This window comes from Pseudomonas rosaeacicularis, assembly GCF_057128745.1.
The window spans coordinates 115,343-346,028 of the sequence record NZ_JBSKHT010000002.1; the positions used below are offsets into that span (position 1 = coordinate 115,343).

General features: G+C 58.5%; 202 protein-coding genes, 3 tRNA genes and 2 pseudogenes (2 of these 207 cut by a window edge). 103 read left to right on the plus strand and 104 right to left on the minus strand.

The window, feature by feature from the left end:
* Positions 1-689 carry the 3' portion of an XdhC family protein gene (locus ACWKWM_RS02995; RefSeq protein ID WP_483844686.1) on the plus strand. The gene continues 304 nt to the left of window position 1, outside the view, so only the last 689 of its 993 coding nucleotides appear in the window; its start codon lies off the left edge, out of view; it ends in the stop codon at positions 687-689.
* Here ACWKWM_RS02995 and ACWKWM_RS03000 read toward each other — a convergent pair.
* The 8 genes from ACWKWM_RS03000 to ACWKWM_RS03035 form a co-directional block, all read right to left on the minus strand.
* Entirely contained in the window at positions 671-1,621 is a 951-nt protein-coding gene (locus ACWKWM_RS03000; RefSeq protein ID WP_483844687.1) for a VTT domain-containing protein, read from the minus strand. The two genes, ACWKWM_RS02995 and ACWKWM_RS03000, sit on opposite strands and share 19 nt — an antisense overlap.
* Before the next feature lie 94 nt (positions 1,622-1,715).
* Positions 1,716-2,699, minus strand: a complete 984-nt coding sequence (locus ACWKWM_RS03005; RefSeq protein WP_483844688.1) for a 2-hydroxyacid dehydrogenase — start codon at positions 2,697-2,699, stop codon at positions 1,716-1,718.
* A gap of 23 nt (positions 2,700-2,722) precedes the next feature.
* Complete coding sequence (locus ACWKWM_RS03010) at positions 2,723-4,009, minus strand: MFS transporter (protein WP_483844976.1); 1,287 nt, start codon at positions 4,007-4,009, stop codon at positions 2,723-2,725.
* A gap of 91 nt (positions 4,010-4,100) precedes the next feature.
* Complete coding sequence (locus ACWKWM_RS03015; protein WP_483844689.1) at positions 4,101-5,066, minus strand: sugar kinase; 966 nt, start codon at positions 5,064-5,066, stop codon at positions 4,101-4,103.
* Positions 5,059-5,856: a sugar phosphate isomerase/epimerase family protein gene (locus ACWKWM_RS03020; protein WP_483844690.1), complete on the minus strand. Its 798-nt coding sequence runs from the start codon at positions 5,854-5,856 to the stop codon at positions 5,059-5,061. The genes ACWKWM_RS03015 and ACWKWM_RS03020 overlap by 8 nt, the downstream gene beginning before the upstream one ends.
* Positions 5,857-5,936: 80 nt before the next feature.
* Positions 5,937-6,959, minus strand: a complete 1,023-nt coding sequence (locus ACWKWM_RS03025) for a LacI family DNA-binding transcriptional regulator (RefSeq protein ID WP_483844691.1) — start codon at positions 6,957-6,959, stop codon at positions 5,937-5,939.
* Positions 6,960-7,108: 149 nt separating this feature from the next.
* Positions 7,109-7,942, minus strand: coding sequence for an ABC transporter permease (locus tag ACWKWM_RS03030; RefSeq protein WP_483844692.1), 834 nt, complete (start codon positions 7,940-7,942; stop codon positions 7,109-7,111).
* Positions 7,939-8,940: an aliphatic sulfonate ABC transporter substrate-binding protein gene (locus ACWKWM_RS03035; RefSeq protein WP_483844693.1), complete on the minus strand. Its 1,002-nt coding sequence runs from the start codon at positions 8,938-8,940 to the stop codon at positions 7,939-7,941. The genes ACWKWM_RS03030 and ACWKWM_RS03035 overlap by 4 nt, the downstream gene beginning before the upstream one ends.
* A 307-nt stretch (positions 8,941-9,247) precedes the next feature.
* On the opposite strand from ACWKWM_RS03035, the gene ACWKWM_RS03040 reads away from it, so the two are divergent.
* The 7 genes from ACWKWM_RS03040 (at position 9,248) to ACWKWM_RS03070 (ending at position 17,905) form a co-directional block, all read left to right on the plus strand.
* The gene (locus ACWKWM_RS03040; RefSeq protein ID WP_483844694.1) at positions 9,248-10,366 is read left to right on the plus strand and encodes an MFS transporter; all 1,119 of its coding nucleotides are present in this window, start codon (positions 9,248-9,250) and stop codon (positions 10,364-10,366) included.
* A gap of 243 nt (positions 10,367-10,609) precedes the next feature.
* A complete protein-coding gene (locus ACWKWM_RS03045) occupies positions 10,610-11,290 on the plus strand; it encodes a hypothetical protein (protein WP_483844695.1) in 681 nt (226 codons plus the stop codon).
* A 108-nt stretch (positions 11,291-11,398) separates the two neighbouring features.
* Positions 11,399-11,938: a methylated-DNA--[protein]-cysteine S-methyltransferase gene (locus ACWKWM_RS03050; RefSeq protein ID WP_483844696.1), complete on the plus strand. Its 540-nt coding sequence runs from the start codon at positions 11,399-11,401 to the stop codon at positions 11,936-11,938.
* Between the two features lie 196 nt (positions 11,939-12,134).
* On the plus strand, positions 12,135-12,752 hold the full coding sequence (lexA, locus tag ACWKWM_RS03055; RefSeq protein WP_483844697.1) for a transcriptional repressor LexA: 618 nt from the start codon (positions 12,135-12,137) through the stop codon (positions 12,750-12,752).
* A complete protein-coding gene (gene imuA / locus ACWKWM_RS03060; RefSeq protein ID WP_483844977.1) occupies positions 12,752-13,369 on the plus strand; it encodes a translesion DNA synthesis-associated protein ImuA in 618 nt (205 codons plus the stop codon). The genes lexA and imuA overlap by 1 nt, the downstream gene beginning before the upstream one ends.
* Positions 13,370-13,376: 7 nt before the next feature.
* Positions 13,377-14,807 (plus strand): Y-family DNA polymerase, encoded by a 1,431-nt coding sequence (locus ACWKWM_RS03065; RefSeq protein ID WP_483844698.1) that lies wholly within the window; start codon positions 13,377-13,379, stop codon positions 14,805-14,807.
* Positions 14,804-17,905, plus strand: coding sequence for an error-prone DNA polymerase (locus ACWKWM_RS03070; RefSeq protein WP_483844699.1), 3,102 nt, complete (start codon positions 14,804-14,806; stop codon positions 17,903-17,905). Before ACWKWM_RS03065 ends, ACWKWM_RS03070 begins: the two co-directional genes overlap by 4 nt.
* 131 nt (positions 17,906-18,036) lie before the next feature.
* Here ACWKWM_RS03070 and ACWKWM_RS03075 read toward each other — a convergent pair whose 3' ends face one another.
* The 12 genes from ACWKWM_RS03075 to ACWKWM_RS03130 all read right to left on the minus strand — a co-directional run bounded on the left by ACWKWM_RS03075 (position 18,037) and on the right by ACWKWM_RS03130 (position 31,278).
* On the minus strand, positions 18,037-18,810 hold the full coding sequence (locus tag ACWKWM_RS03075) for a 3-hydroxybutyrate dehydrogenase (RefSeq protein WP_483844700.1): 774 nt from the start codon (positions 18,808-18,810) through the stop codon (positions 18,037-18,039).
* A gap of 10 nt (positions 18,811-18,820) precedes the next feature.
* Positions 18,821-20,212, minus strand: coding sequence for a GntP family permease (locus ACWKWM_RS03080; protein WP_483844701.1), 1,392 nt, complete (start codon positions 20,210-20,212; stop codon positions 18,821-18,823).
* Positions 20,213-20,528: 316 nt separating this feature from the next.
* Positions 20,529-21,944, minus strand: a complete 1,416-nt coding sequence (locus ACWKWM_RS03085; RefSeq protein ID WP_483844702.1) for a sigma-54 interaction domain-containing protein — start codon at positions 21,942-21,944, stop codon at positions 20,529-20,531.
* 57 nt (positions 21,945-22,001) lie between these two features.
* Positions 22,002-23,585, minus strand: coding sequence for an ABC transporter ATP-binding protein (locus ACWKWM_RS03090; protein WP_483844703.1), 1,584 nt, complete (start codon positions 23,583-23,585; stop codon positions 22,002-22,004).
* 1 nt (position 23,586) lies between these two features.
* Positions 23,587-24,609, minus strand: coding sequence for an ABC transporter permease (locus ACWKWM_RS03095; RefSeq protein ID WP_483844704.1), 1,023 nt, complete (start codon positions 24,607-24,609; stop codon positions 23,587-23,589).
* A complete protein-coding gene (locus ACWKWM_RS03100) occupies positions 24,609-25,673 on the minus strand; it encodes a microcin C ABC transporter permease YejB (protein ID WP_483844705.1) in 1,065 nt (354 codons plus the stop codon). Before ACWKWM_RS03100 ends, ACWKWM_RS03095 begins: the two co-directional genes overlap by 1 nt.
* Entirely contained in the window at positions 25,673-27,541 is a 1,869-nt protein-coding gene (locus tag ACWKWM_RS03105; protein WP_483844706.1) for an extracellular solute-binding protein, read from the minus strand. Before ACWKWM_RS03105 ends, ACWKWM_RS03100 begins: the two co-directional genes overlap by 1 nt.
* A gap of 323 nt (positions 27,542-27,864) precedes the next feature.
* Complete coding sequence (locus ACWKWM_RS03110; RefSeq protein ID WP_027898593.1) at positions 27,865-28,146, minus strand: peptidylprolyl isomerase; 282 nt, start codon at positions 28,144-28,146, stop codon at positions 27,865-27,867.
* Between the two features lie 105 nt (positions 28,147-28,251).
* Positions 28,252-29,133 carry a lipase family alpha/beta hydrolase gene (locus ACWKWM_RS03115; RefSeq protein ID WP_483844707.1) on the minus strand — a complete coding sequence of 294 codons (882 nt, stop codon included), beginning with the start codon at positions 29,131-29,133 and terminating at the stop codon, positions 28,252-28,254.
* 300 nt (positions 29,134-29,433) lie between these two features.
* A complete protein-coding gene (locus ACWKWM_RS03120; protein WP_483844708.1) occupies positions 29,434-30,519 on the minus strand; it encodes a 3-deoxy-7-phosphoheptulonate synthase in 1,086 nt (361 codons plus the stop codon).
* Between the two features lie 333 nt (positions 30,520-30,852).
* Positions 30,853-30,999, minus strand: coding sequence for a hypothetical protein (locus tag ACWKWM_RS03125; protein ID WP_483844709.1), 147 nt, complete (start codon positions 30,997-30,999; stop codon positions 30,853-30,855).
* Positions 31,000-31,050: 51 nt separating this feature from the next.
* Complete coding sequence (locus ACWKWM_RS03130) at positions 31,051-31,278, minus strand: hypothetical protein (RefSeq protein ID WP_483844996.1); 228 nt, start codon at positions 31,276-31,278, stop codon at positions 31,051-31,053.
* On the opposite strand from ACWKWM_RS03130, the gene ACWKWM_RS03135 reads away from it, so the two are divergent.
* Positions 31,204-31,956: a carbon-nitrogen hydrolase family protein gene (locus ACWKWM_RS03135; RefSeq protein ID WP_483844710.1), complete on the plus strand. Its 753-nt coding sequence runs from the start codon at positions 31,204-31,206 to the stop codon at positions 31,954-31,956. The two genes, ACWKWM_RS03130 and ACWKWM_RS03135, sit on opposite strands and share 75 nt — an antisense overlap.
* A 45-nt stretch (positions 31,957-32,001) precedes the next feature.
* Here ACWKWM_RS03135 and ACWKWM_RS03140 read toward each other — a convergent pair whose 3' ends face one another.
* Positions 32,002-32,238 (minus strand): DNA-binding protein, encoded by a 237-nt coding sequence (locus ACWKWM_RS03140; RefSeq protein ID WP_483844711.1) that lies wholly within the window; start codon positions 32,236-32,238, stop codon positions 32,002-32,004.
* Between the two features lie 81 nt (positions 32,239-32,319).
* On the opposite strand from ACWKWM_RS03140, the gene ACWKWM_RS03145 reads away from it, so the two are divergent.
* From ACWKWM_RS03145 to ACWKWM_RS03180, 8 genes are all read left to right on the plus strand, one after another.
* A complete protein-coding gene (locus ACWKWM_RS03145; RefSeq protein WP_483844712.1) occupies positions 32,320-32,682 on the plus strand; it encodes a helix-turn-helix domain-containing protein in 363 nt (120 codons plus the stop codon).
* A 187-nt stretch (positions 32,683-32,869) separates the two neighbouring features.
* Entirely contained in the window at positions 32,870-33,514 is a 645-nt protein-coding gene (gacA, locus tag ACWKWM_RS03150; RefSeq protein ID WP_483844713.1) for a response regulator transcription factor GacA, read from the plus strand.
* 1 nt (position 33,515) lies between these two features.
* Entirely contained in the window at positions 33,516-35,339 is a 1,824-nt protein-coding gene (gene uvrC / locus ACWKWM_RS03155; protein WP_483844978.1) for an excinuclease ABC subunit UvrC, read from the plus strand.
* A 32-nt stretch (positions 35,340-35,371) separates the two neighbouring features.
* A complete protein-coding gene (gene pgsA / locus ACWKWM_RS03160; protein WP_483835804.1) occupies positions 35,372-35,932 on the plus strand; it encodes a CDP-diacylglycerol--glycerol-3-phosphate 3-phosphatidyltransferase in 561 nt (186 codons plus the stop codon).
* 60 nt (positions 35,933-35,992) lie between these two features.
* A tRNA-Gly gene (locus ACWKWM_RS03165) sits at positions 35,993-36,068 on the plus strand.
* Positions 36,069-36,113: 45 nt separating this feature from the next.
* Positions 36,114-36,187 (plus strand) — tRNA-Cys (locus tag ACWKWM_RS03170).
* A gap of 389 nt (positions 36,188-36,576) precedes the next feature.
* A tRNA-Leu gene (locus ACWKWM_RS03175) sits at positions 36,577-36,663 on the plus strand.
* 600 nt (positions 36,664-37,263) lie between these two features.
* Positions 37,264-37,497: a hypothetical protein gene (locus ACWKWM_RS03180; protein ID WP_483844714.1), complete on the plus strand. Its 234-nt coding sequence runs from the start codon at positions 37,264-37,266 to the stop codon at positions 37,495-37,497.
* 9 nt (positions 37,498-37,506) lie between these two features.
* Here ACWKWM_RS03180 and ACWKWM_RS03185 read toward each other — a convergent pair whose 3' ends face one another.
* From ACWKWM_RS03185 to ACWKWM_RS03215, 7 genes are all read right to left on the minus strand, one after another.
* Positions 37,507-40,185: an excinuclease ABC subunit UvrA gene (locus ACWKWM_RS03185; protein WP_483844715.1), complete on the minus strand. Its 2,679-nt coding sequence runs from the start codon at positions 40,183-40,185 to the stop codon at positions 37,507-37,509.
* Between the two features lie 37 nt (positions 40,186-40,222).
* A complete protein-coding gene (locus ACWKWM_RS03190) occupies positions 40,223-40,396 on the minus strand; it encodes a hypothetical protein (protein ID WP_483844716.1) in 174 nt (57 codons plus the stop codon).
* Positions 40,397-40,458: 62 nt separating this feature from the next.
* A complete protein-coding gene (locus ACWKWM_RS03195; protein ID WP_483844717.1) occupies positions 40,459-41,502 on the minus strand; it encodes a DNA topoisomerase IB in 1,044 nt (347 codons plus the stop codon).
* Positions 41,503-41,599: 97 nt separating this feature from the next.
* Entirely contained in the window at positions 41,600-42,676 is a 1,077-nt protein-coding gene (modC, locus tag ACWKWM_RS03200; protein ID WP_483844979.1) for a molybdenum ABC transporter ATP-binding protein, read from the minus strand.
* A gap of 16 nt (positions 42,677-42,692) precedes the next feature.
* Positions 42,693-43,373 (minus strand): molybdate ABC transporter permease subunit, encoded by a 681-nt coding sequence (gene modB / locus ACWKWM_RS03205; protein ID WP_483844718.1) that lies wholly within the window; start codon positions 43,371-43,373, stop codon positions 42,693-42,695.
* Positions 43,374-44,141, minus strand: coding sequence for a molybdate ABC transporter substrate-binding protein (gene modA, locus ACWKWM_RS03210; RefSeq protein WP_483844719.1), 768 nt, complete (start codon positions 44,139-44,141; stop codon positions 43,374-43,376).
* A 383-nt stretch (positions 44,142-44,524) separates the two neighbouring features.
* Complete coding sequence (locus ACWKWM_RS03215) at positions 44,525-45,601, minus strand: NAD(P)H-dependent flavin oxidoreductase (protein WP_483844720.1); 1,077 nt, start codon at positions 45,599-45,601, stop codon at positions 44,525-44,527.
* A gap of 192 nt (positions 45,602-45,793) precedes the next feature.
* On the opposite strand from ACWKWM_RS03215, the gene acuR reads away from it, so the two are divergent.
* Together acuR and acuI are read left to right on the plus strand one after the other, a co-directional pair.
* Entirely contained in the window at positions 45,794-46,429 is a 636-nt protein-coding gene (acuR, locus tag ACWKWM_RS03220; RefSeq protein WP_483844721.1) for an acrylate utilization transcriptional regulator AcuR, read from the plus strand.
* A gap of 60 nt (positions 46,430-46,489) precedes the next feature.
* A complete protein-coding gene (gene acuI, locus ACWKWM_RS03225; protein ID WP_483844722.1) occupies positions 46,490-47,473 on the plus strand; it encodes an acrylyl-CoA reductase (NADPH) in 984 nt (327 codons plus the stop codon).
* Here the strand turns inward: acuI and ACWKWM_RS03230 are convergent.
* From ACWKWM_RS03230 to copC, 4 genes are all read right to left on the minus strand, one after another.
* Positions 47,376-47,912 (minus strand): antitoxin Xre-like helix-turn-helix domain-containing protein, encoded by a 537-nt coding sequence (locus tag ACWKWM_RS03230; RefSeq protein WP_483844723.1) that lies wholly within the window; start codon positions 47,910-47,912, stop codon positions 47,376-47,378. The two genes, acuI and ACWKWM_RS03230, sit on opposite strands and share 98 nt — an antisense overlap.
* Before the next feature lie 98 nt (positions 47,913-48,010).
* Positions 48,011-49,114, minus strand: a complete 1,104-nt coding sequence (gene ada / locus ACWKWM_RS03235; RefSeq protein WP_483844724.1) for a bifunctional DNA-binding transcriptional regulator/O6-methylguanine-DNA methyltransferase Ada — start codon at positions 49,112-49,114, stop codon at positions 48,011-48,013.
* 97 nt (positions 49,115-49,211) lie between these two features.
* A complete protein-coding gene (gene copD / locus ACWKWM_RS03240) occupies positions 49,212-50,084 on the minus strand; it encodes a copper homeostasis membrane protein CopD (RefSeq protein WP_483844725.1) in 873 nt (290 codons plus the stop codon).
* A 4-nt stretch (positions 50,085-50,088) separates the two neighbouring features.
* Complete coding sequence (gene copC / locus ACWKWM_RS03245; RefSeq protein ID WP_483844726.1) at positions 50,089-50,478, minus strand: copper homeostasis periplasmic binding protein CopC; 390 nt, start codon at positions 50,476-50,478, stop codon at positions 50,089-50,091.
* Between the two features lie 359 nt (positions 50,479-50,837).
* Between copC and ACWKWM_RS03250 the strand changes: the two genes are divergently transcribed.
* The 3 genes and pseudogenes from ACWKWM_RS03250 (at position 50,838) to ACWKWM_RS03260 (ending at position 55,737) form a co-directional block, all read left to right on the plus strand.
* A complete protein-coding gene (locus tag ACWKWM_RS03250; protein ID WP_483844980.1) occupies positions 50,838-51,749 on the plus strand; it encodes a site-specific integrase in 912 nt (303 codons plus the stop codon).
* Positions 51,750-52,668: 919 nt separating this feature from the next.
* Positions 52,669-53,844 (plus strand): annotated as a pseudogene (locus ACWKWM_RS03255) (pyridoxal phosphate-dependent aminotransferase); the annotation flags it as partial.
* 564 nt (positions 53,845-54,408) lie between these two features.
* Positions 54,409-55,737: an OprD family porin gene (locus ACWKWM_RS03260; RefSeq protein ID WP_483844727.1), complete on the plus strand. Its 1,329-nt coding sequence runs from the start codon at positions 54,409-54,411 to the stop codon at positions 55,735-55,737.
* A gap of 111 nt (positions 55,738-55,848) precedes the next feature.
* On the opposite strand, the gene ACWKWM_RS03265 is transcribed toward ACWKWM_RS03260, so the two are convergent.
* The 4 genes from ACWKWM_RS03265 to ACWKWM_RS03280 form a co-directional block, all read right to left on the minus strand.
* Positions 55,849-58,476 (minus strand): autotransporter family protein, encoded by a 2,628-nt coding sequence (locus tag ACWKWM_RS03265; RefSeq protein ID WP_483844981.1) that lies wholly within the window; start codon positions 58,474-58,476, stop codon positions 55,849-55,851.
* A gap of 238 nt (positions 58,477-58,714) precedes the next feature.
* Positions 58,715-59,494: an endonuclease/exonuclease/phosphatase family protein gene (locus ACWKWM_RS03270; RefSeq protein WP_483844982.1), complete on the minus strand. Its 780-nt coding sequence runs from the start codon at positions 59,492-59,494 to the stop codon at positions 58,715-58,717.
* Positions 59,495-59,610: 116 nt separating this feature from the next.
* On the minus strand, positions 59,611-60,825 hold the full coding sequence (locus tag ACWKWM_RS03275) for an MFS transporter (protein WP_483844728.1): 1,215 nt from the start codon (positions 60,823-60,825) through the stop codon (positions 59,611-59,613).
* Positions 60,826-61,821: 996 nt separating this feature from the next.
* Positions 61,822-63,411, minus strand: a complete 1,590-nt coding sequence (locus ACWKWM_RS03280; RefSeq protein WP_483844729.1) for an ABC-F family ATPase — start codon at positions 63,409-63,411, stop codon at positions 61,822-61,824.
* Positions 63,412-63,822: 411 nt separating this feature from the next.
* Between ACWKWM_RS03280 and ACWKWM_RS03285 the strand changes: the two genes are divergently transcribed.
* Complete coding sequence (locus ACWKWM_RS03285; RefSeq protein ID WP_483844730.1) at positions 63,823-65,406, plus strand: ABC-F family ATP-binding cassette domain-containing protein; 1,584 nt, start codon at positions 63,823-63,825, stop codon at positions 65,404-65,406.
* A gap of 146 nt (positions 65,407-65,552) precedes the next feature.
* Positions 65,553-66,932: a hypothetical protein gene (locus tag ACWKWM_RS03290; protein WP_483844731.1), complete on the plus strand. Its 1,380-nt coding sequence runs from the start codon at positions 65,553-65,555 to the stop codon at positions 66,930-66,932.
* A gap of 118 nt (positions 66,933-67,050) precedes the next feature.
* Here ACWKWM_RS03290 and ACWKWM_RS03295 read toward each other — a convergent pair whose 3' ends face one another.
* Positions 67,051-67,419, minus strand: coding sequence for an NUDIX hydrolase (locus tag ACWKWM_RS03295; RefSeq protein WP_483844732.1), 369 nt, complete (start codon positions 67,417-67,419; stop codon positions 67,051-67,053).
* A gap of 141 nt (positions 67,420-67,560) precedes the next feature.
* Positions 67,561-68,265 (minus strand): YoaK family protein, encoded by a 705-nt coding sequence (locus ACWKWM_RS03300; RefSeq protein WP_483844733.1) that lies wholly within the window; start codon positions 68,263-68,265, stop codon positions 67,561-67,563.
* Between the two features lie 340 nt (positions 68,266-68,605).
* Between ACWKWM_RS03300 and ACWKWM_RS03305 the strand changes: the two genes are divergently transcribed.
* From ACWKWM_RS03305 to kdgK, 8 genes are all read left to right on the plus strand, one after another.
* Positions 68,606-69,454: a transporter substrate-binding domain-containing protein gene (locus ACWKWM_RS03305; RefSeq protein WP_483844734.1), complete on the plus strand. Its 849-nt coding sequence runs from the start codon at positions 68,606-68,608 to the stop codon at positions 69,452-69,454.
* A 64-nt stretch (positions 69,455-69,518) separates the two neighbouring features.
* Positions 69,519-70,181: an amino acid ABC transporter permease gene (locus ACWKWM_RS03310; RefSeq protein WP_483835778.1), complete on the plus strand. Its 663-nt coding sequence runs from the start codon at positions 69,519-69,521 to the stop codon at positions 70,179-70,181.
* A gap of 9 nt (positions 70,182-70,190) precedes the next feature.
* The gene (locus tag ACWKWM_RS03315) at positions 70,191-70,853 is read left to right on the plus strand and encodes an amino acid ABC transporter permease (protein ID WP_483835777.1); all 663 of its coding nucleotides are present in this window, start codon (positions 70,191-70,193) and stop codon (positions 70,851-70,853) included.
* On the plus strand, positions 70,850-71,641 hold the full coding sequence (locus ACWKWM_RS03320) for an amino acid ABC transporter ATP-binding protein (RefSeq protein WP_483844735.1): 792 nt from the start codon (positions 70,850-70,852) through the stop codon (positions 71,639-71,641). The genes ACWKWM_RS03315 and ACWKWM_RS03320 overlap by 4 nt, the downstream gene beginning before the upstream one ends.
* 36 nt (positions 71,642-71,677) lie before the next feature.
* A complete protein-coding gene (locus tag ACWKWM_RS03325) occupies positions 71,678-72,067 on the plus strand; it encodes a RidA family protein (RefSeq protein WP_483835775.1) in 390 nt (129 codons plus the stop codon).
* A 277-nt stretch (positions 72,068-72,344) separates the two neighbouring features.
* Positions 72,345-73,109 carry an IclR family transcriptional regulator gene (locus tag ACWKWM_RS03330; RefSeq protein ID WP_483844983.1) on the plus strand — a complete coding sequence of 255 codons (765 nt, stop codon included), beginning with the start codon at positions 72,345-72,347 and terminating at the stop codon, positions 73,107-73,109.
* A gap of 69 nt (positions 73,110-73,178) precedes the next feature.
* Complete coding sequence (locus ACWKWM_RS03335) at positions 73,179-74,384, plus strand: amino acid deaminase (protein WP_483844736.1); 1,206 nt, start codon at positions 73,179-73,181, stop codon at positions 74,382-74,384.
* A 30-nt stretch (positions 74,385-74,414) separates the two neighbouring features.
* Entirely contained in the window at positions 74,415-75,356 is a 942-nt protein-coding gene (gene kdgK, locus ACWKWM_RS03340; RefSeq protein WP_483844737.1) for a 2-dehydro-3-deoxygluconokinase, read from the plus strand.
* A gap of 142 nt (positions 75,357-75,498) precedes the next feature.
* Here kdgK and ACWKWM_RS03345 read toward each other — a convergent pair whose 3' ends face one another.
* Positions 75,499-75,774, minus strand: coding sequence for a peptidylprolyl isomerase (locus tag ACWKWM_RS03345; RefSeq protein ID WP_483835772.1), 276 nt, complete (start codon positions 75,772-75,774; stop codon positions 75,499-75,501).
* A gap of 160 nt (positions 75,775-75,934) precedes the next feature.
* On the opposite strand from ACWKWM_RS03345, the gene ACWKWM_RS03350 reads away from it, so the two are divergent.
* A complete protein-coding gene (locus tag ACWKWM_RS03350) occupies positions 75,935-77,110 on the plus strand; it encodes a PilT/PilU family type 4a pilus ATPase (RefSeq protein WP_483844738.1) in 1,176 nt (391 codons plus the stop codon).
* Positions 77,111-77,481: 371 nt separating this feature from the next.
* On the opposite strand, the gene iolG is transcribed toward ACWKWM_RS03350, so the two are convergent.
* On the minus strand, positions 77,482-78,474 hold the full coding sequence (gene iolG / locus ACWKWM_RS03355) for an inositol 2-dehydrogenase (protein ID WP_483844739.1): 993 nt from the start codon (positions 78,472-78,474) through the stop codon (positions 77,482-77,484).
* A gap of 72 nt (positions 78,475-78,546) precedes the next feature.
* Positions 78,547-79,572, minus strand: a complete 1,026-nt coding sequence (locus tag ACWKWM_RS03360; RefSeq protein WP_483844740.1) for a LacI family DNA-binding transcriptional regulator — start codon at positions 79,570-79,572, stop codon at positions 78,547-78,549.
* Between the two features lie 185 nt (positions 79,573-79,757).
* Between ACWKWM_RS03360 and ACWKWM_RS03365 the strand changes: the two genes are divergently transcribed.
* From ACWKWM_RS03365 to ACWKWM_RS03375, 3 genes are all read left to right on the plus strand, one after another.
* Entirely contained in the window at positions 79,758-80,618 is an 861-nt protein-coding gene (locus ACWKWM_RS03365) for an SDR family oxidoreductase (RefSeq protein WP_483844741.1), read from the plus strand.
* Entirely contained in the window at positions 80,615-81,766 is a 1,152-nt protein-coding gene (locus ACWKWM_RS03370; protein WP_483844742.1) for a phytanoyl-CoA dioxygenase family protein, read from the plus strand. Before ACWKWM_RS03365 ends, ACWKWM_RS03370 begins: the two co-directional genes overlap by 4 nt.
* 302 nt (positions 81,767-82,068) lie before the next feature.
* Positions 82,069-82,920, plus strand: a complete 852-nt coding sequence (locus tag ACWKWM_RS03375; RefSeq protein WP_483844743.1) for an urea carboxylase-associated family protein — start codon at positions 82,069-82,071, stop codon at positions 82,918-82,920.
* Positions 82,921-83,222: 302 nt separating this feature from the next.
* Here the strand turns inward: ACWKWM_RS03375 and ACWKWM_RS03380 are convergent, their stop codons facing one another.
* Positions 83,223-84,167 (minus strand): LysR family transcriptional regulator, encoded by a 945-nt coding sequence (locus ACWKWM_RS03380; RefSeq protein ID WP_483844744.1) that lies wholly within the window; start codon positions 84,165-84,167, stop codon positions 83,223-83,225.
* A gap of 300 nt (positions 84,168-84,467) precedes the next feature.
* On the opposite strand from ACWKWM_RS03380, the gene ACWKWM_RS03385 reads away from it, so the two are divergent.
* Together ACWKWM_RS03385 and ACWKWM_RS03390 are read left to right on the plus strand one after the other, a co-directional pair.
* The gene (locus ACWKWM_RS03385; protein ID WP_483844745.1) at positions 84,468-85,757 is read left to right on the plus strand and encodes a cation:dicarboxylate symporter family transporter; all 1,290 of its coding nucleotides are present in this window, start codon (positions 84,468-84,470) and stop codon (positions 85,755-85,757) included.
* A 327-nt stretch (positions 85,758-86,084) separates the two neighbouring features.
* On the plus strand, positions 86,085-86,762 hold the full coding sequence (locus ACWKWM_RS03390) for a TIGR04211 family SH3 domain-containing protein (RefSeq protein WP_483844746.1): 678 nt from the start codon (positions 86,085-86,087) through the stop codon (positions 86,760-86,762).
* A gap of 866 nt (positions 86,763-87,628) precedes the next feature.
* Here ACWKWM_RS03390 and ACWKWM_RS03395 read toward each other — a convergent pair.
* Positions 87,629-88,915, minus strand: a complete 1,287-nt coding sequence (locus tag ACWKWM_RS03395; RefSeq protein WP_483844747.1) for an MFS transporter — start codon at positions 88,913-88,915, stop codon at positions 87,629-87,631.
* A gap of 354 nt (positions 88,916-89,269) precedes the next feature.
* On the opposite strand from ACWKWM_RS03395, the gene ggt reads away from it, so the two are divergent.
* On the plus strand, positions 89,270-90,994 hold the full coding sequence (ggt, locus tag ACWKWM_RS03400) for a gamma-glutamyltransferase (protein ID WP_483844748.1): 1,725 nt from the start codon (positions 89,270-89,272) through the stop codon (positions 90,992-90,994).
* 193 nt (positions 90,995-91,187) lie between these two features.
* Positions 91,188-91,961, plus strand: coding sequence for a tellurite resistance TerB family protein (locus tag ACWKWM_RS03405; protein ID WP_483844749.1), 774 nt, complete (start codon positions 91,188-91,190; stop codon positions 91,959-91,961).
* A gap of 9 nt (positions 91,962-91,970) precedes the next feature.
* Here ACWKWM_RS03405 and ACWKWM_RS03410 read toward each other — a convergent pair whose 3' ends face one another.
* The gene (locus ACWKWM_RS03410; RefSeq protein WP_483844750.1) at positions 91,971-93,119 is read right to left on the minus strand and encodes a MalY/PatB family protein; all 1,149 of its coding nucleotides are present in this window, start codon (positions 93,117-93,119) and stop codon (positions 91,971-91,973) included.
* A gap of 391 nt (positions 93,120-93,510) precedes the next feature.
* Between ACWKWM_RS03410 and ACWKWM_RS03415 the strand changes: the two genes are divergently transcribed.
* Positions 93,511-94,128 (plus strand): sigma-70 RNA polymerase sigma factor region 4 domain-containing protein, encoded by a 618-nt coding sequence (locus tag ACWKWM_RS03415; protein WP_483844751.1) that lies wholly within the window; start codon positions 93,511-93,513, stop codon positions 94,126-94,128.
* Positions 94,121-94,852 carry a hypothetical protein gene (locus ACWKWM_RS03420; RefSeq protein ID WP_483844752.1) on the plus strand — a complete coding sequence of 244 codons (732 nt, stop codon included), beginning with the start codon at positions 94,121-94,123 and terminating at the stop codon, positions 94,850-94,852. The genes ACWKWM_RS03415 and ACWKWM_RS03420 overlap by 8 nt, the downstream gene beginning before the upstream one ends.
* Positions 94,853-94,940: 88 nt before the next feature.
* On the opposite strand, the gene ACWKWM_RS03425 is transcribed toward ACWKWM_RS03420, so the two are convergent.
* Entirely contained in the window at positions 94,941-96,095 is a 1,155-nt protein-coding gene (locus tag ACWKWM_RS03425) for a cysteine desulfurase family protein (protein WP_483844753.1), read from the minus strand.
* A 210-nt stretch (positions 96,096-96,305) separates the two neighbouring features.
* On the opposite strand from ACWKWM_RS03425, the gene ACWKWM_RS03430 reads away from it, so the two are divergent.
* The 5 genes from ACWKWM_RS03430 (at position 96,306) to ACWKWM_RS03450 (ending at position 101,522) form a co-directional block, all read left to right on the plus strand.
* A complete protein-coding gene (locus ACWKWM_RS03430) occupies positions 96,306-96,770 on the plus strand; it encodes an Lrp/AsnC family transcriptional regulator (protein WP_483844754.1) in 465 nt (154 codons plus the stop codon).
* 223 nt (positions 96,771-96,993) lie between these two features.
* The gene (locus ACWKWM_RS03435; protein WP_483844755.1) at positions 96,994-98,004 is read left to right on the plus strand and encodes a zinc-binding alcohol dehydrogenase family protein; all 1,011 of its coding nucleotides are present in this window, start codon (positions 96,994-96,996) and stop codon (positions 98,002-98,004) included.
* A gap of 10 nt (positions 98,005-98,014) precedes the next feature.
* Positions 98,015-99,166, plus strand: a complete 1,152-nt coding sequence (locus ACWKWM_RS03440; RefSeq protein WP_483844756.1) for a mannitol dehydrogenase family protein — start codon at positions 98,015-98,017, stop codon at positions 99,164-99,166.
* Entirely contained in the window at positions 99,159-100,688 is a 1,530-nt protein-coding gene (locus ACWKWM_RS03445; protein ID WP_483844757.1) for a UxaA family hydrolase, read from the plus strand. The genes ACWKWM_RS03440 and ACWKWM_RS03445 overlap by 8 nt, the downstream gene beginning before the upstream one ends.
* A gap of 114 nt (positions 100,689-100,802) precedes the next feature.
* A complete protein-coding gene (locus ACWKWM_RS03450; RefSeq protein WP_483844758.1) occupies positions 100,803-101,522 on the plus strand; it encodes a FadR/GntR family transcriptional regulator in 720 nt (239 codons plus the stop codon).
* 591 nt (positions 101,523-102,113) lie between these two features.
* Here ACWKWM_RS03450 and uxuA read toward each other — a convergent pair.
* The gene (gene uxuA, locus ACWKWM_RS03455; protein WP_483844759.1) at positions 102,114-103,160 is read right to left on the minus strand and encodes a mannonate dehydratase; all 1,047 of its coding nucleotides are present in this window, start codon (positions 103,158-103,160) and stop codon (positions 102,114-102,116) included.
* A gap of 321 nt (positions 103,161-103,481) precedes the next feature.
* On the opposite strand from uxuA, the gene ACWKWM_RS03460 reads away from it, so the two are divergent.
* Positions 103,482-104,771, plus strand: coding sequence for an MFS transporter (locus ACWKWM_RS03460; RefSeq protein ID WP_483844760.1), 1,290 nt, complete (start codon positions 103,482-103,484; stop codon positions 104,769-104,771).
* 98 nt (positions 104,772-104,869) lie between these two features.
* On the opposite strand, the gene ACWKWM_RS03465 is transcribed toward ACWKWM_RS03460, so the two are convergent.
* The 4 genes from ACWKWM_RS03465 to ACWKWM_RS03480 all read right to left on the minus strand — a co-directional run bounded on the left by ACWKWM_RS03465 (position 104,870) and on the right by ACWKWM_RS03480 (position 108,305).
* Complete coding sequence (locus ACWKWM_RS03465) at positions 104,870-105,109, minus strand: AbrB/MazE/SpoVT family DNA-binding domain-containing protein (RefSeq protein WP_483844761.1); 240 nt, start codon at positions 105,107-105,109, stop codon at positions 104,870-104,872.
* A 295-nt stretch (positions 105,110-105,404) separates the two neighbouring features.
* Positions 105,405-106,256 carry a sugar phosphate isomerase/epimerase family protein gene (locus ACWKWM_RS03470; RefSeq protein WP_483844762.1) on the minus strand — a complete coding sequence of 284 codons (852 nt, stop codon included), beginning with the start codon at positions 106,254-106,256 and terminating at the stop codon, positions 105,405-105,407.
* 81 nt (positions 106,257-106,337) lie between these two features.
* The gene (locus ACWKWM_RS03475) at positions 106,338-107,759 is read right to left on the minus strand and encodes a sugar porter family MFS transporter (protein WP_483844763.1); all 1,422 of its coding nucleotides are present in this window, start codon (positions 107,757-107,759) and stop codon (positions 106,338-106,340) included.
* Positions 107,760-108,062: 303 nt separating this feature from the next.
* Positions 108,063-108,305: a hypothetical protein gene (locus ACWKWM_RS03480; protein WP_483844764.1), complete on the minus strand. Its 243-nt coding sequence runs from the start codon at positions 108,303-108,305 to the stop codon at positions 108,063-108,065.
* Positions 108,306-108,415: 110 nt separating this feature from the next.
* Between ACWKWM_RS03480 and ACWKWM_RS03485 the strand changes: the two genes are divergently transcribed.
* Positions 108,416-109,429, plus strand: coding sequence for a GlxA family transcriptional regulator (locus ACWKWM_RS03485; RefSeq protein ID WP_483844765.1), 1,014 nt, complete (start codon positions 108,416-108,418; stop codon positions 109,427-109,429).
* A gap of 76 nt (positions 109,430-109,505) precedes the next feature.
* Positions 109,506-110,387: a DMT family transporter gene (locus ACWKWM_RS03490; protein WP_483844766.1), complete on the plus strand. Its 882-nt coding sequence runs from the start codon at positions 109,506-109,508 to the stop codon at positions 110,385-110,387.
* A 27-nt stretch (positions 110,388-110,414) separates the two neighbouring features.
* Here ACWKWM_RS03490 and ACWKWM_RS03495 read toward each other — a convergent pair whose 3' ends face one another.
* The 11 genes from ACWKWM_RS03495 to ACWKWM_RS03545 form a co-directional block, all read right to left on the minus strand.
* Positions 110,415-110,846 carry a hypothetical protein gene (locus ACWKWM_RS03495; protein ID WP_483844767.1) on the minus strand — a complete coding sequence of 144 codons (432 nt, stop codon included), beginning with the start codon at positions 110,844-110,846 and terminating at the stop codon, positions 110,415-110,417.
* 117 nt (positions 110,847-110,963) lie between these two features.
* A complete protein-coding gene (locus ACWKWM_RS03500; protein ID WP_483844768.1) occupies positions 110,964-112,664 on the minus strand; it encodes an aspartate:alanine exchanger family transporter in 1,701 nt (566 codons plus the stop codon).
* Between the two features lie 68 nt (positions 112,665-112,732).
* The gene (gad, locus tag ACWKWM_RS03505) at positions 112,733-114,163 is read right to left on the minus strand and encodes a glutamate decarboxylase (RefSeq protein ID WP_483844769.1); all 1,431 of its coding nucleotides are present in this window, start codon (positions 114,161-114,163) and stop codon (positions 112,733-112,735) included.
* A 494-nt stretch (positions 114,164-114,657) separates the two neighbouring features.
* Positions 114,658-115,359, minus strand: a complete 702-nt coding sequence (arsH, locus tag ACWKWM_RS03510; protein ID WP_483844770.1) for an arsenical resistance protein ArsH — start codon at positions 115,357-115,359, stop codon at positions 114,658-114,660.
* Between the two features lie 12 nt (positions 115,360-115,371).
* Positions 115,372-115,842 (minus strand): arsenate reductase ArsC, encoded by a 471-nt coding sequence (locus ACWKWM_RS03515; RefSeq protein WP_483844771.1) that lies wholly within the window; start codon positions 115,840-115,842, stop codon positions 115,372-115,374.
* Positions 115,843-115,910: 68 nt separating this feature from the next.
* Positions 115,911-116,258, minus strand: coding sequence for a metalloregulator ArsR/SmtB family transcription factor (locus ACWKWM_RS03520; protein WP_483844772.1), 348 nt, complete (start codon positions 116,256-116,258; stop codon positions 115,911-115,913).
* 201 nt (positions 116,259-116,459) lie between these two features.
* The gene (locus ACWKWM_RS03525) at positions 116,460-117,221 is read right to left on the minus strand and encodes a PRC-barrel domain-containing protein (protein WP_483844773.1); all 762 of its coding nucleotides are present in this window, start codon (positions 117,219-117,221) and stop codon (positions 116,460-116,462) included.
* A gap of 155 nt (positions 117,222-117,376) precedes the next feature.
* Positions 117,377-126,016, minus strand: coding sequence for a glycoside hydrolase family 94 protein (locus ACWKWM_RS03530; RefSeq protein ID WP_483844774.1), 8,640 nt, complete (start codon positions 126,014-126,016; stop codon positions 117,377-117,379).
* Positions 126,017-126,263: 247 nt separating this feature from the next.
* On the minus strand, positions 126,264-126,833 hold the full coding sequence (locus tag ACWKWM_RS03535; RefSeq protein ID WP_483844775.1) for an N-acetyltransferase family protein: 570 nt from the start codon (positions 126,831-126,833) through the stop codon (positions 126,264-126,266).
* A 48-nt stretch (positions 126,834-126,881) separates the two neighbouring features.
* Entirely contained in the window at positions 126,882-127,529 is a 648-nt protein-coding gene (locus tag ACWKWM_RS03540) for a BON domain-containing protein (protein ID WP_483844776.1), read from the minus strand.
* 109 nt (positions 127,530-127,638) lie between these two features.
* On the minus strand, positions 127,639-128,124 hold the full coding sequence (locus tag ACWKWM_RS03545) for a potassium channel family protein (protein WP_483844777.1): 486 nt from the start codon (positions 128,122-128,124) through the stop codon (positions 127,639-127,641).
* Positions 128,125-128,329: 205 nt separating this feature from the next.
* Between ACWKWM_RS03545 and ACWKWM_RS03550 the strand changes: the two genes are divergently transcribed.
* Positions 128,330-129,277 carry a universal stress protein gene (locus tag ACWKWM_RS03550; RefSeq protein ID WP_483844778.1) on the plus strand — a complete coding sequence of 316 codons (948 nt, stop codon included), beginning with the start codon at positions 128,330-128,332 and terminating at the stop codon, positions 129,275-129,277.
* Between the two features lies 1 nt (position 129,278).
* Here ACWKWM_RS03550 and ACWKWM_RS03555 read toward each other — a convergent pair whose 3' ends face one another.
* Positions 129,279-130,031, minus strand: a complete 753-nt coding sequence (locus tag ACWKWM_RS03555; RefSeq protein ID WP_483844779.1) for a helix-turn-helix domain-containing protein — start codon at positions 130,029-130,031, stop codon at positions 129,279-129,281.
* Positions 130,032-130,355: 324 nt separating this feature from the next.
* Between ACWKWM_RS03555 and ACWKWM_RS03560 the strand changes: the two genes are divergently transcribed.
* Positions 130,356-131,246, plus strand: a complete 891-nt coding sequence (locus tag ACWKWM_RS03560; RefSeq protein WP_483844780.1) for a universal stress protein — start codon at positions 130,356-130,358, stop codon at positions 131,244-131,246.
* Between the two features lie 59 nt (positions 131,247-131,305).
* Here ACWKWM_RS03560 and ACWKWM_RS03565 read toward each other — a convergent pair whose 3' ends face one another.
* The gene (locus tag ACWKWM_RS03565) at positions 131,306-131,755 is read right to left on the minus strand and encodes an N-acetyltransferase family protein (RefSeq protein WP_483844984.1); all 450 of its coding nucleotides are present in this window, start codon (positions 131,753-131,755) and stop codon (positions 131,306-131,308) included.
* A 331-nt stretch (positions 131,756-132,086) separates the two neighbouring features.
* On the opposite strand from ACWKWM_RS03565, the gene ACWKWM_RS03570 reads away from it, so the two are divergent.
* The 4 genes from ACWKWM_RS03570 (at position 132,087) to adhP (ending at position 139,282) form a co-directional block, all read left to right on the plus strand.
* Positions 132,087-133,295 carry an acetate/propionate family kinase gene (locus ACWKWM_RS03570; RefSeq protein WP_483844781.1) on the plus strand — a complete coding sequence of 403 codons (1,209 nt, stop codon included), beginning with the start codon at positions 132,087-132,089 and terminating at the stop codon, positions 133,293-133,295.
* 63 nt (positions 133,296-133,358) lie between these two features.
* Positions 133,359-135,863 (plus strand): phosphoketolase family protein, encoded by a 2,505-nt coding sequence (locus tag ACWKWM_RS03575; protein ID WP_483844782.1) that lies wholly within the window; start codon positions 133,359-133,361, stop codon positions 135,861-135,863.
* A gap of 49 nt (positions 135,864-135,912) precedes the next feature.
* Positions 135,913-138,102 (plus strand): ornithine decarboxylase, encoded by a 2,190-nt coding sequence (locus ACWKWM_RS03580; protein ID WP_483844783.1) that lies wholly within the window; start codon positions 135,913-135,915, stop codon positions 138,100-138,102.
* A 151-nt stretch (positions 138,103-138,253) separates the two neighbouring features.
* Positions 138,254-139,282 (plus strand): alcohol dehydrogenase AdhP, encoded by a 1,029-nt coding sequence (gene adhP / locus ACWKWM_RS03585; RefSeq protein ID WP_483844784.1) that lies wholly within the window; start codon positions 138,254-138,256, stop codon positions 139,280-139,282.
* Positions 139,283-139,667: 385 nt separating this feature from the next.
* Here the strand turns inward: adhP and ACWKWM_RS03590 are convergent, their stop codons facing one another.
* Positions 139,668-141,794: a beta-glucosidase gene (locus ACWKWM_RS03590; RefSeq protein ID WP_483844785.1), complete on the minus strand. Its 2,127-nt coding sequence runs from the start codon at positions 141,792-141,794 to the stop codon at positions 139,668-139,670.
* Between the two features lie 254 nt (positions 141,795-142,048).
* On the opposite strand from ACWKWM_RS03590, the gene ACWKWM_RS03595 reads away from it, so the two are divergent.
* Positions 142,049-142,204 carry a hypothetical protein gene (locus tag ACWKWM_RS03595; protein ID WP_483844786.1) on the plus strand — a complete coding sequence of 52 codons (156 nt, stop codon included), beginning with the start codon at positions 142,049-142,051 and terminating at the stop codon, positions 142,202-142,204.
* A gap of 83 nt (positions 142,205-142,287) precedes the next feature.
* On the opposite strand, the gene ACWKWM_RS03600 is transcribed toward ACWKWM_RS03595, so the two are convergent.
* The 3 genes and pseudogenes from ACWKWM_RS03600 to ACWKWM_RS03610 all read right to left on the minus strand — a co-directional run bounded on the left by ACWKWM_RS03600 (position 142,288) and on the right by ACWKWM_RS03610 (position 144,506).
* Positions 142,288-143,268, minus strand: coding sequence for an aldo/keto reductase (locus tag ACWKWM_RS03600; RefSeq protein WP_483844787.1), 981 nt, complete (start codon positions 143,266-143,268; stop codon positions 142,288-142,290).
* 265 nt (positions 143,269-143,533) lie between these two features.
* Positions 143,534-144,010 (minus strand): annotated as a pseudogene (locus ACWKWM_RS03605) (chromate transporter); the annotation flags it as partial.
* Positions 144,011-144,122: 112 nt separating this feature from the next.
* Entirely contained in the window at positions 144,123-144,506 is a 384-nt protein-coding gene (locus tag ACWKWM_RS03610; RefSeq protein ID WP_483844788.1) for a cupin domain-containing protein, read from the minus strand.
* Between the two features lie 212 nt (positions 144,507-144,718).
* Here ACWKWM_RS03610 and ACWKWM_RS03615 point away from each other — a divergent pair, with 212 nt between their 5' ends.
* Positions 144,719-145,600: a LysR substrate-binding domain-containing protein gene (locus ACWKWM_RS03615; protein ID WP_483844789.1), complete on the plus strand. Its 882-nt coding sequence runs from the start codon at positions 144,719-144,721 to the stop codon at positions 145,598-145,600.
* A 72-nt stretch (positions 145,601-145,672) separates the two neighbouring features.
* Here the strand turns inward: ACWKWM_RS03615 and ACWKWM_RS03620 are convergent, their stop codons facing one another.
* Entirely contained in the window at positions 145,673-148,051 is a 2,379-nt protein-coding gene (locus ACWKWM_RS03620; protein ID WP_483844790.1) for a membrane-bound PQQ-dependent dehydrogenase, glucose/quinate/shikimate family, read from the minus strand.
* A gap of 48 nt (positions 148,052-148,099) precedes the next feature.
* Positions 148,100-148,864, minus strand: a complete 765-nt coding sequence (locus ACWKWM_RS03625; RefSeq protein WP_483844791.1) for an SDR family NAD(P)-dependent oxidoreductase — start codon at positions 148,862-148,864, stop codon at positions 148,100-148,102.
* A 345-nt stretch (positions 148,865-149,209) separates the two neighbouring features.
* Here ACWKWM_RS03625 and ACWKWM_RS03630 point away from each other — a divergent pair, with 345 nt between their 5' ends.
* Both ACWKWM_RS03630 and ACWKWM_RS03635 read left to right on the plus strand, forming a co-directional pair.
* Positions 149,210-149,701: a (R)-mandelonitrile lyase gene (locus ACWKWM_RS03630; RefSeq protein ID WP_483844792.1), complete on the plus strand. Its 492-nt coding sequence runs from the start codon at positions 149,210-149,212 to the stop codon at positions 149,699-149,701.
* Positions 149,698-150,489, plus strand: a complete 792-nt coding sequence (locus ACWKWM_RS03635) for a carboxymuconolactone decarboxylase family protein (protein ID WP_483844793.1) — start codon at positions 149,698-149,700, stop codon at positions 150,487-150,489. Before ACWKWM_RS03630 ends, ACWKWM_RS03635 begins: the two co-directional genes overlap by 4 nt.
* Before the next feature lie 135 nt (positions 150,490-150,624).
* Here ACWKWM_RS03635 and ACWKWM_RS03640 read toward each other — a convergent pair whose 3' ends face one another.
* Positions 150,625-151,536: a LysR family transcriptional regulator gene (locus ACWKWM_RS03640; protein WP_483844794.1), complete on the minus strand. Its 912-nt coding sequence runs from the start codon at positions 151,534-151,536 to the stop codon at positions 150,625-150,627.
* A 501-nt stretch (positions 151,537-152,037) separates the two neighbouring features.
* On the opposite strand from ACWKWM_RS03640, the gene ACWKWM_RS03645 reads away from it, so the two are divergent.
* A complete protein-coding gene (locus ACWKWM_RS03645; RefSeq protein WP_483844795.1) occupies positions 152,038-152,505 on the plus strand; it encodes a GNAT family N-acetyltransferase in 468 nt (155 codons plus the stop codon).
* 54 nt (positions 152,506-152,559) lie between these two features.
* Here the strand turns inward: ACWKWM_RS03645 and ACWKWM_RS03650 are convergent, their stop codons facing one another.
* Positions 152,560-153,453: a LysR family transcriptional regulator gene (locus ACWKWM_RS03650; protein ID WP_483844796.1), complete on the minus strand. Its 894-nt coding sequence runs from the start codon at positions 153,451-153,453 to the stop codon at positions 152,560-152,562.
* A gap of 102 nt (positions 153,454-153,555) precedes the next feature.
* Here ACWKWM_RS03650 and ACWKWM_RS03655 point away from each other — a divergent pair, with 102 nt between their 5' ends.
* From ACWKWM_RS03655 to ACWKWM_RS03695, 9 genes are all read left to right on the plus strand, one after another.
* Entirely contained in the window at positions 153,556-154,032 is a 477-nt protein-coding gene (locus ACWKWM_RS03655; protein ID WP_483844797.1) for a (R)-mandelonitrile lyase, read from the plus strand.
* A 326-nt stretch (positions 154,033-154,358) separates the two neighbouring features.
* Positions 154,359-155,762, plus strand: a complete 1,404-nt coding sequence (locus ACWKWM_RS03660; RefSeq protein ID WP_483844985.1) for an amidase — start codon at positions 154,359-154,361, stop codon at positions 155,760-155,762.
* Between the two features lie 265 nt (positions 155,763-156,027).
* Positions 156,028-156,786, plus strand: a complete 759-nt coding sequence (locus ACWKWM_RS03665; RefSeq protein ID WP_483844798.1) for a DeoR/GlpR family DNA-binding transcription regulator — start codon at positions 156,028-156,030, stop codon at positions 156,784-156,786.
* Positions 156,764-158,044 carry an allantoate amidohydrolase gene (locus ACWKWM_RS03670; protein ID WP_483844799.1) on the plus strand — a complete coding sequence of 427 codons (1,281 nt, stop codon included), beginning with the start codon at positions 156,764-156,766 and terminating at the stop codon, positions 158,042-158,044. The genes ACWKWM_RS03665 and ACWKWM_RS03670 overlap by 23 nt, the downstream gene beginning before the upstream one ends.
* A 9-nt stretch (positions 158,045-158,053) precedes the next feature.
* Positions 158,054-159,010 carry a phosphotransferase gene (locus ACWKWM_RS03675; RefSeq protein WP_483844800.1) on the plus strand — a complete coding sequence of 319 codons (957 nt, stop codon included), beginning with the start codon at positions 158,054-158,056 and terminating at the stop codon, positions 159,008-159,010.
* Positions 159,007-159,942 (plus strand): choline/ethanolamine kinase family protein, encoded by a 936-nt coding sequence (locus ACWKWM_RS03680; RefSeq protein ID WP_483844801.1) that lies wholly within the window; start codon positions 159,007-159,009, stop codon positions 159,940-159,942. Before ACWKWM_RS03675 ends, ACWKWM_RS03680 begins: the two co-directional genes overlap by 4 nt.
* Before the next feature lie 168 nt (positions 159,943-160,110).
* Positions 160,111-160,371 carry a hypothetical protein gene (locus ACWKWM_RS03685; protein ID WP_483844802.1) on the plus strand — a complete coding sequence of 87 codons (261 nt, stop codon included), beginning with the start codon at positions 160,111-160,113 and terminating at the stop codon, positions 160,369-160,371.
* On the plus strand, positions 160,368-161,897 hold the full coding sequence (locus ACWKWM_RS03690; RefSeq protein WP_483844803.1) for a sodium:solute symporter family protein: 1,530 nt from the start codon (positions 160,368-160,370) through the stop codon (positions 161,895-161,897). Before ACWKWM_RS03685 ends, ACWKWM_RS03690 begins: the two co-directional genes overlap by 4 nt.
* Before the next feature lie 71 nt (positions 161,898-161,968).
* A complete protein-coding gene (locus ACWKWM_RS03695) occupies positions 161,969-162,622 on the plus strand; it encodes an HAD family hydrolase (RefSeq protein ID WP_483844804.1) in 654 nt (217 codons plus the stop codon).
* Positions 162,623-162,675: 53 nt separating this feature from the next.
* Here the strand turns inward: ACWKWM_RS03695 and ACWKWM_RS03700 are convergent, their stop codons facing one another.
* On the minus strand, positions 162,676-163,158 hold the full coding sequence (locus ACWKWM_RS03700) for a GNAT family N-acetyltransferase (RefSeq protein WP_483844805.1): 483 nt from the start codon (positions 163,156-163,158) through the stop codon (positions 162,676-162,678).
* A 131-nt stretch (positions 163,159-163,289) separates the two neighbouring features.
* Entirely contained in the window at positions 163,290-163,916 is a 627-nt protein-coding gene (locus ACWKWM_RS03705) for a TetR/AcrR family transcriptional regulator (RefSeq protein WP_483844806.1), read from the minus strand.
* 109 nt (positions 163,917-164,025) lie between these two features.
* On the opposite strand from ACWKWM_RS03705, the gene ACWKWM_RS03710 reads away from it, so the two are divergent.
* Positions 164,026-165,231 (plus strand): MFS transporter, encoded by a 1,206-nt coding sequence (locus ACWKWM_RS03710; protein ID WP_483844807.1) that lies wholly within the window; start codon positions 164,026-164,028, stop codon positions 165,229-165,231.
* A 177-nt stretch (positions 165,232-165,408) separates the two neighbouring features.
* Here ACWKWM_RS03710 and ACWKWM_RS03715 read toward each other — a convergent pair whose 3' ends face one another.
* The 8 genes from ACWKWM_RS03715 to ACWKWM_RS03750 all read right to left on the minus strand — a co-directional run bounded on the left by ACWKWM_RS03715 (position 165,409) and on the right by ACWKWM_RS03750 (position 173,552).
* Positions 165,409-166,035: a trimeric intracellular cation channel family protein gene (locus ACWKWM_RS03715; RefSeq protein ID WP_483844808.1), complete on the minus strand. Its 627-nt coding sequence runs from the start codon at positions 166,033-166,035 to the stop codon at positions 165,409-165,411.
* A gap of 7 nt (positions 166,036-166,042) precedes the next feature.
* Positions 166,043-167,299 (minus strand): M20 family metallopeptidase, encoded by a 1,257-nt coding sequence (locus tag ACWKWM_RS03720; RefSeq protein WP_483844809.1) that lies wholly within the window; start codon positions 167,297-167,299, stop codon positions 166,043-166,045.
* A gap of 52 nt (positions 167,300-167,351) precedes the next feature.
* On the minus strand, positions 167,352-167,756 hold the full coding sequence (locus ACWKWM_RS03725) for a MarR family winged helix-turn-helix transcriptional regulator (RefSeq protein ID WP_483844810.1): 405 nt from the start codon (positions 167,754-167,756) through the stop codon (positions 167,352-167,354).
* Positions 167,757-168,423: 667 nt separating this feature from the next.
* Complete coding sequence (locus ACWKWM_RS03730) at positions 168,424-169,485, minus strand: aldo/keto reductase (RefSeq protein ID WP_483844811.1); 1,062 nt, start codon at positions 169,483-169,485, stop codon at positions 168,424-168,426.
* Positions 169,486-169,561: 76 nt separating this feature from the next.
* Complete coding sequence (locus ACWKWM_RS03735) at positions 169,562-170,656, minus strand: NADH:flavin oxidoreductase/NADH oxidase (RefSeq protein ID WP_483844812.1); 1,095 nt, start codon at positions 170,654-170,656, stop codon at positions 169,562-169,564.
* A gap of 134 nt (positions 170,657-170,790) precedes the next feature.
* Positions 170,791-171,471: a nitroreductase gene (locus ACWKWM_RS03740; protein ID WP_483844813.1), complete on the minus strand. Its 681-nt coding sequence runs from the start codon at positions 171,469-171,471 to the stop codon at positions 170,791-170,793.
* A gap of 108 nt (positions 171,472-171,579) precedes the next feature.
* A complete protein-coding gene (locus ACWKWM_RS03745) occupies positions 171,580-172,746 on the minus strand; it encodes an aldo/keto reductase (RefSeq protein ID WP_483844814.1) in 1,167 nt (388 codons plus the stop codon).
* A 38-nt stretch (positions 172,747-172,784) separates the two neighbouring features.
* Positions 172,785-173,552, minus strand: a complete 768-nt coding sequence (locus ACWKWM_RS03750) for an SDR family oxidoreductase (RefSeq protein WP_483844815.1) — start codon at positions 173,550-173,552, stop codon at positions 172,785-172,787.
* Between the two features lie 97 nt (positions 173,553-173,649).
* Between ACWKWM_RS03750 and ACWKWM_RS03755 the strand changes: the two genes are divergently transcribed.
* The 4 genes from ACWKWM_RS03755 to ACWKWM_RS03770 all read left to right on the plus strand — a co-directional run bounded on the left by ACWKWM_RS03755 (position 173,650) and on the right by ACWKWM_RS03770 (position 177,371).
* A complete protein-coding gene (locus tag ACWKWM_RS03755; RefSeq protein ID WP_483844986.1) occupies positions 173,650-174,552 on the plus strand; it encodes a LysR family transcriptional regulator in 903 nt (300 codons plus the stop codon).
* Positions 174,553-174,800: 248 nt separating this feature from the next.
* Positions 174,801-175,187: a putative quinol monooxygenase gene (locus ACWKWM_RS03760; RefSeq protein WP_483844816.1), complete on the plus strand. Its 387-nt coding sequence runs from the start codon at positions 174,801-174,803 to the stop codon at positions 175,185-175,187.
* A 50-nt stretch (positions 175,188-175,237) separates the two neighbouring features.
* Positions 175,238-175,627: a DUF1330 domain-containing protein gene (locus tag ACWKWM_RS03765; protein WP_483844817.1), complete on the plus strand. Its 390-nt coding sequence runs from the start codon at positions 175,238-175,240 to the stop codon at positions 175,625-175,627.
* 550 nt (positions 175,628-176,177) lie between these two features.
* Positions 176,178-177,371, plus strand: coding sequence for an MFS transporter (locus tag ACWKWM_RS03770; protein ID WP_483844818.1), 1,194 nt, complete (start codon positions 176,178-176,180; stop codon positions 177,369-177,371).
* 79 nt (positions 177,372-177,450) lie between these two features.
* On the opposite strand, the gene ACWKWM_RS03775 is transcribed toward ACWKWM_RS03770, so the two are convergent.
* Both ACWKWM_RS03775 and ACWKWM_RS03780 read right to left on the minus strand, forming a co-directional pair.
* Positions 177,451-179,682, minus strand: coding sequence for a xanthine dehydrogenase family protein molybdopterin-binding subunit (locus ACWKWM_RS03775; protein WP_483844819.1), 2,232 nt, complete (start codon positions 179,680-179,682; stop codon positions 177,451-177,453).
* A 640-nt stretch (positions 179,683-180,322) separates the two neighbouring features.
* The gene (locus tag ACWKWM_RS03780; protein WP_483844820.1) at positions 180,323-180,751 is read right to left on the minus strand and encodes a (R)-mandelonitrile lyase; all 429 of its coding nucleotides are present in this window, start codon (positions 180,749-180,751) and stop codon (positions 180,323-180,325) included.
* A 131-nt stretch (positions 180,752-180,882) separates the two neighbouring features.
* Between ACWKWM_RS03780 and ACWKWM_RS03785 the strand changes: the two genes are divergently transcribed.
* Entirely contained in the window at positions 180,883-181,776 is an 894-nt protein-coding gene (locus ACWKWM_RS03785; protein ID WP_483844821.1) for a LysR family transcriptional regulator, read from the plus strand.
* A 166-nt stretch (positions 181,777-181,942) separates the two neighbouring features.
* Positions 181,943-182,668, plus strand: coding sequence for a carboxymuconolactone decarboxylase family protein (locus ACWKWM_RS03790; protein ID WP_483844822.1), 726 nt, complete (start codon positions 181,943-181,945; stop codon positions 182,666-182,668).
* A 132-nt stretch (positions 182,669-182,800) separates the two neighbouring features.
* Here ACWKWM_RS03790 and ACWKWM_RS03795 read toward each other — a convergent pair whose 3' ends face one another.
* The 4 genes from ACWKWM_RS03795 to ACWKWM_RS03810 all read right to left on the minus strand — a co-directional run bounded on the left by ACWKWM_RS03795 (position 182,801) and on the right by ACWKWM_RS03810 (position 186,392).
* On the minus strand, positions 182,801-183,802 hold the full coding sequence (locus ACWKWM_RS03795) for a zinc-dependent alcohol dehydrogenase family protein (RefSeq protein WP_483844823.1): 1,002 nt from the start codon (positions 183,800-183,802) through the stop codon (positions 182,801-182,803).
* Positions 183,803-184,018: 216 nt separating this feature from the next.
* Positions 184,019-184,849, minus strand: a complete 831-nt coding sequence (locus ACWKWM_RS03800) for an SDR family NAD(P)-dependent oxidoreductase (protein ID WP_483844824.1) — start codon at positions 184,847-184,849, stop codon at positions 184,019-184,021.
* A gap of 38 nt (positions 184,850-184,887) precedes the next feature.
* Positions 184,888-185,499, minus strand: a complete 612-nt coding sequence (locus ACWKWM_RS03805; protein WP_483844825.1) for a flavodoxin family protein — start codon at positions 185,497-185,499, stop codon at positions 184,888-184,890.
* Between the two features lie 53 nt (positions 185,500-185,552).
* A complete protein-coding gene (locus tag ACWKWM_RS03810; RefSeq protein WP_483844826.1) occupies positions 185,553-186,392 on the minus strand; it encodes an SDR family oxidoreductase in 840 nt (279 codons plus the stop codon).
* 287 nt (positions 186,393-186,679) lie between these two features.
* Between ACWKWM_RS03810 and ACWKWM_RS03815 the strand changes: the two genes are divergently transcribed.
* The 9 genes from ACWKWM_RS03815 to ACWKWM_RS03855 all read left to right on the plus strand — a co-directional run bounded on the left by ACWKWM_RS03815 (position 186,680) and on the right by ACWKWM_RS03855 (position 195,750).
* Entirely contained in the window at positions 186,680-187,426 is a 747-nt protein-coding gene (locus tag ACWKWM_RS03815; RefSeq protein ID WP_483844827.1) for a YkgJ family cysteine cluster protein, read from the plus strand.
* 184 nt (positions 187,427-187,610) lie between these two features.
* The gene (locus tag ACWKWM_RS03820) at positions 187,611-188,705 is read left to right on the plus strand and encodes an NADH:flavin oxidoreductase/NADH oxidase (protein WP_483844987.1); all 1,095 of its coding nucleotides are present in this window, start codon (positions 187,611-187,613) and stop codon (positions 188,703-188,705) included.
* A 97-nt stretch (positions 188,706-188,802) separates the two neighbouring features.
* The gene (locus ACWKWM_RS03825; RefSeq protein WP_483844828.1) at positions 188,803-189,132 is read left to right on the plus strand and encodes a C15 family peptidase; all 330 of its coding nucleotides are present in this window, start codon (positions 188,803-188,805) and stop codon (positions 189,130-189,132) included.
* Positions 189,133-189,222: 90 nt separating this feature from the next.
* Positions 189,223-189,741, plus strand: coding sequence for a DUF2255 family protein (locus tag ACWKWM_RS03830; protein WP_483844829.1), 519 nt, complete (start codon positions 189,223-189,225; stop codon positions 189,739-189,741).
* A 237-nt stretch (positions 189,742-189,978) separates the two neighbouring features.
* A complete protein-coding gene (locus ACWKWM_RS03835) occupies positions 189,979-190,467 on the plus strand; it encodes a (2Fe-2S)-binding protein (protein WP_483844830.1) in 489 nt (162 codons plus the stop codon).
* Positions 190,464-191,456, plus strand: a complete 993-nt coding sequence (locus ACWKWM_RS03840) for an FAD binding domain-containing protein (protein WP_483844831.1) — start codon at positions 190,464-190,466, stop codon at positions 191,454-191,456. Before ACWKWM_RS03835 ends, ACWKWM_RS03840 begins: the two co-directional genes overlap by 4 nt.
* On the plus strand, positions 191,453-193,843 hold the full coding sequence (locus ACWKWM_RS03845) for a xanthine dehydrogenase family protein molybdopterin-binding subunit (RefSeq protein ID WP_483844832.1): 2,391 nt from the start codon (positions 191,453-191,455) through the stop codon (positions 193,841-193,843). Before ACWKWM_RS03840 ends, ACWKWM_RS03845 begins: the two co-directional genes overlap by 4 nt.
* Before the next feature lie 3 nt (positions 193,844-193,846).
* Positions 193,847-194,815: an XdhC family protein gene (locus ACWKWM_RS03850; RefSeq protein WP_483844833.1), complete on the plus strand. Its 969-nt coding sequence runs from the start codon at positions 193,847-193,849 to the stop codon at positions 194,813-194,815.
* Between the two features lie 23 nt (positions 194,816-194,838).
* Positions 194,839-195,750, plus strand: a complete 912-nt coding sequence (locus ACWKWM_RS03855; RefSeq protein ID WP_483844834.1) for an AraC family transcriptional regulator — start codon at positions 194,839-194,841, stop codon at positions 195,748-195,750.
* A 412-nt stretch (positions 195,751-196,162) separates the two neighbouring features.
* On the opposite strand, the gene ACWKWM_RS03860 is transcribed toward ACWKWM_RS03855, so the two are convergent.
* On the minus strand, positions 196,163-196,387 hold the full coding sequence (locus tag ACWKWM_RS03860; RefSeq protein ID WP_483844835.1) for a hypothetical protein: 225 nt from the start codon (positions 196,385-196,387) through the stop codon (positions 196,163-196,165).
* A gap of 378 nt (positions 196,388-196,765) precedes the next feature.
* On the opposite strand from ACWKWM_RS03860, the gene ACWKWM_RS03865 reads away from it, so the two are divergent.
* Together ACWKWM_RS03865 and ACWKWM_RS03870 are read left to right on the plus strand one after the other, a co-directional pair.
* Complete coding sequence (locus tag ACWKWM_RS03865) at positions 196,766-197,263, plus strand: heme-degrading domain-containing protein (protein ID WP_483844836.1); 498 nt, start codon at positions 196,766-196,768, stop codon at positions 197,261-197,263.
* A 588-nt stretch (positions 197,264-197,851) separates the two neighbouring features.
* Positions 197,852-198,124 (plus strand): DUF3892 domain-containing protein, encoded by a 273-nt coding sequence (locus tag ACWKWM_RS03870; RefSeq protein ID WP_483844837.1) that lies wholly within the window; start codon positions 197,852-197,854, stop codon positions 198,122-198,124.
* A 345-nt stretch (positions 198,125-198,469) separates the two neighbouring features.
* Here the strand turns inward: ACWKWM_RS03870 and ACWKWM_RS03875 are convergent, their stop codons facing one another.
* On the minus strand, positions 198,470-199,222 hold the full coding sequence (locus tag ACWKWM_RS03875; RefSeq protein WP_483844838.1) for an SDR family NAD(P)-dependent oxidoreductase: 753 nt from the start codon (positions 199,220-199,222) through the stop codon (positions 198,470-198,472).
* An 89-nt stretch (positions 199,223-199,311) separates the two neighbouring features.
* Between ACWKWM_RS03875 and ACWKWM_RS03880 the strand changes: the two genes are divergently transcribed.
* The 7 genes from ACWKWM_RS03880 to ACWKWM_RS03910 all read left to right on the plus strand — a co-directional run bounded on the left by ACWKWM_RS03880 (position 199,312) and on the right by ACWKWM_RS03910 (position 206,019).
* Positions 199,312-200,334, plus strand: coding sequence for a helix-turn-helix domain-containing protein (locus tag ACWKWM_RS03880; protein ID WP_483844839.1), 1,023 nt, complete (start codon positions 199,312-199,314; stop codon positions 200,332-200,334).
* Positions 200,335-201,337: 1,003 nt separating this feature from the next.
* Positions 201,338-202,150, plus strand: a complete 813-nt coding sequence (locus ACWKWM_RS03885; RefSeq protein ID WP_483844840.1) for a DUF1206 domain-containing protein — start codon at positions 201,338-201,340, stop codon at positions 202,148-202,150.
* Positions 202,151-202,226: 76 nt separating this feature from the next.
* A complete protein-coding gene (locus ACWKWM_RS03890) occupies positions 202,227-202,322 on the plus strand; it encodes a thioredoxin domain-containing protein (protein WP_483844988.1) in 96 nt (31 codons plus the stop codon).
* Positions 202,323-202,965: 643 nt separating this feature from the next.
* Positions 202,966-204,312, plus strand: coding sequence for a short-chain fatty acid transporter (locus ACWKWM_RS03895; protein WP_483844841.1), 1,347 nt, complete (start codon positions 202,966-202,968; stop codon positions 204,310-204,312).
* Between the two features lie 41 nt (positions 204,313-204,353).
* The gene (gene catC, locus ACWKWM_RS03900; protein ID WP_483844842.1) at positions 204,354-204,638 is read left to right on the plus strand and encodes a muconolactone Delta-isomerase; all 285 of its coding nucleotides are present in this window, start codon (positions 204,354-204,356) and stop codon (positions 204,636-204,638) included.
* 10 nt (positions 204,639-204,648) lie between these two features.
* Positions 204,649-204,945, plus strand: coding sequence for a YciI family protein (locus ACWKWM_RS03905; RefSeq protein WP_483844843.1), 297 nt, complete (start codon positions 204,649-204,651; stop codon positions 204,943-204,945).
* A 21-nt stretch (positions 204,946-204,966) separates the two neighbouring features.
* On the plus strand, positions 204,967-206,019 hold the full coding sequence (locus ACWKWM_RS03910; protein WP_483844844.1) for a cyclase family protein: 1,053 nt from the start codon (positions 204,967-204,969) through the stop codon (positions 206,017-206,019).
* A gap of 160 nt (positions 206,020-206,179) precedes the next feature.
* Here the strand turns inward: ACWKWM_RS03910 and ACWKWM_RS03915 are convergent, their stop codons facing one another.
* The 5 genes from ACWKWM_RS03915 to ACWKWM_RS03935 all read right to left on the minus strand — a co-directional run bounded on the left by ACWKWM_RS03915 (position 206,180) and on the right by ACWKWM_RS03935 (position 209,855).
* Positions 206,180-206,833 carry a 3-oxoacid CoA-transferase subunit B gene (locus ACWKWM_RS03915; protein ID WP_483844845.1) on the minus strand — a complete coding sequence of 218 codons (654 nt, stop codon included), beginning with the start codon at positions 206,831-206,833 and terminating at the stop codon, positions 206,180-206,182.
* 2 nt (positions 206,834-206,835) lie between these two features.
* Complete coding sequence (locus tag ACWKWM_RS03920) at positions 206,836-207,522, minus strand: 3-oxoacid CoA-transferase subunit A (RefSeq protein ID WP_483844846.1); 687 nt, start codon at positions 207,520-207,522, stop codon at positions 206,836-206,838.
* Positions 207,523-207,621: 99 nt separating this feature from the next.
* Complete coding sequence (locus tag ACWKWM_RS03925) at positions 207,622-208,323, minus strand: SDR family NAD(P)-dependent oxidoreductase (protein ID WP_483844847.1); 702 nt, start codon at positions 208,321-208,323, stop codon at positions 207,622-207,624.
* Positions 208,324-208,399: 76 nt separating this feature from the next.
* Positions 208,400-209,353, minus strand: coding sequence for a 3-hydroxyacyl-CoA dehydrogenase (locus tag ACWKWM_RS03930; protein ID WP_483844848.1), 954 nt, complete (start codon positions 209,351-209,353; stop codon positions 208,400-208,402).
* 253 nt (positions 209,354-209,606) lie between these two features.
* Positions 209,607-209,855: a hypothetical protein gene (locus ACWKWM_RS03935; RefSeq protein WP_483844849.1), complete on the minus strand. Its 249-nt coding sequence runs from the start codon at positions 209,853-209,855 to the stop codon at positions 209,607-209,609.
* A gap of 147 nt (positions 209,856-210,002) precedes the next feature.
* Between ACWKWM_RS03935 and ACWKWM_RS03940 the strand changes: the two genes are divergently transcribed.
* Positions 210,003-210,446, plus strand: coding sequence for an N-acetyltransferase family protein (locus tag ACWKWM_RS03940; RefSeq protein ID WP_483844850.1), 444 nt, complete (start codon positions 210,003-210,005; stop codon positions 210,444-210,446).
* Between the two features lie 82 nt (positions 210,447-210,528).
* Here ACWKWM_RS03940 and ACWKWM_RS03945 read toward each other — a convergent pair whose 3' ends face one another.
* The gene (locus ACWKWM_RS03945; RefSeq protein WP_483844851.1) at positions 210,529-211,518 is read right to left on the minus strand and encodes a LysR family transcriptional regulator; all 990 of its coding nucleotides are present in this window, start codon (positions 211,516-211,518) and stop codon (positions 210,529-210,531) included.
* 127 nt (positions 211,519-211,645) lie between these two features.
* On the opposite strand from ACWKWM_RS03945, the gene ACWKWM_RS03950 reads away from it, so the two are divergent.
* Positions 211,646-211,909: a DUF2798 domain-containing protein gene (locus ACWKWM_RS03950; protein ID WP_483844852.1), complete on the plus strand. Its 264-nt coding sequence runs from the start codon at positions 211,646-211,648 to the stop codon at positions 211,907-211,909.
* Between the two features lie 480 nt (positions 211,910-212,389).
* Positions 212,390-213,121, plus strand: a complete 732-nt coding sequence (locus ACWKWM_RS03955) for a TonB-dependent siderophore receptor (protein WP_483844853.1) — start codon at positions 212,390-212,392, stop codon at positions 213,119-213,121.
* Between the two features lie 22 nt (positions 213,122-213,143).
* Here ACWKWM_RS03955 and ACWKWM_RS03960 read toward each other — a convergent pair whose 3' ends face one another.
* Positions 213,144-214,157, minus strand: coding sequence for an NADP-dependent oxidoreductase (locus ACWKWM_RS03960; RefSeq protein WP_483844854.1), 1,014 nt, complete (start codon positions 214,155-214,157; stop codon positions 213,144-213,146).
* Positions 214,158-214,246: 89 nt separating this feature from the next.
* On the opposite strand from ACWKWM_RS03960, the gene ACWKWM_RS03965 reads away from it, so the two are divergent.
* Positions 214,247-215,149 carry a LysR family transcriptional regulator gene (locus ACWKWM_RS03965; protein WP_483844855.1) on the plus strand — a complete coding sequence of 301 codons (903 nt, stop codon included), beginning with the start codon at positions 214,247-214,249 and terminating at the stop codon, positions 215,147-215,149.
* Between the two features lie 82 nt (positions 215,150-215,231).
* Positions 215,232-215,948, plus strand: coding sequence for a DUF72 domain-containing protein (locus tag ACWKWM_RS03970; protein ID WP_483844856.1), 717 nt, complete (start codon positions 215,232-215,234; stop codon positions 215,946-215,948).
* Between the two features lie 83 nt (positions 215,949-216,031).
* Here ACWKWM_RS03970 and ACWKWM_RS03975 read toward each other — a convergent pair whose 3' ends face one another.
* Positions 216,032-217,222, minus strand: coding sequence for an MFS transporter (locus tag ACWKWM_RS03975; protein WP_483844857.1), 1,191 nt, complete (start codon positions 217,220-217,222; stop codon positions 216,032-216,034).
* Between the two features lie 108 nt (positions 217,223-217,330).
* On the opposite strand from ACWKWM_RS03975, the gene ACWKWM_RS03980 reads away from it, so the two are divergent.
* A complete protein-coding gene (locus tag ACWKWM_RS03980; RefSeq protein ID WP_483844858.1) occupies positions 217,331-218,251 on the plus strand; it encodes a LysR family transcriptional regulator in 921 nt (306 codons plus the stop codon).
* Between the two features lie 62 nt (positions 218,252-218,313).
* Here the strand turns inward: ACWKWM_RS03980 and ACWKWM_RS03985 are convergent, their stop codons facing one another.
* Positions 218,314-219,285, minus strand: coding sequence for an LLM class oxidoreductase (locus tag ACWKWM_RS03985; RefSeq protein ID WP_483844859.1), 972 nt, complete (start codon positions 219,283-219,285; stop codon positions 218,314-218,316).
* Between the two features lie 227 nt (positions 219,286-219,512).
* The gene (locus ACWKWM_RS03990) at positions 219,513-220,265 is read right to left on the minus strand and encodes an SDR family NAD(P)-dependent oxidoreductase (RefSeq protein ID WP_483844860.1); all 753 of its coding nucleotides are present in this window, start codon (positions 220,263-220,265) and stop codon (positions 219,513-219,515) included.
* 123 nt (positions 220,266-220,388) lie between these two features.
* On the opposite strand from ACWKWM_RS03990, the gene ACWKWM_RS03995 reads away from it, so the two are divergent.
* Entirely contained in the window at positions 220,389-221,306 is a 918-nt protein-coding gene (locus tag ACWKWM_RS03995; protein WP_483844861.1) for a LysR family transcriptional regulator, read from the plus strand.
* 402 nt (positions 221,307-221,708) lie between these two features.
* Here the strand turns inward: ACWKWM_RS03995 and ACWKWM_RS04000 are convergent, their stop codons facing one another.
* Positions 221,709-222,659 (minus strand): LysR family transcriptional regulator, encoded by a 951-nt coding sequence (locus ACWKWM_RS04000; RefSeq protein WP_483844862.1) that lies wholly within the window; start codon positions 222,657-222,659, stop codon positions 221,709-221,711.
* Positions 222,660-222,803: 144 nt separating this feature from the next.
* Between ACWKWM_RS04000 and ACWKWM_RS04005 the strand changes: the two genes are divergently transcribed.
* The gene (locus ACWKWM_RS04005; RefSeq protein WP_483844863.1) at positions 222,804-224,303 is read left to right on the plus strand and encodes a CoA-acylating methylmalonate-semialdehyde dehydrogenase; all 1,500 of its coding nucleotides are present in this window, start codon (positions 222,804-222,806) and stop codon (positions 224,301-224,303) included.
* A 141-nt stretch (positions 224,304-224,444) separates the two neighbouring features.
* Here the strand turns inward: ACWKWM_RS04005 and ACWKWM_RS04010 are convergent, their stop codons facing one another.
* From ACWKWM_RS04010 to ACWKWM_RS04025, 4 genes are all read right to left on the minus strand, one after another.
* Complete coding sequence (locus ACWKWM_RS04010; RefSeq protein WP_483844989.1) at positions 224,445-225,671, minus strand: MFS transporter; 1,227 nt, start codon at positions 225,669-225,671, stop codon at positions 224,445-224,447.
* A 270-nt stretch (positions 225,672-225,941) separates the two neighbouring features.
* Positions 225,942-228,344, minus strand: coding sequence for a DUF3772 domain-containing protein (locus ACWKWM_RS04015; protein ID WP_483844864.1), 2,403 nt, complete (start codon positions 228,342-228,344; stop codon positions 225,942-225,944).
* Between the two features lie 83 nt (positions 228,345-228,427).
* A complete protein-coding gene (locus ACWKWM_RS04020) occupies positions 228,428-230,281 on the minus strand; it encodes an ABC transporter ATP-binding protein (protein ID WP_483844865.1) in 1,854 nt (617 codons plus the stop codon).
* 76 nt (positions 230,282-230,357) lie between these two features.
* Positions 230,358-230,686: the 3' portion of an N-acetyltransferase family protein gene (locus tag ACWKWM_RS04025; RefSeq protein WP_483844866.1), read on the minus strand. Its footprint extends 127 nt past the window's final position; only the last 329 of its 456 coding nucleotides appear in the window; the start codon falls outside the window, past its right edge; the stop codon is at positions 230,358-230,360.

The window sequence follows — 230,686 nt, forward strand, 5'->3', positions numbered from 1 at the left end:
CCTTGCGTCTGACTGAAGAACAAGTGGTCGAGGACGCTTGGGTCGATGAGCTGCTCAAGCGCTGCAATAACCATGAAATCGTTTCCCGCGAACTGTCCCTCGCAAGCGGCGCCGTCACCCTTGGCACCGCAACGCGAGACGAAGCGTTGAGTTTCGACGGGCAAACACTGCGCGCGATCTACGGCCCGCGCTGGCGTTTGTTCCTCATTGGTGCAGGCCAGTTGTCTCGCTACGTGGCCTCGATGGCGCGAATGCTCGATTTTGAAGTGCTGATCTGCGACCCCCGTGAAGAGTTCGCTTTCGGCTGGGAAGAAGAGGGCGCACGGTTCGTGCCGGGCATGCCGGATGATGCGGTGGAGTCCATCGTCCCGGATGCGCGCACCGCCATCGTCGCGCTGACCCACGACCCGCGCCTGGACGACATGGCCTTGCTGACCGCGCTCAAATCCGATGCGTTTTACATCGGCGCCTTGGGTTCTCGGGTTAACACGCTCAAACGGCGGGAAAACTTGTCACTGCTGGGGCTGAGTGACGAAGAAATCGCCCGCTTGCACGGCCCCATCGGCCTGCACATTGGCAGCCACACGCCGCCGGAGATTGCGTTGTCGCTGATGGCGGAGATTGTTTCGATCAAAAACGGCGTGCTGGCCGTGCAGAAGAAACCTTTTCCTCAGGCCGCAGTGGCCTGAGGCTTTACCACAGATTCGGGGTGCGCCGACTGCCAGGCGTCCAGCCCACCGATCAGCGCCTTGCCCTTGGTCAGGCCGTGAGCTCGCAGTTTTTCTGCGAGCAGCGCGGCTGACAGCTCATTGGGGCAGGCGCAATAAATCACCATGTCGACGTCACCCAGTTGCGTCACCCACGGGGCTAACGGTTCTTCGAGACCGATGGCCACTGCGCCGGGGATGCCTTCTTGATCGCTCACATGGAATGAAGGCCGTACATCGATCACCACTGGCGCTTCGTCCGTGTCACGCAGGGCCAGCAGCTCGGGGACGGTGATGCGCGGCACTTGCGCAGTGCGCCACAGCAGACGTCGGCGTTTCCAGTATTTCCAGGCGATGAACACCGCCAGGGCGCCGAACACCACTGCCAGTGCCAGCGGCACGTACCCGGTCAGCCAATCGAGGATCGGCATGATCGCGTCACTGAACAGCATCCCCAGCAGAATCGCCGACCCCGCCCAGATAAACGAACCCGCCAGCGAATAGCGCAGAAAAAGGCCGTACGGCGTGCCGTTCATCCCTGCCACGGTCGTCAGCAATGCCCCGGCGCCAGGGAGGAATTTGGACAGCAGCAATGCGCGCACGCCCACACGCTGATAGACCGTGAGGCCTTGGCGCACGCAGGTGTCTTGAGAGAGGGAAATCTTGCAGATCGACTTGAGCAATGTGCCGCCAAAACGCTTCCCGGCCCAGTACCAGACTGAGTCGGCGATCAGGCAGGCGATGATCGCAAATACTACGCCCGCGCTCAGCAACGGCTTGCTTTGCATGGCCAGGGCGCCGGTGACGATCAGTGTCGGATAGGCAGGCACTGGCAGACCCAATTGCTCCAACAGGACGTTGACGAACACCAGCAGCAGGCCGTGGGTTTCGTTCAGTTGCTGGAGTTCGTTCATCGGGCGCGGCTCATGCAAAAAAAGGGGTGTCAGTAACGTCGCCTGAACACCCCGGTGTGTCAATGCTGCTGATCAGATTGCGCAAGCCAGACGCTTAGCGGCGGGCGTCCCAGCTCTTTGGATTGACCAGATTGGCCGGCTTTTCCCCCGCCAGCGCGCTGATCAGGTTGTCCACTGCGCAGCTCGCCATCGCTTCGCGGGTTTCATGGGTCGCTGAACCCATGTGCGGGGTGGCGACCACGTTGTCCATCTTCAATAACGGCGAATCCGGCGCTACCGGCTCACGCTCGAACACATCAAGCCCGGCGGCGCGGATCTGGCCGTTTTGCAGGGCGGCGATCAACGCTTGTTCGTCCACCACCTTGCCGCGGGCAATGTTGATGAAGATGCTCTCGGGACGCATCAGCGCAAATTGTTTCGCGCCGATCAGGCCCTCGGTTTCCGCCGTCAGCGGCAGCGTCAGGCAGATGAAATCTGCCTCCTGCAACAGTGCCTCAAGGCTGCGATAGCTGGCATCAAAGCGCGCTTCTACAGCAGGTTTGGGCGAATGGCTGTGATAGAGGATCGGCATGCCGAAGCCGAAATGACCCCGTTGCGCGACTGCTTCTCCGATGCGCCCCATGCCAATGATGCCGAGGGTTTTGCCGTGTACATCGGTGCCGAAATGCGCCGGACCGAGGTTCTGCGTCCATTGGCCATTGCGCACCAGATTGGCCAATTCCACCACACGCCGGGCGGTCGCCATGATCAGCGCGAAACCGGTGTCGGCGGTGGTCTGGGTCAGCACGTCCGGGGTGTTGCTCAGGGCGATGCCACGACGGTCCAGATAATCGATGTCGTAGTTATCGACGCCCACTGACACGCTGGACACCGCTTCCAGCTTCGGTGCCAGGTCCAGCAAGGTGGCGTCCAGCTTGAGGCTGGCGCCCAACAGACCCTGGGCCTGGGGCAGGGCGGCCTTCAACTGCGCCAGACCTGCGCCTTTCACGTCCTCGATCAGCGTGACATCGGCGTGCTCTTGTAACCGCGCCATCAGCGGCGCGGAAAGTTGCTTGTACAAAACGACCTGCTTTTTCATCGAATTGGGTTCCACTTCAAAAATCAGGAATGCGCGGGCGCGGTGGGCGCGTTTTGCATGGGCTTGGTCTTGGGGTCGGGCTTGAGCATCAGCGTCAGCACCACCGAGACCAGCAACGCGCCGCTCATGAACAGGTACGAGGCGCTCAGCGTACCGGTGACGCCATTCAAGTAACCCACCAGATACGAGCCGGCAAACGAACCCAGCGCGCCAAGGCTGTTGATCAGCGCCATGGCGCCACCGGCCACGTTGGACGGCAGGATTTCCGGGACGATGGCGAAGAACGGACCATACGGCGCGTACATGCAGGCGCCAGCGATGACCAGCAGCGAATACGACCACCAGAAGTGTTCAGTACCCAAGGCGTACGAGCCATAAAAGGCCACGGCTGCCAGCAACAGCGGCGGCCAGACGAACAGTTTGCGTTTTTGCAGTTTGTCCGACGCCCAAGACACGGCGACCATGCCGATCACCGCTGCCAGATACGGCAGCGCCGACAGCCAGCCGGCTTCGACCATGTTCATCTGCATGCCTTTTTTCAGGATCGTCGGCAGCCACAGCACGAAGCCATACACACCGATGCTCCAGCAGAAATACTGCGCGGCCAGTAGCAGCACTTTAGGTGAGCGGAAGGCTTCGGCGTAGTTTTTCACTGGCTTGATACCGACTTGTTCGGCGTCCAGACGGCTTTGCAGTTCGGCCTTCTCAGCGTCGCTCAACCACTTGGCCTGGGCCGGACGTTCGTCCACCAGACGCCACCAGATAAACGCCCAGATCACCGCGGGCAAGCCTTCGACGATAAACATCCAGCGCCAGCTGAAATGCGCCACCAGATAACCCGAAACCACCGACATCCAGAGCATGGTCACCGGGTTGCCGAGGATCAGCACGGTGTTGGCGCGCGAGCGTTCGGCCTTGGTGAACCAGTAGCAGAGGTACACCAGCATCGCTGGCATCACCGCTGCTTCGACCACCCCGAGCATGAAGCGGATGCCGATCAGCATGTAGGCGTTGGAGACGATGCCGGTCAGCGTGGCCAGGCCACCCCAGAGAATCAAGCTGACGAAAATCAGCTTCTTGACGCTCTTTTTCTGCGCGTAAATCGCACCCGGCACTTGAAAGAAGAAATAGCCGAGGAAGAACAGCGCGCCCAGCAACGACGACATGCTCGGCGTGATGTTCAGGTCTTCGGCCATGCCTGAGGCGGCAGCAAAACCGTAGTTGGCCCGGTCCAGATACGCCAGGCTGTAGGTGATGAACACGATGGGCATGATCAGCAGCCAGCGGCGTTTCAGACCCCCGGTTTTCATGGTGTTGAGTAGCTTTTCCATATCGAGCTCCCTGAGCTTGTTGTTTTTTTCGCAGCAGGTGATTGGGATTGTCGTGTGTGATGTGAATCGATCAGGCGCTGTGTTCGTGGGTCTGGGCGGTCGATGCTGCGGCCGGCAATTGCTGCCGGTTCGGCAGACCTTCCATGTCGCCCCGGCTCTGCACGGCCTGGCTGCCAACCCAGTTGCCGCGCGCGGTGGCTTGATGGAAATCGAGGTTTTCCAGCAGTGCACTGATCACCCCGACCGCGAAGCCATCGCCAGCGCCGACCGTGTCGATCACCTTGGGCACTACGACCCCCGGGACGAACGCCTGGTCGAGTTGCGTGCGGTAATACGCGCCTTTCGCGCCGAGCTTGATGACCACCGCTTCCGCGCCCTGATCCAGATAGAACGCGGCGATGTCGGCGGGGGTGTCGTAACCGGTGAGCAATTCACCTTCAGCCAAGCCCGGCATCACCCAATGGGCGAGGCTGGCGAGGTGGTTGATTTCACGGATCATGGTTGCCTGGTTCGACCACAGCGACGGGCGCAGGTTGGGGTCGAACGACACGCTGCGACCGGCGTCACGCATCTGCGTCATCAGCGCCTGGGACAACTCGCGGCAGCTGTCGGACAGCGCCGCCGGGATGCCGGTGGCGTGTAGGTGTCGGGCTTTGAGCAGCTCAGGCTTGATGTCGGCAAGCGACAGGTGACTGGCCGCCGAACCGCGACGGAAGTATTCGACGGTGGGGTCGGCGCCTTGAAGTTCCAGGGACTTGAACTGAAAGCCGGTGGGGTGCGCGCCATCAACGCTCACATGGCGGCAATCCACGCCTTCGCCCTGCAAGCTGTCGATGACGAAACGTCCCATGGAGTCATCGCCAACGCGGCTCAGCCAGGCCACCTTGAAGCCCAGGCGCGACAGGCCGATGGCGACGTTACTGTCAGCCCCGGCGATGCGTTTTTCGAAATGGGTGACTTGCGCCAGGTCGCCAGTTTGCTCGGCCACCAACATGGTCATGGTCTCGCCGAACGAGAGAATATCGAGATCAGACATGGCTCAACGCCTCCACTGTTGGCGCTTCATGAGGCTGGCCGAGAGTGGCCAGGATTTCCACTTGCTCGCGGGTGACCTGCAACAAGTCGTCGCCCTGCAACGGGTATTCGACGGCCCGCGGCAGGCCGTGGGGCATGTGCTTGATCAGCTGATTCCACTGCTGCACATCGGCGGGGGATGGCGGGATGGCGATCAGCTTGTCGCGGGCATTACGGGTGATGGCTTTGCAGTGCAGATACTCGACAAAACGGCCCAGTTCTCGTGCCGCCTCGCTGGCCGACTGGTCTTGCCACTGCCAGTTGCCGATGTCGAACGTCATGCCGATGGGCATTTGCAGCGCTTCAACCCGCGCGAAGAATTGAACGAATGGCTCGATCCGGCCGCCTTGAACGGTCTGGTCGTTTTCAACCAGCAGGTGCACGTTGTACGGCGCCAGACGCTCTGCCAATGCCGCGACTTCGCTGATTTCCGAAAAATGCCCCAGCGACACTTTCAGCCACGCCGCGCCGCACTGGACCGCGCGCTGCAAGGTGGGCTCCAGCGCAGGATTAGGTAGCGGCTGGTCTTCGAGCCAGAGTTCCAGCGGTGCTGAATACAGGCATTCCAGGCCTTGGGACTTAATGGCCCCGGCCAGGGCAGGGAAGTCTTCGGTGGTGAACAGTTCTTCGCGCAGTTCGATGCGCTTGACGCCAGCCTCCACCAGCAACGGGATAAAGCTTGCGTGACCGCGCTCGCGTACCAGGTCCGCGCCGAAGCTGGACAGGCTGATGGATACGGGGAATCGATTCATTGTTGTTGTCCTCTGAAACCGGTTTCATTTTCTTTCATGCTAAATAACTGGCGCTGCCGTCTTCGCTTAAAAGCGGGGCGTCACGGTCGTCGTCGGGTGGAGCCGCGCACGATCAGTTGCGCCGGAAAGTCGTAGGCCCGCACGGGGGCCTGATCGCCGCGCAACCGTCCGAGCAGGCACTCGAATGCGGTGACGCCAATGTCGTGGGTCGGCTGCGCCAGCGACGTGATGCCGCTGCCCACCAGCGGGTACCACTCCAGTTCGTCGAGGGCAATCAGGCCGATGTCGTCGAACAGATGGCAACCCAGCTCATGCAACTGGCGGGTGCAGGTCAGGGTGGCGACGCCGTTGGCGGTGAACAACGCCTTGGGGCCGGGGCCTGGGGCTGCGATAAAGGTCTTTAGCTGCTCGCCGAACGTGTCGTGGGTTTCCAGCACTTGGCCGCGCAGCTCGGGACGTTGTTGCATCAGCGTGTTGAACGCCTCGACGCGCTCGATGCGCGAACTGGTGCCGTCCTGAGGCTCGGTGATCATCAGGATGTCGCGAAAGCCTGAGTCCTGAAGATGGTCCAGCGCCTGGCGCACGGTGGCCATGTTGTCCAGACCGACCAGGTCGCTGTGCAGCGCGTCGACCTTGCGATCCACCAGCACCATCGGCAGTTCAGCGTGCAGTTCGCGCAGTTCATCAAGGTGATGGCCGAGGGTGTTCACGATCAGGCCTTCGATGTTGTACGAGCGCAACGCGGCCAGGTGCAGGCGTTCCTGCTCGTCATCGCGATCGGTGTTGCACACCACAAGGCTGTAGCCGTGACGGCGGCAGGCGGTTTCGACGCCGTGCATGACAGCGATGGAGTAGGGGTTGCGGATGTCGGCGACCAGCATGCCGATCAGGCGGGTACGGCCGCGCTTGAGGCCGCGGGCCATTTGATTGGGGCGGTAACCGAGGGTTTGAATGGCTGTTTCGATACGCTGGGCAATGGCGACCGACAACAAGGGCCGGTCTTCGCCAATGAAGCGCGAGACGCTGGCTTTGGACACGCCAGCCAGCTCGGCGACGTCGTTCATGGTGACGCGCGCACGCATCGCTGCAGGAATACTGTTCACGGCCTGGTCCTTATTGGATTTGTCAGCAGGCTTTGTACAAACGTCGTCAGACCCGTTGGGCGAGAAGGTGCGACAGATTGTCACGCTCTGAAACCGGTTTCAGGAAACACTATGGCAAGGCGTTCGTCAACACAGCTTCAGATGAAAGGTTATTCCTGAAGGGGTTTCAGCTTGGCGGAATCGGGGGTCAAGCGGGCAGGGGATTTGCTGGTGCCACTGTAGGAATCACGCCAGGCAAGGAAGCGTTTTTCCAGCGCAGCCAGTACGCCATCGCTCAGTTTGCCCAATACAGCGAGGACGATGATTGCCGCCAGCACGATATCCGGCCTTGAGGTTTCACGGCCGTCGCTGAGCAAATAACCAAGGCCTTTAGTGGCGGCGATCAATTCGGCGGCCACCAGAAACATCCACGACAGACTTAGCCCGCTGCGCAATCCGGTGAACAAACCGGGCATGGCGGCGGGGAGAAAGACGTGCAGGGTCATTTGCCTCTGACTGAAGCCGAACACCTGACCGACCTCCACCAGTTTGCGGTCGATGCCGCGAATCGCCGCGACGCCGTTGAGGTACACCGGAAAGAATGCACCGATGGCGATCAGCACCACTTTCGAGGTCTCGCCGATACCCAGCCACAGCAGCAACAGCGGCACCCAGGCCAGACTCGGAATCGAGCGCAGCCCTGCGAATGTCGGCTCCAGATAGGCTTCAGCTTCCCGGCTCAGTCCTACCCAGGCGGCAAAAAACAGTGCCAGGCTGGCGCCGATGGCAAAGCCGCTCAGTACCCGGATCAAGCTGGCGCCGATGTGTTTCCACAGCGCGCCATTGGCCAGGTCGGTCAGGGTCATGGCGATCTCGCTGGGCGCCGGCATCTGGTAGGACGGCACCCAGCCGATGCGTACGACGATTTCCAGCAGGACAATGATCGCCACCGGGACTGCAAGGCCCTTGAGGCGGGTGCGCCACTGACCGTTCAACGTTTTCATGGCTTGCCGATTACCGCTTTGGAAAAGCTCGGATCGATCAGTTGGTCGATGACCTGATCAACGTTCACGCCTTTGCGCACCAGTTCTTCGGACACCAGGATCGGCGCTGCGCCCTTGGAGGCGGTGACGTCTTTGTCGGTCAGTTGCGGGCTGTTGATGTCGGTGCGGGTCAATTGCAGTTTGGCGACATCCAGTGGCAAGCCTGACTCGGTGGACAGCAGTTTGGCGAACTCTTCAGGGTTCTTCTGCGCCCACTCACGGGCTTTTTCGTACGCGCTCAACACGGTTTTGATGGCTTCAGGGTGTTCCTTGGCGTAGGTCTCGGTGACGCTGACCACTCCATAGCTGTTGAAGTCTTTGTTGCGATAGAGCAAGCGCGAACCGGCCTGGATTTCGCTGGCGGCCATGTGCGGGTCGAGTCCGGCCCACGCGTCGACGTCGCCTTTTTCCAGCGCGATGCGACCGTCCGGGTGTTGCAAGTGCAGCAGTTCAACGTCGTCTTTGCTCAGGTGCGCCTGCTGCAGGGCGCGCAGGGTAAACAGGTACGGGTCGGTGCCTTTGGTGGCCGCGATCTTCTTGCCCTTGAGGTCGGCGACGTTTTGCAGGGTTGAATTCTTGCGCACCACCAAGGCGGTCCACTCGGCGCGGCTGTACACGTAGACCGATTTGATCGGGCTGCCGTTGGCCCGTGCCAATACCGCTGAAAGGCTGGCCGAAGAAGCGAAGTCCACGCCGCCGCTGTTCAGGTATTCCAGCGATCGGTTGCTACCCTGGCTGAACACCCACGTCACTTTCGATTGCGGCAGCGCTTTTTCCAGCCAGCCGAAATGCCTGAGCACCAGGCTCACGGGCGAATAATAGGCGTAATCCAGATGCACTTCGGCGGGCGGCGCTTCGGCGGCTTGGACGCTCGATTGCAGACCCAAGGCCAGGGCGAAGGCTGCGGCCAAACCGTTGAAAGGTAGGCGCAGCGCGTTTAAGCGGGGGAGTTGGGTCATCGTTGTTGTCCATTCAGCGTTCAGGGTCGGCGTCGTTCAATGCTTATTTCGAAATGAGCAGTGAACGTGCTTGGTTGCGATTTAAATGGAATATTGCAGGCTCTGTGCCATGTTGCCGGACATGCGAATGCGCAGGCTGGATGTCGAGCAGAGGGGGATTTGATGAGTGATTTAGCAACACTCTGTTGATGCGCTGTTGCTGGGCAGACACCTGAGTGACGCTGCAACAAAATCGTCACACGCAGGTTGTCAGATGAGTGCTGGCACAGCATCCTAGCGGTCTGTTTGTTTCAGGATCTTTCTGCGCATGTCTGCCGCTGCCCGTGACGCCGACCACGCTTCCCGCCGCTCCGCGATCGTTCTCAGTCTGTGCCTGCCCAGCGATGTCCTGCTGTACCTGTTGCTCCCGATGAATGCCGACGCTTTCGGTATTTCTCTGGCACAGGCCGGGGTACTTCTCGCCGCCAATCGGCTGGTGCGTATTTTCGGCTACAGCTACGTGGTGCGCTTCTTCGCCAGCCGAGGCGATCGCCCCACCGTGATGCTGGCGGCGGCTGTTGCCGCAGTTTGCGCGCTGGGCAACTCATTCATTTCCGGCTTCTGGTGGCTATTGATCCTGCGTCTGGGGTGGGGCCTGGCCTACGCTGCGCTCAACCTCTCCACTCAAGTGCTGGCCACCTCCGAACCGGGCGGCGCGGCCCGACGCTCAGGACGCTCGCGAGCGTTGATTGCCATCGGGCCGATGATAGCCTTGCCCGTCGGGGCGTTGATCAGTCTGCATTTCGGGCCCCGGTTGATCTTTCTCATTCTGGCGTTTGCCTCGTTGCTGGGGCTGTGGGTCGCAAGAGGCTTGCCCGACAAGGCCCATGCCATGCCGCCTGCCAGCGGCCGTCGCTTCAAGATGCCGGACAGCGTGGCCGTGTGGTCATTCGTCGAAGGCGTGGCGCTGGATGGTTTGTTCATCTTCGGCTTGTCGTTGCAGGCGCAAGCGGTACTTGGCGGCAATGCCGTATTCATCGCGGGAGTGCTGCTGGCCCTGCGTTACGCCTCAGAAATGCTCCTGAGCCCGCTCGGGGGACGCGCCGCCGATACGTTCGGCGCGGTGCAAATGCTGGTGGTGTTTTCCGCGCTGACTGCTGTTGCCCTGACCGCATTCGGCTTTCACTGGCTGATCATCGGTGCCGGTGGCGTGCTGATCCTGCGGGCACTGCAATTGCCCTTGGTCACGACCTTGGTTGCGCAACGCAATCCGGGCGCCGGGCGGGTTCAGGCGTTGGCGGCTAATGCGGTCTGGCGCGACGTCGGAGCAGGGGTTGGGCCTTTGCTGGCCGGGGTGTTGCTGCCGGTTGCTTCGGCGTCCTGGGTGTATTCGCTGGCGGGGTTGGCAGTGGTCGTCAGTGCGGTGGTCTGTAGCCTGCGCAGATGATTGCTGGCGGATAAGGGTATGATCCCCATCCGGGAAGCCTGCGGAATATACCGACCGTTCGGCGATTATTTCGCTCAATCAGGTACTTACGTGCAACCTTTCAGGCGTTTTCGCCTCTTACCCTCATTCTTCATATCGCAATAAATCGCTGCCAAGCTGTGGCGAGTATCAAACAGCCAGCTCACAAGGACGTAGTAGCCGGGCCGCAGGCGCCCACCACGTACTATAAGAACTCAGGCCATCATGACCTTTTTCAAGTCCTCAGCGTTATCCCACCCCTTGCGGCGCATCGCCTATTTTCTATTACCCGTATTGCTTCTTTGCTCTGCCGTGGTGTTCTTCTCGGTGGGCAGGGGCGTACACGCCGAGCCGAAAAACGGCACGCAAACCCTGGTTTTCCTGCGCCACGCCGAAAAACCCGACATGGGCCTTGGCCAGTTGAACTGCCAGGGTTTGAACCGCGCCATCGACCTCTCGACCTTGCTGCCCAAAGAGTTTGGCAACGCCAACTTCATCTTCGCCGCCAACCCAAGCCGGCATGTGGAAGAAGGCGAGGGTGATCATTCCTACAGCTACCTGCGCCCCCTGATGACCATCAGTCCCAGCGCCATCAAGCTAGGCTTGCCGGTCAACATCGACTTCGCCGCCAACGACACCAGCGATCTGGCTGACGAGTTCATGCGCGACAAATACCACGACGCCACCATCTACACCGCCTGGTCCCACGGCTATCTGCCGGAACTGATCAACAAGGTGGCTGAAGAAGCGTCCGGGAAAAAGGTCAAGCTGCTGGACGACTGGGTCGGCGATGACTTTGATTCGGTGCTGGTCCTGACCTTGAAGTGGGTCAACGGCAAGGCATCGCTGGAATATGAGAACTACAAGCAGAATCTTGATGGCGGTGAGGTGGGTTGCCCGACTTGAGTCGCTGCAACGGCGCGCGTGATTACAGCGTTGTGCGGGGGTAAGATTTCGGTTTGCTCCGGCCAGTACGATTGAAATCGTGTCGCGCAACGTTATCAGGAACACCCCATGTCCCTCACCTGCCGCTACATGGCTTCCCCAGTGGGCCAACTGAAACTCGTCGCCAAAGGCAACAATCTGGTCGCCATCCTTTGGGAGAACGACCGCCCAAACCGCATCCGCCTTGGCCCCATGTCGGATGATCCGAACAGCGAAGTTCTCCAGCGTACCGAACAGCAGTTGAACGAGTACTTCGCTGGGACGCGTAACTGTTTTGAACTCGACCTGGACTTTTCTGGCACCGACTTTCAAAAGAAAGTCTGGCAGGCGCTGTTGACCATCCCCTTCGGCGAAACCCGCACCTACAGCCAGATCGCCTTGCAAATCGGCAGCCCGGCGGCGGTCAGGGCGGTGGGCGCGGCCAACGGTAAAAATCCGATTTCGATCATCGCCCCGTGCCATCGGGTGATTGGCATGTCCGGTGAATTGACTGGTTTTGCGGGTGGGTTGGCGGCGAAAGAGTTGTTGTTGAGGCTTGAGGGGTGGGATGGAAATCGGTTGAAAAAGCGGGTGGCGGTTGAGAATGCCGTGCAGGGTTTGTTGTTTTAGGGCAGCTGCATTGCGCTTTTGATTCTGGCCGCAGGCCGTAGGAGCACGGCTTGCTCGCGATGGCGGTGTGCCGGTAACGCATGTGTCGTCTGGTAAACCCCAATCGCAAGCAAGCTCACTCCTACAGGCCTGGTCTTCACTTCAAAATCTTCCCTGACCAAAGGCCCTAGCCAAAAAACCTTTCAATGGAGTACAAATGTACTCCATGACGACCTTATCTCCCCGCCGTACCCAAATCCTCGCCTTTATCCGTGACCGCATAGCGCAGAACGGACAGCCGCCGAGCCTTGCCGAAATCTCCGAAGCCTTCGGGTTTGCGTCGCGCAGTGTGGCGCGCAAGCACATTGTGGCGTTGACCGATGCTGGTCTGATCGAAGTCACCGCCAATCAGGCGCGGGGCATTCGACTGGTGTCTGCCAGCCCCAGACCTGAATTACTGGAGCTGCCCGTACTCGGTCGCGTAGCAGCGGGCTTGCCCATCGGGCCTGATATCGACACACATGACACGCTGCTGCTGGACCGCAGCACGTTTACCCGGGTCCCGGATTACCTGTTGCGAGTCAAAGGTGACTCGATGATCGAGGATGGCATTTTCGATGGCGATCTGGTGGGTATCCTGCAAAGCGTCGAGGCGCAGGATGGTCAGATTGTTGTCGCCCGGCTTGACGGCGAAGTGACGATCAAGCGCCTGGAGAAAGGCGACAACGAATTCCGCTTGCTGCCACGCAACCCTGCCTACGAGCCGATCATCGTTCACCCCGATCAGGATTTCGCTATCGAAGGCGTGTTCTGTGGTCTGGTGCGACGCGAATGATGGGCGCAGTGGTCAGCCTCGAGGCGCTGCTGGACGAGCGCCGAATCTGGAAAGGTCGCCCTGCGGTCCAGCCAGTCGCTGCGCAACCCACCGGGCATGCGTTGCTCGATGCCGCATTGCCCATGGGTGGCTGGCCGCCGTCAGCGCTGAGCGAAATCCTGATTCCGGCCGATGGCAGTGGCGAGTTGCGCTTGCTCTGGCCGACCCTCGCCCGACTGGCCGACAGCGGCGAACGTATCGTGCTGGTGGCTCCGCCTTACGTGCCGTATCCACAGGCCTGGCAGGCGGCGGGGATTGACCTGCGACAACTGGCGGTAATCGACGCCAGCGAGCGCGATGCCTTGTGGGCGGTTGAGCAATGCCTGCGTTCGGGCAGTTGCGGGGCGGTGTTGTGCTGGCCGAAGAAGGCCGATGACCGCGCCCTGCGAAGGCTGCAAGTGGCCGCTGAAACCGGCGAAACCCTGGCGTTTGCCTGTCGCCCGCAACAAGCCGCTGCCAATCCGTCGCCTGCGGCATTACGCCTGGCCATCGACGTGCGACCAACCCAATTGCGGGTGCTCAAATGTCGAGGCGGTCTGGTGCCGCCGACTCCCATTCCCTTCGCGACCGACGCTTGAGGTTCCTATGCTCTGGGCCTGTGTCCTGTTGCCGCAACTGGCGCTGGACGGCGTCTTGCGTCGTCGCGCCGATCCCGAACAACCGCTGGCGCTGGTCAGCGGCACGGCCCAGCGTCGTGTACTGCAAACCGTCAATGCGGCAGCCCGCGAACTGGGCCTGCGTCCCGGTCAGTCATTGACCGCTGCACATGCCATGACCCATGGGTTCGACACGGCCGAATACGAGCCCGCCGACACCGAGCGCTGGCATCGACTGTTGGCCGCCTGGGCGTACCGCTTCAGCTCCCAGGTCAGCCTGAAATACCCCCGCGTGTTGCTGATGGAGATTGAATCCAGCCTGGGCCTTTTCGGTCCGTGGCCGGTGTTTGAAGCGCGCTTGCGTCATGAGTTGACGGCTTTGGGCTTCACTCACCGCATCGTCGTGGCGCCCAACCCGGTGGCGGCGCGCATGCTCGCCAATGGTCACGACGGTCTATCAGTGACCTGCAATCACAGCCTGCTGCAGATCATCGAGCAGATGCCGGTCAACCGCATTGGCCTGACCCGCGAGGCGTCGACGGCTTTCGCGCGCATGGGCCTGCATACGTTGCGGCAAGTGCTGGCATTGCCCCGGGAAACATTGGCTCGACGCTTCCCGGCGCAGGTGTTGCAGCATCTGGACACTTTGATCGGGCGCAGGCCCGTGGCGCTTGAGTGTTACATCCCGCCTGATTTTTTCGATATCCGCCTCGAGCTGAATTTTGACGTGGAGTCGCATCAAGCGCTGCTGTTTCCGCTCAAGCGTTTGATTGCTGATCTGGCGGCGTTTCTGGCCGGGCGCGACAGCGGCGTGCAGCGCTTCATCATTCATCTGGAGCATGTGCCAAGCGTAACGGGTGCCGTGCCGGACACCTTGGTGCCGATCGGACTGCTCAGCGCCGAACGTGAAGTGAACATGCTGTTTGAGCTGGCGCGGGGTCGGCTGGAGCAGATTCAGGTGCCAGCGCCGGTACGCGCAATGCGCTTGCATGCTCGAGATCTCCCGGCCTTCGTGCCCACCCACCGCGAGCTGTTCGACGAGCGCCCCCAGCAATCATTGCCCTGGGAGCAACTGCGCGAACGGCTGCGTGCGCGGCTGGGGGATGAGGCGGTCAGCGGCTTGCGCGCCCATGCCGATCATCGCCCGGAATGTGCGTGGCAGCCGGGTCTGATCAGCAAGACCACAAGTCCCGCACCTTTTGTCCCGCGTCCCGGTTGGCTGTTGCGCGAGCCCGAGCCGTTGCATGAATCCAGCGTGCGGGTGCTGGCAGGTCCCGAGCGCATCGAGTCCGGCTGGTGGGATGGCGGGGATGTGCGGCGCGATTACTTCCTCATCGAAACCCGCTCTGGCCAGCGCGCCTGGGCCTATCGCCCGGTGGGTGACGACAGCGGCCTGTTGCTGCACGGCTGGTTCGCATGAACGGCGAATACGCGGAGTTACATTGCCTGTCCAATTTCAGCTTTCAGCGAGGTGCGTCCAGCGCCAAGGAGCTGTTCGAGCGGGCAAAGCTGCACGGTTATCAGGCGTTGGCAATCACCGATGAATGCACCCTGGCCGGCATCGTGCGGGCCTGGCAGGCGGCGAAAGATGCCGAACTGCCGCTGATCATCGGCAGCGAAATGTGCATCGACCAAGGGCCTAAAGTCGTGCTGCTGGTGGAAAACCTGACCGGCTATCAGACCTTATGCGGGCTAATCACTCAGGGCCGTCGGCGGGTGAAAAAGGGTGAGTACCGACTGCTGCGCGAGGATTTCAAAACCCCCATGAGCGGGTTGCTGGCCTTGTGGGTGCCGGACCTGCAGGAAGACGCGGCCACGCTGGGTGAACAGAGCCAATGGCTGCGTGGGATATTTCCCAAAAGCGCGTGGCTGAGTGTCGAGCTGCATCGTGGGCCGGACGATGAAAAACGTCTCGCGCACTTGCTCACTCTCGCCCGGGAGGCCGGAATTCCCGCCGTGGCCTGTGGCGATGTGCACATGCATGCCCGAGGTCGCCGCGCGTTGCAGGACACTATGACCGCCATCCGCCATCACACCACTGTCGCCGAAGCCGGTCATCGACTGTTTGCCAATGGCGAGCGGCATTTGCGCCCACTTTCGATGCTGGCGGACGTTTACCCTTCGCAGTTGCTGGCCGAAACCCTGCGCATTGCCCAGCGCTGCACGTTTGATCTGGGCCAGTTGCGATACGAGTACCCCCACGAACTGGTGCCCAAGGATCACACCGCGACATCATGGCTGCGCCAACTGACCGAGGAGGGCGCGCGCTTTCGCTGGCCCGATGGCGTCCCGACCAAAGCCCGGGCCAACATTGAAAAAGAGCTGAAAGTCATTGCCCAGATGAAGTACGAAAGCTACTTCCTCACCGTGCAGGACATTGTCGCCTTTGCCCGTGAGCGCGGGATTTTGTGCCAGGGCCGGGGCTCGGCGGCCAACTCTTCAGTGTGTTTCGCCTTGCGCATCACCGAACTGGACCCTGAAACCAGCAACCTGCTGTTCGAGCGCTTCATTTCTACCGAGCGCAACGAGCCGCCGGACATCGACGTGGATTTTGAGCACGAGCGCCGGGAAGAAGTCCTGCAATACGTGTTTCGCCGTTATGGCCGGGGCAGGGCCGCGCTGACGGCGGTGGCCAGCACCTATCACGGGGCTGGCGCGGTCAGGGACGTGGCCAAAGTGCTGGGTTTGCCGCCGGATCAGATCAACGCGCTGGCCGATTGCTTCAGCCGCTGGAGCGATTCGATGCCGCCTGCCGAACGCCTGCGTGAATGCGGCTTCGATCCGGACAGCCCGATATTGCGTCGAGTGATGACGCTGACCGGCGAATTGATCGGCTTCCCTCGACACCTGTCGCAGCACCCCGGCGGTTTCGTGATTTCCGAGCATCCGCTGCACACGTTGGTGCCTGTTGAAAACGCGGCCATGGCCGACCGCACGATCATTCAGTGGGACAAGGACGATCTGGACCTGGTCGGTCTGCTCAAGGTCGACATTCTGGCGTTGGGCATGCTCACGGCGATACGCCGCACCTTCGATCTGGTGCAGCTGCATCGCCAGACGCACTGGACGCTGGCGACTGTTCCGCAGGAAGACAAACCGACTTACGAGATGATCAGCCGCGCCGACACCATCGGCGTGTTTCAGATCGAATCCCGGGCGCAGATGTCGATGCTGCCGCGCTTGCAGCCCAAAACCTTTTACGATCTGGTGATCGAGGTGGCCATCGTCCGGCCGGGGCCGATTCAGGGCGGCATGGTGCACCCGTATCTGCGGCGGCGCATGGGTGAGGAAAAGGTGGTTTATCCCTCCGAAGAGCTCAAGGACGTATTCGAGCGCACATTGGGCGTTCCGCTGTTTCAGGAGCAAGTGATGCAGCTGGCGATCGTCGCCGCTGATTATTCCCCCGGCGAGGCCGACCAACTGCGCCGTTCCATGGCGGCCTGGAAACGCCACGGCGGGCTGGAACCCCATCGCATTCGGCTCAGTCAGCGCATGGCGGAAAAGGGCTATACCGACGAATTCATCACGCGCATTTTCGAACAGATCAAGGGCTTCGGCAGCTACGGTTTCCCCGAGTCCCACGCCGCCAGCTTTGCGCTGCTGACTTACGCCAGTTGCTGGCTCAAATGCCATGAGCCCGCCGCCTTCACCTGCGCGCTGATCAACAGTTGGCCGATGGGTTTCTACAGTCCTGATCAACTGCTTCAGGACGCCCGACGCCATCACATCGAAATTCGCCCGGTGGACGTGCGTTACAGCGACTGGGATTGCTCGCTCGAGCCAGTCGAAAGCCGCGAGTACAACCAGAATCTGGCGATCAGGATGGGCCTGCGCATGATCCGGGGCTTTCGTGAGGAAGACGCCAAACGCATCGAAATCGCCCGCGCACATCAGGCGTTCAGTGACGCCACCGACCTGTGCCTGCGCGCCACTCTGGACAATCGCGCGCGCGAGTCGCTGGCCGATTCCGGCGCACTGCGGGGTTTGATCGGCCATCGTCATCGGGCCCGTTGGGAAATCGCCGGGGTCGAAGCGCAGCGACCGCTGTTCACCGATCAATGCACCTCGGACGAGCCGCAAGTGGCGCTGCCGCTGCCCAGTGTCGCGCAGGATCTGGTGGCCGATTACCAGACCCTCGGCACCACGCTAGGCCCGCACCCAATGGCGTTGTTGCGCGGCAAATTGGCGGCCAAACGCTTTCGCAGCTCCAAAGACCTGCTGGATCTGGAGCATGGTTGCACTGTTAACGTGGCGGGGCTGGTAGTGGGCCGACAACGCCCCGGTACGGCGAGCGGCGTAACGTTTGTCACGCTGGAAGACGAGCACGGCATGCTCAACGTGGTGGTCTGGCTGGATTTGGCCGAGCGTCAGCGCAAAGTGCTGGTGGGGTCGCAACTGATGCAGGTGTTCGGCAAGTTCGAATACCAGAAAGGCGTGCGCCACGTCATCGCGCAACGGCTATTCGACCTCACGCCACTGCTGACCGGGCTTGACGTGCGCAGCCGGGATTTCAAGTGATTGAGCGCAGGACATATTCTGTAGGAGCCAACTTGTTGGCGAGGCGGTTGCACCCGGAGCGCCGATCTGCCGTCTCGCGAATGAATTCGCTCCTACAGTGGGATGTCCGCCCGACAACACCGTTTGGGCGATTACCGCGCCAACCACCCGCCATCAATATTCCATGCCGCGCCACGCACCTGCGCGCCGGCCTCGCTGCACAAAAACAACGTCAATTCACCCAACTGCGACGGCGTGACGAATTCCAGCGAAGGCTGCTTCTCGGCCAGCAAATCAGTTTTCGCCTGTTCGACATCACCGGTCTCAGCGCCGCGATCATCGATCTGTTTCTGCACCAGCGGCGTCAGCACCCAGCCGGGGCAGATCGCGTTGCAGGTGACGTTGCTGGTGGCGGTCTCCAGGCCCACGACTTTGGTCAGACCGATCACGCCATGTTTGGCCGCCACATAAGCGGCTTTGCCGGTAGAACCCACCAACCCGTGCACTGAGGCGATGTTGATGATCCGGCCCCAGCCTTTGGCGCGCATGCCCGGCAAGGCCAGACGCGTGCCGTGAAACACCGATGACAGATTGATCGCGATAATCTTGTCCCAGCTTTCTACCGGAAAATCTTCCACCGAATCGACGTGCTGGATACCCGCGTTGTTCACCAGAATGTCGACGCCGCCGAACTCGCGCTCGGCGTAGGCGATCATGTCGGCGATCTGCGCCACGTCGCTGACATCCGCCGGGTGATGGCCGACCTTGCCGCCGCCGTGTTGCTTGACCTGCTCGATGACCGCCGAAGCGTCACCGAAACCGTTGAGCACCAGATTGGCCCCGGCCTTGGCCAGGCTCAGCGCGATGCCCAGACCGATGCCGCTGGTGGACCCGGTGACCAGTGCGGTTTTGCCGTGCAGACTCATGTTCGATTCCTCATACGATGCCAGTTGCATAGAAGGTGCCGATCACCACGAAGACCGCCAGGGTCTTGATGATGGTGATGCTGAAAATGTCCTTGTAGGCCTCGCGGTGGGTAAGGCCTGTCACCGCCAGCAAGGTGATCACTGCGCCGTTGTGCGGCAGCGTGTCCATGCCGCCGCTGGCCATGGCCGCCACGCGGTGCAGGACTTCCATCGGGATGTTGGCCGCGTTGGCAGCGGCGATGAAGCTGTCGGACATCGCCGCCAGTGCGATGCTCATGCCGCCTGACGCGGAACCGGTGATACCGGCCAGCAAGGTCACGGTGATCGCTTCGTTCACCAGCGGATTGGGGATGCTTTTCAAGCCGTCTGCCAGCACCAGAAAGCCGGGCAGGGAAGCGATCACCGCTCCAAAGCCGTATTCCGACGCCGTGTTCATGGCCGCCAGCAATGCGCCGCTGACGGCACTTTTACTGCCTTCGGCCAGCTTGGTGCGCACCGCGTTGAAGGCGAATATCAGTACGAACAGGATGCCCACCAGTAACGCCGCTTCGACCGCCCAGATGGCGGTGATTTTGCCGATTTCGGTCTGTACTGGCGTGGCCATGCCCGGCAGCGAAAGGGTGTGGGTCTTGCCATACCACTGAGGGATCCAGTGGGTGAAGAGCAGGTTCATGATGCCCACCAGCAACAGCGGCGCCAGGGCAATCCACGGGTTTGGCAGTTTGATGTCTTCCGGGGTGTCGGGCTCATTGCGCAGTTCGGTGCCATAGCCTTCGCCGGCACGTTGCGCTTTGTTGCGTTGGCGCTGGAGAAACAGCATGCCGGCGCAGAACACGAAGATCGTCCCGATCAAACCCAGCCACGGCGCGGCCCAGGCGGTGGTATTAAAGAAGGTCGAGGGGATGATGTTCTGGATTTGCGGGGTGCCGGGCAAGGCGTCCATCGTGAAGGAGAATGCGCCGAGGGCAATGGTTGCAGGGATCAACCGTTTGGGAATATTGCTCTGGCGAAACATCTCGGCCGCGAACGGGTACACCGCGAACACCACCACGAACAACGACACGCCGCCGTAGGTCAGCAATGCACAGACCAGCACGATCACCAGCATGGCCTGTTTGGTGCCGAGCAAACGGATTGCCGCTGCGACGATGGAGCGCGAAAAGCCGGACAGTTCGATCAGCTTGCCGAACACTGCGCCGAGCAGGAAAACCGGGAAGTAGAGTTTGACGAACCCGACCATCTTGTCCATGAACACCCCGGTGAAGGCAGGCGCAACGGCAGAAGGATCGGTCAGCAACACCGCGCCAAGGGCGGCGATGGGGGCAAAAAGAATAACGCTGTAACCACGATACGCAGCCACCATCAGCAGCGTCAGGGCTGCCAGGGCAATGATCACACTCATTGAGTGTCTCCTGTTGTTATTGTTTTTAGGTGCGGTCGAGCCGCTGGTGATGCGATAGCGAGATTCGTGCCAGCAGGTTAACGGATTGATTTGTAAGTGTTTATTCAGGAGTAAGCCGATTTGCTCGAAGATTGTGTCTCGAAACAGAGATTTCGGTTCAGCGCAGGTCTCTGTGGGAGCGGACCTGTCCGCGAAAGCAATGGTCCAGCCGACAAATATTCATCGGTAGGCAGGGCCTCTTCGCGGACAGATCCGCTCCCACTGGGCAGGCGGTGGTCGGAAATAGCCGGCTCTACATGTAGAGACTCAAGTCTCTTTATCGAGACTCAACAATCCCCAGCGCTGCCATCTTCTTGTACAGCGTAGAACGCCCGAGCCCCAATTGCTGGGCGGCAAGAATGACATTGCCGTCGCACTGGGCAAGCGTGGACTGAATCAATGCCCGATCAAAACGTTGTCGGGCCTCGGTGTAGGTCTCAACACAGCCGGGCTCGTCGGGTTTGAGCCGGGTGGTTTCCACCGGTACCAGCGTACCGATCGCTGCGCGGATTTCGTGGGCCTCTAGCCGCAGGTCATCGCTGAGCAGCGCGGCCCGCTCCAGCACGTTGCGCAGTTCGCGGATATTGCCAGGCCAGGCGTGCTGTCCGAGCATGTGCATCGCCCCCGGCCCCAGTTCATGCTGACTGCGCAATTCCTCAAGAATCGCTTCACTCAAGGCTGGCAAGTCGTCCAGACGCTCGCGCAGGGGCGGGACCTGGATCGGCAGTACGCTGAGCCGGTAAAACAGGTCAGCGCGAAATTCGCCACGTTTGATCGCAGCTTCAAGGTCGGTGGACGTCGCCGCGATCAGGCGTATATCGCTCTTGACCATCTGATTGGAGCCGACCGGTTCGTACTCCTTTTCCTGCAACACCCGCAGTAACTTGCTCTGCAATGGCAACGGCATGTCGCCGATCTCGTCGAGAAACAGTGTGCCGCCTTCCGCCAAGTGCAGTTTGCCGTGACGGCCCTTGCGCTCGGCACCCGTGAAGGCGCCCGGAGCAGTACCGAAAAATTCGGCCTCAAGCAACGTTTCCGGAATTGCCGCGCTGTTGATGCTGACGAAAGGTTTGCCCGCTCGCGGCGAGGCGTTATGGATGGCATGGGCCAACAGCTCTTTGCCGGTGCCGGTTTCGCCGAGCAGCAGGACCGGCGATTCGGCGCTGGCACTGCGCCGCGCCCGACGCTTGACCTCAAGACTGGGCGCGCTGGTGCCAATGAAGTGCGCGAAGCTGTACTTGGCCTGACGCGCACGCAAGAGCGAGCGCGTCGAGGCCAGTTCCTGCTGCATGCTCAGGTAACGCTTGAGTAGAGGGGAGAGGGCGTGCAGCTCATCGAACAGCGCAAAGCCGATGGCGCCGATGAGCCCGCCCACGTCGTCATGAATGGGCAGACGCATGACCACCAACGGGTCTTTGGCGGTGTCCATCATGTCCAGCAAAATGGGTTGGCCATCGCTGGCGACCTGACGCAAAAGGCTGCCGGGGATGACCCTTTCACAGGGCTGGCCCACTGCCAGGCTGGCATCCTCCAGACCAAAGCGCCTGGCGTAGCGCTCGTTGATCCAGACGATCCGGGCTTCCTTGTCGACGATTACAGTACCTTCGCTGGACTGCTCGATGATTTCGAACAACGAACGGATCGCAAGCCGCCGTACGCGTCGGTAATCCTTGAGGCTGTCACTGTCTTTCATGCACTGTTCCGCCGTATTCCTTTTTCGGCATCTGGCCGCACAGACTGCTGTGTTGACTCAGTTAAAACCTGGGTGCGCCGCTGCCAATAACTCCCGGGTGTAGGGATGCTGCGGTGCATCGAACACATCATGGCTGGCGCCGCGCTCGACCACCTTGCCGTCCTTGACCACGATCAGGTCATGGGCCAGCGCCCTGACCACCGCCAGATCGTGGCTGATAAACAGATACGTCAGGCCGTGCTTTTCCTGCAATTGACGCAACAGCGCAACCACCTGCTTTTGCACGGTACGGTCCAGTGCAGAAGTCGGTTCATCCAGCAGAATAAGGGCAGGTTTAAGCACCAGCGCGCGGGCGATCGCGATACGTTGCCGCTGACCGCCGGAAAACTCATGGGGGTATCGGTGCCGACTCAAGGGGTCGATTCCGACTTCTTCTAGCACACGAATAACTTCGTTTTCACAGCAGAGCTTGTCCAGTTCGCTGTGCACCTCCAGCCCTTCGCTGATGATTTGCGCCACCGACATGCGCGGGCTGAGGCTGCCATAGGGATCTTGAAACACCACTTGCATCTGTTTGCGCCATGGGCGCATTTGCTTCTGGGTCAGGGTGTCCAGCGACTGGCCCTTGAAGCGGATACTGCCACGCGATTCCAGCAGGCGCAGGATTGCCTGACCAAGTGTCGATTTACCTGAGCCCGATTCGCCGACGATGCCCAACGTTTTGCCGCGCTCGATACTCAGGCTGATGTCATCGACCGCTTTGAGGTATTCCTGATGGCGGCGAAAGATTCCGCCCCCTAATGAAAACCAGACCCGCAGATTATCGACTTCCAGCACTTTCTCGCGGGTATCGCGTGGCAGTGGTTCGCCCGCAGGCTCGGCGTCCAGCAATAATCGGCTGTAAGGATGCTGCGGGTTTTTGAACAATAAATGGCAGTTGGATTGCTCGACGATCTCGCCCGCGCGCATCACACACACGCGCTGGGCAATGCTGTGCACAAGGTTCAAATCATGGCTGATCAACAGCAAAGACATGTTCAGCCGTTGTTGCAGCTCTTTAAGCAGCAGCAGGATTTTGCGCTGAACAGTCACGTCGAGCGCGGTGGTGGGTTCGTCGGCAATCAACAGCTCAGGTTCGCAGGCCAGGGCCATGGCGATCATCACCCGTTGCCGCTGGCCGCCGGAAAGCTCATGGGGATAGGCCTTCAGGCGTTTCTTGGCGTTCTGGATGCCCACCAGTTCCAGCAGTTCAAGAATGCGTTTCTGCGCGGCACGTCCGGTCATTCCTTTGTGCAGCAGCAGGGTTTCGCCGATCTGCTTGGACACGGTGTGCAGCGGGTTGAGCGAGGTCATGGGCTCCTGAAAGATCATCGCGATCTGATTGCCGCGAATCTCGCGCAGTGCTTTGCCGTTGGCACCCAGCAATTCCTGGCCGCGATAACGAATGCTGCCGGTGCTGACAGTGCCCGCCTGGGGCAACAGTTGCAGGATCGAGTGCGCCGTCACCGATTTGCCGGACCCCGACTCACCTACCAGCGCCAGACATTCGCCCGCCGGGATATCCAGACTCAGGTTTTTAACCACGGTGTTGCCGCTGAAGGACACCGACAGGTCACGTATTTCAATCAGGTGCTCAGACATGTCAGGACCTCGGGTCGAAGGCATCACGCAGCGCCTCGCCTATGAAAACCAGCAGCGACAATATCAGCGCCAGGGTGAAAAAAGCGGTAAGGCCCAGCCACGGCGCTTGCAGGTTCTGCTTGCCCTGGCCGATCAGTTCGCCCAGTGACGCGCTGCCGGCCGGCATGCCGAAACCCAAGAAATCCAGAGCAGTCAGCGTCGAAATAGCGCCGGTCAGGATGAACGGCAGGTAACTCAACGTCGCGTTCATAGCGTTGGGTAAAATGTGCCGCATGATCACCTTGCGATCATCCAGCCCTAGGGCGCGGGCCGCTTTCACGTATTCCAGATTGCGCCCGCGCAGGAACTCGGCGCGCACCACGTCCACCAGCGCCAGCCATGAAAACAGCGCCATGATCCCCAGCAGCCACCAGAAGTTAGGCTCGACGAAGCCCGACAGGATGATCAGCAGGTACAGCACCGGCAGCCCGGACCAGACTTCCAGCAGTCGCTGACCAATCAGGTCCACCCAGCCGCCGTAATAGCCCTGCAACGCCCCGGCCGCAATGCCGATCAGCGCACTGATGACAGTCAATGCCAGGGCAAACAGAATCGACACTCGCGAGCCGAAAATCACCCGGGCCAACACGTCGCGGGCCTGATCGTCCGTGCCCAGCCAGTTGACCGAGGAGGGCGGGCTTGGCGCCGGTTTGTTCAGCTCGTAATTGGGCGTGTCGTCGCTGAAAGGAATCGGCGGGAAAAGCATCCAGCCATCGCCTTTTTCGATCAGCTTCTGCACGTAATCGCTGCGATAGTCAGGCTGGAACGGCAGTTGCCCGCCGAACTCCTGCTCGGTGTAGCGTTTGAAGGCAGGAAAGTATAACGAGTGCTGATAACTGAGCACTAAGGGTTTGTCGTTGGCGATCAACTCACCGCCCAGGCTGATCAGGAACAGGCCGCAAAACAGCCACAGCGACCACCAGCCACGGCGGTTATTACGGAAACGCTCGAAACGACGGCGAGCCACCGGAGACAATCTGCGCATCAAACGTTCCTCGCGCTGAAGTCAATTCGGGGATCAACCAGGGTGTAGCAGATGTCGCCCACCAGCTTAATCAGCAGACCGAACAGGGTGAAAATGAACAGCGAGCCGAACACCACGGGATAGTCCCGTGAAACGGCAGCCTCATAACTCATGCGCCCCAGGCCGTCGAGGGAAAAGATCACCTCGATCAACAGGGAGCCTGCGAAAAACACGCTAATGAATGCCTGCGGGATGCCCGCGACCACCAGCAGCATGGCGTTGCGAAATACATGACCGTAGAGCACGCGGCGTTCGCTCAAGCCTTTGGCGCGTGCCGTCACTACGTACTGACGCGTGACTTCATTGAGGAACGAGTTCTTCGTGAGAATGGTCAACGTCGCAAAACCACCGATGACCAGTGACATGACCGGCAACACCAGATGCCAGAAGTAGTCGGCGATTTTGCCCACGGTGCTCAGTTGATCGAAGTTTTCCGACACCAGCCCGCGCACCGGGAACCAGTTCAACGATGTGCCGCCGGCAAACACCACCACCAACAACATGGCGAACAGGAACGCTGGCATCGCGTAGCCGATGATGATGGCGGTGCTGGTCCAGATGTCGAAATGGCTGCCGTGCTTGACTGCCTTGCGTATGCCGAGCGGGATCGACACCAGATAGGTGATCAGCGTCGCCCATAAGCCGAGGGAGATCGACACCGGCATCTTCTGCAGGATCAGGTCGGTGACCTTCGCGCCCCTGAAGAAACTGTTGCCGAAGTCCAGCCGCGCGTAGCTGGTCAGCATCAACCAGAGTCGCTCGTGCAGCGGCTTGTCAAAACCGTATTGATGCTTGATGTCTTCGATCAGTTTGGGGTCCAGGCCACGACTGGCGCGGGACTGGCCGGTGTTCATGGTTTCGGTATGACCGGCGCCAATGGAACCGCCCGCCACCCCTTGCAGCTTGGCGATGGCTTGCTCGACAGGGCCGCCGGGCGCTGCCTGAACGATAAAGAAGTTCACCAGCAGAATCGCGAACAGCGTTGGAATGATCAGCAGCAGGCGCCGCAACAGGTAACCGAGCATTACTTCACCTCCGTGGGAATGGCCGAGGCGCCACGCTGTTTGGCGAACTGCTCGTTGGTCAGCGCTTGCGGGCTGACTTCCCACCAGGTGTCGATGGCTTCACTGTTGCTGGCTTGCACTTTCGGAATGCCGAAACGGTTCCACCAGACTGTGGAAGAACCCGGCGGGTAATAGTTGGGGATCCAGTAATAGCCCCACTGCATGACCCGATCCAGCGCGTGGGCGTAGTCGACCATGGCCGGTTTGTTGTCAGCTGTGGCCAGGCCGTTGATGAGTGTGTCGATGGCTGGGTCCTGAAGCACCATGTAGTTGCTGGAGCCAGGATCTTTCGCCACTTTGGAACCGAAACTGTTGTACAGCTCAACGCCCGGCGAAGTCGACACGTTGTAGCCCGTGACGATCATATCGTAATCGCGGGCCATGACGCGGTTCAGGTATTGCGCCGAGTCGATGCGACGGATTTCGAAATCGATGCCGATCTGCGCCAGATTACGCTTGTACGGCAGCAGAATTTTCTCGAATCCGCTCTGGCCATTCAGGAAGGTGAAACTCAACGGCTCGCCTGCGGCGTTGACCAATTGGTCGCCCTTGGGCATCCAGCCGGCCTCTTCCAGCAGGCCCAACGCCTGCAATTGCTTGTCCCGGATGAAGCCGGTGCCATCGGTTTTGGGTGTTTCGAAGACGGTGGTGAACACTTCAGGCGGGATCTGCCCGCGCAACGGCTCGAGGATTTTCAGTTCCGATTCGCTCGGCAGCTGCGTCGCTGCCAGATCGCTGTTGGAGAAGTAGCTGCTCTGGCGAATGTAGACGTTGCGCATCATCTGCTTATTGGTCCACTCAAAATCCCACAGCATCGCCAGCGCCTGGCGCACCCGGCGGTCCTGGAATTTCTTGCGGTCCAGATTGAACACGAAACCCTGAGAGCTTTGTACCGCGCCTTTGGCCAGATGCGCGCGCTGCAAGCGTCCTTCTGTCAGCGCATCACCGGCATAACCGATGGAATAACCCGTGGCGGAGAATTCCCGGTTGTAGTCATAGCCACCACCGCGCAGCACCTGACGCGCCACGTCGATATCGCCGAAATACTCAACGTTAAAGTGATCGAAGTTGTAGAGCCCGCGCGCGACCGGCAAATCTTTGGCCCACCAGTCCGGGTTGCGCTCGAAGGTGACACTGCGTCCTGGGTCGACCTTGCCAATGCGGTAAGGGCCGCTGCCCACCGGGATTTCAAAGTTGCCGGCGTCGGCGAAATCGCGGGTTTTCCAGAAGTGCTCGGGGAAGACCGGCAACGAGGCGAGGTCCAGCGGCAGGGTGCGGCTCTGGTTGCTCTTGAAGTCAAAACGCACTTGGGTCGGTGACTCGACCTCGACCGCCTTGACGTCCTCAAACTCGGTCCGGTACGAAAGGCTGCCTTGGGTCATCAGCAGGTTATAGGTGAAACGCACGTCATCGGCCGTGATGGGCGTGTCATCGGCGAATCGAGCTTTTGGATTAAGGAAAAACCGCAGCGACATGCCGTCCGCGCCACGCTCCATCTTCTCGGCCACTAGCCCGTAAACCGTGTAGGGCTCATCCAGCGAGCGCACCGCCAGTGGAGAGTAGAGAAGGCCATTGACCTGCGACACGCCAGTGCCTTTGTCGAGGTACGGCATGATGTGGTCGAACTGACCGATTTCCAGCGCAGAGCGTCGCATGCTGCCGCCTTTTGGGGCGTCCGGATTGACGTAATCGAAGTGCTGGAAATTGGCAGGGTAGCGGGGTGCTTCTCCGTAAACGGTCAATGCGTGTTGGGGGGCGGCAGACAAGGATTGAAAACCCGAGACAAGGGCCAGCGTTGCAACCATCAGCGATGAAAAAACAAAACGCATTAAACGAATCCTGACTGATGCCCGAAGCTAGGCATCAGGGTTGAGGGTCTCGGGCCGGCATTAACTGCCCATCCGCTGTTCTTGTTCGTTACCTCTGTTGCCAAGGTACCGGATTTCAGAGCCCGGTTGTAACTGCATGATGCGTGCGAAATATGAAGATCGACATAGTGTCGCTGTGGCCTTTCGGTCCGCAATGCTCGATCAACGGGATAAGCGCCAAAACGAAGCAATTTCTTTGCCGCAATGACGCCTCAGCTCAGTGCGGCGGCGGAAACAAAACGGCCCGCTATAAAAGCGGGCCATTTTGACAAGCGGTATGGGAATCAATCCTGACGGCTGGTCACTTCAAGCAGGTGATAACCGAATTGGGTTTTGACCGGACCTTGAACCACATTGACCGGCGCGCTGAATACCACGGTATCGAATTCTTTAACCATCTGACCTGGACCGAACGACCCCAGGTCGCCGCCCTGACGGCTGGAAGGGCAGCTGGAGTTGGACTTTGCAACCTCGGCAAAATCAGCGCCGCCTTCGATCTGAGCTTTGAGTTCGTTGCACTTCTCTTCGCTGGAAACGAGGATGTGGCGGGCAGTAGCTTTGGCCATTTGAGTATTACTCCTGTGAAAAAAAGGAAGAGCCTACCGGATTAAGGAAGGTTTTTTCCAATAAAGTTCCTGACCGTTCCTCGCGTCGGCGATTGGCCATCGGTGCTACAGCCCTTTACGGCTGAGCCTTACAGCATGCTCGACGTACAGTGCAACGGGATCGATAAGAGCGCGCACGACCCCTGCACTCTGGTTGATCGTGTCTACGTGGTCCATCGGATAGTCGGATCGGATCACATGACCCAAGTGCGAACTGAAACGTCCGACGAGGCCGTCATTGAAGTCTTTTTCCCTTTCAAATAGCAGCGCGAAGCTGCGGCAGGCCAGATGCAGTGGGTCGAGGGCGTTCTTGCCTTCGTTCAACAGGTTGCCTGCGATGCAGCCGCTCCAGGAATAGTAGCCCACGCCATCGACCCGTTCCGGGCCGCTTTCGCCCCCTCTGGCCGGTAAACCCTGTGGGTATTTGGCGTTGAAGGCACCGACACCTGCGGTAGTCAGGGCATCCAGTGCTGCGATCGGATCTTGCGGCAGAGAGTGCTCGCCACCGAGCAACGCCAGGAACTGCGAGAATCCCTTGATCAAGGGCGCGGCGACGCTTTCCGGCAACGCGCCGGGTTCAAACGCCTGGCGCACACGGTCGGCTACTTCCGAGCCATGATTGGGCCCACTGATGGAGGTGACCGAGGCAACGACGTCGGGGCTCTGTGCGGCGGCGTAGCGTGAGGTCAAGGCGCCTTGACTGTGGCCAAACAGGTTGACCTTGGTAAAGCCTGTCCTTTTAAGGAAACGCTCTATTTGCTCAAGCAGTTGCTCACCTCGGACTTCGTTATCATGAGCACTGGAGAGAGCAGGGACATGCACTCGGCAACCAGCTTTTTCCAAGGCCTCCTGTATGCCGTAGAACATGTTGAATGAGCCGATACGGTCAAAGCCGAAAAGGCCATGAACCAGGAAAATGGGGTATTTGGTCGTCACTTCCATGTGCATACACAGATCCGGGCGGGTTGCGGGGCGGTGACGATACCGACGTGGTGGATAAAGTGAAGGAAGGGTTGGGCGCGGCTAGACCGATCTTGCGCTCAGGTTTGCATGGACGTGAATGCGCTGACGGGCACGCCGATTCAGGGTACGGCGCGCGGGATGACACTGGGATCCAGAGGTGTCTTCGTGGCGGCAGGATTGTTTCTTACGCCAACAGTCATAAAAGGCAGAGCGTTTCGCAGTCATCGGTGACGGCCCAAACATTAGCCGGCCACACATCGTAGGCCGGCTTCCCATTTCTAGTTGTTACCTGAACCGCAGTGCGTGCACCGCCTCGCGCAACATTTGCTCGGTGCTATCCCAACCAAGGCAGCCGTCGGTCACCGAAACGCCATAGCGCATCGAGCCACTCAACGGCTGGCACCCTTCGAACAAGTGGCTTTCCAGCATCATTCCGATCAGGCTGCTGTCGCCCCGCAAGCGTTGCTCAAGCACATCTCTGAACACGGCGGGCTGGCGCAATGGGTCCTTGCCGCTGTTGGCATGACTGCAATCAACCATAATTCGCGCAGCGGTGCGGTTTTTCAGCAGGCTGGCGTTGACCTGGGCGACGCTCTGCTGATCGTAGTTCGGGCCGCTATGCCCGCCGCGCAACACGATATGTGTGTCGGGGTTGCCTTGGGTTTCGATGATTGCCGAGTGCCCCTGGCGATCAACACCGAAGTGGCGATGGGGATGGGCCGCCGAGCGAATCGCGTCGCAGGCGATGGCGACGCCGCCGTCGGTGCCGTTCTTGAATCCCACCGGCATTGCCAGACCGCTGGCCATCTCGCGGTGAATTTGCGATTCGGTGGTTCGAGCACCAATGGCCACCCAACTCAACAGGTCGTCGAAGTAGCCGGCTGCCATGGGTTGCAGCAATTCTGTGGCGACCGGCAAGCCCAGCTTCAGCATTTCGCGCATCAGGTGCCGAGACAGCGTGAGGCCGCCGACCATGTCGTCACTGCCGTCCAGGTGCGGGTCGTAGGCCAGGCCTTTCCAGCCGACCGTGGTCCGCGGTTTCTCAACGTAGGCGCGCATGACCAGCAGCATCTGATCGCTGACTTCTGCGGACAGTTGAGCCAGGCGCTGGGCGTATTCCAGCGCCGATTGCGGATCATGGATTGAGCATGGGCCAACGATGACCAGCAAACGGGAGTCTTCGCCGTTGAGGATCGCACGGACCGACTGGCGGTGTGCGTCAACTTGCTGGGTCAGCGATGCATCCAGCGGGAGTTGATGCTTGAGGTGCAACGCGCTGGGCAAGCGCTGTGGGGCAGAAATGCTATCGAGCAAGGTCACAGCGCTGGACGCGATGTCTGACAGGCTTTTGGTGGCAACGGACGAATTCATGTTCTGGCTTCCTGGCCGGCGGGGAACGGTCCCGCGCGGGCCTACTGGGGTGTTCGACAATTAGCCGGATTGGCTGACTGGGTAAGGCTGCCGCCTGTCAATGAACGGTCGGAGGCGGCTGGTTGGCCCGAGCGCAGGTTGCTAAATCGCCAGGCGAAGTCGATGTCGTTGCGGTAATAGCGGCGGTTGGTCATGTGGTCGTCCTCGTTGATCGGTTGAGTTGCATTCGGCAATTTTGCGGGCTTGAAAAAACAAAACCCCCGGTCGGGTAGCCGACCGGGGGTAGAGAATTCTCTGGTTGGCGTCCCCTTAACAGTGGGCGCCGGATAGGTATCAGGCGCGCCAGTGGCTAAACCAATACCCATAAAAATAAGAAGCGCGGGACTTGCCCAGTTGGCTCGCATCCGACACAGCCAATTGCGCAACCGGACGCGTGGCGTCGGCAGTGCTGCAGAGCTGTGAAGAGGTGAAAGGCAACATGATGTGTCTCCGTTGAGTGGGCGTGAGCTTACTTCAGGGCGGCGACCGTATTCAATTGGAAATATCAATAACTGCTATCGAATTGCTCAGCGCGCCTGGCATTGTTTTCTTCACATCGGAACGAAGGGGCATAATCGGTAAAGTATCAGCGACTGTTGGCCGCCAACGCTGTGTCATCAGGAAATCATGAGAGGGAATCTTGGAATGAGTGTCACCACATACGCTGTTGCGCAAATTGCCGTCTCGGCGGGCGAGGTCCACGCCAATGTACAAAAGCATTTGCGATTCATGGGTCAGGCGGCCGAGCGTGGCGTGCAGTTCCTGCTGTTCCCCGAACTATCGTTGACCGGCTACGAGCCCGCGCTGGCCCGTGAGCTGGCGACGGGCGCTGATGATGCACGCTTGCAGCCACTGCGCGACTTCGCGGCGCAGAGTGGGATGATCACTGTAGTAGGGGCGCCGCTTCTCGCGGGTTCGGGATCTGACATCTTGATCGCCGCACTGATCTTCGGCAGGGAGGGCCAACCTGGCGTTTATACCAAGCAACATCTGCATGCCGGTGAGGAGCAAGTGTTCACTGCGGGTACTGGCGGCGCCAGGTTGAGCGTCGATTCGCAACAGATTGCACTGGCGGTCTGCGCTGACTTCAGCCACGCCAGTCATGCGCTAAAAGCAGCGCAGGACGGCGCGGAGATGTATGCGGCCAGCGTGTTGATTTCCAGAAACGGATATAGCGCTGACGCGCAGGTGCTTGCTGACTATGCGCGCGAACATCGGTTTGTAGTGATGATGGCAAACCACGGCGGTCCAACCGGAATCTGGCATGCGGCAGGCCGGAGCGCCATATGGGGAGCGGATGGTGAACAGATTGCGGCCATTGAGGGCGAGGGCGACTTTTTATTGATAGCGACAAATCGCAACGGTCATTGGTCCGCAGTTGTTGAGTCTTTGATCTAATCGTGTGGGTGCACAGCTTGGTTGAGTGGCTTGACGCCCCTCCCGCTATTGGTCCGCGGGCAGCACAATCAGGCTGCCATCGGCGGCCACAATCACACCGACCTTCATTCCTAAAAGGACAGCCACGCGATGCGCCTCTCCGCGACGGCCTTTTTTGCGACCCGATAAAATCTGGTAAGTCGTTGCCGGATCAACGTTATTTTCCCGAGCAAACTCTTGAACCGATTTTCCCTGTTGTTCCAGCCAGGCCTTGGCTTGTGCTGCAGTACGGATTCCGGGCATAGTTCAAAACCGTTCAAGTCAGTATATTTTTATCGGATTCTACCATTCGTAAGGATGGAGTCAACAGGATTATGCATTCAAATGAGTGGAATAGGCATTCGACTTAGGGAAGAAAGAGACCGGCTGGGACTGTCCCAGAAAGCTTTCGGTGAAATCGGCGGTGTCGAGGCCAACGCCCAGGGAAAATATGAAAGCGGTCATCGTATGCCGAAGGCTGATTATCTGGCAGCGGTTGCTCGCAGCGGCGTCGATGTTCTGTATGTGCTTACCGGCAGGCGTGTTCCGGTCCAGCTCAATCGTCTGAGTCAGGTGGAGGAGTGGGTACTGGGCAGTTACCGGTCGTTGGAGAAAGAGGATCAGGACGCTATTCGCCGTCTGACTACAACGCTTGCCGAGTTTTCGGCACCGTATGCGGCGGTGAAAAGACCAGCGCAAGAAGATTAGCAACCAGGCTCTGCTTTGGCACAGGCTCGAAGATATATGCAAAGGATGCTGCCGATGATGATAGGTTGTCGGCAGCAGCATTGAGTTTCTACGCTTCAGCGCCGACCCGGCAGCAAGTTGGGTCCCGCTCATTCTTTTTTGCTAAAGTGACGTGCATTCGTCATAAATTGTTTCGTGAGGTGTCTGCTTGATTAGGGTGCTGGTTGTCGATGACCACGATCTGGTTCGGACAGGTATCACGCGCATGTTGGCCGACATTGATGGTCTGCAGGTCGTTGGACAGGCTGATTCGGGTGAGGAGTCCCTCAAGAAAGCCCGGGAGTTGAAGCCAGACGTCGTGCTGATGGACGTCAAGATGCCAGGCATCGGCGGTCTTGAAGCGACACGTAAAATGCTGATCAGTCATCCTGATATAAAAGTGGTGGCAGTGACGGTGTGTGAGGATGATCCGTTCCCGACCCGGTTGCTGCAGGCTGGTGCCGCCGGTTATATGACTAAGGGCGCGGGGCTGACCGAAATGGTTCAGGCAATTCGCCTGGTTTTTGCGGGGCAGCGTTACATCAGCCCGCAAATTGCCCAACAGCTCGCACTCAAGTCATTTCAGCCCCAAGCCAGCAACTCCCCGTTCGACCTGTTATCCGAGCGGGAAATCCAGATTGCACTCATGATTGTCGGCTGCCAGAAAGTGCAGACGATCTCTGACAAGCTATGCCTGTCCCCTAAAACCGTGAATACCTACCGTTACCGCATCTTTGAAAAGCTATCGATTGGCAGTGATGTCGAATTGGCTTTGTTGGCTGTCCGTCACGGCATGGTCGATGCCAGCGCCTGAAATGACTCAATCGTTCGATCCCAGTGCTTTTCTTTCTACCTGCAGCGGCCGTCCGGGTGTGTACCGGATGTTCGACGAAGAGGCGCGACTTCTATATGTAGGTAAGGCCAAGAACCTCAAAAAACGTCTCGCCAGTTATTTTCGAAAAACTGGCCATGCACCCAAGACAGGCGCACTTGTCGCACGGATTGCGCAGATCGAAACCACCATCACTGCCAACGAAACAGAGGCGTTGTTGCTGGAACAGACGCTGATCAAGGAATCACGTCCGCCGTACAACATTCTGCTGCGCGACGACAAATCCTACCCTTACGTCTATCTGTCGGACGGCCCGTTTCCACGATTGAGCATTCACCGAGGGGCAAAAAAGGCCAAAGGTCGTTATTTCGGACCCTACCCAAGCGCCGGCGCGATTCGCGAAAGCTTGAGCCTGATGCAGAAGACGTTCCTTGTCCGCCAGTGCGAAGACAGTTTCTACAAAAACCGCAATCGACCTTGTCTGCAGTATCAGATCAAGCGCTGCAAGGCGCCTTGTGTCGGGTTCGTCGAGCCACAGGTATATGCCGAGGATGTGCGCCACTCCGTGATGTTTCTCGAAGGCCGCAGCAATGCGCTGAGCGATGAGTTGAACATGCTGATGGAGAAGTCGGCCATGGACCTCAACTTCGAGCACGCCGCAGAATTGCGCGATCAGATTGGTTTGCTGCGGCGTGTGCAAGATCAGCAAAGCATGGACGGCGGCACCGGCGACGTCGATGTTGTCGCAGCTTTCACCAACCCGGGCGGTGCGTGCGTACATTTGATCAGCGTGCGCGGTGGGCGTGTATTGGGCAGCAAGAACTTCTTTCCGCAGGTAGGTATCGAGGAGGAGGTTGGCGAGGTGATGTCGGCGTTTCTGGCGCAGTATTTCCTGGGCGGCACTGACCGGGAGCTGCCAGGCGAGATCATCGTCAATGTGGTCAACGAAGACTTCCCGGCATTGATAGAGGCGATCGAGACCTCACGCGGGCGTGAATTGACCATTAGTCATCGCGTGCGAGGTACTCGTGCCCGCTGGCAGCAATTGGCGGTGACCAACGCCGAACAAGCATTGGGCGCCAGGCTTGCGAACAGGCAGCATATGGCCGCGCGCTTCGAGGCCCTGGCCGAGGTGCTCAAGCTCGACGAAGCGCCGCTGCGCCTTGAGTGCTATGACATCAGCCACTCCAGCGGCGAAGCCACGGTTGCGTCCTGCGTGGTGTTTGGACCTGAAGGGCCGATCAAATCCGACTATCGCCGTTACAACATCGAAGGCATAACGGGCGGTGACGACTACGCCGCCATGCACCAGGCGCTGACCCGTCGCTTCAGCAAAATAAAGGACGGCGAGGGCAAGTTGCCGGATATCCTGATCGTCGACGGCGGCAAAGGCCAGCTTTCCATGGCCCGCGAGGTCATGAACGAACTGGCCGTCCCTGACCTGATATTGCTGGGTATCGCCAAGGGCGCTACGCGCAAGGCAGGTTTTGAGACCTTGTACCTGAACGACGCCGCGCATGAATTCACATTAAAAGGAGATTCGCCGGCGCTGCACTTAATCCAGCAGATCCGCGACGAAGCCCACCGTTTTGCGATCACCGGACACCGTGCCCGACGCGGTAAGACACGCCGTACCTCGACGCTGGAAGGCGTGGCTGGGGTAGGGCCGACGCGGCGGCGTGACCTGCTTAAACACTTTGGTGGATTGCAGGAATTGTCCCGCGCCAGCATCGAAGAAATTGCTAAAGCACCGGGAATCAGTAAAAAGCTGGCAGAGTCGATTTATGCGAACCTGCACAGCGAGTAGAATGCCCGCTCACCTCGTAGCCAGTTGTGCCGATGAATATCCCTAATCTGATTACCGTTTTACGTGTCTTACTGATTCCGATCTTCATTCTGCTGTTTTATTTGCCATACACCTGGAGCTACATGGCGGCCAGTTCTGTCTTTGCGCTCGCTGCTGCGACGGACTGGCTCGATGGTTATCTGGCGCGTCGTCTGGAGCAAAGTACGCCGTTCGGCGCGTTCCTCGATCCGGTGGCAGACAAGCTGATGGTGGCCGTGGCGTTGGTGCTCTTGGTTCAGGCGCATGCCAATTTCTGGCTGACCTTGCCAGCCGCTGTCATCATCGGCCGGGAGATTGTCATCTCCGCGCTGCGTGAATGGATGGCAGAACTGGGCGCCCGCGCTCAGGTTGCCGTGTCCAATCTGGGCAAGTGGAAGACCGCTGCACAGATGATCGCGTTGGTCATTCTGCTGGCCAATCCCCCCGCGTTCACCTTCTGGGTGGTGTTGGGTTACGTGCTACTGATGATCGCCGCCGGGCTGACGCTTTGGTCGATGGTGCAGTATTTGCGCGCCGCGTGGCCGCATCTGCGAACCACGACGGATGAGAAATAAGTTTTTGAATCAAAGGGTTGACGCCGTCATTTGAATCTATAGAATGGCGGCCACCAAGAGGCGGGAATAGCTCAGTTGGTAGAGCACGACCTTGCCAAGGTCGGGGTCGCGAGTTCGAGTCTCGTTTCCCGCTCCAGTTTGTATGCATTGAGTGTTAGTGGTTGGAACACTGAATGTTTGAGGCCGAGTAGCAAAATGGTTATGCCGCGGATTGCAAATCCGCTTACGCCGGTTCGATTCCGACCTCGGCCTCCACTTTAAAAGCCCCTAAGATCAACGTCTTAGGGGCTTTTTCTTATGCGTTGGATTAACTAAACGCTTCCGCAACTTTTGAATCGCTTCCGCAACTGCTCCCGCACCTGACGACCTTACCAGCGCGGCATTAGACTCTTTTGCATGGTTCTACGTAGGGCAGGTCGTAGGGAGGCACCGAGGTACCCTGACGCTACGGCCGGGGCGTCATCACCAGATTGCAGCTACGTAGAGCCCTGATTTATCGCGCTTTTTTAAGTTGCTCCCCAAGAATATTCTGCCGCATTTAGCCATTCTTGACCTTGCGTCACAGGGGAGGGATGTATATATTCCCCCTCTCGTTGCGCAGGCCGCTTGCTGAGCAAGCCGCAGAGGCGCACACCAGTGCTACCGCCCTGATGGTGAAATTGGTAGACACACCGGACTTAAAATCCGTCGTCCGAAAGGATGTGCCGGTTCGACTCCGGCTCGGGGCACCATACAAATCAGGCGCTTACGGAGCATTCCGAAGCGCCTGAGTCGTTTCTGAATCCTGCAAACTGCACACTACAAGCCATTTACGGCGCTCAAATTCCTGTCTTCATTGCGGCCCCCTCATCCCGATCCCGCGGGGCGTCCTGAACCGGTCGTCTAACCACACATGACCTACCGCTCGTCAGCAGGTACGCGTTCATTTGCACCAAATGCAAGTTATCGAAGTCTGATTAAGTGTCCAGCCATTCGAGGCAGTTTATGCAACCCGTTGAAATTCTTACTCAAGATAGCCAGAAGCTGCTCAGCGAACTCAATAGATCTACGACGGCAATGATGTTGATCGGCCTAGATCAGGTGGGCAGTCCGGGATGGCACGAAGCGCATTGCCGCCAGCAGCAAGCGTTCGCTGTGTGGCTGCGTTACCTGCGACAAGACCAAGACTCAAGAATCAAGCACCTGGGTCTAGCAGCTGCCTGATTGGACGGTAAGCGCACCACCCGTGCCATTCAGCTGAGATAAGAGGATGAAATGCGGACCGATTGAACATTTACCTGACCGATTGGTCAGGATAAATACCTCAATCGGTCCCTTGAAGGAAATCCCTTATGCCTCTGCACACCATCACCTATCAGTTCGAACAAACCCCGCGTAGTCATACCTTCGATCTGGCACCGGCCTATCTGTCTGCCAATCAGGCCGCCATGCACCTGATTCAGCTGCACTTCGGCGACTCCGAAAACAGCCTGAACATGCCTAATGCCGATGCGTCCCCGGACGAGGTAATGCGTCAAGCAGAATTGCTCGGCTTGACGGACATCAAGGTTCACACCCAAGCCTGAGGTCAGCCCTCACTGATCTTGCAGCGCCTTTTTCAGGAACGGCGCTGTGCGGCTGGCCTTGGCCTTGATCACCTTATCAGGTGTGCCGCTTGCGACGATCAGACCTCCTTTGTCGCCAGCACCGGGGCCGATGTCGATCACCCAATCGCTCTGCGCCACCACCCGCATCTCATGCTCGACCACAATCACCGTATGCCCGCCATCAACCAGCGCATTCAGCTGTTTGAGCAGCCTATCGACGTCGCACGGGTGCAATCCGGTGGTGGGTTCGTCGAGGACATAAAGCGTGGCGCCGCGCTGGGTGCGCTGCAGTTCGGTGGCAAGCTTGATCCGTTGTGCTTCGCCTCCTGACAGCTCCGTCGCGGGTTGACCCAAGCGCAAATATCCCAGACCAATGTCGCGCAATACCGTCAGCGAGCGCAGCACTGCCGGTTGGCTGGCAAACACCTCAACCGCTTGATCGACGGTCAGGTGCAGCACTTCAGCAATGCTCAGGCCTTCCCACATGATTGCCAGCGTTTCGGGGTTGTAGCGCGCGCCGTGGCAGGTCGGGCAGGGCGCATATACGCTGGGCATGAACAGCAATTCAACGCTGACAAAGCCTTCACCCTCGCACACCGGGCAGCGACCCTTGGCGACGTTGAACGAAAACTGCCCTGCGTCGTAGCGGTGGGTTTTGGCTTCAGGCGTGGCAGCGAACAGCTTGCGCACGTTGTCGAACAGTCCGGTGTAAGTGGCAAGATTGGAGCGCGGTGTGCGGCCGATAGGCTTCTGATCCACCTGCACCAAGCGCGTGATCGAGTCGAGCCCGCTGGCGATGCGGCCATCGGTGACCTGCGGCGCGTCATCTTCCAGGCTCGGCTCATCCTGCTCCGAAACCGCTGCGGCAGGTCGTCCCAGCGCGACGCCGACCAGTTCCAGTAGCGCCTGGCTGACGAGGCTCGACTTACCGGAGCCGGAAACCCCGGTCACAGAGGTAAAGCATCCCAGCGGAAACTCAGCATTCAGCTGGTTCAGGTTGTTGCGCGTGATGCCCTCCAGTTGCAACCAGTCTGACGCGGTGCGTCGGGCCTTGGCCTGGGCGGCGGGCTTGGCAAACAGGTGCGCGCGGGTCTGGGACTCCTCGACATCGGCAAGCCCCGCAGGCGGACCGCTATAGAGAACGCGCCCGCCATGCTCGCCAGCTGCGGGGCCGACATCAATCAGCCAGTCTGCACGGCGCATGGTTTCCAGATCGTGCTCGACGACGAACAACGAGTTCCCTGCCGCCTTGAGCTGTTGCAGGGCCTGGAACAGCGCTTCGCTGTCCGCCGGATGCAACCCCGCTGATGGCTCATCGAGCACGTAGATCACACCGAACAGTTGCGAGCCCAACTGCGTTGCCAGACGTAAACGTTGCAGTTCACCGGACGATAACGTCGGCGTGCTGCGCTCCAGCGCCAGATAACCCAGCCCCAGATCAGTCAGCGTGCTGACCCGAGCCAGCAAATCCTGAGCGATGCGTTGCGCGGCCAAGCGCTTTTCGATCGACAGATTGGGCGTCGCGCGTACATCGGGCGCAGCGTCGTGAGCCGAGCCGCCAGCCTTCACTCGCTTGCTACGCGCCTTGTCCATTTCGGCTCGGTCCAAGGTCTCGCCATCACCCTGAGGTTCGTCCAAAAAGGTCCCGGCAGCGACCGGGCGCAAGACTTCGGCCAAACTCAGCAAGGGCATCTGTTGCAGCTCGCCAATGTCAAATCCGGCGAAAGTCACCGACAACGCCTCGCGCTTCAATCGTTTGCCATCGCACAGCGGGCACGAACTGCCGCGCATGAATTGCGACACACGCTTTTTCATCAGTGCGCTTTGCGAGTGAGTGAAGGTGTGCAGCACGTAGCGACGGGCGCCGATGAAGGTGCCTTGGTAGCTGGGCTCCAATTTGCGCTTAACGGCGATTTTGGTTTCTTCAGGCGTCAGCCCCGCGTAGACCGGCGCGGTGGGTGACTCCTCGGTGAACAGAATCCAGTCGCGCTGCTTTTTCGGCAGGTCGCGCCATGGGATGTCTACGTCATAACCGAGGGTGACCAGAATGTCTCGCTGGTTCTGCCCCTGCCAGGCGGGCGGCCACGAGGCGATCGCGCGCTGGCGAATGGTCAGCGAGTCATCGGGCACCATCAGTTGCTCGGTTACCTCATACACCCGGCCCAAACCGTGGCACTCGGGGCATGCGCCCTGCGGCAGGTTGGGCGAGAAGTCCTCGGCATACAGCATCGGCTGGCCCGGTGGATAGCTGCCGGCACGGGAATACAACATCCGAATCAAGCTGGACAAGGTGGTGACGCTGCCCACAGACGAGCGCGTGCTCGGCGTACCGCGTTGCTGCTGCAGCGCAACGGCAGGCGGCAGGCCATCGATTGAATCGACGTCCGGCACGCCGACCTGATCGATCAGCCTTCTGGCGTAAGGCGCAACGGACTCGAAATAACGACGCTGAGCTTCGGCGTACACCGTCGAGAATGCCAGCGATGACTTGCCCGATCCGGACACGCCGGTGAACACCACCAGCGCATCACGAGGAATATCGACATCGACGTCTTTGAGATTGTGTTCACGGGCGCCGCGCACCCGCACAAACCCGCTGTGGACAGGCGCTCCAGGTGCAACGGAATCAGGATCGGCGTGAGCGGGGGATGGCGGTTTCGAAGTCATTGTCCAGCCTTATCGGGCGTCGAGGTAGCGAGGCGCTTCAGTCGGCGCTGGGAATTTTCGGGGTATGGCCTTGGTCGTCATGCTTGCCGCCAGTCTGCGTTTGCTCCTGGCGGGTTTCATCGACGCGGTCTTCGTGGTCGGCGATGTCGGCAGGTCTGGCGTGCGGATCGTTGAGATTCTCGCCGCGCTGGTCGTGCTTGTCATGGGCCATGGGATTTTTCCTGTATTGGATATTCAAAATTCCGAGCCTGAAAGGGCTCGAAGTGAGAGCGTTCAGCTCGCTTGTTTTTCGAGCTGGGCTTGCAGCCCCTTGAGGAAGTTCGCCAGCGCAACTTCTTCCAGCCGCAGGCCCTTTCGTTGTCGCGAGGGTGGCAGCTTGTGCAGGTCCCCCACGAGAAACCCTTCCAGCACCGCCGGGTGGATATAGCATTTGCGGCACACGGCAGGCGTATTACCCAGTTGTTGCGAGACGGCCTTGATCATGCTGACGATGTGCTTTTTGGCGTCAGCTGCAGGTTGCCAGTCCAGCTTGCTCAGCGTTGCCAAGGCCAAAGCACTGCCTGCCCAGGTGCGGTAGTCCTTGGCGGTGAAGTCCGCGCCGGTGAGTTCGTGCAAGTAGTTGTTGATGTCCGAGGACGACACCGTGTGCCGCTGGCCGTCATCGTCCAGATACTGAAACAGATTCTGGCCCGGCAACTCCATGCAGCGCTTGATGATGGTGGCCAGTCGGCGGTCTTTGACGCTGATCTGATGCTCGACACCGCTCTTGCCGCGAAACTGGAAAAGGATCTCACTGCCTTTGACGTCCACGTGTTTGTTGCGCAGCGTCGTCAGGCCGTAAGAGCGGTTGTCCCGGGCATATTGGGTATTGCCGATGCGGATCAGCGTGGCGTCGAGCAACGACACAACTGTCGCCATTACCTTGTCGCGGCCCATGCCTGGCACAGCGAGCTGCGCTTCCAGTTGCTTGCGCACTTTGGGCAGCGCGATGCCGAAGGCAATCATTCGCGAGTACTTGTTTTCGTCGCGGATCTCGCGCCAGCGCGGGTGGTATCGATACTGCTTGCGGCCCTTGGCGTCACGGCCGGTGGCCTGCAAATGGCCGCGCGGATCGGCACAAATCCAGACGTCGGTGTAGGCGGGCGGTATAACCAGCAGGTTGATGCGCTTGATCACTGCTTCGTCGCGAATGCGCTCGCCGGCCTTGTCGAAATAGGCAAATTTGCCGCGCAGGACTTTACGACTGAAACCGGGCTGGCTGTCATCGACGTAGTGCAAGTCTTTGGGAAGCTGAGCGATGACGTCGGAATCGGGCATGACGAATTGTCCTGAGGGCTGGTCTTGTGATTGACCGCCGTCGTTTCCAGTCGTGCCGAGAATTTAACGCAGGGCTCATTACATGCCTGGCGGGTGATCAGGCGAGCAGCGCCACCGATTTGATCTGCGCCCAGAGCTGCTGGCCGGGATGCAGTTGCAACTGGTCCCGGGAGAACCGAGTGATGCGCGCGAGCAAAGGCGTGCCGCCAGCGTCCATCCTCACTAGCACATGGGCTGCGTTGTCGGCCGGCACTTCGCTGACAATAGTGACTGGCAGACGATTGAGAATACTGCTGTGCTCATCAGGCTGCAGATTAAGGCTGACGTCCCGCGCCTGAATTTTAAAGCGCAACAGTTTGCCCGGTTGCAGCGGCGAGTGCGCCACGCGAATCGTCAGCTCACTGCCGGGCAAACGCACGGTCAGCAGTTGATAGTGCGAGTCGTACGCGCTGACAGTGCCCTCGATGACCACACCGGCATCGTCGCCCATGGCCAGCGGCAGATCGAGCCGCGCCAGGGTCTCGCCGATAGGGCCGCTGGCGAGCACTTTGCCCTCACTGAGCAACACCAAGTGATCAGCCAGCCGCGCTACTTCATCCTGAGAGTGGCTGACATAGAGCATGGGGATTTCCAGCTCATCGTGCAGGCGCTCCAGATACGGCAAGATTTCGCTTTTGCGCTTGGAATCCAGCGCTGCCAACGGTTCATCCAGTAGCAGTATTTTCGGGCTGGTCAACAGGGCGCGGGCGATACCCACCCGCTGACGCTCGCCGCCGGACAGCTTGCCGGGCTCACGCGCCAGCAGGTGATCGATGCCCAGCAGTTCGCTGGCGTGTTCCAGTTGCACGCGCCGTTCTTGAGCCGGAATGCGCCGCAGGCCGAATTCCAGATTGCCCTTCACGGTGAGGTGCGGGAACAGGCTGGCTTCCTGAAATACGTAGCCGAGCGAGCGTTTATGCGGCGGGATGAATATGCCCTTGGCGCTGTCCTGCCAGGTTTCACCGTTGATGCGGATCAGGCCGTTGGCGGCCTTTTCCAGCCCGGCGATGCAGCGCAGGCAGGTGGTTTTGCCGGAGCCGGAGTGGCCGTAGAGCGCACTGACGCCACGACCGGGCAGCGAGAGATCTACGTCCAGTGCAAAGTCTTTGAAGTCCACTTGCAGGCGGATGTCGATGGGTAAGGTCACAGGCTCAGCTCCAGCCGGCTTTGGTCTTGCCGCTGGTATAAAGCGCCAACAGAACCAGGAATGAAAACACCAGCATGAAGCCCGATAGCCAGTGCGCTTGCAGGTATTCCATGGATTCGACGTGATTGAAGATCTGCGTGGAGACCACCCGCGTCTTGTCCGGGATGTTGCCGCCGATCATCAGCACCACCCCGAACTCACCCACGGTGTGGGCAAAGCCGAGAATGGCGCCGGTGATGAAGCCGGGTCTGGCGAGCGGTAATACCACGGAAAAGAAAGTGTCCCAAGGACCGGCGCGCAGAGTGGCCGCCACTTCCAGCGGCCGTGTGCCAATGGCCACGAACGCGTTTTGCAGCGGCTGCACCACGAAAGGCATCGAGTACAAAACTGAGCCGATCACCAGCCCGGTGAAACTGAAGGTCAAGGTGCCCAACCCGAGGCTTTGAGTCAGTTGGCCCAGTGCGCCGTTAGGGCCGAGCAGCAGCAACAGATAGAAGCCGATCACCGTTGGCGGCAACACCAGCGGCAACGCCACCACCGCGCCGATCGGCCCTTTGAGCCAGGAATTTGTGCGGGCCAGCCACAACGCGATGGGTGTGCCGACGATCAGCAAAATCACGGTGGTCAGCGACGCCAGTTTCAGCGTCAACCAGATGGCCGCAAGGTCGGCACTGCCCAGTTGCATTTACAGTTGGTACCCGAAGGACTTGATCACCGCAGCGGCTTTCGGCCCCTTGAGGTATTCCATCAAGGCTTTGGCGGCAGCGCTGTCTTTGCCTTTGTTGAGGATGACGGCGTCTTGCTTGATCGGTTCATGCAAGTTGGCTGGCACGATCCACGCCGAACCGCTGTTCAGTTTACCGTCCTTGTACACCTGGGACAGCGCTACAAACCCCAGCTCGGCGTTGCCGGTGGAGACGAACTGATACGCCTGGGCGATGCTCTGGCCTTCGACGATTTTCGGTTTGGTGGCGTCGGTCAGGCCGAGTTTTTCCAGCACTTGGGTGGCGGCCAGACCATACGGCGCGGCTTTCGGGTTGGCGATGGACAGGTGTTGAAATTCGTTTTTCTTCAGCACTGCGCCTTTGTCGTCGACGTAGCCTTCTTTTGCCGACCACAGCGCCAGCGTGCCGACCGCGTAGGTGAAGCGCGAGCCTTTGACGATCTCGTTTTCCTGTTCAAGCTTGGCCGGGGTGGTGTCGTCGGCAGCAAGGAACACCTCAAATGGCGCGCCGTTTTTGATCTGGGTATAGAACTGGCCAGTGGCGCCGAAGGAGGCCACCAGTTTATGACCGGTGTCCGCTTCGAAATCCTTGGCGATGGCCTGAATCGGGGCCGTGAAATTGGCGGCGACTGCCACTTGTACTTCATCGGCGAAGGCGTTGCCCGCCGAGGTGACGGCGATGGCAAGCGCAAGGGTTTTGAAGGTGACGCGAAGGGCGTTGGCGCGCATCTAGCAGCTCCGGACTGTTGTTTGAGGTCATGGGGGGAGGTGGCCAAAGCAGGCCAATCGCTATGAACCGAAATATATAGCGACTGGGCGACTCAAGGAAGCATAGATTTCCAGCGCGCTGGATTTCTGCTTCCGCTTCCGCTTCCGCTTCTGCCGAAGGCGTAGGAGCGAGGCTTGCCCGCGATGGAGCGCGAAGCGGTCCCTTTTGCGCGGCCTTGATTCACCTGATGTACCGAGTCCGCAGGGTTTGCTGCCGGTGCCCGGCAGATCGTCGGCAAGCCGGACTCCTACGGCCTTCGGCCAGAATCAAAAGCGGTATTGCCGCGACAACTCGTAGCAACTCAATATCAAAAGGGCGAACGGCCACGACAACTCAAAGCAATTCAATGCCTGCCAAGCTTCTCCAGCGCTTCAATCGCCAGCTTGCGCGTCAGGTCGCCAGCGGGCAGTTCGTGCTTGATCCCCACGGCTTGCCCGGCCCACAGATTTTGAAAGCCGTCGTCTCCTTGGGGTTCCGCTTTGGCGCGCAGTGGCATGAGTGCGCCGCCTGCGGTGGGGAAATGCGGTGCCAGTGGGCTGATCGGGCCGAGCTCACGCATGATCCGATTGACGATGCCCCGCGCAGGCCGACCCGTGAAAATGTTGGTGAGGGCGGTCTGGCTGTCGGTGGAGGCACGCAGGGCCTTGTGATGAAGCGCAGTCACTTTCGCCTCCGCGCAGAACAGATAAGCCGTGCCGATCTGCACCGCTGAAGCGCCGAGGATGAGCGCCGCCGCGATGCCGCGCCCGTCGGCAATACCGCCCGCAGCAATCACTGGCACGTTGACCGCATCCGCAATCTGCGGCACCAGCGCCATCGTCCCCACCTGAGTGTGCAGTTGATCGCTGAGGAACATTGCGCGATGCCCGCCCGCTTCATAGCCCATGGCGATAATCGCGTCGCAGCTATTGGCTTCCAGCCAGATCGCTTCCTCGACAGTGGTGGCCGAAGAGATGATCTTCGCGCCAGTGGCTTTCACTCTCGCAACCAGTGATGCGTCCGGCAGGCCAAAGTGAAAACTCACTACTTCAGGCTTCAACTCCTCAACCAATACACAGGCGGCGGCGTCGAACGGACTGCGATTGGACACCGGCGTCGGCGCATCGAAGTCTGCGTCCAATTCTTGATAGTAGGGCTGCAGCAGGTTTTTCCAGGCGGCGTCTGCTTGTGGGTTGGTGGCGGGGCTGACGTGACAGAAGAAGTTCAGGTTCAGCGGCGCCCGGGTGTGCTGGCGGATCAGGCTGACTTCGTCACGTATCTGATCGGCGTTCAACATGGCGCAGGGCAGCGATGGCAAACCACCGGCATTGCCGACAGCAATCGCCATGGCGGAACCGCTGGCGCCCGCCATGGGCGCTTGAAGAAGTGGGAGCTCAATGTCGAAGAGTTTGAGCAGGCGCGTGTCGGGCCAGGCGATCATGGGCAGTCTCCTAAAAGTGAATTGTCATTGGCCAACCCCTGTGGGAGTGAGCTGGCTCGCGATAGCGTTAGACCAGCCGACGCATCAGCTACTGATAAACCGCCATCGCGAGCAAGCTCACTCCTACAAGGTTATGCAGTTAATCTTTGGTCGAACTGGATTTTATAGACGATCAGTCTAATATCCAGCCCCATGACTGAAATCATTCCCATCCCACGCAGGCCCGGCCGTCCACCCAAGGTGGATCGCGAGCATTCCGACACCCGCGAGGCACTTGTACGCTGCGGTGTGGAAGTGCTCACCGAGCAGAGTTTCACCGCCACCGGCATTGATGCCATCCTCAAGCGCGTCGGCGTGCCGAAGGGTTCGTTCTATCACTATTTCGCCAGCAAGCAAGCCTTCGGCCGTGTGGTGCTGGACAGCTACGCGCACTATTTTGCACGGAGGCTGGATCGATGGCTGCTCGATGAAACCCTTTCGCCGCTGGAGCGACTGGCCGGTTTTGTCCAGCATTCAAGGGCCAGCATGGCGCGACATGATTTCAAGCGCGGATGTCTGGTGGGCAACCTGGGGCAGGAAGTCAGCATGCTCCCCGAAGGTTTTCGTGAGCACTTGGAGATGATTTTCCTGTCCTGGCAAAGCCGCCTCGCACACTGTTTCGAACAGGCCAAGAGCGTGGGTGAACTGCCCGCCAACGCTGACTGCGCCGAACTCGCGGCGTACTTCTGGATTGGCTGGGAAGGCGCTGTACTGCGCGCACGTCTGGTGCAAAGCGATGCGCCTCTGAATACCTTCATCACAGGATTTCTTCGCGGTCTCCCTCGCTGACGCTTGCGCCGGGCGCCGCTCAAACTATTTCTAGACGACCGGTCTATATCGGAGGCAACCATGTTCAACGGCATCCTGATTGACAAAGACGACAGTGGTTATCACGCACGCCTGACTGCACTTGACGAGGCTGACCTGCCTGCGGGCGACGTCACGGTCAACGTTGCCTACAGCACTCTCAACTACAAGGACGCCTTGGCGATCACTGGCAAAAGCCCGGTGGTGAGAAAGTTTCCGATGGTACCGGGCGTTGATCTGGCGGGTACCGTCGTAAGCAGCAGCCACGCGGATTTCAAGCCGGGGGATGCGGTGCTGCTCAACGGCTGGGGCGTCGGCGAGGGACATTGGGGCGGGCTTGCGCAAAAGTCTCGGCTAGACGGCAAATGGCTGATTCCGCTGCCCAAAGCCTTCACCGCTGCGCAAGCGATGGCGATTGGCACAGCGGGCTATACGGCGATGCTGGCGATCATGGCGCTGGAGAAAAACGGCCTGACCCCGGACAGAGGCGAAGTGCTGGTGACCGGTGCCAATGGCGGCGTCGGCAGTTTCGCTATCGCCTTGCTGGCCAAGCTTGGGTATCACGTGGTGGCCTCCACCGGGCGCCTCCACGAGAGCGACTACCTGAAACAACTTGGCGCCGCCGACATCATCGACCGCGCCACCTTATCGGAACCGGATCGGCCGTTAGGCAAGGAGCGATGGGCTGCCGCGATTGATTCTGTCGGCAGTCACACCCTCGCCAACGTCTGCGCCACCACGCGTTACCGGGGCACCGTCGCGGCGTGCGGGCTGGCGCAGGGCATGGAGTTTCCCGGTTCCGTCGCGCCTTTCATCTTGCGGGGCGTGACGCTGGCCGGGGTAGACAGCGTCATGCGGCCTTATCAGGACAGGATCGAGGCCTGGGAACGTCTGGGCGTGGATCTGAATCTGGAGTTACTGGCGTTGATCAGTCACGAGATTGGCCTGAGTGAGGCGATTGCAGTGGCTGGGCAATTGCTGGATGGCACGGTTCGCGGCCGGCTGGTAGTTGATACCCAGCGCTAGGTTCGACCATCGCCCGCAGTAGACGACGAACCTGACGCACGCCGATTTCGGTTTCGCACAGACGGATGGGCGTTTGGTGGCCTAAGGCTGCATGACTGCTCACCATCCACCGACTGGCGACGCCATAGTCCCCCAGCACCGAGGCGGCTTGGAGGGCGACGTTCGCGAGTCGGTCCAAGCGTTCGGAAGCCACCACATCAAGAGGCTGCGAGTCGCGCTGCCGGCGTTCGAGCGTAGACGTCGAAACGTTGAGCAATTGCTCAAGGCGCCTGGGTGTAAGCCTGAACGCCTCGCGCGTCGCCTTGACCCAGCCGGGCGGGAAGCCTGCTTGAATGTAGTGCAGGCGCTGCGCATCGGTACGCGCATTGAGTTGATTGGCGATCAGCCAAAAGGTAGGGGCGTCAGACGTGTTCACGCCCTGTATGTAAATCTCGTCCATTAGGCTCGTTCCATTTTTGACTCGGTGTCTGAGTCAAAAAAGGCTAGCCGCTCAGGCATTTCCTACCGTTCAAAGTTGTTACCGACTGGTTCACCGCCTCAGCAATCCTGGATGTCCGACGTCGATTGAGCCTGCGCCTCACGCTCAAGCAGCACTTGTTTGCGCTCAACACCCCAGCGGTACCCGGACAGCCCGCCATCGCTGCGCACCACCCGATGACACGGAATGGCCACTGCAAGCCAATTGGCACCGCAGGCCTGAGCCACTGCCCGAAACGATTTGGGTGCACCGATGCGCTCGGCGATCTCGGCGTAGCTTGCGGTACTGCCCGAAGGGATCTGCGCCAGGGCCTGCCAGACCCGCTGCTGAAACGCCGTGCCTTGGACGTCGAGGGGTAAATTCAGGCCGACGCCGGGGGCTTCGATAAAACCCACCACCGTCGCCACTAACTGCTCAAACGCCGTGTCACAGCCGACCAGCGTGGCGCTGTAGAATTTGTCTTGCAGATCACGCACCAGCTGCTGCGGATCATCGCCCAACAGAATCGCGCAGACGCCGCGCGCGCTTTGCGCCACCAGAATCGACCCCAGCGAACACTCACCCACCGCAAAGCGGATCTCGTTCCGGGTGCCGCCCTTGCGGTAATCCGTCGGCGTCATCCCCAGCAACTTGTCGGACGTTTCATAGAAACGGCTGTTGGAGTTGAAACCGGCGTCATACATGGCGTCGGTAATCGAGCCGTTATCGGCCAGTTTCTGACGCATCTTCTGTCCGCGGTGGGCAGCGGCATAGCCCTTGGGCGTGAGGCCCGTCACGCTTTTGAATACCCGGTGGAAATGCCACGGACTCAATCCCGCCTGTTCGGCCAGATCGTGCAGGTTGGGGACGTTCTCCGCTTGGGCGATGTGCTGGCAGGCGAGGGCGACCAGTGCGGCGTGTTGTCCGCCCAGCCGTGCTTGTACCGCCGTCGCGCGCTGGCTAGGGCGATAACCCGCCGCCTCTGCTTCAGCAGGCGTGTCGAAAAACTCGACGTTCTGCGGCCGGGGCAGGCGCGCGGTGCTGCCGGGTGGGCAATAAATACCGGTGGTGCGTACGCCATAGACGAACTGGCCCTGTAAAGAGGCGTCCCGCGCGACGATCGCTCGCCAGCGCGGATCGTTTTCAACAAGCTCGGGATTAGAGACGGATCTGGCGCGTGCCATGGCTGCATACCCTCTGAAGACTGATGCTACTCAGATTATTCGCTCAGCAGTGAACAGAAACTCCGAGTCTTGCGATTCAATTCCGCGCATCTGCCATTCATCCCATCAGCATGGGCGGCAACGTGCCCAGCAGCGAGACCGCTGCCAGCGCCAGTGCTCCGAATGTGCACTCCAGCAACACACTGACCCGCAGCGCCTGGACGTTGAGTGAATGCCCACGGGCGAGTGTCCGATTGGCGGCCGCCAATAGCAGCATCGCCAGCACCATAGCGGTCTTCACCGCCAGCACCAGACCAAAGCCTGCAAACGCAGGTTCTGGCCAGAATGCGCCACTCAGCGCGCGAACATTGACCAGACCGGTCGCTACAATCACGGCCACCAGCACATAGCCGATGCCGCTGAAGCGTAGAAGCATCTGCCGAATGTCCAAAGGTTGGGGGGGCGTGAGTAGCAGCGCCAGCATCAGCAGGCTGCCGAGCCAGGTGCCGACCCCGCTCAGATGGATGATCTGGTTGAGGATCAGCAGTTGCCCCTGAACCCCGTCGAACATCGCGCCATGACCAACCGGTGCCAAGGTAAACAGTAGTAACGTGAGAAAAACCGTGTGCAGCGCCGCCGCACTTCGGCGCGTGCTGATCGCGCCCAACAGCACCAGCACGGCCAGCGCCAGATGGAAGATCCAGACCCGACCAAAGAACGTGCTGCTCAGGACCAGAGCGAGAGTGTCGGGATCCAGCGCGTCGCGCCAATCCCCAGCCATGCTCCCCGCCGTCAACATCAGCCACGCCACTGCGCTGACTAACGCCACCAAAGCCAGGGTCAGATTGATGCGGTCGAGCCGCAATGCCAAGGGACTGTTTTCGATGCCGGCACGCTGCATGTTGAACAGCAGGCCGAAGACACGAATCCCGAACAGCAGCAACACCGCGCCGAAATGCACGAATCGGCACAGGATCAATCCTTCGTGCATGGCGTTAAGGGGTTACCTTGAAGTGGTACACACCTTCGCTTTTATGAGTATCGACTGACACGGCGTGCCACTCGACCTTATAGTTGCCAGGCGTCAAGGGCACGGCAGGGGTGACGATGAGGATTTTCTTGTCGGCAGGGTCAGTGGCGATGCTCTGCGCAGCGACGATTTCAGTGCTGTCGCCCGGGCCGTCGAGGCGAATGCTGACTTTGCTGAATTTTTCTTCGACGCCTTCCGAGAAGTTCAGGCGAAGCTCTTTGGGCGAGGTCACTTCGCTGTCGGCGGCGGGCGACTGACTCTCAAGGTGAGCGTGGGCAAGGGCGAGGGTAGCAGTCGTCAAGCAAGCCAGAACGGCGAAGGAAGTCAGGGCAATCTTGAAGCGTTGGGCAGACATCGGGGCACCTTATTATCTTTGCGGCGGTGAGCTGTGCAGCAGGTTGAACGGCAGGGCAATCGCGGTAACGTTCTGAACGATACGCGCGCTACTAGACCAGAAAGCGCCTGACGATTCCAGACAATAAATGCGGATCACTCGGTCAGGACGTTGGCTTGCCGGGTCCTCAAATCGGGTTGATTAATCGCTGGAGCTGTGGTGTAGAGTTGTGGTTTCAAGCGTCGCAAAAGGCCATTTCAGAGCCTTCGCCGTCACCGGAGCGCCCAACGAACGTGTCAGATAAACCTGCCGATTTCCTTCGCGATACATCCCCGTCTCCGGCTGTCGATCCCGCCTTGGCGGGCAGCGCCGCGCCGCTCATGCCCAACGTTGCAGCGCCTTTGACGCTGTATCTGGCGCGTCTGGCCCCCTCCAGTCGGCTGACCATCAAGTACGTGTTGCAGGACGCGGCCGACCGCTTGGGTTTTGTCGACATCGATTTGCACCACATCCCTTGGCATCAGTTGCAGCCAGGCCACGTCACGGCGCTGGTGTCGACGCTGCGCGATGACAATTACGCACCCAACACCTCTTCGCTGTACGTCAACGCGATTCGCGGGGTCATGAATGAAGCGTGGCGCCAAGAGTTGATCAGCCACGAGCAGCTGCTGAAGATTCGCTCGATCAAAGCCATTGCCGGCACGCGGTTAGGTCGGGGCAGAAACATCCGACGCACGCTGATCAAGGAATTGATGGAAGTCTGCGCCGCCGACCCCAGGCCGCAGGGCAAACGCGACGCCGCTTTGATTGCGATTCTGTACGGCTCGGGCATGCGCAAGTCCGAATCGGTGAACCTGGATCTGGCGCAGCTGGATTTCGAGGAGCGCAGCCTGCGTGTCACCGGCAAGGGCAATCGACAACTGATCAAATATGCACCGGTGTGGGCGTTCGATGCCCTGAATGACTGGCTGACGTTGCGCCGCGCGAGTCTGCCGGAGGGGGTGCAGGACGATGCGTTTCTGTTCAACCGCATCCGTCGCGGCAGCCACATCACCCGCGAGCGCATCACCAAGCACGCGATCTACTTCATCGCCAAGCAGCGCGGGCGCCAGGTCGGCGTCGAGATCATGCCCCACGACTTTCGCCGCTCGTTTATCACCCGGGTCATCGAAGAACATGACCTGGCCATCGCGCAGAAACTGGCGCACCACACCAACATCTCCACCACGGTGGGGTACGACATGCGCGATGACAACGAGCGCCGCCGGGTGGTCGACCGGTTTGATTTGTGACATCCCGGCCAATGAGGTTTTTGGCGGTCCCCGGCGTCCAGTTGCCGCGCTGTCAGCAGCACACCCTGACCCAACAGGGCTTTTGCCAGACGACCAAATCAGCAGCGCCGCAGCTCCAATGTGGGAGCGAACCTGTTCGCGAAGGCGGTGTTCGGGACGCCAGATTAGTAGCGGCTGCACGGACCTCTTCGCGGACAGGTCCGCTCCCACGGGCTTGTGTAAAGCCGAAAAATCAGCAGCGCCGCAGCTCCAATGTGGGAGCGAACCTGTTCGCGAAGGCTGGTTTCGGGACGCCAGATTCGTAGCGGCTGCCCGGACCTCTTCGCGGACAGGTCCGCTCCCACGGGTTTGTGTAAAGCCGAAAAAATCAGCAGCGCGGCAGCTCCAATGTGGGAGCGAACCTGTTCGCGAAGGCTGTGTTCGGGACGCCAAATTAGTAGCGCCTGCCCGGGCCTCTTCGCGGACAGGTCCGCTCCCACGGGTTTGTGTAAAGCCGAAAAACTCAGCAGTGCCGCAGCTCCAATGTGGGAGCGAACCTGTTCGCGAAGGCGGTGTTCGGGACGCCAGATTAGTAGCGGCTGCACGGACCTCTTCGCGGACAGGTCCGCTCCCACGGGTTTGTGTAAAGCCGAAAAATCAGCAGCGCCGCAGCTCCAATGTGGGAGCGAACCTGTTCGCGAAGGTTGTGTTCGGGACGCCAGATTAGTAGCGCCTGCACGGACCTCTTCGCGGACAGGTCCGCTCCCACGGGTGTAGCGTGTGACCTATATCTCGGTAACTCATCGGGCCCTCAGAGTTTCAGGTGTGCTTACAGTCGGCCCTTGAGGTTGAACCGCCGTTGGGCTTGCACTATGTTGGCCGCTTCCTATCTGTTGGTGCCACCCCCAACGCGGTATCCAATCTTTAAAGAGGCTCTGGCATGCGCTTTTCCCCGCTGGTCGAACGAATTTCCGGAAAGGGCGTTGCGGCTTGGGACATTCATTACGCCGCCAGCGACGCACAGCGTGCGGGCGAGGATGTGATCATTCTCAGCGTCGGCGATCCCGACTTCGCCACGCCCGATTTCATCACTCAAGCCGCCGTCACTGCACTGCGCGCGGGTGACAGCCATTACACCGACATCGCTGGCCGTCCGGAACTGCGTCGGGCCATCGCCCAGCGTTATGCCGAGCGATTGGGTTGGCCGGTGCAGGCGCAAAATGTCATCACCGTGGCAGGCGCGCAGAACGCCTTGTTCGTGGCCTCGATGTGCCTGTTGCAAGCAGGCGACGAAGTCATCGCCCTGGACCCGATGTACGTCACCTATGAAGCGACCCTCAAAGCTTCCGGCGCGACGCTGGTGCGGGTCGAGTGTAATGCCGACAGCGGCTTTCGCCTGAATGCGCCGCGATTGAAAGCGGCGATCACTGCGCGTACCCGCGCGATCTTCCTCTCCAACCCGAACAACCCCACCGGCGTGGTCCTGGAGCTCGAAGAACTGCAAGCGATCGCTGATCTGGCAATCGCCCATGATCTGTGGGTGGTGGTCGATGAGGTCTACGAAAGCCTGTGCTACGAGCGCGAGCACCAGAGCCTGGCGAGCCTGCCGGGCATGGAAAAACGCTGTGTGGTGATTGGCAGTCTCTCCAAATCCCACGCCATGACAGGCTGGCGAATTGGCTGGATCGTCGCTGAGCCGACGTTGGTCGCCCATGCTGAAACCCTGCTGTTGAGCATGCTCTACGGGCTGCCCGGCTTTGTCATGGAAGCGGCGTTGGCAGCCGTCATCGCCCACGATGAAGTCACGGCGAGTATGCGCGATGTCTATCAGCGTCGACGTGATCTGGTGGTGAGTGCGCTCAGCGATTGCCCCGGCATTTCGGTGCTAAAACCCGATGCCGGTATGTTCGTGCTGCTGGACGTGCGCGGCACTGGATTGAGTTCTCTGGATTTCGCCTGGCGCCTGTACCGCGAGGCCAAGGTTTCGGTGCTGGATGCCGCAGCGTTTGGCGAGCCGGCTCAGGGTTTTGTCCGCTTGTCATTTACCGTGGGGGAAGCACAACTGGCAAAGGCCTGTGAGCGGATAAGGGAGTTTGTGAAGATTCTGTCAACCGAACCGGGGAGTGAGTAAGTTGGCTCGAGTATGTTTTCATATCATTAATGCCGATAAGAAAATCCTCGGAAATTGACCATCCGCCAAAATGAACATGAAATTTAATTCATAAAAAAAGCCACCGCACAAAAGTGAGGTGGCTAAAAAGTCTTACCAAAGGAATGATGAAGTGGAGCAAGTGTCTGTGCCTGAAGCTGCGGAGTCATCAGGCAAGGGATACATGATCTTTCATCGCCGACAACGGTAACACTGCCTTCGCGAATCCCACTATTACGATAATCGATAGTGACTATCACGACTCATTGATCATTGGCTGGCCGGGAAAGTGCTAAAAGTTTTTTGGCAAGGGGAGCACACCCTGCAATCCGTAGCGCGAGTGGCGCGTGCGGGACAATAACGAGACGGGATTCAAGCCTGTAATTAACCGTGAGTTTCAATGACGGTATCGATGTATTTAGCCCATCTGCCATAGCGCGTACTCCACCGTTCTTATATCGCCTGAACCAGGGGAAACCCCGTGCTTCAGGTGCTCTGAACGGTGGGCCTTTATTGAAACAGGGGATAACAATGACGTTTGTGAAATGGAACCTCGTAACGCTCGCGGTTTCGCTGGGCGTGAGTCAACTGGCGGCAGCAGGGGTTGTCAGTGACCAATCCGAAACCAAGGGTTTTGTCGAGGACAGCAGCCTTACCGTCCACCTGAAAAATTACTATTTCAACCGTGATGGCAAGAACGGCGGTGGCGACCGCAAGGACTGGACCCAAGGCGTGCTGGGTAACTTCAGCTCCGGTTTCACACAAGGCACCGTGGGATTTGGCGTTGATGCCTACGGTTACTGGGGCATCAAACTCGATGGCGGTGGCGGCACGGCGGGCACCGGTAACCTGCCAGTCGATCGCCACGGCGACCCGGAAGACGAGTACGGCACCGCCGGCGGTGCGATCAAAATGCGCATCTCCAAAACCGAACTGCGCTACGGCAACCTACAGCCGACAGCCCCGGTATTTGCCGCAGGCGGTTCACGTCTGTTCCCGCAGACGGCCACTGGCTTCAACCTGCTGAGCAGCGAAATCGCCGGTCTGGAACTGGACGGTGGTCACTTTACCGGCGGCAATGGCCCGGTCACTACCAACAGTGATCACGATATCTTTGCTTCCTATGCCAACGTCACGGCGTCGAGCATTGATTACGCCGGCGCCAAGTATGCGGTGTCCGATAACTTGTCTCTGAGCCTGTATGGTTCCAACCTCAAAGATGTGTGGGATCAGTACTACGCCAACGTCAATTACACCCAGCCGATCTCCGACCAACAGTCGGTGAACTTCGATTTCAATATCTATCGCACTAATGATGCGGGTTCAGCCAAAGCGGGCGATATCAGCAACACCACCTGGTCGCTGGCAGCCGCTTATTCGTTCCTGACGGCACACACCGTGACACTGGCGTATCAGAAAGTTCATGGCGATACCCCTTTCGATTATGTGGCCTTCGGGACTAACGGTCCTGGCGATACAGGCGACTCGATCTTTCTGGCGAACTCGGTTCAATATTCGGACTTCAACGGCCCGGGCGAAAAATCCTGGCAAGCCCGTTACGACTTGAACATGGCAAGTTATGGCGTGCCCGGTCTCAGCTTCATGGCGCGCTATATCACCGGTGATGATATCGACGGCAGCCACCTGCCTTCTAACAGCACTTATGGCGGATACGGCTACGGCGAAGACGGCAAGCACCACGAAACCAACGTCGAAGCCAAGTACGTGGTTCAGACAGGTTCGCTCAAGGACTTGTCCTTGCGCATGCGTCAGGCATGGCACCGTGGCAATGCTGACCAGGCCGAAGGCGACATCAACGAATTCCGTCTGATCGCCGATTATCCGATCAATATTTTCTGATCTCGGATAGCTGAATGAAAGGGCCAGGCGCGCGGTACGAGTGCCTGGCTTTTTTATGAGCAGTGTCTCGTCTAAACACTGATTCCGAAGCAAACCCACCCATTGGTATCCCTACCAACTCACACGCACCCCAAGATTGGCGATCACGCCGTTCAGGTCGTTGTCATCCACGTCGCTGCTGTAATCGGCGCTGGCGTAAACGCTGACGCCGTCGCCCACTTTCGCGATAAAGCCAACGCCCAGGTCCGCTGTCGTCGAATGGTGATCGCTCTCAATGCGCGTGACATGGTCGAAAGTGACGGTGTCGTTGCCGCCAAACGTACGCCACAGGTTGGTCCGCACATAGGGCTCAACCGGCACGCCTTGCACCACATAATTGCCTTTGAGCCGAGCGCCGACTCTGCCGGTGTTGTAGGCGTCTGAATCAAAAGACACATCGGCGATCCCGTCGTTTTGCCCGTCCAGGTCGATGCGTTGGTGAATAAACTGCACCTGCGGCTCGATGACCCAATGCGGCGATAGCGTGATCGGGTAGCCGGCCTCAAGCGACAGGCTCAGCGCGTGGCCCTTGGTGTCGATGCGCACGCCCCGATTGGAGCGGCTGTACCCGTCGAGTCGCGTACCCATGACAACCGCGTCGATGTAGCCAGCCGAGGGGCCAACCAAGGTCCAGTAAGCAGCTAACGAGTCACCCTCAAGTTTGACCTTGCCGGTTTTGCTCTGCTCGAACCCGTCGGCGAAGCCCTCGACGTGCCCGTCCATTCGGCTGTGCGCGACAAAAAATCCCAGCCGGTGATTGCTGCCGCCGTTTGTTTGCGCGGCGTATACGTCGTGGCCGATCTGGTAGCCCTTGATTGACGCATCCAGTTTCGGGTCAACCGTGCCGGACCAGCTCTGCTTGAAATCATTACTCAGAATTCTGCCCCATCCCGCAGGCACTGCGCCGTGCTCGTCGAGCAGGCTTTGATCGCCCTGGCGATCGTGAAAGGTGCCCAGCGTGGTGTTCAACAGCACGGCGACCGCGGGCAGAATGACCGAGTAATTGGGGACCTCCTGGCGATACAAGGGCAAAGGCGCCGCGCCTTGCACTGGAGCGGGCAGGGCGGGAGTGCCGATAGCTGCGACCGGCGCCACAGCCGCCGGCAAAATTGGGGTAGGTGCATCCGGTTGCTGAGGTGGAACCGGTGGTGGCGTCGGCGTAACGGGCGGCGTGACCGGTGGCGCTGGAACATCGGGGGGTGTCACTGGCGTCACTGGCGGCGCGACCGGTGGCGTAACGGGCGGGGTAACAGGTGGCGTAACAGGTGGCGAAGCCGGCGGAACAGCGGGCGGCAGCGGCAATGACAGCACCGCCGAGCGCAAGTACCAGTTGTTTTCAGTGCCCGCTTGCACGCCGCCTTTGAACAGGTAGTACTGGTAAGCGCCAGCCGACAGCGACCCCTTGAGTGAAAACGCGGTGTTATCGCTGATGGCGCCGTCACTGGCTTCAACCACCTGGATGCCGTTCTGCGGCGTGAAGGCGCCCTGACCACCGAGGTTGGTGACGTCGATCTGCGTGGTGCCGCTCAGAGCGCCGCCCGACACCACCAGCTTGTCGCTGGGTGACTCATCACCCGCCAAGACCGATTGCAACAACAGCCGCCCGTTGTTGCCCACGTAATTGCCACGCACTGTCAGGGTGTCAGCGGCGCTGGTACTGCCAGTGGTCATATCCAGCGTGCCGGCGTTGTTCAGCGTCGCCAACTGACTACCGGTGAACGGGCTGAAGGAGCCTGCAGTCGAGCGCACCACGCTGCTGGCATCCACGTTGAACACACCCGTGCCGGTCGCGCTGTCGCCCAGCACGAAGTTGCCGGCCAGATCCAGTTGCGAGCCATTGCCCAGATTGACCGTTTCCCAGTTGAGGTAGCGGCCGGGGACTGCGGTACTCACGGCATCAAAGCTCAAGGCGTCGATCCCGGGCCCGCCGTCGAGCAGAGGATTGGACGACAGGTTAACTTCCGTTAGATCAGCCAGCGATGCGCGATCATTGCCGTCCGCCATCAACACACCGCCGCGCATGAAACCGCCATCGCGCCAGACGAATACATCGTCGCCGAAGCTGGCCCGCACGCCACCGCGCACCTCGCCGCCGCTGAAGGTAATCCTGTCGTTGCCACCGCTGACGCTGATCGCCCCGCCGATTAACCCGCCGGACACGATGATGGTGTCCTTGCCGAAGCCTGCCACCAGGTTATTGACGATGGTGCCACCGGACATGTCGAACAGGTTGTCATCGAGCTTCAAGTCCACTCGGCCGATGGTGCCGCCCGTCATGCGTGCGGAATCGCCGTCTTCAAAGGCGTTGGTGATGGTGCCGCCAGTCATCAGGAAGGTGTCGAAGCCGTCACCTTGGGTCAGCGAGCGCATCGTGCCGCCGCTCATGAAGAAGTTGTCCGGGTCGAAGCTCTGATTGACGTCGCCGGTGATCGTCCCTTGGGTGATACGGAATTGATCAGTACCGGCGCCTTGATTGAAGTCGCCGACAATGCTGCCGGAGTTCATGTCGATGCGGTCGTTGCCGGAGCCGAATGTGACGCTGCCGACGATGGAACCGGTGCCTCCCGCCGGGAAAATCAAAACGTTGTTCCCACCGGGATTGGTCAGCGGACCGCTGCTGCCGCTGTCGCAGGTTTGCGTGTCGCCGCCCAGGGTCGACACCAGGTTGCAGGCGCTCTGGGAGGTGGACGGGGCCGTCATGCACAGGCAAGCCAATATCCAGCAAGCGCCGCACCTGCCGTTGTGTCGAATGTCGATATCCATGTCCGCTCTCCCTGAGCCTGTGGTCAGAGGGAGCGAAAAATATCCAAAACTTGCCCGATGGCCGTCCAGCGGTACTGAGTCGTTTCAGTACGGTCATTGTTCAGTGAAGGATGCAACCAGCAGCGCGTCAACGTGATGAGCGACCGGCGGTCTATCGCACGCACTGGTGCGCAGCCTACATGTGCACCTCGACCGCCAGCGGCAGGTGGTCGGAGAGGTGCGTCCATGGGCGATTGCCCAGGATGCGAGGTGAATGGCTGGTGGCATTGCGCAAGTAAATGCGGTCTAGCCGCAGCATCGGAAAACGCGCGGGGTAGGTCTTCGCCAGATGTCCGTTATTGCGCTCGAACACTTCATGCAAATAGTCGCAACGGCCCAGGCGCTTATTGCCTTGCAGCTGCCAGTCATTGAAATCGCCGGCGATGATCACTGGTGCATCGTCAGGCAGCGATTCGAGCAGCTGACACAGCAAGTCCAGCTGCAGTTGGCGATGGCTCTCCAGCAAACTCAAATGCACGCAAATGGCGTGTACTTCATCGTGCCCTGGCACTTGTAAAACGCAGTGCAGCAAACCACGCCGCTCGGGGCCTGTAATCGATACGTCGAGATTGCGATGGCGAATGATCGGGTATTTGGACAGCAGGGCATTGCCGTGATGACCGTCGGGATACACCGCGTTTTGGCCGTAGGCAAAATCGCTCCACATGCTGTCCGCAAGGAATTCGTACTGCGACATGCTCGGCCAATCCTGATAACGCGTTGCGTGGCGGTCATGACCGCCCAGCACTTCCTGCAAAAAGACCAGATCGGCGCTGGTGCTGCGCACCGCTTCACGCAATTCGGGGAGGATGAAGCGACGATTGAGTGCCGTGAAGCCCTTGTGCGTGTTGACAGTCAGCACTCGCAAACGGTGCACGTCAGGCGCATTTTCGATGTCAGCGGGCGCTGCGTTCATACCAGCAGGGTCGGGTGTCACACGCACGCTCCAGATTACCAAAGGGGTGTAACTGGGACCGACAGCCTCTCTGGGGGTTCAGCGCTTCGGGTCAGCGGTCACGCTCGGCTGTGGTTTCACACTCGCGTGTCGATGCTGGCGCGTCGCGACAACATCATCGTCAGCCCCAGGGCTGCCACCGATAACAGCGCCGCAAAAAAGAAGATCCAGCCATAACCCATGCCCAAAGCGATCGCGCCCATCAAAGGCCCGGCGATGGCCAATGCCAGATCAAAGAACACCGCATAAGCGCTCAACCCAGCGCCGCGACTGCTGTTGGGCACTTGCTTGATCGCTTCCACGCCGATGGCCGGATAGACCAGCGACAGACCAAACCCCGCAAACGCTGCGCCCAACAAGGCGATTTCCGTACTGGGCGACACCCACAGCAGCACCAGCCCGATCGTCTCAACCGCCATGCAGGTGATTGCCGAGCGATACCCGCCGAAACGGTTGATCGCGTTGATAAACAGCAGACGCGCCACGATGAAACAGATGCCGAACACGGTCAGGCACCACGCCGCGCCTTCCCAGCCACGGCTGATGTAAAACATTGTGATGAAGGTGGTCAGGGTGCCGTAGCCAATGGAGGCCAGAGTCAGGCTGAGGCCGAACGGCGCTACGCGGCCAAACACTGACCAGAACGGCATGCGCTCGCCGCGGACCACCGGTACCGAAGGTTTGTTGCGGATCAGCAGTAAGGCGCCGCACGCCATGATCGTCAACGCAAAACCCAGCGTGATGTAACCCAGACTGCCGACCATCACTACGCCCAGCGGAGCGCCAATGGCAATGGCGCCGTAGGAGGCGATCCCGTTCCAGGAAATCGAACGGGCCGTGTGTTCCGCTCCCACCTGGCCGATGCACCAACTGATCGTGCCCACGCCGATCAGGCCTTGGGACACGCCGAGGAACAAACGGGAAATGATCAGAATCGTCAGGCTGACCTGAGCCATTTCCTGGAGCAGGACTGCCAGAACAGTCAGGACGCCGCTTACGGCAATCCCGGCCAATCCATAGACAATCGCGCGCTTGGTGCCGATGTTGTCGCAGATTCGCCCGGCCACCGGGCGGCTGAGCAGCGTGGCCAGGTATTGCGCGCCGATAGTGATGCCGGCGATCACTGCACTGAAACCGAGCTGGTCATGCACGTAACCGGGGATCACGGCGATCGGCAGGCCAATGCACAGGAAGGCAATGAATGTGTAGAACACGATGGATACGATTTGCAGAGTAATTGCCATGGAGTTGGCGTTTGAGGCGGGTGTTTGCGGGGGCAGGGCGGCAGACATTGGGCTCTTCGCTGGCAGGCGGTGGGAGTGCCGTCATCATGGCGTGTGAGCACGGTAAAAGAAAGCAGCCTAACGTTAATGGCCTAACCAACTTTGAGAGTTCAGTTGGAGCGTGCTCCTTAGGTCCGCGCGCTGCCCAGGTCCCCAGTGGATGCAAAACCCGTGGGAGCGGACCTGTCCGCGAAGGGGCTGGTACATTCACCACATCCCTGTCGCCTGAAACACCGCCTTCGCGAACAGGTTCGCTCCCACAATGAATCTGCGGCGCTGCTGATTTTCGGGTTCACGTAAATCCTGTTGGAGCGAGGCTTGCCCGCGAAGCTAACGCCGCGGTTTCATCTGACATTCCGCGTCCTGAGCTTCGCGGGCGAGCCTCGCTCCAACAAGTGCCGCGTGCTGCCTAGGTCCCCAGTGGATGCAAAACCCGTGGGAGCGGACCTGTCCGGGAAGGGGTAGGTACACCCACTACATCCCTGTCGCCTGAAGCACCGCCTTCGCGAACAGGTTCGCTCCCACGATGAGTCTGTGGCGCTGCTGATTTCCGGGTTCACGTAAAATCCCGTTGGAGCGAGGCTTGCCCGCGAAGCTAACGCCGCGGTTTCACCTGACACTCCGCGTCCTGAGCTTCGCGGGCAAGCCTCGCTCCAACAAGTGCCGCGTGCTGCCTAGGTCCCCAGTGGATGCAAAACCCGTGGGAGCGGACCTATCCGCGAAGGGGTAGGTACACCCACTACATCCCTGTCGCCTGAAGCACCGCCTTCGCGAACAGGTTCGCTCCCACGATGAATCTGTGGCGCTGCTGTACTACGCCAATCCCGTAGGAGCGAGGCTTGCCCGCGAAGCTAACGCCGCGGTCTCACCTGACACAGCGCGTCGTCAGTTTCGCGGGCGAGCCTCGCTCCAACAGTATTGGGTCAGGCCTGAAGATCGGTAGCAAAGCCTGCGCCCATAAAAAAGCCCTGCTTTTAAGGCAGGGCTCTTTGATCTAGCGATGAATCAGAAAACCACGCCTTGGCTGCGCAGGTAATCGTCATAAGTGCCGCTGAAGTCGATCACGCCGCTCGGGCTCAACTCGATGATGCGGGTTGCCAGAGACGACACGAACTCACGGTCGTGGCTGACGAAAATCAGCGTGCCGGGGTAGTTTTCCAGCGCCAGGTTCAGCGCTTCGATGGATTCCATGTCCAAGTGGTTGGTCGGTTCGTCCATGATCAGCACGTTCGGCTTTTGCAGGATCAGCTTGCCGAACAGCATGCGGCCTTGCTCACCACCGGAAATCACCTTGACCGACTTGAGGATGTCATCGTTGGAAAACAGCATGCGGCCCAAGGTGCCACGAACCACTTGCTCGCCGCCTTGAGTCCAGCGACCCATCCAGTCGAACAGGTTGGATTCGTCTTCAAAATCCGAGGCGTGATCCTGAGCGTAGTAACCCAGCTCCGCCGCGTCCGTCCACTTGACCGTACCGGCATCTGGCGACAACTCGTTGACCAAGGTGCGCAGCAGGGTGGTTTTACCGATACCGTTCGGGCCGATGATCGCCACGCGCTCGCCGGCTTCAACCTGGAAGCTGAAGTCTTTGAACAGGGTCTTGCCGTCGAAGCCCTTGGCCATGCGATCAACAATAACCGCCTGACGGTGCAGCTTTTTGGTCTGCTCGAAACGAATGAACGGGCTGACACGGCTCGATGGCTTGACCTCGGCCAGCTGGATCTTGTCGATCGCCTTGGCGCGAGAGGTGGCCTGCTTGGCTTTCGAGGCGTTGGCCGAGAAGCGGCTGACGAACGATTGCAGCTCGGAAATCTGTGCTTTCTTCTTGGCGTTGTCCGACAGCAATTGCTCGCGGGACTGGGTCGCCACGGTCATGTACTCGTCGTAGTTGCCCGGGAACAGACGCAGCTCGCCGTAATCCAGGTCAGCCATGTGGGTGCACACGCTGTTCAGGAAGTGACGGTCGTGAGAGATAATGATCATCAGGCTCGAACGCTGGGTCAGAATGTTTTCCAGCCAGCGAATGGTGTTGATGTCCAGGTGGTTGGTTGGCTCGTCGAGCAGCAGCACTTCAGGATCGGAGAACAGCGCCTGGGCCAGCAAAACACGCAGTTTCCAGCCCGGCGACACTTCGCTCATCGGGCCGTTGTGCTGCTCGATACCGATACCCAGACCCAACAACAGCTCGCCGGCGCGGGATTCGGCGGTGTAGCCGTCCATCTCGGCGAATTCGGTTTCCAGCTCCGCGACCGCCATGCCGTCGGCTTCGGTCATTTCCGGCAGCGAATAAATGCGATCGCGCTCGGCCTTGACCTTCCACAGCTCTTCATGACCCATGATCACGGTATCGAGCACGGAGAATTCTTCGTAAGCGAACTGGTCCTGGCGCAATTTACCCAGACGCACGTTCGGCTCCAGCATCACCTGCCCACCCGAAGGCTCCAGGTCGCCGCCGAGGATCTTCATAAAGGTGGACTTGCCGCAACCATTGGCACCGATCAGGCCATAACGGTTGCCGCCGCCGAACTTGACCGAGACGTTCTCGAACAGAGGTTTGGCGCCAAATTGCATGGTGATGTTAGCGGTGGAGATCAATTACCTTACCTTTCAATAGCTTGGGGGTGGATGTCTTCAGTCGCGGCTGGAAATGTCAGCGCTCGACGTGTAACCACCACGGGTTTTCGATGGACCCGACAGGCAAAAAATAAGCTGCAGCGTCGACCCGTGAGGGGAGCTGCAGCTTATTGGAATTAGGGGGATGTGCCGGACAGTGGCGGCATTCTCGCATAAACGAGGGGTTTCTGCATGTTGCAGTGGAGATCTTGGATTGTCGAAGGGAAAGGTCGGATTTGATCATTCCCGCCCGGCCCACTGCGGGGCTTTTTGCATAACGCCCTCGAAGATAAACTAGGCCTACGGAGCTAGGTCGGCTGATCACTGAGCATCCGTGTTCCATTTTCAGGGAGCTGTTCAACGCCTACCGGCGCTGGTTTTTAAGGAAGCATCATGACTCAACGGTTACTCCAACTAGATCAAGTGTCGTTCAACCTGCCCGACGGGCGCGTACTGTTCGACCACTTGAACCACACCTTCAGTACCAGGGCCACTGGCATCGTTGGCGCCAATGGCTGTGGCAAGTCCTTGCTGGGCCGGCTTCTGACGGGGGAGCAACTGCCCACCAGCGGTATGGTCCGTCGCGAAGGGCAGATTTACGCCGTGGCGCAGTCACTGGAGCCGGAGCGCTATCCCACCGTTGCCGCGCTGGCCGGGGTCGATCATATTCTGGCTGCGCTTGAGCGCATTGCCCAAGGCAGTGTCGACGATGAAGACCATTCGCTGGCGGTGGATCAGTGGGATTGCGCCACGCGCCTGGAAGCGGAGCTGCAGCAGATTGGCCTGGCTCATCTGAATGCCGACGCGCGGACCTGCGCACTCAGCGGTGGCGAACGGCAACGCATCGCCCTGATGGGGGCGTGGTTATCCCGCGCCGACTGGCTTGTTCTCGACGAGCCCAGCAACCACTTGGATGCAGATCAGCAGCACAAGCTTGCGCAGCAAATCGACCGCTGGCCCAACGGCTTGGTGCTAATCAGCCACGATCGAAGTCTTCTGGAGCATGTCGGCGAGATCGTTGATCTGTCGCCGTCTGGACTGGCGGTGTATGGCGGCAACTACAGCCAATATTGGGCGACACGCGAGCAGGAGCAGCATTCGTTCCAGTTGGCATTACAGGGAGAGCGGACGCAGGCCAAGCGTGAGCAACGTGAGATGGTCGTGCAGACGGAACGTCAGCAACGGCGCAATGCCCGCGGCGACCGTCACGCCCGTGACGGTAATCAGACAAAGTTGATCACCAATGCGCAGAAAGAGCGCAGTGAAAACAGTCAGGGCAAACTACGCCTTAACCAGCAGGTTGCCCGGGAGCAGCAACAAACGCGGATCGCCGAAGCCCGTTCGAGGTGCGCCCCTGACATTCAACGCATGATGTTGTCGCCGGAAAGCGTCGTGCCCAGTGGCAAGCTGATAGTGCAACTCAACGACGTAGTGCTCCCGTTCGGACACGCGACGCCGATCAATCTGACGCTGACCGGGCCGATGCGTATAGCGCTTCTGGGTGCCAACGGCAGCGGGAAATCCACTTTGCTCCGGGTTATTGCTGGTCAACTGGCGGCGCCCGGGGGCGAACTCATCCGCAGTGGCCATATCGGTTGGCTGGATCAACACGCCGGGTTGTTGCACCCCGAACGTACGGCGGTGCAATGGCTCCACGCCAGCAATTCTGAGCTGCCCGAGGCCGAGGCACGAACTCGCTTGGCACAGATGGGCATTGATGCTGACCGTGCGGTGCTCAAGACCTGCCAGTTGAGCGGCGGCGAACGCTTGAAGATCGCGCTCGCTGCGCAGCTCTACTCACAGCGACCACCCCAGCTGCTGTTACTGGACGAGCCGGACAACCATCTGGACCTACCCAGCAGGATCGCACTTGAGCAGATGTTGGACCAATATCAAGGCGCCTTGATTGTGGTCTCCCATGACAGCGCCTTTTTGCAGGCCCTTCATCTGGACGCAGAGATTCACCTCTCACGCTAACAGCCATTGGACGAACCGCCACATCTCACCCATCCTTCAATAGTTGCCTGACTGTCAGGCCCAGTCGCGGTATTCCGATCACCCTGGAAATGGAATTCGAGCCATGAACGTTGAGCTTATCGGGTCTTGTCAGAAAGGATCGTGCGATGAGGAAGCTTCTGGTTGGTTTACTGCTACTGCTGGGCGGGTGCGTGTCCAACGCGCCTTTTCGGACCGAAGACGGCGTTGCCTGCGAGCACTGGAAGGGGTGCGGTAGTTTTTACGAAGTTCATGGCAAATATGATTTGGGCTTTGTCGAGTATTCCGAGCGAGGCAACGACTTCAACCCTGACCAAACCACCACGCTGTTGAACAAGATCACCCAGGCGTCCAATGCCGGGAACGTGGCCTTGGTGATCTTCGTGCATGGCTGGAAACACAATGCGTCTACCGAAGACAGTAACGTCGAAAGTTTCAAGGAGGCCCTTGAGCACCTGGCGATTTCCGAGGCCACTGGCAAAAAAAAACTGATCGGTATTTATATCGGTTGGCGTGGCATGAGTTTTCACGGCTTGGGGGTGGAGAACCTCACGTTCTGGGATCGCAAGGCGACGGCTGAAGAGGTCGGACGCGGCGGTGTGACCGAATTTCTGCTGAAGCTGGAGAGCATTTCCGCGGCCAGGAAGGGCAATTTCATGCTGACAGCGGGGCACAGCTTTGGCAGCGCCATCGTGCTGTCCGCCCTGAACGACACGCTGATGGAGAAAATGCTCGACCAGCAACGGGGTGAATCGGTCAAACCTTTCGGCGACGCAGTGGTGCTGCTCAATCCTGCAGTTGAGGCCGACCTGGGCCTATTGCTGAAGGAGAACAGCATGAAAGTCGGTGCTATGAAAAAGCCCGTGCCGTCACTGATGTACGTCGTCAGTTCCCGGGCTGACCTGCCGACCAATGTGGCGTTTCCTATCGGTCAGTTCCTGGGGGTTGATCTAACGTGGAATCAAACCGTGCTGTATCGAGACTACTACGGCCATACGTACCACATCGCGGAAACCAGCCTGGATCACAACACGATCGGCAACTATGACGCGTTTCGCACCGGCTACATGAGTGACGAGATTGCAGACAATTCTTCGTCGGCAAGGTATGTCGCCATCTCTAATCGGGCACAGGTTCCGGTCCAGACCTCATCCGAAATCAAGATCGCGCCTTCCGATAGAATCGGAATCTGGGGATTTGAATCTTATTGCTCGGATGATCTGGCCAAGGCGACGAAGGACAGATTTCCGTGCTTCGAAAACGACCCTGTGCAATTCATTTCGGCACCCAAAAGCTTTATCAAGGACCACAACGACGTATTCAACGACAGCGTAAAGTCGTTACTGACGGCGGCGGTGGTCAAGTCGATGTCCGAGAAGAACAATAACGTCCCGCCACGTGACTGCGCCGAAGCTGGCAAGTTTTCGTTGGGCATCTGCTTCGCTCATTACTACGATCTCAACAAGCGTATCTCTGCAGGGGAGGCGGCTAAACGCCGGGGAAACTAGGGCGTTGCCAAATCGCAGGCAAGAAAAAGCCCGCGATGGGGGGTAGCGGGCTTAAACGTACTGCGTTACGGAGCAAGTGAACAGTAACGGATCCAATGTGAAAGTTGTGTGAAGAGATTCAAGGAATCGCATTGCTCAGAAACGCTTTAACGATCGATTTCGCCGCAGGATGGACGTTCATGCCGGCCAACTGCTTGGCGGTGAACCAACGGCAGTCGGCAATCTCATTCTTGGGCGAGGGGGTAGCGATGGAGGTCACCGAGACTTCGAAGACGTGATGCATCACTTCACCCCCCGCAAATTGGGTGACGTACGCCAGCTCGTTGAGGATCAGCCCGGTTTCTTCACGCAGCTCACGCTCAGCCGCTTGTGAGGGCGTCTCGTCACTTTCCACTTTGCCACCAGGCAGCGTCCATTTCGATTTGGGCTTACGCACGTAAAGGACTTGATCCTCACGTTGGCAAATGATGGTCGCTCGCTGTTTCATACATCCTCCTGCTAGGCACGATGCTTCTGTCACAAAAAAGTAATACAACTGTAAAGAAGCATGAACGGTGCCAAAGTTCCTTTTGCGAGCCCCGTCCATCGTAATGTCGGCGCAATCTGCCCTGCCTTGAAAAAGTCTAGATCAACGGGGCATGTACCCCAGTTGCCAGCGGCGCGGGATGATCAACGTCGCGGCAGCGATGATCGCAGCAAGCAGCGCGCTGAAGTACAGCGCACTGAGCCCCAATCTTTGCTCGAGCAAGGCTCCCAATACCGCGCCAGCGAACATGCCGGTCCAAGGCACCAACTGGACTCGCCAGCCATCGCGGCGTTCCCCGACCAGCCAGCGTCCCAGGCCTCGTCCAAATCTGGACAGCGCGCCGGTCACATAAGTCAGTCCGATGGGCAAGCCGTTCACTTGTTCGACCACAGCGTTAAGCATGCCCATGGCGACGATGCCGATCAGCAGTGCGAACGTCTGCCAGGCGTGGGGCAGTGAAGCGGACACACTCAGCATTGCGGCGAGGCACAACAGCAACGTGATGGCTCGCCTGCCACTGAAGCGGCTGATGACGATTCCCAGCGCATTGCCGGCGATGAACGCCAGCACCAAAGCGCACAGCCTGCCGATCAACGACACGTCGCCGTCACTGATGGCCACCGCCAGGCGCGTCGTATTACCGCTCATAAACGACACAAAATCCCCGGTGGCCATAAAGCCGATCGCGTCAGTCATGCCCGCCAATACCGACAGGGATGCGACCAGAGCTAGCCCGACTCGGCCGCGCCACAGCCGGACGTGCGCAAAGCGATGGTTGGTTGAACGTAGTACAGGGGTCGGCAGCATTCGAACAGTCCCGCAGTGGGTCGAGTTTCAACGGCCTATTTAATAGCACAGCAATTGCCAGGCAGTGCGGCTATGGCGGTAGCAGTCGATGCGCCCTTGTGGCGCGGCGATGCACAGCTTTAGCGCCGCGTTACTGCATTTTGTGGCGAACGGTAGCGCCCGATTCCCGGCCCGTCGCACCGAGATCGCGGGTGATGCCGTTAGTGCTTTGATCCTGCTCGCTTTTATCCAGGGTGTTGTATGGCAGCTGTTCTGTGGCACACTTTCTGCAATTCATTCCGTTGTTACACACCAACTTCCGCTATAGCGGAAAAAACTAAAAATCGGCGGAGTTTTTCCCATGCAATGCAGACCTTCTTTTTTGAAAGCTTGTGCGCTCCTCTTGGCGGCAACCGCCACGATGGTCGGAACTGCACAAGCAGCTGACAGCAAACTCGACAGCGTGCTGCAGCGCGGCCACTTGGTAGTCGGCACCGGCAGCACCAATGCGCCGTGGCATTTCCAGGGCGCCGACGGCAAATTGCAGGGTTTTGATATCGACATCGCGCGCATCGTCGCCAAGGGCCTGTTCAACGACCCGAGCAAAGTCGAGTTCGTGGTGCAGTCCTCCGACGCGCGCATTCCGAACCTGCTGACCGACAAGGTCGACATGAGCTGCCAGTTCATCACCGTCACAGCCAGCCGCGCGCAACAAGTGGCGTTCACGCTGCCGTACTACCGCGAAGGCGTCGCGTTGCTGCTGCCGACCAACAGCAAATACAAAGAAATCGACGACCTGAAGGGCGCTGGCGACGGCGTTACCGTGGCCGTACTGCAGAACGTCTACGCCGAAGAACTGGTGCACCAGGCGCTGCCCAAAGCCAAAGTCGATCAGTACGACAGCGTTGATCTGATGTATCAGGCGATCAACTCCGGTCGTGCCGACGCTGCCGCCACCGATCAGTCCTCGGTCAAGTACCTGATGGTGCAGAACCCCGGCCGCTACCGTTCCCCGGCGTTCGCGTGGAGCCCGCAAACCTACGCCTGTGCCGTCAAGCGTGGCGATCAGGACTGGCTGAACTTCGTCAACACTGCGCTGCATGAAGCCATGACCGGCGTGGAATTCCCGACTTACGCCGAATCGTTCAAGAAGTGGTTCGGTGTCGATCTGCCGGTTCCGGCGATTGGCTTCCCGATGGAATACAAATAACGCGAACCGCTACTGAAGGGGCAGGGAAGGCAATCGAGTCTTCCCGTCCCAGGTACTGCTGACCATGAACTATCAGTTGAATTTTGCAGCGGTCTGGCGGGACTTTCCCAGTCTGCTGTCGGGCCTGGGGCTGGGCCTTGAGCTGGCGCTGATCTCGATTGCCATCGGTTGCGTGATCGGGCTGATGATGGCGTTCGCCATGCTCTCGAAGTTTCGCGCACTGCGCATCATCGCCTCGGTGTACGTCACGGTGGTGCGCAACACGCCGATTCTGGTGTTGATCCTGTTGATCTACTTCGCGCTGCCCAGCCTTGGCATTCGCATGGACAAGATCGCCTCGTTCATCGTCACGCTCTCGCTGTATGCCGGCGCTTACCTGACCGAAGTGTTCCGCGCAGGATTGCTCAGCATTCACAAGGGCCAGCGCGAAGCGGGACTGGCCATCGGTCTGGGCGAATGGCAAGTGCGGGCCTACATAGTGGTGCCGGTGATGCTGCGCAACGTGCTGCCAGCGCTGTCGAACAACTTCATTTCGCTGTTCAAGGACACCTCGCTGGCAGCCGCCATCGCCGTGCCGGAACTGACCTACTACGCGCGCAAGATCAACGTCGAGAGCTACCGGGTGATTGAAACCTGGCTGGTGACCACGGCGCTGTACGTTGCCGCCTGTTACCTCATCGCCATGCTGCTGCGTTACCTCGAACAGCGTCTGGCGATTCGCCGCTAGGAGGCCTGCATGTACGAACAACCTACCTGGCTGCATGAACTGTGGATCGCCCGCGAGGCCCTGTGGTCGGGCTTTTTGACCAGCATTCAGTGCTCGGCGCTGGCGATTGTCTGCGGCACCGTGATCGGCGTGTTCGCCGGTTTGATCCTGACCTACGGCACGCTCTGGTCGCGTTTGCCGTTTCGGGTTTACGTGGATCTGATTCGCGGCACCCCGGTCTTCGTGCTGGTGCTGGCCTGCTTCTATATGGCCCCGGCATTGGGCTGGCAGATCAGTGCGTTTCAGGCCGGTGCACTTGGGCTGACGCTGTTTTGCGGCTCCCATGTGGCCGAGATCGTGCGCGGTGCGCTGCAAGCCATCCCGCGCGGGCAGCTTGAAGCGGGTAAAGCCATCGGTCTGACGTTCAGCCAGTCCCTGAGCTACGTGCTGTTGCCCCAAGCGCTGCGCCAGATCCTGCCAACCTGGGTCAACTCGTCCACCGAGATCGTCAAGGCCTCGACCTTGCTGTCGGTGATCGGTGTGGCCGAGCTGCTGCTGAGCACGCAACAGGTCATCGCGCGTAATTTCATGACCCTCGAGTTTTACCTGTTCGCCGGATTTCTGTTCTTCATCATCAACTACGCCATCGAGCTTCTTGGTCGGCAAATCGAAAAACGGGTGGCCTTGCCATGACACAGACTCAAACCGCTACCGCCGCCCCGGCTTTGCTGAGCATTGAAGGGCTGCACAAATCCTATGGCCCGGTCGAAGTGCTCAAGGGCGTCGATCTGAAGATGAACAAAGGCAACGTCGTGACGCTGATCGGCTCCAGCGGCTCGGGTAAGACCACGCTGTTGCGCTGCGTCAATCTGCTGGAAGAGTTTCAGGGCGGGCACATTCGCCTCGAAGGCCAGGACATCGGTTACAGCGACGTCAACGGCAAGCGTGTGCGCCATCCGGAAAAGGTCATCGCTCAACACCGCGCCATGACCGGCATGGCGTTCCAGCAGTTCAACCTGTTCCCGCACATGAGCGCGCTGCAGAACGTCACCCTTGGCCTGCTCAAAGTCAAAAAGATGCCCAAGGATCAGGCAGTGGCCCTGGCCGAAAAGTGGCTGGATCGGGTGGGCTTGCTGGAGCGTCGCAATCACTTTCCCGGTCAGCTTTCTGGTGGTCAGCAGCAGCGGGTTGCGATTGCCCGCGCCATTGCCATGAACCCCAGTCTGATGCTGTTCGACGAAGTGACCTCAGCCCTCGACCCGGAGCTGGTCGGCGAAGTGCTGAGCGTGATCAAGGGGCTGGCCGAGGAGGGCATGACCATGTTGCTGGTGACCCACGAAATGCGCTTTGCGTATGAAGTGTCGGACCAGATCGTGTTCATGAATCAGGGCCGCATTGAAGAACAGGGGCCGCCGAAGGCTTTGTTTGAACAGCCCAAATCAGCGCGGCTGGCTGAATTTCTCAAGAACATTCGTTTTTAAAAACGCTTTTTACCGCTCAATCAAAGGAGATTTCTCATGAGCATTACTCGTTACGGCGCTGGTAGCACAGCAGGTGGCGGTCAGCCACGGCCTTTCGCTCGCGCGGTCGAGGCAGACGGTTGGCTGCATGTTTCAGGGCAGGTGCCGGCAGTGGATGGCGAGATCATCAACGGCGGGATTATTGAACAGACCCGCCAGACCATGGAAAACCTGGTGGCGATCCTGACCGAAGCCGGTTACGAACTCAAAGACGTGGTACGCGTGGGCGTCTGGCTGGAAGACCCTCGGGATTTCTGGAGCTTCAATAAAGTCTTCGGCGAATACTTCACCCCCGAACACGCCCCGGCCCGCGCATGCGTGCAAGCCAACATGATGGTGGACTGCAAGGTCGAGATCGATTGCATTGCTTATAAAAAGAAGCCGTAAGCATGGCATAACCCTGTAGGAGCGAATTTATTCGCGAATCGGTGTCTTGGCCGCTGAATATGATTCGCCTGTACCGGCCTTTCGCGAATAAATTCGCTCCTACAGATTTGACACCGTACCTGTTGGAGCGAGGCTTGCCCGCGAAGCAGAGAATGCGGTGTGTCTGACAAACCAAGGTCACAGCTTCGCGGGCAAGTCGGAACGCCGCCCGCTCGCTCCAACAAGTAGAATGCCCGCAATCTTTCAGGAAGTATCTGCACCGATGGATAATCCAACCATGACCGAAGACACGATCAAACGCAGGGCCCGTGGTCTGGACCGGGCGTTCGATATTCTTGATTTCCTCAAGGAAACGGGCACGCCCATGCGCCCGAACGAGATCGCCAGCGGCATCGGCAGTCCCAAATCGACGGTGTATGAACTGGTTGCTTCATTGCTGGAGCGGCGGATTCTGGAAACCGTCGGCAAGGACGGCCACGTCTATCTGGGACGCCAGCTGTACTTCCTCGGACAAGCTCATCTGCGCCATTTCGACTTCACCCGTGAAGCCGAAGTCAGCCTGACCGAAATCGTCGAGCAGACCCGTGAAACGGCGCAAATGTGCCTGCTCAATGGTCGCAAATACACCGTGGCGCTGATGAAAGAGGGCGCCCGGCACTTCCGGATATCCTCGGACATCGGCGAAGACGCGCCGATTCCCTGGACCGCCTCCGGCCGCTTGCTGCTGGGCCATCTCACCGATCAGGCGATTACCGACCTGATCGACCCCGAGGACTTCATCCTTCCAAACGGCGAAGAACTGCCAATGGAGACGTTTCTCGGCGAGATCCGAAAGGCCCATGCCGAAGGTTTTTTTTCCTTCAACAGCATCGCCGACACCTTCACCCACTGTTTCGCCGCGCCGGTGAACGACAAACAGGGGATCTGCATCGCGACCCTGTGCATCGTCGCGCCACGTGCCGACGCCAAAACCCATTACGACGACTACCGTCGAGTGCTGATCGAAAGCGCCAACAGCCTCGCCCGGCGGGTCAACGACTGACGCGCTCGCCAATCAGCCGCGTCCTCACGCGCAATGACCCCGCGCCATGAACAAGAACAGGAGAACACCATGAGCACCGCCCTCGTACAAAAAGGCGCCGCCAACCCAGGCGACCAACTGGTTCGCGACGTCAGCCTGCCCGCGCTGGTCATCCACCGCCAGGCGCTGGAGCACAACCTGCACTGGATGCAGAAATTCGTCAGCAACAGCGGCGCCGAACTGGCGCCTCATGGCAAGACCAGCATGGTGCCAGCGCTGTTTCGTCGTCAGCTTGAAGTCGGCGCCTGGGGCCTGACCCTGGCCACTGCCGTGCAGACTCGCGCCGCTTATGCTCATGGCGTACGCCGGGTGCTGATGGCCAACCAGTTGGTGGGCGCGCCGAACATGGCCCTTATCGCCGAGATGCTTGGCGACTCGATGTTCGATTTCCACTGCATGGTCGATCATCCGGACAACGTTCAGGCGCTGGGTGAATTCTTCGCAGCCCAGGGCTTGCAGCTGAACGTGATGATCGAATACGGCGTAGTCGGCGGGCGCTGCGGTTGCCGCAGCGAGCAGGAAGTCCTGGCCCTGGCCGATGCCATTGCCGCGCAACCTGCGCTGAAACTCACTGGCATCGAAGGTTACGAAGGCGTGATCCATGGCGATCACGCCGTCAGCGGGATTCGTGAATTCGCCAGCTCGCTGGTGCGTCTGGCGGTCACGCTGCAGGACAAGGGCGCGTTTGCCCTGGATCGGCCGATTGTCACGGCGTCGGGTTCGGCCTGGTATGACCTGATCGCCGAAGAATTCGACAAGCAGCAAGTACGCGATCGCTTCCTCAGCGTGTTGCGCCCTGGTAGCTACGTCGTCCACGACCACGGCATCTATAAAGAAGCGCAATGCTGCGTGCTCGACCGCCGCGACGATCTGACCGAAGGCCTGCAACCGGCCATGGAGGTCTGGGCCCACGTACAGTCGATGCCGGAGCCGGGTTTTGCGGTGATCGCTTTGGGCAAGCGCGATGTGGCGTTCGACGCTGGCATGCCCAGCCCGTTGCTGCGTTACAAGGCCGGAGTGGTGCCGGCCAAGGGCGATGACGTCAGCGCCTGCAAAGTAACCGCTGTCATGGATCAGCACGCGTTCATGACTGTCGCGCCGGGCGTTGAGTTGAAGATCGGCGACATCATTTCCTTCGGCACTTCGCACCCGTGCCTGACCTTCGACAAGTGGCGTACGGGCTGTCTGGTGGACGACGACCTGAGCGTCATCGAAACCCTGGACACCTGTTTCTGATCACGGCCAGCCAAGGGGATTTTTGACGCCATGAGCGAATTAATCAGCCACAGTCACCCGAAAGTCGCGCTGATCGGCGAATGCATGATTGAGTTGCAGCAGCACGCCAACGGCAATATCAATCAGAGTTTCGGCGGCGACACGCTCAACACGGCAGTGTATCTGTCGCGCTTGTTGGGCTCAGCTGCGCAGGTGGATTACGTCACTGCGCTGGGCGATGACAGCTTCAGCGACGCGATGTGTGATGTCTGGTCTGACGAAGGCATCGGCCTGAGCAAGGTTCAACGTCTGCCCGGTCGGTTGCCCGGTTTGTACTGCATTCAGACCGATGCCAATGGCGAGCGGCGCTTTCTGTATTGGCGCAACGAAGCGGCGGTGCGCGATTGCTTCACAACGCCTGCGGCCGAGCCGATTCTGGCCGCGCTGCCGGAGTACGACGTGCTGTATTTTAGCGGGATTACCTTGGCGGTGCTGGGCGAAGTGGGCAGGGCGCGGCTGTTATCGACGTTGGGCGAGGCCCGTGATCGCGGGGTTCGGGTGGCATTCGATAACAACTATCGCCCGCGTCTGTGGCGCAGCGTTGAACAGGCCCAGCAAGCCTACCGAGCGGTGATGCATGAGGTGGATCTGGCGCTGCTGACCGAAGACGACGAGCAGGCGCTGTTCGGCTTTACTGACACCGAGCAGTTGCTGGCGACCTATCGCGCGATGGGCGTGAGCGAGGTGGTGGTCAAGCGCGGAGCCCGGAGTTGTTTGGTGGAGTCGATGGGCGCGCGTTTCGAGATTGCCGCGCACTCGGTGCACAAAGTGATCGACACCACGGCGGCGGGGGATTCATTCAGCGCCGCCTATCTGGCGCGGCGTCTGCGCGGCGGCAGTCCGGTGGATGCGGCAGAGGCGGGGCATCGGTTGGCGAGTCTGGTGATACAGCATCCCGGGGCGTTGATCCCCAGGAGTGTGATGCCGGGTTGATCGAATGGGGCACCATGCCCCGTGGGAGCGGACAGGTCCGCGAAGACTGACTTCCAGACGCCGGATATGTATCGGTCCGCACCGGCCTATTCGCGGACAGGTCCGCTCCCACGGGATTCTCATCTAGCCGGAAGGCTTGTTATCAATCCCGATAAAAAACCTGCACCAGGTGATATCCGAACTTGCTCTTAACCGGCCCATGGACCACACGCAGCGGTTTTTTGAAAATGATCTGGTCAATCGCCCCGACCATCTGACCAGGCCGCACTTCGCCCAGATCTCCGCCACGCTTGCCGGACGGGCAGGTCGAGTACTTCTTGGCCAGCACATCGAAGGCTTCACCCTTGGCGATCCGCTGTTTGAGTTGTTCGGCTTCTTCAGCGGTCTTGACCAGAATGTGCCGTGCTTGAGCTTTCATGAAAATAATCGTCTCGAGAAAAACGCCGCGCATTATGCCTTTGTGCTGCGCTTTCAGGTAATTTCCTAATCCTTGATCGGATGAGCGAACGCTGTCCGGGGTACAAGGTCGCATGATGTGGCGACCTGCCGTCTTCTTACCTTACTTGTGCGGTGCAGTTATGGATTTTCCGGCGTTGTTGAAGATTCTGGCCAGCCAGGATGGATCGGACCTTTATCTGTCTACCGGCGCGCCACCTTGCGCCAAGTTCAACGGCGTGCTCAAGCCGTTGAGCACTGAAGGGTTGAAGCCCGGCGATATCGCGAAGATCGCCGACAGCATCATGGACAGCGAGCAACGCCAGGATTTCGAGCGTGATCTTGAAATGAACCTGGCCTACTCGCTGGGTGGCATCGGGCGCTTCCGTATCAACATCTTCAAGCAGCGCAACGAAGTGTCCATCGTCGCGCGCAACATCAAGCTCGACATCCCGAAATTCGAAGACCTGCACCTGCCCGAGGTGCTGCTCGACGTGATCATGGAAAAAAACGGGCTGGTGCTGTTTGTCGGCGCTACGGGATCGGGTAAATCGACGTCGCTGGCGGCGTTGATCGATCACCGCAACCGCCACGCCAGCGGGCATATCATCACCATCGAAGACCCGGTCGAGTTCATTCACAAGCACAAGAAATCGATCATCAATCAGCGCGAAGTGGGCGTCGACACTCGCAGCTTCCACGCCGCGCTGAAAAACACGCTGCGCCAGGCACCGGATGTAATCCTGATCGGCGAAATCCGCGACCGCGAAACCATGGAGCATGCTTTGGCGTTTGCCGACACCGGGCACTTGGCAATCTCGACCCTGCATGCCAACAACGCTAACCAGGCGCTGGACCGGATCATCAATTTCTTCCCCGAAGATCGCCGCGCGCAGCTGCTCCACGATCTGGGCAACAACCTCAAGGCGTTTGTGTCCCAGCGGCTGGTCAAGACCAAGGACGGCAAGCGTAGAGCGGCCGTTGAGGTCATGTTGGGTACTTCAACCGTTCGTGATCTGATTCATCGCAATGAGCTGAGCGAGCTGAAGGGCATCATGGAGAAATCCACCCACGTTGGCATGCAGACTTTCGACAACGCGCTGTACGACCTGGCGGTGGAAGGCGTGATCAGCGAAGACGAAGCCCTGAAAAACGCCGATTCCATGAACAACGTCCGGCTGCGCCTGAAGCTGCACGGTGAGAACGGCGTCAGCGAAATCACCACACCGCCCCCGGCGCCTCAGCCTGCACCCCAGGCCAACGCCGCCGATTGGGGCCTGGTCGATGAAAAAGACGAGCCCGGCACTCCGCATTTTTGATCGAGATCGGAAACCTGTGTGAGCGGACCTGTCCGCGAAGGCTGTTCAACCGACGCTATAGTTGTATCGGCAATACCGGCCTCTTCGCGGACAGGTCCGCTCCCACGGGTTTCGGGTCAATCCAAAAATGGGCGGCGAATACAAATTCCTTGTAGGAGCTGCCGAAGGCTGCGAAGCGGTGGGTCAGACAAACCGCAATCGCAGCCATCGTGCCTCGGCAGCTCCTACAGGATTTGTGCCTAGTGCAAGTTGCGGTGTTGAAATTAGATCGCTGCCGATTCACGCATTATGCAAAACCTGTGGGAGCGAATTCATTCGCGAGGCGGCCCGGCATACACACCTCGCTGGCCGCTTCGCCAACAAGTTGGCTCCTACAGGGCTATCGCACGCCCGGTCTTGATCGATTCAATCGCGCAATTTGCCAGGTGCAGCGCTTTGAGGCCGTCGCGGGCGGTGCTGGGGAGGTTGTCGCCAGAGACCACGGCGTCGATGAAGTGCTCAAGCTCAATGCGATAGGAATCGGCGTAACGCTCAAGGAAGAAGTTCATCAGCGGCTCGCGAACTTCGGTCTGGCTAGCAGTCCAGCTACGCACGGTGCTCGGGCGATGGTTTTCATTGAGCAGCATGCCTTTTGAACCGAACACTTCCAGCCGCTGGTCGTAGCCATACACCGCTTCACGGCAGCAGTTGATGTGGCATTGCTTACCTGAAGCCGTGCGTAGCAGCACCATCACGCTGTCGAAATCGTCGATCTGCGCCAATGCAGGTTCGACCAGACGGCTGGCGATGGCGATGACCTCCACCGGTTCTTCCCCCAACAGCGTGCGGGCAGTATCGAAGTCGTGAATGGTCATATCGCGGAAGATCCCGCCCGAGTGCTTGAGGTATTCCACCGGCGCCAGACCAGGGTCACGGCTGGTGATCACCACCTGACGCACCTCACCGATGGTCCCGGCGGCAATGGCTTTGCGCATCGCAAGGGTGTCGGGGTCAAAGCGGCGATTGAAACCCAGCATCACTTTGCCGTTCTGCCGTTCAATCTCGTCCACGGCCTTGGCCGCTTTGGCGAAATCCAGATCGATCGGTTTTTCACACAGCACTGGCTTGCCCAGTTTCACGGCGCGCAGCATCAGGTCGATGTGAGTGTCGGTGGGGGTGCCGATCACAATGGCGTCCACGTCGTCACGCTCGATGGCCGCTGCGCAGTCATAGGCCGCTGCGCAACCCAGTTTGGCGGCGAGCGTGTCGACGCCTTCACGCCATGGGTCGGCGATCACCGAGAGAATCACGTCAGGGTTCGCCGCCACATTGGCAGCATGGATATTAGCGATGCGGCCTGCGCCGAGGACTGCGATGCGAAGCATGGGTGGATCTCCTGGGATTGTTATTGTCGGGGGTAGATCGGGTTTGTAAACGGGACGTCGTTCGAAGAGCCGTCAGTGAGCCAGATTGAATGGCGTGACGATCTGGACCTGTGACGAAGGGATCGGGTCGGCTTTCCACAACCGGTGGTACTGCAAGATGTGCAGAAAGCCGTGGCGTGCATCGACCTGCAAATTGTGATCGATGATCGCGGCGATCTTTTCTTCTGCCAGCAACTGGCGATTTTCCTGATCCAGGTCATGGCCGATGAACGCCGACAGCGGCCGATCCTGAGCAGCGAAGGCATCGACGATGGCGCGGTTGCCGCCACCGACGCTGTACACCGCGCGCAGTGAGGGATTGTCGAGCAACGCCTGACTCACACGCTCAAACGTCGGGCCGTACACCCCGTAACCGCCGCTGATGTCCACCACTCGTAAGTGTGGCGCCCGATTACGCAGCCACACGCGAAAGCCCATTTCACGTTCTTCTTCGCCGCGAAACAGCTCGCTGCTGATCACCACCGCAACATCCTGCGGGACCTGATCCAGCCACCGCGACATCAAATACGCTGCCGTCTGCCCAGCGGTGCGGTTGTCCATGCCGACATAACCCACGCGTGCGCTTTGCGGCAAATCCGACACCAGCGTCACCACCGGAATGCCCGCCGCCGTCACCTGATTCACCGCTTCGTTGATCTGCGGCTCGTCGGCTGCCTTGAGGATCAGCCCTTGGGAGCCTTTGTCCGCGCAACGCAGAATCAAGTCATGCATGCGCTCGGTGTCGATCTCTTGGTAAAGATGAAAACGCGGAAAGATGCGGAATGGCGCCAGGCTGCCCAGTTGCGCGTGAATGGCCTCCTGCACGGCATCGCTGAAACGGGTTGGGGTGTGCAGAATGATGTCGATATGGAACGTACGGCCTACAACGGGGCCGGACTTTTCCTGCGCATCGAGCTCTTGAAGCGCCTGCTGAATACGCCGGTCGGTCTGGTAATGAACGCTGCCGCGCTGGTGCAGCACGCGGTCAACCGTGGCTTTACTGACGCCAGCTTGCGCGGCGATCTGCTTGATGGAAAAGCGACGGGCTTGGTCGAGCATGATTTCCCCTGGCCATTTTGTTGTTATCGGCAAGTGAGGTCTTGTTGAGGTCGTTTCGGGCCTCTCTGAGGTAAGCGACAGGCTAGTCTCTGTTCTGTTTCTTGTACAGATGGAATTTAAATTCCATTCGCATCAAGAGCGCCTCATTGCCACAAACACAAAAATAAAAACCGCAGGAGACATGCATGTCAGCAGCACTGGATCTCTCGTCATCCTTCACCGGTCGTTACTACATCGTCACCGGCAGCACTCAGGGCCTGGGCGCAGCGGTGGCGCTGACCCTAGCGCAACGGGGCGCGGCAGGTTTGATCATCTGCGGGCGCAGCCGCGACAAGGGCGAACAACAGGCCCGCCAACTGAGCGAACTGGATTGCGAGGTGCATTTCGTCGAAGCTGACATGGAAAGCGTGGAGGATTGTCGCCGCGTCGCCGCCGCCGCCAAACAGCATTTCGGCACCGTGCACGGGCTGGTCAATTGTGCCGGCATGTCCGATCGCGGCAGCATCATCGACACCTCTCCAGAGCTGTTCGATCGCATCTTCGCGGTCAACGTCCGTGCGCCGTTTTTCCTGATGCAGGACACCATCAAGCTGATGATCGCTGGCGGGGTCGAGGGCGCCATCGTCAACATCCAAAGCGTGAGCGGGCATGGCGGGCAGTCATTCCTGTCGGCGTACGCCACCTCCAAAGGCGCCTTGGCGATCCTGACCAAAAACGTCGCGTTCAGCACCTTGCACAACCGAATCCGCGTCAACGGCTTGAACATCGGCTGGATGGACACGCCCCACGAAGACGAAATCCAGCGCAAATATCACGGCGCCGGTCATGACTGGCTGTCCAGAGTAGAAGCGCAGTCGCCGTTTGGCCGCTTACTCAAGCCGCAGGAAGTCGCCAACAGCGTGGCGTTTCTGCTCTCAGACCAGTCCGGAATGATGACCGGCTCAGTGATCGACCTGGAGCAAGGCGTGTTCGGTTGCGGCGACGGTTCGACGCCACGCCCTGATGCGCCGCTGACGTTAAAGGACTCGCACGGAGCAGGGCAGTGAGCCTGTTTGGCAGCGCGGGAGACATCGACATCAAGGCCTTCGCGGCGTTGTGCGAGCAGAACGTCGCGACGGCGGACTACCCGACCAGCCGCGAAACCCTCAAGCGCGTAGTGATTTATGACGCCGATGCGTTGCACCAGGCGGCTGAGACGAACCGGGTCGGGATTCTCAGCGAATTGCACCATGTGTTTCGTCACGGTCCCGGTGTGCTTGTGGTACGCGGCGCTTATCCCGACAGCGCTGTGGTTGACCGCCATAGCGCGGTGTTCGAACAGATATTGGCGCATGAGGCCAGGAAGGGTGCGGCGGCGGACCATTTTGCCAAGGCCGGGGCCAATGGGCGAATATGGAATTCGCTGCAGAAAGCCGCCGAGTTATCCCCGCAATCGTTCATCGAGTACTACGCCAATCCGCTGTTGGGGTTGATCGCCGAGAGCTGGCTGGGGCCATTTTTTCAGACCACGGCGCAGGTCAACGTGGTGCGCCCGGGTGGGCAGGCGCAGCAACCCCATCGTGATTACCATCTGGGGTTTCAGACCTCGGACGTGGCGACGCGCTTTGCGTTGCCGCTGCATCTGCTGTCGCAATACCTGACGCTGCAAGGCGCGATTGCCCACACCGACATGCCGCTGGAGAGCGGGCCGACATTGTTGCTGCCGTTTTCGCAGCAGTACGAGGCAGGCTATCTGGCGTGGCGGGATCAGCGCTTTATCGATTATTTCGCCGGGCACGCAGTGCAACTGCCGCTGAACAAGGGCGACCTGTTGTTCTTCAACCCGGCGTTGTTTCATGCCGCCGGCAGCAACCGCACGGCGGACTTTCATCGCATGGCCAATCTGCTGCAGATTTCTTCGGCGTTCGGCAAACCGATGGAAAGCATCGACCGTGACGCAATGATGCTGGCGGTGTATCCGCTGCTGTTGAAGGGCCTGGAAGACGTTGAAATAGACAGCGCTGGCGTGGAATCGGTGATTTCCCACACGGCGGATGGCTATTCGTTTCCCACCAACCTGGACACCGATCCTCCGCTCAATGGTCTCGCGCCGCAGACCGGTCAGCAGTTGATGGCGCAGGCATTGGAGGAACGTTGGCCGTTGCAGCGGTTTGGTGAGGGGGTGGCGCGGTTGTGCAGTAAGCGGCGAGCGTGAATTTGATCGTTCCCTCCCTCCCACTTTTTTCTCCGGTGCAGCGGCAATCGGGATCATCGCTCCAACAGGATCGGGAATTTTCTGTGAAGTGTCGATCTGACACCGATCTCGTGGGAGCGGACCCGTCCGCGAAGAAGCTCTTACATCCAATACATATTCAGCCAGATTAATGGCCTCTCGCGAACAAGTTCGCTCCTGAAGTGGCTGCGCCTGTGACCGCGCCAAATCAGGTTGGCATGCCCTATGCTGTCTCGACTCAGCCAAACCCGCCAACGGGCTCGAACAGCAAGAGGAATCGCCCCATGTACAAAGACTACCCAGCCGCCTATCAGGTCAGCAAAGGCGCGGCGTTGCAGGTTGATACCGCGTTTTATGAGCGCATCCGCGAGGGTCAGGACAGCCGCAGGCTGGTCGAGCAATTCGAAGTGCCGATCCGCACCGGTCGCGCCTGGAAGGTCAAGGCCGGGCAGGTGTTTCGCGTGACCACGCCGGTGGGGCCGCAGGTGGGCGACTTCAACGTGTGGAACGCCAACGATCCCCGCGAACGTCTCTGGGCGGCCCGGACCCGGCAATTGCAGGGGGCTCATGTCACGACCCATGACCGCTTGTGGTCCAATCTTCCCTTTCTGCGGCCGATGGTCACCATCACCGATGACAGTCTCGCCAGCTACGGCACCGACGAACACGGTGGGCGGCTGCACGATCTGCTTGGCACGCGCTGCGACCCCTACGTCAACAAGATGCTCACGGGTGAGGATTTTCACCATCACTGCCACTCCAACCTGACACGCGCGGTGCTGCCTCATGGGCTGACCGAGTTTGACGTGCATGACGTGCTGAACATCTTTCAGTGCACCGGCCTGAACCACGATGACATGTACTTCATGAAAGCGTGCCCGGCGCAGAAGGGAGACTACCTGGAATTTTTTGCCGAAATCGATCTGCTGTGTGCACTGTCGACGTGCCCCGGCGGCGATTTGTCGCTGCCGATGTGGGGCCCTGATGCGCAGGACCCGCTTAGTGTGTGCCGGCCGTTGGGCGTGGAAATTTATGACGTCGACGCTGCGTTGCTCGAAGGCTGGAAATCCCCCGAGCGTGCGGCGTACAACGGATCGCACGGACTGCAGATCGCCAAGGCCGATTGGGAGAAGTGATCTGCAGAATCATGCAGGCCATCTCTGTAGGAGCGAACTTGTTCGCGAAGCGTCCTGACTGACACACCACGATGGTTGTCTCGCCAACACGTTGGCTCCTACAGAGACCAGGCGTTTTAGGCATACCTGTAGGAGCGAACTTGTTCGCGAAGCGTCCTGACGGACACACCGCGATGGTTGTCTCGCCAACACGTTGGCTCCTACAGGGACCAGGCGTTTTAGGCATACCTGTAGGAGCGAACTTGTTCGCGAAGCGTCCTGACTGACACACCGCGATGGCCGTCTCGCCAACTCGTTGGCTCCTACAGACCGGGGGCCTTTATGGCGTTGCGCCGGCCCGCCAACTGCCGCGACAAGACTATGAAATTCTGCAGCGGCGGCAGCGGGTTGAAGTTGCGGCACACCAGGGTAATTGGTGCGTGCAACCGCGGCCGCGCGCCGCTGATTCGGCAATAGACCACACTCTCCCGGTGCACGTCCTTCATCGAGGCCGGCACGATTGACACCCCCGCACCGGCTGCCACCAGACTCACATTGGTCAGCATGCGCTCGACTTCAAAAGCGATTTTGGGGTTGAAGCCCGCGTTCTGGCAGGCCTTGATCAAGTGGGCGTACATGCCGGGTGCACCGGGGCGTCGCACCAGAATAAACGGCTCATCACGCAGATCGCTGAGCGACACCGTGGGCAGTTCGGTCGATCCAGTTTGCCGGTCAAGCAGAGGATGGCCGACCGGCAGCGTCAACAGCATCTCTTCGTTGAGCAAGCGGTGAAATTCAATGCTTTGATGCTGGGCCACCGGGGCCCGGAGAATGCCGACGTCGACACTGGCGTCGATGGCCGCTTCGGTCATCTGCTGCGCGCTGCCTTCCTTCAAGGACACCGCGACGCCGGGGTACTGCTCGCGATAGGCGCGGATGATGCGCGGGATCAAGGGGTGGGCGGCTGCCGAACTGGTGAAGCCGATGACCAGCGTGCCTTCGATACCGTGGGCGGCGCGGGAAGCCTTGCGCGAGCCTTCAGCCACACGGGCGAGGATGTCCTGCGCTTCGTGCAAGAACACCCGACCGCCTGCAGTGAGGTCAACGCCCTTGGGATGACGCTTGAACAGCTCGAACCCCAGTTCCTGCTCCAACGCGCGGATTTGCTGGCTCAAGGGCGGTTGCTGCATATTCAGCCGAGCGGCGGCGCGGGTGAAATGACGTTCTTCGGCCACCATGACGAAATACCGCAAATGACGAAGTTCCATGGTGATCTGTCCCGCAGCGTGGTTTTATTATTGTCGCCCGGTCAGGCCAGACGATGGCCGGTCAGCGTGCCCAATCCAGCAGGCGCTGGCAAGGCGGGTCTGCCCATGAAGCTTCTGCGGGCGTATCCCCTTCATCCAGCGGAACTTTGGGAGGGAGCTCGCTCGCGATGCTTTGCTCGGCATCTCGGAAGATGCGTTGACTGCAAGGCCGTCATCGCGAGCAGGCTTCCTCCCACTTAGCCGGGACCAGATTTGTGTAACGCATTACCCCACAACAATAAAAACGCGTTCGGAGTGTGGATGTCAGGCAGGCTGTTCAAAAGCTCTACGCTGCAAATCTTGCTGGCTATCGTCTGCGGCGTGCTGCTGGGCGTGTTCGATCCGCCGCTGGCCGTGTACATGAAGCCGCTGAGCGATGGCTTCATCCGCGTGATCGGCTGGCTGATGCCGCTGATGATGTTCCTGCTGGTGTCTTCAGGGGTAGCCGGTTTACGTGGCAGGGGTACGCGTCTGGCGGGCAAGGTGTGGGTTTATTTTCAACTGATGTCGGTGGTTTCCCTGTGCTTCGGTGCCCTGATCGCGCTGCTGTTTGCGCCGGGCGTCAGCGATGGCGTGAGTCACCTGGGCAGCACGGCAATACTGCAGTGGTCTGGCAACGTCCCGGTGCCACCGATTGCTGGCGAAGACAACCTGCTCAATACTGACTTTTCCTGGTCCATTGTGGGCGCCGTCATGGCACGCGCGTTCACCCAGAGCCTGATCTTGCAGGTGATGCTGGCCGGACTGTTGTTTGGCGTGCTGATCGGGCATTCAGGCACTGCCGGTAACGCACTGCGCTTGCGCCTGGAGCGCGTGGTCGGCGCGCTGTTCAAGCTGCTGAAACTCATTTTGCTGTTCGCCCCGATTGCAGCATTTGGGGCCATGGCCTTCACCATCGGCAAGTTCGGGCTGGGCTCTGCGCTGCCGCTGCTCAAGTTCGTCGCCGTCATGTACCTCGCCTGCGGCCTGTTCGTGGTCCTGATTCTGGCGCTGGTCGCGCGCATCGCTGGCGCCCGGTTGTCGCGGCTTGTGCTTTACGTCAAGGACGAGTTGCTTGTGGTGACTTTCACCGGCTCATCGGTCGCTGCGCTGCCGGGGCTGATCGAAAAAATGCACAAGCTGGGCTGCGATCAGCAGTTGGTGCGACTGGTGTTGACCACCGGCTACACCTTCAACCTCAGCGGTTCGAATATCTACCTGATGGTGGCCGTGCTGTTTCTGGCGCAGATGTCCGGGATCCACATGAGCGGCGTCGAACTGTTCACATTGCTGCTGGTTACCATGCTGACCTCGCTGGGTTCGACCAGCATGGCGGGGTCAGCGTTTTTTACCCTGATCGCCACGCTCAATCTGTTGCACGGAGTGCCGCTGGAGGGCGTCGGGTTGCTGCTTGGGGTGGAGCGGCTGATGAAATGCCGCTCGCTGACCAATGTGCTGGGCAATTGCGTGGCGTGTCTGGCGATTGCCCGTTGGCAGAACGCGGTAGACCGACCGGTGCTGGCGAAGGTATTGCTGGGGCCCGCAGCGGACGTACTCCCGCTCAAGCGCTGAAATCAGGCGGTTTTTCCCGGCCCGGAAAGCCAGATGGAGCAACGCTTTAGGCCCATTACGCTGCGCCATTTCCTACATCGTTCGATCAACTGTCTGACGAACGTCATGCCGCTGTAGTGAACCTGACACTTTTTAAACGGTCTGTTGACCACTGCGCGGCAAGTGGTGTCGGGTTCACGAGCGTCCGACGGTTGTCACGATTTTCTCCGCGCGCCTGTCTTCTCCAGCAGTTGCAGCGTGATGCCCGTCGCTGCAGGCGCAGGCTCTGTCCATCTTCACCGGCCCGACCATCCAGGCCTTTTCTTTTTATTTTTTGAAGATCCTTCCATGTTGCCATCTCAGTCCTCATCCCGTATTTCGCCTGCTTTTTCCACACCCAGCGCTCGACGCCGTCTGCTTCGCGCGGCCCTGTTAGGCAGTTTGCTCACGGTGTGCATCGGCGCCCAGGCCGAGACCAATGCCAAAGATCGCTGGGTCAGCGACACCTTGAGTACTTATGTACGCAGCGGGCCTACTGACGGTTACCGCATTGTCGGTACGCTCAAGTCAGGCCAGAAAGTCGAGTTGGTCAACACTCAGGGCGATTACAGCCAAGTGCGCGGCAACTCCGGCGATTTGGTGTGGATTGCGTCCAACGACTTGCAGCAAGTGCCGGGCCAGACCGAGCGCCTGCCGCAGTTGACGCAGCAGGTCACCGACCTCAGCGGCCAATTGAAGACCATCGACGACGATTGGAAAACCAAGGTGCAGGGCATGCAGGAAACCCTGGATTCACGCAAAAAACTGGTCGACGAGCTTGAAGCCCGGGCCAAGGATCTGAACGCCCAGTTGACTGACGCTCAGTCGGAGTTGCGTTCCACCCAGGCAAAACTGGGTGACGAGAACAACCAAGTGCTGATGCGCTATATGGTTTACGGCGGCAGCATAGCTGGCGCAGGTTTGCTGCTGGGCCTGATTCTCCCGGCACTGACCCGTGGTCGCAAACGCAACGATCGGTGGTTTTGATCTGAGCAACGCCGCGCTTCTGTAGGAGCCAACTTGTTGGCGAGGCGGCTAATTCGATTCATCAGGCACTCCGCCTTCCTGTGGGAGCCAACTTGTTGGCGAGAGGGTTGACGAGGTATGTCAGTCCAAATGCCTCGCGAACAAGTTCGCGCCTACAGGGTGCTGCTCGCTTCAGTACATCAGGCACGCCGCCTTCCTGTAGGAGCCACAACAACTTGTTGGCGAGAGGATTGACGCGGTGTGTCAGCCGAAATGCCTCGCGAACAAGTTCGCTCCTACAGGGTACTGCTCGCTTCAGTACATCAGGCACGCCGCCTTCCTGTAGGAGCCAACTTGTTGGCGAGAGGACTAACGCGGTGTGTCAGCCGAAATGCCTCGCGAACAAGTTCGCTCCTACAGGGTGCTGCTCGCTTCAGTACATTAGGCACGCCGCCTTCCTTTATGAGCCAACTTGTTGGCGAGAGGGTTGACGCGGTATGTCAGTCCAAATGCCTCGCCAACAAAGTTCGCTCCTACAGGGTACTGCTCAGTACATCAGGCACGCCGCCTTCCTGTAGGAGCCAACTTGTTGGCGAGAGGGTTGACGCGGTGTGTCAGCCGAAATGCCTCGCGAACAAGTTCGCTCCTACAGGGTGCTGCTCGCTTCAGTACATCAGGCACGCCGCCTTCCTGTGGGAGCCAACTTGTTGGCGAGAGGGTTGACGAGGTATGTCAGTCCAAATGCCTCGCGAACAAGTTCGCGCCTACAGGGTGCTGCTCGCTTCAGTACATCAGGCACGCCGCCTTCCTGTAGGAGCCACAACAACTTGTTGGCGAGAGGATTGACGCGGTGTGTCAGCCGAAATGCCTCGCGAACAAGTTCGCGCCTACAGGGTGCTGCTCGCTTCAGGGACTGGCTTTTGCTCTCGGGCCATTGAAAAGGCCAACCGCCCAGCGCTGAACCGCACGCTCAACTCCCGGTATTTCACCAGATACCGTGCCCATACCAACGCAGCCGCAATCCCCGACGCGCCACCGATCCCCAACGCCCAGCGCGGGCCGAAGGTGTCTGCCACCCATCCGACAATCGGCGCGCCAACAGGCGTGCCTCCCAATGTTGTGGCCAGCAGAATCGCCATGACCCGCCCGCGCATCAGCGGGTCGGTGGACAGCTGCACCATGCTGTTGGAGGAAGTGGTGAAGGTCTGCGCCGAGATCCCCAGCACGAATAGGGCCGCACCAAACAGCCAGAAATTGGGCATGAACGCCGCCAGCGCAAAGCCGGCGCCGAAGATCGAAATCGCGATCAACAGCAGCTTCGCGCCGGGCCTGCCGCGCTTGGCCGCGAGCAGGGCGCCGGTCACCGAACCGATCGCCATGATTGACGTCAGCAGCCCGTAATGCCCGGAACCTGCGCCATACACACTGACCGCCATGGTCGAGATGAAGATCGGAAAATTGAGCCCGAACGTTCCCACCAGAAACAGCATCAGCAGCAGCGCCTTCAGGTCCGGGCGCTTCCACACGTAACGAAAGCCTTCCACCAGATTGCCCCGTGCTCGGACAGGCCTGACGCGCACGTGCATTTCTCGGGTGCGCAATCGCGTCATGGCGTAGATCATCACGATGAAAGTGATCGCATTGCTCAGCAGCACCCAACCCGTCCCCAGAAACGGAATCAACCCGCCAGCCACTGCCGGCCCGATCATGCGTGCGGCATTGAACGACAGCGAATTGAGCGCCACTGCGTTCGATAGCTGATTCTCGTCCACCAGGTCCGAAACGAACGTCTGCCGCGCCGGAGCGTCGAACGCCGCCACGCAGCCCGACAGAAAGGCAAATACGTAAACCTGCCACAGCGTCACATGCCCGGTGACCGTCAGCAGGCCGAGACCCAGCGCCAGCAAGCCCATCGCCACTTGGGTGACGATCAACAATTTGCGTCGGTCAAAGTGGTCCGCTGCCGCGCCGCTGAAGGGCAGCAGCAACAGCATCGGGCCAAATTGCAGGGCCAAAACCACGCCCAGCGCGGTGGCGTTTTGTTCGGTGAGCTGGGTCAGCACCAGCCAGTCTTGCGCCGTGCGTTGCATCCAGGTGCCGACATTGGAGATCAGGGCGCCAATGGCCCATACGCGGTAGTTGTAGCCCTCAAGAGAGCGGAAAGTGCGGGCCATCGGGTTTCCTGTACTTATTGCGCCTGCTCCCCTGTAGGAGCGAATTTGTTCGCGAGGCGGGTTCCGATGCTGTCCGGGACATATTCATTTATCTAAAGCGCGATTAATAAATCTGTCGCCTTCAAGACGAAGTGCTGATCGCAGCGAGCAATCCCGTTGGATAACACAGCCACGGCTCACACGCAAAGGACAGCCAAACGGGACGCCAGTGCCAGCGCAAAGTCGTAACCCGGCAAGATTTGGTCGCATTGGCATGGGGTAAGTGGCCGGGGAGCCGCTACTTTGAATGGGCATGGATTTGCAACCGCCTCTCTGGCGCTGCCCCAGTTCACAACAAAATAGCGAGCCGCCCCCATGAAATACGAACCCTTTGCCCAGTCGCTGATTGCGACCGCGCTCACCTTGAGCGTCTCCTGCACTTACGCCGCCTCCCAAGCCCCCGTCGCCGGTGAGCACGGAATGGTGGTGACAGCGCAACACCTGGCGACCCATGTTGGCGTCGATGTCCTGAAGTCCGGCGGCAACGCGGTTGATGCGGCGGTCGCGGTGGGTTACGCGCTGGCGGTGGTGTACCCGGCAGCGGGCAATCTGGGAGGCGGCGGCTTCATGACCGTGCAGTTGGCGGACGGGCGCAAGACCTTCCTCGACTTCCGTGAAAAGGCGCCGCTGGCTGCCACCGCCGACATGTATCTGGACAAGGCTGGCAACGTGGTACCGAACCTCAGTTCCAAAGGCCATCTGGCCGTCGGCGTGCCTGGCACCGTGTCCGGCATGGAGCTGGCGCTGAGCAAATACGGCACCAAAAAACGCTCGGAGGTCATGGCCCCGGCGATTCAGCTGGCGCAGGACGGCTTTGTGCTGGAGCAGGGCGATGTCGATCTGCTGGAGACCGCCACTGCAGAGTTCAAGAACGACAAGGATTCCGGGCCGATCTTCCTCAATAACGGCGAGCCCATGAAAGTCGGCGACCGCTTGGTGCAACGGGATCTGGCGAGGACATTGGGGGAAATCGCCGCCAAGGGCAGCGACGGTTTCTACAAGGGCTGGGTGGCCAAGTCGATCGTCGATTCCAGCCAGGCGGGGAAGGGCATCATCACCCAGGCCGACCTCGACAAATACAAGACCCGGGAGCTGGCGCCCATCGAGTGCGATTATCGCGGCTATCACGTTATCTCCGCGCCGCCGCCGAGTTCCGGCGGGGTGGTGATCTGCGAGATCATGAACATTCTCGAAGGCTATCCGATGCAGCAGTTGGGCTATCACTCGGCCCAGGGCATGCACTATCAGATCGAAGCCATGCGCCACGCCTACGTTGACCGCAACAGCTATCTGGGCGACCCGGATTTCGTCAAGAACCCCCTGACGCATCTGCTGGACCCGGCCTACGCCACCAAGCTACGCGCCGCCATTGAACCGCAAAAAGCCGGGGTCTCCCGCGATATCAAACCGGGCGTGTCGCCCCACGAAGGCAATAACACCACCCATTATTCCATCGTTGACCAGTGGGGTAACGCGGTGTCGGTGACCTACACGCTGAACGACTGGTTCGGCGCCGGGGTGATGGCCAGTAACACCGGGGTGATGCTTAACGATGAGATGGACGACTTCACCTCCAAGATCGGCGTGCCGAATATGTACGGTCTGGTGCAGGGCGAAGCCAACGCTATCGCGCCCTACAAAACGCCGCTGTCCTCCATGAGCCCGACCATCGTCACCAAGGACGGTAAAACGGTGATGGTGGTCGGTACGCCGGGCGGTAGCCGGATCATCACCGCCACTTTGCTGACCATGCTCAACGTCATCGACTACGGCATGAATATTCAGGAAGCGGTCGACGCACCACGCTTCCACCAGCAGTGGTTGCCCGAGGAGACAAATCTGGAGACGTTCACCACCAGCCCCGACACCCAGAAGATCCTTGAAAGCTGGGGCCACAAGTTCGCAGGCCCTCAAGACGCCAACCACCTGGCGGCGATTCTGGTAGGCGCGCCGTCCTTGGGTGGCAAACCGGTGGGCAATAACCGTTTTTACGGCGCCAACGATCCACGGCGTAATACCGGGTTGTCGCTGGGGTATTGAGCACACAGCCGGACGCTGGCCCTGTAGGCGTTGACGAGCAACGCGAGGCTACGAAGCGGTGTGCCAGGTGTACCTTAATCGCAGCATTCGGCAGCTCCTACAGGGGTGTGCATCGCCTAGCGTCTACAAGCGTATTGGTCCGGCTGGGCTATCTTTGATTAACCCAATACGCGGCATCAACGAGGACCTTGTCATGAACACCACTGATCTGCTGGAACAGCTACTGCGCGGCGGCCGCGGCTCACCTACGCAGCAACAAGGCAATGCCGCCCCGGCTTCAGGGGGATTGGGCGGGCTCGGTGGCGGCCTGGGCGGTTTGCTCGGTGGGCTGCTCGGCGGCTCTGCCAGCAGCGGCGGTGTAGGCGGGCTCGGCGGCGGTTTGGGCGGTTTGCTTGGCGGGCTGTTGGGCGGCGGCAGTTCCGGAGCCGGAATCCCGCGCAGTGGTCAATCGCGCTCAGGCGGGACCAACTACGCGGCACTCGCATCAATTGGGATGATGGCGTTCCAGGCCTACCAAGCGTGGCAACGGCAACAGCAGCAACAGACGCCGTCAGCAGCGCCCCAGCAGAATCTACGCACCGTGGACTTGTTGGCTGGCCCCGAAGTCGAGGATCACAGCCATGCGATCCTCCGGGCCCTGATCGGCGCTGCCAAAGCGGATGGTCGTATAGATGATCAGGAAAAACAGCTGATCAGCGCTGAGATCGGCCGCCATACCGACGACCCCGAGCTACAGCAATGGCTGGACGATGAGGTCGCTCGGCCGCTTGACGCTGCTGATATAGCCCAGGCCGCCAAAGACCCGGCCATGGCTTCGGAAATGTACCTGGCCAGCGTCATGCTGGTGGATGACCAGCAAGACGCCGAACGGGCGTATCTCGATGAACTGGCCGGGGCGCTCAAGCTTGACCCCGACCTGCAGCTGCATCTGGAGCAACAGGCCAAGGCGGGCGCTTCTCCGGTTTAACGCGACTCATCAACGCGCGGCGAGACTGCGCTCCATGCGCGACAAGGCCTCTTCGAGCATGTCGCGCGGGCAGCCAAAGTTCAGCCGCACGAACTGGCCGCAGTCGTCTCCAAACTCCAGCCCCTCGCTCATTGCCACCTTGGCCTGCTTAAGGAAGAATTGCTGCGGGTTATCCAGCCCCAGCGCGGAGCAATCGAGCCAGGCCAGGTAGGTGCTTTGCGGCAGGTGCATCTTGATGCCCGGCAGACGGGTGCGAATCGCGTGCGCCAGATAGTCTCGGTTTGCCTGCAAGTAAGCGTTCACCTCGCGCAGCCAGTCGGCGCCTTCGCTGTACGCCACTTGCGTCGCCTCCAGACCCAAGGCATTGACGCTGTCCACCAACCCCAGGCGGCCAGCGTTGAAGCGCTGGCGCAGTTCGGGATTCTGAATCACCGCGAACGCGGTTTTCAGCCCGGCGATGTTCCACGCCTTGCTGGCTGACATCAGCGTCACGCTACGGGCAGCTATGGCCGGGCTGATGGACGCGATAGGGATGTGCCGCCGACCGTCGAACAGAATGTCGGCGTGGATTTCATCGCAAATCATCAGCACGTCGTGGCGCACGCAGGCATCTGCGATCAGTTGCAGCTCTTCGCCGCTGAAGACTTTGCCCAGCGGATTGTGCGGATTGCTCAGCAGCAGCGCGCCTGCTTCTTTCAGTGCTTCATCCAGCGCCGGGATGTCGGTGGGGTATTCGCCATGGGCATCGACGTTGAGCGGCAGGTCGACGCGCGGCAGTTGCCAGTTGGCCGGCGCGTGCAGCAACGGCGAGTAGTTCGGGGTTTGCAACGCGACGGCGGCACCCTTGGGTACCAGCGCGTGCAATGCCATATTCACGCCGGGCTCGACACCAGGCAAAAACACCAGATCTTCAGGCTGAATACGCCAGGCGTAGGCGCTCCACAAATGCTTGACCAGAGTCTCGCGAAGGCTGTCCTGGGCGACGGCATAACCGAGCAGCGGATGTGCCAGCCGTGTTTGCAGTGCATTCAAAATGGCCGGAGCGACGGGGAAATCCATGTCCGCCACCCACATTGGCAGAACGTCGTCCGCATACTGGCTCCATTTTTTGCTGCCCGTCGCACGTCGTTCGATGGCACTGTTGAAGTTGATCGTCATTTCAGTCTCGGTATCGGGCTTGTCGGCCAATTCTGGTGCAGAGCGCAACGTTTGAGAAGGTGAGCTTGCATCCAGAGCCCACGCAAATCCGTTGGAGCGAGGATTTATGTCCAACCGATGATTGGGCCGCGCCGCAGATCCAATGTGGGAGCGGACCTGTCCGCGAAGAGGTCTGTAGAACCAATACATATCCAGCGGCAGATGAATGGCCTTCGCGGACAGGTCCGCTCCCACGAGACTGGATGTCATGCTGAAGAAAAGTAGCCCCTACAGGCTACATCCCCCAAAGTAGCCTCTGGAGGCTACATTTGGCAAAGTAGCCTCCAGAGGCTACTTTTCTGCTGATCTGGCCTATAGTGACGTCATAGCGGCGGTGATTCAGGATATTTCCATGACGATTAAAGCGGTGCTGACCGGTGATTTGATTCATTCACGATCGGTGGGCGACACCCAGGCTTACCTCGCCGGGCTTAAGAAAGTCCTGGCGGGCCTCAAGAACATCTACGGCTTCAAGGCCCAGACCTATCGCGGCGATGGTTTTCAGGTGGTGCTCAAGGATGCCAGTCAGGCCCTGCACTGCGCGTTGGCCATACGAGCGGGTCTGATCGGCGCCAGCCCTGATAAAGAGCGCTGGGACGCTCGCGTAGCGGTGGGCATTGGTGCCGCCGAGTCAAAGGGCAATTATGGCGAAGCGTTTGTCTTGTCCGGCCAGGGTCTGGATGGCATGAAGAAGGCCACGCTGGCAGTGTTCTGCAGCGACGAGCGGTTTGCCGAGCGCGCCGAGCTGAGCACCGAATTCGTCGCCGCAACTTTGGATAAGTGGACCATCGTCGAGGCGCAAACCTATTGCCTGCACCTGCTTGAGGATTCTGACCAGGAAACCATTGCCCAGGCGTTGGGCAAATCCCGGGTCACGGTCAACAAAACCTTGAACCGTGCCCAGGCCCGTCTGCTGGATCGATACCTCAAAAGCATCAGCCAATGGATCAAGGAGATACCCGATGCGTGATGCGCAGGTTTTGCTGCTGTTGTTGATCCTGGCCCACATCGGCCTCGATTATCTGTCCTCGGCATGGCGCGCCAAAGCAAGACGCCCCAGAGGTTTGGGACTGGCTTTGATCACCGTGGCTGCGTTCACACTGGTCTTCGGTTCAGTGATTCACCTGTTCGGGCACAGCGCTGGATTTTCACTAATGGCAGGGCTCGCGGTCGGTGCGTGCTGGGCCTTCACTCGCTGGCTGACGGGCAAGACGACCTGGAAGTTCGCTTTCGCGCTGCGCTATGCGATCAACCTGGCGGTCATCGGCGCAATCTGGCTAACGGCTCAGGCTGAATGGCCCGCAGCGTGGGTGTTTCTGAAAGAGATGCTCAACCCGCACAACCTTTTGCTGCTGCTGGGCTATGTGTTGGTGCTCAAGCCATCGTCGGTGGTAATTGGCTCGGTCCTCAGCCCGTGGCTGGCATCGGTCAACACTCAGGGCACACTGAAAAGCGCTGGCACCCTGATCGGCTACCTTGAGCGGGTGCTGATTTTGACCTTCGTCCTGCTCAAGCAATGGGAAGCCATCGGCTTTTTGCTCACGGCAAAAAGCATTCTGCGTTTCAACGACATCAAAGGCATCGAGCAACGTGCGCTGAGCGAATACGTGCTGTTGGGGACGCTGCTGAGTTTCACCACCAGCATCGGAATAGGTCTGGTGGTGTCGAAACTGCTGGTGCTGGCAGCGGGTTGAACCAAGGGCAGAAATCCGAAAAGTAGCCTCTACAGGCTACTTTCGCCAAAGTAGCCTGTAGAGGCTACTTTCCCGCGAGAAGGCTGGATTACCAGAACGTTGGCTGACTGACAACGCACGTACTCAAGGCCTCGATCGCCTTCTCCACATCTTCGGCCTGGGTGTATCGGCCAAGGCTCAGGCGCACGCCGGTCGCCGCCTTCTCAGGGCTCAGACCCAACGCCAACAACACGTGGGAAGCGCCACCGGCGGCCGAGTTGCAGGCCGAGGTAGAAGACACCGCCAGCGCATGGGACAGGCTCATGACATTGAAGCCCGGGCTGTCGACGCAGATGTTCAGCGTGTGAGGGATGCGTTGTTGCGCGCAGCCATTGAGCGTGACGCCGGGTAGCTTCAGCAGACCGTCGCGCAATTGTGCAGACAGCGCGCTGATGCGTCGGGTTTCTTCAACCATCTCGGCGCTGGACAACGCAAACGCGGCGCCCATGCCAACGATCTGATGCGTCGCCAGAGTGCCGGAACGAAACCCCTGCTCATGCCCGCCGCCGTGCATCTGTGCATCCAGCAGCGGCCATGCACGTTCGCCAATGTACAAGGCGCCGATGCCTTTAGGGCCGTAGGTTTTGTGCGCCGAGAAGGACATCAGATCAACGTCCAGGCTGCTCAGATCGATGGCGACCTTGCCGGTGCCCTGGGCGGCATCGACATGAAAAATAGCCCCGTGTTCACGAACGAGGCGGCCGATGCTGGCAATGTCGGTCAAGGTGCCCAGTTCGTTGTTGACCAGCATCAGCGACACCAGCAGCGTGTCGGCGCGCAATGCCTGGCGTACTGCCTCGGGCTGGATCAGGCCCTGAGCGTCCGGTTCAAGCCAGGTCACCGGATGACCGGCCTGTTCCAGTTGGCGCACGGTGTCGATGACGGCTTTGTGTTCGATGCGGCTGGTGATGAGGTGGCGGCGGTTCGGCTCGCCGCCTGAGGCAACGCCCTTGATCGCCAGGTTGTTGGATTCTGTCGCGCCAGAGGTCCAGACCAGTGCTTGCGCCTGGGTGCCTACCAGCTCAGCCACTTGCCGGCGGGCCAGCTCAACGGCTTGGCGGGCCTGGTTGCCATAGGTGTGGGAATTGGAAGCTGGGTTACCGAAAGTGCCTTCTTTGCCGAGGCACGTGACCATGTGCTGGATGACGCGGTCGTCGACAGGCGTGGTGGCTGCGTAATCGAAATAGAGGGGGAGATTGGACATGATCGGCCTGCGCTGTCTGAAGATGTAAAAAGGTTACTAGCGTCAACCCGGAAAAAAATTGATAAGTGGCCGTCCTGAAGCAGATAAATACGAATATATTTCGCTCCTGGACCGTTTTAACGGAATCTCAATCCAGCGACCGTTCATTCTGGCTTATCGTTGTGCTCAATTGGCATAACCCGGCCCTTTACATCCACCGGAGCACGCTTCTTGGATAAGTTCGATCAGGCGATTCTGAGCATCCTGCAAACCGACTGTACCCGGCCCATTGTCGAGATAGCCGATGCGATTGGCTTGGGCAGCACGGCCTGCTGGCGACGGGTCCAGAAGCTGGAAGAGCAGGGCATCATCCGGCAACGTGTGGCGTTGCTCGACCCCAAGCAACTGAAGGTGACGGTCACGGTGTTCGCCGCGATCCGCACCAATCAGCACAACGCCGAATGGCTGGAGCGCTTTCACGCGTTGATGGCCACACTGCCGGAAGTGGTGGAGTGCTACCGCATGGCGGGCGACACCGATTACATGCTGCGCATGGTGGTGCCGGACATCGCCGGCTACGACGCGGTATACAAACGATTGATCCGTTTGCCCGGCATCACCGACATCAGCTCGAGCTTCGCCATGGAGCAGATCAAATCAACCACCGAGCTGCCATTGAGCTATTTAAGCTCCTGAACAGCGGCCATCAACTTTGGCAATCTGGTCAGGCCAATTACTTTTAAATTTAATTGGTCTTGCCAATATTGTTTCGGCTGTGTAGCTTTTTCCCGACGGCGTCTGGACCTGTAGCCCTGCATCAGGCCGCGCCCCCAGGATCACAACAACAAGAGATCACTCCCGCAAGCCGATGGCCCTTGTGCCATCGCCGCTCACGGCATGCCTGGTCTGGAGAAAAGTCATGCTTACAGTCGTCTGCGAAAAACCCGGTTCACTGCTGGCCCAGGATCGCCCCAAGCCAGAACGCGCATCGGGAGAAACCCTGGTCAGAATCAAACGCGTCGGGGTCTGCGGCACTGACCTGCACATCTTCAACGGTAATCAGCCTTTTCTTGAATACCCACGCGTCATGGGCCATGAGTTCTCCGGCATCGTCGAGGAAAGCGAGGCGGGCAGCGGGCTGGAGCCGGGCGATCTGGTGTACGTGATGCCGTACCTGTCCTGCGGCAACTGCATCGCCTGCCGTCAGGGCAAAACCAACTGCTGCGTGCGCATTCAAGTACTGGGCGTGCATCGCGACGGCGCATTCACCCAATACCTGAGCCTGCCCCATGCCTTCGTGCTCAAGGCCAACGGCGTGACGCTGGACCAGGCGGCGATGATTGAATTCCTGTCCATTGGCGCCCACGCGGTGCGGCGCTCGGACATCCAGAAAGACCAGCGCGCGTTAGTGGTCGGCACCGGGCCGATCGGTATGGCGGTGGCAATTTTCTCCCGCCTGCGTGGCGCCAAAGTGACCGTGCTCGACACCCGCGAAGATCGGCTGTCGTTCTGCAAGCAACACCTGCACGTGGACAGCGCCGTGCTGATCGGCGATACCGATAAACAGCAGCTTGAAGACCTGACCCACGGCGAGTTCTTTGACGTGGTGTTCGACGCTACCGGCAACGCCAAGGCCATGGAGCGCGGATTCGAGTTCATCGCCCACGGCGGCAAATACGTGCTGGTGTCCATCGTGCGCGACACCATCAGTTTCTCCGACCCCGAATTCCACAAGCGCGAAGCCACGTTGATGGGCAGCCGCAACGCCACAGTCGAAGACTTTCGCTACGTCGAGCAATGCCTGCGTGACGGGCTGATCCCGGACGCGGCGCTGAACACCCATCGCATGACGCTGGACCAGGTGACGACGCAGTTCACCACGCTGCTGGACCCGTCCCAGGGCGTGGTTAAAGCCATTGTCGAATGCTGAGGGCCGGGCGATGAGCGATTCAAACATTGCGCCGATCCTGCAGTTTGGCACCAGCCGCTTTTTGCAGGCCCATGCCGACCTGTTCATTTCCGAAGCACTGGGGCGAGGCGAAGCGCTGGGCCGAGTGACCGTGGTGCAAACCACCGACAACCCGGCCAGCACCGAGCGCACCAAGGCGCTGGCATCGGGCGCGGGCTATCCGGTGCGGATTCAGGGCATGGACAACGGCCAGGTGATCGATGAACCACGCTGGTCTTCGTCGATCAATGGAGCGCTGAACGCAGGGCAGGACTGGCAACTGATCCGGCAGGCCATGCTGCGCGACGTGCAGGTGGTGATCTCCAATACCGGGGATCGCGGCTACGTATTAAGCGACGCCGACACGTCCGGGCTGCTAGCGGATGACGCGGCGGCGCCGATCAGTTTTCCGGCCAAGTTGCTGGTGTTGTTGCACGGCCGCTGGCAGGCCAACTCCGAGGCGCCGTTGTCGTTGTTTCCGTGTGAATTGGTGTCGCGCAACGGCGATGTCCTGCGTGACCTGATCATCAGCATCGCCCGCCAGTGGGCCCTCGATCCTTCCTTTATCACTTACCTGCATGACACCTGCCGCTGGGCCAATTCGCTGGTGGACCGCATCGTTTCGCAGCCCATCGAGCCGGTCGGCGCCATCGCTGAGCCCTACGCGCTGTGGGCGATCGAGCGGCAGGCGGGTCTGGTTTTGCCCTGCACCCACCCGGCAATCGTCGTGACCGATCAGTTGGATCATTACGAGCAGTTCAAGCTGTTCATGCTCAACCTGGGGCATACCTGGCTGGCCGAGCGCTGGCGCGAAGATTCGCGGGCGCCGGACGAAACAGTGCATCAGGCGATGAATGATCCAACGCTGCGCGACGGGCTGGAAAGTCTGTGGGAGCAGGAAGTGTTGCCGGTGTTCGCCGCGCAAGGTCATCAGGCGCAGGCGCGGGATTACCTGACGTCGGTGCGCGATCGCTTCCTCAATCCGTTTTTGCAGCACCGCATCGCTGATATCGCGCAAAACCATGCAGAAAAAAAACGCCGCCGCTTTCTCCCGGTTGTGGAGTTGGCAGGCCGGTTGGTACCTGATCTGGCGCAACCTCGACTCAAGGCCGCGCTGGCTGAAACGAGGAACGCACATGACTGAACAAACAGCGTCTTTGATCGTGCTGTCGGCGGGCGACGATGTAGCGGTTGCGCGGCAGGATATTGCGATAGGGCAAACCGCCAGTGCCGACGGCGTGACAGTCACCGCCTTGGCCGACATTCCCTCCGGCCACAAAATCGCCCTGCGCGGCGTCGAGGCGGGCTCGGTAGTGCGCAAATACGCTCAGGTGATCGGCGTTGCGAACCTTGCCATCAGTCCCGGTGATCACGTGCATGTGCACAACCTGGAAATGTCCAGCGGCGCCTCCGAGCATGAATCCGGCACGCTGTATGTGCCGACGTCACCTGCCGCCGCTGCGCTGACGTTCGACGGTTATTGGCGCGATGACGGTCGTGTGGGCACGCGCAATTTCATCGGAGTGATTGCCAGCGTCAACTGTTCTGCCACGGTGTGCAAAGCCATCGCCGAGGCCTTCAAGGGCAACGCGCTGGCAGACTGGCCCAACGTTGACGGCGTGGTGGCTATTACCCATGGCAGCGGTTGCGGCATGGGGGCGAAAGGCGAGGGCATCGACATCCTCAAGCGCACTTTGCGCGGGTATGCCAATCATCCCAACTTTGCGGGTGTGCTGATGATAGGGCTCGGTTGTGAGGTCAATCAGATCACGCCGCTGATGGAAGAGCTGAGCCCGCGCGCGCCTCAGTTGCTGGCCAGCCTGATCATTCAGGACTCCGGCGGCACGCGGGAAACCGTGCGCGACGGCATTGCCCTGATCCAACATATGCTGCCCATCGTCAACACCGCGCAACGCACGCCTGCGCCGTTGAGCCATCTCACGGTCGGTTTGCAGTGCGGCGGCTCGGATGGCTATTCCGGGATCAGCGCTAATCCGGTACTGGGCGCCGCGGTTGATCGGGTGGTGCGCCATGGCGGCACGGCGATTCTGTCGGAAACCCCGGAAATCTATGGCGCCGAACACCTGCTTACCGCCCGAGCCGCGTCGGCGCAGATCGCTGATCGGCTGATGTCGCGCATCCGTTGGTGGGAGGATTACGTGCGCCAGCATGACGGCGACATGAACAACAACCCTTCACCGGGGAACAAGGTGGGCGGCATCACCACGATTCTTGAAAAATCCCTCGGTGCGGTGGCGAAAGCGGGCTCCACCGGGCTGATGGGGGTGTACTTGTACGCAGAGTCTGTCGATGCCCAGGGCTTGGTGTTCATGGATACGCCCGGTTATGACCCGGTGTCGGCTACAGGTCAGGTTGCAGGCGGCGCCAATCTGATCTGTTTTACCACCGGGCGCGGTTCGACCTACGGCTGCAAACCGGTGCCGTCGTTGAAACTGGCAACTAACACCAAACTGTTCGAGCACATGACCCTGGACATGGATTTCAACGCGGGCACCGTGGTCGATGGCTCCGAATCGGTGGCAGCGGCGGGGGAGCGGCTGTTCCGGCTGATGATTGAAACGGCTTCGGGACGCCAGAGCTGCAGCGAGGAAAACGGGCTGGGCGATAACGAATTCGTGCCTTGGCAACTGGGTGCCGTGATGTAGTCTCCCGCATCGTTTTGGCGTGGGATTGTTGAGGGGAAATCGTCGGCAGAAGCTCCTCGCAGCGGGTGCGGGGAGCTGTGATATGCTCCGGCGCAGTCCCTCGGAACCCGATTCATGACCGCGCCAAACCCTCCTGCCGAACGCCGCCTTTATCAGATCACCGCCGACCGTTTGCGCGAACATATCCGCAAGCACGACATCAAACCCGGTTCGCGCCTGGCGCCTGAGCGCGATCTGGCGCAACTGCTGGGCGTGTCGCGGCCGTCCTTGCGTGAAGCGCTGATTGCCCTGGAGATCGAAGGCAGCGTTGAGATCCGCATGGGCTCGGGCATCTACGTCTGCGAGCACTTGCTGGGCGTCAAAGGCAAAACCCTCACCCTGGGCGAAAGCCCGTCTGAATTGATGCAAGCCCGCGCGCTGATTGAAGGCGACTGCGTGATGCTGGCCTGTCTGCACGGCAGCAAGGCTGACTACCGCTATTTGCAGGCGTGCATCGACAAGATGCGCGAAGGCGTGGAGAAGGGCGTTCCGGCCCTTGAGGACGATCGCAAATTCCACCAGCGGCTGGCGAAGATGAGCGGTAACTCGACGCTGGTGCGGATCATCACGTCACTGTTCGAGGAGCGCTATAGCCCGCTGTCGGCGCACATCAGCGAACACTCTGAAAACCGCCAGACCTGGGCCACCGCCGTCACCGAACACGAAGCCATCTTGCGCGCAGTGCAAGCCCGCGACCTGATCGGCGCCCAGACCGCCATGCGCCAGCACCTGCGAAAATCCGAAGAACGCTGGCTGGAAGGGATGGATGCCGAGGTTAATTCGGCGGGGGATTGAAGCCTGTATCGCAAATCGTTACGACGCCTGGCAACGATCAAGATCGAGTCGGTGAGCGCATTTCCCGTGGGAGCGGACCTGTCCGCGAAAGCTATTTCCCGAGCGATAGAAATCTGCAGTCTGTACGGGCCCCTTCGCGGACAGGTCCGCTCCCCCGGATTTGAGCTGTCACGCCAATCCAATATCAAACGCAATCCCTGTAGGACGAGCGCATTTCCCGTGGGAGCGGACCTGTCCGCGAAAGCTATTTTCTTGGCGATAGAAATGTGCCGTCTACACGGGCCCTTTCGCGGACAGGTCCGCTCCCACGGCTTTGAGGTATCACGCAAATTTAATATCTTGCGCAATCGCTGTAGGACGAGCGCATTTCCCGTGGGAGCGGACCTGTCCGCGAAAGCTATTTCCCTAGCGATAGAAATCTGCAGTCTGTACGGGCCCCTTCGCGGACAGGTCCGCTCCCACGGCTTTGAGGTATCACGCAAATCTAATATCTTGCGCAATCGCTGTAGGAGCGAACTTGTTCGCGAGGCGGCGTGTCAGGCAAACCGCGTAAAGCCCTCGCGAACAAGTTCGCTCCTACAGAGGTAGTCATCACCTTGGCATCGCCTTCCTGATCCCTTCCCACAATCCGTTCAGGTACACCGCACCCAACGCGCGGTCGTACAGGCCATAACCGGGTTTGCCGGTTTCCCCCCAGATCATGCGGCCGTGGTCGGGGCGGTAATAGCCTTCAAAACCCGTCTCGACGTAGGCCTTGACGATCTCGGCCATGTCCAGCGAGCCGTCTTCGGAGCGGTGCGCGGTTTCGTAGAAATCCCCGGCTTCGGTCACTTTCACGTTGCGCAGATGGGCGAAATGGATGCGCCCCTGGCCGCCAAATTCACGCACCAGCGAAGGAATGTCATTGCCCAGATCAGCACCCAGCGAGCCCGAACACAGCGTCAGGCCATTGGCCGGATCGTCGACCATCGCCATCACACGGGTAAGGTCTTCGCGATTTTTCACCACCCGTGGCAGACCAAAAATCGGTCGCGGTGGATCGTCCGGATGCAGGGCCATTTTGATGCCCACTTCACTGGCCACCGGAATGACTCGCTCCAGAAAATACGCCAGGCGCTGGCGCAGCGTTTCCTCGTCGACCTCGGCGTATTCAGCGAGCAAGGCCTTGAGCGCGGCAGGCTCGTAACTGACGTCCCAGCCGGGCAGGGTCAGGCCGTCATCCAGGTTGATCTGCTCGATCACCGACACGTCGAACGCCAGTGTGGTGGAGCCGTCGGGCAGCAGCTTTTCCAGTGTGGAGCGGGTCCAGTCGAACACCGGCATGAAGTTGTAGCAGACCACCTTGATCCCGCAGGCCGCGAGATTGCGCAGCGTCTGGCAGTAGTTTTCGATCAGTTGATCGCGGTTCGACAGGCCACGCTTGATGTCTTCGTGGACGGGAACGCTTTCGATAACGTCCAGATCCAGACCGTGGGCGTTGACGTTGGCCTTGAGCGCGGCGATACGTTCAATCGGCCAGACCTCGCCCACTGGCACGTCGTAAATGGCCGACACCACACCGGTCATGCCCGGGATCTGCCGGATGTATTGCAGGGTTACCAGGTCGCTGTCGCCATACCAGCGGAAAGTCATCTTCATGGGCAATTCCTTATTGTTCTGATAGCCAATGCTGCGCGGGGCAGGCTTGCCGGACGATCGTCCAGCGCTGCAAGCAACCCGGCCGGGCGAAGCGAAACCGAGTATAGATTGGTCAGGCCAAAATAGGAAAGTCATGACCGCTGATGAAAAAAGAGAACATAAAATGGGCTTCAGGCTTTCCAATTGCCGGTTTTGCGGTCTAGTATCGGCCCGTATCAGCGATTTGGTCAGGCCAATTGAGGCTTTCTGTTCCATGGCCCGTCACACGCGCTGAAGCTTCAAAGCAGTCTTACTCATAAAAATAATTACGGAGGACTCGCCATGCAGAAAGGGCGCTGGTTGGTAATATTTCTGTGCTTCCTCGCGGTCGCAATCAACTACATAGACAGGGCCAACCTCGCGGTGGCCGCCCCCTACATCCAGAAAGAACTAGGCCTTGGCCCCGGACAAATGGGCCTGTTGCTCAGCGGATTTTTCTGGACCTACGCACTGATGCAAATGCCGTTCGGCTGGTTCGTCGACAAAGTGGGCGCAAAAATTGCGCTGCCACTGGCGGTGGCCTGGTGGTCGCTGTTTACCGCCGCCACTGCCGGGGCCAACAGCCTGGCCTCGATGTTCGGGTGCCGGCTGATGCTCGGCGTTGGCGAGGCGGGGGCTTATCCTTCCTGCGCCAAAATCGTCAGCCAGTGGTTCGATGTCAAAGAACGAGGCTTCGCTACCAGCATTTTCGACAGTGGCTCGCGGGTCGGGTCGGCATTGTCGATTCCGGTCGTCGCGTTGATCATCGAGCTCTGGGGCTGGCGCGCTTCGTTCATCATCACAGGCGCCGTGGGCATCATCTGGGTGGTGGGTTGGTTCATGATCTACAAGGAACCCAGCGCGGTCGCGGCCATCGAGCAGAACGATGCCAACAAGGCAGCAGCGCTGGCAGTGCAACCCAAAATCAAGTGGGCGTCGCTGTTCCGTCATCGCACCCTGTGGGGAATGATGCTCGGGTTTTTCTGCCTGAACTTCGTGATCTACTTTTTCATCACCTGGTTTCCGACCTATCTGGTGCAGGAACGCGGCTTTTCCCTCAAGTCTCTCGGGACGCTGGGGACCATTCCGGCGGTGGCCTCTATCCTCGGCGGCTGGATTGGCGGGCTGACTTCCGACGCGCTGTACCGTCGTGGCTGGAGTCTGACGGCGGCGCGTAAAACCTGCATCGTCGGTGGCATGCTGATGTCGTCGAGTATTTCCCTTTCGGTGTTCACCGAAAGCACATACGCAATGCTTGGCTTTTTCAGTCTGGCTTACGCGAGCCTCGCGTTCGCCGGTGCCAGCATCTGGTGCCTGCCCGCAGATGTCGCGCCAACGCCGTCCCATGTGGCCTCGATTGGTGGCATTCAGAACTTTGCGTCGAACACGGCGGGTATTTTCATCACCACCTTCACGGGCTTCATGCTGGTGATCGGCAACGGGTCGTTTACCGCGCCACTGTTGACCGCCGGTGCGTTTGCGCTGCTGGGGGCCTTCAGTTACCTGTTCATCGTCGGCAAGATCGAGCCGCTGTCAGCCATTCCCGGGGACAAGCCCTCGGAGCAGACGGGTGGTGTAGCTCAGCGTTTGTAAATGCCACAACGCAAAACGCTCACGGCCCTTTTTGGGGGGGGCGTGAGCGTTTTGCTTTGGATGAAGCGGGGGTGTTGACCCGGCTTTTCTCGCTGGATTCAGGTGCGGTATTGCAGCGAGGACTTCTGGTTCATGTCTTCCAGACGGTCCGCCAGTTCGTCCACCCGATCCCGGACTTTCGGGGTGGTGGACAGGGTGAGCGTGTGTTTCTCGACGTCGATATCGACGAAGAAAAGGGTCGAGCCCACATCCACGCCCAATTCCTGGAGCACGGCATCTGGAATTTTGATGGCGCCATCGCCATCCCAGTCTTGGATCGTGACTTGTATCCCGGTCATCAGGCATTTCCTTATTGATTCGCTATCGGCGATTGGCTGCGGTGACGCTTCATCGGCGTCGTTCAAGCCCGCCGTGTATCTATGACCTGCAATTGGCTTGCCGAATTCAATTCAAGCCCCAAACGGCGCTGCAATTCTTAGTGGGAGCGAACCTGTTCGCGAAGATGGCGGTACATTCAGCGCATCTCCCTCGCCTGGATAATAGCTTTCGCGGACAGGTCCGCTCCCACGGGTTTGCCAATGTGCGGTGGACACGTACCCAGTAGGAGCTGCCGAAGGCTGCGATTGCGTTGTGTCAGCTATACCTCATCTGCGCGCGGATGGCGTCATAAGCCTGGATGCTGCGTTCGACGGCCTCAATGATGGTGTCTTTGCTTTCCCACAACGAATCCGGCACCGACTCTGAAAATATCTCCAGCACGCAATCGCCGGTATAGCCCGCGTCAGCGATGTTCTGCAGCAGGCTTTGTAGCGCGATTTCGCCATCGCCCAACACTCGGCGGTCGTGGAGGGAGCGCGGTCTGCGCCAATCTGCCAGCTGCACGATGAACAGTTTTTTGCAGTGCTCGATGGCAACTGAAAGCGCGGGGTCTTGCCAGCTGTTGTAGAGGTCCAGGCAGAGGCCAAAGGCTGGGTGGTCAACCTCGTTGACCATTTCCTGTGCCTGACCCAAGGTAAACAAAATGGAATTCCTGTTCATCAGCGACGGGCCCAAGGCCTCAAGCGCAATGCACATTCCGCGGTCATGGGCGTGCGCCGCCAACGTGCGATAGTGCTCGACGCAGCCCGCCCACACTCGGGCTTCGTTGCCAGTGGCATCCGCGCCAGTGTTGGTCACCAGCGGCAAACCCGGCCAAAACTGGCTGAACAGATCCACAGATGACATCAGCTCTGCCAGCCGTGCTTCGGGAGATTGCGGCTCAGGCGCGGAGGCCGATGGGAATATCGTCAGCGTGCGGGGCTGGATCGAGGTGATCCTCACGCCGCTGTCCCTGATGAGTGCGAGTTGATCCTTCGCCTTTGACGGATCGGCAGAGAGCTTTTTCTCGGCAATCTCCAACGCGCAGCCAAGGCGCTGGCACAGGGCAAGATCGTCTTCGATCGACAGCGGCGAAGTGGTGATTTGACTGATGGCCAGTGCTTGCATGGATACCTCTCGTTTCATCATGGATTGATCGTTCCCACCCTCGTGGGAACGCTGCCCCGGACGCGCCGTGTCCTTAAGCCCTCAGAGCTCTTTCTTCATGTGTTTTTCGATTTCTTCCAGGGATTTGCCTTTGGTTTCCGGCAAGCAGAAGAACACAAACAGCAATGAGCCGACGTTGATTACTGCAAACACGAAAAACGTCGGGTTGCCCAGGTATTCCAGGGCGATCGGGAAGGTGAACGCCACGGTGGCGTTGAAGATCCACTGCATCGACACCGCTGTGCCGGTCAACAAACCACGAGCCTGCATCGGGAACAGTTCCGACATCAGCAACCAGTACACCGGCGAAATGCACATCTGCATGAACAGCAGAAACAGCAGAATGCAGGCGAGGGCGGCGTAGCTCTGGGTGAGGTTCTGCGGCATGAACTCAAGCACGCAACCCAGTGCCACTTGCGCCAGTACCACAGCGACCAGCCCGGTCATCAGCAAGTGACGACGACCGTAACGCCCAATAGCCCAGATCCCCAGCAGCGTTGCGATCACCGAGACCACGCCGTTGCCGATGGTGGCGGTCAACGCGGCGTTGGTGCCCATGCCGGTGTTCTTGAGAATGATCGGGGTGTAATACATGAACGCATTGACCCCGGTGAACTGCGCGGTGAAGCCCAGCCCGATACCAATCAACAGCAGCTTGAGCACCCAGCTCTGGCGCAACAGCTCTTTAACCGACGGACGCTCGCGGTTTTTCTTGTCCTGGGCTTTCATTTCCTCGATTTCACGCTGGGCGTCGGCCTTGGTGTCGCGCAGTTGCTCAAGCACTTCCTCGGCCTCGTCAAAGCGGCCTTTGGACGCTAACCAGCGTGGTGAGGCAGGGACAAAGAACGTCCCGACCAGCAGCAAGACCCCCGGCACCATGGCAATCGCCAGCATGTAGCGCCAGATCCCCGGTGTGTGCAGCAGTGCCGCCATCAAAGCGCTCAAGACGTAGGCCAGCAATTGCCCGCTGACAATCATCAGCTCGTTGCGGCTGACCAGTCGCCCCCTTCGTGAAGGGCCGGCGATTTCGGCGATGAACACCGGCACCGTGGCCGACCCGCCGCCCACAGCGATGCCCAGCAAGAAACGAGCGGCAATCATGAACGGGATCGTCGGCGCAGTAGCCGTGCCCAGCGCGCCAAGAATGAACAACAGGGACAACATGCGCAGGGTCAGGCGACGGCCGAAGCGGTCAGAAATATAGCCGCTGGCAAGGGAGCCGACCGCCGCACCGAGAATCAGCGAGGCAGTAACCAGCCCTTCGCTGAAGGCATTGAGGCCCAGGCCGCCTTGATCGACCGGCAACGTCATGAATGGCAAGGCACCGGCGATGATTCCCGTGTCGTAACCAAAAGCCAGGGCGCCCATGGTCGCGACCAGCACGGAGATGAAGACCAGCCGGCCCGCTGAGGCGGGTTTGGCATCCTGACGAGTCGGGCTCGCCGACGGGGAAATCGAAGACATGAAATGCAAAATCCTAGTTGATCGCGATCGTGGATAAGACACAGGGGCGGCGTTGGCAGTTAACGCATCGGCCAGGAGCGTGGGAGTCGCAACGAGCAGGGAAACCAGCGTGATGCCACTACGCCAACGTGGCTTAGGGCGATGTCGCGCGGGCTAGTTCCGTAGCAAGGCGTAAATTGATACAGATGATTACATGATTGCCATGACCGGCAGGATGAAAAACGCCAGAGACGCAACGAAATGTCGCGTCTCTGGCGTTGAGATTGCAGCGCAGGTGAGGGTTAAGCGCTGCGATCAGCTGACTCAGTTGCCATCAGCCACTTTGCGTTCGATCTCGGCCGTTTTCTGCTTGAGGGTTTCGGCATCCTGCTCTTTGGCGCGGGTCGAAGTGGGGGTGATGGTTTCATCCACGGCTCGGGTGTCGTCGTCGGTGTCCTCGATGTCGCGCTCGACTACGTTGACCTGGTTGCCGGATGAGTCAATTGGGATGCCTGCACGCAGATCTTCTGCCGGTGCTGTATCGCGAGTGCTTTCGTTGTTGCTCATGTTGTTTATCCTCGGTTGACCTGAACTTTGGATAACACCGCCTTGGCCAAGTTCGAGGTTTTTTCGCTGCGCAGCTTCATCACTTCCCGAATGAGAGCCCTGAGGCAAACATGATCGAACGGCGTCAATTCAGCGGCGGCATGCAGGGCAAAAATCTTCGTTATGTGGACGATGATTGCAAGCAGTCCGGCACCCATGCGCGAGCCGGGTTTCTGCTGCTCGAACACTTCTCTCTGCCGGCATTCACTCAAGCGCTGGATACGATCGTCACGGCGAACCTGCTGAGGCCGGGATTGTTCTCTACCCGAACGTTCGGGTTGCAGGATGGGGAGGTCGTGAGCGACCTGGGTTTGATCATCCGCCCGGATACGCGAATCGAGCTTGCCGCGATTCAGGACTTGGACCTGCTGGTGATCTGCGGCGGGTACCGAACCGAACTCAAACCCAGCGACCCACTGACCGACTTGCTGCAGGCCGCCTCGGATAACGGCACTGCGCTGGCGGGGCTGTGGAACGGCTCATGGTTTTTGGGGATGGCGGGGTTGCTGGACGGTTATCGCTGTGCGATTCATCCGGAGCATCGCCCGGCGCTGGCGGAGATTTCCAGGGTGACGCAAGTGACCAGCGAAGCGTTCGTGATCGACCGCAACCGACTCACCGCGTCGAGCCCGGCGGGCGCGTTCCACATGGCGCTCCAGTGGATCAAAGGCCTGCACGACAAAGCACTGGTGGACGGCATCGAGGACATTCTGTCCTTTGAAGAGTCGCGCTATCGGCGCATCAAGACCTCCGCGCATCTGTCCCTGAGCGCGCCGCTGCGCGAAGTCGTCAACCTCATGGACGCCAACCTTGAGGAGCCCCTGGAAATGGACCAGCTGGCGACTTATGCCGGTCGATCGCGGCGTCAGATTGAGCGCCTGTTCAGGGAGCAACTGGGCACGACACCGCAGCGCTATTACCTGGAGCTGCGCATCACCGAAGCCCGCCGGTTGCTGCAACACACCCAGATGTCTCAAGTGGAAGTGCTGGTAGCCTGCGGTTTCGTATCGCCGAGCCACTTCAGCAAATGCTACAGCGCATTCTTCGGTCATCGACCGTCCAAAGAAAAAAGACTGGCCCGTTAACGAGCGCTGGATGTGCAAAGGCGCTGTGATAACGTCGCCGTCTGTTCTGTTGAAACTCATTATTACAAGGCCTGCGATGACCGCTTCCAGTCTTTCTCACCGGCATGTCATCGGTATGTGGTTGATGGCGAGTGTGGCGCTGGTGTTTGCCAGCCACGACGCGATTTCCAAGACGCTCATTTTTGTCCTGCCGGTCATTTTCGTCGCGTGGGTGCGTTATCTGGTTCATACCCTGTTGGTCACGGCGGTCATCCTGCGCAGTAAAAGCACCCAGGTTTTTTATACCCGACGGCCGTGGCTGCATCTGCTTCGCGCGGTTTGTTTGCTGGGGGACAGCCTGACTTTTCTGTTTGGTCTGACCCATGTGCCCCTGGCGGAATCGACCGCGCTGGTGTTTCTGGCACCGGCTTTCGTGACGATCTTGTCGCCGCTGTTGTTTGGCATCAAGGCCGACCGACTTCAATGGCTGTCGGTGGTCGTCGGCTTCATCGGCGTGCTGGTGATCATCAATCCGGCCAGCGATGCGTTCTCGCTGTGGATGCTATTCCCGTTGGCGTCCGCCTTCTTCTTTGCCATCTATCAACTGTTGACTCAACTGGCGGGTGAGTCCGACAGCCCGTCAGTCTGCAGTTTCTACGTGGGCGTTTTCTGCACCGCCATCCTGAGCGTGGTGGTGCCTTTCTATTGGGCGGCTCCCAATGGGTTTGAGTGGTGCTTGCTGTTGGTGTTGGGATGTTTGGGGCTGTCGGCGCATTTTCTGTTGGCAAAATCCTATGCCTACGCGTCGTCAACGGTGCTGGCGCCGCTGGGCTATCTGCAAATCATCTTCGCAACGGCCTATGGGGTGTTGTTGTTCGGTGGCTACCCGGTGGTTTCATCGGTGTTCGGTATGGCGTTGATCGTACTGAGCGGGCTGCTGGTCTACGGCAAACGACGTTCGGCGGTCGTTGCCGGTTAGCGTGTTGCGCTGACAGGCGAGGGGGCATCACTCCGGCAGCTTCTTGAGCACCGGCCAGCGGTCGTGTATCGCGGCATGTTCAGCGGGCGGGGCTGAGGTCACGACGTAGGCCCGACGCTGATCGCCTTCGCCGATCACCAGGCATTCCAGGCCGTAGCGGTCATTGACGTCGAACCAGTGGGAAACACGTTCGGCGTCCTTCTCCATGTACCGGCTGACCAACGCAAACGCTCGCTGCGGGTGGTATTGCGCCCAGCCGCCGCGCTCAACCGTCTCGCGTTTCGCCCAGCCACCCTGCGGGCCATTGCCGGGTTGTTCTTTCCTGCGACCCCAAGGCACCCAGCCCAGGTCCGTGCCGTCTTCGAGCATGACCGGGAAGGCCGCTTTGGGATTGGGAAAGTAGATCTTGAACGCCTCATAGGCGCGTTCCTTGTCTTTGGCTTCGACGCCGCCACACATAAAAATCACCTGCAGGATTGGACTGATTCAGCCAGGCGCGACACGAGATCGCAGGCTAATACTGTATATAAATACAGCTATGGCGTGCAGCACCTCCTGTCGGCTCGGAAAAAATCACTACTGCGCCAATACCATCGCGAAGTATCCAAAGACCGTCAGCAAGATGCCGGACACCGCATAGGCCACCGGGAAGCCAATCCAGGGCACGGTGCTGTCGATTTCTTTCGCCGCTTCACGCGCCGGCCCGGAATGACTGCGCGCGCCAGCCACACCGCCCATAAGAATCGCCGGGTTGATTTTGAAGATATGAAAACCCACCGCCCAGACGATAAACGGTGGAATCGTGCAGGCTACGAAGCCCAGTACAAAGATCTTCAACGCGATGATTGCGCTGATTTGCGACACCAGATTCGCACCCGCATTCACACCGACAATCGCGACAAAGAAGATCAGTCCCATGTCTTCGAGGATGTTGCGTGCAGCATTGGGTGTGTTGCCGAAGAACCGAACCCGCGACACCAGTGACGAAACAATAATCCCCGAGACCAATAATCCCCCAGCGTTGCCCAGGCCAACGGCCGCGCCGAACGCCGGCACTTGAATCAGGCCGATCAACAGGCCAAGTATCATGCCGAGCGACAGGGTCAGCAGATCCGTCGCGGTACTCGGCCGAGCCACTTTACCCAGCAGCGTGGTGGCTTTGTCAATGGCGCTGCGCAGACCGATCAGGTGCATGACATCCAGTCGCTGCAAGCGAGTTTCCAGACCGATGGGAATGGGGGCACCGCCGCGCTCAATACCCACCAGCTGGACTTGTCCTGCTATGGGCGACTGGCTGAAATCCTTCAGTGCCTTGCCTATGGCGTCGTGATGGGTCACCAGGATGACCGCCTCATCCAGCGGTATATTTAGCGCCCGGGCGTCTGGTACTTCAGGGCCGATAAGGCCCATGTGGTCGGTCAATGCATCCAGGCTGCCGCCAAGGGCAATCACGTCGCCCAATTGCAGCACCAACGCAGGATCGGCACCGAGTAACTGGTCAGCCCGTTCCACATTCTCGATCTGGTAGAGCGCGAACCGCTCGCGAAACTGCGCGATGCTTTGGCCCGCCAACTCCTTGTTCTCCAATCGGTACGCGCGCAGATCGAAGGGCCGATAACCGCTGAGCCCTGCGTCATCGACGTTGGGCACACCGTGCTCGATCTCATAATCTTTGGCCGCCTTGCGCGCATCGACGCGCCACCAGCGCGGCAGGTATTTGCAGATCAGGATGATGCCGACCGTTCCCCAGATATAGGTGATGCCATAGGACAACGCGATCATCGCCGTTGCTGCTGCCGCCGTTGTGCCGGGGGGCAGTGCTACGACTCCTGAGGTGATCGCTTGTTCGGCCGAGCCAATGGCGGCAGACATGGTTTGCGAACCGGCGAGAATGCCACCCGCCGTGCCAACCGGAAGGGCCAGTAGCCGAACCCCGAGCACCACGATGCCAAGTCCCAGAAACGACGAAAGAACGGCCAGGAAGGTGAACTTCAGGCCATCACCTTTCAAGCTGTTGATAAACGAAGGACCTACTCGAAGCCCGACTCCGTACATGAACAGGTAATAAAAAAGGCTCTTGGTGAAGTTATCCAGCTCGAAATGCACGCCGTAGTACGACGCCCAGGTTGCAATGGCGCAGCCGATGACAATCGCTCCCGCCACCGCGCCTAGCCCATAGCCCTTGATCGTGCCCCGTCCCACCCAGACGGACAGGCCAACGACCAGGAACAAAAGCATGTAGGGGTTGTGTTGCAGGAAGGTAAAGAAAGCATTCACGTCGATTTGCACCTGTCTGGTCACGCTAAGGCACCGGGCCTGGATGACCCGGTGAGTTTGATGTGCGATCAGGCGATGTTCGGAGTGTCGGCCGGGATGACCGGCGCCGCGATGGCGCCATGGCTGAAGCTGGGTCCCGCATCAGAGTGCTCGACCCGGTTCTTTTGCAGGTAAGCCAGGGCTTTGCGCAGGTCATCCAGCAGCAGTGCAACCAGGTCGCGACTCACGCCATGTCGCACCAAAACCCGCTGCACCACGATGTTTTGGCGGTCAGACGGCAGCGGATACGAGGCGATCTGCCAGCCGCGCATGCGTACGCGCTCCGACAGGTCATAGAGCGTGAAGCCATGGTCGATCCCGTCCTTGAGCTTGTAGCAAACTGCTGGCAGGCCGTCCTTCCCGTCGTACACCAGTTCCAGTGATGGGAACTTCAGGATTTCTGTCGCCAACCACTGCGCCGTATCAGAACAGGCCTGCTGAATGCGCGTGTAACCGTCGCGTCCAAGCCGCAGGAAGTTGTAGTACTGCGCGATGATTTCACCGCCGGGTCGGCTGAAATTCAGCGCGAAGGTCGCCATGTTGCCGCCCAGATAGTCCACGTAAAAGATCAGCTCTTCTGGCAAGTCATCAGTGGAGCGCCAGATGACCCAACCCACGCCCAGCGGCGCCAAGCCATATTTGTGGCCTGAAGCGTTGATGGATTTGACGCGCTCGATCACGAAATCCCACTCCAGTTCTTGCTGGATAAACGGTGCAATAAAGCCACCGCTCGCCGCGTCAACATGGATCGGGATATCCAGGCCGAGGTCGCGTTGCATCGCGTCCAACTCCGCAGCCAGGGCAGCGACGGGTTCATAGATGCCGGTGAACGTCACGCCCAGGGTGGCTACGACCCCGATGGTGTTCTCGTCGCAATATTCACGCAGGTCCGCCGGCAGCAGTCCCAAGGCATCGCCACGCAGCGGCACCTCACGGATTTCCACATCAAAGTACCGCGCAAACTTCTTCCAGCAAATCTGTACCGGACCGCACACGAAGTTTGGTTTGTCTGTTGGCAGGCCGGATGCTTCCCTGCGTTTTTTCCAGCTCCACTTCAAGGCCAGGCCGCCGAGCATCGCGGCCTCGCTGGACCCGGTTGTCGAACAGCCGACCGTTTGCCACGATTTGGGCGCATGCCACAGGTCCGCAATGATGTGTACACAGCGGTTTTCGATCTCCGCGGTCTGCGGGTACTCGTCCTTGTCGATCATGTTTTTGTCCAGGGCATCGGCCATCAACTGCTTCACTTCCGGCTCAACCCATGTGGTGCAGAACGTCGCCAGATTTTGTCGGGAGTTGCCATCAAGCAGCAACTCGTCGCGCACTAGGTTATAGGCAGACGACGGCGTGATTGAGTGATCGGGGAGCCGGTATTTGGGCAATTTATGTTGAGAGGAGCCACTTGAATAAACGTCTTCAATGGCTTGATCCTGAATCTCTACGGTTTTATGAAGTGCCATGAAATCCTGCTCTTGAATGAGGGGAATGGCGTAGACGTCGATCGATAGCGACCGATCTGGCTGCGTCAGGAAGAAAGCAATTAACGGCTGGCAAAAAAGCGGCTGTCCAATGGAGCAACAGTGACTTCGGCGCCGTCGCCTGCGAGCGGGCAAACGTTCGTGCATTCACAGCGCCTGATGGTGCTCGACTTTTATCGCCGGACATTGACAAAGATCATTAACGGGGCAGATGTCACGACATGCAGGGGTCGCGAGAGCCTCTGGGATGCACCTCGCTGCGCAGGGTGCTGGCGCGCGAATGGTTTGAGGCTGGCCAGTATCAGGAAGACAGGCTGGATCGGTATCTCAACAACGTGACGCCGAAGAAAACCGTACCTGTCGCGATCAGTGTCAGCAAGTCCGGCCACACTGGCCATGGTATCGCGCTAGACGCTGGAGGCATTGCGTCCACTGGCGCGGCGTCAGCCAGCAGCTTTCATGCGCCCAGGTCCGCCTCAAATAGCTCGCTGATTCACCCGGGCAGTGAGCTGCTCAGCGCTTTCTTTGCGCTCGGAGTAACGGTCAACCAGATGATCCTTGTGATCGCGCAGCAGCACCGTGAACTTCACTAACTCCTCCATTACATCGACGATACGGTCGTAGTAGGGAGAGGGTTTCATCCGGTCGTTCTCGTCGAACTCCATGTAGGCCTTGGGCACTGACGACTGGTTCGGGATGGTGAACATGCGCATCCAACGGCCCAGCACACGCAGCTGGTTGACGACGTTAAATGACTGTGACCCTCCGCAAACCTGCATCACGGCAAGGGTTTTGCCCTGAGTAGGACGAACCGCACCCAGCGCCAGTGGTATCCAGTCGATCTGCGCCTTGAAGACACCCGACATCGCACCATGACGTTCAGGGGAGCACCATACCTGTCCCTCTGACCATTGCATCAAAGCTCGAAGCTCCTGCACTTTTGGATGATCGACGGGGACATCGTCGGGCAGAGGCAGGCCAGTTGGATTGAAAATCCGCGTTTCAGCGCCAAAGTACTCCAGCAACCGAGCGGCTTCCTCAACGGCCAAGCGGCTGAACGAGCGAGGTCGGGTTGATCCGTAGAGCAATAAGATTCGGGGCTTATGGTCGCTGGCGCCAGTTGTGGTCGGTTCGGAATCGAACAATCCGGCATCAAGGTTCGGCAGTGAATTTGTCATTTCTGGACCTGCTTAAAGAGCGCCGATGCGATCAAGCTCGCACTTGAGTTCATCGCGGCTGAGGGTATCAAACGGGAGGTTAAAAAAGGCCAGGCAGCGTCGCTTGATACACGCCAGTGTTGCACTGAAAGCTGCATCTATTTGCGCCTCATCGCCGGAAACCTCGGAAGGATCTTCCAGGCCCCAATGGGACTTCACTGCCGGGCCGAAGTAGACCGGACAGGATTCACCCGCGGCTTTGTCACACACAGTGATGACGATATCTGGCGGGCAATCTTCGAACGCGTCATTGCCTTTGCTATTGAGCCCCACGACTGAAATACCGGCGCGTTGCAATGTGGTCAGACTGCGTGGCAGTACCGTTCCTTTGGGGAAGCTTCCGGCACTCACAGCTTGAAACCCCGCCGGTGCCAAGTGGTTGAACAACGCTTCGGACAAAATGCTTCGGCAACTGTTGGCCGTACACATGAACAGAACTCGCATTAATTGCTCCTGAGAGGCAATGCAGTAAGAGAAAGGGCAGCCAACACGCAGCGTTATGCGCGACGAATTCAGCAACAGGCAGTTTCGCGAACTGGACGTCCGTCCATGCTGTGTAAGCGGGAGGCGTTTTCCTGAAGCCATTCAGCGTTCTCGCGCAACGTCACCTGCAACACCTCGTGAACCCAGGCTGGCAGCGCCGGATTGAGTCGGTAGTAAACCCATTGCCCTTGGCGTCGATCCAGCAACAACCCGCTGCTGCGAAGCTGTGCCAGATGCCGGCTTATTTTCGGCTGGCTGTCGTCGAGTGCGCACATCAGTTCGCAGACACACAGCTCGCCGTGGCTTGCGATAAGCAAAGTGGCGCGGGCGCGAGTTTCGTCAGCCAGACATTTGAATATTTCGGGAGGACTGAGCATGAAAGTGACCGGTAGGTATGCGTAGACGCATATACGCATATCCATATGTTTTGAACAAGCCCTGAATCTGCATGAAGAAAAACACCTGACCAAAGGCCCCGATAATCCAGGGCCATCAGCACCATCGGTTTGATACTTTTTCTGGCACCAGCAGCGTTGAAGCGGGTTAGCGGCGCGCTTTATTTGGATGCGATGGCGGCTTCACCGCTGCCAATAGCCGACCCGTTGATAGTGGTCATAAAGGCTCTGCTCTCGCTCACGGCTCAATTGCTGCGAAGATTCATAATCGGGAGACGCCCTGACCGCAGCACGTTCGAGGTCCAGCGAAATGGTTTTATCGTGCCACGACACCTCGTCGATCCACTCGGGGGCAATCACCACGCAGTGTCCCAGCCACCAGTTGCTGGTGTTGACCACCAGATACTGAACCGCCCACGTCTCCTCATTGATCAGCACGCTCTCAACGTGCCCGATCTCACCGTCGAGGGCTTTGATGTGGTAGCCCATGATGGCCTTGCAACTGCGCAAACGCAGATCGTTGTCCTGATGGGGCAACGGCGTTTTTTTGGCCTGCTGCTCAAGCGCCGGCCCCTCGCTGGTTTCCGTTTGCGACAACTCGTCAACCTCCGGATCAGGCACGCTCCAGTAGCTGGAATAGCCGTAGTAACTGACGTGCTGCATCTCGTGATGCCGATAGATCGGCTGGTCGGTATCGATAGGGGGGCTGTTTTCGATGTGCTGCTTGTTAACCCCCGTCGGTAGGTTTTGCGATTCCCATTCCGGCTGCTGAATGGAACGCGGGGAGATCAGCACTTTGCGGCTGGAAAGCCAGGAGCCAGTCTCAACCAGCAGGTAACGAACAACCCATGCCTCATCATCGAAGTAGAAGTCTTTCACTTCACCGACATCGCCGTCAGTGGCGCCGACGGTGTAACCCTCTAGGTCTTGCATGCTTCGCAACATAGGGCAGTCCTTTTTTGGGTGGTCGAGTATTCGGTTTCGGGAGAAATTTGGAGTCCTCGGACCTGGGCACTGTGCGCGGTCCGGCGTGCGTCTGTTTGCCAGTGCATTGGCGCTTTCAGGGTAACCCAGTGCGTCTGGGATCAGTGGATGGATGTCTAGCCATCGAGAGCGCCTGTACATTCAAGCGCCTGCGGCCCTGGCAGGGGCGCACGACACTCGACCATAACCCGGCGCTCGACACCGTCATCGATCAGCTTCAGCGCGCCGCCTTCGATCTGCTTGCCGTCCAGTGTCATTGCGGTGTCCATCGTCACCCCTTGACGTACGTCGAAATGGTACTGCGTCGAGCCGAATCGATAACTCAGGGTGAACCCCGGCCAGCCCTCAGGGATCAGCGGCTCGAAGCTGAGCACATCACCTTTGCGCTGCAGGCCCAGCAGTGATTCGACAGCCAGGCGATACATCCATCCGGCCGAGCCTGTGTACCACGTCCAGCCGCCGCGTCCGGCATGGGGCGCTGCGCCGTATACGTCGGCTGCCATCACGTAGGGTTCGACTTTATACGTGTCTATCCTCGCGTTGTTGGCCGGATCGGCAGGGTTGATCAGGTGCAGCAACTCCCAGGCTTTGGCGCTATCGCCCAATTGCGCGAACGCCATCGCCGCCCACACCGCCGCGTGCGTGTATTGCCCCCCATTTTCCCGCACGCCGGGCACGTAGCCCTTGATATAGCCGGGGTCCTGTTTGCCTTTGTCGAAGGGCGGATCGAGCAGCAGAACGGCCCGAATTTCAGGTTTGACCAGATGCTGGTCCAGCGCCTGCATGGCCTGGCGTTGACGTTTTGCCGAGCCGACCCCGGAGAGGACCGACCAGCTTTGGGCGATGGAGTCGATGCGGCACTCATCGTTGATCGCCGAACCAAGCGGCTGACCATCGTCAAACCAGCCGCGGCGATACCAGCCGCCGTCCCAGGCTGTCTGTTCAAGGCTGGCACTTAGCAGCGCGGCGTGGTCGTTGCAGCGTTGCGCGAAATCCTGATCGCCGTGTCTCGCAGCCACGAGCGCGAAGCGCTCGAGCACGTCACAGCCGAAGAATCCCAGCCAGACGCTCTCACCTCGGCCCAGATAGCCGACACGGTTCATGCCATCATTCCAGTCGCCGCTGCCCATCAGTGGCAGCCCGTGCTCGCCCCGGCGCAGACTGTGTTCGATGGCCCGCACGCAATGCCGATACAGAGGTTCGCGCACATTCGAGATCCCCGGCAGGTCGTAATAGGACTCTTCGCCGGGGTTCAACACGCGTCCCTCCAGATAACCGGCAGGTTCGTCGAGCACAGCCAGGTCGTCGGTGATTTCCACGTAGCGACTGGTCGCAGCAACCAGCCACAGAAAGTCATCCGAACACGCCGTGCGCACGCCGCGGTTCAGCGGCGGATGCCACCAGTGCTGCACATCACCTTGCTGATATTGGTGGTTGGCGCACAGCAACAAATGGCTGCGTACCGTTGCCGGATCGGCATGAATCATCGCCATGCTGTCTTGCAGCTGGTCTCTGAACCCTATGGCACCGCCCGATTGGTAATAACCGCTGCGGGCCAGAAAACGGCAGGCGATCACCTGGTACATCAGCCAGCCGTTGACCATGACATCCAATTCCGGTGCCGGCGTCTTGACCTGTATGACCGAGAGCAGAGACCGCCAGTGTTCACGAACCTTCTGCAACTGCGCGGCGGCCTCCTGCACGCCGCGGAAGCGCTGCACCAGCTGCGTCGCTGCCTGAGTGCTGGTCTCTGCGCCCATGCGCAGAATCACTTCGGTGCTTTCGCCGTCTTCCAGCGCCACTTTGACCTGAATCGCTGCGCACGGGTCCAGGCCACCGCCAGTGCGCCCGGACAGCCCGGCATGCTGCATCGCTGCCGGGGACGCAAGACTGCCGCCGCGACCAATGAATTCGGTGCGATCCCCTGTGATGCTGTGATCAATGCCGTCGGTGTCGAAGAATGCAACGCGCTCGCTGAACTCCACCGAGTAAGCATTTCGGGCAAAAAACGCACCGCTGATGGGATCGGACTGCGTCATGACGTGCATGGCGGACTTGCTGCGCAGGTCCCCCAGCACCCATTCCACGTAACCGGTCACGCTCAATTGTCGGCTGCGACCGGAGGCGTTGCGCACCACCAGCCGGGAAAATTTGATCGGCGCATCCACGGCCACATAAACCCATAACTGGGTATTGATGCCGTCCCCCTCATACTCGAACACGCTGTAGCCAAACCCGTGACGGGTCCGGTAACGGCCAGGGCCCGGGCAGGGCTTGGGGGTGGCCGACCAGAAGTGACCGGTTTCCTCATCACGCAGGTAGATCACCTCGCCGCTGGGGTCGATAACCGGGTCGTTGTGCCACGGTGTAAGCCGGAACTCATGGGCGTTCTCTGCCCAGGTGTACGCGCTCCCGGTATCGGACACGACGCTGCCCAGTTGGGCGTTGGCGATGACATTGACCCAAGGGGCGGGCGTGGTTTTATCGGTGCTGGCGGTGATGACGTACTCGCTGCCATCTTCGCTGAACCCCCCGTAATCGTTGCTCAGCAACAACGGCGCAGCGGGAGACGTTGGCAGCGTCGGGGTCGGCAAGTAGCGCCGCGTCGCCAGGAAAGGAACGTGCACCGGTGCGACGCGCCGGCGGTGTATCTGTTCGGCGAGGGTGCCCGATCCTTCGTTGAGCACCAGCCGTGCGACGGACAGAATCAGCGTTCGGTCCTCAGTGGACATCTGCTGCGCCGTGCGCACGAAAATCCCGCCCGAACGATCCACCAGCGTTGCTTCGCTGCCGGACGTCACCAATCCCATGATCGCGTCCTGCAACTGCTGCCGGTAACCGGCCTGGTCTTCGTTCCAGATCAACAGGTCCACCACCAGACCCTTCTGCCGCCAATAGGCATGGGCCTGAATCATCTTCTGCACCAGATCGATATGTTCCAGGCTTCTGACTTGCAACAGCACGATGGGCAGGTCGCCGGAAATCGACTGGCCCCAGAGCCCTTGCTGGTTGCGCCGATTGGCAATCAACGCGGCGCTGTTGGCGCGCATGGCTGCATTGGCAACCAGCAATGACGAGGCCATCTGTTCAAACAGCCGGGCATCGGGCGGGGAGGCATTGAGCTGGCGCAGCAGGACCTGACTGTGGGTCCACGACAAATCGAAGACCCGATCCGCCAAGTGCCGATCACGGTATTTATTGATCAGAGACACGCAAGCGTCGCGGTCGTCAGCAACGCCCGTGACCAGGTCGATCGTCGCGTGCTGTCCGGCCTGAAGGGTGATCCGACAGCGAATCGCGACGATAGGGTCAAGCACCGCCCCGGCGCTTCCCGACAGCTGCTCGCACTCAGCGTCCAGCGCGGCGGGTGATTGAAGGCTGCGCCCCCGGCCAATGAAGCGGGCGCGGTCGGTCTCATAGGAAATAGCGTCGATGTCGACGCCATGGGCGGCCAGTAAATGGCACATCCAGGGCGTGCGCTCGTCGCTGTCGCGTGGACGGCGGTTGCAAATGATGGCCTGCAACGGCATCAGCAACTCAGTCTGTACGAACAGCTTGCTAAATGCCGGGTGCATGGCGTCGCTTTCGGAGGAGGTCAGCACCACTTCAGCGTACGTCGTGATTTCCAGACTTTTGGCAAACAGGCCACGATTGATAATGTGCAGGCGGCGCAGCTCGATGTTGTCTTCGGGAGAAACGACGATCTCCATATGCGAATCGAAATCCAGTTCCCTGGCGCGGAACTCCGCACGCGCATCGCTGAAGATCGTTTCATGGCTTTCGGTTTGACGCTGTGTGGGTTGGAAGGCCGCTGACCAGAACGTCCCCGTTTCAAGGTCCCGCAGATAACAAAAAGTCCCCCAATTGTCCTGGGTCATGTCTTCATGCCAACGGGTCACGGCAACATTGTTGCGCCGGCTATAGCCGCCGCCCGCGCTGCTCAGCATCACGTGATAGTTGCCGTTGGAGAGCAACTGAACGGCGGGGCGTTTGTGACCCGGATTGGCAAATATGCGCACGTCGGTGTCCTGACTCTGGCCCGCGTCGCCCAGCGCTGGTGGCTGTGCGGCTTGCAAGTAAGGAACCGCCGTTTTAGGCACCCGCTCTTGCAGCAATAGTAAGGCCGATTGCAACGCCGGATCAGACTCGAAGCGGCGCTGCATCGGTTGATTGAGCAACACGCTGGTCAGCGCCAGCAAACTCATGCCCTGGTGATGGGCCATGAACGACTGCACGAAGGCGAAGCGTTGACCCCGCGGAAGACGCGCTTCGGTGTAATCCACCGCTTCGTAAAGCCCATAGCGGCCAGCCGCGCCTTTTGAAGCCAGGCGTTGCAGATTCTTGCAGGCAGCGTCCGGGTCGATCATCAGCGCCAGAGCACTCGCGTAAGGCGCGACAACGATGTCCTCGCCCAGCCCGCGCTTGAGTCCCAGCGCCTGTACGCCAAAGGCGCGGTATTGGTAATTGAAATGGGCGTCGAGTGTGTAATAACCGGACTCCGACACGCCCCATGGAATGCCCAGGCGCTTGCCGTGGGCGATCTGTACGGCCACGGCCGCGTGACAGGTCTGGTCGAGCAGGCTGCCGTCATAGTTGGGCATGACCAACATCGGCATCAGGTATTCGAACATCGAGCCCGACCAGGACATCAAGGTCGGCACACCGGCAGATTCGCCCAACAGGCGGCCCAGCGTAAACCAGGCCCGCTGCGGGATCTGGCCTTGGGCGATGACCACGAAATTGGTCAGGCGCACCTCCGAAGCCAACAGGTCGTAGTAACCGCTGTCCAGCCGGCGCTCTTCGGTGTTGTATCCGATGACGAACAAATCGCGTTTGCTGTCGTAGAGCAGCGAGAAATCCATCTGGGCGAGGGCGCCCGACAGTGCGATCAAATGGTCCAGGCTCGCAATCGATTGCGTCGCCGCGCTGCGCACCGTTTGCACGCGGCTGTGATCGTCGATGGCCCAGTCAGCGTCATCGAGTTGCGTCAGTTGCCGCAAGGTGTGCCGGGGCGGTTCACGGTCCGCGAGGGGGACCGGAAGGCGGTAGCGCTTTAGCGCCGAAATCCAGTCGCTGCATTGCGCGTTGAACGCGTTTTTCCAATACTCGATATCACCTGTCGTCTCAGACTGTTGCCCCGCAATCAGGCTGCGAGCGGTCTCCAGCACGTCCAGCAATACGTCGGTTTCAAGCGTGTCAGCGGCTTGCTCCAGCAGTCGCTGCACATTGCTCAGCACGCTATTGGCACCTGCGGTTGCGATCAGTGTGTCCAAGGTGTCGCGCAGGCCGGTGACAATTGAAATATTCAACAGGGCAGCATCGGGCAGTTGCACCAGCCCTGCGCGCAAGGTGAGTAACAGGCCGGCCAGGTTGCCGCTGTCCACGGTTGAGATGTAATGCGGCCGCAGTGGTTTGAGTGTCTGGGTGTCGTACCAGTTGTAAAAATGCTGCTGGTGGCGTTCCAGGGTGTTCATGCTGTCCAGTGATGCGGACAGCCGCCGCAACATCCGGTCGGTACTCAGATAACCGAAGTCGTGAGCTGCCAGATGGGCCAGCAAAGCCATGCCCATATTGGTGGGGGAAGTGCGATGGGCAATGGTTCGCTTGGGTTCTTCCTGAATATTGTCCGGTGGCAGCCAGTTGTCCTGTGGGCCGACGAACTCGTCGAAAAACGCCCAGGTCCGGCGGCTCAGCAGCCGAAGAAAGCGCAGGTCTTGAATCGAGGGTTCAAACAGCGTGCGCTCGGGGGCGGCGCTGAGTCGCCAGGCGATCCACGGGCCAGCGACCCACGACAGCCACAGCGGGGCGGCGATGGCCAGCGTAAGCGGATCAGTCGACAGCGCCGCGAATGCGATCAGTCCGAACAGTGGAGCGATCCACATCTCCCGGTAGAGCCCGATCAGCGAATTGGCCGAGTTGCGCTCAACCTCCCGCGATGACTGCCATTGCAGCAACAAACGCCGGCTGAAACCGATCCGCCACAGCGAGCGCGAAATCGCGCCTGCGCTGTAGTACATCTCGAAGGGCAGCCAGGCAATGGTCGCACCGACTTGTGCAAGGTCTTGCGCCAGTCCCCTCATCAGCGCCGCCAGGTATTGCCGATAAGGCACGTTGAGCGGCGGTTGCAGCACATCGGTGAGGGTCCGAAGCAGCGGTTGCATCACCAGTAGGCCGACCACTGCCAGTGTCCAGGCCACCGGTGCGCTGCTGGCAAACCAGCCCCATGCCAGCATCAGCAGCAATGCCAGTGGTTCAAGGCTTCTTCGCAGGTTGTCGAGGATTTTCCAGCGCGCCATGACGTCCAGACGGTTGCGGGTCCATTGACCACTGGCGTTGCGGGTCCACGGCAGCATCCACGGGAACAGCTGCCAGTCACCGCGAATCCAGCGATGGCGACGCTTGACGTCAGCGCTGTAGCGCGAGGGGTATTGTTCGTACAGTTGCACATCGCTCAGCAACCCCGAGCGGGCATAACAGCCTTCGATCAAGTCATGGCTGAGGATCTGGTTATCCGGCAGGCAACCTTCCAGCGCACACGTGAAGGCATCCACGTCGTAAATGCCTTTGCCGATGAAAGACCCCTGCTGGAACAAGTCCTGATAGATGTCCGAGATCGCCCGCGTATAGGGATCGACGCCGCCGCCACTGCCAAACAGACGCGAATAAATCGAGCGAGGCGTGCTGGTCAGGCTGATGCCCACCTGGGGCTGCAACAAGGCGTAGCCGGAGATGACCTTCTCCTGGCGGCTATCGAATATCGGACGATTCAACGGATGCATCATGGCTGCCACGCAATGACGGGCGACGTCCCGGGGCAGCAGGGTGTCGGTGTCCAGCGTCAGCACGTAACGCGCCGATTGCAGCGCTCGGGTGTCGCCAACAATTGTCGTGAAACGTTGAGCGCCTTGCCCACGCAGCAGTGCATTGAGGTCTGTCAGCTTGCCGCGTTTGCGTTCATGGCCCATCCACGCTTGCTCACCGGGGTTCCAGCAACGCGGGCGGTGCAACAGGAAAAACCGGTCTGTCGTGCCATCAGCGTATTTACGATTGAGCTCAGTGATGGCCAGTGACGCGTGCGCGAGCAAGTCGGCGTCTTGCGTCATGACCTGTTGCGGCGCGTCGAGAAAGTCGGTCAGCAGCGCGAAATACAGATTGCGGTCCCGGTTGGCAAGAAACCGGACCTCCAGCCCCTCGACCAGCTCATCGATATCGGCGCGCGAATCAATCAACGTCGGAATCGCCACCAGCGTGCGGGCTTCGTCAGGGATGCCGTTGTCGTAGTCCATCTTCGGCAGCATGGTCGGCAACAGGCTGAAGGTCACCAGCCAGTTGATCAGGCTGACCCCCAGCCGACTGGTCATGATCAAACACGGCACCGCCAAGGCCAGCAAGGCGGCGTCGGGCAGGCCATCTCGCCCGGCGGAAGCCAGCAATGGCAGGGCAAAAATCATCGTGAGAAACGCTGCCGGCGCGAGGTAAAACGTCGAGGGCGAACGCTGCAGCAGGCGTTTCCAGCGTTCGTGCAGCGGCACTCGGGCGCCGAGCCGCTGCTCAAGCACGCCAATACCGGCGCCGATCAGGTAAAAACCGATATGGCGGGCCAGTGCGGCGTCCGGCCCTGCGCCGCCTTGCTCCGCAGAAAGATTGACGACGGTTTGCGCCACCTGGATTTCCGAGTGCTGACTACGCCGGGCAAGCCGCTCGATCATGTGCCGGTAGTTGTCGCGGGTGGCGAAGTCCATGCAGCGGTAAACAGACGCCGGGTCGTTGTTGAGCGTGTGTTCGACGTGGCTCATCGATTCGACGAACTCACGCCAGTTGGTGGCCGACAGCAGGCGCAGGCTCGCGATGCTGTTGCTGATGGACACCTGATCGGCGGACTGCTGCTGTGCATCGAGTTGCACCTGACGTTCGGTGCTTGAACCGGTTTCACCCAGTATCTGCTCGATCCAGTTCAGCGGCAGGGCCAACGCTGCGCTCTGCCCCTGAAGACGACGGGCGAATTCGGCGACGAAGGCAGCCGTCAGGGGCGGGGCAGAATGGGCCATGTCGGCCACCGTCAAGACCACGCTTTTCACGTCTCGCTCGGAAATTTCGATCAAACGCTCTGCCCAGTCATCGGCCAGGTTTCGGTCGTCCCAATTGGCCATGACCCGCGATGCAATCCGGCGCAGGTTCTCGATCAGCGCCAGACGCAGCATGATCGGGATGGCCCACAACTCGCCAAGCGCCAGCGGCATGACGGTTTGATAGGCAATGACGAAGCGACGCAGGCTTGCTTCATCGAAGCGCCCATCCCCGTGTGAAATGGTTTCCAGGGCAATGTCGTAAACCCGCGGCAGGCCGGTTGAGGGGCCGTTGATCAGGCGCGGCAGTTCTCGGCTATAGCCTTTGGGCAGGTGGGTTCGCGCGGTGCGAATGTGGTCTTCAATGAGGAAATAGTTATCCAGCAACCATTCGGCCGCTGGCGTCATGCGGCGGCTGGACAGCTGCGCCTCGGTCAGCGCAGTGCAGCTTCGATTGAGCAACACCTCGTTGTCGTCCAGCCTGCCCAGCAGGGAGTCTTGCGCAGACAAGGCACTGAGCTGGTGTTGTCCGGCCAGCGCTATGCCGTGATCGGCCATTTGGTCGGCGTTGAACAGCTCGGCGCGCAACATCCGCTCATAGCTGAATTTAATCGACGGGAATGAGCCGGTTCGGCAAAAAGCGAGAAGCCGAAATGAGCGCTGTTTAGTGCGTGTCCATATGCTGGTCATAGGTTCCTTGATTGGACACGTGCACAGGCAACTTCGCCCACTTCAGCGGTGTGCCCGGCACCATGCTTTACCATAGATTGCTCGCGCCGGCCGTGGGTTCAATTTCAGGGCGGTCAGCCATTAGGTTTGACGACATCTGTGTGAACCCTAGTTGATCTCTATCAAGGCATGAGGTCATCGCGCAAAAATGGCATCGCTGGACCTGGCCGACTCATCGGCCTTGTTTGCCTGTTGCCATCGCCGGCAGTCATGGGGCCAACACGTACTCGTGAAAAACCCTGGGCCCGTGTTCGCCATCTTTTCGCCGCGTGAATCCCATGCTTGTCGCCAGCCCGTCCATGGCCAGGTTGTCGGCCGCATCCATCGATGACATCGTGCTGAAACCCTTGCGCTTGGCTGTCTCCATCAGGTGATGCATCAACGTCGTCGCCACTCCCCGTCGTTGCCAGTCATCGGCGACTGCCACGGCAAATTCGCAGTGAGCGTCACCCTCATAAGCACCGTAACGAGCCACGCCTACTTCTGTGAGCGTGCCGTCGTGGTAGACCAGTGCGATGTAGGCCAGGCGTTTGCGCACGTCGATGTCCATCAGTTGATCGTGTGTGGGCGTCCGATCGCTGAACGATCCCAAAAAGCGAAAATGCGCAACGCCCTGTCCCAGATTGTTGAAAAAGGCGAAGTCTCGGTCGCGATCCTTGTCCGCCAGTTCACGGATCAACACCGGAGTGGCGTCGCGCAACGTTTCAACCCAGAACCCCCCGATCAGACCTTGGGTTTCTTCGTTGAAGTGCTGGATGCTGCTGGAGGTATGAGGCATTTGAAGTACTCCCGCTCAACGCGTAGGGATAGAAGACACAGCGCCGGGTCAATCGATGAGCAAATGGTTTTCAACGTTTCTGACGCCGGGCACTGACCAGGCCGCGTGCTCCACAGCTTTGCGTTCAGGCCATCGATTCACGAAGCCTTCAAGCCTCACCAGATTGCCCACGGCGCTGACGCGAATTTTGCTGGCATCCAGCTCAGCATTGCGCGCCAACGCTGCCTCGATAAGCGCCTTGATGTCTTCGACAGTGGCCTTGGGTTTGACCTCCAGCATGTTGTTGAGCCCTGCAACGCCGGCCAGTGTCTGGATGGCGTGTTGTGCGGCTTCTTTCTGATATTGCCACTCCACCTCACCCTCAAGCGTGACCCAGCCCTGCTGCACCTTGATCTGGATTTGGTCGCCGGGGACTGCCGTATTCCAGCGAATCAGGTCCACGCAACGTGAGGCGATCATGCTGTCGTCGATGTCCAGATCCCTGGACAGGCGTACTTCCAGTTCCTCTGCCACGGCGCGCACGCCCTTGACGCTTTTGACTGCGTGTTCGGCAGCGATTTTTTCGGCATACGTTCGGACGTGGCCTGAGAGCACCACGACGCCATCCTCAATGCTTACGCCGATCGCGGCGGCATCGATGTGCGGTAGGAACTCAAGTTCATCCAGAATCTGTCTGCGTAATGTCAGGTCGCTCATGATCAGTGCTCTTGGTGGCGGGCAGGGTGCGGCCAGATCACTCAGGCCACGACTTGATCATTGAGCGCTTGCTGGAGAATCAAACATTGAGGTTTGTCAGTGAAAGGCGCTAAAGACTGCGGCTTGTTGGTTTTCTTGGCGAATGGGCTACAGGTGCTTGAGAGGTCGTCGCGTTGGTTCGCCAGTACCGCTGCATCTCGATGAACAGGAAGGACGCGGTCCAGGTGATCAGCACCAGTCCCGTCAATGCCTCCAGGCCGGTCAGGTATTTGAGCGGTCCGCTGGGGCTGATGTCGCCGAAGCCCAGGGTGGTGAAGGTGGTGAACGAGAAGTACACCGCGTCCATGAAGCTGCCGTCGAAGTTGCCGGTCAGGTGGCCCAGCGAATCCGACCGGTTCATCAGGTAGTAACCCAGCGCGAATATCCAGACCTCGATGGCATGGGCGATCAGCGCGCCCAGCACGCCGAAGACCATTCTGAATCGGTGCCAGACATTGAGCCGGGGCATCAGCTGGTTCAGGCGCAGCAGGCATTCGTAATGAACGATGACGGCAGTGGTGATGATCAGCGTGTTGATCAGGGTGATAGCGATCATGAAGAGTCTCCGAAGACCGTACTGTGCATTCACCCTTATCGGCTTTGCTTGATAAATGTCAGGACAGGCACCCCTGCGAAGCAACAACCTCTGATCTACATCAGGTTTGCCCGGTGATGAATGCCCACACTCCAGGCAGGGCACGACGAAAGCCCGGGGCCCGGGTTCATGGAGTCACCACTGCCGCGCCTGCAGTCCACGCAACATGATCTCCGAGGTCCCTGTGAAAGACTCGCCGTGCCTGTTACTGATTGCATCCTCCCGGCAAACGCGTACTCCCGCATTCGAGCGCGCTGTTGCTTTGTCCAAAGCCAGTGGCGTTGCATTACGCATCGTTGCCTTTGATCACGCCAGGGTGCTGGAGGTCATGGGGTTGTTCACCCCAAGCGCGTTGTCGAGTTTGCGCGACAGTCATTTGCAGATGCATCGCCGCTGGCTGGAGGCGCAGGTTCAGGAGGAGTGCAGCCGGGGTCTTGAGGTGTCTTTGGAGCCAATGTGGACCGGGAATATGTTCGACGGCCTGCGCGACTACGTCAGTGCGATTGCGCCTGGCATGCTGATCAAGGACATCCATCATGAGTTGTCGATGGGGCGGTTTTTCTCGACGCCGCTGGACTGGCACCTGCTGCGAGAATGCCTGTGCCCGATTCAGTTCGTGACCGATTCGTCACACCCGTTGCCGCGCAAGATCCTGGCGGCGGTCAATCTCTATCGTGCCAACGATGCCGAATTGCGCCTGAACGACACGCTGCTGCGCGCCGCGTCTAGCCTTGCGGCCCAATGCCTGGCAGCGCTGCACGTGGTGTACGTGTACGACTGGTCAGCGATCTACGCATCCGGTGCGAAAACCTTTGGCGCACAGCCGGTCGAGAGCGGGTTTCAGGAAGCGTTGAGTGATGCCCACGAAGAAGCGTTTGCGTTGTTGTGCACGCATCACGGCATCGTCGGCAGTCATCGGCATTTTTTGACTGGCACGCCGCGACCGACCCTTGAGGCCTTCGCCCGGCAAAATGATTTTGATCTGTTGGTGATGGGGACGCTGCCGGTACACGGCCTGGAAAAGGTCATGGGCGACACCGCCGAGAACCTGTTGGTGCATGCGCCTTGCAGTGTGCTGGTGGTCAAGGCCGGCACACTCAGGCTGGCAGGCTGATTCAGAGTATTTTCGGGCCGTGTCCGCAGCCGTTGAGCAGGGCGCGCAGGCGCGTGAGGTCGAGGATTTCCACCGCACGGCCGGAAATCCTGACAATGCCATGATCGCGCAGATTGGCGATGGCACGGCAGATGGTTTCAAGCCGCAAACCCAGGTAAGAGCCGATGTCCTCACGGGTCATGCGCAACACGAACGCGGTGTTCGAATAGCCTCGGGTCGCCATGCGGCCTGATAGATTGAGCAAGAACGCCGCCATGCGCTCTTCGGCGTTGAGGTTGCCCATCAACAGCAACATCTCGTGGTCGCGCACAATCTCCTTGCTCAGCACGCGGTTGAGGTTGTGTTGCAGCGAGGGCAGGTCCCGGGACAACCGCTCCAGCTGAGTGAAATGAATCGGGCACACCTCGCTGTCTTCCAGCGCAATGGCATCACACACATGACGGTCATCGCTGATCGCATCGCAGCCCAGCAATTCCCCTGACATCTGGAACCCGGTGAGCTGGTCACGGCCGTCCTGAGAAGAGATCGTGGTTTTGAAAAAACCGAAACGCACCGCGTAAAGTGATCGCAATGGATCGCCCGCGTGATAGAGCGCTGCGCCTTTCTTGATTTTGATGCGTTGAGGAATGATCGCTGACAAGCGATCGCTGTCGGTGACGCTCATTCCCACTGACAGGCACAGCTCACGAACGCTGCAATTGGAACACTCTGCCTTGAGGAACAAACCGGGAACGGCGGCCAAATGGGCTGTCATGGATATCTCCTTATTCAATTGAGCATAGGCGCGCAAGGAGGCCAGTGATAGCGGGCATTTCAAATGTGGATGAGTGGGGCTGTATCAACGAAACGGGTGACGAAATGACGGTAAATCCATGCGATTGAGTGTGCGTAAGCGGGGAGGGAAGCATCCAGCGATCGGGTTTCACGGTGATCGCTGCGGCGTAATTGATGTAAGTCAAGTGGCGGACCGGTGGCGGGCTGACAATACCGCAGTACGACTCAAGCGGTCGCGGTGTGGTCGCAGAGTTTGTCCTTCTCATGCTGATTGAGGTGCGCCATGTTAGAGCCCGAGCGTTTAATGCTGATTGCGTCCCCGGTGATGACTCGAACGCCGGCCTACGACCGCGCCGGGGCGCTGGCCCAGGCCAAGGGCGCGGCGCTGCACATCGTCGCCTTCGATTACGTGGAAGGCCTGGCCACCGCGGGGTTGGTCAACGAGCGAGCCCTGAAGGAGATGCGCGAAGGGTATCTGCTGCGCCATCGTGAATGGCTGGAAGAGCAGGCCGAATCGATACGGCATCTGGGCGTGCAGGTCACCACGGAAGTGGTCTGGGTCATGAACCCGCTGGATGAAATCATGGTGCATGTGCGCGAGATCAAGCCTTCGATGGTGATCAAGGACCTTGAGCACGTGTCCTGGTTGACCCGCGCACTGTTCACGTCGCTGGACGTCAGGCTGCTGCATGAATGCCCGGTGCCGTTGCACCTGGTGTCTGCAGTGGCCCACGCAATGCCGCGCAAGATCGTGGCGGCTGTCGATCCGTTTCGCCCGGACGACCAGTTCGACGGGGTCAACGAAACGATCATCAAGGGTGCCGAGCAACTGGCGGCACAGTGTAACGCGCAGTTGCACCTGCTCTATGCCTATGACCTGACCTATGTTTTTGCCGGAGAGGGGGGCATAGGGTTTTCATCGGACCTGGCGCAAAGCGTGTACGAGGCCGAGGAGGACGCGTTCAAGGCTCTGGCCAAGCGCTTCGGCGTGCCCGATGAGCGCAAGCATCTGATCATGGGCAACCCGGCGAAGGTGATTCAGTCGTTCACGCTATCGGAAGGCATTGATGTGATTGTGATGGGCACGGTGCATCGCAACCGGCTCAACGCCTTACTGGGCAGCACCACGGAACAGGTCGCTTATCACACGCACGCCAGCCTGCTGACCCTCAACCCGCGCAAGCCCGTCGTATAAGCTGCGGCTGGCCGCCATGCCCGGCACCTTCGCAAGTGGCGGGGTGGCGGGTTGCCGGGTCAGGTCAGCTTCAGGCGGTAGACCACCTGCGTGGCATCAAGCGGATCCTCTTGGCTATCGAATCCCAAGGTGTGAGCAAGGCGACGCATGTGCACGTTGATGGCGCTGTCCATTGACATCATGTGGGTAAAACCGTTGAGGCGTGCGGCGGCGATCAGGTGCTTCATCAACTGCCTGCCCAGCCCCTTGCGTTGCCATTGATCGGCGACCACCACCGCAGATTCACACTGTGAATCGCCGTCCAGCGCGGCATAACGCGCCACCCCGATTTCCGTGAGCACGCCATCGTCCATGTAAAGGGCCACGTACGCCATCCGCTGCTGGTAATCGATGTCCATCAACTGATCGAGCAAGGGCGCGCCAGGCTCTTTCATGGTGGCGAGAAAGCGGAAGTGCCGCGACTCCGGCGACAGGTTTTTGATGAAGGCGAATTCGCGGTCCCGGTCCATGGCCTCCAGCGGTCGAATCAGAATGTAGGTGCCATCACTCAGGGGATCGATCCAGTGATCGACCCGAAGATCGGCTATAGCAGCATCGCTGTCGCAAAGGGGGGCGGCAGTTGAAGCGGATGGAATCGGTAGCGCGCTCAAGGGAAGTACTCCTGATGAAGTGGATACGCCGGTAAAAACAGCACGTCCTTTGTGTTTACGCCTGGGTGGATTGTTGCTTTCTGATCCAGATCAATACCGCCAACGCGGGGACGATCAGACTGACCATCGGTTGGCTCGCGTTGACCGAGGCCACGCTCATACAGATCGAGTGCCGTCCACGGAGTGTTCCATGAACGATCAATCGCGCCCGGTGTTGCTGGTGCTGAACGCCGGCTCTTCAAGCATCAAGTTTTCGCTTTACGACGCTGCCCCGCAGGCTGAACCGGGGTTGCGCTGTATCGGCTCCGGCAGTTTCGAAGTGCGCAAGGACATCGAGCGGCTGGTCTTCCAGCACACCGGCAGCCAGGCGCAAAAGCATGAAGACTGGCCGCGTAATGATTCCTCGCCGGCCAGCGGTACGTTGTTCAATTTGATGGACTGGATCGAGCGCCACACCGATGGAAAGATGTGCGCTGCGGCCCATCGAATCGTCCATGGCGGGAACCGCAGTGAAGTGGCAGCGCACATTACCCCGGCATTGATGGCCGAGATGCAAGCGCTTGTGCCTGTGGCGCCGCTGCATCAGCCGCTGTGTCTGGCACCGATCACTTACCTTGCCCGCGAACACCGCGACATTCTGCAATTTGCCTGTTTCGACACCGCGTTTCACCACAGCCTGGACCCGCTGGAAACCTGCTTCGGCCTGCCCCGGACGCTGACCGACGAGGGCCTGCGCCGCTACGGTTTTCACGGGTTGTCCTACGAATACATTGCCAGCGTGCTACCGCAATACGATCAGCGTGCGGCGCATGGCCGAACCATCGTCGCTCACCTGGGCAACGGCGCGAGTCTGTGCGCGATGCACAACCGCGTCAGTCGCGGCACGACCATGGGTTTTACCACGCTCGATGGCCTGCTGATGGGCACGCGCCCCGGCCGACTGGACGCTGGTCTGTTGCTGTATTTGTTGCGCGAACGCGGCATGAGCGTGCAGGCGCTGCAAGACCTGTTGTACCACCAGTGCGGCCTGCTGGGCGTGTCCGGCGGTATCTCCAGCGACATGCGCGAACTGTCTGCCAGCCAGGCGCCTGAGGCCATCGAGGCCATTGCGTTGTTCGTGCGCAGCGTGGTTCGCGAGATCGGCAGCCTCGCAGCGGTGTTGGGGGGCGTTGATGCGCTGGTGTTTACCGGCGGCATCGGCGAACACGCGGTCCAGGTGCGCAGCGCCATTCTTCAGGGCTGCGCCTGGTTGGGCGTCGATCACGATGCGTCGGTTGCGAGCGAACAATCAGGTTGCCTGTCGCTGCCAGGCAGCGGCGTATCGGCCTGGACCATCGCTACGGACGAGAACGCGGTTATCGCCCGCCATGCCCTCGGTTTGCTGCACCCCAGCCTGTGAATCTATTAATCCCTTGGAACCTGCGAGCCTCAAGGCGTGTGCCTTGCCCCCTCTGGAGTCGCCATGTATCGCTTTAATTCAACGCTTTCCAGTGTCGAACAAACTGACCTTGCACCGGCTACTTCCTCTGGCGCGCCGCCGGTCGAAAGCGGTCCGTTGGACGCGGACCTGCTGTCCCGATTGCACCGTTACTGGAACGCCGCCAATTACCTGTGCGTCGGCCAGATCTATCTCAAGGCCAACGCGTTGCTGCGCGAGCCCTTGCTGGCTGAGCACATCAAGCCCCGACTGTTAGGGCATTGGGGCACGTCGGTGGGGCAAAACTTTATCTACGTGCACCTGAACCGACTGATCAGTGAGCGCCGCGTCGAGACAATTTTTATCTCAGGGCCTGGCCACGGCGGCCCGACGATGAACGCCTGCGCCTGGCTCGAAGGCACTTACAGCGAGGTCCACCCGGACATCACCGGTGACGAGTCGGGCATGCTGGCGTTTTTTCGCAGCTTCTCGACCCCCGGTGGCGTGCCCAGCCACTGCGGGCCACACACGCCCAATTCGCTGCACGAAGGCGGGGAGTTGGGCTACTCGCTGATGCATGCCTTTGGCGCGGTCTTCGACAATCCCGACCTGCTGGTCGCTTGCGTCATCGGTGACGGCGAGGCTGAAACCTGCCCGCTGGAAGGCAGTTGGAAAAGCGTTCACTTTCTGGACCCACGCCGCGACGGCGCTGTGCTGCCGATCCTGCACCTCAATGGCTACAAGATTTCCGGGCCTACGGTAGAAGCGCGTTTGCCCGAGCATGACCTGATTGAGTTGTACCGCGGTCGCGGTTATCAGCCGATTATTGTCGCCGGCGATGATGTGCCGGGCATGCATCAGCGTTTTGCAGCAGCGCTCAACGCCTGTCATGACGCCATTGTGCGAATTCAGACCCGTGCCAGAAAGGGCGGCGGCATGGCGCGCGCGCGTTGGCCCATGATCATCCTTCGTAGCCCCAAAGGCTGGACCGGTCCCAAGGTGGTCGATGGCCTGCCGGTGGAAGGTACTTTCCGCGCGCATCAGGTGCCATTGGCCAACGTCATCGGTAATCCAGAACATCTTCAGCAGCTGGAAAGCTGGATGCGCAGCTATGCGCCTGAAACCCTGTTCGATGGACAGGGCCGATTGCTGCCAGAGCTTCAGGCTCTAACACCCCCTTCGGCTTTGCGCATGGGTGCTGTGCCCTATGTGAACGGCGGGCGGTTACTGGTAGCGCTGGATCTTCCTAACTTTGCCGATTATGGCGTCGAGGTGCCAGGCCCTGGCCAGGTCATCGCCGAAGCACCGCGCAAGCTGGGTGAGTACCTGCGTGACGTGATGCGCAACAACCCGCATAACTTCCGTGTGTTCGGCCCGGACGAAACCAACTCCAATCGCCTCAATGCAGTGTTCGAAGCCAGTAATCGGACCGCATCCGGGCCGTGCCTGGACATTGATGATCACCTCTCGCCAGACGGACGCGTAATGGAAGTGCTGAGCGAGCACCTGTGTGAAGGATGGCTGGAAGGCTATCTGCTCACGGGTCGGCACGGCATGTGGTCGACTTACGAAGCGTTCGCGCAGGTGGTCGATTCCATGGTCACTCAACACGCCAAGTGGTTGCAGCAGAGTCGTGACTTTGCCTGGCGGCGTCCGTTGGCCTCGCTCAACATCCTGATCAGCAGTCATGCTTGGCGCAACGACCACAACGGCTTCAGCCATCAGTCCACCGGTTTCGTCGACAACGTACTGCAGCGGCGATCCGACGTGGTCCGGGTGTATTACCCGCCGGACTCCAACTGCCTGGTCAATGTCTTCGATCATTGCCTGCGCAGTCGCAACTACGTGAATGTGGTGACCTGCGGAAAGCAGCCGGATTTTCAGTGGCTGGACTTCGACGCCGCCCTCAAGCATTGCTCCCAGGGCGCCTCGATCTGGTCGTTTGCAGGCACCGATGACGAGCATCCCGATGTGGTCCTGGGCTGCGCCGGTGATGTACCGACGACCGAGGCAGTCGCCGCAGCCTGGCTGCTGCAAAAACATGTGCCCGGTATTCGCGTCCGGCTGGTTAACGTCGTGGATCTGGGCATTCTCAGCGCCCCAGAAGATCGGCCACACGGCATGGATCACGTGTCGTTCGAAGCCTTGTTCACGCGCGACGTACCGGTGATGTTCGCCTTTCATGGCTCTACGTGGGTCATCCATTCAATGGTTCATGGGCGAGCCAACGAAGCGCGTTTTCACGTGCGTGGCTTTAGCGATCGCGGCACCACCACTACGCCGTTCGATATGGTGGTGCTCAACCGCCTGAGCCGCTACCACCTGGCCATCGACGCGTTGAGCCACATACCACGCCTGCGGGCAGAGAGCCTGGACGCCGTGCACTTCTTCGAGAATCAGTTGCGCAAGCATCACACGTGGATTCGCGAGCATTTCGAGGACATGCCAGAGATTCGTAACTGGCACTGGACGGCCGATTTCAGTGAACCCGATGGGCCACCGCCGCTGGCGCAAGGGCATGTGAGAGGGCAGACCTTCACGGATGCCTGACGGCATGAGTCGCGCTGAACCCTATTGGTTAATCGAAAAAGGTCATCACATGAACAGACTCAAGGTCGCTGCAAGCCTGAGCGCTCGTACCAGCTTTCTCACGGATCGCGACGTTGTCGATTTTGACGCGACCGACCTCACCGACGTAGCGGCGATCGTGCTCACGGCTGAAGACCTGCGCGAGGGGCGCGTGGATGACATCTGCCGATCAGGGTTCGACATTCCGGTGTTTTTTGCCGTCGCTCCCGAGGATGAACTGACTCGTCAGACCATCCTCGATGTCGAAAAAGTACTGCTGCAAGTCAGCGGGGTTTTCGACCTCGGCACTGATAATGCCGAGTTCTATGGACACAAGCTCGAAAGGGCTGCCACGCAATACGAAGAGGCGTTGTTGCCACCGTTTTTCGGCGCGCTGAAACACTACGTCGAACGCGGCAACTCGACGTTCGCCTGCCCCGGTCATCAGGGCGGCCAGTTTTTCCGCAAGCATCCAGCGGGCAGGCAGTTTTTCGATTTCTTCGGTGAAACACTGTTTCGCGCCGATCGCTGCAATGCCGATGTTGAAATGGGCGATCTGTTGATTCACGAAGGCGCACCGCTGGAAGCGCAGAAGCGCGCGGCGAAGGTCTACAACGCCGACAAAACGTATTTCGTCCTCAACGGCACATCAACATCCAACAAGGTCGTCACCCAGGCCTTGCTGACTCCGGGTGATGTGGTGCTGTTCGACCGAAACAATCACAAGTCCATTCACCAGGGTGCGTTGTTCCAGGCAGGGGCAACGCCGCTTTACCTTGAAACGGCGCGTAACCCTTACGGGCTGATCGGCGGTATCGATTCGCACTGTTTTGAAGAGGCCTACTTGCGTGAGCAACTGCGCATCGTGGCGCCTGCCAAAGCCGATGATGCGCGGCCATTTCGTCTGGCAATCATCCAGCTCGGCACATACGACGGCACGGTCTGCAACGCCCGGCAGATTGTCGACCGCATCGGTCATTTGTGTGACTACATCCTGTTTGACTCAGCGTGGCTGGGCTATGAGCAATTCATTCCGATGATGCGCGATTGCTCGCCCTTGCTCCTGGAATTGGGGGCCGACGATCCGGGGATTTTCGTTACCCAGTCCATCCATAAACAGCAGGCGGGCTTTTCTCAGGCCTCGCAGATTCACAAGAAGGATCGTCACATCAAGGGCCAGGCGCGCTATTGCAACCATTTGCGCCTGAACAATTCGTTCATGGCCCAGGCATCCACCAGCCCGTTTTATCCGCTGTTCGCCTGCCTCGATGTCAACGCGCGCATGCACAGTGGCCGCAGCGGCCATCGTCTGTGGGATGAATGTGTGCGTGCCGGTATTGAGGCGCGCAAGCTGATGATGGACAACTGCACGCTGATCAAACCCTTTGTGCCACCGACCATTGATGGCCGTTATTGGCAGGACTATCCCACCGACGAGATCGCCAACGATCTGCGGTTTTTCCGCTTTCATCCTGATGAGCGCTGGCACGCGTTTGAAGGCTACGGCGAAAACCAGTACTTCATCGACCCCTGCAAACTCTTGTTCACCACGCCAGGCATAGACGCCGAAACGGGGCAGTACATGGACTTCGGCATCCATGCCGGGGTGTTGGCGACGTTCCTGCGTCAATACGAGATTGTCCCGGAGAAGAACGACCTCAACACCATCCTGTTCCTGCTCACGCCTGCTGAGGGCAAGGCAAAGATGGAGCATCTGGTGGCGCAAATCGGGCGCTTCGAACGGTTCATCAAAGACGATGCGCCGCTGGCCACCGTGCTGCCGGGGATCTACGCCTCCCACGAAGTGCGCTATCGCGATTACAGCATCCGCCAGCTCTGCCAGGAGATGCATTCGCTGTACGCGCGCCATGACGTCAAGCAGTTGCAGAAGGACATGTTTCGCAAGAAAGGCATGCCAGTCATAGCGATGGACCCGCGAGAGGCCAACCTGGAATTCGTGCGCGGCAAGGTAGAACTCATCGCTCTGGAGGAAGCCCGCGGGCGTATGGCTGCAGAAGGCGCATTGCCTTATCCGCCCGGCGTGCTGTGCGTGGTCCCCGGCGAGATCTGGGATGGCGCGGTGCTGGAGTATTTTCTGGCGTTGCAGGATGCGATCAACCAGTTCCCTGGATTTAACCCTGAATTGCAGGGCGTGTATCTGCGCACCGAGGCCGATGGCCGCATCCGCGCTTACGGCCATGTGATCAAGCGGTCCCTGTGATCCGGGCTGGCTTGGGCATGCCGGCGCTGGTGATTGAGCGGTTTTGACGCTGATCACCTTCAGGCCAGACCTGAGCAAACCATTCGCCCTATCTGGCGTCGTTATCCGAGCCAGATGTAGCCACTATCCATTCAATGCAGAGGTACAGCTCATGAAAGGCAAGATGCAGGCGGCCTTTGTCGAAGCGTTCGGCAAACCCTTGGTGCTGCGCGATTACGACATTCCCACGCCGGGACCCGGGCAGATCCTGGTCAAGACTGAAGCTTGCGGTGTCTGCCACACCGATCTGCACGCCGCCCGGGGCGACTGGCCTTTGAAGCCGACACCGCCTTTCATTCCCGGGCATGAAGGCATCGGCATCGTGGTGGCATTGGGCGCCGGCGTGACCAGCGTGCGAGAGGGTGAACGCGTCGGTGTGCCGTGGCTGTATTCAGCGTGTGGTCATTGCGAGTACTGCCTCAGCGCCTGGGAAACGGTCTGCGCCAGCGCCCAATTTGGCGGCTATACGCAAAATGGCGGGTTCGCCGAATACATCCTGGCCGACCCCAATTACGTCGCCCACATCCCGGCAGACCTTGATCCGCGTGAGGCGGCGCCGATCATTTGCGCTGGCATCACAACGTACAAGGGTATCAAGGAGGCCGACGTCAGGCCGGGGCAATGGATTGTGATTTCGGGTGTAGGAGGGCTGGGTCACCTGGCGGTGCAGTATGCCAAGGCCATGGGGTTGCGCGTGTGCGCAGTGGATATTGACGACCGCAAACTGGCCCATGCGAGCAAACTCGGCGCCGACGCGGTGGTCAACGCACGGGAGGGTGATCCGGTTGAAGCCGTCAGACAGATCACCGATGGCGGCGCGCATGGCGTGTTAATCACTGCGCCCTCGCTTGGTGCCTTCAAACAGGGCGTAGGGATGACGCGAAAACTCGGCACCTGCGTGTTGGTCGGCTTACCGCCTGGCGAGTTTCCGGTGCCGCTGTTCGACGTGGTTGCCAATTGCATAACGGTCCGCGGATCGTTTGTCGGCAACCGCCAAGACATGGCCGAGGCTTTGGCTTTTGCGGCGCAGGGAAAGGTCAAGGCCGACATCGAGCTGCGGCCACTGTCGGATATAAACACTGTCTTCGAGCAGCTTGAGCATGGCGATGTGCAGTCGCGTGTGGTGATAGATTTCATGTGAGTGGTTACGCCGTGAGCCAGCGACAGGCGACCTAAAGGCCCGTCAGGTCAAATTGTCGCAGGCCTCATTCCGCACTCAAATTGGCGCGGTACTTGCTCAAGCAAGACATGCACTCGCGTTTGACGGGTTTACGCCACTTACTTTGGCTGACCACCTTCGAGCAATTCTTTTTCTTGGCTCAGGATGAGATCTGGTTCACAGGTAGCGTTGGCATGAACGACGGTGGTCTGATTTTTGTAGGTGCGGTAATCGTGGGGGCTGTGATTGTGTGGTGTTGGGGGGTTTCTACAATGGTGATCGCGTGGCTGTAATGGCTTTAATCGAGCATTGGAGTGAATGGAGACGCAGCTCAAGGCGTCGGAAAGCACCTTGAGCTGCGCCGCATTCAGGAGATGTTGAGATCCACACCCAGGGCTTCATCCTGGGCATTACGAGCGACCCAGATTCTATAGTCGCCTGTTGCGGTCACGAACGTGTTGCCCACGTATCGCGCCAATATTCGGGGCTCAAGCGGGACCTCTACCTGGGATCGTTCTCCCGCCTGCAGAAAGACTTTGTGAAAACCAGCGAGGCGTTTGGCGAAGCCTCCATCACCTGATTTAGCCACATAAACCTGCAACGTGATGGCTCCCGCCCGATCGCCCGTGTTGGCCACTTGGGTCGACACGCGCAGCGGCGACTCGCTTGAAACGCGTGGTTCGGCGATCTCAAATTGGGTATAGGACAGCCCGAACCCGAACGGGAATAACGGAACGAGGTTTTCGCGCGAGTACCAACGATGACCCACATCCGAGCCTTCAATATCGTAGTCGATAGGGATAATGTCTCCTTTGCGCGGCATCCCCGGATTAGAGGTTGTGGTTTCTGGATCAATCTGCTTTGGCCGGGGCAGTTGCGATTCACTGGCCGAGAACGTGACCGGCAGGTGGCCAGAAGGATTGACTCTGCCAAAGAGCACACCAGCAATCGCTGCGGCGCCGCCTGATCCGGGGTACCAGGCAGCCAGCACGCCGGCGACGGTGTTAAGCCACGGCATTAATACCGGGCCGCCGGTCTGGAGCACGACGATAGTTTTGCCGTTGGCGCGGCTGACGGCGTCAATCAACCCATCCTGGTCGTCGGGCAGGCCAAGGCCCTGTGCATCGAGTCCTTCCGATCTCCATTCCTGCGCGAAGACAATCACTGCATCCGCAATGCTTGCCTGGGCAACGGCCAGTTGCTGATCCGATCCGTCCAGGAAATCCACCTGTTGTGCACCACTTTCTTCGCGGATAGCTTGAAGCAGCGAAGAGGGCTGGTAGATTTTGTTCACCTTCATGCCCATGAGATCCAGGCCGGGGAGGGACAGGCTTCCGATGGGTGTGACAGAGGACGATCCGCCGCCACACAGGACACCGTGATCTGCATGAGCGCCAATGACCAGCAGGCGCTTTGATCGCTGAGCCAGCGGAAGAGCATGGTCAGCATTTTTTAACAGTACGATCCCTTGCTCAGCCTGGCGCTGCGCGATCAGTTTGTGAGCGCTGTAGTCCACTGGTACCAGACCGGTGGATGAGTCATCCAGCGCGCCTGTGGCGATCAGGCTTTGCAGTATCCGAGTGACCATGTCATCGATACGTGCCTGGGCAATCTTCCCATCGGCGACTGCCCGACGCAGGGCATCACCGAAGTATTGAGCGTCGTCCAGATTGGCGCCTGATTGAACATCAAGCCCAGCCAGGGCCGCCTTGACAGTGGAATGAGTAGCCCCCCAATCGGACATTACCCAGCCCGGGTATGCCCAGTCTCCCTTTAATACCGTGTTCAGCAGAAAATGGTTTTCGGAGGCGTAGTCGCCATTCACCAGGTTGTAGCCTGGCATGACTGACCCCGGTTGACCTATCTCGATGGCTATCTGAAAGGCCAGCAAATCCGACTCACGCAGGGCGGCCTCGCTCATGTTGGAGCTGACCATGACCCGGCCGGTCTCCTGAGCGTTGACGGCGAAGTGCTTGATGGTAGAGACGACTTTTTGAGACTGGATGCCCGCTATCGAGTTTCCGGCAAGCACTCCCGTGAGCAGCGGATCCTCTGAAATGTACTCAAAATTACGCCCGCCGCGAGGCTCCCGAATGAGATTGGCGCCGCCTGCCAACTGCACGTTGAAGCCTTTCTGGCGTGCTTCTTGACCGACCATGGCCCCCGACTCAAAGGCCAGGTTGGGATCAAAGGTTGCACCAAGCAGCAAAGAGCTTGGCAAAGCGGTTGAGTGATCACCGGGCCTGACGTTGCCCAGATTACTAATGCCCAGACTTGCATCAGACTGCTGCATTGCGGGTATCCCAAGCCTTGGAATGGCCGGGTAAAACGCCGCTGAACCTAACGCACCCTGGGGCATTTCAGTGCCTGGAACCGGAATTGCCATCGGCCCCGAGAGCCAGGAAAACTTTTCGTCCTGGGTCATTTGACCGACCAGCACGCGAGCGCGCTCAAGGGGGGTTATCTCATTAGCGGTTAGGTTGGAGTCACTCATTAGGGTCACCGTCAGATACGTATAGGGTTCTGAGTGGTGTCTGGCCCATGGGTTCCAACGTTAGCTGAATCGATTAAGTGAGTCGCTGTCTTGTAGAGTCAAGCTCCAGAGCCTCGTTCGAAAGGGCGAAGGCACTGGCAGATGGAGATTCACTGAACGCCTCAGTCTGAGCTGACTCCAAGTCTTGCCCGGGCGCTCACAGCTAACATTGCGTCGACGGGTGTTTGAATCATCTGCCCAATCAAGGAATCACCATGACCGACCCACGCAACGTTGCTCACGACAAAAAAGTTCAGCAAGAGAAAAAGAACCATGGGGAAGAAATCGCGCCGAATGCCGAGCACGCGCCCCAGCCTGGGCTCAAGCCAGCACTCAAGCATGACGATGACGAGCAAGAAGAGCAGGCTTAAGCCAGGCACCCACCTGACCTGAAAATTGCCGCATGGCGGCGCTGGCAGAAGTCAGCGGCCGCTAGGGTGCAGGCGGGCATCAGTCAGGAGAATCCCACCACCGCATGGGGTACGTAGGGACTTTCCAGCGCAGCAATTTCCTCATCCGTCAGCTGAAATTCCACGGCAGCGAGGGCGTCGTCCAGATGTCCCGCGCGGGACGCACCCACAATGGGCGCAGTAACTTCCTGCTTTGATAACACCCACGCCAACGCCACTTGGGCAGCGGGAACGCCTCGGGCTTGAGCGATGGCAGCCACAGCCTCGATCACCGTCCGGTCGGCTTCAACTGTCTGCGCGTAAAGTGTCTTGCCGAACGCATCAGACTCAGTCCGTTCTGTCGTCGCGTTCCATGGACGAGTCAGTCGACCGCGAGCCAGCGGGCTCCATGGGATAACGCCAATGCCTTCAGCGCTGCAGAGAGGCAACATCTCGCGCTCTTCTTCACGGTAAAGCAGATTCACGTAGTTTTGCATCGTGGCGAAGCGGGTCCAGCCATTCGCTTTAGAGGTGTGCAGCATCTTGGCGAACTGCCATGCAAACATTGATGAAGCACCGATATATCGCACTTTCCCGGCCTTGACGATGTCATGCAGCGCTTCAAGGGTTTCCTCGACGGGCACTCCGTAGTCAAAGCGATGAATCTGGTAAAGATCGATGTAGTCGGTGCCCAGTCGGCGAAGCGAGTTGTCGACTTCTTGCAAAATTGCTTTGCGGCTCAACCCGGCCCCATTTGGGCCCTCGTGCATGCGGCCGTGAACTTTGGTTGCGATAACGACTTCTTCTCGCCGGGTAAACTCTTTGAGCGCTTTACCGACAATCTCTTCCGATGTTCCATCGGAATAGACGTTGGCGGTATCGAAGAAATTGATCCCGGCTTCCACTGCTTTTTGAATCAGGGGGCGGCTCTTTTCCTCGTCCAGTGTCCAGGCGTGGGAGCCCCGATCGGGAATCCCATAGGTCATGCATCCCAGACACAGCCGGGATACTTCAAGCCCAGTGTTACCCAGTTTTATATAATTCATCGATTGGCTCCGGTTTGAATCGCCATAGGGACAGGCTTTGCGCTTGATTGGCAGCGCTGCCCAAACTCCATGCCGTTCAGCGAATGGGGTGTATTACATGGGCAGCCTATTTTGCTTGAAGTTGCATGGCGCACCTGTGATGTAAGCACGCAGGGCCACCGCCTCAGTAAGCTGTCTGATCGAGCGTGCGCCGCCTATATTGGTGCCCCGTTTAATCATGCAGGGTTTTCGGGCTGATGCTTTAGAACGAGGTGGATAGCCCTTCTCAAGAAACATTACTTAGCAACCATCCGATCAAGCCACTGCCCAAGACAGCCAACCAAGGAGGTGCCTTCCAGAACATTAAGGCAACAAGGGCTATCAGCGCTATCCCGAAGTCTTGGGGTTTTAATATGGCGCCTATCCAGACCGGGTTGTACAAAGCCGCCAAGAGAATCCCGACCACTTCCCCGTTGACCCCTGCAAGCGTTGCTTGTGTGCGAACGCTATGGCGCAGTTGCTCCCAGAATGGCCGGACGCCGATCACAAGGAGGAATGACGGTGAAAATATAGCGATGAGACACACCGATGCACCCACCCAACCGGAAGGCGGTACGTTCATGGACGCACCGAGAAATGCTGCAAAGGTAAAAAGTGGGCCCGGTACGGCCTGTGCTACGCCATATCCATCCAGGAATGTGTCGTTGGCGACTCAGCCGTTGGGTACTGTAGCCGCCTGACGTAACGGCAACACAACATGTCCCCTCCGAAGTACCTTACGCTGGGCGCCCATTTTAATGACGCGAGGTGTGTTGAGCGGACGCCTACCAGCAGCGTGCTCTCGGCCCCGGTTCAGCGTTCGCGCACGCAACTGATCAGCCCAACTGTTGCTCCAGGGTTTTGGTAAGGGGCGAATAAGTATCTCCCGTATGCAGCGTATCCACTGGCTCGATCAGGACGACCCAGCACTCTTGTTCGGCGACCGGGTTATGCATGACGCCTTTGGGGACGACATGCATTGATCCTGCCGGCAGCTCGACCACGCGGCCACCTTCATATTCAATCCTTAAATTTCCCTTCACCACGTAGAACAGTTCGTCCTGTGTTTCATGGTTATGCCAAACCAGTTGGCCGCAGACTTTGGCAACCTTCACGTACTGGTTGTTCACCTGTGCGACGACCTTGGGTGACCAGTGTTCAGAGATCGATTCGAAGCAAGCATCAAGGTCGAACGACTCAGCAAACGGTAGATGAGACATCTTTTAGATCCAGGTAGGGATGATGGATGCAATGAGTACGGCGGCCATCAAGAGGTTGAAGCGACCACAATGCTGCGGGGTGCGCAGACAGAGGGAGCGAAGCGGTCACTGGCGTTGCTTCCAGAAATTGAAGACGTTGACGCTACATCTGCATCGGCGATTAGAAAATCGAATATCCTTAATGCCTTACATTACATTCGGTAATTGCGATCATGAGCCGTAACCTTGATCTCGCGTTGATTCGTACCTTCGTCGCTGTTGCCGACCATCGCAGCATGACAGTCGCCGCTAATCTGCTCTTCATGACGCAAGGGGCGGTGAGTCAGCAGGTGAAACGGCTCGAAGAAAGCCTGGGTTGTCTATTACTGATCCGTAAGCCCAAACAGCTTGAGCTGACTGCTCAAGGAGAGCTGTTCCTGCCCAAAGCGCGTCGACTGCTGCAATTCAATGATGAAATTTGGGCTGATACCGTCGGTAGCCCGGCGCGTGGACATTTGCGAATCGGGGCACCTCCTGACCTGATCACATCTCTTGCGCCGGCGCTCAAAGCGTTCTCAGAGTCTCATCCGTCGGTAGAGCTTTCGATGAAGTGCGCTCCATCGCCTGAGCTGCACGAAGACATCAAGGAAGGGCATCTGGACGTCGCGCTCATCGAGTACCTGGCGAGCAGTCCACAAGGTGAGGTCATCCGCACTGAGCCTCTTGTCTGGGTAGGAAGCGAGACCAGCGACATCTGGAAAAAAAGGCCGCTGCCCTTGTCACTTGTCGACGAGCGATGTGTCTTCCGCCCGCTGGTGCTCGGAGCGCTGGCGAAGCAGGGCATTGCGTGGCGGACAATCTTCGAAAACGGCAGCTTCGAAGCCACTGCCTCAACAGTGCGCGTGGGTCTTGCAATCACTGCCTGGCTGGCATCTACGGTGCCAGCGGATTTGATAAAACTCCCTCACGAAGCAGGGCTTCCTGAGCTACCTGAATTTGCTGTATGCCTTCGAGTGTCGTCTGTGGCGCAGGCCTTTACCGAAGACTTTCGGCGCTGTCTGCTGGACACGTTAGTTGAAGAACGCGCAGATGCAGCTGAATCAGTAATCGCCTGAGCCAGTGGATTAAAGATGCACTCCCGATCCCGCCCTAGCCCTGCGATGGTGCAGAGATCGAGGCCGTTAGCCTCACTCCGGTAACGCATACGCGATCACGTAATCACCCTTCTCAGTTGTCGCCGCGTTACCGCCCGCACTGATGACCAGGTATTGCCTGCCGGTTTTGGGCGATACATAGGTCATCGGTGTCGCCTCTGCACCCACGGGCAGCCGTCCTTTCCACAGCTCTTCGCCGGTGCGCACATCAAGGGCGCGGATGTAGAAGTCCTGCGTGCCCGCCATGAAAATCAAGCCGCTTGAAGTGGTCACCGGGCCGCCACGCGTTGGCATGCCGACAGGCATTGGCAGATGGGTGGCGATGCCCAGCGGGCCGGTTTGCTCGGTAGTGCCCAATGGCATCGACCAGGCAACCTTGCGTGTCGTCAAATCGATAGCGCTGATCGTTCCGTACGGTGGCTCCTGACAGGGGATGCCTAGCGGAGACAAGAAACGCCCCATCTCGATACCCCATGGCGTCCCGGCCTGAGGAGCGTTCCCTTCGTGACCGCCTCCTTCGGTACCCGCTTGATCGTAGGCAGAGCGCGCAATCATGCGGTTCCAGATCGCAACGCGGGTGTCGTTGACGATCATATAACCCAGGTTCTCGGCGATGGACACTGACCCCCAGTTCATCCCACCCAGCCAGCTCGGGTATTGAATCGTCATATGCTCACTTGGCGGCGTGAACTCTCCCTCATAGCGCGCCCTTCGAAAATCGATGCGACAGATCAATTGATCCAGCGGCGTAAGGCCCCACATGCGTTTTTCGCTGAGTGGTTCGGTGCCAATGGCAGGCATGCCCACCGAGTAGGGTTGGCTAGGGGAGGTGCGATCATCGGCGACACCGCCCTGAGGAACAGGTCGTTCTTCGACTTGCGCAATGGGGTTGCCGTTGCGGCGGTCGAGCATGAAAATCTGCCCACGCTTGGTGGTCTGAATCAGCGCCGGTAGAGTTCCGCCGTGGCCATCGGGAACGTCATACAGCGCCGGTTGTGACGGTACGTCGTAGTCCCACACGTCATGATGCACCGTTTGGAAGCGCCACCTTTCGCGTCCGGTCGCGATGTCCAGGGCAACGACGGACGATGAGTAACGATCGTCAGCCTCGGTGCGGTGGCCGCCCCAGAAGTCTGGCGTCGCATTTCCGGTCGGCAAGTAGATCAAACCAAGGGCGTCATCGAAGGCGGGGGTCGACCAGACATTCGGAGTGCCAGCCGTATAACTCTGTCCTTCAGGTGGTTCTCTCGTGATGGCTGGATTGCCCAGATCCCAAGCCCAGGCCAGCGCGCCAGTGCGAACATCGAAGGCCCGGACGACGCCTGAAGGCTCACCGGTTTTCTGGTTGTCCCACACCAATCCACCGACCACGACCAGATTGCGCACCACGGTCGGCGCCGCCGTTGGAAAGTACAGGTCCTGGTCGCTGCCGCCCATGCCTATGCGCAGGCTGACGCTACCACCGTCGCCAAAATCGGTGCAGGCCTGGCCGGTTTGCGCATCGACGGCGACGATACGCGCATCCACCGTGGTCGCGATGATGCGACGCGTGCAGGCCGCAAGAGCAGGGCTGGCGGCGGTTGCCGACACCTCGGGCGCTGCGTCGTGATAACCCACTCCCCGACAACGCGGGTACACATTGTTGGCCTGCACTTTCGGATCGTGGTGCCAGATTTCTTTGCCGGTATCGGCGTCCAGCGCGAATAGCTGACTCGATTGAGTGCAGCCGTAAATCATACCGTTGACGTGCAGCGGCGTAACGACATGGCCTTGGCTTCCATTGGGTATTTCGCCGGTGTGGTATGTCCAGGCCACTTTAAGATCTGCCACATTTTCAGGGGTGATCTTGTCCAGCACCGCGTGGCGAGTCCCAGAAGGGGTATGACCGAAATAGCGCCAGTCCGCGGCCGGCTCGACCGCGCCCACGGCTTTACCGGGCACAGGTGCAGGCGCGCCGTCTGCTGTCTGGATCGGCTGCGGCTGCAAGGCGCTGTAGAACGTTGCCGCGAGGCATAGCGCCACGACGGCCGATCCCACATAGGCGAACCTGCCAGATACCGGACGCTCATGGCTGCGCAGCAACGGCATCGTCAGGAGTACCAATACCGCGAGCACGCCCATGGCAAACAATCGAGAAAACAACGGCCAGAACGTTAGCCCCACATCCCACAACGACCAGGCGATGGAAGCTGCAAATATTACGAGATAGAGCAGCGCGCCTGACCGTCGGCATCGCAAGGTCATGATGCCGGAGACCGTCAGGCCAATACCGGCCAGCGCGAAATACCATGAGCCTGCCAGTGTGATCAGGTAACTGCCGCCGACGAGCATGAACAGCCCGATCAGCAGGATGATTGCGCCCAGGGCAATCAGCAGTAACTTGCCTGCCGTGGAGGAGTGGGAATGTGGCATGGAATATCTGTCCTTTGAGTGAGGTTCGGGTACGGCCGTGCACTTTTTTCAGCGCATGACGAACCCGCCATCCACCGAAATGGACTGGCCTGTCACATAGCTGGAGGTATCGCTGCTCAACCAGAGAACGGCGTCGGCAATTTCCTCGGGGCGGCCATGACGGCCCATGGGCACGCTCTTGACCATCGCCTCCATCGCATCACCCTGACCGGCGGCGACCATCTGATCGACCATGGGTGTCCAGATCAGCCCAGGGCACACCGCATTGACGCGGATGTTGCGAGCGGCGTATTCCAGTGCCGCGCTTTTCGTCAGCCCAATCACCCCATGCTTTGCCGCGTGGTAGTTGGCACGCTGAGCGCCGCCAACCAGACCGCCCAGAGACGAGCAATTGACGATCGTGCCACTGCCTTGTTGGCGCATGTGCTGCAGCTCGAATTTCATGCAGCTCCAGACTGCACGAAGGTTGACCGACATGACCCGGTCGTAATCCTCAACGGTCGCATCAGCCATCTCTAACAGTTGATTCTGGATCCCGGCATTGTTGAAAGCGGCATCCAGACGACCGAATGTGGCCACGGCTTCTTTCACCATTGCCTCGACCTGATCCACTTCAGCAACATCGCAACGCAGGCCAATCGCCTGATGGCCGGCGAGAACCAGCGCCTGGGCCGCAGCCAGCACCACCCCCTGATTGATATCAGCCAGCACAACCGATGCACCCGCTTGTGCGAAGGCTTTGGCCGTCGCCAAACCAATACCGGAGGCGGCGCCGGTGACCAGCGCGACTTTGTTCTCAAACGAAAAGCTCATCAAAAAATCCTCGACTTCTAAGGTGATCAAATGTGTGGTTTTTCCGCAGCTCGCAGGCAGCGCTGACCCTGCTGACCAGCCGGCAGAGTTATTGGGGGCTGATGAATGGGATCACGCTAATCAACCTGGACTGTTATGAATACCGGGGTAACTAAGGATGTGCTGATGAGCTGCGCTCAGTAATTCGATAAATGGCGGTGCGTACTTGCTGCAAGGATGAGGGGGAGGGAGGTGACGGTGATTGATGAGCATGACTCATCGCTTCATGCAGGATTTTCCGGGTAGTGCGTTGATGGGTCATGAACTAGCTTGTCTGCTCCACGCCCATCAAGCAGGAGTCTGCCCATGAGAACACTCGTCGCCGCATCAGCGTTGGTCACAACATTGCTGGCATCGGCCTCAATGCAGGCCGCCGATATTGCGAAGGATCAGGCAATGAATGTCGTCAGAAACGGTGAGCAAGCCTCGATCATGGGGGCCCCCGACAACTTCGTCGGCAATGCTCGAATCGATCCGCTGATTGCGGCACGAGCGCCGTCCAGGGTGTCGGCCGGGGCGGTGACCTTCCAGCCGGGCGCGCGTTCTGTGTGGCATACCCATCCGTTGGGCCAATCGCTGGTGGTCACCGCAGGCACTGGCTGGATCCAGCAGGACGGAGGCGAAAAGCTGGTGATCAAGCCGGGGGATGTGATCTGGACGCCGCCCGGCGTCAAGCATTGGCACGGCGGCACAGCCAAAACGGGGATGACGCATATCGCCGTCCAGGAATCCCAGGACGGCAAAAACGTCGAATGGATGGAGCCTGTCACTGACGCTCAGTACGAGGCCTCGCGATGAAGTCCTTGAAAGCGGGGCTCGCCTCAATGTCGCTGCTGCTGAGCGCATGCGTTTCGACCGAAAGTCCGCCGACCCAAGCCCGTCTGCCGGCAGTCCCTACCCCGGACGACGTCCGCGCCGTTTCGCCGGCACTGGCCCACAACACAGAAACGATGCTGCTTGGGGAAGTGTGGAAGCGCCCGGGACTCTCGCCCCGTGATCGCAGCCTGGTGACGGTCGCGGTATTGATCGCAAAAAATCAGCCAGTGGAAATGGCCTATCACTTCAATCTGGCGCTGGACAATGGGGTAAAGCCCGCCGAGTTGTCAGAGGTGATCAACCACCTGGCGTTCTATACCGGATGGGGAAACGCAACAGCGACCATCCTGATTGCGAAAGAGGTCTTTGCCCAACGCGGCATTACCGTTGATCAACTTCCCCCCGTTTCACCGCCATTGCTACCCATCGACGAAGCCTCGGAAAAAGTACGCACGACATTCGTCGACAAAGCGGTGGGCCCGGTGTCACCAGGCGTCGTTCATTACACCAGCGCTGCGTTGTTTCATGACTTATGGCTGCGCCCCGGTCTTGCTCCGCGTGATCGCAGCCTGATCACCGTCAGTGCGTTGATTGCCACAGGGCAGGTGGCCCAGTTGGGCGCTCACCTCAACCGGGCAATGGACAACGGACTGACTCAAGGCGAAGCTTCCGAGATGCTGACGCAACTGGCGTTCTACGCCGGATGGCCCAACGTTTTTACAGCGGTGCCAGTGGTCGACGGCGTATTCACCGACCGCCAGAAGTCCTGAAAACATAGCGACGCAACCCTTATTGGGCAGACGCCTTACTGCACCGGCATTGTCGAGAGATAATCGTCGCAGGGTAGGCGTCTGATGCCGCGCCACTGTTGTTTTCGCCCCGGTCTGATGCCGCGCAGCGTGCCGTCAAAACTCTCCCAGAGGCTGCAGCTCGCGGATCAGATCGATCAGTAACTTCAATCCCATGGGCAACTGTCGATGGCTTGAGTAATACATATGAAACCCCGGCGCGACGCTGGTCCAGTCGTCCAGAACCAGGACGACTTCACCTCGCTCGACCAGTGGCGCCATCGCAGGTTCCGGGGCGTACATCAAGCCGGCCCCTTGGCGTACGAGCGACAAGCCGACCCGTGTCTCATCAATCGTAATCAGCCCGGGCACTGCAATTGCCAAATGTTCGTCGCCCTTGTCGAACTCCCAGTCGTACATGCACCCGTTGCCCAGGCGAATCCTCAAGCAACGATGTTTGACCAGGTCATTGGGATGATGGGGTACACCGAATCGTTCGAGGTAATCGCGCGTGCCGGCGACGACCCAGCGGATGTCCGGAGACAGACGCTGAGCAATCATATCCTCTGGAACAGTGCCTCCGTAGCGGATCCCTGCGTCATGGCCGGCGCCAATCACGTCCACTATGAGGTTGGTTACGGTTAGATCAATTTGGATTTCGGGATACCGATCATTGAATATCGGTAAGGCGGGGCCGAGCAAAAGGTCGGCCGCGTCGCTCAGTATGTTGAGTCTGATGCGTCCCACTGGCGCATCGCGAAAACGATTGAGCGCTTCCGCTGCTTGACCTATCTCCTCCATAGGCTTGCTGATAAAACCCTGAAGCTCTTCACCGGCGGCCGTCAAAGTTACGCTTCGGGTAGTGCGGTTGAGCAGACGAACCCCGAGCCGGTTTTCCAGTCCTTTAATTGCGTGGCTGAGCGCAGATGCGCTGATCCCGACTTCCTGGCCCGCGCGGCTAAAGCTTTGATGACGAGCGATGGCCAGGAAGTAGATGAAGTCAGCAATATTTGCGCGGTTAACTTGCATGCGATGTCCTGCGTTTTATGGGCGGTTTAAGCGATGATGACGAGCGAACTGCGTGTTATCGCTTAGCAGTGCAGCACCGCACCGCACCGGTAAGTGACCGTGAGGCAGGATAAACCACAATCGTGTGATTTTATTATTCAAAAAAGAACGCCCAGAAGGTCTGGTTTACGGAGGCGACAGCATGGTTTGAAACCCGCGTAGCGGGGGAGCCTAAGCGAACGCAATAAACGTTTTAGTCATGAAAAGGGCAAGCTCTTCGGGCAGGCCGAGTCAGCTCACGATGTTTTGCCTGGGTGCGTTGACACCGAGAATGAATCCCCGGACTATCGGCCGATGATTACTCAATCGCTCATGCACGTGATCCGCTCCTCCATGTTCGCCTTCGGCGGAGCATAGGAACATGCGCGTTTAGTGGAATGAGCATCGACCAAAGCCCCGCCAGAAATGGACGGGGCTTTTTTATTGTCCCCGTCCTGAGCGCAAAGCCTCAGGAGAGCAAAGATGTTGACGATCCGTCGAGCTGAACGCAGTGATGCAGAGGCTGCATTCGATATCCGTACCCGGGCCATATTGCACCAGTGCAGCGCGGCCTATACACCGGAGCAGCTCAGGCTCTGGACTGAAATACCGCTCACAGAGAAATACCGAAACTGGGTCGAAAAGGATTACCACCTGGCGTGCCTGGATGGGGTGCCCATCGCCACGGGGTTTATCAATTTCCAAACGGGTGAGCTGGGTGCGCTTTTCGTGTTGCCCGATCACATGAGGCAGGGGATCGGTAAGGTGATGATTCTTCACCTTGAACGACTTGCTTCTGAGGCAGGACTGGGCCAGGTCAACCTGGAGGCCACGCTCAACGCCTTCGAGTTTTATCGTCGATGCGGCTTCAGCGGGACGGAGCGGGCTATTTATCACTCGCCATCGGGTCTTCAGCTGGCCTGCGTTCCGATGCACAAGCAGCTCGCGTAAATGGCTCATGGGGGTGAGTGCGTTCGCTGATGCCCGCGGATGTCGTATCCAGCATCAAGCCTTGAAACGCAACGCATCGACCAGCAACGCAAACGCAGGCGATGCCTGGCGACGGCTGGGGTAGTAGAGGTGGAACCCGGCGAACAACGGCGACCAGTCTTCCAGTACATGAATCAATTGGCCTGCGGCAATGAAAGGCTCGACAATGTCGTGGGGGATGTAGCTCAGGCCGAAACCGTCCAGGGCCGCCTGGCGCAGTGGATAAACCCCGTTGTGGGTCACTTGCCCCGTGACGCGGGCCTTGATGCTTTCGCCGTCCTTGGCGAACTCCCATGCATAGAGCCCGCCGTTGGTGGGTAGCCGCAGGTTATTGCACCGATGATCGGTGAGGTCCCGAGGCGTTGTCGGCAGTGTGCGGTTGGCAAAGTAGGCGGGAGACCCAACCACAGACATGCGCATGTCCGGGCCGATCCGGGTCGCGATCATGCCTTGTGCGACGTCCTCGCCCAGCCGCACCCCAGCGTCGAAACCGTGAGCCGCGATGTCGACGAAGCTGTAGTCGCAGCAGACTTCCACCGAGATGTCCGGGTACTGGGGCAGAAACTGATTGAGCTTGGGGCCGATGATGAAATCCAGCGAGTAATCGGTGGCGCTGATGCGAATGTTGCCCGTCGGCGTATCGCGCAGATCACTCAGGCCCGCGAGTTCGATTTCAATCTCCTCAAAGTGCGGCCCCACCTTGTTCATCAGCCTTTCACCCGCTTGCGTAGGCGATACGCTGCGTGTCGTTCGGGTCAACAGGCGCAAACCCAATCGCGCTTCCAGGCCACGGATCGTATGGCTCAGCGCAGATTGAGACACCCCCAGTTTTGCCGCCGCCTTAGTGAAGCTGCGTTCCCGCGCCACCGCGAGAAAGGCCAGTAAGTCCGAAGCGTTTTCTCGAAGCATTAATGAGCACTCTGCATGAGTATTTGAAGATAGTGGTGACTAATCATAGTAATCGGTCACGGGTATCTTGGGGGTCCTTATTGAGTTCGGCCGAAGACCGTCATGAAAAACCTCGCCGCCACCGCGCTGTCGCTCTCATTGCTCGCTTTCGATTTACCCGCAGAGGAAAAGTCCATGCTCGTCATCAACACCAATGGATCACAACCATCGGCCAAGGGGCCGGCCGATTACTTCACCGGTACCGTGCGCGTTGATGCGCCGTTCAAAGGGACGGACAACGCTCGGGTGAGCGGCGCGACGGTGACGTTTGAACCGGGCGCCAGAACGGCCTGGCATACGCATCCTCTTGGCCAGACATTGATCGTGACCGCAGGCGCAGGCCTGGTGCAGGAGTTGGGCCAGCCGGCGCGCTCGATCAAGCCCGGCGACACGGTCTGGATTCCACCGAACGTCAAACACTGGCATGGCGCGACGGCGACCACAGCGATGACGCACATCGCGATCGCCGAAGTACTCGATGGCAACGTGGTGGAGTGGATGGAAAAGGTCAGCGATGAGCAATATGCGCAACCGCTGTAGTTTTGATTTCCTGTTGGCGCGAGCTTGCCCGTGAAGGCTGCTTGTCAGGCGCCACCAATGCGTCGGATTTGCGGGCCTCTTCGCGGCCAAGCCTTGACCCTGCTGTTTTGCCTGCCCCGTATGGGGGCGCAACGCCTATTAACCGCTAAAAATCTGAGTTTTTTGCACCCTTGTGGCGCCATAAAAATTAAATAGTCCACAAATCCAACATAACCAACAAACCCCACTTGACTCTTTTTTTCTCGCTGACTTTAATGCCCGGACGATCAGGCATTACCTCGGAAAATCTGGGACAACCAATGAAGACTGAGCAAAACCCGCTATCCATGCCAAGTGTCATCGAGGCTGCGTCACGCATCCGTGACGGTCGCCTGACGCCTGTGCAGTTGGTTGAAGCCAGTCTGTTGTCCATCCAAACCCACAATTCCACACTCAATGCCTTTGGTGATGTCTACGCAGAAACGGCATTGGAACAAGCGCAGACCATGACGGCACAAGCACAGGCCGGTGAGTATCGCGGCCCGCTGCATGGCATTCCGTTCGGGATCAAGGATCTGTTTTCCACCGCAGGTTTGCGCACCACCAAGGGCTCGCTGACCGGTCTTGATAATGTGCCGGTGCAGGACGCCCCGATCATTCGGCGCTTGAAAGACGCTGGCGCCATCATCCTCGGCAAAACCGCCACCACTGAATTCGGCTGGACCGGCGCCAGTACCTCTCGCGTGTTCGGCAACGGTCGCAACCCATGGAATCCACAACTCACCAGCGGCGGTTCCAGTTCAGGCTCGGCCATTGCGGTGGCCGCGCGCATGGTCCCTGCGACATTGGGCTCTGACGGCGGCGGCTCGGTGCGAATTCCTGGCGCGTTCTGCGGCGCTTTTGCCTTAAAAGGCTCGCTGGGACGAATTCCCACCTGGCCGTGGTCGGCGACCGAAATGCTCAGTCACGCAGGTCCCATCACCCGGACCGTGCGAGACAGCGCGTTGCTGTTCGACATCCTTTCCGGACCCGATCCACTGGATCACCAGGCATTACCCGCACCCACCGAATCGTATCTGGATCGCTGCGACAAACCGCTGGGCACGTTGCGCATCGGCTACTGCCCGACGCTGTTCGAGACGCCAGTCGATCCGGTCATCGCCTCGGCCGTTGAGGCCGCTGTGCACCGGATGGCGCAAGCGCTGCCGGTTCAAGTCACCACGCTGAAGCTGGACTGGCAGGACCCGTTGGCCACTTTTGAAACCCTGTGGGTCGGGGGGCGTGGTATCGCGTATGGCAAGGCGCTGGTCAACCAGATGGATCAGCTCGACCCGGGCTTCGCTGATCTGATCAGACGCTCCGCCGACTACGACCTGGCGGGCTACCTCAAAGCGGTGCAACAACGCGCGGCGTTCGCCAATCAGGTCCACGCGCTGTTCAACGATTTCGATCTGTTGCTGATGCCGACGCTGCCGATCCTGCCGTTTTCAGCTGACGGCGTTGCGCCGCACGATTGTGCAGGCCAGGAGGGCGCTGTGCCGTGGGCGCGCTGGACCCCGTTTACCTACCCGTTCAACATCACCGGTAACCCGGCGGCCAGCATGCCCTGCGGCTTCAGCCCGAGCGGGTTGCCGATTGGCCTGCAAGTGGTGGGTCCGCGTTTTGCCGACGCCCAGGTGCTGCAGTTCTGCGCAGCCTTTGAAGCGCTGATGCCGTGGGATCAACATCTGCCGCCCATGCTCACTCAATAAATGGTTCAAACCGGAGCGGACTCGAACGAAGTCTGCCCGCTGTATCCCTTTGCTTTTCACTGCCCTTTCACAACGATTCGAGTGAGAGGTTCGCGTGTCCCGGTCATTGATAACGTTTATTCCCAGCACCGCCCGCGGTTCGGCAATTGCCGCACCGGCGCAGGCGTGTCCGGCGATTAAACGTTCACCGCGTCTACCCTCAAGGCTCGCTCGAATTCGGGGCCCAAACACTGGAGGCTTCACTTTGCAGCGCAATGTTCCCCCCATGCTCAACCAGCCTCGACTGGACGAAATCATGCGCCTGCTGGCGCAGCACCAACGAGTCAAAGCGTCGGACCTGGCGCAGTCGCTGTTCGTGTCCGAAGAAACCATTCGCCGGGATTTCAAATACCTGGAAGAAGCGGGCAAGTTGCGGCGCATTCACGGGGGTGCGATTTTGCCGCGACCCAACGAAGAACAGCCGTTGCAAGTGCGTACCCGGATCAAGACCCAGGCCAAAGCCAAACTGGCTGCACGGGCTGCGCAACTGGTCAGCGAAGGCATGGCGATTTTCCTCGACACCGGCACTTCCACACTGGCGCTTGCGCAACAGCTGACGGCGTTCAGCCGCTTGAAGATCATCACCAATTCCCTGGACATCGCCCAACTGATCACTCAGCAAAGCGATAACCATGTGTTGGTAGCGCCCGGCGATGTGCGTCGCAATGACAACGCACTGATCGGCGCGCACACCCTGGAGTTCGCCCGTCAGTTTCACTACGACATCGCCTTCATGGGCATTGGTGCTGTGGATTTGCAACTGGGGTTCATGGATTACGAAGAGCCCGAAGCGCTACTGCGCCGGACTCTGGCCGCTCACTGCCTGCGCAGCGTGGTGCTGGCCGACGATGCCAAGTTCGGGCATCGGACGTTTATCAATACGCTGCCCTTTGGCGCGATTACTACCGTGGTCACAAATCGCCCGTTGTCCGACGATTTTTCGACCCGCCTGGAGCAAGACAATGTCGAAATCCTCTACCCCTGAACTGCTGTCGCCGAGCGCTGCTGACCTCGCCGAGTTCGAGGAGCTGTTCCGGCGCAGTTCTGCCATTGGCGCGACTCCGGCCGGTGGCTTGCATCGACTGTCGGCTTCGGCTGAAGACGGCCAGGTGCGCGACCTGTTCGCTGACTGGTTGACCCTTCACGGCTTTGAGGTGCGCGTCGATGCGGTGGGCAATATGTTCGGTTTAATCACGTTCGATCCGGCAGCGCCTTATCTGCTGTGCGGCTCGCACCTGGACAGCCAGCCGAGCGCCGGTCGCTTCGATGGCATCTATGGCGTACTGGCCGGCGCGGTGGCGATCGCCAGTGTTGCGCGTCAGATGCGCGAGCGCGGCGAAACGCCTGCCTGCAACCTGGCCGTCGTGAACTGGACGAACGAGGAGGGCGCGCGTTTCCAGCCAAGCCTGATCGGCAGCAGCGTATTCACCGGTTCAATGAGCATCGAGCAGGCCTGGGCCTGCCGCGATGGCGACGGCGTGACGCTGGAGCAGGCCCTTCGCAGCATCGGTTATCTGGGCGAAAACATGGTTGACCTTGCGGTGGCCGGCTACGTCGAGATCCACGTCGAGCAAGGCCCGCAGCTCGAAAACGAAGGCTTGGCCATTGGTGTAGTGCGTGAAACCTGGGCGGCACTGAAGAACCGCGTGCGCTTTGACGGTGAGCAAAATCACACCGGCCCGACGCCGATGGCGGCACGCCGTGATGCGTTGCTGGCGGCCGCCCATGCGATCACCTCCGTACGTGCGGAAGTTGACCTGCACGGTCTTGAGATGCACAGCTCGGTGGGGCGTCTGGAGATCTATCCCAACTCGCCAAACGTGGTGCCGTCGCGGGTCTCGTTGCTGGTCGAATTCCGCTCCCGTGACATCGAGCGACTGGCGGATGCCGATGCGCGTTTCAATGCCACGCTCGAAGACATCGCGGTCAAAACCCACACCGGTTTTGAAATCGAAAGCAGCGTGCTGCGCGAACCTGCCCAATTGCACCATGGGTTCGCCGAGCTGGCCTACAGCGTCGGCCAGCAGCTGGGGCTGCCAACGGGCAACAGCGTCACTGTGTCCGGGCATGACGCTATCAGCATGAACCGCAAATACCCGGTGTGCCTGTTGTTCATCCCCAGCAGCAACGGCGTGTCGCACAACGAAGCGGAATACACCAGTGACGAGGACATGCGCAACGGCGTGCGCATGCTGACGTCTTTGCTGTACCGGGCCTGTTCCTCACCTGCCTCGTTTCGCTGAGGGCCGATCATGCCTAATCAATCTTCAGAGCTTGCGCGGCTGCGCGATGCGCTTAGCGCGAATGGATTTCCAACCGACGTTCAGGTGCTTCCCGGCACCGCTGGCGTGGCTTCACCGATACGCGTGGCCGCCGAATGGGCGGGCTTCAACGTCAGCAGTGTTCGGGGCAACTATTACGCCAAAGTGCTGCACGCTGACATGGCCCCGTTGATCGATGTCGAGCGCAGCGCGCAAGCCAGTCAATGCGCCGCCGACAGTGGTGCGGCGCCCGCGTTGGTGCTCGTCGATGTTGCCAAAGGCGTGCTGGTATTTGAGGCGTTACCTGCGCCGGACTGGCGCTGGGCGCGACTGGATGAATTGACCCCTGTGCCGCGCTTGCAAGCCCTTTGGGCGCTGAAAAAACAGGTGCACGCCGGGCCTGCGCCGGATTTCATTCGCTCGCCCATGGCCGACCTGCAAAAGCTGCGGGCGCTGTGTGTTCGCGACGGCGTAATGCTGCCGCCGGATCAGGCCTGGATTGATACCTGCATTGAGCTCGCCTGGCAGGCGCTGCAACACCAGCCCCACGACAACGTGCCGTTGCACGGCGATGGCCTGGCCAGTGACGTGATGGTCGGCCCTGGCGGCGAACTGCGCCTGATCGATTTCGACTACGGCGGGTGTTTCGACCCCTGGTATGACGTGGCGATCACCCTCAACGAGCTGTATCCGTTTGAAAGCCAATGGCGCGAAGGGATTACCGCTTGGGCCGGTGAGTGCCGGGAAGCAGATTATGCCCGCTGCCGTTTGTACGCGTTGATCAACGACGCGTACTGGACGTTGTGGGGGCTGTGGGCTGGCGCGACATCGGCGCGGGGTCTGGAGTTTTCTAAAGTCGGGCAGTGGACGCTGTTGCGCTGTCGACAAGCCATTCAGGACGCCCGCTTCGAAAGCTGGTTGCGTCAGGTTCATGGGGGTCAGGCATGAGAGCTCTGGGTGATGCGGTAACGAGCGCCGAACAGCAACTGGAGGCGGCGGTGCGCAGCGTCGGCAGCTGGAAGGGGCGCCACATCAGTTACCAGCCGGTCAGCGGCGGGATTTCCAACACCAACTGGCGCGTTGAGGTGCAGGGCGCAGACACGGCGTATTTCTTCAAAGTCCCGGGCGTGGGCACCGAGATGTTCATCGACCGGCGCACGGCCCACGATGCCAGCGTCAAGGCCGCGCAGACCGGCTACGGCGCGCCGGTGTTCGCGTTTCTCGAGGCGTTCGGCGTTGAAGTTTTCGAGTTCATGGAGGGCTGGCGCGCCTCGTCCAACCACGATTTCCTGCAGCGCGATGTGCGTCATAACGCGCTGCATGCGCTCAAGGCATTCAACGATCAGCCGGCCCTGATCCAGACCAAGACGGCGTTCGACATGATTAACGAACACCAAAGCCAGGTCGCGGAATTGAAAGGCTACACGCCCCCGGACGACGCCTGGCTATGCCTGCAATATCAGCGGGCACGGCAAGCGTTGGAGGCTTCGGGCATCGATCTGGCGCCCTGCATGAACGACACGCTGGCGGGCAACTTCATGCTCAACGATGCCCGGCAGATTCGCCTGGTGGATTTCGAATACGCCTCCAACAACGACCGGCACTACGAGCTGGCGCTGTGGTTCGGCGAGATGTTTTTCACTGACGAGATGGAGCTGGCTCTGATCGAAGACTACTTCGGCCAAGTTACTGCCCAAACGCTGGCGCGTATCAAGTTGAACAAGGCGCTGGCGGACTTGAAGTGGTCAACCTGGGCCATGGTCCAGCACGCCGTCTCGCAGCTGGATTTTGACTTCTACAAGTACGGCGTCTGGAAGCACATGCGGGCGCGCAGCGTCATCAACGATTCGCAATGGGAAAGCTGGCTAAGACAGGCTTGAGCCTGCGCCGGTGATTGACTCGAATCCGGTATCGACGCCCAGCCGCCAGGGGCATCGATCCTCGTTCGCACAACAATAAAATAGCGGCGTGTTCCGCATTCTTTTTTCACTGCTTGAGTTTTATCCGATCGCCCAGCAACCAGATCCAAAATTCAAGGAGCACACGTTATGCAAAACCATCCCCCTCTGGCGCCGCCAGGGCGACTGAAGACCCTCGTCTTTGGTGTCTACTTTTTCCTGTTGCTGATGATGGCGCTGTTTCCGCCGCTATACCTGAGCATCAGCAGCAGCCCGGTCATCGTGTTCGGCATTCCACTGCCGATTTTCTACTGGATTTCGATTGCGGTACTGATGGGCCTGGGCCTGTGGGTGCTGTACATCGTTGAGTCCATGACGGGCGAGATTCCTGAAGAAGGGGACTCGAAATGATCAGCACTGAAATCGGTTCCGACCTGTTCATTACCTTTGGCCTGATTGGTCTGTTTCTGGCGGGCATGATCGCCGTGCTCTACGCCACCAATCGCAAGAGCGAGAGCTTTTCCGACTATGCCGTGGGCGGTCGTTCGTACGGGCCCTGGTACATCGCCATGTGCTACACCAACTCATGGTGGCCGGGCGCGACATTTACCGCGTTTTTTGCCTTGTCGGTGGGCGGTGCGCTGGGTTTCTACGGCATGGTTTACGCCACGCTCGGCGTGACCGCGATGTACCTGATGGCCAACCGCGCCTGGACCTGGGGCAAGCGCTTTAACCTGACCACCCAGCCGGATCTGCTGGGGATGCGCTTCAACAGCCCTGCGGTCAAACGCATTGCGTCGATCATCGGCATCATTTCGGTGTTCCCTTGGGTCGTCATGGGGATTCAGGCGCTGGCGACCTTGTTTCAGTTCGCAAGCTTCGGTCGCTGGGGCGTGACCACCTGCCTGATGGTCGGGGTGGGCGTGGTGCTGATTCGTCAGTACTGGACCGTGAGCATGGGCATGCGCGGGTTGATCATGACCGACATGTACCAGGGCCTGATCGCCTACGTTCTGTGTGCGGCGCTGTGTGTTTACCTGATGTTCGGTGACTCGGCGTCGTTCTCGCACCTGTCGCAATTGCCCGCCAGCATGCTGGTGATTCCGGGCGGCACAGGCAGCACCTATGGCCCGATGTACATGTTCAGCCTGATCTTTACCGGGGTGATCGGTTCGATGTGCTGGCCCATGAGTTTCCAGCGCATCTACACCGCCAGCGGCGTGCGCTCGGTGAAGAAGGGCACGCTGATGACCATCCTTCTGGTCGGCGGGTTCTACGGCATCCTCATGCTGTTCGCCGCCGCCATCAGCCAGGACCCGGCGGTCGCGGCGCACCCGCAGAACGGCTGGTTCCTGTCGTTGTTCGACATCGGCGGCCCATGGTTGCTGGCACTGGCGATCGTTATCGTGCTTGCCGCGAGCATCGGCCATGTCGACGGCTGTGTTCAGGTCTGCGGCACTCAGTTTGCCAATGACCTGGCGACCTGGAACAAACCGCGCACGGACCGTGAAAAGACCGTGCTGGCCAAGTCCGGCATGGTGGTGTTCATCGCGGCGGCCTCGCTGCTGGCGTACCTGACGTTCGACTACGCACGGCTGCAGTTGCTGGCGCAGATTTCCTATCAGGGCATCATCCAGCTCGCTGTGCCGCTGTTCTTCGGGATCTTCAGCCGCCGTGGCAACAAGCAGGGCGCCATCGCCGGCATGCTGGTGGGAATTCTGATCGCCATCGTCCTGACGGTCATCTACCCAGATGACATTCCGGCGCTGGGTTCATTGACCAGCGGCATCATCGGCGTGATTTTCAATGCGCTGGTATTTGTCGGCTTCGCGTTCGCCATCAAGCCGAGTGCTGCCGAAATCGCTCGCGTGAACGACCTGTTCGCCATCGCCGCGCCGCGCTCTGCCGCTGTCGGCGCAACGCCTGCCATGGGCTGATTAATAGGCACTGCGCCCACCATTTCAGGTGGGCGCAGTGCCTTTCAAAAACAGTGGGATGAAGGTGTGAAATGGCGTTAGCAATATTCGATCTGGACGAAACGCTGATCAACGGGGATTGCGCCAGCCTGTGGAGCAAGGAGATGGTGCGCCTGGGTTGGGTGCAAGGGGAATCTTTCATGCAGCGTGACCGCGAACTGATGGCGGCCTACGGCGAAGGCAAGCTGGCGATGGAAGATTACATGGCGTTCAGCCTCACGCCGATGGTCGGGCGCAGCGAGGAAGCTGTTGCCAGCGCGGTCGCCACGTTCATTGAAAAGGTAATTGACCCGGCGGTGTACAGCGATGCCCGCGAGACGATCGCTCAACATCGGGCTGCGGGAGATCGATTGCTGGTTATCTCAGCCTCCGGCATACATTTGGTAGCACCCATCGCTGCGCATCTGGGCATCGACGAAGTGCTGGCAATTGATCTGGAACGGCATGACGGTCGTTACAGCGGTCGCACCGAAGGCGTACTGACTTATCGCGAAGGCAAGGTCATAAGGCTGATGAAGTGGCTCGCTACGCAAGACGGAACTCTGGACGGCGCCAGTTTTTACTCGGATTCATGCAACGATTTGCCGCTGCTGTGCAAGGTCAGCCAGCCGCGTACGGTCAATCCTGATCCGGCATTGCTGGAGCATGCCCGGCAAGCAGGCTGGCCGGTTTTGAACTGGGCGTAACGTCTGCTTGTGAGCGCGAGGGAAAGGCCAGACCCATTGATCGATGATGCGCCTCAGAGGCGCATGCCCATCTCCAGCGCACGCGTCTCGAATCCGATCTCGGTGTACAGGGCAATCGCGTGTTCGTTGAATGTCCAGACTGCCAGCCTGATGTCTTCAGCGCCGTGTTCAACCGCCCATTCCCGAACCTGACGCACAAGACCACGGCCAATGCCGTTGCCCCAGAATTGCTCTGCCACACAGACCGATCCAATGCGCACGACGGTCATGGGCTGCATCAATGGCCCGGCGCTGGAGGAGAGGCTGGCGGTGATGAAACCCGCTGGATGGGCTCCGAAATGGGCGATGAATACCACCTGAGCCGCGCTTTCAAAGCAGCTTTTCCAGTGCGGGAGGTCGCGCGCGTGGTCAGGGATGGCATCGGTGTAAATATCGGGCCGTGCGGCGTGATGCACTGCGTTGAGCAATTGCCCCAGTTCACAGATTGTCAGCAGGTCCTGCTCGTTGGCGGGCCGGTAAGTGATGGCGTCGTCCATTGTGGGTGGGGCTCCTTGGGTTGATAAGGATTGCGGTTGTTTCATGATGACCGGGATTATTCCAGTGGATGAATTTGGCAGGACAGCAGTTGGTGATGGATCGTGGAAAATCCTTCAGTTTGCATGTCCGATCATTGATCGTCAGAAACGATACGCAGGCTATCCCATAGCCCCATCACTTGAGTGACTGCGGCATCGAGCGTGGCATGTGGAACGCCATCGCGCGCCTGTGTCGACAGGCCCAGCATGAAGCTGTCAAACACGGCCGCAAGTGCTTGCGACGCAACGGTTGTCCGCAGCTCCCCGGTGGCGATACCGCGTTCGACGCAACCTACCAGGCCGGCCCGGTTGAACGCCCGTGCCTGCGCGAGTGGCTCAGAGACGACTTTACTCTCGTGTGTGCAAGCGCTCATCAGGCCCAACGCCACCAGACATCCTTTGGGATGGTTGTCCTCACACTGCATTTTTGCGGAGCGCCGCAGTGTAAGTTCAACAGCTTCGCGGGGGGGAAGGGTTGTATCAAACAGGCTATCGGTCACCCTGCCGTGGGTATTCAGATAGCGCTCCATCACTTCATTGAACAGCGCCTGCTTTGAGCCAAACGCTGCGTAGAAGCTGGGCGCGGTGATCCCTCCACCGATGTTTGCCTTCAGCTGGCTAAGAGAGGTCGCGTCGTAACCGTGCTCCCAAAACAGATGCAGTGCCTGAGTGATTGCCACGTCACGGTCGAAAGTGCGCGGACGTCCCATCTGTGCCATGTGAACCTCCTCTTGAGTTACATAAATACTAGTCGATACATAAGTCGTTGACTACTTTGATGTCGCTCCCTATATTCATACCGATCAGTATATTAGTGGGGCGGATCGAATGACTACAGATGAGCGACAAAGCGCAAAGCTGCCGCTGGGGGCTCTATTGGCACTGGCGATGACGGGTTTCATTTGCATCGTGACAGAGACGTTGCCAGCCGGTTTACTGCCCGAGATCGGCAGTGGCTTGGGGGTCTCGCCGTCTTTTGCAGGGCAGATGGTGACGGTTTACGCGCTGGGGTCGCTGCTGGCAGCCATTCCGCTGACCATCGCAACGCAAAGCTGGCGCCGCAGAACAGTCTTGCTGCTGACGATTGTCGGATTTTTGCTTTTCAATTCCGTCACTGCGCTGTCTTCCAACTACTGGCTGACGTTGGTCGCGAGGTTTTTCGCGGGCGTCTCTGCAGGCTTGGCCTGGAGCCTTATCGCAGGTTATGCACGGCGCATGGTTGCCCCCCAATTGCAGGGCCGCGCGTTGGCAGTAGCGATGGTGGGAACGCCCATCGCTTTGTCACTTGGTGTGCCGTTGGGGACTTGGCTGGGTGGATTCATGGGGTGGCGCATGGCGTTTGGACTGATGTCCGGGATGACCCTGCTGTTGATCGTTTGGGTGCTGATCAAGGTGCCGGACTATCCTGGCCAATCTTCCTCACAGCGCATGGCGCTGCGGCAGGTGTTTTTCACGCCGGGCGTACGCTCGGTGCTAGGGGTCGTCTTCACTTGGATGCTGGCTCACAACATTCTTTATACCTACGTCGCACCCTTTGTTTCCAAGGCCGGTCTGGCAAGTGACGTTGATTTGGTGCTGCTTGCATTTGGTGTCGCCGCGCTGGCGGGCATTTGGGTAACGGGACGACTGGTTGATCGTCATCTGCGAAACAGCGTGTTGGCCAGCCTCGCAACGTTTGCAGCGGTCGCTGTATTCCTCGGCTTGTTTTCAGGCTCGGCCCTGGCCATTTACGTCGGGGTTTTTATCTGGGGCCTGACCTTTGGTGGCGCCGCCACGCTTCTGCAAACCGCGCTCGCCGATTCAGCAGGTGAGGGCGCTGACGTAGCGCTTTCAATGAACGTCGTTGTGTGGAACAGCGCCATCGCAGGCGGTGGTCTATTGGGTGGCGTTTTGCTCAGTCAATGGGGCGTAAGTTCGTTTCCCTGGGTCTTGTTGATGCTGATACTGCTGAGCCTGGTGATTGCGTCGCGAGCGCGAGTCCATGGTTTTGCAGCAGGTGACAGGCAGTCCGGTCAGATGGTCACCGGTCATTGATGAAAAGCCACGCGGGCGCTCCCATGCTTCTCGCTCTATCAAAATAATGGAATGGCACTGCGACTCGCAGTGGCAGGGGATGCGCGTACCAATGGGAATGTTGACCGACAGCCGCTGCGCCGCGAAGGCGCGATACAGACAGGGATAGGAGTTTCGTCGGTGCGCAGCAAGCCTGAGCTAATTGGCAGAATCAGCGTCAATGGAAGGCAGCCGCCAACCGTAGCGCAGTGAAGCCATTCGCAGCGCGGTACATCCTGCTGCGGTTAGCCACGAAGCCATCACCGAATTTACACCGCCGCAGTTAAGCAAAACCTCAACAGTTGCGCCAGCCAACGCGGCAGACGCATAGATTTCCCGTTGCAGAATGCAAGGCACGCGTGACAGCAAAATATCCCTGAGTACGCCGCCTCCTACAGCGCTGACCATTCCCAGCACTATCGCGACCTCGGCACCGGCCTGGACGGCCAGTGCCTTTTTCGCGCCTGCCACTGCAAACAGTCCAAGGCCAATGGAGTCGAACAGTTGTACGGGGGATCTCATTCGACACACCATCGGGTAAGCACATACCACCCACGTTGCAGCGATCAGCGACACCACCAGATAGCGCCAGCTCGACAGCCCGGCCGGCGGCAATGCGCCCAGACACAGGTCCCGAAGAATCCCGCCACCGCAAGCGACGATGAACGTGATGGTCATAATCCCGAACAGGTCCAGTCGCTGCTGGCGTGCGGCAATTGCACCGCTTACACCAAAAGCAAACGTGCCGAGCAAATCTGTGACTGTGTAAACCAGGTGAGTGTCCATTGCTGTTCTACTCAGCGTTCCCGAACCAGGCAAATGCTGCGCAAAGCATTGTTTCCATCCCGGTACGCAATGTCGGGTGCAGCAAAGGCGCGAACTCGGGTGAGTGATTGCTCGGAATGCTGTTTATTTTTCCCTTGGCCTTGGCCTGTTCGTACACTTGCGGGTCTGTACATCCTACGAACCAGAACACGTAGGGCACCTTCCAGGCGCGACCGAACACACTGAAATCCTCGCTCGCCGCAGCCGGCGCCGTTTCATAGGCTCTGTCGCCAAACCAGGCGACAAATGCGTCGGCCAAACGGGTTGAGGCGCGCTCATCATTAACCGTCAATGGGTAGCGATTGATTGTTGTGATCTCCGGGTCGCGCGGTGCATTGGATGCAGAGCATTCGGCGCAGCAGATCCGTTTGATCGCGCCCAGCATGTGCTCGCGCACGCCCTCGTCGTAAGTGCGCATATTGAGTTTCAACGTCGCATTGTCTGGGATGATGTTTTCCTTAGTGCCAGCCTGTAATGAGCCAACCGTCAGGACTGTCTGATCCAGAGGGGAGATTTCCCGCGAAACAATGGTCTGCAGGCGCAGCACCGTTGATGCCGCCATGATTACCGGGTCTACCGATGTTTGTGGCTGTGAGCCATGGGCGCCACGGCCGAACATTTTGATTTTCAGGCTGTCACCGGCCGAAAGAATGGTGCCGCTACGGTGCCCCACAGTACCGGCTGGCCCCACCATTACATGCTGACCAAGAATGATGTCCGGCTTGGGGAAGCGATCGAGCATGCCGTCGTCAATCATGTTCTGCGCGCCCACACCCACTTCTTCACCCGGTTGGAAAACAGCCAGAAGAGTACCCCGCCAGGTACCGCGGTTTTCGGACAACACCCGAGCCACCCCCATCAACCAGGTGACATGCATGTCATGCCCACACGAGTGGCAGACGGAAACTTCCACACCATCTTCATTACGGGTGACCACGTCGCTGGCATAGGGCAGGCCTGTTGCTTCGGCCATGGGCAACGCGTCCATGTCGGCGCGCAACATCACCACCGGGCCTTCACCGTTGCGCAGCACGCCGACAACGCCGGTGGCACCGATTTCGCGGGTCACCTCGTACCCGTAGCGCACCAGGTAGTCGGCGGCGATTTGCGCGGTGCGATACTCGTACATCGACAGTTCAGGATGACGGTGCAAGTCCTTGTAGACCTCCTCCAACTCAGGCAACAAGGCATCAAGATCGGGAATCAGCTTTTCGAGGGACGACATGGGGTACTCCTAATGTAAAAGAGGACAGAAAAAAGAGGGGAGAGAGGCGGTGTCAGGAAGGCGGAAGCAGACTTTCCATCAGTTTTGAAAGCAGGCCATCCAGTGCCACGCGCTCCTTGGGCGAGAGGGCGGAGACGAGTTGATCTTCAAGTTCGGCGCCGACGACTGAGGAGTCATCAGCGATCTGCGACCCCGCGGCGGTGGTACGCAAACCAACACTGCGGCGGTCGACAGGGTGAGGGAAGCGCGATATGAGATCCCGGGACTCCAGCAGTGCCAAAGTTTTGGAAAGCAGTGTCTTTTCCAGCAAAGCCCGCGCTGAAACTTCTTTCGGAGTAATGTCAGGGCTAGCCTGAACCAAACGCAAAACCCGCACATGCTGATTGTCGATGTACTCGAGGAACTCGAGTTGGGACCGTAATGCTCGTTGCCGGACAAGCTGTAAACCGTCTGGCACATCGCTACGTGACCCTGCAAACTCGGCCCGTTATCGAATCAACTGAGCCAGTGCACGGACTTGCCCACCCAGTCGTATTCAACCTGACCCGCATTTGCAACGGATTTGACAACCCTATTCGTGGGCATGATTGGCTGAAGACGACCCACAGCGGTCGGTTGGCCAAACCGTGCGCTGATCACTTGATGAAGAGCTCCTAGGCTGACTCTCTGCGATCAGAGTCTCTTTAGATGAAGAATCATTTTTAGCAGTGCGGCTTTGCGTCCGTTGTCACGGGACAGGCCCAACGATACTTTTGCCGTCCCCGGAATGCTGATTATGAGGAGGGCAAAGACAACCACACTGACACAGGGATATAGCGCGGCCATAACAGCAGATGTCGTGTTCGTTCTCTTCAAGATCTTTGGTCTAGATGCGGATCACGCTCAGTTCGACTTCAGCAATTGAATCGTCCCTTTGAGTAATGGTTTTACCTTGTACAGAGGACCAACGATCCCTATCCTGCTAGCTGCTTTGAGTGATTCCAGCGCCATCTGAAGGACCTGTTAAGTTGCCACAATGCGTCCTGCAGTTACTTCACACCTCCGTGCGGCGCAGAACTCCAAATGGCTGGCCCGGGCGGTATCCTGGCGGTAAAAAAAACGCCGCCAGAACATCGAATATCCGGTCAGGTTAAATCAGCCAATTCGCGAAGGGCCTGTTCGCTTGAGTCGATATAGCGCTCGCGCTGAAGAACGCCAAACTTGCCGTAAGGATAGTCATCGGGCTTAGGGCAACTCAGCTCATCCAGTCTCGAGACAGCCTCGGCGGGGAGATCAAGATCTGCTGCTTTGATATTGTCCGCGAACTGCTCCATGGTGCGTGCGCCGATGATGGGTGAGGTGACAGATGGCTTGTTGGCGACCCAGGCCAGAGCTACTTGACTGGGCGTTACACCCATTTCATCGGCAATTTCTCGAACGGCGTCCAAAACCGCCCAGTTGCGGTTATTTTTTCTGACTGCCTCACTCATGTGACGCGTCATCGGGTCATCTTTGCTCAATCGTGTTGAAGGTTCAGGTGCTGTCCCCTGAGTGTATTTGCCGCTCAAAAATCCGCTTGCCAGTGGTGACCATGGCAGCAGGCCGATACCGTTGTGAAGGGCTGCTGGGATGACTTCGTACTCGCTCTCCCGGTACACGAGGCTGTATTGCTGCTGAAGCGTGACAGGGGATTGAATCCCCATGGCGCGGGCCGTGCTGACGAACAGTTGAAGTTGCCAGCCGGTAAAGTTCGATACACCAACATAGTGAATTTTGCCTGCTCGAAGAGCGGTATCAAGAAAAGACAACGTTTCCTCAACTGGCGTCAGGGGATCCCAGCCGTGTAGTTGATAAAGGTCAATGGACTCTGTCCCGAGTCGCCCCAGCGATGTGTCCAGCGCACGATGCAAGTGGGCCCTAGATGACCCACAGTCGTTGATGTCTGGGCCTGTCCCAAATCGGGCCTTGGTAGCGATGACCACATGGCCTGTCTTGTCTGAACGTTTGGAAAGCCAGCGGCCCAATAATTCCTCGGATTTGCCGCCGCCATAGACATCGGCGGTATCAATCATCTTGCCGCCTGCATCAACAAAGGCATCGAGGATAGCGAATGCATCCTTCTCTGACGTTTCTGCGCCGAAGCCCATTGTCCCCAGAGTCAGGTTTGAAATAGAGAGGCCCGAGCTTCCAAGTTTGCGGTACTTCATATAAACGTTCTCCGGAATTTACGTAAATGAACTGATAAATTCTAGTGGCCGTGCTGACCGAAACATGAGGGGTCTATTAGACCTCCCAGTGATTTAGCCAATAGGCATAGGGGACGGGCAGGACTTCCTCCGACCGTTCGATTTCCAGCGCGCGGGCGGCATGGAAAGCCCAGTGAGGGTTTGCCAGCAGGGAGCGGGCAAGGAAGATCAAGTCCAGCCGGCCTTCGCGAATGAACGCATCAGCTTCATGAGGACTCTTGATAAGCCAGCTCGTCGCAACCTGCAGCCCGGTTTCCTGCCGGACTCTCTCAGCGTACGGCACCATGAAGTTCGGCCCTGAGGGCACCTTCTCTGCGGGCGTCGAGCCGGCCAGACCTGCATCCACTAAGTCCACACCTGCTTCTTTCAGCCACTGGAGCACCTGAATGGATTCGTTGAAAGACCGCTCTGCATAGTCATCGAACTCGACGACACCGAGCCGAATCGTCAGCGGAAATGATGTTGGCCAGACCTGGCGAACCGCAGCCACTGTCTCAAGGAGAAACCGAGCCCGGTTTTCCAGCGACCCGCCGTACTCGTCACTACGGTTATTGGAGTGCCGGGACAGAAAGTTCTGAGCGAGGAAGCCATGGGCAAAGTGCAATTCCACCCATTCAAAGCCCGCTTCCAAGGCGCGTGCGGCCGCATCAGCGAAGTCCTGCTGAACACGCTTAATATCTTCGGTTGTCATTGCGACGGGAATGTGTGGAGCGCTGGGCATATAAGGCAGTTCGCTGGCCGAGATAGGTTGCCACGCATCGGGGCTGTCCTTGGGCAATGGAGTGCCGCCTTCCCAGGGAGGAGTGCAACCTGCCTTGCGGCCTGCATGTCCGAGTTGTATCCCTGGCACAGCGCCTGCTTGAGTAATGGCTTTGGCAACTGAAGCAAGTCCTGCTACTTGTTCGTCTTTCCAAAGACCCGCATCCCCCGGGGTGATACGCCCCTCGGGCGACACGGCTGTCGCTTCAACCACCACCAGGCCCGCACCGCCTCTGGCAAGACTCTCGTAGTGTGTTGGGTGCCAATCGCCCAGAATGCCGTCTGTTGCCATGTATTGGCACATCGGCGATGCCACGATTCGGTTGCGTAACGTGACGTTTTTCAACGTATAGGGCGTGAATAAACCTGTCATATGTCTATCGATCCTCAAATAAAGATGGCGGTGTGTAGTACCGGGAAACCCATGCGGCGGCCTAATGCGAGGCGAACGATTCGGTTTGCCCGTTTCAAAGCTATGTGTGCTCCATCCAGAAGCGTTTCTGTCCATCAGTGATGGAAAGTAACGCTCTCTTCCAAGCGTGCTCGACCCACATCAATTTGTTGTGCTGGGGCACTTGGGTCTGCGTAACCGAAGGAGATACCGAACAGAAGCTTGAATTCGTCGGCGACGTTCAAGGCCTCTCTGACGGTGTGGGAATAAAAACCCAGTACGGTCTGGGGTATGCCTGCCAACCCGTGGGCTGTCAGTGAAAGAAGCAGGGTCTGGGCATACATACCCATGTCGCCTGCAGTCCGAACGTTGTCGCCAACCACCGGCATGAACAGGAATGCAACATGCGGCGCGCCGTAGAATTCAAGGTTGCGCAACTTGTCTTCCTGACGGGCAACGTGATCTTCCCGACCAATGCCTGCCGCGTCGTTGCGACGCTTGGCCATGGCGTGGTGACGCTCGGCGTAGATACCTTCAAATGCTGCGGCGTCAAAGCTGAAGTCTGGAGTCCTGTAGCCCTCGTTTTCGTCCCGCAGTAGCGCCTCAGACAATTTATCCCTGGCTACCCCGGACACAACATGAACGTGCCATGGCTGGGTATTGCAGTTGGATGGGGCGCATTGAGCATCATTCAAAACGGTCCGAATCTGTTCCGCAGTAAGAGCTGTCGAAAGAAATTGGCGAGTGGCTCTGCGCTTACGTACCAATGCCTCGAAGCACGAATAAGTACTGCTCATTTCAACTCTCCATCGTGTGCCTGTCTGACCGATGGCCAAAGCGCCAGGTACAACTGTTGATCTGGCCATGGCCGATGGATCATCAAGCTAAATGTCGGCCGGTCATGCTCAGTTACGGTCGATCTGCTGCATGTGCATCTCCGACATGCGCTCGCCACGCACGGTCAATTTGGAGAATTGTTCTTGCATCGCAAGCAGGTCGTCGCTTGTCAGCTGAATGTTCAGCGCGCCCAGATTTTCAGTCAGATGATCGATGCTGCGTGTACCGGGGATGGGCACGATCCAGGGCTTTTGTGCGAGCAGCCAGGCAATTGCGACTTGCGCAGGTGTACCGCCTTTAGCTGTAGCGACTGTCCTCAAGATGTCCACCACCGGCATGTTGGCGGCCATGTTTTCAGGAAACATACGTGGGAATGTTCCGCGGAAATCGGTCTTTGGATCGAATCGGGTGTTAGCGTCCATTTTTCCGGTCAGATAGCCTTCACCCAACGGCGCCCACGGCACGAATCCAATCCCCAGCTCTTCACAGGCCTGGAGCACGCCGTTGTGTTCAGGATCACGGTGAAAAAATGAGTATTCGCTCTGGATCGCTGATACAGGTTGTACGGCATGGGCGCGGCGAATAGTTTTCGCACTGGCTTCAGACAAGCCGAAATGTAGGATCTTGCCTTCTGCGATCAGCTCTTTGATTGCGCCCGCTACCTCTTCAATAGGCACGTTGGGATCGACGCGATGCTGGTAGTAGAGATCAATACGGTCGGTCTGCAGACGCTTGAGGGACTCCTCCACAACCTTTTTGATGTGCTCAGGGCGGCTGTTCAGTCCAATGGTGCCGTCGATGGCGAAACCAAATTTGCTTGCGATCTGCACTTGGTCGCGGAAGGGCTTCAGGGCTTTGCCGACCAGTTCTTCGTTGGTATAGGGGCCGTAAACTTCGGCCGTGTCGAAGAAGGTGACGCCTTTTTCAAAAGCCGTGCGAAGCGTCTGAATACCTTGCTCGATATCAGCAGGTGGGCCGTAGTTGGCGCTGATGCTCATGCAGCCCGCGCCAACGGCTGATACGTCTAAATTGCCTAGATGCCGTCTGGTCATTTTTCTGGTTCCTATAGAAGTGTTCTTTGAGTTCTGGACAGCGCTGGGCGCAATTGAAGCGCCTGCCCATGCCGAAGATCCGACCGCAAGGGCAGCTCCCGTCAGTGCGGCCTTGGTCACGAATTCGCGACGGCTTAGAGAGGTGAAGAAGTCAGACCCTGAAGCCGAGCTTTTGCTGTCCATAAAACTCCTCAATGCCTGTATGCGTGCGTTTTGCAGAATCAATGCGCCGTGAAGCCACCATCAACTGACAAAGCCGTTGCCACGACGAAGCTTGCCGCCGGGCTGCATAGCCAGAGTACGGCTGCTGCGATTTCGTCCGGATGTCCCAAGCGCTCAATCGGTTGGTCGCGTCTAACGCCCTCCATTGCCTCGGGAGACCGCTTGAGCAAATCAGTGAACATCGGGGTATCGATGACGCCTGGGCAAACAGCGTTCACCCGAATTCCGCGCGCGGCAAACTCTACGCCAGCGCTTTTGGTCAGCCCGATTACGCCGTGTTTGGTCGCATGATAAGCAGCTCGACCTGCGAGGCCGACAAGCCCACCTAGTGATGAACAGTTCACAATGGCGCCGCTGCCTTGGCGCTCCATCTGAGCCAATTCATGTTTCATGCAGGCCCAGACACCGCGCAGATTGACGGCGTTGAGCTGGTCGAAGGAGTCGCTGGATTCGTCCGTAAATGGCCCGGAATGCCCTGCGATACCGGCATTGTTGAAGGCCATATCCAGTCGGCCAAAGGCGGCGACGATACGTTCAATCATCAAGGCCACTTGGGTTTCATCCGCCACGTCGCAAACGACCGCAATCGCTTTGTATCCAGCAGCGCGCAACTTGTCGGTTTCGCTCTGAAGTGACGCTTCGTTGATGTCCGCGAGCACTACGGCGGCACCAGCCTTGGCGAAGGCTTGAGCGGTCGCGAGTCCAATGCCAGCACTTGCGCCAGTCACCAGAGCTACCTGCCCATTGAAGTCATAGATCGGGTTCATGCATGAGTTCCGCACTAGAGGTGACCCCAATCTAGCAGCGAACCCGACAAATGATTAGATGGTATGATAGGAATGGACCTATACCAGCTGGATATCAATCATGCGAGACACCGTTAATGACTTGGTGGCGTTCCTGACGGTTGCACGTGAGCGGAGCTTCACCAAAGCCGCCGCTCAGTTGGGGACGTCACAACCGGCATTGAGCCGAACACTCAGACGTCTTGAAGAGCAGTTGGGTGTGCAGTTACTCACACGCAGCACCCGCAGCGTTTCGCCTACGGAGGCCGGAGAACGCTTGATAGGCTCTATAGGTCCCCACTTCGAAGGGATTGAAGCCGGGCTGGCAGATCTCTCGGAGCTAAGCGGAAAACCGGCAGGCACCCTAAAGATCACCTCGGTGGAACACGCTTCGGCAACGATCCTGACTCCGGCCGTCAGCAGGCTAATGCTGGACTACCCGCAGGTGAGGGTTGAAATCAATAATGACTACGGCTTGGTCGATATCGTCGAGCAACGGTACGACGCCGGTATCCGTTTAGGCGAGCAGGTGGCCAAGGACATGATCGGGGTTCGTATAGGTCCTGACTTTCGACAGGCAGTGATTGGATCGCCCTCATATTTCGAGCACAGGCCCAAACCCGTTACCCCTCACGACCTGACCGGCCATATCGGCATCAATCTACGTCTGCCGACGTCAGGAGGACTCTGGTCTTGGCCGTTTGCCAAGAATGGCCGAGAAATACGGGTTCGAGCAGAGGGGCAAGTGGTCTGCAATACAGTGCCGCTGATGCTGGACTTCGCGCTCGCGGGCGTCGGACTGGCTCATCTTCCTGAAGACGTTGTTGAGCCTCATGTGCGTGAAGGTCGATTGGTACGTGTGTTAGATGATTGGTGTCCAATGGTCACTGGCTACCACCTCTACTACCCAAGCCGCAGGCAGCTCAAACCTGCGTTCAGGCTTCTGCTTGATCTTCTGCGATCAGGCGTGAGAGGGCTATGAAGCGCGGGCACAGCTTCACTCTTTCCTGGCTCATCCAACGCTGTAGCATCGGGACCGAACCCTCAGGTTATTACCGCCTCCGCAGCCACAAGAGCTAGACGGTATTAGCCGATACTCAAGGATTTCCTCGCCGTTGCGCAATGATGTTCCGTGAGCAGCTCTCATAACTGTTCGCTTTTAGGCTCATAAATCAAGCCGCGATTCCCGTGATAATGTTTAGGTTTAGAGTTTTGAGTGGAAACACTTCTATGAGAGTGGCAGGAGTTATCGGAACGCTTGTGCTGTCTTGCCTGCCGGTCTCGCAGGCATTGAGCGAAGAGAAAAATAAGCTGGTCATAAGGGTGGCAGAGCTTGAGATAGATCCGTCTCAGTTAATGGCTTATCACACCGCTGTAAAAGAGGAGATGGCAGAGTCGGTTCGACTCGAACCTGGCGTCATCGCTCTCTACTCGGTTGCTGAAAAAGAGCACCCGAACCGCCTTCATTTTTTTGAAATTTATGCCAGTGACGAGGCCTATCAGAGCCATATCGCCTCGGCTCATTTTCAAAAATACTTTTCGACGACTCAGTCGATGATCCTGTCAAAAAAGCTGATTGAAACCGAGCCAGTGCAGATTAGCGTCCAGGCTCCTTGAGTGGGAGTGGCGCTTTAGTCGATCTTATTTTTTCAAAAGGAAGCTGGCTGATGAAAACGCTCACAACGCTGAGATGGTTAACACTTGTTTTCCTGGCCGCAGGCATTACTGTCGTGCGCGCAGCGGAGCAGGTCGCTACTTCGGTGCCAGCTTATTATGTGGCGGAGTTTGAAGTCATCGATCCAGAAGGCATGAAACCCTACAGTGCCAACGTTGAGGCCACATTCATACCCTATGGAGGTCACTTTATTGTGCGCGGAGGCAATACGACTTCCCTGGAAGGAACTGCACCTAAGCGCAGGCGTGTTGTCATCGAGTTTGAAAGCCGTGAGAAAGCATTGGCTTGGTACAACTCGGCAGAATACGCAACACTTAAGAGCATTCGCCAGCGGTCAGCCAACACCGATGTCTACCTGATTGATGGTGTGCCTAAACGTTAGGCTTATGGGCTTTAAGTGTGGCGTGCAGAGGGTTGGTCTAGTCGATGACGCTTCGCTGATCCGCTTGTTCAACCTGCTCGCATCGCTTGCAGTAGGTCCAGAAAGGACATGCTTAAAGGTGTGAGTATTTCCATGTTGTCATTCAGCGAAGTCAAACTTAATTCTCAGTAATTTCGTTATGTCAGAGTTGGAATAGGCAAGAAATTGCTTGGAATACTCTATCGGTCCATCGCCTGTGCTGTGACCCTAGACAAAGGGTGTTTTGAAAGGCTCGTGATCTCCGGCAATTGTAAGCCGATCGACAGTATCTTATGCAGCGTCCAACGACAGTACGAAGTGCCAGCTGCGCATGCCTGACATGGATGACTCGTGCTGACGCTCGACCCAACCATGGACAATTTCTCTTCCCTGAAAAATAACTACTACGGCAACGGTTTTCGTTTGTCCGTACATAGGTTTGCACGTTTATGAGGTTACCCATGCAATGTTTTAGCTCCCCCGACTTCCGATATTTGAGTCGGCAAGCAACAGTTCAGAACAGGAAGGAGTTATGAACAGCACGGCTCTTCCCATTCAGGCAGCGTCTCGACAGGTGTGGGGGGCTGTGCTTGCCATGTCACTCTGCGCTTTCGCTCTGGTTTCCTCCGAGTTTCTGCCTGTAAGTCTCTTGACACCTATCGCGACTGATCTTTCTTTGACCGAAGGTCAGGCTGGTCAGGCAATATCCATTTCAGGATTCTTCGCGGTGATTACCAGCTTGTTTTTGTCCTCTGCGACACGCAAGTTCGACCGAAAACCCGTGTTGTTGACCATGACAGCGCTGTTGATTGTTGCTGGAGTCCTCGTCGCATTCGCTCCGAGTTACTCGATGCTCATGTTTGGCAGGGCAATTCTTGGCGTAGCTATTGGCGGCTCTTGGTCGATGTCCACCGCGGTCATGATGCGAATCGCGCCTGAAGCATTTGTGCCCAAAGCGATCGCTGTAGTGCAAGGCGGTACGGCCTTGGCAACGGCGGTCGCGGCGCCTTTAGGTAGCTTTCTCGGCGGGCTGATAGGCTGGCGTGGGGCTTTCTTCTGTGTAGTGCCGCTCGCAGCTCTGGCACTTTGTTGGCAAGCATTCACACTTCCCAAAATGCCAAGCGACCGGAGCAGTGGCTCTGTCAGCGAGGTGTTTCGTTTGCTCGTAAGCGCGAAAGTGTCCTTTGGGATGGCAGCCGTGGCGTTTCTGTTTATGGGTCAGTTCGTGCTTTTCACCTACCTTCGCCCATTTCTGGAGTCAGTCACGCAGGTGGACGTGCTCGAACTATCTATGCTGCTGTTGGTTCTCGGCGCTTCAGGGCTGGCAGGTACAGTGATAATCGGATCGATAGTGAACCGGGGCCTGTATCGAGTGCTCATTGGCATCCCGTTATTGATGGCAGCAGTTGCAGTCGCTTTGCTCACAGTCGGTCACTCATTTACCCTGACCGCAATCTTGCTTGGCGCATGGGGCTTAATCTCTACTTGCGCGCCGGTCGGGTGGTTTACATGGCTAACCAGAACGCTTCCAAATGATGCGGAAGCAGGTGGCGGGTTAATCGTCGCGGTCATCCAGGTGGCAATCACCTTGGGCGCCACCACTGGAGGCCTTCTCTATGACCAAGTCGGTTATCAAGCAACGTTCCTCACAAGCGCAGCTATCCTCGTGTTTGCCTCAGTACTCGCGCTGTTAGTGTCCAGGACTGTTGCGCGTCCGATAAGCTGATCGTATTGACCGCTTGTGACGCTGAGTCACGTAGATTTGAGAGCTACCGCGCCGATTCATAGGGCGCGGTAGATCGGAGTCAGCCCGTTACTGAAGTCACATCGTCCATCAGCTTTTCTATACTGATCGGCAAGTCACGCACCCGTTTTCCTGTCGCGTGATACACGGCATTGGCAACGGCTGCCGCGAGCCCGGTCATACCAATCTCCCCAACACCGCGCGCACCGAATTCATTGAGATGATAGTCCGGGTGGTCCAGGAAAATTACTTCTATCTCTGGCTGGTCGGAATGCACAGGCACCATGTATTCGGCGTAGTTATTGTTGACCGGCATAGCGTTGCGCTCGTCGTAATCTGATGTTTCGAACAATGCCATGCCGATACCCATCACAATGGCTCCCTCGACCTGGTTGCGCGCTGTCGCAACATTGATCACCTTGCCCACATCAATCGCGCTGACGACTCGGGCCACTCTCAACTGGGAGATCCCTGGGTCCCAGCGCACTTCCACAAAGTGCGCGCCGAAAGAGCTAAAGGCATGTTTTTCCGTATCCGCCATACCCGTATGAGCTTCGCCATCGGCACTGGCGATGTTCAATCGTTTTAAAACGTCGGCAAACTTGATGGCGATTGAGCCCTTTTCCAGGCGCCCGCTAATCACCTCGATGGTGTCTGGCTTAGCGCTGGGGAATCCCCCTTGCGCAGACGCCGCAAAGTCTTTTAATTGCGCAAGAGCTTCCCGAGTGGCTTGGGCTACGGCAGGCAGCACACTGGCAGTTATCCAGGATCCACCCGATTGTGGGGCAGGGGGGTAGGACGAATTACCCAGTTCCACGGTGATATCGTTCAGTGGCAGCCCCGTCACTTCGCTGACGCACTGGGCAATGACAGTGTAGGTTCCCGTTCCTATGTCTTGTGCTGCGCAATAGACCACGGCACGGCCATCGGATGTCAGTGAAACTCTTGCTTTTGCGGGGGTACGAAAGGCGTCCCAGTTGCACTGGGCCATCCCGTACCCAATGACTTCATGTCCATGGCGCATCGACCCGATTTCCGAAGAACGTTTCGCCCAACCGAAGCGCTCTGCGCCTTGTATGAGCGCCTCGCTTAGATAGTTGCTGGACCAGGGGAGGCTTTCCTGCTCATTGTGCTCCGCTCGATTTAGCTGTCGAAAAGCTATTGGATCAAGCCGACATTTCTCAGCCAATTCATCAATTGCAGACTCAAGGGCAAACAAACCAGGCGCAGCCCCGGGTGCTCGCATGGATGTCGGCGCGCCCCTGTGGACTTCCACCGTGCCGTGGGTAATCTGAACATTGGGACATGAGTAAAGGCTGGCACTCATCGCGCCGCATTTTTCAACATATTGATGACCGAATCCGGTCGTGCTGAGCGAGTCGTGCCGCAGCGACAGCAATCTGCCTTTTGCATCTGCCGCCAAGCGGATTCTCTGCTGTGTCTCAGCACGGTGTCCTACGGTGGTAAACATTTGTGCCCTTGGCACAACAATCTGAACGGGCAGCCCGACCACTTTAGCTGCTGCACACGCTGCCACCGAGTGTGGCCAGATCCAAAGCTTGCCACCGAAGCCCGAGCCGATGAAGGGTGCCCGGACTTCAACCTGTTCGGCGGGCATACCGAAAATCTGCGCAAGCGTATTGCGATGCGCGACCACCGATTGCGTAGATTCGTAGACCACTAACCTTCCTTCCTCCCACGAAGCGACAGTGGCATGCATCTCCATTGGGTTGTGGGTTTCAACAGGGGTTGTGTAGGTCTCGTCAAGCGTTAGCACGCTGTTTTCATAAGCCGTCTCTGGATTACCTCGCTCATGACCCTCCCCACCATGTGCAGGTGGGCCCTGAGTAAGTCCCTGTTTCAAGTTAGCGTAGGACGCGGCCTTGTTGTAACTCACCTTGACCTTTAACGCAGCCTCACGAGCGTGCTCGAACGTGTCGGCAACAACAACAGCGACGAATTGCCCGGCGTAACGGATGATCTCGTCTTCGAATGGAAGACGCCTTTCGTCCATTCGGGTGGCGGTCAGCGCTGCTGCAATGGTGACCGGCACCGGCGGGGTGTGAAACACGCGAGGGAAGTTGCCGTAGTGCAGGATTTCGATAACACCCGTTGAGCGGTGCGCCTCATCCAAATCCAGTGATTTGATCGAACCACTGGCGACGGTGCTGTAGACGCCGTAGGCGTAAACCATACCCTCGGGCTGATGGTCAGCGGCGTATAGCGCACTGCCTGTAACTTTCATGCCACCGTCGATACGACGCGGCGAAGAACCAATAACTGATGCGCTCATGCAATTGCCCCCTGAAAATATTCATGCCCCGGCTGAGGCTGGCCGTTTGTTCCCTCACTCATGTGCATGCCAAATCAGGTTTGTAAGCAGTGCCGAGATTGCATTCGTTCACCGACGGCAGGTGATCCATGGTCTGTTAAACGGGTAAATCCGGCAGGCGAGCGGGGGATAAGAGTCCATAGATGCCATCGTGATTTCATAGTTACAAAAGTCGATAAGGCTCAATAGACCAATTCAACGGCATCGTTGCCTGATACAACGTCTTTCTTGCCTGATTTTATGAGGTCCGAGACCGGTTGTCGGCGTGTCATTTGACGCGAGCAGTCAACACAGCGTCGTTATCAAGACCTGCGACTAGCGTGGGTCATTTGTCAGGGGTAACGGCGCCATGCAGAGGGCTGTCGGTTGAACGGTTTACGCCGGCCTACATCATTTCCGGGCCACGAATGCTGGATCCGTCGCTGAACCCACTCAGAAGATACCGAGCAGGATCCACGACAAGTTTCTCGTCCATCACTATTCGGGCGTTTCAGATTAGAGGTCTGAGATGCAAAGTCTGATCAGAATCTGCCTGTTTTTAACGGGTTTAACGGTTTTTTGTGGCCAGCCTTGATCTGCCTATCGGATCAACGAGCGCAGATCAATCGATCACAAGCGGCCCGTTCGAATATTGTTCATCAGTTACCGGCTCCATCCATTCGGTATTCTTGCCATCAATAGTTTCGGTCACTGCAAAATGCGACATAGAGGTGGTCGCGGCGGCGCCATGCCAGTGCCTTTTTCCGCAGGCGCAAGCAACGATATCACCGGCACGGATTTCAGTTCGCGGGCCACCTTCGCACTGCGTCCAGCCCACCCCAGTGAGTATGACCAGCGTCTGCCCGAGAGGGTGAGAGTGCCAAAAGGTGCGTGCAGATGGCTCGAACGTGACTATTGCGCCGGCCGCTCGACCAGGTGCCTGTGCCTGAAAAAGGTTATCGATACGCACAGAGCCCGTGAACCAGTTGTCCGGGCCTGTAATAGGAGGTTTGCTGCCACTGCGAATGATCGTCTGGTTTGCGTCGTTCATGGAACACCTTTTTCGTAGAGCCCGGGCCACAGTTGCGTGCCCGAATAAATAGCTGTAGCCAACAATTTAGGGATTTCCCGTTGCAGAGACTAGATGGCAAAATAGGCATGCACTCATGCACCGGTGGATAAATGGCCATTCCTGATCTGAACAATCTTGTCGCACTCTTGACGGTGGCCCGCGAACGAAGTTTCACCCGGGCCGCCGCTCAACTTGGCGTTTCGCAATCCACGCTGAGCAGAACCGTAACGGCGCTGGAAAACAAACTTGGGATGCTCCTGTTGACGCGTACGACGCGCAGTGTTTCTACCACTGAGGCCGGACAGCGCCTCTTGGACTCAGTCGCCCCAAAGCTCGAAGAGATCGCAGCCGAGCTGAACGCGGTGGCAGAGCTTCGCGAGAAACCAGTAGGCACCGTTCGAGTGACAGCGACCGACTATGCGGCAAATCAATACGTGTGGCCAAAGCTGCAAAGCTTGCTGAGTGAGCATCCAGAGCTTCGTATAGAACTCATCAACGACTATGGAATGTCGAACATCGTAGAGGATCGTTTCGACATCGGTATTCGCTTGGGGGATCAGGTAGAGAAAGACATGATTGCAGTGCGTATCGGGCCGGATGAAACGCTGGCAATCGTCGGGTCGCCCGCATACCTTCAAAGAAGACCTGCGCCTAGGGAGCCCCTCGAACTGACGGCTCACAACTGTATAAATTTGCGATTGCCAACTATGGAGTCGCTTATGCCGTGGGAGCTGAGAAAGGGGAGAAAACGCGTGGAAGTTAAAGTAAGCGGGCAGTTGGTATTCAATAACTCTTATCAGATGCTGGACGCAGCGCTTAGAGGATTCGGATTGGCTTACCTGCCTAAAGCCCTTGTTGAACCCATGGTGAAGGCAGGACAGCTCTGTTGGGTGCTCGAAGACTGGTTTCCGACATTTTCCGGACACCATGCCTACTATGCAACCCGTCGTCAGTCTTCGCTGGCCGTGCGCATGGTTATCGCCGCGCTGCGTGACAGCCAGTGACCCAATGGCTTACCCCGTTATCTGCGCTTGCGCAGATCCGTCGCTCCGCCATAACTAACCATTGATGCGCTCGTGGATAGAGGCATCCCTACTTTGCCGGTTTATCCATCGCGACCTGCACGGGTACAGTTGCCTCCATTGCAATAGTTTTTGATGGAGATAACGGATGACCATTTTCGCTGCCAAGACCCCAACGCTGGATCAAATAGCTGCGGTATCCCCAGCGCTCAAGAAATTCACGGAAGATGATGTATTAGGCAAACTGTGGAACCGCAGCGGGCTTTCTAAACGAGACCGCAGCGTCGTGACGCTTGCTGCGGTTATAACTCGCAGCCAAGCTTGCGAACTTGGCCCGCAGTTGGAGTTGGCGTTAAGTCACGGTGTGACTGCAAGCGAGATATCTGAACTCATTACGCATCTAGCTTTCTATGCAGGCTGGGGCAACGCGATCGCGGCCGTGCTTCCCGCGAATGAGGCCTTCTCTCGTCATCAGATCGAAGGCGCAAGTCTTCCGCAAATAGATGACGACCTTCTTGCACTGGATGAAGAATCTGAGGCCAAGCGCGCTTTATTCGTAGAAAATACCTTCGGCACAACCTCTCCAGGTGTCGTGGCAAATACCACGGATTATTTGTTCCGCAATCTTTGGCTTCGGCCCGCATTGGCGCCTCGCGATCGAAGCCTGATAACTGTCAGTGCATTGGTGACTGCCGGCCAGGTTGCTCAGATTCCTTACCACCTAAACAGAGCTATGGACAATGGACTAACCGTAGAGCAAGCGGCGGAGGTTCTCACTCAATTAGCCTTTTACGCCGGTTGGCCAACTGTTTTTTCCGCAATGCCGGTGTTCAAGGACGTCTTCGCCGAGCGTGCGGGCTCGATCGAGGAATGATGGTGACTGTGGGATTGGAAGGCCTTATGCCCATGGTCAACTTTCGACATATTCAGCTTGCGTCACGCGTGAAGTCTAGAGAGCTCATGGCTATATTCCTGATTATTCATCTGGTGTGAACTGGAGACGTCGTTAGCCAACCTGCCGCTCTATGATGATCTTTCCGATTGCATGACCTGATTCCAGACGTGCATGCGCAGCGCTGACCCCGGACGGCGTAAATTCGTGCCTCTGGTCAATAAGCGGTTGAACCAGTCCTCGATCAATAAGGGCAGCAAGCCGCTCTAGTATTTCACCATGGTGCTTGCGGTCTTCGTTGTGAATGATGGATATGGCCATGAATACAAAATCAAGCCTCAATGCTTTGAAGTGCATTTCGGTTAGATCATAGGTGTCATAGCCAATGATCGACACCACATGACCCTTGCGTTTAGCGGCTTTTAGCGAGTGCTGTAAGACCTCTCCGCCCAAGGTATCGAACACCGTATCGAATCCTTTGCCTTGCGTAATTCGATCGGAGTAGTTTTGCGGCGTCTCGGTGCGATAGAAAATCACTTCATCAGCACCCAACCTGCGAGCAATCTCCGCTTTTTCAACTGTCGACACTGTGGTCGAAACCCTGGCGCCCATCACTTTCGCCAATTGAATGGCAATGTGCCCCACACCTCCAGTCCCACCGTGCACGAGAATGTCATCGTTGGGTTTTATCGAGGCTCGGTCGACAAGTGCTTCCCAAGCCGTAATTCCAACCAGCGGAAAGCTTGCTGCCTCTCCGAATGAGAGAGACCGAGGTTTAAGAGCGAGCATGTCCTCGTCGGCTTCAATCTGATCGGCTAGGGCACCTGGAATGCCGACGATGCCTCCAAAACAGCCATAGACTTCGTCTCCAGCCTTGAAGCGTGTCACGCCAGCACCTATGGAGCTAATGACGCCAGCAACATCGAGGTGAAGAACCGCTGGAAACGTAAGTCCATCAGTGCCTTCACTGCCTTGCCTGATTTTCGTATCAACGGGGTTCACGCTGGTTGCGCGGACATCGACGATGACATGCCCCGGACGGGCAACAGGGTTGATCGTATCAATTTCTACAAAAATACTGGAGTCACCATGTTGATTGATCGCAATAGCTTTCAAAATGAACCTCTATATCACTTCAAGTAAGGCGTCCGTCCGAGCGGGCTCAAAAAACAGGCTCATGGAGTAGGGCATACAGCTGTTGCACTTACCCAGCTTGATCGCATTAGACCCAATGGCTTTTGAGCCCTCGTAGACGAACGCGCGACATTTAGTTGATAAATTCTATAAGTATGAGAGTTGATAATTCAGCGCACAGCGCTGAGCGCCTGGATATCAATCATGGGCCAGCGAAATTGACAGCTTGTTCCAGGCCGCAAGCTCGGCATGACGTTTTGCTAATTCGGCTTCAAAATATCCAACGGCGTCACTTCCAGCGGTGAATCGAAGCGGAGGTTGCTCAACATTGGCAAGTATCATTAATGCGTCGGCCAGTTTCTTCGGGTCGTTGGCTTGCTTACCATGAACTGCGAGAACTGCTTCGCGAGAACCTGCTGGATTTTGAGCGTAAGCGTCGATTACTTGCGTTGCGAATCGTACCGAGTCTGTGCTTAGAAACTCCGTTCTGAAATACCCAGGTTCAACCACAGTTACATGTATACCAAACGGCGCGACTTCAAGCGCAAGACATTCCGTAATGCCTTCGACTGCATACTTGGTAGCGCAGTATGCAGACGCACCTACGCCACCGTGATAGCCAGCGACTGAGGAAATATTGATGACATGTCCCCGGCCCTGTGAGCGAAGAACCGGCAATGCGGCACGGGTCACGTTCAGAAGCCCAAAAACGTTTGTATCGAACTGCTCGCGTACCTCTGCCGACGATATTTCCTCCAGGGCTCCAAGCGTCGCAAAACCCGCATTATTCACTAATACGTCGATCTGGCCGAAATGTTCCACTGCGGCGTTGATCGCTGAGTTCGCTTGCTTTTGATCCGTTACATCCAACCTCAGCGCAAGCAGTTCATCGTGCTCCCCAAGCACCTCAGTGACAGCTTGTAAATTTCGGCCGGTGGCGACGACCTTATCGCCAGCAGCAAGCGCCGCTCTAGCGATTTCGGTCCCCAGACCCCTTGTAGTTCCCGTGATGAACCATACCTTGCTCATAAATGCTACACCTCGTAAGTGAGTGATGGAGAGGTCTTTCAGTCTTCTCGTTCAGGCTCATGTATTCCGGTCTTCACGGATCCGAGCATTTCAGCATCACTCATCTGCCAGTAAATGCGACCGCGCCGAATAAACTCTTGATAAAGAAGATGACCGCCACGCGATTCAATCAGTGTTGAGAAGTTATCAATCTCTTCCGACTTATACCGGCTGTTACCCGTCATGATTAACACCACTTCTTTACCCGTCAGGTCACTGTTCTTTACGAACGTCCATAACGGAGGAGCAGGTCGAAACATCCACGTGGGCGAAACCAGATACACACGTTTTGCTGACTGAAGATCAACAGCCTCAATTTCAATTGGGGGGAAAACATTGGCTTGGGCGTCTGCTATCGCTTTGCGTTGTCCTTGGAAGGTAAGAGCATAGTCTGCGCTTATCCTCGCGATGGGTGCGTTGAGCCGCTTCGCTACCTCACGCGCCACAGACTCCGAATGGCCAGTCCTTGAGTAGTACACAACGACGTATTCCCGCGGTGCCCCATCAGCAGGTTCAAATCGAGGGCTTTGGACATAAGTTTGATCTTTTATCAACATCACGATAAACGAGCACAGGGCAACGACAATGGCGATGACGACTGCGGTAATCACACAGCGATACCTGATGGTTGTCTTAACCTTGGACCGTTGTCCCTGCTGACTCATTACTCGTCGTGCGCCAAAGAGGAAGACAGGGTGCGGTGAGCATTAGCTTGCTCATGAAGCAGTTTTGCTTTTGTCTCGAAAGCCTCAACTGCGTCGGCGCCGGCTGCAAAACGCGAGGGAGGGGTATCACTTCCCGCAAGCTGCACAATCGCTGTTGCAAGCTTGGCCGGATCACCGCCTTGCTTGCCGCTCATGCCGCTCCAGGCTTTCACTGTTTCTTGGGTCGCTTGAGCATAATCTTCAATCGAAGAATCGGCAAAGGTAGTAGAGTCCTTTGTTAATAAATCGGTCCGGAAGAAGCCTGGCTCAACCAGCATTGTTTTGATTCCAAACTGATTGATCTCGGATGCCATGGACTCCATCCATCCCTCGACTCCGAATTTGCCGGCGGCATAGGCACTGCAGAAAGTGCCCCCCACAATTCCCGCAGTTGAAGATACAGTGACAACTACACCAGATCGTTGCTTTCGCAAAAGAGGGAGCACAGCTCGGGTTACATTCATGGGCCCGAAAAGCAGCGTCTCAATCTGACTGCGCATATGATCAGCAGTTAGCTCTTCAAAGAAACCAGCGTAGAAATTACCTGCGTTATTGACCAGTACATCGATCTTGCCAAATTTTGCTACCGCTGCGCTCACCGCTGCCTCAGCATCTTCTGGTCTGGTGATGTCGAGTTTCACCGCCAATAAATTTTCATGTGGGCCCAGAGCCGCCTCGACTTTTGCCGAATCACGTCCCGTGGCAACCACGGCATGCCCAGCAGCAAGAGCAGCTTGGGCCAAATGGACTCCCAAACCTCTGCTAGTGCCAGTAATGAACCAAACCTTTGTTGCAGCCATGTGATGTTCCTTATGCGAAGGGAGCCAGTGCATCTACGTCATCATTGTGTCGAGTTGGCTGTTAGAGCGTTTGCAGACTTCGTTTGAAATCTTGCCTAAAACGACGAATCGTAGTGTCGCAATGGCAAGCACCGGACAGGGCGATCAGCTTTATTAAATTGGAACGAGCAAGAATCATCGTGAAATGGGCAACAGGATAAATAGCGGGTTTCGGATACTTAAAGCCTTAACAACCGAAACCTGCGCGCGATCTGCGTCTCAGGCTTCCATGTGCGTCGAGTAAATAAGTGAACAAAACTGCGATACGCTTTGCCTGCAATGGTTGTGGTGTTTGCTGTAAAGGGCGCCTGATCCCTTTAACGCTGGGCGAGTCTAGAGAGTGGCTAGCCCGTGGTCATGACGTTGCGGTATTGCTTGAGGCATTTGACGAATTTCACTGGCCTGATGAGCCGGCGAAGTTCGACCACAATCTTAAGCGCGCGGTAGCCGTTCATAGTGGGGGGCATCGCATCAATGTGATTCCTATCTTTGCGGCGAATGCGTTAAGTGGATGTCCGAATCTGGACAGCCAGAATAGGTGCGGCATTTACAGTAAGAGACCCTTGGTATGCCGGATTTACCCTCTGGAAATATCGCCGTTCATTGAATTGCGCCCTTCAAACAAAATCTGCCCGCCCGAGGTCTGGGAAGCTGGAGATATCATCTTCTCAGATCGTGTGACCGATCCGGTGGTCGCGGATGATATACAAAAGTCCAGGGCTGCTGACAGAGTTGACGCCAAGGCGAAAGTGGCCATTTGCGAGTCTATGGGAATGACGGTTGCTGCGTGGAAGGACAATGCATTTGCTGCCTACCTTCCGGGCCGGAATGATTTAATTGCGGCTATTGAACGTTTCGATTCGGGTGGTTTGCAGATCGCTGATACACACTGGCGCCTGCGGATCGAGGATAACGAGTTATATGCAAATGTCAGCGGTCGCGGTGCGTTGGTGGATGTGGAGGACTGCTCTGATTATATTTTTCATAGGGCATGACACCGAAGCAAACGCTTGAATCAGGCATTCCGTCTGTGTGGAAACATCCCGAAACATCTGGCTTTCGTCGTTAAGTCTCTTTGAAGCGCGTCATTTTGTGCAGCTTTTCGCTTCTATCAGGCAAATAAAGATCTTCCTCCAGGATCATAATTCGTCCATTCGAATCGCCAAATGGATAGACCTGATGACCTCTCTATTTTCGCCGTACCACCTGAAGGATGTCACGTTACGCAACCGCATTGTGGCGTCGCCAATGTGTCAGTATCAGGCCGTCAACGGTGTATTGAATAACTGGCATAAAACACACTATGAAACCCTCGCCAAGGGTGGAGCAGGATTGGTGGTGGTTGAGGCCACCTCAGTTAATCCTGAAGGCCGGATTACATTGGGTGATGCAGGTCTGTGGAGTGACGATCATGTTGCGAACTTCGCAGACATCGCTGCAGTCATTAAAAATGCGGGAGCGCTTCCCGGTATTCAACTCAGCCATGCTGGACGCAAGGCTGGATGTACTCCTCCATGGGATGGCGGGCATCCACTTGAAGATTCGGACTCGCGAAGCTGGCAACCGGTTTCACCCAGCGCTCTTCCTTATGTGGCTGGCTCTTCCTACGTCCCAAGAGAACTAACGGTTGCAGAAATCTTGCGTATACAGGGAGATTTTGTAAGTGCCGCTTTAAGGGCACGCCGTGCAGGTTTCGAGTGGCTGGAATTGCATTTCGCACATGGTTTTCTTGGTCAGAGTTTCCTATCGCCAAAGGCAAATATCCGCACGGATAACTATGGTGGGTCGTTGGCTAACCGTGCGCGCTTCTTGCTAGAGACAGTTGCAGCAGTAAAACAGGTTTGGCCGGAAAATCTCCCACTGACGATACGTTTTGGCACTCTGGATTTCGACGAAAACCATGAGGCGTCCATGGCCGAGACGATCCAGGTGCTCAAGTGGCTTAAAGAGGGGGGAGTGGACTTCGTTGACTGTTCGCTATCCCTGACAGTGCCAGAGGAACAAGTCCCTTGGGGGCCTAACTTTATGGTGCCATTTGCAGAGCGGGTACGTGTTGAGACTGGCCTGCCTGTGGGCACCAGTTGGATGATAACCGACGCTCTCGATGCCGATGAATTCGTGCGTTCCGGCGCGCTTGATCTGGTTTGCTTCGCAAGAACATTGCTAGCAAATCCCCACTGGCCATTCCAGGCCGCACGTACGTTGAACATTCCTGATCCGGACTCGGTATTACCAACGCCCTACGCATACTGGTTGCAAAGCTGGCAGGGATAACATCTCAGGTATTCCCGGCCTGATCCATAAGGGCGTATGTCAGCCGGCGCGAGGATGCCTATTAATCTTTAAATGCACAGCTTGCTGGAGGTAATCCATGGGCGAGTCATTAGGTGGATCTGGTTTTAGCCAGTCGTTAGAAATCCTCGTCAGGCCGCATTCTGTAGCGGCCGTAGTTTCCGCGCTGACGACGCGAGTCGAGCAATTCACCAGCCGTCATTTAGGTTTTGTTGCGGCAAGTGTTCAAGTAAGCGAACACCAAGGTGCAGTTCACCTATTGCTGTATTGGATTTCCAAAGAGGCCGGCCAAAATGCCCTTGAGCATCCTATCGAGGGCGAATCTGACCTACTCCAGCTTGTTCAAGACTTTCAGGCACGCGCGATGATATTTCAGACATTTACGGTTTGCGCGGCATTGCAAGCTTGACCCTTGGTCAGCCACAGACTGCTCTCCAGCAACAGATGTTCACCCACGTGCCCATGGATACTCAACATTCACACCTATGCGGATCATCAAATGGACAAGACAATTTCACGTAGCAAAATGTTCTCTTCATTTCTGACAGCGATGGCCCTTGTGCTGACGGGCATCAGCGCCACCCATGCAGTTGGGGGAGCGCTTCAACCCGCCGCCGCGTCCACGGTATCCGCTTCACACCCCGGTAGTTGGTCAGCGGATGAACTCAATCGCATCATCAAAGCAGATGATTTGAAAGTCTCCCCCTTTCGCGAGGATGGCGTCACGTACGGAACTCCCACCTGGATCTGGTGCGTTGAAGTTGATGGCAGCCTTTTCGTCAGGGCTTACCACGGCAAAGCATCCTCCTGGTACAAGGCTGCCGTTCGTGAGAAAGGGGGCCGCATAATTGCAGCCGGTATGACCCGCGACGTCACGTTTGAGGGAGTTGACGGTGACATCAATGATCGAGTCGACCAGGCTTACCGTGCCAAGTATGGGAGCAGCCCATACCTTGCCGACATGATCAGTAATCAAGCGAGAGGTGCGACGGTAAAAATCTTACCAAAGGCTCCTTGACTTCGATTCCATGGAGCTGACGCAGGTATTGCCGGGAGACCTAGGCTCGTCATATCAAGCACTCCCTTCCTTCGTAATATCCTGTTACGAGCCGTTTTCCTATTTACCAGTCCTTGGATTGGGCAATAAACAGCGCTGATCAGGCAATCCCTGAATACGTAGACCAAGCATACTTCAAGGCAGCATAGCGCTCGATCACCCGTCATCGCGCTGTCGGACTTATTTGGAGAGCCCAGCATGGCAGACCGTCTTACACTTCAACTCAGCGTCAATGGCTCGACTCGAGCCTTTGAGCTCGATCCGCGCACGACATTACTCGATGCGCTTCGCGAACACGCGGCGTTATCCGGGACTAAAAAAGGATGCGACCAAGGTCAGTGCGGCGCCTGTACAGTACATGTTGACGGTGAGCGGGTCTTGAGCTGCCTGACATTTGCAGCTCAGGTAGAAGGTCGGGCTGTCACTACCATTGAAGGATTAGCTCAACCAGACGGAACGCTACATGCCGTGCAGGCTGCCTTCGTGGAGTTTGATGCCTTCCAGTGTGGATATTGCACGCCTGGTCAGATCATGTCTGCCGTTGCCTGCATTCTTGAAGGCCATACGGGTTCTGATGATGCAATCCGCGAATACATGAGCGGCAATATATGCCGCTGCGGTGCCTATCCGCACATTGTGACGGCTGTACGCACTGCGGCTACACGGTTGCAGGAGGGCAAGGCATGAGAGCTTTTGACTACATTCGGCCTAGTGACACTTCTAAAGCCCGAGGGGAACAGAGCGTGCCAGAAACCCGGTATCTGGCGGGAGGCACAACGCTACTTGATCTGATGAAATGCGGGGTCGAACGCCCCGTTCGACTCGTTGATATCAGCCATCTGCAAGGCCTGAACGACATCCGTATAAATGCTCAGCAGATCCATATCGGTGCGCTGGCGAAAATGAGTCATGTCGCCGCCAACGCAGGTGTCCAAGAGCAGGCACCTGTTCTCAGCGAAGCACTGTGGCGCGCCGCATCGCCTCAATTGCGCAATATGGCGTCGATTGGCGGCAATCTGATGCAGCGCACTCGCTGCACCTATTTCCGCGATCCTGGCGCGTACCCTGACTGCAATAAGCGAAACCCGGGATCAGGTTGCGCTGCGCTACATGGCATCAATCGAAACCATGCAGTGTTAGGGACTAGCGAGGATTGCATCGCCATATATCCGGGCGATCTGGCAGTGGCGCTTGTTGCTTTCGATGCGAAGGTATTGATTCGAGGCGCCACTGATCGTCAGGTGTTGGCTGAAGATTTCTATCGACTTCCTGGGGCACGTCCCGACATTGAACATGATCTTTCACCCGGAGAAATGATCGTTGGCGTAGAGGTGCCGGTAATAGCTGCGCTCAAACGCTCCCATTACCTGAAAGTGCGGGATCGTGCCTCGTATGAATTTGCTGCTGCGAGTGCTGCTGTCGGCGTGGAGTTGGAAGACGACGGCATCACCATAAAGGACGTGCGCATTGCCATGGGTGGCGTCGGCACGAGACCTTGGCGTGCGCGTGGCGTTGAAAAGGCATTGATGGGCAAATCGCTCACTGAGCGAGTGATTCGTGATGCAGCCCGCAGCGCTGTAGACGGAGCGCAGGCTCGTGAACATAACGGCTTCAAAATAGTGCTTGCGCCACGTGTGGTTGCCAGAGCCTTGATGACTGTAGGGGGCTTGGTATGAACGATCTTTTTAATCCCAATATTCTTCGCCGGACATTATTGAAAACAGCGGCTGCAGGATCTGCAGTTGCTTACACAGGGATTGCGCTGAACCCCTTGACCGGGGAGGCAGCTCCTCTCGTGGAGAAAGAAAAAAACGGCTCCATCGGTGAACGCGCCACCCGGCAGGACGGCGGCCTAAAGGTCAGAGGACAAGCGCCTTATGCCATTGAGCACGTGATAGAAGGCATGCTCTACGCAGTCGCCGTACAATCAACGATTGCCGCGGGTCGTATCACTGCAATCGATGTCCTTGCAGCTGAAAAGGCACCAGGCGTGGTTGCTGTTTATACGCATCTGAACCCGCTCGCCATTCAGCCGGCAACGCCCTTCATCAAGGGGGGAGCAGCGACTGAAAACTTCACCCCGCTGCAGGATGACCAAGTACGCTGGAACGGCCAGCACATTGCTCTGGTTGTGGCTAAAACCTTTGAACAAGCCACTGAAGCCGCCAGTTTGCTCAAAGTAAGCTATGAGCAGAGCAAGCCAATAATAGATCCTGATGACTCACGCGCAAAACCCCAGCCTATCGATGACCTCCAGGCCAAGTGGGGCGACGCGCGAGCGGCCATGGCATCAGCCGCCGTCAAAGTAGAAGGGGTCTACACCACGCCCCGTGAATACAATGTACCGATGGAGCCGCACGGTTGTATTGCGCACTGGCAAGAGGACAAGCTTACCGTTTATGAGTCGAGCCAGTGGGTCGGCGGGGCGCGTAACGTGATTTCCCAGTGGATGGGCATTGATATGGCCAAGGTGCGAGTGGTATCACCGTTCATTGGTGGCGGGTTTGGCTGCAAGGTTGCGCCCCATCCACACGTCGCAATGGCGTGTGCTGCTGCCAAGGCGCTGGGGCGTCCCGTGAAATTATCGCTAACCCGCCCCCAAACTTTTACCGGTTATGGCGGCCGGCCCCGTACCAGCCAGCGTCTAGCTTTAGGAGCCACGAATGAAGGCATGCTCGTGTCTGTGGTGCATGAAGGCTGGAATGAGACAGCCATCGATGATACGCACCTAGAGCCGACTACGGGTGTGACAGCGTTGATGTACGCCACGCCTAATATGCTCGCCCGCCATAGCATTATCCCTGTGAACACCGTCAATCCAGGCTGGATGCGAGCTCCAGGTGAAAACATCAGCACCTATGCACTTGAGACGGCAATGGATGAACTGGCTTACAAGCTTGCTCTCGATCCCATCCAGTTGCGCCTCAGGAACTGGGCTTCACAAGATCCGAAGGCAAACATCCCATGGACAACCCGTCGTCTGCGTGAGGGTTATGCCGCGGGTGCTGAAGCGTTCGGTTGGGCGAGCCGCAATCCAGAACCTCGCTCGATGCGTGAAGGTCGAGAGTTAATCGGTTGGGGGATGGCTGCGGGTACGTATCCAGTCTGGCGCACTCCGGGCGAGGCCAAAATCATTATTCACCAGGATGGGCGAATAGAGGTGCTCAGCGCTGGCACTGACCTGGGTACTGGTACTTACACGATTCTTGCACAGACTGCTGCTGAAATACTCGACGTTCCAACCAGCTCGGTAAAAGTGAGTCTTGGCGATACGGATCTTCCGAGAGCCCCGATTGCGGGCGGCTCGCAGCTCGCCAACAACCTGACCGGCGCGGTTTACAAAGCGACGAAAGTGGCCCGTAACGAGTTGCTGAGGGTCGCTACAACCAACCCTAAATCACCGCTCTACGGTATGGATATTTCCAGCCTGGTATTCAAGAACGGACGCATAAAGCCGTCACTAAGACCTGGCGAGGGCGTCGCCTTGGGCGATCTTCTGAAGGCAGCAGGCAGAGAACGCTTCGAGATATCGACCGACACATTTAAAGCAGGAGCAACAGAAGCTGACCGTGATGCCGCCGCGCATGGGTTTAGCCAGATGCTACCGGCAACTAATGGAGGCGTCTCCGCCCACAGTTGGGGTGTGCATTTTGTTGAAGTGCGTGTGGATGAGGATTTCGGTACGGTCAAGGTCAAGCGGATGGTGGCAGCCTTTGATAGTGGAAGGGTGTACAACCCCAAGCTGGCTGAAAGTCAGTGGATGGGCGGAATGATCATGGGGATAGGGCAAGCGCTTTTCGAAGAAGGACACATTGATCGCCGAGACGGCCGCATCGTTAACGCAAGCCTTGCTGACTATGTCGTTCCCGTAAATGCCGACGTGCCTGAAATCATCACAATCGATGTAGGCATACCGGATCTGCAGGCTAGCGCCTTAGGTGGCAAAGCTGTAGGCGAACTGGGAATCGTAGGGGTGGCAGCGGCGATCAACAATGCGGTTTATCACGCTACCGGTAAACGCATTCGGGATTTACCGATCACGATGGACAAGTTGCTAGCCTGACCTATGAACAGTCTCGATTTGCAGGTCATTGAGCAGGCGTCCATGTGGCTGGAGCAGGGGAAAAGTGTTTGGCTTTGCACTGTGCTCTCCACCTACGGGTCTGCTCCACGCGGGCCCGGAGCGATGCTTGTTGCATTGGAACACGGAGACTTCTGCGGATCGCTCTCCGGCGGCTGCGTCGAAGAAGACTTCCTGGATAGGCTCGGTCGCCGCGAGTTTGAATCCACCAACCAGATTGTTCGGTACGGGGCGGGTGGGTTTGTTCCTAATCTGGAATTGCCCTGCGGCGGCGTACTTGATGTACTCGTTGAATACGTCGAATCGACTTGCTTGAACCGTGAGCATTTCGCGAATCTGAGAGACGCCTTGCAAGGTCGCAGGCTGATTGTGCGCGAAGTGACATTGGGGACGGGGTTGATGCGCATTGAAGAGGCGAACAGGGAGTGTGCGGCTGTCACTGTGGAGGCTGAACGCATCCGTCTGCGTGTCGGCGCAGTCAGGCGTCTTCTGATCGCGGGTTTATCACCTGTCGCAGAGTTCTGCGCCGGTTTTGGAGTGGCGCTGGGGTATGAGGTCATTGTGTGTGATCCGCGTTCGGAGCTGACTTCCAATTTCGATGTGCCCGGGGCCACGCTGATCGAAACGTTCCCGGCGTCCTACATTGCTGGCGGCGGCTGTCACGCAGCCACAGCCGTCGTCGCATTGAGTCACGACCCTCGTCTGGATGACCTGACGTTGATGGAGGCGGTTCGGACGTCGGCCTTCTACGTTGGCGCCATGGGGTCGAGACGAACCAGTGAGAAACGCCTGGAGAGAGTCAAACGCATCGGCGGGCTGGATGACGATCTTGTAAACCGTATTCACGCTCCTATCGGCCTCAATATAGGGAGCAAAACGCCCGCCGAAATTGCGCTGGCGGTGATGTCCGATATCGTCAGGGTAAGTAATGGAATCAGCAGAGGCGCACTTTAGCGCCAAGACTTTGGGAAGAAATGATGAACTCAGCTTCTAAAAACGCTATTACCGCTGCCGACACTGTTCGCCTGGCTGAGCGAGTGAGCCAGGTCCTGCGCAGTGACGGTGACCATTTCACAGACATTCCTGGGCTCAGTCTTCATCGACGTAGCGTCGCTACTGTGCCACTGCACTGCATCTACAGCCTGGGGCTGGGTCTGACGCTGCAGGGCGGCAAACAAGTGATGGTGGGGGAGGAGGTGCTGACCTATGACCCGGGGGAATCAATGGTTACCAGCGTCGACATTCCCGTCATCGCGAATGTAACGAAGGCCAGCAGTACAAAGCCCTTCCTAGGCATGATTCTGAAGTTCGACGGTGCGATGGTTGTACAGGTCGCTGAGCGCCTCAGGTTGTCTCAGCGAATGAGAGACGAGGGATTCAGGCCCGTGACGGTGCATGGGCTTGAAGCTAGCATCCTGGGCGCACTGGAGCGACTCGTCGGGCTTATGGACGAACCCTGTCTGATTCCAACCCTCGCTCCACTCATCATCGAAGAAATTGTGATACGGCTGCTGAACGGACCCCATGGGCTTCAGCTACTGCACATCGTGAGTGCAGGGTCACCGAGTCAGCATATTGCGAAGTCGCTCGAATGGTTGAAGCTCAACTTTCGCGAAGCACTCAAGGTTGACGATTTGGCGACAGCCGCCTGCATGAGCCCCTCAACCTTCAGGCAGCATTTCCGCTCAGTTACCGGAATGAGCCCGTTGCAATACCAGAAGCAGCTCAGGTTGCAGGCCGCGCGACAAATGATGCTCAGCCAAAATGTCGACGCAAGCAGTGCTGGTGGCCTTGTGGGATACGAAAGCTCATCGCAGTTTAGTCGGGAGTACAGTCGGCTGTTTGGCGAGCCCCCGCAACGAGACATAAAGCGGATGCGATTGCAGTAAGCGGGAGCGTACTTACCTTACCAGGGGTAATGGTGCATTGTCGGCGCATTGAGAATTGTAATAACACTAGCTCCGATGATGCCCCAGCCCCTGGATGATTGACAAACGAGATATACAAATAGAGTGGCGCAGATGTATATCAACGGAACCATCAATAAGAAGCTATCGCCATTGATATACGAACTTGCGGCCAAAACAGACCAGCAAAGCAATGACGCGAGCATGAAAATACCGTCTATCCTCAGGATCACATGTGCCATGGGGGGTAATAAAAAGCTGTTACCGCTGCATTTGGGTTCCATACGCGCGTATTCTCATGTTAAAGGTCTTTGAAGGTGGTTTGACTTTCTGGCATCAGAAGTGAAACACCTAGCGCGCAGGGTTGGGTGGGTTACTGGATTAGAAAGAGCGGCTAGCGTGCCCTTGTCATTTCGTTGATCCAACCAATGGCCCAGCTTGCAGGATGGATAGATTGCATTGGCAATAAAGGTTTCCCTTGCCTAGCCGCCATTTTGCCGTCTGTCTCAGCTTGAATATGAATCCAAATTGTATTCTGTTTGAAACCTTGAGCGCGCTGACGCTCTCTATAAACGCGTTGCCTGAGAACGGCGTCTTGTTTTGATGCATCCCCGGACATACTTCACCTATTGACCGGTGTTTTAAATAGGGTAGCCCGCTAAATGCGAGTTGGTTCCCCACCTGTTACTGCATGATCAAAAAGCCTCTAAAGCAAGGCCATACTTCCAGAGCGCAGCGTGGTTTTCTAGGCCTGATCCAACGTTTTTCTTGCCTATTCTGGTATGTTTCTGGTTGTCGTCGACATCCAGCTAACTCTGGAGATGGCGACGCTGTTTCTTTGTGACGACCATAGATTTGGGGGCATTGGCATGTTGCAGCTCGGCTTCACGTAATCGTCCTGTAGGGTTTGCGTTTATCGGCTGCTAGTTTCTCTTCGCCGTAAATGAACCCTGTAAGCTAATATACTTTTCCAAGCGTATAAGGGTACGAGCATAAAATGGCTTCAAATAACCAAGACGACCTGCAGCGCATAGCACGCCAGCAAGAGAATCTGCAATTTCAGGCGTTTGACAAAACCACAGCATGGGATCTTGGATTGCGGTTGAAGGATGCCTGTGACGTCCTCTGCGTGAGCACTACCATTGAAATACGGCTTGCCCGGGAAACCGTCTTCTTCTACGCAATGCCTGGCACTTCGAAAAGCAATGCGGATTGGGCTCGGCGCAAACGAAATGTGGTTGAACTCATGGGCGAGAGCTCCTATCGCGTGGGGTTGTCGTTTGAAGAAGGGGAATCGCTGGAAGCCCTGATGGGACTTCCCGTCCGAGACTACGCCAGTCACGGCGGCAGTTTCCCTTTAACGGTCAAAGGCGTTGGAATGGTGGGCGTAGTGACTGTGTCTGGATTGCCTCAGCGCCAGGATCATGCGTTGGTCGTGAGGGTGCTGGCCGACATGTGCCGGGTGGAGGTTTCTGGCTTGGAGTTGGCGCCCTGAGGGCAATGACCACGCACTGGGTCTCGGCCACACCGCTTCGGTGGATGTGCATTGCAGCTGACAATGATCCGCGCGTCCAATCACAAGGTTGGACGATCCCTAAGTGGTACCACCTCAGCCGCCAGGCCTTCGGTCCAGCCTTCGAGCGCGAACTTGGTAGAACTACAGCCGTGGTTGTTTGGCAGGACAGGGGTTGATGGATGCGGAACAGGCGTTTCCGCACACCGAGCACTGTCAGCACCCTCACCCACACATCAATTTGCAAGGCGTTTACGAGATTGCAATCCACGAGGCTGAAGGTCAGTGCAATGGATGCAAAACGGTTCAGTTGGCTATCCTTGGCTGCTTGCCCGCTTTGAAAAGATTGCTGATCTGGTAATCGACCGCTTTCGGCCAAAAGCGGTCGCTCCCCCTAAGTAAGAAACTAGAAACGCTTCAGACGGGTTGTTGAGGAAATCCTACATGAGCACGGAGTGCTTAGATCGAGACGAAATGATACGTAGGAAATTAGATTTCTAGAAAAATTCGACTAGACTCCGATCAGCATCATCACTACCAATATAAAACACGTGTAAAAGGAGAGCTACCTTGGGAGATTGTCAAATTACCTGTATCGCGTTATCGGGAACTCGATCTCATGACCGTATAACTCAGATCGGTAACACATCTGTACCTTGGTATCTCACAATGGCAGACGCCGTGCAGAGAATTGACGCAAAAACCGATACGTTTTATGTGATGGACGCATCGGGGAGACGGGCTGACGTGGAAGTTGTCCGCCCCTCTCAAGGATTACCCTATTTACGAACCTACGCTGATAGCGTCTGGACTGACAACCTATTGAGTCTAGGAACCTGTTAATGGTTTAGTCCAGTAGTTGCATTACATACTAAAATCTTTAAACATTTGTTCGTGCTGCGCAGATTCGATCGACGCAAGGTTTACTGCGCGGAAAGGGCTAGTTGCGTTTCTCCGCTACGTCCGCATTTGGCCGGTAGCAGTCTGTCATGCCTTGCGCCATCGGCCAGAAGTAATCAGTTGAATTCACTTTGCCGGAACGAAGTGCTCCTCGTTCACCGCAAGTCGATCAGCAACTCCACAAATTCGCGTACAGCCCGCCTGGTACGACGAGTCGCTGACCAACCTGGCCGGGGACGCCTGGCAGCACCGCGTTTATGCGCCTGCGGTCTTTGAGGGGGCGAACCATCAGCCGGCCACAACGCTCATTCCTCCATCTGCCATGACCACTGCACCCACAATATAAGATGCCCGGCTGGAGGCTAGAAATGCCACGATTTCGGCGATTTCTTCTGGCTGTGCGGCACGTTTGATCGGGGTGGTCGCACCGTGTTGCGCAAGGAATGCACCTCCATCGTCGACCACATCATTCAAAATGTTTGTGACCACATCACCCGATCCGATGGCATTGACCCGAATGCCATGGCCAATCGCTTCAAGTGCCAGCGCTCTGGTCAATTGAGCTAAAGCGCCTTTCGAGGCGGCATAGGCGGCGATGGTGGGGAACGCCTGATAGGCAGCATAAGAAGCAATGTTCACGATGGCGCCAGCGGCGTTGGGGATCATGGCTTTGACTGCTTCTCGGGAGTGAAGGAAAGCCGCAGTGACGTTCACCCGCTGGATACGTTCCCAGTCCTCACGAGTCATGTCGATCACCTGTTTGTTTATGATGATCCCGGCGTTATTGACCAGAATATCCACTCGGCCGAAATGCTCGATTGCAGTAGCCACGGCCTGCTCCGCGGCACCGTCCAGCGTGATATCCGCCACCAGCGGCACCAGGCCCGGGCGGGCCAGATCTGTGACTGTCGGGTTCTTGTCTTCCGCGATAACGCTCGCGCCACGCTCATGCATCATCAACGCTACGGCGCGACCAATACCACTGGCGGCGCCGGTCACCAGCACCACTTTGCCTGTGAATTCTTGCGGGTAATCATTCATCAGTTTCACCGTGTTATGTAGATCCGCGCGGATATGCGCTGAACCAGGTGTCACTTTCCTCCCGCCGGAGATTCACGTCTGACGCGTCCTTGCCGAACTGTCGTGTTCTTGCTTTTTTATCCGCTATGCTCGACCGAACCGTCCAGCAGCCAGGCTTTGTCGCCCGGAGTTTTAATGCCCACATGAATGACATCAGGCAACCAGAGAGCGCCCGGCCTGTGCTGCGGATTTCCGCGCACCAGATGCCCGAGTATTTGTCCGACAGCACGTATCTCGGGTCGGGGCGCCGGTTGCACAAAGACGTGCAAATGCAGGTATACACCCACCGCAATGCCACGGACAGCATCGTTGTCCCGGCGGTGGCAGAGCCTTTGCTGGTTCTGGTGCTCTCGGGCTGCGCGCGGGTGCAGGAGCGAGGGATCGGTCAGTTGTGGAGCACCTTTGATGTAGCCGTTGATGACTTCTTCCTGACCATGACCCACGCACCTTATGAGATGCGTTGGCAAACCCCTGCGAACGGCAAGTTTCAGGTGGTGCATGTGTATTTGAGCCAGCGCATGTTGGATCTGGCCTCAGGCCATGTCATCGCGGGAGGCGGACAGCCCGCTCGTCTCATGGATGTGTCGGGGGCCAAGGATCCGCAGATTGCCAAACTGGTCAGGCTGCTCTACCAGGAACTTGTCGAGTGCCAGGAGCCCAGCGAGCTATATGTCGACGGAATTGCTCAAGCGCTGGCCGTTCATCTGGTTCGACATTATCGAGAGGACCATGGGGGGCCCAGTCGGCGCAATGCGTTACCTGCCTATCGCCTGCAACGCGTCATTCATTTGATGGAATCATCGCTAGAAAACAGCTTCAGCCTGTCCGCGTTCGCTGCTGAGGCCCAGCTGAGTGATTTCTACTTCAGCCGGCTGTTTCATCAAGCCACTGGACACTCACCATCGCAGTATTTCATTCAGCTTCGACTGGCAAAGGCGCGCCGCCTGCTGTCGAGTACATCGCTAAGCATGATTGATGTGGCCCTTGAAGTGGGGTACGGCAGTCCGAGCCATTTTGCCCAAATGTTCAAACGGCACACCGGCATGACGCCGCGTGCCTACCGTCACCAATAGGCCCTTAAATCCTGCGTCCACTCCTGGCCGATAACTAGCTGTCGCGAAGGACAGCTGTCGACCGATGCGGACAACGGCTAGTTTCGATGCCTGAGGCCGATCCAGGCACGACAGTTTCGGGATTCGATACTGCCCTGCTTAAAAGGCGAGCACGCTTGCTCTTTCATACGGGGCGATTGCCCGACGATCGTTAGCTTTACCGGCTTTGGGAGTTCCTTCCGTGGAGGAGGATCAGAGCTAGCGCGAAAGGAAAGTACGTTGTCAGCACCTCTGGCAATGAAGTTCTGATCATTGAAGACGGTTTGCCGAGCCGCGTTGGCTGGTAGATATATGTCCGATGATGCTTGAGTCTGCGAGCCCCCTGGATCTTGCATCGGCGGCATTCCACTGTTGCGTATCAGTTCACCTTCTCCGTCGTTCGGGCTCATCGCATGTTTGTATGCTGCGTTAATGCTTGAGGCTCGGCTTATCGCCTGGAATATACCTATCGTGGCTGTGCTTCCAAGGATCAGACAGATGACCATGGAGAAAACCCCATGCTTGTGATGTGTTCGAATGACTCGTTCTGGAGCATCGCTGATATCAGCTTTCATGCATTTCAGGCTCGTCCTTGAGGAGCAAAAAACGTCCCTCTCTTACGGGCTTAGCCCGCATGGTGGCGGGCTCGAGGATTCACGGATTTCTGAAACGGACGCAAGCATATCAGAGCAGGGTGAAATGAATGCTTTAGCCGAGATCTGCCTGTCGCCAGCGACATCGATGGATAACTCTGCGTCGGTCAGAGCCGATAAATGTTGCGATGAGGAACGGGCTGAGTCAGGTGACCATCAACGCCTCGCTTCTCCTGTTTTCCAACCTGATATGCGCAGATAATTCCAGGCACAGGAGGCACAGGAAAGCGACTACCCCACGTATTCCAAAGACCAGTGCAGTCTGGGTTTAACGATAGAACCCTTTCCAGTTAGACGAGTCTGTTCCTGTATTCTTTTCGGAAAAGCAGCCAATGTCAGCGCACCAAAGTCTTATTGTTCTTGCACGCGGAGGGTACGCCGCTCGAGGAATGCTTTACCTGATCATCGGTATCTTCGCATTGCTTGCGGCACAGGATTCTACAAAGCCAAAAGACAGCCACAAAAGCCTGGAAGCTTTGTTAAGTCAGCCGTTTGGCTACTTCTTAGTGGGACTGGTGGTGGCGGGTCTGCTCGCATTTGCGGCTTGGCGTATCCTGCAAGCTACGCGTGATGTCGACCATCACGGCAAAAATCTCAAGGGTCTGATAATTCGCGCCGGTCTGTTTGCGGGAGGTTTGGTCAATGGTGCTCTGGCATTTTTCGCGTTAGGCCTACTCGTGAGCGGAATGGGTCGCTCGGGCGATTCAGGTGGGCAAGCCAAAGATTGGCTGGCGCATCTGTTGTCCTGGGAGCATTCCAACTTATTGGTGTACTTGATCGCTCTCCTTCCGCTTGGTGTTGGAATTGCTCACATCATCAAGGGATGGAAGGCGTCGTTTGAGAAATATTTCGAGGCCGACGAAGACGTCATGCGGTACGTCCGCCCAGTGTCTCGGTTTGGCCTTATTGCCCGTGGCGTCGTTTTTATACAGATTGCATTGCTGTTAGCCGTTAGCGGTTCTGCCTATCAAGCCATGGATCCGCCGGGTATGAAGGAAGCCCTCGACGCGCTCCAGAATTTACCCGCTGGATGGCTGGTTTTGACGTTGATGGCCTTCGGATTGATTGCTTTCTCGGTTTACAGCTTCTCTGAAGCTTTCTGGCGGAAGATAAATATGGAAATACCCGGCGTATCGAGAGCGTAGTGCAGGAATGACAGGTCATTTGCAGCTTCCCGCAGGCGGCGAATTCGGCGTCATTGACTCAGTTACTTTTCTAACGATGAACCCTCACGGGCGGGTTCCCGTAATCCAGGACATCGACGGCACCACGGTGTGGGAGTCACACAGTATTCTCAGGGTTTTGGCTGCCACATAGGGACAGACAACGTTCTGGCCAGAGCATGCATCCCGGCGCGCTGTAAGCGACAGCTGGATGGATTGGTGCCAGACGACCCTTCAACCAGCCTTTCTGACAGGCATTTTTTGGGGCTTTTACAGTACACCTGAGGTTCAAATGAACGCGGCGAGTATTGATAAAAACCTGAGCCTCTGCCGAATATTTTCAGCGCTTGGATCGCGTGTTAAGCGCTCAAGACTTCATTGCCGGCCATTCGATTTCGAAGGCGCTGAATGCCGCCATGTCATTCACCTGACTTTGTAGAGCAGTAATGCTTCAACAATCTCGATCCCAAGGCTGGTTCTAGCGCTATGGATCACGGCATCTGGTCTATCCGTCGGACGCACGACGATTTAAGTGACGTCCACATCTCTTGGCTGGGCGAGATGGCAAAGCCCATGGCATGCGCAGTGTCATCCGGCACAGGGCGGTGGCGAGATACATGCCCATCGCCTCTCGGCTCTAATGAACTGTCGTCGTTTGATGTTCGATAATCGAACGCTTAATCGAATACCGGATTGAACGCGATTGCCTGCTTGGCTACCGTGAGGTGGTCGTACGCGCACCTTCTGCAGGGCGCGTATTAGACGTGGCGAATTAAAAAAATAAAACGGAGTAGTCATTGAACAAGCTCACCGCGTTTTTCACGGAGTTGATGCGCCGGTATTTACCGGACCCCTTTGTCTTCGCAATCGGACTCACCCTTTTGACCATGGCGCTGGCAGTGCTGGTGGAAGGACAGAGTCCGTTTCAAACGCTACAGAGCTGGGGAGATGGGTTCTGGAGCCTGCTGGCATTTACCACTCAGATGGCCGTCATTCTCGCGATGGGCTATGTGCTGGCGACCTCGCCCCTCATCGATGGCCTGCTCGAAAAAATCGTCAGCCGGGTCGACGCGCCACGTACGGCTATCATTGTCGCGACCCTGGTCGGAGGAGTGGGCAGCTATCTGAACTGGGGTTTTGGTTTGGTCATCGGCGGAATCGTGGCGCGCAAGCTCGCGCTTCGTGTCAAAGGGGTGCATTACCCTTTGATCATCGCCTCGGCGTACAGCGGATTCACTCTTTATGGGTTAGGCCTCTCAGCGACCATCCCGGTGCTGATCTCCACACCGGGTCATCCACTGGAGTCAAAGATGGGGCTCATTGGGCTCAGCGAGACGATCTTCTCGCTGCCCATGCTCCTGACCTCGGCAGTGGTGCTGATCACCATGCCGCTGCTTAACGCCTGGCTGCATCCTCGACGTCCCGAGGACATCATCGAAGTCGATCGCAGTATTGAAGAGCTCAATGAAGGTAAAGGCCCAGGGGCAGTGGACGGGCTGTTTGCCGATGGCACACTGGCTTCCCGGCTCAACAACAGCCGTTTATTGAGCCTGCTGATCGGGTTGTTGGGTCTCGGCTATCTGCTGATGCACTTTCTCAACGGTGGTAGCCTTGACCTCAATAAGGTGAACTTCCTGATCCTGTTCCTGGGTGTGCTGCTACTGGGTACGCCGGCCAACTACATTGCCAAGTTGAGCGAAGGGATCAAGACCATCAGTGGCATCATCCTGCAGTACCCGTTCTACGCAGGCATCATGGCAATGATGCACAGCTCGGGCCTTGTCGACAGCATATCGCGCGTTTTCGTTGAGATTTCCACCGCCCAGACGCTGCCGTTCTGGGGACTGCTGAGCTCGTATGTGATCAATTTCTTCGCGCCTTCAGGCGGTGGTCACTGGGCCATCCAGGGCCCCTTCATGATCGAGGCGGCCAAGTCCCTCAACAGCTCGCTCGCTCAAACGTCCATGGCCGTGATGCTGGGCAACGCCTGGAACGACCTGATCCAACCCTTCTGGATTCTACCGGCCCTGGCCCTGTCTCGACTCAAACTCAAGGATGTCATGGGCTATACCGTGATCATCATGGTATGGGTGGGCCTGATCTACATCAGCGCAGTGCTGCTCTGGGGTTATCTGAGCCACTGATTCCCAGCCGTCTGTTACTTATCGACCAGAGGTTTTCGAAAATGCTGTTTCTAGTTCAGATGCAAGTGAACATTCCCCATACGCTCGATCCTCAGCGTGTTGCCGCGCTGCTGGCCGAGGAGAAGGCCTTTTCACAAGAGTTGCAACGCGACGGACGCTGGCGCCACTTGTGGCGTGTTGCCGGGCAATACGCCAACTACAGCGTATTTGACGTAGCGGGCAACGATGAACTGCACCAATTGCTCAGCGCCTTGCCGCTCTATCCTTTCATGACCATCAGTGTCACGCCTCTGGCTCAGCACCCGTCCGCCGTCGCCACCAACTGAGGGAAGCCTGATGCCGTTTCTGATTGAGACCTGGGACAGACCCGATTGCCAGCAACTGCGCCGCGACACCCGCAGCGAGCATCTGGAGTTTCTTGCGAGCAACAAGTCTTTGTTACTGGCGTGCGGCGCCAAACTCAACGACGACGGCGGCGACCAGGGCGGCGGAATGTATGTCGTTGACGTGGAAACCCGCGAAGAAGCCGAACGTTTCATTGCCGATGATCCTTTCAGCCGGGTACAGCTATTCGAGCGGATTGCCATAGTTCGCTGGCGCAAAGCCTATGTGGCAGGCGAGTGCTTTCTCTAACCTCTTTATCTGGAGCACCGTATGTCAAATCTGCGCTGGAAGCATCGCCCCGATGGCTCCAATTGGGGCGACTTCGGAGCCGACGATCAGCTCGGTCGGTTGAATCTCATCACCCGCGACAAAACCCTCCAAGGCATCGCTGAGGTCAGCGAAGGCAGGACTTTCTGCCTGAGTTTGCCACTTGATTACCCAGGTGGCAGCGGATTGAACCCTAACCGCCACCCGCCAGTGCTTCGACCGACGCTGCGACGAGGGCAGGTCAATTTCAACTGCCTGCTCGGCGAGCAGGAGCCTGGGCGCTCGGACGTACTCAGTGACGACCTGGCCATCCTGCACTTGCAGTACTCGACCCAATGGGATGGCCTGGCCCATGTCGGATCGCTGTTCGATGTCGACGGCGATGGCGTATCCAGAGCCGTCTACTACAACGGCTTCGCTGCCGGTGAGCATGTGGTGGGGCCTGCTTCGGTCGAGGATTGTGGCATTCAGGATCACATGCGCGGTGTCAGCACCTCGGCGGCCAACGCGCTCGGCATTGATCAGATGGCGCAAAGTTGTGTGCAGGGCAGGGCGGCGATGATCGACTTGCGTGCTCATCTGGGCGACACCCGTTCCCTGGTCGGGTATGACACGTTGATGCGCGTTATGGAGGCAGACCGGGTTGAGGTTGAACCGGGTGATATTGTCTGCTTGCACACGGGGTTTGCCGACGTGGTACTAGGCATGCACCGACAGCCGGACGCCGAGCGTCTCGGTGCCAGTTGTGCAGTGCTCGACGGCCGCGACGCAAAGCTGCTGCAGTGGATCACCGACAGCCACCTCGCTGCGATTGCAGCGGACAACTACGCAGTGGAGGCGCACCCGGCAACCACTGGGGACTCATGCTGCTCAGCCCTGCCGTTGCATGAGCACTGTCTGTTCAAGCTGGGCGTTCACTTGGGCGAGCTATGGCATTTGACGCCACTGGCCAATTACCTAAGGTCTGTGGGTCGTTATCGGTTCTTGCTGACGGCTCCGCCATTGCGCTTGCCGGGCGCTGTTGCATCACCTCTGACGCCGGTGGCTACCGTCTAGGACCACTGCGAACGATGGTCGCCAGTCAGTGCCTGGCTGATTGCTCGGCGATGCGTCCATCTACTGTTTTGCACTAGCCAAAGCCTGACAGCGGTTCAAGGAACCGCTGTCAGGCCACGTTCATGCTGCCTACGGCAGATGCACCCTGGAGGACTGAACCCTAGCCAGCGGTGCCATCGCTCAATTGGGCTTCTGTCAGGGTTTGCAGTTCGGCGAAAGTCAGCCCCGGTATCATCTCGATCACCTGCAAACCCGTGGACGTTACGTCGATCACGCACAGGTCGGTATAGATGCGATCCACGCAGCCTTTACCGGTCACGGGGTAGGTCAAGCTTTCGACGATTTTCGGTGCGCCCTCTTTGGTCAGATGGTCAGTGACCACGAAGACTTTCTTCGCGCCGATGGCCAGATCCATGGCACCGCCCACGGCAGGAATTGCGTTTGCGTCGCCGGTGTGCCAGTTGGCCAGGTCACCGTTGGCGGCGACCTGAAACGCGCCCAAAACGCAGATATCCAAATGCCCACCGCGCATCATGGCAAACGAGTCACCGTGGTGAAAAAAACTCCCCCCTTTGAGCATGGTGACGAATTCTTTGCCTGCGTTGATCAGTTCCGGGTCTTCCTCGCCCTTCGCCGGGGGCGGACCAAAAGCCAGCAGGCCATTTTCAGAATGAAGAAAGATCTCCTTGTCGGCGGGCAGGTAACTGGCGATTTTGGTTGGCAATCCGATGCCAAGATTGACGTAGGCGCCTTCGGGAATGTCCTGTGCGACGCGTTGGGCAATGTTGTCGCGCGAGCGTTTGGTATAAGTCATGGTTAAGCCTCTGCGATCGGGTCAGGAGCGCTGATGCGCACGACGTGCTGAACAAAGATGCCGGGTGTGACGATATGCTCCGGGTCCAGAGCCCCCAGTTCGACAATATCCCTGACCTGGGCAATGGTGGTGGTGGCGGCCATCGCCATGATCGGCCCGAAATTGCGCGCCGACTTGCGATACACCAGGTTGCCCCAGCGATCTCCCTGATAGGCTTTGATCAAGGCAAAGTCGGCTTTGAGCGGATACTCCAGCACGAAGTGCTTGCCGTCGATCTCGCGTACTTCCTTGCCTTCGGCCAGTAAAGTGCCGTAGCCGGTAGGGGTGAATACCGCGCCAAGACCGGAACCCGCCGCCTGAATACGGCATGCAAGGTTGCCCTGTGGGACCACCTCCAATTCGATTTTGCCCGAGCGATACAGGCCGTCGAACACCCAGGAATCCGCCTGACGGGGGAAGGAACAGATGATTTTACGCACCTGGCCCGACTTCAATAGTAACGCCAGGCCGTAGTCGCCGTTGCCTGCGTTATTGCTGATCACGACCAGATCCTTGGCGCCATGCTCGATGAGCGCGTCGATCAGTTCGGCGGGCTGTCCGGCCGGACCAAAGCCACCAATCATAATCGTGGCGCCATCCTTGATCTGGCTGACGGAGTCAATCAGTGACATTTTCGTTTTATCTAACACGTGCCTCTCCCGGATGAATCCAAAAATAGTTCTGAAGCGTCAAGAGACGGTGAGGTAGGCGAGCGGTGCGGTGCTGCCTCAGCGGGTTTTCAAACACGCCTAAATTGGAGCGAGCCCCACCGTCATGCCGCCACAGACGTACAGCGTCTGACCGGTAACAAACCCGCTTCGCTGATCGAGGAAGAAAGACGCCGCTTGAGAGACGTCGTCGGGCAGACCGATACGCTTGACCGGAATCGAATCGATGATTTTCTGTGTGCGGGGTGCGCCCGCAGGATTGGCTTTATTGAAGAGCTCGGTGCTGATGGGACCTGGGCCGATGGCGTTGCAAGTGATGCCGTCTGCTCCAAGCTCCAGCGCCCATACTCGAGTGAAACCCAATAGGCCGGCTTTGGTGGCCGCATAGGCGCTGCGCAGATCCTTGCCAAGCGCGGCCCGTGACGACACATTCAACACGCGACCGAAGCCGGCTTCCTGCATGCCGGGCAGTAGCGCCTGTAGGCACTGCATCGCGCAACGTAGGTTAAGGGACACCGCAAGGTCAAGCTCGGCCAGGGTTTGGTCCTTGATGCTGCCGGGCACCACGATGCCGACGTTATTGACCAGACGGGTAATTGGACCGTCCTTCAGCGCTTGCTGCAGCGCCTTCGCGGTGTCTTCAGGCGAAGACAGATCAGCAATTATCCCATCGCCTACCCGGTCGATAACGACCGGCTCATAGCCATCAGCATGACAGCGCCGAGCAATGGCGGCACCGATTCCTGAAGCGCCCCCGGTAATGAGTACGCGTTGCTTGATCATCATGATCTCCACTTAAACATTTGAGTTGCGTAGCGACTGTCTTGGGTGCGCGGGTGGCGCAGCGATCGCTATTAAGTCAGTCGGGTTTTGCTTCCCGTGTTCGTCTCAATACTCTCAATGCCAACAGTTCCCGGTCGCGCCAGGCCACTCGGTCAGCCCAGTCATCCAGGGACAATATCTGTCGCCGTTGTTTAGCGACTTCAGCGACAAGTTCAGTAGGCCAGGCCGTGGTATCGCTGCGTTCTGCCGCCATTTCGGCGTATGCCTGACCCATGCGCTGAGCATGATCGGTAATACCGCCGCGGTAATTGAGATCCGAAGTTTCGAAAGGGCCGATCACTGACCAGCGCAGGCCAAGGCCATGTTTGACGACAGTGTCTATATCTTCGACCGAAGCCACGCCACCGTCGACCAGACTATAAGCCTCACGCAAAACCGCGCCCTGAAGACGATTGAAAATAAATCCCTTAATTTCTTTATTAAGCACCGCCGGTTTCAACGCGCAGCGAGTATAAATTTCCCTGGCGAGATCAACGCTGGTTTGAGAGGTTTGCGAAGAAGGCACTATTTCTATGACAGGTATCAGGAACGGTGGATTGCCAGGGTGCCCAATGAGGCAGCGCGGAGCGCAAGCAAGGTCACTGCAGAAGGCCGAAGAGGGCAGCGCCGACGAGGAACTGGCAAAAACCGCATGTGGAGGGGCGTGAAGTTCGAGTTGCTGGAAAATTTCCTTCTTTATTTCCAACTTTTCGAGGACGCACTCTTGGACAAACATGACGTCCTGAACCGCAATCGCCAGGTCGTCTTGCAAGATGACTCTCGCGAGCAAGTCATCAACCGATGTGTCTAGCAAGCCCCCTTCGGCAAGCAGTTTGGCTTGCCTGGCCAATCTTTCCTTCGCCGACATGAGCGACTGCTTATCACTGTCGTGAAGGTTGATCTGGTACTCGGCTTGGGCGAACAGCAGTGCGAAAGCGATGCCGATACTTCCCGCTCCAATAATGGCGATTTTGTCGGTAGTTGAAGTCACAGAAAACCTCGCCTCGCGTTAAGAAATAACGATCTCAGATAAAGAACGCTTGCCTGATCGACTTAAAACTATTTGAGGGGCGTTATTTTTAACTTGGTTGTTATTTTCGATTGTTTTGCGAATCACCATGATAGTCGCCGTCGTCGAGCGGGCAATCCTTCAAACTAGATATCGTTCGGTTATCGCACAGATTGAGCATGAAATTGGTAGCGAGGTGCGACGAGAGGGCCCGCTATAGCCACCGATCAGCACGTCACAGTAAGCGGCGTTTTACGATGAGACGGCATTCGTTGGACTGCGTTGGGCAATCTTGGGACTTGATCATTTGCGCAAGCCGTTGGCGATGAATCCATCCTCGCTCCTTATAGGTGTCAACAATGACGTATCCAATTCGTGGCAGATCCAAGGCAATTTTTTCTTCAGTCAAAACTATTCTCTTATCGAGCGTCAGGATTTGCTTAGGCAATAGAAGGTCGTACGGAAAAGCGCGCAGTGCTTGCACACATTTCTCTGGCGCTCAAATGACTGCTTCTGGCCGAAGGCGGTCGGTGCCTCAACGCTATGACATGGTCACGACCAGGTTATCTGACTTTGCGATCAGCCACGAGGGCTCTACCATGATGTCCTGCTCTATCAAAAGGCTAATGGAATGGCACTGCGACTCAGGCAAGCTTGTGCGACCGATCTCCCTGCGATCTATCGAGGCGAGGAGAGCTATATTCTCTGCTGGGAACCCGAGCACGAGGCTTTATGGCGCTCGCAACTGGAGCGGCACCTGACGCGTTGGGTAGAAAACCTCGACCGGCTTACAGTTGCGGTCGTAGGGGATCAGTTTGCGGGCTATTCATTGTGGACACCCGAACACAGCTATGCGCAGCTTTGCACCCTCCACGTAACGCCGGACCATCGTCGACGCGGCGTGGGAATGGCGCTCCTGGAAGCGTATATGCAGGAGGCGGCACGGCAGGGTTTCACGCAATTACGTTTGAGCGTGCGGCCTGATAACCCCGCGAAGCTGATGTACCAGACAGCGGGCTTTTCATGCACCGGCACTGGCCTACATGACTACCTGACTTACGAGCGCCAGGCTTGATGGTTTCTTGCCAAATGTGACTTTGGCCCCAATGCCAAGTCGTTTTACAGGACACCTGAGGCTCAAAAACAGTGATCGAAAATCACGTGTATGTCGGTCCCGCAGGCCGTCTATTTTTTGCTTTATCGGACCCTCGCGCGTCAGCCTGTGCGAGCGCATTGGGCTCGCTCTGGATCCCGTGTTCGAGAAAATCGATGAACGCGCGCACCTTTAGATTCAATGCCGACCGCTCCGTGACACAGGCGTAGATGTGCATCGGTTCAGGCACTGCGCATGTTGCGTTGCGACTGCCCGACTCGAACAGGGGCAGCAGTCGTCCGCTGTCGATGAGAGGCTGAGCGACGAAGCTCGCAAGGCGTGCGATACCGCCGCCATTAACGGCGATCTGCGCGATGGTATCGATGTCATCGCAGACGAAGCTCGGGCGGACCTTGGCCTCGAAACTTTTGCCGTTGAGCGCAAAGGTCCAGGGCAGAAAACGCCCATCAGTTGGATAGCGAAAAACAACGCAGGCATGCTGCTTCAAGTCCTCTGGGTTAGTGGGCACGCCTGCGTGGTTGAGATACGCTGGCGACGCGCAGAACACGAACGGACGCGAGGCGATACGTCGGGCAATAAGCTGATCGTTCAGTTGCGCTTCGATACGGATACTGACGTCGACGCCTTCAATCCGATGATCAACCCGTCGGTCCGTACTGATCAGTTCGATGTCGATGTGCGGGTATGCCTCCTTGAAGGCGGGCATTAGCGGCGCAAGCACATGACGGCCGAACGCAGTCGTTGTGGCAATACACAGCGGCCCCTGCGGCTTGGTTGCGACAGCAGCGGCTTGCGAGGCGAGATCGACGTCGCGCGGAATGTGGCGCACCTTATCGAAATATCGAGTGCCGCTTTCGGTCAGCGCCATGCTGCGGGTGGTGCGCGAAAGCAAACGCACCCCCAAGTGTGCTTCAAGTCGGGTGATGCTCTGGCTGACGGCGGCGGGGCTCATACCTTGCGCGCGGGCTGCCGCCGCTATGCTGCCGTTTTCTACCACGCGTATATACGTATTGATCAAGCCCAAAATATCCATCAGACCTCAGTGCTCAATTCGTCAAATTTATTTAAGGATGATTTAAGCGCCACGCGCCTACCAGCACCTACAGCTGCTTGTTAACTTTGTCGCTCCTTCGCTACTGAAGATTAACAAGGATTACCTGATGACCGACGGAACAGCTCAAAACACGGCACGGTTTCGCCTCCCGAAACACGCGACGCCTTACGTATTCGCGCTCTACATGGCGACGATCATGGCGTTTCTTATGTGCCTCGTCATCACCATTGCAGAATTCGGCGTTGGGGAGAATTACATGGAACATGTGATGAGTGCGTACCGTGTGGCAATGCCTTCGGCATTCGTCTGCGTGCTCATCGTGCGCCCCATCGTTGCCCGGCTCGTTGCGTGGACCGTGCAAGACCAGTGACTCAGAAACGCGGTTGGTGGGTTCGGGGCAATTTACTCGCTGGCTTAGTCATCAGGGCTAAGGACGATTCTAAAATCGACCTATAGGGTACGCCCCTAGGACCGCTCTTGTTTTAAATGACCGCTTCTCGCCCAGAGTGTGTGAAAACGAGCAGTGCAATGTCGGCACGTAGCCCGGACAGTTTTTTGCTATGTAGTCGCTCGCGGTAAGCCCTGCGGGTCGTCACTAGGGTCATGGAGGCTTCAATAAAGCCGCTATGGTGCAAGGAGGCAACAAAGCCAACCCTTTCAGGTTGACAACGCCTTCATCAAGCTGCTGGTGCCGAGGATTTTCATAACCCGCTTCATGTTGTAGGCGAGTATGTTCAGGCTCATTTCTGGACTGAAAACGCCCATCAACTTCGGCTGCTGATGTCATGGGCTTGGGACATACGCGGTCTACGACGGCGGCGTTGATCCGTTTGGTCTGGAGCGCGCCGAAGTGCTCAAGGGCGCGTCCTCGGTGCTGTACGGTCAGTTGTCGCCCGTCGGTTTGATCAACGCCGTGAGCAAGCGGCCCACCGACACGGCGTTGCACCGGGTGAGTGCCGATGTCGCCAACCCTGGCGTAGCGGGGACGTTTGATCCGATCGAAGGCGAGCAGTACGAAGTGGGCATTCGCTACCAGCCACCGGGCAGCAACACGATGCTCAGCGCGGCGATCTACGAGCTGACGCAGACTAACGCCATCACCTACGACGCGCTGACCGCGCAGTATGAGCAATACGGCAAGAGCCGCTCCAATGGGCTGGAACTCGAAGTCAAGACCGACCTGACCGACAACATCAGCATGACGGCGGGCTGCACCTATACCGATGCTCACGTGCTGGAAGACAACGTCGTCACCAATATCGGCAAACGCTTTGAAGGGGTGCCTTACCACAACGCTTCGCTCTGGACGGATTATCGTCTGGCTGCGTTCGGCCTGCCGCAGGTCAAGTTCGGCGTGGGCGCGCTGTACACCGGTACCACACGCACCACACCTACCGCCACTGATCGCAAGATCCCGGCTTACACCCGCTTCGATGCACGGGTGAGCTACGACATCGACGAGCATTGGCAGTTGGCCGCAAAGGCGCAGAACCTGAGCAATGAGTCCTACCTGTCGTGCAACACCGCGTGCCGGTACGGCGACGAGCGCAGCGTCATTGGTTCTGTGAGTTATCAGTGGTAAAGCCTGGCAAACCCTTGATCCCTCAGACAACAAGCACAATCTTTCCCTGAGTGCCGCCCTGTGAAGCTCGGCGATGCGCCTCCGATGCCTGGGCCAGCGTAAATGTGCTGTCGATTACCACGCGAACAGTGCCGTCATCCAACAAGGGGCCAATCTCCGCCAGTTGGCTGCCGTTGGAGCGCACCTGCGTCGAGGACACGGTGATGCCCAGATCAGCTGCCTGTTTATGCCCGGAGAATCCCATGGGGTTGACCAGAAAGAGAGCACCACCGGCCCTTATAACGCTCAGAAAGCGTTCCATATTCGCACCACCGACAGCGTCAATGACCAGATCCACATCCTTTACGACCGATTCGGCAGCGGTCTTTGTGTAATCGATGAATTCATCTGCGCCCAAGTCGCGAAGCAGATTCTCATGCTTGCCAGACGCGACCGCGATCACCCGCGCGCCTTTCCATTTGGCGACCTGCACCGCCAGATGGCCTACGCCACCGCCAGCACCGTTGACCAGCACTGTCTTGCCTTTCAGCGGGACAGGCGCGTGTTTAAACGGCTGGAACGGATTAGGCGCGTCATGGCCCAGGTCAATCAGAAACTGCCAGACGGTGAGCAGCGACATCGGCGCCCCTGACGCCTGAACATGATCGATACCCTTGGGCTTCAACGCCAACTCGGCCTCATGGATGCGTATGTATTGGGCGTAGGCACCGCTGCCGGTCATCAGATCTTCCGGGAAACGCACCATTGCATAGACTTCGTCACCAATGCTGAATCCGGAAGCTCCGTCGCCGAGCGCCACGACCACTCCCGATACATCCGTGCCCAGGATTAGCGGAAACCTGGCCTCGGGCCGCCACTCAGGGGGTAGTGCCCGATAGCCGTCTCGCAGAAAAAGATCGGGCGGATTGAGACTGGCTGCATGGACCCGGACGAGCACTTCGCCCGGTTGTGCGACGGGTTTGGGTGCATCTTCGTAATGCAGCACATCGGGGCCGCCAAACTCGTGCAATTGCACTGCTTTCATCGTGTCGTTCATCACAACCTCGTTCATATCAATGGGCATGACTCAGAGTAAGCAGTGAACGCGAGGTTGATAAGAAGGTTACATTTCGTTTCAATGGTGCCATGAAGGAACCAATCGGATTTGAACGCCTGAGTGGGTTGATCGCATTTGCGCGTGCCGGCTCTCTGGGCAGCTACAGGGCTGCGGCTCGCTCGCTGTCCATTTCACCGTCTGCGATCAGTAAAAGCATCCAGCGCCTGGAACGTCATTTCGGGGTGTCGCTGTTCACTCGCACCACACGCTCGCTGGCCTTTACCGCTGAAGGGCGCGATCTTCACGAGCGTGTTTTGCAGCTGTTGCGCCAGGCAGAAGAGATTGAGCAAGTGGCGAAGTCAGCGCGTTCCGAGCCGGCTGGCACGTTACGGATTGCGACGTCACTTCCCATCGGGCTGCACATAATCGCGCCCGCCATTACGGAGTTTCGCAAGCGCCACCCCAAGGTATTGATCGACCTGCGGCTGAGTGACCAGATGGTGGACCTGGTCGAGGAGGGCATTGATCTGGCCGTACGGATCGGTGAGCTTGCGGACTCATCGCATCTGTCCCGACGGCTCCTGCCGTACACCCTCTGCTGTTACGCCTCTGCCGACTATCTGGCCAGATGCGGTACGCCTCAGCATCCCGATGAACTCACGGAGCACGAAACAGTGAACTTGCGCTATCAAAGCACGGGTCAAACCCTACGCTGGCCGTTTCGTATCGCAGACAAAGAGCTCGAAATACTGCCGTCATCGCCTGTCGTCGTTGATGCAAGCGAGGCTGTCCTGGTAGCCATTGCCGCAGGCGCGGGGATAGGAATGGCCGCAAGTTTCATGGCGGCTCCCAGGGTGAAGCGCCAAGAGCTGATCCCGATTCTCACGGAATTTGCGGTGCAGAGGCACAACATCACGGCCATTTGGCCTGAGAGTCGTCGCGCCAATCCTGCCGTGCGCGCGTTTCTGGATGTGCTGATCGAACTTCGCTGAAGTCATGACCTGTGGTCTCAAGTGAGATTGCCGGGCGGTCCACCTAAAGCGGCCGATTGCAAAATACGAGGGACATGAGCCGATGGATAGCGTGTACGTGGGATGTGCAGGATGGGCGTTGGGTCGTGAATACTGGCCAGAGTTCGACAGCCAAGGCACTCACCTGGAGCGCTATGCAGTGCGCTTTTCTGCGGTTGAGATCAACAGCTCTTTTTACCGTTCCCATCGCCCAGCGACCTATGCCAAATGGGCGTCATGCGTAGGCAACGAATTTCGCTTCTCGGTGAAGATGCCTAAAGCCATAACCCACGAAAACCGCCTGCGTGATTCATCGTCGCTGCTTGAGATGTTCCTCAGCGACTGCGATGAACTGGGCAACAAACTGGGATGTCTGCTGATTCAGCTGCCGCCGTCATTGCTGTTTGAAGCAGCGTTGGCCGAAGATTTTTTCGAGACGCTCAGGGGGCAGTATTCAGGCCCTGTGGTCATTGAGCCGCGTCATGAGTCCTGGGTGCTTGCACAAGAATTATTGATTGATCAGCGAATTTCCCAGGTGGCTGTAGATCCCTCTCGTATCAGCAACGACGACCGTCCAACGGGATGGCAAGGATTTCGATATTGGCGGCTTCACGGTTCCCCGCGCATTTACTACAGCGCCTATGAACGTGAACGGATTCTAGCGTTGGCATCGCAATTGAGTGCTAACCAGGATGGCGTATCGACGTGGTGCATATTTGACAACACCGCGTCCAACGCCGCCTTGGGCAATGCGCTTGCCTTGAACGCGCTGCTGACCTAAGCCGCAGCTCAGCAACACTTCAGCGGGATTTGTGCTCGTTCACCGGTATGGAAGCGGCCTCCAAAAAGGCCGCTGCCGAGGGGTTACTGGCGACGCATCATCAATAGCGCAATGATCACTGCCAGAGCGGCGATCACGGTGGCAATAATACCGATCGAGCCCAAGCCGAAGTGGCCAATGCCTATGCCGCCAATAATGGCGCCCAGGCCAATACCCGCGTTGGCCGCAGAGATATTCATGGTGGCGGCCAGTGCCTGAGCCTGAGCCCCGGCCTGCATCACCCGCACCTGGCACACCACGAACAGCGCGGTATAACCGATACCCCATGCCACCAACGCAACGATTAACCAGGTGTGATGAGGTGCCAGCGGGACGGCCGCCAGCATGCCCGCCCCGGCCAGCACCAGAAACAGCACCATCGCGGCAAGCGGTTTGCGATCGACCATGCCGCCAGCCAAGTGGTTACCGATCATGCCGACCGCGCCGAAGCCCATCAGCCACCAGCCCACCTGGCCTGCAGGTATACCGCCCAATCTCTCAAGAATATCGGCCAGATAGGTATAGGCGGTAAACAGCGAAGTGAAGGTCAGGATCGACAGCAGCAAGTGAGCGAGGAATCGCGGTTGACGCAAGATCGCGGTCTGCTTTTGATCAGGGTGCGAACTGGCAGACACCGGCAGCTTGGGCATCACCAGATGCATTAGCACGCCGATGAAGAAGGAGATCGCCGCCAGTATCCAGAAGCTCCCGCGCCAGCCCACCGAGTGGGCGGCAAGCGTGCCCAACGGCACACCGAACACCAGCGCCGCAGTAATGCCCAGATAAACCCGACCCACAGCCTTGCCTGCCTGGCCGGGACCTGCCAGTTGGCCGGCTGTTTCGCTGGCGGTGCCCCAGAACACGGGCAGTGCCAAGGCCGGGATGAAGCGCGCCAGCGCCAGCACCCAGATATTGGTGGAAACGGCGGCCAGAACGTTAGAGGCCGCGAACACCATGAGAATCAAGGTGAACAGTTTTTTGCGTTCAACGTGGGCCAGTTTCGCGGTGAGCACGGGGCCGAATACCATGACCGTGAAGGCGAACAAGGTCACGACCTGGCCAGCCAGGGCGATCGAAATATTCAGCTCTCGGGACAAGGCCGGCAGCAAGCCGACGATCAGGAATTCAGTGGTCACGATAATGAATGCCGCCACCGCCATGATCAGGATTTGCAGGCCTGACCCGGAGGTTGCGGAGGGGGCCAGCGTGTCGCTTGCCGTGGAAGAGGACTGCATGATGCTTAACTCCGAACAGGTTTTGGCATAGCCTATTGGAGAAAAGCTGTTTTATCCCGGCTGGTTTTTATCAAGTGAATGGAATTAGATTCATCAATTGGAGTGGCTATGTTTTCCTCTGAACGGCTCAAGGGCATCGATGTGTTCGTCATCGTGGCCGACATGGGCAGCTTTACCGCTGCGGCCGAACGCCTCAATCTCACCAATTCCGCCGTCAGCAAAAGCATCGCTCGACTGGAAGGTCGCCTGGGCACTCGCCTGTTCCAGCGCACCACGCGTCGATTGGCGCTCACCGAAGCAGGGGAAACCTTCTATCGCACCTGCACCACAGTGCTGTCGGATCTGGAAGAAGTGGAGATCGCCCTGACCTCGACCCAGACCGAACCGCAAGGGAAAGTGCGCATCGATTTGCCCGCCTCCTATGGACGCCTGCATGTCCTTCCGTTGATTCTGGAATTCATGAAACAGCACCCGCGCTTGTCCCCACATATTTCGTTTTCAGACCGCTATGTCGATCCCGTGCACGAGAACATCGACATCGTTGTCAGGATCGGTGGTTCGGATGCATGGCCGACATCCATAGGGCACCAGTTCTTCGGCACCCCGAAACTCATGTTTTGCGCCTCGCCCGAGTATCTTCAACAATACGGCCAGCCCCAGTCGAAAGCGGATCTGGATGGGCACCTGTGCGTGGGTTATGGACAGAACGACGGGATGGCCATCCCTTGGTATTTCAAAGGACGCCAACCGGGAGAAATGGAGCGCAGGATCATGCATCCGCACATCGCCGTGGGAGACGGGGAGGGCGAGGTGATGGCGGTTCTGGCGGGGCTGGGTATTGCCCAGTTGCCCACCTGGCTGGTGCAAACGCATTTGAACAGCGGCAGGCTGGTAGAGGTCCTGCCGGATTTGGCTACAGACGGTTTGCCCATGAATCTGGTCTGGCTCAAGAGCCGTGAAGTGCTGCCCAAGGTAAGCGCCTTGATCACCTTCCTGGCTGCCAATCTCACGCCAGACGGGCGGCGCTGAGTGGGTAGCAATTCAGCGAACAGCGCTAGTTATCGATGATCCGAGGCTCTATCCCTGATAACTCATTGACCTGGCTCAACCGTGAACGCTGGAAGAATGTGCTGCGAAAGCTCATCGATCACTTCCAGAGCAGGACGCCGTGTGGGTTTGAGGTTCAGCGCAATATGATTGACCCCGGCTTCTCTCTGACGCGCGAAGAAGTCTTTTAACGCGTGTCGACCGCCGCCAAGCACTCGGCCCGTTCGCAGAGGCGCGTCGGGATTGACGTCCAGGTCAAACATCGCGCCATACCCGAACGGGATAAACCCCCGCGCAGCTGTCACTTCAAGCCAATGCGGCACGACTTCTGCCATGCGCATTGCATCGCCGTGCCAGATCCATGCGTCGACATTTTGCGCCAGCCATTCGAGGGTCTGGCCAGCACGGCCAATGGCAACGATCGGGATGCGCGGACCTGCGGGCTTGGGTACAAGATCGATATCCCCACGCAAGTGGCCGAAATGCTGGGTCTTCATTTGCGGAAATGACTCTGAGGTCAAGGTCTTGATCAGCATGACAGCCTCTTGATAACGCTCTACACGGCTGGAAAAATCGACGCCAAAGGCCGGGTATTCGGTGGGGCGATCACCCGATGCCATGCCCGCGAGGAAGCGGCCCCCCAACAGCTGATCGGCCGTGGCGATCTGCTTGGCCGTGATGATGGGCTCGCGCAACGGAGTGACGATCCCGGCAGTGCCGATGGCAATCCTGTGGGTCAGCGCTGCCAGCCAGCCGGCATAGACCAAAGGGTCCAAAATCTGGCCCGTATCACCAAACGAGGGATCGTAAAACGGAACATCCCGCAGCCATAGCGCGGCAGCGTCACTCTGGTCGAGGCGTTGGACTATTTCGGCCTGATCCGACAGGTCGGGGAAAGGACTGTCTGGATAGCCACATGCAGGAGAGATGAAGCCAATGGTCAACTGGCCCTGTTGGAAAGTGCGGTTGAACGCTACATGGTTAGCCAACCCGTGCGACTGATTTTCCTGAGTCATCGTTCTTACTCCAATCCGGGGAAAGATCGCACCAGTCTAAGGGTGAACCGTTGTGCGATTTCCGATCTTTTGGATGAAGAGTGATGAGGGAAATTCCCGAATAATCCGGCTCTTGGACGGTCACTATTCTCACTTGCGAGCGCACCGTTGCAGCGCTGAACATCTGCAGGGTCAGCTTATGTCGTCCATAAACAGGTGGGCGGCTCAGTCGCCGCCCACATGGGCACTCAGATCTGCTGTTGACCACCGTCGACGAACAGCTCAATGCCGTTGACGAAGCTGGCGTCGTCCGATGCCAGGAACAGCGCAGCGCTGGCGATTTCTTCTGCTTCACCGACCCGGCCCATGGGAATCTGCGAGGCCAGGTAGTCCAGCAAGCCTTGTTGCTGGGCGGCGTCCGGGCCAGCCAGGTCCACCAGACCCGGAGTGCGCGTTGCGCCGGGGCTGATGGTGTTGATCCGCACCTGGCGGTCCTTCAAGTCCAGAATCCAGTTGCGAGCGAACGAGCGCACGGCGGCTTTCGAAGCGGCGTATACGCTGAACGCGGCGGTACCGGCGCTGCCTGCGGTGGAGCCGGTGAGGATCACTGAAGCTTTCGGAGCCAACAGCGGCAAAGCTTTCTGGACCGTAAACAGCACGCCTTTGACGTTGCGGTCGAAGGTATCGTCGTAATGCTGTTCGCTGATTTCGCCAAAGGGCACCATTGAGCCGCCGCCTGCGTTGGCGAAAAGCACATCGATGCGACCATGGGCGGCGCTGATCTGGCTATACAGTGCGTCCAGCTGGTCAAGCTTGGTTGAGTCAACCCGAACGCCAGTGGCATTGCCAACCGCTGCTACGGCTGCATCGAGTTCGGCCTGGCGACGACCGGTAATGTAAACGTGAGCACCTTCTACGGCGAAGCGTTTGGCGGTGGCCAGGCCGATGCCTGTGGTGCCGCCGGTGACCAGTGCGATTTTGCCTTCAAGTTTGTTAGCCATGATGTTTCTCCCGACTATTAATTAAAACGTTGCGATTGGTTGAATCGCGGTGTGGGAGAAGCATATCGACGGTGGTGACTTTTCAAAATAGAATTGCTTGAAATCCATCGTTGCAGAAATGAAATGAGCAAACTTCCAGATTTCGAGGGATTGGCGATGTTTGCCAAGGTGGCAGAAGAAGGCTCGTTCGGGGCTGCGTCGCGAGTCATGGGGGTTTCCGTGCCGACCGTGTCTCGTGCGGTCGCGAGACTCGAAGAGCGCTTGGGCGGCCGACTGTTCAACCGCACCTCCAGGCAGTTGGCACTTACCGAGTTTGGCGCAAGCATGGCCGCCAAGGCGGGCGAAATCTATCGGCAAGCCGAAGAGGTAGAAAGCCAGGCCCAAGACTTGTCCGTACAGCCCCGGGGCCAAGTGCGGCTAGCGGTACCGATGTCTTTCGGCCTGCGCTGGGTTACACCGCTTATGCCGCAATTGATGCGTCAGTACCCGGAGTTGTCGATAGACTTGCACCTGTCCGATGCCTCGGTCGACCTGATCGCAGAAGGCTTCGACGCGGCTTTACGTATTGCGGTATTGCCGGACTCGTCGCTGGTTGCTCGCCGGATATGCGCCGTAACTCAGTACCTGGTCGCTTCACCTGGATATCTGGAGGAGCACGGACATCCCACCCACCCTCGTGATCTGGCAACCCGCAGGTGCCTGAGTTATGCGTACCGCTCACGCAGCCAGGTGTGGCGATTTACCCGTGACGACGACGGCACCGAAGAAGACGTCGTCCCCAATGGCCCGCTGCGGGTGACGAACGCTGATGCTTTGTTACCTGCTTTGCTGGAAGGGTTGGCGATTGCCGAACTGCCTGAGTTCATTGCCGGCGAATATCTCGCGGATGGGCGACTGATCGCTTTGTTGCCGGACTGGCACATGATGCGCGGGGGGCTTTACTTCGTGACGCCATCGGCACGCACGCGGCCTGTGAAAATCACGGCGCTGTCCGATTTCTTCTTCATGCACCTGTCAGAACCGAAGTGGGCCCGGCCGTGAGAGGGTGCCTTGCAGTACAAAGACGCAAGGCTCCAAGAGCCTGATTGCAACTGTCGAGAAGCGTATCGTGCTTGCTGAAGCGACGACGGGTTCTACTACTGCTGCGCAGCAGATCGTCAGCACGCTGGACTCCTCCGGCCTCCGGCCAGCAGCGAGAGCGATCCATCCATGAACGCTCAAACCGGGGTGCATAGAAACCCGTAGGAACGGACTTGTCCGCGAAGACGGAGTGTCAGGCGCTAGAAATGCGTTGGCAGTAATGACCCCTTCGCGGACAGGTCCGCTCCCACGGGATTTGTGGCTAACCACAAGACTCTGATCGTTCCTCACGCAGCCTGTGACGCCGTTGCCAGCGGTAACGCTGAAGATTTGCTGCTGCCGAAGGCGTAGGAGTTACCGCAGTCAAGTAGCCACCGCAGCAAATCCGCCCTTGAGTCGCTGCTTGAGAAATCCGACCAACTCGCTCACCGACTTAGGCACATGGGGCGAGTACGGCCGTATGAGATAGATCTCGTTGGCAAACACGCCTTTGAGGGTCCATCCCTTGAGCACCTGCACCAAGGTTCCGTCGTTGAGCGCAGCCTGGGCGCTGAAGTCGGGCAGTAGCGCGATGCCCAAATGATTGAGGGCCGAATCCCGTAACGCCTCACTGTTGTTGGTGGCAAAGCTGCCGGCGATGGGGACGGTCTGACGCTCCATGTCCTGGCTGCCACGTTTCGGTCGGTCAAAGGTCCAGGCAGGCGCATCGGCGCTGCGCGGATAGTAGAGACAGTTATGGGCGCTTAAGTCTTCAGGCACTTGCGGCTCGCCGTGCCGCTGGAGATATTCCCGGGTCGCCACCAGCACCGAAGAGGTGTCGCACAGCTTCCAGGCAACATGGGTTTCTGGCACGTGAAAACCGTGTCTCACGGCGAGGTCGTAGCCCTCGGCTGCCAGTGAACTCAGCGAGTCGGAGACGTCCAGATGGATCCGCACCTGGGGATACATCTGCAGAAAATCGGACAGATGAGGGACTAATTGCTGCCGCGCGAAAGCGACCGGAGCAGTCATACGGACCAGGCCCCGTATGTCACCCACCGAATCCCTGACAGACGAGAAACTGCGTGCGATCTGCTCGTAAGCGCTACGCACTTGTTGCGTGAGCGACGTGCCTGCGTCGGTCAAACGCACGCTGCGCGTGGTGCGTGTGACCAACTGCGTGCCGGTCGCCTTTTCCAGATCCGAAATCCGTTGGCTGACCGCTGACTTGCTCACCCCAAGGCGTAGGGCGGCCGCTGTGTAGGTGCCTTGTTCTTCGAGCACCGACAGCCAATGGATGTACGTCCACAAGCCCTCGATTTCTGATTTTTCCATGATTTGATTGTTCGTAGCTGAGGACAATAAGTTCTGGATTCTGCTCTGGTTCGCGACAGACTGAAAGCCTATCGTGTGCTTCGACATTGGCCCGGCATCACTATGCGAAGCGCCAACTCCGTCTAAAGCCATCGGATAAAAGCCATGACCCAGACCATTGCACACTTCATCAATGACGAGCGCGTCTGCGCTGACAATCGCTACCAGGACGTTTACAACCCGGCCACGGGCGAGGTGACCGGGCGGGTAGCGTTGGCCAGCCGGCAGACCGTTGACGAAGCGGTGGCTGCTGCCAAAGACGCATTTGCTTCATGGAGCGACACGCCGCCGATTCGTCGTGCACGGGTGCTGTTCCAATACCTGCATCTGCTGCGTGAACGTAAAGACGATCTGGCCCGGATCATCGTGTCCGAACACGGCAAAGTCTTTACCGATGCCCAGGGCGAAGTCGACCGCGGGATCGACATTCTGGAGTTTGCGTGCGGGATTCCGAACCTGCTCAAGGGCGAGCACAGCGACCAGGTTTCCAGTGGGATGGACAACTGGACGATGCGTCAGGCGCTGGGCGTTGTGGCGGGCATCACGCCGTTCAATTTCCCGGTCATGGTGCCGATGTGGATGTACCCGATTGCGATCGCTGCGGGTAACACCTTTATTTTGAAACCCAGCCCGACTGATCCAAGCGCTTCGTTGTTCATGGCCGAGTTGCTCCGGGAAGCTGGCTTGCCGAAAGGTGTTTTCAGCGTCGTGCAGGGGGACAAGGAGTCTGTCGATGCGCTGATCGAGCATCCCGATGTCAAAGCTGTGAGCTTCGTTGGTTCAACGCCGATCGCGCAATACATCTACGAAACCGGCGCTCGTCACGGCAAACGCGTTCAGGGGCTGGGCGGTGCGAAGAACCACTTGGTGGTCATGCCCGATGCCGATATCGAGCGCACGGTCGATGCCCTCATTGGCGCCGCGTATGGCAGCGCGGGTGAGCGTTGCATGGCAATCTCGGTCGCTGTGCTGGTGGGCGATGTGGGCGATAAAGTCGTTGCGGCACTGGCGTCACGGGGTCGCGAGCTACGGATCACCGACGGCCGCGATCTCAAGGCCGAGATGGGGCCTATCGTGTCGCGAGCTGCACTGGATCGCATCAGCGGTTACATCGAACAGGGTGTCGAGTCGGGGGCGGAGTTGATTCTCGATGGCCGTGGTTATGTGCCAAGTGAGCCAGGCCTGGAAAAGGGTTTCTGGCTCGGCGCGACACTGTTCGACCACGTCACCACGCAAATGAGCATCTACCGCGAAGAGATCTTCGGCCCGGTGCTGGTGTGCGTGCGTGTTCCGGACTTCGCCTCTGCGGTGAAGATCGTCAATGAGCACGAGTTTGGTAACGGTGTGAGCTGCTTTACCCGCGACGGCAATATTGCGCGCGAATTCGCACGGCGCATCGAAGTGGGCATGGTCGGGATCAACGTGCCGATTCCTGTGCCCATGGCCTGGCATGGCTTCGGCGGCTGGAAAAAGAGCCTGTTCGGCGACATGAATGCGTATGGCACCGAGGGGGTGCGCTTTTACACCAAACAGAAATCGATCATGCAGCGCTGGTCGGAAAGCATCGAACAGGGCGCCGAGTTCGCGATGCCTGTTTCCAGGTAGCCCTCAGGGTTATTGGCCCCGCGAGCAAGTCGGGGCCTGAACTTGACGACCGCTGGACGTGGCCGAACGAGCCCAAGTGCGGCCCATGCATAGCGACGATTGTCGTCTGATCGTCGCTATTGATGGGGCTATCTGATCCAGCTAGCAGGCTTGGGCCGCCAGGTTATTACTGACGTTACGCCCCAGCACAAGCACCGTGACAAAACCGCAGCCCACCAGGGCCGTGGCCAGACTCAACAGCACCGAGCTGCCCAGCTGGTCGACGATCTGCCCGCCGAAGAACGACCCCAACGCGATGATCACCTGGAACAAGGCGACGAACAGTGGCATGCCGCGTTCGACATCCTTGGGCGCTACCACAAACATCCAGATACTGGCGCAGGCCGGGAAGGCGCCGAAGGCAAAACCCCAGAGCGCGATCAGCGTCGCCGCGCCCGTCATGCCGGTGGCAAAGTAGGGGAACAAGGCGGTGCTGATGCCAATCATCAGGGCAACCAGCAACAGCGTATGACGCACGCTGCGGTTGGCGGCGAATCCGGCAAAAATATTACCGATCACTCCGGCCACGCCATAGAGCAGCAACAGTGAACCAATGGTCGGCCCATCGAATCCGGCATTTTGTTTGAAGAAGGGTGCGACATAGGTGTACGCGGCAAAATGCGCCAGGCCAATGAGCAATACAGCGATCAATCCAACCCGAGCTTGCGGATTGATGAACAGGGCCGGCAGGTCACTGATGCTGATCGCCTTATCCGGATTGAGCCGCGGCAGTAGAAAGATCTGCGCCAATAGCACCGGTATGCCCACCAGCGCGGTGACCAGAAAGGTCATGCGCCAGCCCATTAAACCACTGAGCCAGGTACCGACGGGCACGCCGAGCACGGTGGCCAGGGTTACGCCGACCATGATGATCGAGGTGGCTTGAGCGACGCCCACGCCCTTGGGCGCAAGGCGGCCGCTGAGGGCAATCGCGGTAGCCCAGAAACCGCCAATGCTGATGCCCAATAGCACGCGGCCGAACAGCAGCAGGTTGAAGTCGCTGGCGTAGGCCACGACCGAGTTGGCGATGATCATGATCAGCGTCAGGCCGATCAGCAGATAGCGACGGTCCATCGCACCAATGCCCACGGACAGCAGCGGGGCGGCGAGGGCGGCCATGATGCCGGGCAGGGTCACCATCAGACCGGCGTGGCCTGCACTGATACCCAGGTCGCTGGCGACGTCGTTGAGTACGCCCACCGGGAGAAACTCACTGGTCACCAAGGCGAAGGCACCCACCGCGACTGAGAGAATCGCCAACCACTGTTGTTTGACGCTTTGTTGAGAATGTTCGGGGAGACCGCGAGGGGCCTGACTGGCGCTTGGCATAATGCTGGTTTCCAAGGGGGGAATGTCGCCTGCAGGCAGGCGGAGGAAGCGGGGAGAAATCGCAGGCGATTATAGGAGTCAGCGCTGGCAACCCATCAAGCAGGCCTTTCGATAGTAATCATCAGTGCAATCGATTAGACGCCTTATAGCGGGCGTCTGAGTCTGGGGCGGACCGTGCGTGTAGTTTCCATCTTGGTTATCCTGCCGAAATGTTGGAGCAAGAAAAAAGATTCGCCTGCTCCAACGTTTCAATCCTCCCTCACCTGCGCTTTACTCTGGCGCGACCTCTTTCTCTACAGCTTCGTTGATCAACACCATGCTTTGCGGCGCAGACAGCGCGATGCCCAGCTCTCGTAGACGCCCCAGCACGGTAAACAGCAGGTCGCTGCGCGCGCCACCCACCGAGCGTGGGCTGTTCACGTAGCCACTGGCACTGATGATCAAACCGGTGTTGGTCAGGTCTTTGAAGGTCACTGACGGCGCGGGCGCATCGAGCACAGCTTCATGCTCGGTAAAGGCCTGCAACAGCAGCTCGCGTATCTGCAATACGTCTGTTTCCAACGGCAACGTCAGGGTAATGCCGACAACTCCCAACGCATTGCCCATGGTGACGTTACGTACGTTCTGGGTAATGAACTGGGAGTTCGGCACGATCACCGTGGAGCGATCGGACATCTGGATTTCGGTCGCACGCACGTTGATCCGACGAATGTCACCCTCGACGCCTGCGAGACTCACCCAGTCACCGACTTTGACCGGCCGCTCGGTCAGCAGAATCAGACCGGAGATAAAGTTCTGCACGATCGCTTGCAGGCCAAAGCCTATCCCCACCGACAGCGCACTGACCACCCAGGTCAGATTGGTGAGGCTGATGTTAAGGGTGGACATCACAACGGCGATCACCAAAACGAAGCCGATGTAACCGATCAGGGTCACCAGGGACGCCTGCATGCCGGCATCCATGTTGGTCTCAGGCAGCAGGCGTTCGCCGAACCACTCCTTGAGTACGCGTATGCACAGCATGCCGATGACCAGACAGCCCAGTGCCAGCAGGATATCGCCGGGGACGATATTCAGGTTACCCAGGGACTTGTTGGTGACTTCCAGCCGGGTAAAGCTTTCGAGCAGCTCGCCCGGGCTCGAGCCCGATGGCAGGAAAGCGAGGAGTATTGCCGCGAGCAACAACAAGGTACGGCCGATGCCTGCCAGCAGGGTGCTTGCCTGCGCCTGGTGCCGAGGAGACAAGCCCAACGCCGAACCCAGTGCAAGGCCACCCGGTTGCTTGGGTGACAAGAGGGTCTCGCAGATGTCGCCGAAAACGGCAATCAGCAGGTAGCCGGTGGCGGCCACCACACTCATCCAAAGCAGTTTTACCGCGAGGAAATACGCCAGCGTCAGGTAGCCGCTCAACAACGCCAGCAAACTCAGTCCGACCCAGACCGCAACGACAAAAGGAATCAGACCGGCAAAGCCTCCCACACGCTCCAGCTCAAAACGGCGGCGGGTCCGGCGGTAGCGCACCAAGGCAAAGAAGAACACCAGCGATACCGCCAATGCGGTCAAGCCATTGACCGCCACCGTCAGCGCCAGACTGCTTGCGATGACGCTGTTGATCCGCTCCTGCGTGCCGATGACCATCAGCGCCAGTGCCAATATGGCCGGGAAGCGGCCCAGGGCCGTGGCGATCTCGTCAGGAATCTGCGGCAGGCGCCACGAGGGATGGGGCAGCATCAACAGTGCTCGGCCCAGCCCGAGAATGAATGCGCAGAACGTGATCAGCGTCTGCAGCTGATCGAGCAGATTGACCACGTCGTTACTGAGCACCGTATTGCTGACGACACCCCATCGCAGCAAGGAAGTCGCAGCGCTGATGGTAAGAATTGTCGACAGCCCGACGGCCAATGCCAAGGCGCTACGGCGCAGGCGGCCCTCTGGCAGCCAACGAATCATCAGCCAGATCAGCAAGCGCTCGAGCACGCGGCGCACAACGACCCATATCAAAAACGCGCCGATGACAACGCTGATGAACAGCGTTCGATTGCCCTCTGCCAGCGCGCTTTTGAACATGCCGCGCACATCTACCAGCAAGCCGTTCAGGCGCCCGAGGTCGTCATCGGTCGGGCGAATCAGCGTTGACCAGAACGCCGAGCTGAGCGGACTCGCCGTGCGGGTGCTGATCTGTGAGTCGAAGAGACTGCGGCGCAGGCTGAAGATCTGGGTCGCCAGATCCTTGGCTGACTGGCTCAGGGTATTGGTTTGACGTTCATCACTGACAAGGGCGTTCTTTTGAGCCGTCAGCGTCTTGCGCTGGCTGGTCAGACTCTGCGCCTCGTCCGGTTGCACCGGGCCGAGAATGTTGAGCTGATCATTCAGGTGTTCGATGTCGACCGCCTGGCGGGCAATCAGATCATCGGCCTGTTTTTGCACCTGTATCGCGGCCTGGCGCAAGTTCGACAGCAAGTCATCATTGGCGCTGACGGTTACTTTTTGCCGGATCTGGTCAAGCTGCTCATTAAGGTCATCCAGGCTGGGCGCTTCAACCTCCGGCGATGCACTGACCGGGGCAGTGGTCTGAGGCGCGGCAGCCGACTGAGCCCAGACAGGCACGGTGATGCACAGCAGCAACAGGGCGATCAGTCCGGAACAAAAGCGTTTCAACGTAGCGTGCTGCATTCTCTTTCCTTCTTTGCGTTAACCGGCTTTGCGAGCCAGGTGCGTTTAGCTCGCATCTCAAGCGTAGGGCGTTGATAGGCCCTCTATTCCACGGCCTCGGCGACGCCCTGATCCTCACCCAGAAACCCACCGCTCTGGTGATGCCATAGTCGCGCATAGGTACCGTTTTTCCCGAGCAACTCGGCATGGGTGCCTTGCTCGATGATGCGTCCGTCGTCCATGACGATCAGCCTGTCCATGGCAGCAATCGTGGACAGACGATGGGCGATGGCAATGACGGTCTTGCCTTGCATCATCTCGTCGAGGCTTTCCTGAATGGCCACTTCGACTTCTGAATCCAGCGCGCTGGTGGCCTCGTCGAGTAACAGGATCGGGGCGTTTTTCAGCATCACCCGGGCAATCGCCACCCGTTGCCGCTGGCCGCCGGACAGCTTGATGCCACGTTCGCCCACCAATGTGTCGTAGCCCGAGTGTCCTTGTTTGTCGCTCAGTTGGCTGATGAAAACATCGGCCTGGGCATTGGCGGCGGCGGTGCGGATTTGCGCGTCGGTCGCATCGGGTCTGCCGTAGGCGATGTTGTCGCGAATGGAGCGGTGCAGCAGCGAAGTATCCTGGGTGACCATGCCGATGGCACTGCGCAGACTGTCTTGGGTGACGTGCGCGATGTTCTGCCCATCGATGCGAATCTCGCCCTTGTCCACGTCATAGAAGCGCAACAGCAGGTTGATTAGCGTGGATTTACCCGCGCCAGAGCGACCCACCAGGCCGATTTTTTCGCCGGCGCGGATGGACAGACTCAGGGCGTCGAGCACCTGACGTTCGCCGTTGTAGTTGAAGCTCACGTTGTCGAACGTCACCGCACCGCCTGTGGTCACCAGCACGTCCGCGTCCGGCGCATCCTGCACCTTGGGACCGCGGGCCAGGGTGCCCATGCCGTCCTGCACGGTGCCGATGTTCTCGAACAGTGAGGTCATTTGCCACATGATCCAGTGCGACATGCCATTGATGCGTAACGCCATCGCCGTAATCGCCGCGACGGCACCGGTGCCGACTTCGCCCTGGTGCCACAGCCACAAGGCATAGCCGCCAGCCCCCATGATCAACCCGACCACCAACGCCTGATTGACGATCTCGAACTGGCTGACCAGGCGCATCTGGCGTAAACCGGTGAGCTTGAAATCTTCCATCGCTGCGCGGGCGAAGTGCGCTTCACGCTTGGAGTGGGAAAACAGCTTCACGGTGGTGATGTTGGTGTAGGCATCCGAGATACGCCCGGTCATGGATGACCGCGCATTGGCCTGTTCCTGGCCGACCTTTCCCAGGCGGGGCACGAAGTACCGCATGGCCAGACCGAACAATGCCAACCAGGCAATGAAAGGCAGCATGAGCTTGAGGTCAAAGCCGCCAGCCAGGGCGATGATCGCAATGAAGTACACGCCGATGCCGGGTGCGATCTCGATGATGGTAAACAGTACTTCGCGCACCGACAGCGCCGTCTGCATTACCTTGGTGGTGACGCGGCCGGAGAACTCGTCGGAGAAGAACGAGAGGCTTTGTCGCAGCATCAACCGGTGGAAATCCCAGCGCAGGCGCAACGGCAGGTTGATCGCCAATATCTGGTGCTGGACCATCGTGCGCAGCGCCACCAGCCCGATGCTGGTCAACAAGACGATGCCGATCCCCCACAGCACACGCGTTTCCTGCATGCCGGCCTCGCCGCCAGCCTGCCAGGTCGATAGCAGATCGACGACTTGCCCGAGAAACGAAAAAAGCCAGGCCTCGTACATCGACACACCGGCGCTGAGCAGTGCAAGCGCGAGGATATAACCGCGGGCGCCCCGGGTGCAGGCCCAGAGAAATCGCGCCAGGCCATCGGGTGGCGGCGGTGCCTCATCAGGCGGGAAGGGGTCGAGCCATTGTTCAAACGCGCGAAGCATGGTGGTCTCCAAACGATCCAGTGAGGAGATTCTGGCATTTAATGAGTGCTTTGAGGGGTTTGTGCGGGAGGGAAGGTTACTCGCGCAGCACTTTTTCCATAATGATTGTGCGCTCGGCGCCATGGAACTCGTCTCGGACTTTCAGGAAACCGAGAGAAAGATAAAACCTTTCAGCTGTGATCGAGGAGGGGACACGCAGCATTTTCATTCCGCTTTGAGCGGCCACTGATTCTAGATTCGCCATCAGTCGACGCCCCAGGCCTTTGCCCTGATGGGCAGGGTCGACGAATACGCTTCGGACGATGTTTCGGTCCAGACTTCCCGTCGCCACGACATGGCCGTCGATGCACGCGACATACACCTGACGCTGGGTCAGAAAGTGCAGGATCGCGGAGGGTGAAAAGC

Excerpts from the sequence above, each read along its gene's own strand:
- ACWKWM_RS03000 (WP_483844687.1), bottom strand. The coding sequence starts at position 1,621 with ATGAACGAACTCCAGCAACTGAACGAAACCCACGGCCTGCTGCTGGTG.
- ACWKWM_RS03005 (WP_483844688.1), bottom strand. The coding sequence starts at position 2,699 with ATGAAAAAGCAGGTCGTTTTGTACAAGCAACTTTCCGCGCCGCTGATG.
- ACWKWM_RS03010 (WP_483844976.1), bottom strand. The coding sequence starts at position 4,009 with ATGAAAACCGGGGGTCTGAAACGCCGCTGGCTGCTGATCATGCCCATC.
- ACWKWM_RS03015 (WP_483844689.1), bottom strand. The coding sequence starts at position 5,066 with ATGTCTGATCTCGATATTCTCTCGTTCGGCGAGACCATGACCATGTTG.
- ACWKWM_RS03020 (WP_483844690.1), bottom strand. The coding sequence starts at position 5,856 with ATGAATCGATTCCCCGTATCCATCAGCCTGTCCAGCTTCGGCGCGGAC.
- ACWKWM_RS03030 (WP_483844692.1), bottom strand. The coding sequence starts at position 7,942 with ATGAAAACGTTGAACGGTCAGTGGCGCACCCGCCTCAAGGGCCTTGCA.
- ACWKWM_RS03035 (WP_483844693.1), bottom strand. The coding sequence starts at position 8,940 with ATGACCCAACTCCCCCGCTTAAACGCGCTGCGCCTACCTTTCAACGGT.
- ACWKWM_RS03040 (WP_483844694.1), top strand. The coding sequence starts at position 9,248 with ATGTCTGCCGCTGCCCGTGACGCCGACCACGCTTCCCGCCGCTCCGCG.
- ACWKWM_RS03045 (WP_483844695.1), top strand. The coding sequence starts at position 10,610 with ATGACCTTTTTCAAGTCCTCAGCGTTATCCCACCCCTTGCGGCGCATC.
- ACWKWM_RS03050 (WP_483844696.1), top strand. The coding sequence starts at position 11,399 with ATGTCCCTCACCTGCCGCTACATGGCTTCCCCAGTGGGCCAACTGAAA.
- lexA (WP_483844697.1), top strand. The coding sequence starts at position 12,135 with ATGTACTCCATGACGACCTTATCTCCCCGCCGTACCCAAATCCTCGCC.
- imuA (WP_483844977.1), top strand. The coding sequence starts at position 12,752 with ATGGGCGCAGTGGTCAGCCTCGAGGCGCTGCTGGACGAGCGCCGAATC.
- ACWKWM_RS03065 (WP_483844698.1), top strand. The coding sequence starts at position 13,377 with ATGCTCTGGGCCTGTGTCCTGTTGCCGCAACTGGCGCTGGACGGCGTC.
- ACWKWM_RS03070 (WP_483844699.1), top strand. The coding sequence starts at position 14,804 with ATGAACGGCGAATACGCGGAGTTACATTGCCTGTCCAATTTCAGCTTT.
- ACWKWM_RS03075 (WP_483844700.1), bottom strand. The coding sequence starts at position 18,810 with ATGAGTCTGCACGGCAAAACCGCACTGGTCACCGGGTCCACCAGCGGC.
- ACWKWM_RS03080 (WP_483844701.1), bottom strand. The coding sequence starts at position 20,212 with ATGAGTGTGATCATTGCCCTGGCAGCCCTGACGCTGCTGATGGTGGCT.
- ACWKWM_RS03085 (WP_483844702.1), bottom strand. The coding sequence starts at position 21,944 with ATGAAAGACAGTGACAGCCTCAAGGATTACCGACGCGTACGGCGGCTT.
- ACWKWM_RS03090 (WP_483844703.1), bottom strand. The coding sequence starts at position 23,585 with ATGTCTGAGCACCTGATTGAAATACGTGACCTGTCGGTGTCCTTCAGC.
- ACWKWM_RS03095 (WP_483844704.1), bottom strand. The coding sequence starts at position 24,609 with ATGCGCAGATTGTCTCCGGTGGCTCGCCGTCGTTTCGAGCGTTTCCGT.
- ACWKWM_RS03100 (WP_483844705.1), bottom strand. The coding sequence starts at position 25,673 with ATGCTCGGTTACCTGTTGCGGCGCCTGCTGCTGATCATTCCAACGCTG.
- ACWKWM_RS03105 (WP_483844706.1), bottom strand. The coding sequence starts at position 27,541 with ATGCGTTTTGTTTTTTCATCGCTGATGGTTGCAACGCTGGCCCTTGTC.
- ACWKWM_RS03110 (WP_027898593.1), bottom strand. The coding sequence starts at position 28,146 with ATGGCCAAAGCTACTGCCCGCCACATCCTCGTTTCCAGCGAAGAGAAG.
- ACWKWM_RS03115 (WP_483844707.1), bottom strand. The coding sequence starts at position 29,133 with ATGCACATGGAAGTGACGACCAAATACCCCATTTTCCTGGTTCATGGC.
- ACWKWM_RS03120 (WP_483844708.1), bottom strand. The coding sequence starts at position 30,519 with ATGAATTCGTCCGTTGCCACCAAAAGCCTGTCAGACATCGCGTCCAGC.
- ACWKWM_RS03125 (WP_483844709.1), bottom strand. The coding sequence starts at position 30,999 with ATGTTGCCTTTCACCTCTTCACAGCTCTGCAGCACTGCCGACGCCACG.
- ACWKWM_RS03135 (WP_483844710.1), top strand. The coding sequence starts at position 31,204 with ATGAGTGTCACCACATACGCTGTTGCGCAAATTGCCGTCTCGGCGGGC.
- ACWKWM_RS03130 (WP_483844996.1), bottom strand. The coding sequence starts at position 31,278 with ATGCTTTTGTACATTGGCGTGGACCTCGCCCGCCGAGACGGCAATTTG.
- ACWKWM_RS03140 (WP_483844711.1), bottom strand. The coding sequence starts at position 32,238 with ATGCCCGGAATCCGTACTGCAGCACAAGCCAAGGCCTGGCTGGAACAA.
- ACWKWM_RS03145 (WP_483844712.1), top strand. The coding sequence starts at position 32,320 with ATGAGTGGAATAGGCATTCGACTTAGGGAAGAAAGAGACCGGCTGGGA.
- uvrC (WP_483844978.1), top strand. The coding sequence starts at position 33,516 with ATGACTCAATCGTTCGATCCCAGTGCTTTTCTTTCTACCTGCAGCGGC.
- pgsA (WP_483835804.1), top strand. The coding sequence starts at position 35,372 with ATGAATATCCCTAATCTGATTACCGTTTTACGTGTCTTACTGATTCCG.
- ACWKWM_RS03180 (WP_483844714.1), top strand. The coding sequence starts at position 37,264 with ATGCCTCTGCACACCATCACCTATCAGTTCGAACAAACCCCGCGTAGT.
- ACWKWM_RS03185 (WP_483844715.1), bottom strand. The coding sequence starts at position 40,185 with ATGACTTCGAAACCGCCATCCCCCGCTCACGCCGATCCTGATTCCGTT.
- ACWKWM_RS03190 (WP_483844716.1), bottom strand. The coding sequence starts at position 40,396 with ATGGCCCATGACAAGCACGACCAGCGCGGCGAGAATCTCAACGATCCG.
- ACWKWM_RS03195 (WP_483844717.1), bottom strand. The coding sequence starts at position 41,502 with ATGCCCGATTCCGACGTCATCGCTCAGCTTCCCAAAGACTTGCACTAC.
- modB (WP_483844718.1), bottom strand. The coding sequence starts at position 43,373 with ATGCAACTGGGCAGTGCCGACCTTGCGGCCATCTGGTTGACGCTGAAA.
- modA (WP_483844719.1), bottom strand. The coding sequence starts at position 44,141 with ATGCGCGCCAACGCCCTTCGCGTCACCTTCAAAACCCTTGCGCTTGCC.
- ACWKWM_RS03215 (WP_483844720.1), bottom strand. The coding sequence starts at position 45,601 with ATGATCGCCTGGCCCGACACGCGCCTGCTCAAACTCTTCGACATTGAG.
- acuR (WP_483844721.1), top strand. The coding sequence starts at position 45,794 with ATGACTGAAATCATTCCCATCCCACGCAGGCCCGGCCGTCCACCCAAG.
- acuI (WP_483844722.1), top strand. The coding sequence starts at position 46,490 with ATGTTCAACGGCATCCTGATTGACAAAGACGACAGTGGTTATCACGCA.
- ACWKWM_RS03230 (WP_483844723.1), bottom strand. The coding sequence starts at position 47,912 with ATGGACGAGATTTACATACAGGGCGTGAACACGTCTGACGCCCCTACC.
- ada (WP_483844724.1), bottom strand. The coding sequence starts at position 49,114 with ATGGCACGCGCCAGATCCGTCTCTAATCCCGAGCTTGTTGAAAACGAT.
- copD (WP_483844725.1), bottom strand. The coding sequence starts at position 50,084 with ATGCACGAAGGATTGATCCTGTGCCGATTCGTGCATTTCGGCGCGGTG.
- copC (WP_483844726.1), bottom strand. The coding sequence starts at position 50,478 with ATGTCTGCCCAACGCTTCAAGATTGCCCTGACTTCCTTCGCCGTTCTG.
- ACWKWM_RS03250 (WP_483844980.1), top strand. The coding sequence starts at position 50,838 with ATGCCCAACGTTGCAGCGCCTTTGACGCTGTATCTGGCGCGTCTGGCC.
- ACWKWM_RS03260 (WP_483844727.1), top strand. The coding sequence starts at position 54,409 with ATGACGTTTGTGAAATGGAACCTCGTAACGCTCGCGGTTTCGCTGGGC.
- ACWKWM_RS03265 (WP_483844981.1), bottom strand. The coding sequence starts at position 58,476 with ATGACGGCCCCGTCCACCTCCCAGAGCGCCTGCAACCTGGTGTCGACC.
- ACWKWM_RS03270 (WP_483844982.1), bottom strand. The coding sequence starts at position 59,494 with ATGAACGCAGCGCCCGCTGACATCGAAAATGCGCCTGACGTGCACCGT.
- ACWKWM_RS03275 (WP_483844728.1), bottom strand. The coding sequence starts at position 60,825 with ATGTCTGCCGCCCTGCCCCCGCAAACACCCGCCTCAAACGCCAACTCC.
- ACWKWM_RS03285 (WP_483844730.1), top strand. The coding sequence starts at position 63,823 with ATGACTCAACGGTTACTCCAACTAGATCAAGTGTCGTTCAACCTGCCC.
- ACWKWM_RS03290 (WP_483844731.1), top strand. The coding sequence starts at position 65,553 with ATGAGGAAGCTTCTGGTTGGTTTACTGCTACTGCTGGGCGGGTGCGTG.
- ACWKWM_RS03295 (WP_483844732.1), bottom strand. The coding sequence starts at position 67,419 with ATGAAACAGCGAGCGACCATCATTTGCCAACGTGAGGATCAAGTCCTT.
- ACWKWM_RS03300 (WP_483844733.1), bottom strand. The coding sequence starts at position 68,265 with ATGCTGCCGACCCCTGTACTACGTTCAACCAACCATCGCTTTGCGCAC.
- ACWKWM_RS03305 (WP_483844734.1), top strand. The coding sequence starts at position 68,606 with ATGCAATGCAGACCTTCTTTTTTGAAAGCTTGTGCGCTCCTCTTGGCG.
- ACWKWM_RS03310 (WP_483835778.1), top strand. The coding sequence starts at position 69,519 with ATGAACTATCAGTTGAATTTTGCAGCGGTCTGGCGGGACTTTCCCAGT.
- ACWKWM_RS03315 (WP_483835777.1), top strand. The coding sequence starts at position 70,191 with ATGTACGAACAACCTACCTGGCTGCATGAACTGTGGATCGCCCGCGAG.
- ACWKWM_RS03320 (WP_483844735.1), top strand. The coding sequence starts at position 70,850 with ATGACACAGACTCAAACCGCTACCGCCGCCCCGGCTTTGCTGAGCATT.
- ACWKWM_RS03325 (WP_483835775.1), top strand. The coding sequence starts at position 71,678 with ATGAGCATTACTCGTTACGGCGCTGGTAGCACAGCAGGTGGCGGTCAG.
- ACWKWM_RS03330 (WP_483844983.1), top strand. The coding sequence starts at position 72,345 with ATGACCGAAGACACGATCAAACGCAGGGCCCGTGGTCTGGACCGGGCG.
- ACWKWM_RS03335 (WP_483844736.1), top strand. The coding sequence starts at position 73,179 with ATGAGCACCGCCCTCGTACAAAAAGGCGCCGCCAACCCAGGCGACCAA.
- kdgK (WP_483844737.1), top strand. The coding sequence starts at position 74,415 with ATGAGCGAATTAATCAGCCACAGTCACCCGAAAGTCGCGCTGATCGGC.
- ACWKWM_RS03345 (WP_483835772.1), bottom strand. The coding sequence starts at position 75,774 with ATGAAAGCTCAAGCACGGCACATTCTGGTCAAGACCGCTGAAGAAGCC.
- ACWKWM_RS03350 (WP_483844738.1), top strand. The coding sequence starts at position 75,935 with ATGGATTTTCCGGCGTTGTTGAAGATTCTGGCCAGCCAGGATGGATCG.
- iolG (WP_483844739.1), bottom strand. The coding sequence starts at position 78,474 with ATGCTTCGCATCGCAGTCCTCGGCGCAGGCCGCATCGCTAATATCCAT.
- ACWKWM_RS03360 (WP_483844740.1), bottom strand. The coding sequence starts at position 79,572 with ATGCTCGACCAAGCCCGTCGCTTTTCCATCAAGCAGATCGCCGCGCAA.
- ACWKWM_RS03365 (WP_483844741.1), top strand. The coding sequence starts at position 79,758 with ATGTCAGCAGCACTGGATCTCTCGTCATCCTTCACCGGTCGTTACTAC.
- ACWKWM_RS03375 (WP_483844743.1), top strand. The coding sequence starts at position 82,069 with ATGTACAAAGACTACCCAGCCGCCTATCAGGTCAGCAAAGGCGCGGCG.
- ACWKWM_RS03380 (WP_483844744.1), bottom strand. The coding sequence starts at position 84,167 with ATGGAACTTCGTCATTTGCGGTATTTCGTCATGGTGGCCGAAGAACGT.
- ACWKWM_RS03385 (WP_483844745.1), top strand. The coding sequence starts at position 84,468 with ATGTCAGGCAGGCTGTTCAAAAGCTCTACGCTGCAAATCTTGCTGGCT.
- ACWKWM_RS03390 (WP_483844746.1), top strand. The coding sequence starts at position 86,085 with ATGTTGCCATCTCAGTCCTCATCCCGTATTTCGCCTGCTTTTTCCACA.
- ACWKWM_RS03395 (WP_483844747.1), bottom strand. The coding sequence starts at position 88,915 with ATGGCCCGCACTTTCCGCTCTCTTGAGGGCTACAACTACCGCGTATGG.
- ggt (WP_483844748.1), top strand. The coding sequence starts at position 89,270 with ATGAAATACGAACCCTTTGCCCAGTCGCTGATTGCGACCGCGCTCACC.
- ACWKWM_RS03405 (WP_483844749.1), top strand. The coding sequence starts at position 91,188 with ATGAACACCACTGATCTGCTGGAACAGCTACTGCGCGGCGGCCGCGGC.
- ACWKWM_RS03410 (WP_483844750.1), bottom strand. The coding sequence starts at position 93,119 with ATGACGATCAACTTCAACAGTGCCATCGAACGACGTGCGACGGGCAGC.
- ACWKWM_RS03415 (WP_483844751.1), top strand. The coding sequence starts at position 93,511 with ATGACGATTAAAGCGGTGCTGACCGGTGATTTGATTCATTCACGATCG.
- ACWKWM_RS03420 (WP_483844752.1), top strand. The coding sequence starts at position 94,121 with ATGCGTGATGCGCAGGTTTTGCTGCTGTTGTTGATCCTGGCCCACATC.
- ACWKWM_RS03425 (WP_483844753.1), bottom strand. The coding sequence starts at position 96,095 with ATGTCCAATCTCCCCCTCTATTTCGATTACGCAGCCACCACGCCTGTC.
- ACWKWM_RS03435 (WP_483844755.1), top strand. The coding sequence starts at position 96,994 with ATGCTTACAGTCGTCTGCGAAAAACCCGGTTCACTGCTGGCCCAGGAT.
- ACWKWM_RS03440 (WP_483844756.1), top strand. The coding sequence starts at position 98,015 with ATGAGCGATTCAAACATTGCGCCGATCCTGCAGTTTGGCACCAGCCGC.
- ACWKWM_RS03445 (WP_483844757.1), top strand. The coding sequence starts at position 99,159 with ATGACTGAACAAACAGCGTCTTTGATCGTGCTGTCGGCGGGCGACGAT.
- ACWKWM_RS03450 (WP_483844758.1), top strand. The coding sequence starts at position 100,803 with ATGACCGCGCCAAACCCTCCTGCCGAACGCCGCCTTTATCAGATCACC.
- uxuA (WP_483844759.1), bottom strand. The coding sequence starts at position 103,160 with ATGAAGATGACTTTCCGCTGGTATGGCGACAGCGACCTGGTAACCCTG.
- ACWKWM_RS03460 (WP_483844760.1), top strand. The coding sequence starts at position 103,482 with ATGCAGAAAGGGCGCTGGTTGGTAATATTTCTGTGCTTCCTCGCGGTC.
- ACWKWM_RS03465 (WP_483844761.1), bottom strand. The coding sequence starts at position 105,109 with ATGACCGGGATACAAGTCACGATCCAAGACTGGGATGGCGATGGCGCC.
- ACWKWM_RS03470 (WP_483844762.1), bottom strand. The coding sequence starts at position 106,256 with ATGCAAGCACTGGCCATCAGTCAAATCACCACTTCGCCGCTGTCGATC.
- ACWKWM_RS03475 (WP_483844763.1), bottom strand. The coding sequence starts at position 107,759 with ATGTCTTCGATTTCCCCGTCGGCGAGCCCGACTCGTCAGGATGCCAAA.
- ACWKWM_RS03480 (WP_483844764.1), bottom strand. The coding sequence starts at position 108,305 with ATGAGCAACAACGAAAGCACTCGCGATACAGCACCGGCAGAAGATCTG.
- ACWKWM_RS03485 (WP_483844765.1), top strand. The coding sequence starts at position 108,416 with ATGATCGAACGGCGTCAATTCAGCGGCGGCATGCAGGGCAAAAATCTT.
- ACWKWM_RS03490 (WP_483844766.1), top strand. The coding sequence starts at position 109,506 with ATGACCGCTTCCAGTCTTTCTCACCGGCATGTCATCGGTATGTGGTTG.
- ACWKWM_RS03495 (WP_483844767.1), bottom strand. The coding sequence starts at position 110,846 with ATGTGTGGCGGCGTCGAAGCCAAAGACAAGGAACGCGCCTATGAGGCG.
- gad (WP_483844769.1), bottom strand. The coding sequence starts at position 114,163 with ATGGCACTTCATAAAACCGTAGAGATTCAGGATCAAGCCATTGAAGAC.
- arsH (WP_483844770.1), bottom strand. The coding sequence starts at position 115,359 with ATGACAAATTCACTGCCGAACCTTGATGCCGGATTGTTCGATTCCGAA.
- ACWKWM_RS03515 (WP_483844771.1), bottom strand. The coding sequence starts at position 115,842 with ATGCGAGTTCTGTTCATGTGTACGGCCAACAGTTGCCGAAGCATTTTG.
- ACWKWM_RS03520 (WP_483844772.1), bottom strand. The coding sequence starts at position 116,258 with ATGCTCAGTCCTCCCGAAATATTCAAATGTCTGGCTGACGAAACTCGC.
- ACWKWM_RS03525 (WP_483844773.1), bottom strand. The coding sequence starts at position 117,221 with ATGTTGCGAAGCATGCAAGACCTAGAGGGTTACACCGTCGGCGCCACT.
- ACWKWM_RS03530 (WP_483844774.1), bottom strand. The coding sequence starts at position 126,016 with ATGACCAGCATATGGACACGCACTAAACAGCGCTCATTTCGGCTTCTC.
- ACWKWM_RS03535 (WP_483844775.1), bottom strand. The coding sequence starts at position 126,833 with ATGCCTCATACCTCCAGCAGCATCCAGCACTTCAACGAAGAAACCCAA.
- ACWKWM_RS03540 (WP_483844776.1), bottom strand. The coding sequence starts at position 127,529 with ATGAGCGACCTGACATTACGCAGACAGATTCTGGATGAACTTGAGTTC.
- ACWKWM_RS03545 (WP_483844777.1), bottom strand. The coding sequence starts at position 128,124 with ATGATCGCTATCACCCTGATCAACACGCTGATCATCACCACTGCCGTC.
- ACWKWM_RS03550 (WP_483844778.1), top strand. The coding sequence starts at position 128,330 with ATGATCTCCGAGGTCCCTGTGAAAGACTCGCCGTGCCTGTTACTGATT.
- ACWKWM_RS03555 (WP_483844779.1), bottom strand. The coding sequence starts at position 130,031 with ATGACAGCCCATTTGGCCGCCGTTCCCGGTTTGTTCCTCAAGGCAGAG.
- ACWKWM_RS03560 (WP_483844780.1), top strand. The coding sequence starts at position 130,356 with ATGCTGATTGCGTCCCCGGTGATGACTCGAACGCCGGCCTACGACCGC.
- ACWKWM_RS03565 (WP_483844984.1), bottom strand. The coding sequence starts at position 131,755 with ATGGACCGGGACCGCGAATTCGCCTTCATCAAAAACCTGTCGCCGGAG.
- ACWKWM_RS03570 (WP_483844781.1), top strand. The coding sequence starts at position 132,087 with ATGAACGATCAATCGCGCCCGGTGTTGCTGGTGCTGAACGCCGGCTCT.
- ACWKWM_RS03575 (WP_483844782.1), top strand. The coding sequence starts at position 133,359 with ATGTATCGCTTTAATTCAACGCTTTCCAGTGTCGAACAAACTGACCTT.
- ACWKWM_RS03580 (WP_483844783.1), top strand. The coding sequence starts at position 135,913 with ATGAACAGACTCAAGGTCGCTGCAAGCCTGAGCGCTCGTACCAGCTTT.
- adhP (WP_483844784.1), top strand. The coding sequence starts at position 138,254 with ATGAAAGGCAAGATGCAGGCGGCCTTTGTCGAAGCGTTCGGCAAACCC.
- ACWKWM_RS03590 (WP_483844785.1), bottom strand. The coding sequence starts at position 141,794 with ATGAGTGACTCCAACCTAACCGCTAATGAGATAACCCCCCTTGAGCGC.
- ACWKWM_RS03595 (WP_483844786.1), top strand. The coding sequence starts at position 142,049 with ATGACCGACCCACGCAACGTTGCTCACGACAAAAAAGTTCAGCAAGAG.
- ACWKWM_RS03600 (WP_483844787.1), bottom strand. The coding sequence starts at position 143,268 with ATGAATTATATAAAACTGGGTAACACTGGGCTTGAAGTATCCCGGCTG.
- ACWKWM_RS03610 (WP_483844788.1), bottom strand. The coding sequence starts at position 144,506 with ATGTCTCATCTACCGTTTGCTGAGTCGTTCGACCTTGATGCTTGCTTC.
- ACWKWM_RS03615 (WP_483844789.1), top strand. The coding sequence starts at position 144,719 with ATGAGCCGTAACCTTGATCTCGCGTTGATTCGTACCTTCGTCGCTGTT.
- ACWKWM_RS03620 (WP_483844790.1), bottom strand. The coding sequence starts at position 148,051 with ATGCCACATTCCCACTCCTCCACGGCAGGCAAGTTACTGCTGATTGCC.
- ACWKWM_RS03625 (WP_483844791.1), bottom strand. The coding sequence starts at position 148,864 with ATGAGCTTTTCGTTTGAGAACAAAGTCGCGCTGGTCACCGGCGCCGCC.
- ACWKWM_RS03630 (WP_483844792.1), top strand. The coding sequence starts at position 149,210 with ATGAGAACACTCGTCGCCGCATCAGCGTTGGTCACAACATTGCTGGCA.
- ACWKWM_RS03635 (WP_483844793.1), top strand. The coding sequence starts at position 149,698 with ATGAAGTCCTTGAAAGCGGGGCTCGCCTCAATGTCGCTGCTGCTGAGC.
- ACWKWM_RS03640 (WP_483844794.1), bottom strand. The coding sequence starts at position 151,536 with ATGCAAGTTAACCGCGCAAATATTGCTGACTTCATCTACTTCCTGGCC.
- ACWKWM_RS03645 (WP_483844795.1), top strand. The coding sequence starts at position 152,038 with ATGTTGACGATCCGTCGAGCTGAACGCAGTGATGCAGAGGCTGCATTC.
- ACWKWM_RS03650 (WP_483844796.1), bottom strand. The coding sequence starts at position 153,453 with ATGCTTCGAGAAAACGCTTCGGACTTACTGGCCTTTCTCGCGGTGGCG.
- ACWKWM_RS03655 (WP_483844797.1), top strand. The coding sequence starts at position 153,556 with ATGAAAAACCTCGCCGCCACCGCGCTGTCGCTCTCATTGCTCGCTTTC.
- ACWKWM_RS03660 (WP_483844985.1), top strand. The coding sequence starts at position 154,359 with ATGCCAAGTGTCATCGAGGCTGCGTCACGCATCCGTGACGGTCGCCTG.
- ACWKWM_RS03665 (WP_483844798.1), top strand. The coding sequence starts at position 156,028 with ATGCTCAACCAGCCTCGACTGGACGAAATCATGCGCCTGCTGGCGCAG.
- ACWKWM_RS03670 (WP_483844799.1), top strand. The coding sequence starts at position 156,764 with ATGTCGAAATCCTCTACCCCTGAACTGCTGTCGCCGAGCGCTGCTGAC.
- ACWKWM_RS03675 (WP_483844800.1), top strand. The coding sequence starts at position 158,054 with ATGCCTAATCAATCTTCAGAGCTTGCGCGGCTGCGCGATGCGCTTAGC.
- ACWKWM_RS03680 (WP_483844801.1), top strand. The coding sequence starts at position 159,007 with ATGAGAGCTCTGGGTGATGCGGTAACGAGCGCCGAACAGCAACTGGAG.
- ACWKWM_RS03685 (WP_483844802.1), top strand. The coding sequence starts at position 160,111 with ATGCAAAACCATCCCCCTCTGGCGCCGCCAGGGCGACTGAAGACCCTC.
- ACWKWM_RS03690 (WP_483844803.1), top strand. The coding sequence starts at position 160,368 with ATGATCAGCACTGAAATCGGTTCCGACCTGTTCATTACCTTTGGCCTG.
- ACWKWM_RS03695 (WP_483844804.1), top strand. The coding sequence starts at position 161,969 with ATGGCGTTAGCAATATTCGATCTGGACGAAACGCTGATCAACGGGGAT.
- ACWKWM_RS03700 (WP_483844805.1), bottom strand. The coding sequence starts at position 163,158 with ATGGACGACGCCATCACTTACCGGCCCGCCAACGAGCAGGACCTGCTG.
- ACWKWM_RS03705 (WP_483844806.1), bottom strand. The coding sequence starts at position 163,916 with ATGGCACAGATGGGACGTCCGCGCACTTTCGACCGTGACGTGGCAATC.
- ACWKWM_RS03710 (WP_483844807.1), top strand. The coding sequence starts at position 164,026 with ATGACTACAGATGAGCGACAAAGCGCAAAGCTGCCGCTGGGGGCTCTA.
- ACWKWM_RS03715 (WP_483844808.1), bottom strand. The coding sequence starts at position 166,035 with ATGGACACTCACCTGGTTTACACAGTCACAGATTTGCTCGGCACGTTT.
- ACWKWM_RS03720 (WP_483844809.1), bottom strand. The coding sequence starts at position 167,299 with ATGTCGTCCCTCGAAAAGCTGATTCCCGATCTTGATGCCTTGTTGCCT.
- ACWKWM_RS03730 (WP_483844811.1), bottom strand. The coding sequence starts at position 169,485 with ATGAAGTACCGCAAACTTGGAAGCTCGGGCCTCTCTATTTCAAACCTG.
- ACWKWM_RS03735 (WP_483844812.1), bottom strand. The coding sequence starts at position 170,656 with ATGACAGGTTTATTCACGCCCTATACGTTGAAAAACGTCACGTTACGC.
- ACWKWM_RS03740 (WP_483844813.1), bottom strand. The coding sequence starts at position 171,471 with ATGAGCAGTACTTATTCGTGCTTCGAGGCATTGGTACGTAAGCGCAGA.
- ACWKWM_RS03745 (WP_483844814.1), bottom strand. The coding sequence starts at position 172,746 with ATGGACAGCAAAAGCTCGGCTTCAGGGTCTGACTTCTTCACCTCTCTA.
- ACWKWM_RS03750 (WP_483844815.1), bottom strand. The coding sequence starts at position 173,552 with ATGAACCCGATCTATGACTTCAATGGGCAGGTAGCTCTGGTGACTGGC.
- ACWKWM_RS03760 (WP_483844816.1), top strand. The coding sequence starts at position 174,801 with ATGAGAGTGGCAGGAGTTATCGGAACGCTTGTGCTGTCTTGCCTGCCG.
- ACWKWM_RS03765 (WP_483844817.1), top strand. The coding sequence starts at position 175,238 with ATGAAAACGCTCACAACGCTGAGATGGTTAACACTTGTTTTCCTGGCC.
- ACWKWM_RS03770 (WP_483844818.1), top strand. The coding sequence starts at position 176,178 with ATGAACAGCACGGCTCTTCCCATTCAGGCAGCGTCTCGACAGGTGTGG.
- ACWKWM_RS03775 (WP_483844819.1), bottom strand. The coding sequence starts at position 179,682 with ATGAGCGCATCAGTTATTGGTTCTTCGCCGCGTCGTATCGACGGTGGC.
- ACWKWM_RS03780 (WP_483844820.1), bottom strand. The coding sequence starts at position 180,751 with ATGAACGACGCAAACCAGACGATCATTCGCAGTGGCAGCAAACCTCCT.
- ACWKWM_RS03785 (WP_483844821.1), top strand. The coding sequence starts at position 180,883 with ATGGCCATTCCTGATCTGAACAATCTTGTCGCACTCTTGACGGTGGCC.
- ACWKWM_RS03790 (WP_483844822.1), top strand. The coding sequence starts at position 181,943 with ATGACCATTTTCGCTGCCAAGACCCCAACGCTGGATCAAATAGCTGCG.
- ACWKWM_RS03800 (WP_483844824.1), bottom strand. The coding sequence starts at position 184,849 with ATGAGCAAGGTATGGTTCATCACGGGAACTACAAGGGGTCTGGGGACC.
- ACWKWM_RS03810 (WP_483844826.1), bottom strand. The coding sequence starts at position 186,392 with ATGGCTGCAACAAAGGTTTGGTTCATTACTGGCACTAGCAGAGGTTTG.
- ACWKWM_RS03820 (WP_483844987.1), top strand. The coding sequence starts at position 187,611 with ATGACCTCTCTATTTTCGCCGTACCACCTGAAGGATGTCACGTTACGC.
- ACWKWM_RS03825 (WP_483844828.1), top strand. The coding sequence starts at position 188,803 with ATGGGCGAGTCATTAGGTGGATCTGGTTTTAGCCAGTCGTTAGAAATC.
- ACWKWM_RS03830 (WP_483844829.1), top strand. The coding sequence starts at position 189,223 with ATGGACAAGACAATTTCACGTAGCAAAATGTTCTCTTCATTTCTGACA.
- ACWKWM_RS03835 (WP_483844830.1), top strand. The coding sequence starts at position 189,979 with ATGGCAGACCGTCTTACACTTCAACTCAGCGTCAATGGCTCGACTCGA.
- ACWKWM_RS03840 (WP_483844831.1), top strand. The coding sequence starts at position 190,464 with ATGAGAGCTTTTGACTACATTCGGCCTAGTGACACTTCTAAAGCCCGA.
- ACWKWM_RS03845 (WP_483844832.1), top strand. The coding sequence starts at position 191,453 with ATGAACGATCTTTTTAATCCCAATATTCTTCGCCGGACATTATTGAAA.
- ACWKWM_RS03850 (WP_483844833.1), top strand. The coding sequence starts at position 193,847 with ATGAACAGTCTCGATTTGCAGGTCATTGAGCAGGCGTCCATGTGGCTG.
- ACWKWM_RS03855 (WP_483844834.1), top strand. The coding sequence starts at position 194,839 with ATGAACTCAGCTTCTAAAAACGCTATTACCGCTGCCGACACTGTTCGC.
- ACWKWM_RS03860 (WP_483844835.1), bottom strand. The coding sequence starts at position 196,387 with ATGTCCGGGGATGCATCAAAACAAGACGCCGTTCTCAGGCAACGCGTT.
- ACWKWM_RS03865 (WP_483844836.1), top strand. The coding sequence starts at position 196,766 with ATGGCTTCAAATAACCAAGACGACCTGCAGCGCATAGCACGCCAGCAA.
- ACWKWM_RS03875 (WP_483844838.1), bottom strand. The coding sequence starts at position 199,222 with ATGAATGATTACCCGCAAGAATTCACAGGCAAAGTGGTGCTGGTGACC.
- ACWKWM_RS03885 (WP_483844840.1), top strand. The coding sequence starts at position 201,338 with ATGTCAGCGCACCAAAGTCTTATTGTTCTTGCACGCGGAGGGTACGCC.
- ACWKWM_RS03890 (WP_483844988.1), top strand. The coding sequence starts at position 202,227 with ATGAACCCTCACGGGCGGGTTCCCGTAATCCAGGACATCGACGGCACC.
- catC (WP_483844842.1), top strand. The coding sequence starts at position 204,354 with ATGCTGTTTCTAGTTCAGATGCAAGTGAACATTCCCCATACGCTCGAT.
- ACWKWM_RS03905 (WP_483844843.1), top strand. The coding sequence starts at position 204,649 with ATGCCGTTTCTGATTGAGACCTGGGACAGACCCGATTGCCAGCAACTG.
- ACWKWM_RS03910 (WP_483844844.1), top strand. The coding sequence starts at position 204,967 with ATGTCAAATCTGCGCTGGAAGCATCGCCCCGATGGCTCCAATTGGGGC.
- ACWKWM_RS03915 (WP_483844845.1), bottom strand. The coding sequence starts at position 206,833 with ATGACTTATACCAAACGCTCGCGCGACAACATTGCCCAACGCGTCGCA.
- ACWKWM_RS03925 (WP_483844847.1), bottom strand. The coding sequence starts at position 208,323 with ATGATCAAGCAACGCGTACTCATTACCGGGGGCGCTTCAGGAATCGGT.
- ACWKWM_RS03940 (WP_483844850.1), top strand. The coding sequence starts at position 210,003 with ATGGCACTGCGACTCAGGCAAGCTTGTGCGACCGATCTCCCTGCGATC.
- ACWKWM_RS03945 (WP_483844851.1), bottom strand. The coding sequence starts at position 211,518 with ATGGATATTTTGGGCTTGATCAATACGTATATACGCGTGGTAGAAAAC.
- ACWKWM_RS03950 (WP_483844852.1), top strand. The coding sequence starts at position 211,646 with ATGACCGACGGAACAGCTCAAAACACGGCACGGTTTCGCCTCCCGAAA.
- ACWKWM_RS03960 (WP_483844854.1), bottom strand. The coding sequence starts at position 214,157 with ATGAACGACACGATGAAAGCAGTGCAATTGCACGAGTTTGGCGGCCCC.
- ACWKWM_RS03965 (WP_483844855.1), top strand. The coding sequence starts at position 214,247 with ATGAAGGAACCAATCGGATTTGAACGCCTGAGTGGGTTGATCGCATTT.
- ACWKWM_RS03970 (WP_483844856.1), top strand. The coding sequence starts at position 215,232 with ATGGATAGCGTGTACGTGGGATGTGCAGGATGGGCGTTGGGTCGTGAA.
- ACWKWM_RS03975 (WP_483844857.1), bottom strand. The coding sequence starts at position 217,222 with ATGCAGTCCTCTTCCACGGCAAGCGACACGCTGGCCCCCTCCGCAACC.
- ACWKWM_RS03980 (WP_483844858.1), top strand. The coding sequence starts at position 217,331 with ATGTTTTCCTCTGAACGGCTCAAGGGCATCGATGTGTTCGTCATCGTG.
- ACWKWM_RS03985 (WP_483844859.1), bottom strand. The coding sequence starts at position 219,285 with ATGACTCAGGAAAATCAGTCGCACGGGTTGGCTAACCATGTAGCGTTC.
- ACWKWM_RS03990 (WP_483844860.1), bottom strand. The coding sequence starts at position 220,265 with ATGGCTAACAAACTTGAAGGCAAAATCGCACTGGTCACCGGCGGCACC.
- ACWKWM_RS03995 (WP_483844861.1), top strand. The coding sequence starts at position 220,389 with ATGAGCAAACTTCCAGATTTCGAGGGATTGGCGATGTTTGCCAAGGTG.
- ACWKWM_RS04000 (WP_483844862.1), bottom strand. The coding sequence starts at position 222,659 with ATGGAAAAATCAGAAATCGAGGGCTTGTGGACGTACATCCATTGGCTG.
- ACWKWM_RS04005 (WP_483844863.1), top strand. The coding sequence starts at position 222,804 with ATGACCCAGACCATTGCACACTTCATCAATGACGAGCGCGTCTGCGCT.
- ACWKWM_RS04010 (WP_483844989.1), bottom strand. The coding sequence starts at position 225,671 with ATGCCAAGCGCCAGTCAGGCCCCTCGCGGTCTCCCCGAACATTCTCAA.
- ACWKWM_RS04015 (WP_483844864.1), bottom strand. The coding sequence starts at position 228,344 with ATGCAGCACGCTACGTTGAAACGCTTTTGTTCCGGACTGATCGCCCTG.
- ACWKWM_RS04020 (WP_483844865.1), bottom strand. The coding sequence starts at position 230,281 with ATGCTTCGCGCGTTTGAACAATGGCTCGACCCCTTCCCGCCTGATGAG.